This window comes from Sorangium aterium (assembly GCF_028368935.1).
GTDB classification, from domain to species: Bacteria; Myxococcota_A; Polyangia; order Polyangiales; family Polyangiaceae; genus Sorangium; species Sorangium atrum.
This window is the reverse complement of record NZ_JAQNDK010000005.1, coordinates 1242501-1473186: the sequence shown is the minus strand read 5'-3', so window position 1 is coordinate 1473186 and position 230686 is coordinate 1242501. Positions and strand designations below refer to the sequence as shown.

Sequence of the window (230686 nt, the reverse complement as noted above, 5' to 3'; positions counted from 1 at the left end):
CGCGCTGCTGGGAGAATCTGCCAGGGCGCCGCAGAGGGCGCCCGCGACGTTGAGCCTCATGCCGGTCGGCCGCTCAGGCCGGCCCTTCGCGACGGAAACCCAATGAACCGAAACACCCGCTGCGCGCTCTCGCTGGCGTCCATCGTCCTCAGCCTCGCTGCCGCCTCGTGCGGAGCGGCCTCCGGCGGCTCATCGGCGAGCCCGGCGCCGGATTTCTCGCTCCCCGCCCTCGACGGCAAGACGGTCAGGCTCTCGGACTACGCCGGCAAGAGCGTGGTGCTCATCGACTTCTGGTCGACCACCTGCGATCCGTGCCTGGCGGAGATGCCTCACCTCGTCGAGCTCTACAAGAAGCACAAGGACAAGGGGTTCGTCGTGCTCGCCGTGTCGCTCGACGGACCGGAGTCGCGGGCGCAGGTGAGCAGCACGGTCCACGACAGAGAGATGATCTTCCCTGTCCTCCTCGACGAGGAGACGACCGTGGCCGCCAGGTACAATCCGAAGCGCGAGCTCCCGTTCTCCGTGCTCATCGGCCGAGACGGCTCGATTCTTCACAAGCGGGGCGGGTACCAGCCCGGCGACGAGGCAGCGCTCACCGAGCAGGTCGAGAAGGCGCTTGACCAGTAGCGCCTGGGCGGCCGTCTTCGCGCGCTCTCGGCTCGATCGGCGGCTCGCTGGCTCCACGGCGCCGAGGTCCGTGGTAGAGATCGGGCGGTGCGCAGCCCGCTCCGCCTCGTCCGTTCCTGCCTGACAGCGACGTTCGTCCTCGCGGCCTCTCCGGCGGCGGCGGTCGATCTCCCGAACGTCGGCGGCGAACCGCTCTCGCTCGATGTCGTGAACACCGCGGCCGCCAGCTATCATTTCGACAATCGCAACGACGATCGCCGCTATCCCTCACGCTATCTCGACGACAACTACGGAGAGATCGTCGATCGGGTCGACGCTCAGCTCAACTGGTGGCGCATCCAGCTCGGGACGCGGCTCAACGCCTCTTTCTACCTGGCCAGGCCCTCGGCGACCAGCTTCGAGCTGCAAGAGAAGGTCCTGAACGACGAGGTATCGTTCGATCTGAACGACGCCGCGCGGGAGGTTCACTCCCGCTATTTGACGACGATCTATCCAGCGAAGCTCTGGCTCACCTACACGCAGCCGGGTATCGAGGCAACAGCGGGCGACTTTTACGCCCAGCTCGGACGCGGTCTCGTTTTCAGCGTGCGGAAGATGGACGAGCTCGCCATCGACACGACCCTGAGGGGCGGCAGGCTCGTGCTCGACAAGGATTTCCAGCTGTTCAGGCTCGAGGCCACCGCCTTCGCCGGGCAGATGAACCCGCTGCGCGTCGATGAGGCGAGCGGCAGGCGGCTCCATGGCGACGGGTCGCCGCTCTTCTTCGGCTTCCCTGGCGCCGACGACCTGGTCACGCGCGAGACGACCGTGGATGCGGGGGGAAATCCTCGCACCCGCGATGTCACCGAAGGGGCACGGCCGAACTACCTGGAGGACACGGTGCTCGGCGGACGCCTGGAGGCGACCCTGAAGGGCGTGGAGCTCGCGGCGAACGGCGCGCTGCTGCTGCGCAAGACATACACCGAAGAGTTCAACCGATGCCTGGACGAGGGCGGCGCGGATCCTCAGGCCGCGCTGCGCCTGTGCGGCGGTAGATTCCCGGAGTTCAACGTCGTCAGCGCCTCCCCCGCGCGGCAGCACAACACGATCCGCACCTTCAGCGGCTCGGTGAGCATTCCGTCCATCGCAGAGCGCGGCGATGTCTACGTCGAGGTTGCCGGTCAGCAGCTCCGTGGCGGTCATCTCGACCGTGATGGCGTGCCTGCAAAGGACATGTCCGGCTATGCGGTCTATCTGGCGGCGAACGGGCGTGGAGGTCCGCTCGCCGTCGCCCTGGAAGGGAAGCACTACCGGCGATTCTTCCCGCTGTCGGCCAACATCGACGTCTCTTCGCTGTCGAACCCGGGGTTCAATGCGCCGGAGTTCGAGGGCGTGGCGTACAACCAGCCTCCTACGGCGGAGCCCATCTACGTCGAGCCGATCGGAGCGCCCAACGTCTGCGTGACCGGCGGGCGCGGGCGCGTCGACTACCGCTTCACCCGGAGCGCGGCCATCTATGCCTGGCTCGGTCGCTATGTGAGCTTCTCCGAGCGCCAGGCGAACTATGACTGCAAGACGGACGACACGAACAGGACCGACACCTGGGATACCGCAGCAGGCACCGAGATCGATTTCGACGGCAGCCGCTCTCACGTGCGCGCGTGGGCTGGAGTCCGGCAATCCGATGAGGCCGACACTGGCCATGTCTTCTACAGCGAGGGCTATGTCCGTTACGACGTCGTGAAGCACCTCGCCGGCGCGTTCTCGATCCAGGCGCAAGGCAACAGCCGTCGCCGTTACAGGCCGGAGAACTTCGAATCTTCCTGGGTCGAAGGGGACAACTACCTCGCGCTCCAGTGGTCGCCCCACCTCGCAGCGATGTTCGGCTACGAGTACACCTCACAGCCTGGGTGTGAACCTGGCAAGGACACCGAGCTCTGCCATTTCTTCAACGGGGGGCTGCAGTGGAAGGCCGGGTCGACGAGGACGGCGCTCGATCGGATCATCGACACCGCGCAGCTCTTCGTTGGCCAGCGGCGCGGGGGACTGCGTTGCGTCTCGGGCGTGTGCCGGTTCTTCCCGCCGTTCGAGGGCGCGCGGCTCGAGCTCGTCTCGAAGTTCTGAACGACCGGACCACCTCGGGCGCCGCCCTGGCAACGCTCAGAACGCCCCGAGGATCTCGCAGGCCACCGAGGTCCTGACCTGGGGCTCGGCGTCGGCGAGGAGCGATGCGGCGCGCGGGATCTCGCCGAGCGCGACCAAGCCCGCCCCCGCCGCCTCGCGCACCGGGATCTCGCGGGATCGGACATCGCGCTCCAGCAGCGGCACGACCGCGCGAATGCCTGCACGTGCGAGGGCTCCCCGCGCGAGCACCGCGCGCGTCGACGTCCCCGCGGCGAGCTTCATGAGCCAAGCGACCGCCGCGGAGCGCTCGCGCGCCGCGACGTCCCGCGGCGCGGCGTCGACGTGGCGGCTGTGGACGGCGAAGACCACGGCCTCATCCGGATCGCCCTGCGCCTCGATGAGCGCAGATCGCACCGCCATGTCCTGGAGCGGCGCGGAGAGGATGGCGTAGACGCGATCCCGGCTCTGGCTGGAGCGGATGGCGCCGATGAGGACGGAGACCGCTTCGCCGACGCCCTCGCCTCCCGCGCGGACCAGCGCGCGCGCCGCGGCGATCGCGGGCGCGCCGCGCTGGGTGGAGATCGCCCAGAGCAGCTGCGCGCGCCCGCCGCCGCCCATCGCGCGCGGCGTCGCCCACGCTTCGGCGATCGCCTCGCGCCCGGGTTCATCCGAGAGGGTCCAGATATCGCGCAGCGCCAGCACGACCTCCTGATCGCCGAGCGCCCCGGCGGCGCGGATCGCCAGCGTCCGCGCGAGCGGGTAAGGATCGAGCCGCGCCGCCTCGAGCAGCGCTCCCCGGTCGCTCGGATCCGCTGCCGCGGCGGCGGCGCGGAGCGCCGAGACGCGGACCTCCTGATCTCCGTCGAGCATCCGCGAGCGGCGCACCGCGCCGTCCTCGGCTGTGACGAGCGCCCGCGTCTCCAGCGCGCCGAGCGCCGCGTCCTTGCCAGGGTATCGCCCCGCCGCCGCGTCGCTCGCGTACCGCTTCACGCTCTCCGGGTCGGTGAGCCCCGCCTCGAGGAGGAGCATCTCCGCGGCGGTCGCGATCGCGTCCGAGCCCGCGGCGCGCTCGACCAGCGCGTCCTCCAGCGCGCGCGCGCACGTCCGGAGCTCGCGCAGCCGATCGGCCCCCGATGGCGGCGTCGCGCGCGCGATCTCCCCCCGCGCGATCGCGCGGGCAATCGCTCGTACGTCGTCGCTGTCCAGCGCGCCGCGGCGAAGCTCGTCGCCCAACGTGCGGCGCAGCTCATCGAACCTGCCCGCCTCGGCTGCGCGTAGGGAGGCCGAGCTCGCGCAGCCGGTGACGGCGACGATCGAGAGGAGGCCGGCGAGGATCGACCCGGAGAGCACGCGGCGCATGCGCGCGTCTTACCGCGCCGAAGTTCGCGTTCGAAGCCCCTTCGGCTCGACCACCCGGGGAATCCGTTCTATAGGGCGCTCACGTTCCGGCACCATGCGTATCGACGTCATCGTCAACACCACGGCGCGCCGGTACCGGGCGAAGCCGTCGCTCATCGACCGCATGGCGGTTGCGTGCGCTGGCGCGGCGGAGCTCCACCCGACCTCGAACGTCGCGGAGCTCGCGGAAGTCTGCGAGCGGCTCGCCCGGCGAGGCACGGATCTCGTCGCGCTCTCGGGCGGCGACGGCAGCTTCATGGCCGGCGTCACGGCCCTCGCGCGCGCCTTCGGCGAGCGCTCGTTGCCGCCTCTTGTCCTGCTGCCAGGCGGAACCGTGGCGACCGTCGCGCGGAACTGGGGCATGACCGGCGATCCGGCGGTGCTCCTCGCGCGGACGGTCAGCCGGGTTCGCGGCCTCCCGAGCGGCGCGGCCATCCAGGGCGCCGTCCGCCGGCCGACCTTGCGCGTGCGCGCGACGACCCGCGGCGGTGTCGAGGAGCGCATCGGCTTCATCTTCGGCACCGGGCTCGTGGCCAGCTTCTTCGATGTCTATTACGAGCGCGGAGGCGACGGCTACGGCGCCGCTGCGCGCATCGTGGCGCGGGTGTTCATCGAGTCCTTCTACGGCGGCGCCTACGCGCGCCGCGTCCTCGACCCGCTGCCGTGCACGATCGACGTGGAGGGGCGGCAGCTCGCCCCACGCGCCTGGTCGCTCATCTGCTCTTCTGCAGTGCGCGACCTCGGGATCCACATGCTCGTCACCTACCGGGCAGGGGAGGATCTCGATCGCCCTCACCTCGTCGCCAGCGCCCTGCCCCCTCGAGAGCTCGGGCCGCGCGCGCCGCTCGTCCTCGCGGGCCGCCGGATCGGCGGCAGGGACCACTTCGACGACCTCGTCCAAGATTTCACGGTCCGGTTCGGTGCCGAGCCCAGCGCGGCCTCGCTCGGCGACGGCCCCTACATCCTCGACGGCGATCCCCTCCGAGCGAGCGAGATCCGGGTCTCCGCCGGGCCAGCGATCGACGTCCTCTCGCTGCGCCCCTGAGATCGCGCGCTCGTCGACGCCCTGCGCCGATCCGCCGGCGCGCCGGCTGCTGCATCGCATGACGGAATCATGACCGGCGTCGTGAGCCCCAGTGACGGGCGTGCTCGATGCTCCATCCACCTTGGAACCCATGACGCAAGCGCCTGCATCGAGCCCTACACGAGTCGTCGTACCCAAACCCGGCCCCAGCCTCGGCCAGCTCTTCAACGTGCTGGGGATCGCTGCGATCCACGTGGGCACCGTGGTCGCCATCCTCCGAGGTGCCACATGGAAGCTCGCGGCGCTCGCCGCGGCCACGTACTTCGTCCGGATGTTCGCGATCACGGGGGTCTACCACCGGTACTTCTCGCACCGCAGCTACAAGACGAGCCGCGGCCTGCAATTCCTGCTCGCGCTGCTCGGCACCACGGCGACGCAGAAGGGCCCGCTGTGGTGGGGGGGGACGCACCGCGTCCACCACAAGTACTCGGACACCGAGCGCGACGTCCACAGCCCGCTCCGCAAGGGGTTCTGGTACGCGCACATGGGTTGGTGGCTCGGCCGCGAGCACGAGGCGCTCGATCTGAAGCGCATCCCTGACTTCGCGGGTTTCCCTGAGCTCCGCTGGCTGGAGCGCTACCACGTGGTCGGCCCGCTCGGCATGATGGCGCTGCTCTTCGCGGTGGGCGGCTACGACGCGTTCCTGTGGGGCTATGTCGTGTCGACGTGCGCGCTCATGCACGGCACGTTCACGATCAACTCCCTCGCGCACGTGTTTGGCTCGCGGCGCTACGCAACGACCGACACGAGCCGCAACAACTTCTGGCTCGCGCTGATCACCCTCGGCGAGGGCTGGCACAACAACCACCACCACTACATGAGCAGCGCGAACCAGGGCTTCTTCTGGTGGGAGATCGACGTCAGCTTCTACATCCTGCGCGCGATGGAGAAGCTCGGCCTGATCTGGGAGCTCAGGACCGCGCCGGCGCACGTGCTGCAGCGGAACCTGATCAAGGAGGTCGGCGAGCGTTCGCCGCTGCTCGCGCCTCAGGCCACGAACGCCGAGCCCCTTGATGCCCCGCCGCTGGGTCAGCCGAGCCTCGGCGACGTCTGATCGCCCGCGGCGTTCGTTCATCGATGATCTGCGGACGGAGGCTGCAGAGCCGCCTTCGTCCGTGAACGCTCGCGACGACCCCCTCGACGACCATCGCAGCGCCGCGCGTCTCGCTGTCGACGCGGCGGGCCAGAGCCCCTCGGGAGCTCTGGCGCGGGGCGCATCTTCATGCGCTACGGGCTCGTCCGTGTCGTTCGGCTCGCCGCGGCTTTCGTACGCCTCACTCGCCTGCCTAGCGGCTGAGCCCGTAGCGCACGACCTGCACCCCGCCCTAGTTGACGGACGAGGCAGCTTGCTGGGTATGGGCGGAGGCAGAATCGCCGGGCTTCGGCTTCTCGGCCTTGTTGCGCTCGCGTTGGCGCTCCAGACCGGCGCGCACGAAGCGCGCGAAGAGCGGGTGGGCGCTATGGGGGCGGCTCTTGAACTCGGGGTGGAACTGACAGCCCACGAAGTACGGATGCTCGCGCAGCTCGATCATCTCGACGAGGCGCTGGTCGGGCGACGTCCCGGAAAGCACGAGCCCCTTCTGCGCCATCGCCTCGCGGTACTTGTTCGACACCTCGTACCGATGCCGGTGCCGCTCGCTGATGCTCGTCTGCCCGTACGCCTCTGCGGCGACGGAGCCCTTGTCCAGGACGCACGGGTACGCGCCGAGGCGCATCGTCCCGCCCTTCTCGACGACCCCCTTCTGGTCGGGCATCAGATCGATCACCGGGTAGGCGGCGTTGCGATCGAACTCCACGGAGTTCGCTCCCGTCATGCCGCAGACGTGGCGCGCGTACTCGACGACCGCGAGCTGCATGCCGAGGCAGATCCCGAAGAACGGGATCTTCTCCTCGCGCGCGTAGCGGATGGCCTCGATCTTCCCCTCGGTCCCGCGATCGCCGAAGCCGCCGGGCACGAGGATAGCGTCCAGGTTCGACAGCAGGTCGGCCGCACCGCGCGCCTCGATCTGCTCGGAGTCGATGTACTCGAGCTCGACCCGCACGTCGTTGTGGAGCCCGCCGTGGACGAGCGCCTCGTGCAGCGACTTGTAGGAGTCGCGCAGGTGCACGTACTTGCCGACGACGCCGATCTTCACGATGCCGCGGGACGGCTTCTTGAATCGCTCGACGATGCGCTGCCACGGCGACAGGTCCGGCTGCCTCGCCCAGATGTTGAGCAGCTCCGTGATCTTCTCGTCGATCCCCTCGGCGTGGAGGACGAGGGGGAGCTCGTAGATGCAGTCGACGTCGACGGCCGCGATCACGCAGTCGACGGCGACGTTCGAGAAGAGGGAGATCTTCTCCTTCATGCTGCGCGGGAGCGGCCGATCGCAGCGACAGAGGAGGATGTCCGGCTGAATGCCGATCTCGCGCATCTCCTTCACCGAGTGCTGGGTGGGCTTCGTCTTCAGCTCGCCCGCCGTCGCGATGAACGGCACCAGCGTGACGTGCACCGAGATCGCGTTCTGCGCGCCCGACTCCACCTTGAGCTGGCGGATCGCCTCGATGAACGGAAGCGACTCGATGTCACCCACGGTACCGCCGACCTCGACAATCGCGACGTCAGCCCCGTCCGCAGCAGAACGGATGCGCAGCTTGATCTCGTCCGTGACGTGCGGGATCACCTGCACCGTCGCGCCGAGATACTCGCCGCGGCGCTCCTTCGAGATGACCGCCTCGTAGACGCGGCCGGTGGTGAAGTTGTTCTGGCGGCTCATCCGCGCGAGCGTGAAGCGCTCGTAGTGCCCGAGATCGAGATCGGTCTCTGCTCCATCGTCTGTGACGAAGACCTCGCCGTGCTGGTAGGGGGACATCGTGCCGGGATCGACATTGATGTACGGGTCCAGCTTGAGGTGGGTAACCTTCAACCCACGGGACTCCATCAGCGCCCCGATCGAGGCCGCAGCGAGTCCCTTGCCGATCGACGATACGACTCCGCCTGTGACGAAGACGAATTTGGTCCGCTTGCTCATGACCCATCGCTCCGCTGCGCCGTGTGCGCGCCTGTAACCAGTCCCTCGAGCGGCGCTCCAAGGTGAGCGCCGCCAAGGGTCGGCTGTCCACGGCAAATACCTTGCCCGGCTTACAAGCCGCACGGCCCCGTCAGCAGGACCGAAGCCGGAGGAAACCCCGCGACGGGGAACCCCGTGCCGGCAACAGAACCTGACCTGCCGTACGAGCCCATCTGCAACCGGCAGGGACCCACGGCAAGCCTGCGCGACGTGATGCCGCTCTGAATCCGCCGGCATTCTAGGCCGCTCTCCCAGCGCGTCAATGCAAAGGACAATCCGATGTCCCAAGAAGGGTCGAGTCCCTCGGGATCGCGCGCCGACCGCCGGCCGCAGGCGTAGGCGCGGGGGGTTCCGCCGGCCTGAGGGCGTCGGCGGACCGGGATGGTACGCTCCGCCGGCTCCCGGCGGCCTGGTCACGCCATGAGAATCGCGCACGTGCTCCAGCTCGCGACGTCCACCCCGATCGTAGCGCTCGAACGGGACGGAGCGCTCTACGACGTCGCGGAGCTAGAGCGCCACTTCGGGACGAAGCTCGCGGACATCCGCGGCGTGTCGGACTTTCACACGCGCGTGGTGGCGCTCCGTTGCGCCGGCCTTCACGCGCTGGATGATCGGCTGCTCAACGGGGATCGTCCCGCGTCGACGCATCTGCATCCAGCCACGATCTTGTGGCTGCCTCCCTGCGCCACCGACCGCGCGGCGTACATCCAGCTCGGCCCCTACGCGCACGGCGCCGAGCGACCCTGGTATCGGTTCGGCAACAGCCGCGCGCTGCTTGGACACGCGGCTGAGATCCCCTTCCCCCCGCTCGAGGACAGGCCCGACTACGAGCTGAACCTCGCGGTGGTCCTCGGCGAGGACCTGTGGCGTGCCACCCCGGACGAGGTGGAGCGCGCGATCGCTGGCTACACCGTGCTGAACGACTGGACGGCGCGCAGCTTGGAGGCGCGGTCGCTCGCGCGCGGGCTCCCACCGTCGGAGGCGAAGGACTTTGCAACGCAGCTCGGCCCGGCGCTCGTCACGCCCGACGAGCTCGGCTCGGTCGAGGCGCTGCGGACTCAGGTCCGCGTCGATGCCGAGACGCGTTCCTGTTCGCGCGTCGGCGAGTGGACCTTCTCGCTGCCGGAATCCGTCGCGTACATCAGCAACCACATCGAGCTGCGCGCGGGCGACGTGATCGGAGCGGGCCGCGTCTTCGGTGGAAGCGCTGATCAGCGCGTACCGTACGGCGCCAGCGTCGAGCTGCTGATCGAGCGCATCGGACGGATGACGGGCAAGCCCGTCTGCGGCCCCGCGCCGTTGCCATGGCGCCGCCGGTGAGCGGGCGCTGGCGCATCACCGCGCGGCCCGCATGGTTCTCGGTAGTTCAGAACGTACCGACGACGCCGAGGCCCATGCCGGTCGCGGTGATCACCGGGGCCGGCCGCACCGTCAGCGCCGCAGGGTTCGAAGGCTGCGCCGAGCGCGCCTCCGTGGTCATGAAGATCCCTTCGCCGACGAGCCCCAGGCCGGCGAGCTGCGCGAGCCCACCGATGGCGGTGAGCGCCCCGCGAACGTACAGCGTCGCGCCGCAGTCCGGATCATCCGCGGCGCAGCCGTTCTTGGCGAGCGCGAGCCATGGACCAGCGATCGGGATCTTCAGCTCGCTCGCCCCAGGGACCTCCGGCCACGAGGATGCGGCAAGGAATGCTGCGCCGTAAGCGAGCGCCGTCACGGCCACCCCGCCGGCGATGACCTTCACGCGTGCCGAGGACGGCGGGTACCGCGGAGGTGCCGCCGGCTCCTCCGCACCGGCGGAGGCAGTGGCCAACACCAGCGCGGCGACGACGGCGAGGGAGGCGCACTTCATGGCGTCTTCGTTCCGGAAGCTCCCGCGCCGGACTTCTTGGACGGCAGCTTCACGGTGTACGGGACCTCGAGCGGATCGCCATCGAACGGCAGCACGATCTCTCCGACGAAGGCGCGCTTCACGCAGGATTCGGCGGGCGTCCCCGCGAAGGGCGGCCCGACCAGCACGTCGGTCACGCGTCCCTTCTGGCCGTCGAACACGACCTTGACCTCTCCCTCGCCCGTCGGCGCGTTGGACACGACCTCGGCGCAGTTCGCCGCCTTGTCCCCTCCGCGACGCAGGGCGATCTCCATCTGCTTCTTCTGATCGGGGTTGAGCCCGCCTCCGCTGTCCACCGACGCGCCCGCCTCGGCGCCGGAGCTGCCTGCCTCGGCGCCGGAGCTCTCCGTTTCAGCGGGTTCGGCCACATCGGACGAAGCCTTTTCGAAGTTGTAGTCTTCCCCTGCCTGCTTGGGCTTGGCGCCGGAGCATGCTGCAGCCGCGAGGAGGATGAGCGGCAAGAGCGCGCGGGTCGAATGCTGCTGGGACACGGTGTCCTCCGTTCGAACAGAGCGTGAAGGAGCGTCTGTGCGCACCCTAGCAAGCTCTCCTTTCCGAGGACAACCCCGAGCGCACACGCGCGCACCGATGAGCGCCGCCGGGGCTGCGACGACCGGTCGACCGGAGGAGGCGTCCGCGGTGGAGGCGTTGTAGAGGCAGAGAGATCTCATGCCTCGACATCCTCGTCGTGCCGTCTCCGCGGTCGCGCTCGTGCTCTCGTCGATCCTGGCTCGCCCCGGCGGCTCGCAGCCGCTCGACGGCGGCACGGGTCCCGCTGACCGCTCGGCCCGCGCAGCAACGCCGACCCAGGGAGCCCCCGTCACCCCGAACGCGCCCCCAGGATCTCCCGCGTCGCACGGGCCTCAAAAAATCGACCCTGACCGCGCTCGAGCGGAGGTCGAGGCGCTCGTCACCGACGTGCGCCGGTTGGGGGGACGGGTCGGCGTGCTCGCCCTCGACGTCGCCAGCGGCGCGGCTCTCGCGGCCTTCGATCAGCGCGGCCTGTACAACCCTGCATCGAACGCGAAGCTCTTCACGGCAGCCGCCGCGCTTCGCCTGCTCGGGCCGAGCTACCGCTACCTGACCGGCCTCTACGGGGAGGCGTCGAACGGAACCGTCGCCGAGCTCGTGCTCCGGGGTTCGGGCGATCCCTCCCTCAAGACGCCTGATCTCTGGGAGATGGCGCGCGCCCTGAGGGCGTCCGGCGTCCGCAAGGTCGCGGCGATCTCGATCGACCAGGGCTACTTTGACGCGCGCTACGTGCCTCCCGCCTTCGAGCAGCAGCCGGAGGAGTGGGCGGCCTTTCGCGCCCCGGTCGCGGCAGCCTCGTTGAACGCGAACGCGTTGCTCTTCACGGTGCGCCCGTCGAAGGCAGGGCAGGCTGCCTCCGTCGCGATCGATCCCCCAGGCTTCGCGGTGCTCCAGGGCACGGTGACCACCGCGAGGCGCGGCACACCGGAGAAGCTCGGGGTCCGGCTCGAACCGAGCGGCGAGCGCCTCGTCGCGCACCTCAGCGGGCACATCCCAGAGGGCGGCCGCGCGGTGAGCCTGGCGAGGCGCGTCGACGATCCCCGCCTGGTCGTAGCGTATACGCTCAAGGAGATGCTGCTGGAGGTGGGCGTCGACGTCCCCGGCGAGGTGCGGCTCGGCGGTGAGCGCCAGAAGAGGCTCCTCGTCGCCCACCGCTCGGCACCTCTCGGCGAGCTCCTCTCCGCCCTCGGAAAGGACAGCGACAACTTCTACGCGGAGACGATCTTCAAGACGCTCGCCGCAGAGAAGCGTGGGCGCCCCGGCACAGCCGAGGGTGCGGCGGCGGTGGTCGGCGAGACCCTCAGGGCGCTCGATGCTTTCGGGCAAGACGTCGTCCTGAGGAACGGCTCCGGCTTGTTCGACGCCGCTCGCGCATCGCCGGAGGCCATCGTCCGGCTGCTCCGCGCCGCGCTTCTCGATCCGGCGCTAGGCGCCGATTTCACCGCGCAGCTCGCGATCGGCGGTGTGGATGGCACCTTGCGCAGCCGCTTCCGCGGGTGGTCGAAGGAGCGCGCGATCCGCGCCAAGACGGGAACGCTCGCCTCGGTCGTGGCCCTGTCTGGCTACATCCTCGCGCCCCCTGGTCGTTCCCCGATCGCCTTCGCCGCGCTCGTCTCCGACGTGCCAGGGAAGATCGACCCCGCACGAAGGGCCATCGATCACTTCGTCGAGTCGCTCGCCGACGAGCTCTGGAAGGACGCACGCACGCCCTGAGAGCGCGGGCTGTCTCGTGTCGACCCGCTGGGCTGCGCTGAGCTCCGGCCCCTGCTCACCTCTGCGTGCCCCCACGCAGCCGCGTGCTCAGGCGGCTCACGCAAAGAGGCCGCGCAGCATGACACCGCGCGGCCTCTTCACCGCCTCGTGCTGAGCTCGTCGCTCAGTAGTCGCGCATCTGCTTGCGGATCTTCCCGAGCGCCTGCTCCTGGAGCTGACGGATGCGCTCGCGCGACAGGTTGTACTTGTCGCCGATCTCCTTGAGCGTGAGCTCGTCCTCGTCGTCGAGGCCGAAGCGCCAGCGGATGATCCGCGACTCGATCGGCGTGAGCGTTGTCAGGAGACGCCGGACCTCGTCGCTCCACTTCCTGTTGGCCAGGTGATCGAACGGCGACAGCGCGTTCTCCTCCTGGAGGAAGTCGATGAACTTGCGCCCGTCCTCGTCGCCGACCGGACGATCGAGCGAGAAAGGCGTCTCCGCGTAGAAGTCCTTCACCTTGTCGAGCTTCTCGCGCGGGACCCCCGTCTCCTTCTCGAGCTCCTCGATGGTCGGCTCATGCCCCGTGCGCGCGATGATCGCCTGCGTCGCCCGCGCCACGCGGTTGTACGTATCGAGCATGTGGACCGGGATGCGGACCGCGCGGCCCTTGTCGGCCAAGGCGCGGCTGATCGCATGCCTGATCCACCACGATGCATACGTCGAGAAGCGGTAGCCACGGCTGTGGTCGAAGCGCTCTACCGCCTTCATCAGGCCGATGTTGCCTTCCTGGATCAGATCGATGAGCGGCAGGCGCCCGCGGTTGTAGCGCCGCGCGATCGACACGACGAGCCGCAGGTTGGCCTTCACGAAGCGGTTCTTCGCGTCGTGCTGCGCCTGGAAGGTTCGCTCGACCCGATCGAGGTAACGGCGGTAGGAGCCAGACAGCGGGAGCCTCGGCCGCGTGGGGCGGGTCTCCTCGGGATCGCTCACGTCATCCTCGAAGTCAGGCTCGCGCACGAGATCGCGCGCGATGCTGAAGGCGCGCGCCATCCAGAGGCGATCCGAGTCAGGCAGGCGGACGGCCGCTGCGAGCTCCTCGGAGAGCTGGGTCCACGGCTTCTCCTGCTCGGCGAGCAGCTTCCCCTTCTGCTTCTTCGCCAGGCGAACGAGCTTCTGCAGCTCCGCGATCTGCGGAGCCTTCACCTCGTCCTCACCCGCCTTGGCGACATCCTCCTCGAGCGCGGTGAGGATGTACTCGGCCGCAGGCAGGTAGGAGAGCAGGGCCACCCAGTGCTCCACCTCCGTGCGCTCGACCGCCCGCGCGGTGTCGAGCTCCTCGTCCGGCCCCATGACGGGGTGGAGTGCCATGTCGCGGAAATAGCGGGCGAGCATCGAGTCGCCGCCCCCGTCCTCGACATCCTTCAGCTCCCGATCCTGGTTCCTCGCGCGCTCGGGCTGAGGCAGCCGATCGAGCGGTCCAAGGTCCAGATCGATGAAGTCAGCCGCCCGCTCCTCATCGAGGATCTCGGCCGGACGGGGTCGCACAACCGTCTCCTCCGTCTGGTCGTCATCCAGAATGCCGAGCGCTGCGATTTCCGGCGTGGCCGTCCCACCCTGAGCGAGCGGGTCGCCCTTCACTACAGTGGCGTTGCTCTTGGTCGACCTCATGGCGGCTCCCTCCACGGTGGTAGCTCCTTGAAAGTGCGAGCGCGGCGACTGGTTGTCCCCGAATTCTTCGACCTCGGAGACCTCCAACTCGGTGGTCTGCGATGCCCCCCGCCGGGGAGCCGATGCGGTCTCGGCTCCCTGCGAGCTCTTGGATGCCGCGAGCCGCGCAGAGGCACCTACAGCAGAGGACTTGGCGTTTCTCCGCGCAGTTTCTGGACGGCGGGCGGTCGACGTGCTCATCTTGGTCTTTGTGTCGGCGTTCACTTCTAAACGGCTGACCTTGCGAGATTGAAATGTCCCGCCACCTTTTGAGGGCAGGCGAGACGATTTCGTGCCAGACAGAGGAGAGGAGCTGACCGAAGGAGCCCCTGTTGAAACTGGCAACCGCTGGTGCTTTCTTTTGATTCCGGTCGAACTCTTCTCATCTGAGGCAGGTCTGCTCTTGCAGAATGATGCTCCTGCGCCAGTCCCCGGTAGCAGCCCAGCTTCAGAAGCAAAAACAGTGCCTTTTTTAGCGTGCGTTCCTGCTTCTCCCGTTTGAGAGCTCGGCCTGGGTGCGCTATGTAGAGCGGAAGGCGCTGTCCATGTCCTGTCGAGCGAGACATTTCGCTGCGACCGAACCGAACTGTATGGCTGGGTGCGCTGTCGGGGACGCAACAACATCGGCAACCTGTTCTCCTTGGGGACACCTCGAGCTCGCAAGCGTTCCGCGGGTCGGTGGGTCCGCCCTCGCAGCACAGGCAAGGGAATTTCGCTGCTTTTTCCAGCGTGTAGGAGTCCCGTACCTGGCCGCTGAGGCCGTTCTCTCAGTGAGCTTCGATGTTTCCTGAACCTGGGCCTCCCGATGGCAATGTCGAGCCCTCACCCGACGGACGAAGGCGGAGAAGGTTATTTTTCGCGACAGACCGCCTGGAAAGTTGGCAATTCCGGTAAATCGTTCAGGCTCAGCGGAATTTATAGCTAAGTCTGTCCCTGGGAACAGGACCCGGATCGCCCCTTAGGCTGGTCAGGCCTCAGCTGGGAACGCAGAACCCCGCGAGAGACAACGCTCGGTAGGCCAGCCGTCACCGGGCTGGGCTGGGTCGGGGCTTACCCTGATCGCACGATCATACGGTGCCATCGGCGGTGCGTAGCAAGTGCGCACGGAATGCACGCTGTGCATTTGGTCGGTGCCTAATTGCCTCACACTGATGACTCTGATCAGCGTCAGCGACGGCAGCCGCACGTCCTCACCTGAGGGTTGCGCCCGAACTCTACGTTTGCGACGCAACCCGAAGGATCGCTCGCCACGGCGGCGATTCAAATATATGAAATGTTACGATAATCGGGCACTTGCGAGGAAACGGTCGGGGCGGCCTTGGTCGATTTCGACCGTTCCGCATCGGAATGGTCGAACGACGGGCTGAAGGCCGCCCGCGGAGCCGTCACTTCGCCGCTGAGGGCGAGGCGAGCTTCGCCACAGCACCGAACGACGCAGGATCGTGGATCGCGATCTCGGAGAGGATCTTCCGATCGAGGGCGATGCCTGCCTTCTTGAGCCCGCTGACGAGGCGGGAGTACGTCGTACCGTTGAGGCGCGCGGCAGCGTTGATCCTGGTGATCCAGAGACGACGGAAATCCCGCTTCTTGAGCTTACGGCTGATGTAGCCGTACTCCCAGGCGTGGCGGAGCACCTCGACCGCCTGGCGGAAGCGGTTCTTTCGGCCGAGGAAGTAGCCCTCGGTCTGGTTGAGGACACGGTTGCGACGGCGGCGGGCCTTGAAGCCTCTCTTTACACGCGGCATCGGTAATCTACCTCACTGCTCCAGGGTCAGCCGTAGGGAAGAAGCAGCTTGACGCGCTTCTCCATCGCCGAATCGACCATGTCGTTCTTGCGGAGACGACGCAGACGCTTCTTGCTCTTTTCCTGCATGCAGTGGTTGAGCCCGCCCTTGCTGCGGCGAATGCGGCCGGAGCCGGTCACCTTGAAGCGCTTGGCCGCGGCGCGGTTGGTCTTCATCTTCGGCATGATGCCCTCGATCCGAATGCCTATCGCTCCCGGCGGCCACCGCTCCGAACCACCGGAGAGGCTGTTCTGCGCCGCAGGGATGCGTAGAGGGGGCGCTTTATGGCGATCCAGCGTGGGGTTGTCAAGTGTCCCGGCAGCGTCTAGGGGCCCGTCGGCGCGCCGAGGGGCCGGGGGTCAGGCCGTCCTCACTTTCCGAACACCACCCGCTGACCGAAGACGCGGTCCGCCGTCTCGCAGAACGTTCGGAAGGCCATGTACTCGGACGGCTTGATCCGGGACTTCGTGAGGGAGATCTGACTGCGGACGACGATCTTCCCCGCGGACTGCTCGATCGAAAGCGAGAACTTGCCGAAGGGGGTGTCCACGTCCTCGGGCAGCGGCGCCCTGGTGACACGCCACCCGGCGGGGATCCGGAGGGTCCATTCATCCCGGCGCGTGGTGAGCGCGGGAATGATCACGTCGCGGGTGCGCGCCGAGAGGGATGCGAACTCGGTGGCGAGGCGCTGCGTGGGCACAGCCGGGACCGACAGGCTGTCGCCCTCCCTTCGAGCGAGCGCGACGGCTCTTCCTCGAGCCCGCAGCTTCGCTGGCTGCTCGATGTCCTCGAGATCGTTCACCTCGACCCCGGCCTTCCCAGGGGCCAGCTCGACCGCCCCGAAGTCCGTGGCGAGGTCACGAGCTGCGCGGTCGCGGCGCGTCCCCTCCGCCATGTAGCGGGTCCGCCACTCCGGCGCAGACGCGCCGGCCACCTGGATGTCGACCCCGAGCTGAGCTGACCCGTCAGCGCTGACCGCGATGTCGACCGTCCGGTGCACGACCGAGGCCTCCGGAGCAGGCTCCGGCAGGCGAACGAGCTTCGGCTTGCCCTCGTTGATCTGAAGCGCCATCGCGCCGCGATCCATGATGGGAAGCTCTGTCGAGCCCGAGTGCTCCGCCGTTCCGTCGAGGTAAAGGTCGAGCGACGGCACGTACGCGATCGCGTGGTCGAACGGCGCGAGGCTCGCGGGCTCCGGCTCGATGTCGCCTCGCATGCGGGTGCGCACGAGGACGATCGTCGCTGGGATGCCGATCTCGCGGAGCATCGTGACGATCAGCGTCGCCTTGTCCTTGCAGTCGCCCCAGCCGCGAGCGAGCGTCTGCGCGCACCTCCTCGGGCGAATCCCCTCGATGCCGAACTCGAGCGCCACGTAGCGCGTCTCGGTCGCGTACTTGTAAATCGCGCGGACCTTGCTCCGATCGTCGGCGAGGCCGCTCGTGATCTCGCGCACCCGCTTGCGCACCTCATCATCCACATCGAACTGCTCTCGCGCGAGGCCCCAGTACCAGGAGCCGACCTCGTCCCAGGTCTTGAAGGTCGAGACGTGGACGTGCGCGAGGATCTCGGACCAAGCTGGCATCGCCGGCTCGGGCGCAACCGGCGGCACAGAGGCGGCGGAGAAGCGGAAGATGCGCCGCTCGGCGTCCTCCTTGGTCTCGCGCACGAGGCCAGGCAGATTGGACGCGAAGACGTGGAACTGCCTCGTCTTCGGGGTGATCAGCACGTACTCGCTGCTGGCGATCGGCTCGTCCCCCTGGAGGAACTCGATCTCGCCGAAGTGATCGGCGATCTCGTTGCGGGGGCTGACGTCATCGACGCGGTAGCGCAGCTCGACCACATCGCCGGCGTTGAGCCGCGGGAAGCTGACGTAGAACGTGCGCGCCGATGTGTACATCGCGAGCGCCGGGTTGTTCGCCCCGGATTCCCCGCTCTCGATCGCCCCGTCGACCTTGCCGTCTGCTCGGTAGACCTTCGCGGCACGGAGGCTCACGGTCTGGCGATCGGCCTGGTACTCGAACGCGTACTGCCGGGCGCTCGCCGCAGCCTCGTCCGTCAGCGGCTGGAAGACGACCTGCCGGAACCGGCTCGCCAGGCCGTTCGGGAAGACGGTGGTGACCGTCAGGTTGCGCAGCGTGCGCTTGGGATACTGCCGGTCAGCGTTGCGCCGCATCGGGAGGAAGCGGTCGGGCGCCCAGGCGTAAGCCTCGTCAGCGCGCGGCTTCGGCGGCTCGATGTGCTCGATGTACTCGCGCACATCCTTCGCCTGAGGGCTGATCGCCAGGATCTGCTGCAGCATCTCCAGCTGCGCCTCTCGGTTTCCCTCCTCGCCGTAGAGGTCCGAGAGAGCGCGCAGCGTTCCGATGTCTTCCGGCGCCATGGCGAGCGCGCGCTGATGGGCCGCGAGGGCGCGGTCCCCCTGGCCCAGCGCGCGGTACGTACGCGCCGCGACCGTGCGGGCCCAGACGGAGTCGGGCTCGCTGCGGAGGAAGCGCTCGATCCAGCGCTCCGCCCCGGCAGGATCGCGGCGCGCCACCGCGAGCTCGACCTGCTGGTGAAGGAAGCTCGAGTCGTCGAACCGCAGCGCGGCGTAGCGCGCCTCCATCTCGGCGGCCTCCGTGTCGCGCCCGAGCGCGCGCAGCTGCGCCGCCGAGGCGCGGAGGAGCGCGACGCTGCTCGGCTGGCGCGCGAGCGCCCGCTCCAGCGTGGCGAGCGCGGTGCGCTTCAGCCCAGCCTCCCCGTAGAGGTCCACGAGCCCGAGCACGGCCGTGACATGATCGGGATCGGAGGCGAGGATGCGCTCGTAGATCGGCGCCGCCTCCCGCCAGTTCGGGCTCGTTTGCGCGAGCCGAGCCTGCGAGAGCAGGACGTCGATGTCCTCACGACCGCCCGCGAGCGCGGCCGCGCGCTCGATCCACGCGCGCTGCTGGTTCCTGTCCTCCGAGAGCTGGCCCGCGAGCAGGTAGCGACGCACGCTCGGCTCGGCCTCGGCGGAGCGCCGCGCGAGGTCGCGCGCTCTGTGCTCCCCCTCGGCGTCACCGCCGGTGAGCATGAGGTACCGCGCGAACGCCTCCAGCATGGCGGGTGAAGGCCGAGCGGCGCTCGCGGCGCGCTCGAACGCCTGCATCGGCCCCTCGATGACAGCCGCACGCGCGGCGAGCTTCGCTCCTGAGGTTGGCCCTTCGGCCTGCGCCCGCGCCCCGCCCGCGCGCCTCGCGCCATCGGCTTCCCCCTGAGGGGCCGTGACCTGGGTTCCGATGTCGGAGGTCACATCCAGATCAAGATCCGGCGCCCCCTTCTCGTTGCCGATGCGGAGCGCGAACTTGGGCGCCGACGCACCTCCGCAGACCTTGATCGTCAGGCGGTTGTAGCCGGGCCTCAGCGTCACCGGCGCGGCGAACCGATCGATGTCGAGCTCGCGGTACCCCGGATCGGCCAGGACCTTCGCGCCGTTCCAGAACAGCTTGAACGCGCCGTCTGCCCCGACCCAGATCGAGATCGGCCGAGGAGCGCGCGTCCCGGCCTTCGCGCGGACGAACGTCGTCGCGTAGCCGCAGACGCCCTCCACCGGACGAATGAAGTCGCCGAAGTCAAACCACCCGTACTGCGGCGCCTCGGGGGGCACGCGCCACCGGACCGCGCGCGCCTTGCCGTCGTACGTCCTGCCCGCGGCCATCGGCTGCTCGAGATCTTCCTCGGGCCCGAACGCCCGCTCGAAGCCCCCCTTGTTCTCGTTGTCGAACGGTCCGATCGTCGCCCAGCGGCCGATGAACCCGAGCTTCTGGATCCTCGCGACCGCTCCGTCGAGATCGCCTCGACGCCTCCGCGCGTACGCCGAGAGGAGCTCCGCATAGACCTGGGTGGGCGCGCTGGTCGCGCCAGCCTCCGCGATGGACGCGATCGCCTCCTCGACCTGCGTCGGATCCGCGCGGTCCCACGTGCGCCAGAGTTCACGTAGCGCGCCGTAGACCTCGGGGCCTCTCGCCGCGCGGACAGCCGCGTGCGCGGAGAGCACCTCGGGGTGAACCGCGCCGAGCTCCGCGCGAACATCGGCGCCGAGCGACATGGCGCACGCCAAGGCCGCCGTCCCCACGGCGAGCGCGCAGAAGGACCGCCCCCTCGCCGTCCCCTGGTTGAGCTCGATCTCACGGGGCTCGGCCCGGCTGAGCACGTCACGCATCCGAGGCGCTATCCCGTGGCCGAAGCCATCGGTCAAGCACAAGGCATGACTGCAGAGGCGCCGCACCGGCCGAGGTCAAGGGGGTGCTGCCGACGATCCGGTGGAACGTACGCCGGCAGGAGGTCGTCCCCCGAGCCGCGTTCATCAGGGCGCGCTTCATGAGCCCGCCGCGCCGCCGGCGCCGATCCCGCGAATTTTGTCTATCTTTTGCCGGGTACAGAGCCGGGGACAGAGCGACGACACGCAGCGCGCCCCACAGCAGCGCCCCTGGAGGAAGGCGCAGCGCCGTCCGACCGCATTCAACTCATGAAATAGTAGTAATTTTATATATTTACCGGGCAAACCTTCCGGGCGGCCGGGGCGGACAGGCGCCTGGAAAAGGTCCGGAACCAAGGCTCCCCTGGGGGCAGGGGGAGCGAGCTCCGTCGGGGTCCGGCAAGGCTCGGCGAGGTTCGGCCATGCGATCCTCCAACTTCCAGAAAGGGCCGCCTTGCTCCGCCGCACCAGCTTCGGATAGAAACGTCCCAAGATGTACGGGAGCACGGTCGAGGAGCAGCGGCACTGCGCGCTGCGAACCGGCCATGCAAGTCCCCACGGCAGTGAGCGTCACGCCGCGAACGTGGTACCGGTGGTAAGGCAAGCCCGCGCAGCGGGAAGCCAGTTGGATGACGATGGTCGGGGACCGCACGTGCGGCGCCCGGTGATGACAAGGGCGACAGAGCCCGCAATGCCCAGGGCCCCATCGCGAGAGCGCTGGCGGAGGAACGATGGTCAACCCTCAGATGGTGATGTACGAGGAGGAATTCAATCAGATCCAGAGCGTGGTGGATCGCCTCGTCAAGGACGCCAATGCGAAGGTCGTCTTCATCGTTGACAAGAACGGGCAACTGATCGCCGCGAGCGGAGACGTCGACAACCTCGACACCACGTCGCTCGCCTCGCTGACGGCGGGGAACATCGCCGCCACGGGCGGGATGGCGAAGCTCCTCAAGGAGAACGAGTTCGCCACTCAGTTCCACGAGGGTGAAAAGGCGAACATCCACATCCAGCTGGTCGGGAACCGCGTCATCCTCGTGGTGATCTTCGACTCAAAGTCGAGCCTCGGGTTGGTGAGGCTCCGGGTGCGAAAGGCGAGCGAGGAGCTCAACCACATCTTCGAGGCGCTGCTCAAGAAGGTGCAGGAGCCGGGCGCCGACTCGCCGTTCGCCGAGATCACCGACGAGGACATCGACAACCTCTTCAACGACTAGGAGCGCGGTCGATGAGCTTCATCAATTACATGGCGCGCGAGATCAACTGCAAGATCGTCTATTACGGCCCCGGTCTCTGCGGCAAGACGACGAACCTGCAGTACATCTATGAGCGCACCAACCCGGACGCGAAGGGGAAGATGATCTCCCTCGCTACGGAGACCGACCGGACACTCTTCTTCGACTTCCTCCCGCTCGCGCTGGGCGAGATCCGCGGCTTCAAGACGCGGTTCCACCTGTACACGGTGCCGGGGCAGGTCTTCTACGACGCGAGCCGCAAGCTCATCCTGAAAGGCGTCGACGGCGTGGTCTTCGTGGCAGACTCGCAGCTCGGCCGCATCGAGGCGAACCAGGAGTCGGTGGAGAACCTCCGCACGAACCTGGCCGAGCAGGGCTACTCGCTGGACAAGATCCCGTACGTCATCCAGTACAACAAACGGGACCTGCCAGAGATCGGCACCGTCGAAGAGCTCCGCTCGCTGCTCAACCCGACGAACGTCCCCGATTTCGAGGGGGTCGCGCGGACCGGCGTCGGGGTGTTCGACACGCTCAAGGCGGTCGCGAAGCTGGTGCTGACCGAGCTGAAGAAGGGCGGCCCCTAGGTTTCAAGGGCCGGCCCAGAAGATTCGAATCGAAGAACGGCGCCGCGAGCGAGGCCGTGGTCCCGCTCGCGCTCGGTGCAGCGATCAGGCGCGCTGGTAGATGCGGTTGCGCCGGTTGCGGTTCTTCGCCTTCAGCTTGGACCGGTAGCGCTTCGACTTGGAGCGCGTGGTCTTCCGAGGACCTTTCGACAGCATGAGGAACATGAACAGGCTCCGTTGAGGCGCCCGGCGCGGAGGCGTCGTGCCGCCGCCGCCGGTGCGAAGGGGCGGCAACGTACGGCATCACAGGGCAAAGTTCAACCGGAGAGCACCTCGGCCGGGCGACCGGCAGGTTCCCGCGGCGGATAGGACAGGCCCTGGCACCGGGGCCGAGCTTTTCTGCTATCGGTGTTCTACGACGTGCGGTTCAGGACCCTCCTCTGCCTAGCCGCCGCCTCGGTGACCGCGTGCGGCGCGAGCATCAACGCGGTCTACGAGGGGGACGTACGCTTCGAGCACTGCATGGCGCTTGACTCGCTGGCCGACGTCAAGCCGACCCTGCGGCGCGCGTGCTGGGACGAGTGGCTTCAGTTCTGTACGTTCGGCCAGACGCGCGACCGCGTGGAGTACGCCACCGTGCGGGCCAGGCAGCTCAGCCACGCGAGCGATTTCGACGAAGGCGAGTGGACTCCGCCGAGCAGCCGAGCCCCTGCCGTGCCTGAGCCGACCAGCGCGCTCGCTCCGCCGCCCAGGCTCCTGACCGCCGACGTGGCCGCGACGGCGGCAGCGGAGGAGGCTCGCGCAGACCCAGACGCGAACGACGGCGGCGCTGCGCCCTCGGCGTCGAACACCGCGGAGGTTGCACCGCCGGGAGCGAAGTGCAGCGCGTCGTGCCAGACGGACTGGAAGGAATGCCAGGACGACTGCAAATCCGCCGCCTGCGAAAAAGGATGCTCCGGCAAGTACACGCGGTGCATGCGTCGCTGCTTCTGATCGACGTGGTCTGCTCTCCGCGCAGATGCCTCACCTTGTCGCACCAAGATGGCCTGGAATCTTGACCCGCGATCGAGCGTAGAGCTATCGGCGTACACGATGTCCGCTTCGCACGCGCCCAAAGAGCTCAGCAGCACGACTCCTGATCGCAACGGCACGGCGTCGCCCCTCGAGGGGCTCGGTGCGAGCGCAGGCCCCATGCGGGTGCTGCGGCCACGGCGAGCGGCGCCTGCGGACGCCGTGCGGCCGACCCGCGCCGAGGTGAACCTCGCGCACCTGCGGCACAACCTCCGCGTCCTCGAGCGAGGCCTGATCGGCGCGGAGAAGCCGCAGATCTGGGGCGTGCTCAAGGCGGACGCGTACGGCCACGGCGCGCCCGCCGTCGCACGGACGCTCGAGCGCGCCGGCATCCCCGGCCTGTGCGTCGCGTTGCTCGAGGAGGCCATCGAGCTGCGAGACGCCGGCATCCGGCTCCCTGTCCTCGTCATGGGCGGCTACTACGGCCCGCGCCGCGACGGCTTCGAGGAGATCATCGCGCGCGATCTCGTGCCCGTCGTCTACGACGCCGGCCAGATCGAGCGCCTCGCGAGCGTGGTGCGGATCGAGCAGCGCGGTCGCGTGGGCGTCCATCTCAAGGTCGACACCGGCATGGGGCGGCTCGGGGCCGCGAGCTCGGAGATCGAGGCGGTGTTCGCGACGCTCGCCAAGCACCCGGAGGTGAAGCTCGACGGGCTCATGACCCACCTCGCCTGCGCGGACGCCGACGATCTCGGCGTGACGATCGAGCAGATGCGCCTCTTCGGGGAGATCGAGCAGCGAGCGAAGAGCTTCGGCCTCACGCCGCGGGTGCGCCACGCATCGAACAGCGCGGCGATGCTGCGCCTCCCTGCGGCGCGGCTCGACATCGTCCGCCCGGGGGTCGCGCTCTTCGGAATATCGCCGTGCGCGGGGCTCGCGCCCGACCTCAAGCCGGTCATCCGGGTGCGCAGCGAGATCGTCGCGCTGCGCACGATCGCGAAGGGCGACAGGATCGGCTACGGCCACACCTGGCAAGCTTCCCGGGAGAGCGTCGTGGCCACCGTGCCGATGGGGTACGCCGACGGCCTGAGCCGCCAGCTGTCGAACCGCGGCGCCGCCCTCGTGCGCGGTCAACGCGCGCCGATCGCGGGCGCAGTGTCGATGGATCTCACGATGCTCGACGTGACGGATGTGCCGGGAGCACGCCTGGGGGATGAGGTGGTGTTCCTCGGAGCGCAGGACGGGCCGCTCGGGCGCGGCACGATCAGCGCTGAAGAGATCGCGGGGCTCACGGGGACGATCGCCTGGGAGGTGCTGACCAGCATCTCGCGCCGCGTGCCCAGGTTCTACCGCGAGCCCTGAGCGCGCGCGGCGGCGCCCGCGCTGGCGCTGCCAGCGCGAACGGGCGTGATACGCTGCTCTCCATGAAGACGGCCGTGAAGCAGCGGGCCAGCGCCTGCGGCATGCTCTTCTGCGTCGGGGCTGTGCTCGCGCTCGGCGGCGCGGCGATGACCGCGTGCGAGGACGAGGTCGCGAAGCAGCGTCCGCGCAGCGGCATCGGTCAGGGGGCGCAGGAGCCGGAGGACGGGTTCGATCCGGACACCGAAGACCCGAGCGGACCACCGGCCGCGGATGCGGGTGGGCTCTGCGGCAACCGGATCCACCAGGTCGAGATCGCCGAAGCGCCGAACATCTACTTCGTCCTCGATGCGTCAGGCAGCATGCTCAGCCCCGCTTCCGCGAGCTCGAGCGCGACCCGATACGACCGGGTCCGTGAGGCCGCGGTCGACCTCGTGCGGAACCTGGGCCCGCTGATCAACGTCGGCGCAGCCGTGTTCCCCGTGGACGCGACCGACGAGGCGCCGTGCAGGGCAGGCGGCGAGGTGTTCGCTGTCACGCCGGGGGCTCCCTTCGCAGAGGGACAGGAGGGCACAACGACGACATCGCGGTTCCGCGCGGCGACGCGGGCCGCGCCGCTCGGCGGGACGCCTACCGCGGCGACCCTCGCGGCGCTGACGCCGAAGCTCGTCGGGCTCCCCGGAAAGACCATCGTCGTGCTCGCGACCGACGGAGGTCCGAACTGCAACAGCTCGGCGAAGTGCGACGCCGACGGGTGCATCGCCAACATCGAGCAGCAGTGCCCCGAGGAGAACTGCTGCTCGCCCTCGGGTCCCTCGGGCCCCGAAGGGTGCCTCGATCGCGACGATACGGTCGCCGCGATCGAGCTGCTCGCGGCGAGCGGGATCGATGTCTATGTCGTCGGCATCCCCGGGAGCGAGTTCTACGGCGATGTCCTCGACCAGATGGCGCTCGCCGGCGGCACGGCGCAGTTCGTCAGCCCGTTCTACTTCAAGGTGGACAACCTCGACACGCTGGGGAACGTCCTCTCGAAGATCGCCGGCATCGTCGTCTCCTGCGAGTTCGACCTGGTCGACCCGCCTCCCGAGGCGGGACAGACGAACGTCTACCTGGACGACGAGCTGGTCGCCTACGACCCGGAGAACGGCTGGCGCTGGAAGTCGCCCGCGGTGGTCGAGCTCCTCGGGGAGGCATGCACGAAGCTCAAGAGCGGGCGGGTGGGGCAAGTCCAGATCGTCTCCGGCTGTCCCACGGAGGTGGCGAGGTGAAACGCGAGGCGACGAAGCTCTCGGCCTCGCTGATCCAGCTGACGGCCGACGCTGCGGACGACGCCGCGCTCGACGAGATCGACGCGGTCGCGGCCGCGGCGTTCGACGTGCCGCAGTTCTCCGCGCGAGAAGAGCTGCGCCGCCCCTGGACGCGCTGCTGGGTCGCGCGCGAAGAGCGGCGCGCGCTCGCCTTCCTCATCGCGTGGCACGTCGCCGACGAGCTCCACGTTCTCAACGTGGCCACTTGCCCCGCCGCGCAGCGGCGCGGGCTCGCGACGGCGTTGATGAACAGGTCGCTCGAGTATGCACAGCAGCAGCAAGTGCGGCTGATCCTGCTCGAGGTGCGCCGCTCGAACCGGGCAGCGATCCGGCTCTACAGGAAGCTCGGCTTCACCGCGATGGGGGTACGCCCTCGGTACTACAGCGACAACGGCGAGGACGCGATCGAGATGGTGCTCACGCTCGATCCAGCGACCGGCGCGGTGCAGCCAGGCCGCGACGAGATCCGCATCGAGATCTGAGCTGCGCCGCGTGGCTCAGCGCGGGCCCGCGGCAGGTGCCGCCGCGGGGAAGCGAGACACCGCGGCGAGCGGCGGCAGCCGCGCCGCCACCACCTGCATCGGGGTGAGCAGCAGCGGCCGGAGCAGCGTCTTGGCCCGCTCGTCGAAGGGCTGGAGGAGCGCGTCGGCCTGTCGCGTCGCCTCGACCAACCGATCGGCCATGAGGCGCGCATCGACGTTGGGGTTCAGATCCTCGAGGCGCTGGATCTCGTCGCGAAGAGCGCTGAGCAACGAGATGTACCTCGCCAGGGGCGTGTCCGTGATCGGCGCCGAGCCGCTCGGGGCGGCCGGCACGCCGAACTCGACGGTCCGCTTGAACTCGTCCGGCACCGAGCTCGGCCGGTTTCTTATGAGCTTCACGTTGACGGGGACCTTCAGCCTCGTCTTCTGCTCGATCTTCCGCTCGAGGTACTCCTTCCCCCGCTTGGCCAGGGCCGAGTCCTCGATCGCGCCGCGATCCCGCTTCCACTGCGTGTTGTCCTCGAGCGCTCGGATGATGCGGAGGTACGGGTAATCCGCCTGGGTGAGCGCCTGGTACGTCTCCTTCGCCTCCTTCAGGTTGGCCGGGACCCGCACGGTGAGGTCCGCCATCCAGTCGGTCCACTGCGCGATGTAGCTGGCGTCGTAGTCGGCCGCGAGGCCGTCCAGGTTCTTGCTGATCGAGGCCTCCTCGCCGGGCGCGAGGTCCACGACCCACCGCTCAGCCATCAAGCTATCGGCGCCGCTCTCGAGCCTCTCGAGCACCGCGAAGTGCCCCCTCTCGGTGTACGGACCGTCCACCTCCTTCCAGCGCTTCTCCTTCGCGTACAGCTTGCTGCCGATGACCTTCAGCACGGCGGGGCGATCGGCGAACATGTCGCCGAGCGTGTGCGGAGGGTACTTGCGGTTGGCGCGGCTGTTGTCACCCGTCTCGTCGTACTTCTCCTCGATGATCGCGTTGACGAAGAAGTCGTAGTACCGCTTCCGCGGCGGCACGGCCTGGAGCGTCGCGCGCACGCTCGCGACCAGATCCTCCTTGCGCGCGATCGGCGTGACCCGCTTCTCCTTGATGAGCGTCAGGTAGTACTCGACGTGCCGATCGAGCTGCTTCTTCAGCTCGGTCTCGGTGAGGTTCGAGGTCGCCCGCAGCACCTCGGCCCAGAGCGAGGTGAACCTGTCCTTCGCCCACGCGACGTCGAGGTGCTCGACGTCGCTCAGCATCAGGTACAGCTTGAGGTCGTTCCGCTCGCGGAGGTAGTGGTCGCCCTTCGCGAGCTTGAGGCGATCCTCGAGCCGCTGCTTGCACGGGATCACGAAGCCGTTCTGGAGGCTCGCGACGTAGACGTGCACGAGCGGCGGGTACACCGTCTCGCCCTGGAACATCGTCCACCCCTTCCCGTCCGGCGGCCCCTCCTCGCGCGCCTTGTCGATCTCCTTCAGCCGGTCCAGCGCAGGCCCCAGCGCGGCGAGCTTCTCCGAGAGGGGTCGCGTGTCCTCCCATCGGAGCGCGCTGACGGTCCGCGCGTCCGCCTCCACGTCGCGCAGGAACGCGCGGTTGTTGACGAACGACACCACGCTGGGGATCGCGAGGATGACCCCGAGCGCCGCGGCCGCCGCGCTGATCGCGCCGCGGACGAGCCGCTGGCGCCGGATCTCGCTCGCGCTCCTCGCGGCGATGTCCCCGTCCGGGAAGACGACGTTCATGAAGACGTCGTGGAGGAAGTAGCTCTTCGACTCCACGTTCTGCTGTGCCGCGGCCTCGTGCGTGCGGATCCCCATCGCCTGGCCCATGCGCTGAAGGACCCGGTCGAGCGGCCTGCCCTCCTGCGTGCCGCTCGTGAAGTAGAAGCCGCGAAAGATGGGCGTCCCCTGGAACGCGTTGACCATGAAGACGGTCGAGACCAGATCGGAGAGGTTCCGCCGGATACCCGAGAACTCGAGCGGGAACTGGTAGACGCGCTCGCGCACCTCGCGGCTGCGCTCCATCACGAGCCGCTTCAGCGAGCGGCCGTGGATCTGCCTCGCCAGGGCGTCGAACTCGGCGTCGAAGAGCCTCCCTGGGTGGGCCTTGTCCGCGCTCAGCTTGAGCGTCGCTCCCCACGCCTGCGCGCGGTCGCTCTTGCGCATGTCGCCGAAGAACTCCGAGAAGCCCGCGATGAGGTCGCACTTCGTGAACAGGAGGTAGACGGGCAGCACCATGTGGAGCTGCGTCATCACCTCGTCGATGCGCGCCCGGAGCTTCTTCCCCATCAGCTCGATGTGCTGCTCGCTCGCGTCGATGAGATCCGCCACGCTCACGGCGACCAGGATGCCGTTGAGCGGGCGGCGAGCGCGGTGCTTGAGGAGCATCTGTAGGAACGCGATCCACTCCTCGTGATCGTCCTGCTCCGTCGTGTAGCGCCCCGCGGTGTCGAGGAGGATCGCCTCGTTGGTGAACCACCAGTCGCAGTTGCGCGTGCCGCCGACGCCGCGCACGCCGCCGCCGTTGCTCGGGTGCGCGTACGGGAAGACGAGGCCGGAGTGCTTCAACGCCGTCGTCTTCCCGGCCCCGGGCGGGCCGATGATGACGTACCAGGGCAGCGAGTAGAGCGCGGCGTTGCCGTGCTCCTTCCCCTTGCCGAGCTTCGAGCTCTTCAGGGCGCTGATGCCGCCCTGGACCTGCCGCTGGAGCTCCTGGATCTCGGCGCGGCGCTCGGGCCGCGCGTTGAGCGCCTGCTGCGCTCCTTGCTGGACGATGGCCCGCTCAAGCGCAGAGGCGGCGCGGCGCGCGTTGATCCGGCGGTACACGAAGAGCGCGATCGCGGAGAGCGCGATGACGATGCTCGTCGCGATCGGGATCGCGGTGGGCAGGCCGAACGTGAAGCACGCCGCCCACGAGATGAGGAACAACAGCCCGAAGAGGACCCACAACACGCCAGCGACGATACCACCGGTCGCCGCTCCCGGAGCACGTCCGCGCGGCGCCGCCCAGCGAGCGTGAGCTGCCGGCGCGCGGCGATCCCGGCGTCAGTCGCCGCCGCGCTCGTAGTCGCCCGGGTCGAGCGCGGCGTCGGTGTCCTCGCCGGCCGCGAGCCGACGCGAACGGATCGCGTCCACGGCGATGTCGATCACCTCGAGCCGCGTCGAGGGGGCGTAGTACTCGTTTTCCGAGACCGACGGCAGCTCCGCGAGCCTGGCCGCGACCGCCTCGCGATCGTCTTCCTGCAGCTCCAGCGCCGCCGGATCGCCGCTCAGGGAGTCCTCTGCGAGGTCCAGCGCGGCGTCGGCCCGGTGTCCGCGCGTGAGCGCCTCGCGCACGAAGAGGACGGGGCTGAAAGCGAGGTAGACCGACCCGAACTGCACCTGCCAGTAGGTCGGATCTTCGCCATCCAGGCGCCACCACGACGCGTGCCGGCGCCGGATCACCTCGCCGAAGTAAGCGCCTGCCATGTGCGCGACCATCGGCAAGGCCTCGACCCGCTCCGACGTCGCGCCGCGCGCCTGCTCGAGGTAGTGGTCGAGCAGAGGCAAGGTCTCCGGCCGATAGTCAAGCCGTACGCCGAGGGCGCGCTCCACAAACCGCACGCACCCCTCGGCGAGATCCTCCACGGTGGACGGCGGCGGCGCGACAGGTTCGACAGCTGCAGCGGACAGCGCAGACTCGGCCGGCCGCTCCGCAGAAATCGGAGAGGTCCCTGCACCGTTCTGTTTGGTATTCATGGGCTCCACGCTATTCTTCTCCGGTGCGGGTGGCCGCTCGTCAACTTGGTCGTGCTGGGAGCGCCTCGGCAAGCTCCGCAAGGACCGTGTCCGGCCCTCGACCGTCCTCTGCAGATCTCCGGGCGCAGCATGAGCACGGGCCGTCGGAGCCAACAAATCTGACGAAACCGACAGCACCGATGAATCTGGCGGAGCCGACGGAACCGCCGGAGGCAACGGAACCGCCGGAACCAGCAGGACCGACGAACCAGCCGACACAACGAGAACGAGAACGAGAACGAGAACGCCAACGAGAACGAGCTAACAAAGCTCGGCGCCGGTCCAACCGGCCCGTCCGCGGATTCGGGTTTGAATTCCTAACGGAAGTCGAGGCCTTCGTGCTAAGCTCCGCCCTCGCGTCGAAATGAGACTCGGGATTTTCAGCGATACGCACGCCAACTACGAGGCGCTCAGCGCTGTGCTCGAGTCCTACCGCCACGAACGTATCGACGTTTACTACTGCCTCGGGGATACGGTCGGCTACGGCGGCTCGCCGAACGAGTGCGCCGATCTCGTCCGCAAGGTGGCCAAGAAGACGATCCTCGGCAACCACGACGCGGCCGTCGCTGGTCGGATGGACTACTCGTATTACTACGAGGCCGCCCGGCAGGCGCTCGACACCCACGCTGCGATGCTGTCCGCCGAGAACGCGGCCTGGCTCCGGAGCCTGACGTACCAGGAGAAGTTGACGGACATCAACGTCGACCTCTGCCATGGCTCACCCGTCCGGCTCGAAGAGTTCGAGTACATCTTCGCCCCGGAGCAGGCGCGCGAATGCCTCCCGATGTGGAACGAGCTCGGTCACATCACGCTGATCGGTCACTCCCACCTCTGCAAGGTGTTCGCGCTCACACCGAACAGCGTCGAGGAGCTCCCCGCGGTGGACTTCCAGCTCGAGCAGGGTCGCAAGTACATCGTGAGCGTCGGCTCGGTGGGACAGCCGCGGGACTACGACAACCGCGCGAGCTACACGGTCTACGACAGCGACACGAAGCGCTTCGAGTTCAAGCGCGTCGAGTACGACATCGAGACGGCGGCGGAGAAGGTGCTGCGCGCCAAGCTCGAGCGCAACTTCGCTCATCGCCTCTACATCGGGGTCTGAGACTCCAGGCAACGGCCGCATCTGGCGCGACCTCGGTGCCGCAGGACCAGGGGCACACGCGCGCTGGTGCGCGGATACGTCGCGCATGGCCCGATATCGACCTGGCGCCGCCACAGGGCGGCCCGAGGCGCAGCAGGATCCGGGCGTTCGAAAGCCGGTGCCGCGCGCCCTTCAGCGGCCCCCTTCATTTCCAGGGCGGCGGGCCCGACCAGAACGGCGTGGCCGGCAATGATAGAGCAGCATGCTCGTCTGGTTGTCGGGCGGCTCCGCAGAAAAATCGCTGCGAAGCGCCGTGATCTCGAAGCCGTTGTAGTGGAGCAGGGCTTCGAGCTCCTGCGGGTAGAACTGACGATGGGCGAGCGGCGTCATCCAGCGCTCGCCGCCGTCGACGGGCGAGAACTCCATGGAAACGAACAGGATCTGCCGGACCTTGTCGTAGTCGAACCGCTCCGTGTACCGGACGAACTCGCCAGGGCCATCCTTCGCGGGGTACCGGAACCGCGGCGTGGCATAGGCGCGATCCGGATCTCGCGCGAGCTCCGCCGGCTCGGGCATGGAAACGTCGAAGACGAGCTCGCCCTTCGGCGTCAGATGCTCGCGCGCTCGCGCGAGGAATCGCTCCACGTCCACGCGCGTGTACAGGTGCAAGAAGGCGTTGAACGGGCAGATCACGAGCGGAAAGCGGCGCCCTAGCCGTAGCGCCCGCATGTCGCCCCGCCGGAGGCTCACGCGAGAGGAGACATCGCGCGGCTCGCGTCCAAGCTGCGCGCGCAGATCGCCGAGCATCGGCGCCGACAGGTCCACGCCGGTGATCTGGACCCCCGCCCTCGCGACAGGCAGCGTGATCCGTCCGTTGCCGCAGCCGTACTCGAGCACTGGCCCCGCCGACGCGATGGCGAGGTCGACGTAGTAGCGGACGTCATCCTTCCGGCGCGCGTACGTCTTCGCGTAGTACGCCGGATCCTCGTAGTGGGCCGACGTCCCAGCCTCGAGCTCCGGATCGCGACGCTGGCCGGAGCCCGAAACATGCGCCGGCCGCTTCGTGGCCATCCCGCTCATGCGAGGCAACAGATCAAGCGGAGCGCTGGCACGGTGACGGGAGCGAGCTGCAGAACGGAGCCCCGACGGAGGCGCGCATCACCGGACGCGCGCCCTTCCGATGCGGCATCAGCGCTGGCCGCCAGCGTTCATCTGCTGGAGCCACTCGGAGACGACCTCGTGGGAACTCCGGTGGAAGTGCACCTTGCCCGCCGCGATCTCTCGGAGGCTGGTCACGGCAGGCTTGTTCTTCGTCTTCACGAGAGCGTCCGAGCCCTTCATGAGCTGCCGCGTCCGGTTGGCCGCGAGCACGACGAGAGCAAAACGGTTTTCCTCGCGCTCGAGGCAGTCTTCCACAGTCACACGCGCCATAGGGGGGCCGAGAGTAGCTCCCCACCCCGGCAAGCGCAAGGTACATGCCGCACCGGCGGTCCTGCCTGCTCTGCTTCCTCTACTTCCCTCGGCTTCCTCGCTTCCTCTGGTTCTGCTTTCGCTCTTCCTCCGTTGCGGCGCGCGCTGCCGCTTGGCCCGGGCGATGATTCACGTTGTTCGTTGCCCTCCACGCAGGTCCCGGCTACGAGGTCGCACCGTGGCCGCTGACCAGGACTCTCTCCTTCCCCCTCCCCCTCGTCCGGCCCCCGGGCTGAAGTACCGCCGCATCGTGCTCAAGCTGAGCGGCGAAGCGCTCTGCGGCGAGGAAGGGGGGTTCGGCATACGTCCCGAGACGCTCCACCACGTGGCCGGCGAGGTCGCCGAGCTCCAGCGGATGGGGGTGCAGATCGGGGTCGTCGTGGGCGGCGGCAACATCTTCCGCGGGCTGAAGGGCGCGAGCGCGGGGATGGACCGCTCCCAGAGCGACTACATGGGCATGCTCGCCACCGTCATCAACGCGCTCGCCCTGCAGGACGCGCTCGAGAAGACGGGCGTGCCGACGCGCGTGATGACCGCGATCGAGATCCGGCAGGTCGCCGAGCCGTACATCCGCCGCAGGGCGATGCGGCACCTGGAGAAGGGCAGCATCGTCATCTTCGCCGCGGGCACGGGCAACCCGTTCTTCTCGACCGATACGGCGGCGGCGCTGCGGGCCATGGAGATCCAGGCGCAGGCGCTGTTCAAGGCGACCAAGGTCGAAGGCATCTACGACCGCGATCCCGTGCGCCACGAAGGCGCGCAGATGTTCGCGCACCTGAGCTACGACCGCTTCCTCGCCGACAGGATCGGGGTCATGGATTCGACGGCGGTCACGCTCTGCCGCGAGAACAAGATGCCCATCCGGGTGTTCAAGCTCATGACCCGCGGCAACATCCTCCGCGTCTGCAGGGGCGAAGAGATCGGCACGATCGTCGACTGAGCGCGCGTTCGAGCGCTCCGCGCGCGCGACGAGCCGAGGCGTCCGCCGACGCGCCAGCCTGAACGAGGCGCAGCGACCTCGAGCCACGCTGAAACCGTGCTAGACCCCGAGCCAGCAATGACCCGAGCTCCGGTGCGCCGACCCCTGCTCGCCATCTCGCTCGTCGCGCTCGTCGCGAGCTGCGACGAGCCCGCCCTCCAGGTCCCCTCGGACGCGGGGGATCCGGTCTTCGGCCTCACCGCAGAGCAGTCGGCGCGCGTGCTCGCGAAGGTCGGGGACAGGGTGATCACCCTGGGCGACTTCGGCAGGACGCTGGAGCGCATGGATCAGTTCGATCGGCTCCGGTACCAGACGAAGGAGCGGCGCCGCGAGCTGCTCAGCGAGATCGTCGACGCGGAGCTGCTCGCGCTGGAAGCCCGGCGCCGGGGCCTCGACAAGGACCCCGCTGTCGAGGACGCGATCCGGCAGATCCTCCGCGAGGCGATGATCGCCCGGGCTCGAAAGGGCCTGCCGGCGCCGGCCGACATCCCCGCGTCCGAGGTGCGCGCGTACTACGAGGCGAACGCGGACAAGTTCAGCGAGCCCGAGCGCAGGCGCGTCGCCGCCATCGTCGTCGGCGACAGAGCGCTCGGGGAGAAGGTCCTCAAGGAGGCGCAGAAGGCCGGGAGCAGCAGCGCGTGGGGGGAGCTCTTCCTCAAGCACTCGCTCACGGCGCCGAAGGACAAGAGCGCGGCCCCGCCGCTCGATCTCGCCGGAGAGCTCGGCATCGTCGGCCCGCCCGGCGATCAGCGCGGCGCCCACCCCCGCGTCCCACAGCCGGTCCGCGAGGCCGCCTTTCGCATCGGCAGCGTGGGTGCGGTCGGCGAGGAGCTCGTCGAGGCCGACGGACGGTTCTTCATCGTCCGCCTGAACGGGCTCACCAGCGGGCACCGGCGCGAGTTCGCGGAGGCCGAACGCTCGATCCGGGTCGCGCTCCTCCAGCAGAAGATGCAGGACCAGGAGCGCGCCATCGAGGACGAGCTGCGGAAGAAGTTCCCCGTCGAGATCAACGAGGCGGCGCTCTCCTCGGTCAAGCTGCCGGAGCAGCTCATGCAGACCGGGAGCGCGGCGCAGCCCGATCCCGCGAAGCCCCGCGCGCCACAGCCGGAGCAGGCCGGCGCTGCCGCGGCGCCGTCGAGCGATGCGGGCAAGTAGCGAGCTCGTCGCCGCCGCGCGGCTCGCCCGGCGATCCGGCGAAGAAGGCGCGAACGCCCGCGCCGTCGCGCTGCCGGAGCGACCGGGTCCGCTCGCCGCGAGCGCGCAGGAAGCGCGACCAGCCCGCGTGAAGGCGCGGAAGAGCGACTGGACATGGCAGCTGCGCCACGCGCTCTCGAGCGCCGACGACCTCCACCGGGCGCTGTCGCTCACGCCGGAGGAGCTCGCCGGCGCCAGGCGCGCCGAGAGGGCGGGGCTGCCCGTCCGCGTCACCCCCTATTACCTGAGCCTCTGCGACAAGGGCGATCCGGCGTGCCCGATCCGCCGGCAGTGCGTGCCGCTCGCGGACGAGGCCGCCGAGGTGCCCGGCGATCTGGTCGACCCCCTCGGCGAGGTCGCGCACGAGGTCGCCCCCCACCTCGTGCAGCGGTACCCGGATCGCGCGCTGCTCCTCGCGACCGACCGCTGCGCCGTGTACTGCCGCTTCTGCACCCGCTCACGCATGGTCGGCGACGGCGGCGGCGCGGTGGCGCTCGAGCGCCTCGCGCCCGCGATGGCGTACCTGGAGGCGCACCCGGAAGTGCGCGATGTCATCGTGAGCGGCGGCGACCCCCTCGCCGTCTCGACGGACCGCGTCGTGCGGCTCATCGCTCGGCTGCGGCAGATCCGGAGCGTGGAGACGATCCGGATCGCCACGCGCGTTCCGGTCACGCTGCCGCAGCGGATCACCGCAGAGCTCGTGCGCGCGCTCAAGCCGTACCACCCGCTCTGGGTGATGACGCACTTCAACCACCCGAAGGAGCTCACGCCCGCCGCCGAGCGCGCCTGCAAGCGCCTCGCGGATCACGGCTTTCCCGTCATGAACCAGACCGTGCTGCTGCGCGGCATCAACGACGATGCGACGACGCTGGCCACGCTCTTCCGGGGTCTCGTGCGCTGGCGGGTGCGCCCCTATTACCTGCTCCAGATGGACCCCGTGCGCGGCACGGCGCACCTGCGCACGCCGCTCGCGACCGGCGTCTCCCTCATGGAGCAGCTCCAGGGCCGGCTCACCGGCATCGCGCTGCCGAAGCTGATCGTGGATACGCCAGGCGGGATGGGCAAGGTGCCCATCGGCCCCGAGTACGTCGTCGATCGCGGGCCGGGGCGCACCGTCCTCCGCACGCACCGCGGCGTCGAGGTCGAGTACGTCGACCCCCCGGCGGGGCCTGGCGGCTGAGCCGCCGGCTCAGCGACCCGGTCCCCGCGAGAGCGGCTTCGCGACCCGGAACGACAGGTTCAGCGCCCGCGCGATCCCGAAGAAGCGGGTGCGCGACGCGCTCCTGCACTGCTGCGAGTCCGCGGCCCAGTTCCCGGAGCGGGCGATGCGCCACGGCGGCGCGTCCCCGCCAGCGTCGGCGGCCGATTCGAGCTCACCCGACGTCTCCGCCCACGATCTCTCGCCGTTCACGTCGGCGACCCACTCGCGCACGCCGCCCGCCATGTCGCGCACGCCGTAGGGCGAGGTGTCGATGGGAAAGGTCCCGACCGGCTCTGGCTGCGCCAGGAACGGCCGCGACGAGCGCATCAGACAGAACGTCGGGTCGAAGTGATCTCCCCACGGATAGAACCGGCCGTCGGTCCCGCGAGCCGCCTTCTCCCACTCCAGCTCGGTCGGGAGTCGGACCTCGATCCCGTCGCGCTCGCTCCGGAAACGGCAGTAGGCCACGGCGTCGAACCAGTCGATGAGGATGACCGGCAGGTTCCAGAGGTGCCCTTCCTCCGCCGGGAACCGCTTCTGCGCGTCGCCCTCGACGACGCTGGGCAACGGCTCCCAGCCGCCGCTGCTGGCGGGCCGCGCGACGTAGCCCTCGGAGCCGCGCGTCCCGTGCGGCGCGCGCTTGAGGGCGAGATCGAGATCGCGCGTCTCGAGCTCGTTCAGGAACTCGCAGTACTCGCGGAAGGTGACGGGGAACTTCGCGATCGCGACGTCGGGGACGTGGAGCTCGGCGCGGCGGAGCGGATCGTAGGCGTGCGCGTCGCCGCCGGCGATGAAGGTCCCCCCCGGGATGTACACGAACCCCTCGCCGATCTCCGCGTCGGTGTAGAGGTTGACCTCGACGCGGTGGTGGGTGCCCCGCTTGAGCAGCAGCGGGTAGCGCACGTCCCGGCAGCCGGCGCGCTTCAGGATGAAGAGGTAGCTGCCTGGCTTGAGGTGCACCTCGCGGAGCGGGGTGCGGCCGAGCGAGCGCTCGTCGCTTGCCACGAGGATGCGATCCTTCTCGACGTAGCGGTACGCGACGACGCTCGCGCCGGGCGGCGACGAGTCGAACGAGAGGACCGAATCGGCGGTGAGCAGCGCGGCGTAGCGGCCCACGTCGAACTCCGCCACGAGCGCCTCGTGGTAGATGCGCGCCGCGTGCTGGTGCTCCTGGTCCGCCCGCACCGCGCGCGACCAGTACAGGTCCGCGAGCCCTGCGCGCGCCTCGACCAGATCCGGATCGTACGCCAGCGCCTTCGTGTAGAGGTCGATCGCCTCCGCCGCGGCGCGCGCCTGCTCGCGCTCGACCCCGGCGGCCCTGTCCTCGAGCTGCCACCCCGCCCGCTTGCGCTCGATCGCCTCGTACTCCTTCACGTCCTTGAGCAGCCGCCGCGCCTCCTCGACGAGCCGCTCGCGCTCGCCGTCGAGCCGCCGGTCGCGCTCGAGCGGCGCCTTGGCGAGCTCGCAGAGCTTGATGGCCTCCTCGCGGCGGCGCATCCGCTCCTTGGCGCCCTCGAGGAACGCCTCCGCCTCCGCCGCGACGCGGTCGGCGGTCGGCGGCCGCTGATCGGGATCCTTCGCGAGCATCGCCAGGCAGAGGTCCTCGAGCAGCAGCGGGCAGCTCGGCGCGATCGAGCGCGGCGGCCTGGGGTCGCGCGTCTGCGTCGCGAGGATCACGGCGAGGACGGTCGCCGCGTCGAACGGGTGCTCGCCGGTGAGGATCTCGTAGAGCACCACGCCGAGCGCGAAGATGTCCGCGCGGTGATCGATCCGCGCGTGGTCCCCTCGGATCTGCTCGGGCGCGATGTAGCCGGGCGTGCCCGAGAGCGCGCTCGCGATCGCCTCGTGCCGCCGCCTGCCGAAGTCCTGCCCGCTCGGATCGACGGAGATCGGCTCGCTCACCTCCGCCCTCGCGAGCAGCTTCGCGTTGCCCCAGTCGCCCAGGTAGACCTCGCCGTAGTCGCCGAGCAGCACGTTCTCCGGCTTGATGTCGCGGTGGGCGACGCCTCGCCGGTGCGCGTAGGCCAGCGCCCGGGAGATCTGCACGAACGCGCCGATGAGCCGGACGAGCGGCCATTGCCTGCGGAGCTCGGGGTTCGTCAGCACGTTCTGCAGGCTCTGCCGCTTGACGACCCGCATGGAGTAGTAGGGCTGACCGTTCGGCAGCGTGCCGAGGTCATAGACCGGGATGATGTTCGGGTGCTCGAGCTGGGCCGTGATCCGCGCCTCGGTCCGGAAGCGGTTGCCCACCGCGGAGTCCTCCTCGGCCCCCGGCTTCAAGGTCTTCAGCGCGACCACGCGCCCGATCTCGCGGTCGCGCGCCTTCACGACCTTCCCGGCGCCCCCGGCCCCGAGCGCCTCGCCCACCTCGTACCGGCTGCCGCCGGAGTTCACGGCGCGCGTGGCGGAGGTCGCGAGCGTCGGGAAATCGGCCCCGACGTCCTCTCCTGGCAGGTCGATCTCCCGCTGGGTGTCGAAGCGCAGCGCGTCCTCGTCCTCGCTCTGCGGCGAGAGGGCGCGCGCGACGGGCGGGCTGCGGCCCTCCTGCGCGAGCAGCTCCGGCAGCGCCGCCAGCTGCTCCGGCGTGAGGATCCCCTCGAAGAGCTCCTGGGGCGTCGACGCGCCGCCGAGCGTCCATCGGCAAGCCATATCCCAAAGGGCGTTGGGCTCGATGAGCCCTCGCGCCACGGCGGCGACGGCCAGGGCACGAGCCTCACGAGTCTGAGCGAGCTTCACTCGAGCGACCTCTCGTCCGAAACGATCTCACCCCGCGACGCGAGGCGGAAGGCCACGCTGAGGCCGTCGAGCGCGAGGCGTCGCGAGCCAGGAGCACGTGGCGCTCCCGCGAACGCTCGAGGGCTGCCGGTGACGCTGTTCCGTGCGCATCTCACGAGGCGCCGCACGTCAGTTGCCGTGGCAGGCGACCGCTCTGCTGCCACACCGGCCCGAGCTGCCCCGTTCGAAGTCGCGGCGCGGCGGGTCCGCAGCGGCGATGGCGGCCCCCGCGTCCCGGTCTTCGGATGGTCTACGTATCGGGAATTCCTGCATTTACCATCGGCAGCTGAGCGCCGCTCAGCGTACGTGGTGTCCCCTCGCCCGCGCAAGAGAGTAGGGCGGAGCCGCTCGAGGACCCCGGTCATTTTCCGTCGCAGGTCCTCGCGCCCCGCACGTCTCCGCGTCGCGCAAGCTTCGCGTGCTTCGCGTGTTTCGTATGTTTCGCACGGTTCGCACGGTTCGCACGTTTCCGCCGGCCTCGCCCCCTTGTCGTACCGGCTGCAGGGGTCGCCGCCCTGTCATGGCGTCGCGCCGTCGCGCGCAGCAGGATTTCGATCCCTCCGGGGCGCCTGTCAGGGCGCCGGCATGGCTGCTCCGACGACCCCCAGACCTCCGGCGCTCGCTTGTCTCGACGCCATGAACCGCCGCGCGCTCGCCGGGGGGCAGGACTTCACCGTGATCGGCGGCTCGCTCTCCGGCGCGTACGCACCGAAGATCTGCCAGGTGATGGACCTCGCGATGAAGATAGGCGCCCCATCATCGCTCACGGAGCGAAGCTCCTCTATGCGTTCGCCAGAGCCACCGTGCCCAAGGTGACGGGGATCACCCGCAAAGCCTACGGCGGCGCTTACGACGTCATGGCTCCAAGCACATCCGGGCCCGATTACAACCTCGCCTCCCCAGCGGCCGAGATCGCGCGCATGGGCCCGGAAAGCGCGGTGAGCATCGTGTACCGCGGCGAGCTCCAGCGAGCGGCCGCCCGGCCGCCGCCCGCGCACGCTTCGCCGATGACGACAAGGCGAAATTCGCCAACCCGTACAAGACGGCCGAGCTCGGCTTCATAGACGAGGTGATCTACCCGCGCATGCTCCACACGCGACTGGCTCGGGCCCTCGACCTCCTGCGCGACGAGCGGGACAGGAACCCACCGAAGAAGCACGGAGACATCCCGCTTTAGCAGAATTTTGCGACAGCTGAGGCCCCGCGAGAGCGGTGCTCTGGCCGTGCTCTTGGAGAGATCTGCGAGCAAACCGCTTAGAGCGCCACGGCAGGTGGGTGCCGGGGCGAGCGACGCCGTTGCGCGGCCGATCCCGAGCGTGTAGAAACGACTTGCGTGGCTGTTTTTCTTTGAACTCCACGCGCGATGCTTCTCTCTGACCGACGATCTGCACAGGTGCACCCGGGGGCCGGTCGCAGGAAAACGGGTGGTTTGGCAGGCATGCCGAGCGTTGGGGGGGCGCCGAGTACACGAATGAAGGGTCGGTTGGGTTCTGTGGAGGTATTGAGCATGAAATCTTGGGTATTCGCTGCGGTTCTGATTTCCGGCTGCGCCCTCGTGGCTTGCGGTGATGACGGCAACACGCCGTCGGGCTCCAGCACCACCAGCAGCAGCGGGAGCAGCAGCTCTGGCGGCGGCAACGGCAGCGGCGGTGGCGGCGGCAACGGCGGTAATGGCGGCTCCGGCGGCAGCGGCGGCGCCGGCGGAGAAGGAGGCGCGAGCGCCACGAGCACTTCCTCGACGGGTACCCCGACCTGTGATGACACGACGGACACGTGCGGCCGCGACACGAATACGGGCTGCTACAAGTGCGCCGTCGATGGGCCGTGCAAAGAGGTCCGCAAGGCCTGCGTGGACAGCAGCGATTGTCGTGCTCTGGTGGTGTGTATCGATGGCTGCGCCGCGGAGGCAGACCCGGCCGCGTGCATCGAGACGTGCCGCACGGACAACGCGGCCGGGGTCGAGGCCTACGACGCCCTCCTCACGTGCACTGTTTGCGAGGAGTGCGCCGAACGCTGCGATGCCGCCGGAGAGCCGGTGTGTGGCCTGTGAGCTTCTGACAACAGCAGCGCATCTCCGAAGGGGGCGCCAGATGGCCGCCCCCTTCGGCCTTTATGCGGGCCGAGCCTCGACGGACGGCTCGCCCGCGCCGGCCGTCGTGGGCCGGCAGCCGGCGCAGGGCGGCGCGGGGCACGCTGCCGGCGGCCCGGGAGCAGGACGGAAGCGGCGGCGCGGGGCCTAGGGGACGAGGGAAAGGGCGGTTCAGGTCCGAGCGAGGCCGGGAGGGCCTCCTGAGGACGTCGCCCCAGGTCGCGCGCCCTCGCCGCCGTGCGCAGGCCTCGACCCGGCCCCCGGCCCGGGGCCTGGACCAGCCGCAGGCGCCGCCGGTCGGCGGGCTCGGCGCCGGGCCCCGTCGAGGCAGAGCGGCGTAGACGCGAGGTAGCTCACGCGCTGGCGGCCGGCCTGCCTCGGCGACCTCCGGCCCCGGGCCCCAATCGCGCAGCATACTCCGGGTTGCGCCTTCATGGGCCGGGCAACCCGTGGTAACGCTTGGCGGCGCCGCCGATGTGCGGCATCCGACATGGGAAAGAACCTTCTCGTCATCAATGTGGACATCCGCGAGACACGCGTCGCGCTGATCGAAAACGGGATCATCGCTGAGCTGCATCTCGAGCGGGAGAGCTCCAAGGGGACGCTCGGAAACATCTACCTCGGCAAGGTCAGCCGCGTTTTGCCCGGAATGCAGGCCGCGTTCATCGACGTGGGGCTCGAGCGAGCAGCCTTCCTGCACGTCGAGGACCTCATCCGGCCCGACGATTTCGAGGCGTACCTGGCTGGGCACCGCCGGACTGTCGAGGAAGAGCGCGCCTCCTCGCGAGGCCGCGCCGCGCGCGGCAGCGAGGCGCCTAGACCTGACGAAAGCGAGGTGCATGAGCTATCGGGCGCAGAAGCCGCGCCCGAGAGCCCCGACCTGGCACCCGGACGCCACGAGCTCCGGGAACGGGCGGACTTCGGGGCAGACGAAGGATTCGAGGCCGGCGTCTCGGCCGAGGCCGGCGGCTCGCTCGACGAAGGGAGCGACGTGCCGATCGAGCTGCCGACGGCGCTCGACGTGCTCGGAAGCCCCTCCGGCCAGGCGTTCGCCGGCGTGGGGACGATGGTGGCGCTCGACGAGGCCGACGACCCGGAGCCGGAGATCGACGACGGGCACGCGCTCGACGGCGCGGACGACGACGACGAGGAGCTGGTCGCGCCTGGCGGAGGCAGCGACGCCGACGAGGCGAGCGCAGAGGAGTCCGGCCCCGACGAGGTGAGCGTCGAGGACGACGACGAGCTCGACACGCCCGCCTACGAGGTCGAGCCTGCCTCACCGCCACCGGAGGATGGCGCGGACGCGTGGAGCGCGGCCGAGGAGCATCCGGAGGCGCTGAGCAACACGGCGGACAGCGGCGAGACGGAAGCGCATGAGGCGAGCACGTCGGACGAGCCCGTCGCGCACGGCGCTGCCGGCGAGTGGCCGGCCGGACAGGAGGCGAGCGCGCCGCCGGTCCCCAAGGCCGCGGCAGCGGCCTCGGGCGATGACGTCCCGCCGGCAGCGCGGGCGCGCAGCGGGCGCGCGCGCGGACGGGGGGAGGCGCGCGTGCGCCGATCGGGACGGACGCGCGACCGACGCGCCAATCTCGAGGGCGGCAGCGCCGCGCCCGTGGAGGCGGCCCCCGCGGAAGCACGCGAAGGGCGCGAGGCGCCGCGCGAGGGACGGCACGCCCCACGCGAGGGCCGAGAAGGGCGCGAAGGCCGCGAGGCGCCGCGCGAAGGCCGCGAGGCGCCGCGCGAAGGCCGCGAGGCGCCGCGCGAAGGCCGCGAGGGGCGCGAGGCGCCGCGCGAAGGCCGCGAGGGCCGGGACGGACGCGAAGGGCGCGACCGGAGCGGCAAAGGACAGCAGGGCGGGCGCGATCGCGAACAACGCGGGCGCGAGCAGCGGGCGCGTGGGCGCGAGCAGCCGCGGGACGGCAAGGGCAAGAGCGCAGCGCGGGGCCAGCAGAGCTCGCGCAGCTGGCAGAACGAGCCGCCGCGGATCTCGAAGTCGACGCCGATCCGCGAGGTCGTCCGCGAAGGGCAGGAGGTCATCGTCCAGGTCTCGAAGGAGCCGATCGGGACGAAGGGCGCCCGGGTCACGAGCCACATCTCGTTGCCCGGCCGCTATGTCGTGTACCTGCCGACGGTCGATCACATCGGGATCTCCAAGCGCATCGGCTCGGAGAAGGAGCGATCCCGGCTGCGGGACGCCATCGAGGCGATGAAGCCCCCGCAGGGCGGGCTCATCGTGCGCACGCTCGCCGAGGGCCTCACGAAGAAGCAGCTCAAGGCCGACGTCGGCTACCTCGTTCGCCTCTGGGGCGAGGTCGCGAAGAAGCGCGAGAGCGGCGTGAGGGCGCCGGCGGTGCTCTACACCGAGCTCGACCTCGTGCTGAAGACCGCCCGCGACCTCTTCACCGACGACATCGAGAAGATCGTGATCGACGACCGCGAGGAGTACATCCGGCTGCGGCGCTTCGTCGAGATGTTCATGCCCGAGCGCGCCGACGCGGTGGAGCTCTACGAGGGGACGGAGCCGATCTTCGACGCGTACGGGATCGAGGACGAGATCCAGCGCGCGCTGTCGCGGAAGGTCCCGCTGCCCTCGGGCGGGCACCTGATCATCGATCAGGCCGAGGCGCTCACCGCGATCGACGTGAACACAGGGCGGTTCGTCGGCAAGGGGTCGAAGGATCTCGAGGAGACGATCCTGACCACGAACCTGGAGGCGGTCGAGGAGATCGCCTATCAGCTCCGGTTCCGCAACATCGGCGGGCTCATCATCCTCGACCTCATCGACATGGAGCGCGCCCAGAACCGGGAGAAGGTGCGGCGCCGCCTCGAGGAGTTGCTCTCCAGGGACAAGGCGAAGACCACGCTGAACCGGATCTCCGATCTGGGCCTCATCGAGATGACCCGGAAGCGGACGCGCGAGAGCCTCGGGCGGACGATCCTCGAGCCGTGCTTCTACTGCGACGGGACGGGCCAGCTGCAGTCCAAGCAGACGGTCGCCTACGAGATCCTGCGGCAGATACGGCGCGAGCGGATGAACCTGCCCGGCTACTCGGTCGTGGTCAACGCGCACCCGGCCGTGATCGATCTGCTGAAGAACGACGAGCGCATCGCCGTGCAAGAGGCGGAGCGGCTGTTCCAGCGCCGGATCGATCTCGTGCCCCGGAAGGAGTACCACCTCGAGCAGTTCGATCTGCAAGGCAGGTAAGGCGTCATGGTGGACGATCAGGGTTCTCCGGAGAGCAGCGACGCGAAGACGGGGCGCAAGGAAGAGCGCGTCACCATCAACAAGGAGTTCGAGTCCTACGACGCGTTCATCAACGAGTACGTGACGAACATCTCGCGGACCGGCGTGTTCGTGCGCTCGAAGACGCCGCTCGCCGTCGGGACGAAGGTGAACCTACGGTTCACCGTGATCATGGACGACATCGAGACGGTCGAGGGCGTCGGCGAGGTCGTGCGCGTGCACGACGATCCGCAGGGGATGGGGGTCGTCTTCACCGAGCTGTCCGGCTACTCGCAGGGGCTCATCGACAAGCTCCTGACAAGCCAGGGGCACCGCACCTCGAAGGGCTAGGCAGAGGGGCGTCGGCGATGTTCACAGGGCTTGTCGAGACGATCGGGGTCCTCCGCCGCCGGAGCGGCGGCGCCGTGGCCCGCGCGCTCGTCGAGGCGAGCCTCGGGCCGCTGACGCTCGGCGAGTCCGTGAGCGTGAACGGCGCCTGCCTCACCGTCGATCGCATCGCGCCCGGCGGGTTCGAGTGCGACATGTCGGCCGAGACCCTCGGCCGCACCACGCTCGGCGCGCTGCCGCTCGGCGCGCGCGTCCACCTCGAGCGCGCGACGCCGCTCGGCGCGCGGATGGGGGGGCACGTGGTGCTGGGCCACGTCGACGGGCTCGGCCGCGTCGTCGAGCACGCGCGGGCCGGCGACGCGATCCGCCTCCGGGTGAGCGCCCCGCCCGATCTCGCGCCGTACCTCGCTCCCAAGGGCTCGATCGCCGTCGACGGCGCCAGCCTCACGCTCAACGCCGTGTCCGCGCCTGGCGCCGCCGAGATCTGGTTCGATGTGATGCTGGTGCCGCACACCATCGGCCGGACTCTCCTCGGAGAGCTCCGCCCCGGCGCGGCCGTCAACCTTGAAGTTGACGTGCTCGCGCGCTACGTGGCGCGGGCGCTCGAGGTCGCATCGCTCGCCAGCGTGAAGGGCCTCTCGAGCCAAGACGCGCGCGGCGGCGATGCCTCCGCCGAGCGCGGCGAAGAGCGCGGAAATACGGGAGAGCATGCGGATCACGACGAACGACTCCTCGCAAAGCTGCGCGCGGGGGGATTCTGGTGAGGCTGTGTCAGCCGCCTCGAGCGGCAGGCTCGACCAGGACATGACCTCCGGGGGCCCGATGCCTCATCGGCTGACCATCGACAAAGCGGTCCTCGACCGCGTGAACACCGCGCTCGATCACATCCGCGCGGGCAAGATGGTGATCCTCGTCGACGACGAGGATCGCGAGAACGAGGGGGATCTCTGCATGGCCGCGGAGGCGGTCACCCCCGAGGCGATCAACTTCATGGCCATGCACGGGCGCGGCCTCATCTGCCTCGCCCTCGACGAGGAGCAGGTGGCGCGCCTCGAGCTGCCGATGATGTCCGCGCCAGGGCGGAGCGGACCGCCGCTCGGCACCGCCTTCACCGTCAGCATCGAGGCGCGCACCGGGGTGACGACCGGGATCAGCGCCGCCGATCGGGCGCACACGATCCGGGTCGCGATCGCGCGCGACGCCGCGCCCGAGGATCTCGTCACGCCGGGGCACGTCTTTCCGCTGAAGGCGCGCCGCGGGGGCGTGCTCGTGCGGACGGGGCAGACCGAGGGATCCGTGGATCTCGCGCGCCTCGCCGGGCTCCGGCCGGCGGGCGTGATCTGCGAGATCATGAACGACGACGGCAGCATGGCCCGCATGCGGGATCTCGAGGTGTTCGCCGCGAAGCACGGCCTGCTGATCGTGACGGTGGCGGACCTCATCCAGTACCGGCTCCAGACCGAGCGGCTGGTCCGCTGCGTGGGCGAGCGGACGCTGCGGCTCGACCTGACGGGCACGGAGTGGACCGTGTACGTCTACGAGGTGATCAACGAGCAGCGGCAGTTCCTCGCGCTGACCAAGGGCGCGGTGGCGACGCCGGACCCCATCCTGTGCCGCGTGCACTCCGGGTCGACCATCGCGGACCTCTTCAGCTCGACGCCCCTCGACGGCGGCTCGAACCTGCGCGAGGCGCTCCTCGCGATCGAGAGCGCCGGCGTCGGGGTGGTCGTCTACATCCCATCGCGAGGGGACCTGGGCCGCGAGCTGGAGCTGCTGAAGGGCTCGGGCTCCGACGAGGCGCTCCCCGTCGTGAAGACGCAGCAGCCGTGGACGCTGCGGGAGTTCGGCCTCGGCGCGCAGGTCCTGGCGGACCTCGGGGTGCACCAGATCCGGCTCCTCACGAACAGCCAGCCGAAGATCGCGGGGATCACCGGGTACGGGCTCACCGTGATCGAGCGGGTGCCGCTCGTCTCGATGAAGGGCGAGGCCTGACAGACGGGCGCGCTCGTCTCGATGAAGGGCGAGGCCTGACAGACGGGCGCGCTCGTTCGCTGGTAAAAGGACGCTCGGACAGGATCGCGATCGCGGCGATCGCGCACCTCGCGCGGCAGGAGAGAGGAACGGCGGATGGCAGAGCAAGCGGTCGGGCAAGCACAGGCGAGGGTGATCGAAGGGAACCTGGTGGTCCCGCCGGGGGCGCGCTTCGCGCTCGTGGCGAGCCGCTTCAACCACTTCATCGTCGACCGCCTGGTCGAGGGCGCGCTCGACGCCATCGCGCGGCACGGCGGCGCGCTCGGTCGGACGTCAATCGTGCGCGTCCCGGGCGCGTGGGAGATGCCCACCATCGTGGGGAGGCTCGCGCACAAGAAGAGCGTCGACGCGATCATCACCCTGGGCGCGGTGATCCGGGGCTCGACGCCGCATTTCGACTACGTGGCGGCCGAGGTCACGAAGGGGATCGCGACCGTGTCGCTCCAGACCGGGGTGCCGGTCACGTTCGGGGTGCTCACGACCGACTCGATCGAGCAAGCGGTCGAGCGGGCGGGCACGAAGCATGGCAATAAGGGGTGGGAGGCCGCCGTCAGCGCGATCGAGATGCTCGCGCTCGGCGCCGCGCTGGACACTGCTGGCCTGTAAACGAAGGTTCTGAGAGATGGGTGCGCGCTCTACCGGCCGCGAAGCGGCCTTGCAGATGCTGTTCGCGGTGGAAGCTGGCGGGAGCTCGGCGCCCCGCGTCGTCGCGACCTTCTGGCGCGAGACGCCGGGCGATCCCGAGGGACGCGCCTACGCGGACGAGGTGGTGGTCGGTGTCGCCGAGGATCTCGCGGCCGTGGACGAGGCGATCCGGAAGGCGAGCACGAACTGGCGCCTCGAGCGGATGGCGCGCGTGGATCGGAACGTCCTCCGGCTCGGTGCGTGGGAGCTCATGAACCGCCCGGAGGTGCCGCGCGCGGTCATCCTCGACGAGGCGGTCGAGCTCGCCAAGCGCTACGGCAGCGAGGAGAGCGGCGCCTTCGTGAACGGCGTGCTCGACCGGATCGCCGAGAACCTCGGCCGCGTCGACCGGGATCGCTGAGCGTCACGACGCGCTGTCGCTCGGGCGCGCGATCCCTCACCACTTCAGCCAGGCGACCGTAACGCCGTCGCCGCCCTCGCTCGGTCCGCCCGGGCGGAGGCGCGCCACGTACGGGCTCCCGCGCAGCGCCTCGCGGACGGCATCGCGCAGGGCGCCCGTGCCGTGCCCGTGGACGAAGAACGTGACCTTGCGGCCCGCGCCGAGCGAGCGGTCGAGGAACTGCTCGGCCATGGCGACCGCCTCGTGCGCGCGGAGGCCGCGGAGATCCACCGAGTTGTCCGCCGTCTGGATCGGGACGTCGGGGTCGGCGGCGGCGTCCAGATCGACGCGGCGCTGCGGCGGCGCCGCGGCGGCCGGCGGCGCGCCGGTGCCGCGCAGCTCGGCGATCGAGGTCGTGAGCTTGAGCGAGCCGGCGGTGACCCGCAGCTGGCCGCCCGACAGGACCTCCACCACCTCGGCCTCGGCCCGCAAGCGAGGCACGTAGACGCGGGCGCCGACGCGGATCGAGGCCGGATCGATCGCCGGCCGCGCGTGCGGCTCGTCCTTCGGGCGCAGCTCGAGCTCGCCGCCGATCGACGTCTTCTGCCCGACCGCGTCCATGGCGCGAGCGGCCGCGCGCACGTCCTCCTCGGTGGGCTTGCCGCGCAGGCGCGCCTGCGCCGCCTTGAGGTCCTCGCGCGCGCGCCGCAGGCTGGCGAGCAGCGCCTCCCCCTCCCGCGTGATCACGCCGCGCTCCTTGTCCCGAGCCCGCTCGATCTCCGCCTCCAGCTCCCGCCGCTTCGCGCGGGCGGCAGCCGCCTCCCGCTCGGCGTCCTCGCGCGCGAGCTCGAGCGCGCGGCGCTCGGCGGAGAGCTTCTCGACCATCTGCTCGAAGGTGACCGCCTCCTTCGTGAGGAAGCGCTCGGCCCGCTCGAGCACGGCGCCCGGGATGCCGAACCGCCGCGCGACGGCGAGCGCGCTCGAGGCGCCGGGCACGCCGACGACGAGCCGGAAGGTCGGGCTCATGGTGGCGAGATCGAAGCCGACCGAGGCGTTCTCGAAGCGCTGATCACCGAGCGCGAGCGCCTTGAGGCCCTCGTAGTGCGTGGTGCTGGCGACGGTGCCCCCCCGCGCGCACAGCGAGTCGAGCACGGCCGCGGCGAGCGCCTCGCCCTCGCGCGGATCGGTGCCGCCCGCGAGCTCGTCGAGCAGGACGAGCGCGCCGGGGCGCGTCTCGCCGAGGATCCGCCCCAGGTTCTTCACGTGGGCGCTGAAGGTCGACAGGTTCTTGTGGAGGTTCTGCTCGTCGCCGACGTCGGTCAGCACGACGTCGAAGAGCGCGACGCGAGAGCCCTCCCTCGCCGCGACCGGCAGGCCCGCGCGGACCATCAGCGCCGCGAGCCCGAGCGTCTTCAGGGCCACGGTCTTGCCGCCGGCGTTCGGTCCGGAGACGATCATCGCGCGGCCCGCGCTCATCGCGAGGTCGCTCGGGACCACCTTCACGCCGTCGAGCGCGAGGAGCGGGTGGCGGCCCCCGACGAGCTCGATGGAGGTCGGCCTCGAGCCGCCCTCCGAGGCGCCCCGCCCGGCATCGAAGGCGTCCCCCGGGACGTCCGGGAAGGTGAGGTCGAGGTCCTCCGCGAGCCGCGCCGCCGCGGCCCGCACGTCGGCGTGGGCCAGCGCGCGCGCGGCGGCCGCGACGCTCTCGACGTCCTCGGCCACGCGGGCGGTGAGCGCCGCGTAGATCGCGAGCTCCTCCCGCGCGACCTCGGCGTCGACCATCTTCATCCGGTTGCCCGTCTCGACGAGCACCCGGGGCTCCACGAACACGGTGGCGCCGCTCGCGCTCGTCGCGTGGACGATGCCGGGGAAGCGCTCGTGCGCGTCGGATCGCACCGGCAGCACGTAGCGCCCGTCGCGCTCCGTCCAGTAGCGGTCCTGGAGGATGTCCTCGTGCTTCTGGATGAGGTCCTCGAGGCGCCGGACGAGCCGCTCGCGCACCGCGCGCCGCTCCGCGCGCAGCGCCTCCAGGCGCGGCGACGCGCGATCGGCGAGCGTGCCGTCCGGATCGAAGGCCGCCGCGAGCTCGCGCGCGACGGCGTCGAGCTCCGGGTCGGTCGCGCACGCGGCGTAGAGCGCTGGCGCGATCTGACGCCGGTTCTGCAGGTACTGCCGCGACGTCCGCGCGGCCTCGAGGAGGCCGAGCACGGCGCGCAGCTCCTCGTTCGCGAGCGCCGCGCCGATACGGGCCCGATCGAGCGCGTCCTCGAGCTCCGCGACGTCGCGCGACGGCACCGGCTCCCCGGCGCGGGCGAGCTCCACCGCCTCGCGCACCTCCGCGAGCGCGGTGAGGGCCTCGGCGCGCGTCGACGCGAACGGCAGCGCCCGGGCCAGCCGCTTCCCGCCCCGAGACGCGCATCGCTCCGCGAGCGCCTCGAGGACGCGATCCCACTCGAGGTCGGCGTGGGTCTTGGTGGGACAGGGATCTGCGAAGGGCCCTTCGGGGTTGTAGTCCATCACGCTTCGGTCGGATCGCGGGCCACGCCGCCGGCCCCGCTCGGCATCGGGTTCTGCTCCTTCTCGAGGTAGCGGAAGATGGTGCGCGGGTCGACGCCGAGGTCGCGGGCCGTCTGCGTGCGGTTGCCGTTGTTGCGCTCGAGCGCCTCCAGCACGTACCGCCGCTGGAACTCCTCCTTGGCCTTCTCCAGCGGCATGATGGCCGTCTCGGCCCCTGGGCCGAGATCGAGATCCTCCACGGCGAGGAGCGCCTGGTCGCAGAGGACGAGCGCCTTCTTGATGCGGTTCTCGAGCTGCCGGATGTTGCCCGGCCAGGGGTACTTCTTGATCGCGGCGAGCGCGGCCGGGCTGAAGCCTCGCACGGCGCTGCCGAGCTCGTCGGCGTACTTCGAGAGCAGGACCTTGGCGATGATGAGCACGTCGTCACCCCGCTCGCGGAGCGGCGGGAGCCACAGGTTCACGACGTTGAGCCGGTAGTAGAGATCCTCCCGGAAATTGCCGGCGCGGATCTCCTCCTCGAGGTTCCTGTTCGTGGCGGCGACGATGCGGATGTCGACCTTCTCGGGCTTCGAGTCGCCGACGCGGAAGACCACCCGCTCCTGGAGCGCGCGGAGGAGCTTCACCTGGAGGTTCAGCGGCAGCTCGCCGATCTCGTCGAGGAACAGCGTGCCCTTGTCGGCGATCTGGAACTTGCCCGGGCGGCTGGCGATGGCGCCGGTGAAGGCGCCCTTCACGTGGCCGAAGAGCTCGCTCTCGATGAGGTTCTCGGGGATCGCGCCGCAGTTGATGGTGACGAAGGGGCCGCCCTCGCGCGGGCTGCGCCGGTGCAGCTCCCGCGCGATGAGCTCTTTCCCGGTCCCCGTCTCGCCCGTGATGAGCACGCTGATGTCGGTCGCCGCGACCTTCTGCAGCTTGCGGAACACCTCGAGCATCGACGGGCAGGCGCCGATGATCTCGCCGAACTTCTTGTCGTGCAGCTCGGCGACGAGCTTGGCCTTGTCGGCCCTGAGGGCGTTCAGGAGCATCGCGTTCTGGAGGATGAGCGAGGCCTGGGACGCGAAGATGCTGAGCAGGTCGAGCTGGGCGCGGTCGAAGAGGTGCTTGATCTTGTCGTTGCCGACGTAGAGCGCGCCGATGATCTGGCCCTGCGACAGGAGCGGCGCGCACATCACGCTGGAGAGCTTCATCGCGATGACGCTGTCGCTCCGGCCGAACTGCGTGTCGGCGAGCGCGTCGGACACGATCACCGGGCGGCCCGAGACGATGACCTGGCGCACGATGCTGTCCGAGATCCCCCCGGCCGCGTCGGTGATGGCCTCCTTGCGGACGTTGCGCGACGCGCGCACCGCCAGCTTGCGCTCGCCGCCCGCGGCCGGAGCGCCGCCGCAGACCGCCGTGTCGGCCGCCGCCTCCGCCCCCTCGAGGAGCAGGAGGAAGCCCTTGTCGGCGTGCGTCAGCTCGATGACGTCGTCGAGCATCGCCTCGAGGAGCTCGTCGACGCTGCGCCGGTTGATGAGCTTCTCGCTGAACGCGAACAGCTTGCGGACGCCGGCGAGCTCCGACGAGCCCTGCGGCGGCGCGGACCGCTCTGCCCCGCCGTCGCCCGCCGGGAGCCGCTCCTGGACGGTCGGCGCCTCGGCGAACATCGAGAAGCCGACCTCGACCGTGCCGAGCTGGAGCCGGTCGCCGTGCACCAGGCGGGCGCGCCGCTTCTTCTTGCCGTTGATCGCGATCTCGCCGTCGCGCTCGCACTCCTCCAGCACGAAATCGCGCCCGTCGAACACGATCTGCGCGTGATGGTCCAGCACCCCTGCCCCGGCGACCGCGACGTCGTTTCCGAGCGCCTTGCCGATCGTCGTGACCGGCTTGTGGACGCTGTACAGGCGTGGCGCGCCCTCGGAGGCGAAATACTTCAGGGTCGGCATCGAGGGGAGCATAGCAGGCGTGCCGCGGCCTCATGCAGCCGTGTTGGACGGCACACCGCGGCTTACCAGAGCTCTCCGACGACGACGGCGCCGAGCCCGCCTCGGTAAGGCGTGAGGCTGCCGCCGAGCACGCGCGCGAACGGGGGGCGGCCACGATCTTCCTGGTCGTCCAGGGCGACGGAGGCGCTCGAGTCCGGCCTCCCGAGGAACAAGGCGCCCGCGACGAGGCCGAGGGTGCCCGCCGCGCCCTGGGCGATGAGGCCGCGGCGGGGGTCGTGATCGCTCCCGATGTACGCGAAGTAGATGGGCAACGACACCACCGTGCCGATGCCGAGCCCACCCCACATCCACGCGAGCTGGTTCCACGAGGGCGTCCACGCGACGGACAGGCCGACGGCGCCCGCGGTCGCGACGTTGAACCCGATGAGGCCGCCGAGCGAGATGCTGTCGTTCGACTCGCTCCAGTCACCATTGCTGGCGGCGGCCCCGAACGCGCTGCCGATGAGCGAGCCCCAGACGGCGCCCGAGGCGACGAGCATGTTGGTCTGCGGCTTGGGCCGGAGGAGGTAGTAGAACCCCCAGCCCGCCGCGCCGCCGACGGTGGAGCCGACCACCTCGGCTGTCGCGAGCCCGAGGAAGCCCCACTCCTTGCCCTTCCGCGCGCTGACGTACTGGTAGGAGGCGATGCCGAGCCCCTCGCCCGCGCCGATCACCATGCCCGTGGCGATCGCGGACGGCATGCCGCGCGGCATCGGCGGCGAGTCGAGGAAGTAGACGCCGACCGGCGCCGCGACGCCGAGGAGCGCGGGGGCGATGAACTGCACGCCGGGATCGTCGATGCCGGCGACCGCGTCGATCCAGATGCCGGTCCCCACGCCGTAGGCCACGGAGGTGGCGTAGAGGTAGCCGACCTCGAGCGGCGTCGATTTGGGCTCGCTCTTCTTCGGCGGCGCGTACCCGTAGCCGCCGTACGCGCCGCCGTACTGGCCTCCGTACCCGCCGCCGTACTGACCGCCGTACGCGCCGCCCTGCTGACCACCGTAGGGCGGCGTGCCGTACTGGGCAGCGGCCGTCGAGCTGACGCTCGACAGGAGGAGCGCGGAGAGGAGACTCACGAGAGGTCGCGTTTGCATCGCGCCGCCACTTTACACGCTCGCGAGAGGCGAGGCGCGCTGCGGCGCGAGAAAGTGCCTTCCCGCGAGCCGGCCCCGCGTCTCACTCTCTCGTGAGGGCGCGGGTCATGAGGTCCACGACGGCCTGCTGCGGCGGCTTTCCCTCGTACAGCATCCGGTACACCTCGATCGTAATCGGCGCGCTCACGCCCAGCTTGTCCGCGAGGTCGTGCGCGCTCTTTGCGGTCTTCACGCCCTCGGCGACATGGCCGAGGCCGGCGAGGATCTCGTCGAGCTTCCGTCCCCTGCCCATCTCGATCCCGACGGTGCGGTTGCGCGACAGCTCGCCCGTGCACGTGAGCACCAGGTCGCCCATGCCGGAGAGCCCCGCGAGCGTGAGCGGGTTCGCCCCCTTCGCCGCCGCCACGCGGCCGATCTCCGCGAGGCCGCGCGTGATGAGCCCGGCGCGCGCGTTGTGGCCGAAGCCGAGGCCGTCGCAGATGCCGGCGGCGATGGCGATGACGTTCTTGAGGGCGCCGCCGACCTCCACGCCCACGACGTCATCGGACGAGTAGACCCGGAACCGATCGGTCGCGAACATGCGCTGCACCGCGTGCGTCTCCCGCTCGCTCCTGCCGGCGACCACGACCGTGGTCGGCTGGCCGGCCGCGACCTCGCGCGCGAAGCTCGGGCCCGACAGGTACGAGAGCCGCGGCTCGGCCTCGCGCCCGAGCTCGTCGACCAGCACCTCGCTCATCAGCATCAGCGAGTCGTTCTCGATGCCCTTCGTCGCGCTGCACACGAGCGCGTCGCGGGGGATGTGGCGCCCTGCCTCCCGGACGACCTCGCGCAGCGCGTGCGACGGGACGACCACGACGGCGAGCTCCGCGCCGCGGAGCGCGTCCTCGAGATCGCCGGTCGCCCGCAGGCTCGCGGGCAGCTCCACGCCCGGCAGGTACCGGTCGTTCTGGCGCTCGCGGCCGATGCGCTCGGCGAGCTCGCCGTGGTGCGCCCAGAGCGCGGTGGGGTTGCCCTTGTCCGCCAGCAACTTCGCCAGCGCCGTCCCCCACGCGCCGGCCCCGATGACTGCGACGTTCGCCATGGCAGTGACCCTATCACCACCCACGCGCAGAGGCCGAAGGCGACGCGCCTCACGGCGCGCGGCTCGACCCGCCGGCGCGCCGCTCGACCCGCCGGTGTTTCGACTATGCTGCGCCCATGCTCTTCCGCACCGCCGCGCTGCGCGCGCTCGGCCTCGCGCTCTGCCTCTCGCTGCTCGGAACGGTGTGCGGCGCGTGCGGCCAAGGCGCGCTCGGCGTGATGCCTGGCGTCGTGAACGATCCGGGAAACCTGTCCCTCCGCAGGGCCATCCTCGCCTTCGCGACGAGCCAGCTCTGCAGCGAGATGCGGAAGCGGAGCGTGCCGCTGCGCCTCCGCGACGAGGATCCGGTGACGGGCCGGTTCTACCCGGGCTCGTGCGTCGCCCAGGAGCTCGCGAACGGGCACCTGTTCCTCCAGTTCGGGGGGAGCGGCGTCGTCTGGACGAACCTGACGAAGCGCATGAGCTTCGATGCGAGCGCGGCCGTCGAGTACGACCACGACTTCCTGATGGATGGCGACACGATGTACGTGTACTTCCGCCAGCGCTCGACCACGGCGGCGACCTTCACGACCAAGCTCATCGAGCAGCCCAGCGCGATCTCGCTCGGCGGCGTGTCGCTCGCCCAGGGCAGCGCGTACGCGAACGCGCTCGGCGCCCAGCTCCTGAAGACCGAGATCGCCCGGGGGTTCACCGTCATCCGCGACGACGACGGCGCCGTGCAGTTCGGGCTCGGCATCATCGAGAAGGGGCAGCGGCCCGACGCTCCGTACCAGCGCCGCGACAACGGCAAGCTGCTCCTGGCGAACGAGCGCACCGAGGTGCACCAGGAGCAGCGCGATACCATCGGTCCGCTGGAGATCGCGGGCAACGGCGAGGCCCTGACGCTCACGGTTGCCGTCGAGGGCGCGCCCGGCGTGGACGTCATCCTCGTGCCTCGAGGCACCGGGGAGCCGTGGCTCCAGGCGTACCTGACGCAGCCCGCGCCGGCGCCCCTGACAGCCGCGCCGCTGCTCGACGAGCCTGTGTACTCCGGCGCCCCCTGGCGGCGAACGGTGCCGCTGCCCAAGGGGCAGTACTACCTGGTCATCGACAACACGAGCGCCGCGGGGCGGACACAGCCAACGACGTACGCCCGCGACGACCGTGCGGCCCTCGTGAGCTACGCCGTCGAGGTCGGAGACGCGCCCTGACGGGGGCAAACGAGCGCAGACGAGCGCAAACGAGGGCGACGAGGGCGAACGAGGACACGCGGGCGACGACGCCGACGGACCGCGCGTCGCCCGCCGTGCCTGCGCACTTGCCGCGGCGAGGGGCGGCGTATACATAAGCTCTCTCTTGCCGCCGCGCCCCGATGATCAACCCCAGAGCGTCCCGTCGGTCGCGGCCAGTCGGTCCGCAAGCTCGGAGTTCAAACCCTCGATGAGGGGAAGCGCGAGCTCGGAGCCGCGCGTGAGCGCGGCCAAGGCGACCGGCGGCGCGGACCCGCGCTCGACTGGCAGCTCTCCTCCGCCAGGGGGCAGGGACGGCCGGGCGCCGCTGCGCTTCCTGTTCCACCTCGTGTGGATCTGCATCGTTCCCTTCGCGCTCGCGGTCCTGAACGTCTGGCTGCTCACCCCGCCGGCGGGAGGGAGCTCCCAGCCGCTCCGGGTCTTCGTCGGCGAGCAGCAGATCCCGGCCGGCATCGTGCTCTTCACGATCTTCGCGATGGTCCTCTGGCGGTTCCGCCACGAGCTGCCGTTCGCGTCGGCGATCGGCGTCGGCGGCCGCCGGGACATCCCGCCGAAGGCGCGCGCTCGCTTCGAGGACGCCGCGGCGCTCCTCGAGGAGGCCAACCGGATCCTGCGCAGCCGCAAGCGTGACGTCGAGCGCGAGCTGACGACCGGCGAGCGCGAGCAGGTGACGCAGGCGATCGCGGCCCTCGAGCGCGCGATGAGCGCCGACACGTTCGACGCCGACGAGTTCGACGCCGCGCACAGCCGCGCCGATCGCGCGGTCGGCGAGCACCTCGGCCGCTGGCGCAAGGGCGAGATGCGCGAGTACGCGGAGTCGATCGGCATCGCCGTGGCCGTCGCGCTCCTCCTGCGCGCCTTCGTCGTCGAGGCGTTCAAGATCCCGAGCGGCTCGATGATCCCGACCCTCATGGTCGGCGACCACATCTTCGTCAACAAGTTCACCTACGGCCCGCTCATCCCCTGGACCGACCAGCGCCTCTTCCCTCGCCTGCCACCGTCGCGCGGGGACGTGATGGTGTTCAAGTTCCCGGAGAACAAGGAGCAGGACTTCATCAAGCGGACGATCGCCGTCCCTGGCGACACGCTGGAGGCGATCAACGGCCGCCCCGTCATCAACGGCTGGCTCGTCCCCCACTGTCACGTCGGCCCCTACCACTACGAGGGCCGGCAAGCGGAGCTGTTCGTCGAGTACCTCGGAGACAAGTCGTACTTCACGCTCTACGAGAAGAACCCCGACGGCATGATGTGCGTGGAGAGCGATGACTGCACGCCGGGCTCCACGTGCCGGGGCGGCATCTGCGGCGATCTCCAGGGCCCCTTCAAGGTGGCCGCCGACGAGGCGTGGGTGATGGGCGACAACCGCAACAACAGCCACGACTCGCGCAGCTGGCGCGGCGGGCTCGGCGCGGGCGTGCCCTTCGATCACATCAAGGGTCGCGCGATGTTCGTGTGGATGAGCTTCGGCCCCGGCGGCGGCATCGCGCAGGATCGCCTCTTCGTGAACGTCATGGGGCGCCCGAAGCTCCCCGGCGCCCACGAGGCGGCCCTGCACGACGGCCTCGACAAATGCCTCCGCGAGCGGCCCCCCGTCTCCGAGACGACCCCGCCGCCCCCGCCCGCGCGCCCTCAGTCCAAGCGCCGCTGAAGCCCCGTCAGCAGCGCGTGGGAGCGCGGTCTCCCCCCCACGCGCGTGTGCGGTCCCGCCGCCTCGCGGTCGACGCGGCGAGTCATCCGCTTCAGGGCGACGGTGCAGACGGTGCGCCCGGGGCGCCGCGAGATCGAGCCGAAGAGGCCGAGCGAGACGCCGGAGACGCGATCAACCTGAGCGCAATTTTCTAGTGGGCGCTCGCTCGTTCACGCGCCACGCTTCACGTGCCCGAGGCGCCCGTGCGCCAGCTGCGTGCGCCTCGAACCCCGAACAGGAGCCAGGTGCATGAGCGACGCGATGTGGGCGCTGACGTACAACCGCGAGAAGCAGCCGTGGGAGTCCACCGTCGGGCTGTCCAAGGATCAGGTCGAGCGCCCAGCGATCGATGAGGCGAGGGACTACCACGACCGCGCGAGCGTCCTCGTCAAGCCGATCATGACGGGCTTCTGCGGCTCGGATCGCGGCATCTGGTTCCGCAGCGCCTTCAAGGACATGATCCTCTCGTCGCTCGAGCGCGATCGGAAGGCGACGCGCACGATCGGCCACGAGCTGCTCGGCCGCGTGGTCGATCTCGGGACCGACGCGCGCCGGTCCTTCGGGCTGGAGGTCGGCGACATCGTGTCGACCGAGAGCCACATCGCCTGCGGCGCCTGCTACCAGTGCCGCGTCGGCGACACCCACGTGTGCGCGGACGACAAGATCATCGGGATCAGCGAGGATGGCTGCTTCGCCGAGCTCGTCAAGCTGCCCGCGAAGAACCTGTGGCGCACCGACATCGCGAGGATCCGGCCCGAGGTCGCCGCGGTGCAGGAGCCGTTCGGCAACGCCGTGCACGCGTGCACCAAGGTGAACCTCCGCGGCAAGCGCGTGGCCATCTTCGGCTGCGGCACCATCGGCCTGTTCGCGATCGCGATCGCCCGCGCGATGGGGGCGATCTACGTCATCGGCGTGGAGCCGGCGGAGCGGAACGCCGAGATGGCCCGCCGCCTGGGCGCCGACGCCGTCCTGCGCCCGCACCGGGCGAGCCCCGAGCGGCCCCACGCGAGCGATCCCGAGCTGACGGAGCGGGTGCGGAAGCTCACGGACGGCGTGGGCGTCGACGTCGTGCTCGAGATGAGCGGCGTGAACAGCAGCGTCAACAACGCGATCCACGCGGCGAGGCGCGGGGGCGACGTGATCCTCTTCGGCCTGAAGAGCGGCGACGCGGTGATCGGAACTTCGATCGCCTCATCGTGGACGGCATCAGCCTCCACAGCGTGATCGGCCGGCGCATCTTCGAGACGTGGCACATCACGCGCCACCTGCTCGAGTCGCGCGATCCGAACATCCACGACCTCATCTGGGAGGTCATCCTGAACCGGGGCGAGGGGACGGTGTTCGACTTCGAGGACTACGACGCGGCGGCCTTCCAGGAGGCGATCTCGAGCCACCCGAAGGTGATCCTCCGGTACTGAGCCGCTCAGGCGACGACGCCGAGGCGCCCGCCGACCCGCCGGAAGGCGTCGATCGCCTGATCGACGTGCTCGGGCTCGTGCGCGGCCGAGAGCTGCACCCGGATGCGGGCCTGGCCCTTCGGCACGACGGGGTACGAGAAGCCGATCACATAGATGCCCTCGGCGAGCAGCGCCTTCGCCATCTCGTTCGCGAGCTGCGCCTCGCCCAGCATGATGGGCACGATCGGGTGGGGGCCGGGCTTGATGGTGAAGCCGACCTGCGTCATCCCCTGCCGGAACCGGCGCGCGTTCTCCATCACCCGCATGCGCAGCGAGGGCTCCGCGTCGATGAGGTCGAAGACGGCGATCGAGGCGCCGGCGATGGCCGGGGCGAGCGTGTTGGAGAACAGGTACGGCCGCGATCGCTGCCGGAGCAGGTCGACGATCGGCTGCCGGCCGGTCGTGAAGCCGCCGCTCGCCCCGCCCAGCGCCTTGCCCAGGGTGGAGGTGATCACGTCGACGCGGTGCATGACCCCGCAGAGCTCCGCGGTCCCGCGGCCCGTCGGCCCGATGAACCCGGTCGCGTGCGAGTCGTCGACCATCACCATCGCGCGGTACTTGTCGGCGAGATCGCAGATGGTATCGAGCTTGGCCAGGTACCCGTCCATCGAGAACACGCCGTCGGTGGCGATGAGCCGGAGCCGCTTGCCGGCCGTCGCGCGGAGGATGTCCTCGAGGGCGGCCATGTCCCCGTTCGGGTAGCGGTGCCGCTCGGCCTTGCAGAGGCGGATACCGTCGATGATCGACGCGTGGTTCAGCGCGTCCGAGATGACGGCGTCCTCCTCGCCGAGGAGCGTCTCGAAGAGGCCGCCGTTCGCGTCGAAGCACGACGAGTAGAGGATGGCGTCCTCGGTGCCGAAGAAGCGGGCGATCCGGGACTCCAGCCGGCGGTGGAGGTCCTGCGTGCCGCAGATGAAGCGCACGCTGGAGAGGCCGAAGCCGTGCGTGTCGATTGCCTCCTTCGCCGCCGCGATGACCGCCGGGTGCGACGACAGGCCAAGGTAGTTGTTCGCGCAGAAGTTGAGGACCCCGGCGCCACCTTCGGTCCGGATCACCGGCCCCTGCGGCGTCGCGAGGATCCGCTCTTCCTTGTAGAGACCCGCCGCACGGATGTCCTCCAACGCCCGTACGTACAGTGACCGAGCGACATCGAACATGACTTCGTTATAAAACGGGGCAGTCAGCGGGTCGACGGGGGAACGGCGTCCGGGCGGCGGCGCTGCTCATGGGCCTGAGCGCCGGCAGGCGACCCCGGACACGAGAGGCAGGGTGCACGCGGCTTTGTCGCGCGCAGCCCGGCCGGGGCCTACTCGATCCGGGAGCCCCATGGCAGAACGGGCAGCGTCCAGCGCCGCGCGATCGCCGTGCGGCTCGCGTCGCGTGCGCCAGCGTGCGCCAGCGCGCGCCGCGCGAGCCGAGCGCACGAACGGCGCCCTCGGGAGGAGCAGGCATGACGGAAGCCAGGGGGGACTTCCGGCGGAGCGCCGGTGTGCTGTGCGCTGTCGCGTCGCTCGCGGCCGCCGCGAGCAACCCGGGCTGCAGCCGCGCGGAGGATCCGCCCGGACGGACCAGCGCGAGCTCCACCGGAGGTGCGCCAGGCACAACTGCGGCGAGCGGTACGGGAGGCGGGGGCGGCGCGGGGGGTGATGCTCCCTATGCGGTCTCGCCGCTCGTCCCGGCGATCGCGTTCGACGCGACGCCGGATGCCGGCGGAGCTTACGTATACTTCACAGGCCTCGGCGCGGACGGCAGGGCCGGCGTCTTCAGGATCGGCGCGCAAGGCGGCGCCGGCGCCGCCGAGATCGCGGCCGGGCCGCCGCTCGTCGCGCCGCTCGGGATCGCGACGAGCGCGGACGGCGGTCGCCTCTTCGTGGCCGACCCAGGCGCGGGCGGCCCGGCGCTCGACGACGCGGGCGCCCTCTTCGCGATCGACCTGCCCGACGGCGCGGTCGCCCCGATCGACGGCGGCGAGGGGCTGCAGGCGCGCGGCCTCGAGGTCGCCCGCGGCGCGGACAACGAGGAGCGGATCATCTTCTCGGGGCGCGATCGCGACGACGGCCAGCCCGGCGTGTTCTCGCTGCCGGCGCGCGGCGGCGAGGTGTCGGCGCTCGCCAAGGGGAGCCCGCTGGTCGACCCGAGCGGGATCGCGGTCGCCGGCCCGGGCGACATCTTCGTTTGCGACACCCTCGCGAGCCCCGACAAGACGGCGACCATCTTCAGGATCGAGGACGGCTTCGTGAGCCCGTTCGCGACCGGGCTCCACGTCGGTTATCCGTGCGGCATCGCGCTGACGCGCGACGACGCGGCGCTGCTCGTGCTCACGCGCGACCCGACCCGAGGCGCCGACGAGGTCGTATGGATCGAGGTGGCGTCCGGGGCGCGGTCGGCGACGGCCGCCGGCGCGCCTGGCCACGACGAGCCCGGGGGGCTGCACCGGGCGAGGGGCGCCGACGTCTTCGCGTTCGTCGATCACAGGGCCCAGGAGCAAGGCTCGGTGTTCCTGCTCAGGCAATGAGCCGCAGAGGAGCGATGGAAGGACCCGCACGCATGATCCACCGACCGTCGCGCGCCGTCGCCGTCTTCACGGCGACCGTCGCGCTCAGCGCGCCCGGCCTCGCCGCGGCGTCGAGCCACCGCGAGGCGCCGGCCATCGCGAGGGATCCGGCCGCCGACAACACCGACCTGTACGCGTGGGTGGAAGGCGGCAACCTCGTGATCCTCGCGAGCTACATTCCGCTCGAGGAGCCCGCCAGCGGGCCGAACTTCCACGGCTTCTCGGACGACGTGCTCTACGAGGTGCACGTCGCGCGCGGGCCGTCGAGCCTCGAGGACGCGCTGACCTATCAGTTCCGGTTCTCGACGAGGCCGTACCCGGCGGCGGATCCGGCGGGGATCACGCCGGCGCCGAGCGGCGGCAACGAGTTCTTCTCGCAGCTCGCCGGCGGGGAGCAGACGTACACCGTGACGAAGATCGAGGGCGGAGCGTCGACCGTGCTCCTGAGGGACGCCCCGGTCGCGCCGCCGAACATCGGGAGGAGGACGAACCAGCTCGCCTACCGGATCACGGGCGGCGGTTACCCGGCCTTCGCGACGTCCTCGAAGTTCCTCAAGCAGATGGCGGGCGGCGCGGGGCGCGCCTGGGCCGGGCCGCGCGACGACGGGTACTACGCGGATCTCGGCCGCGCGTCCGATCTGGCGGGGCTGTGCCCGCTCCTCGCGGCGCCGAACCCGTCGTGTACCGCGCGCGACAACCTCGCCGGCTTCAACGTCCACACGCTCGCGCTCGAGATCCCGCTCGCCGCGGTCAACGGCGGCGCGGAGCCGACGCCGGGGCCGAGCGACCGGCAGACGCTCGGCATCTGGGCCTCCGCGAGCCGCCGCAAGGTGCGGATCCTGCGCGCGAACGGCAAGGAAGACGGCCTCGGTCCCTGGGTCCAGGTCTCGCGTGTCGGCCTGCCGCTGATCAACACCTGGATCATCGGCCTGCAGGACAAGGACAAGTACAACCGCGCGCACCCGCGCGACGATCTCGCCAACTTCGGGGCCTATTTCCTGAACCCGATCCTGGTGCGCGACGCCGAGTTCGCCGGGCTCTACCAGGCAGGCCAGCCGCTCGCGGCCTTCGATCCCGAGGCGCTGAAGCAGGGCCGGTCCGACCTCATCGACACCTTCAACCTGAAGCCCGCGAGCCTCGGAGGGCACAACCTGGAGACCTTCGGCGACGTGCTCCGGATCGATCTGGGCATGCCGTCGGGCTTCCCGAACGGCCGGGCGCTGGTCCCCGGCGCGGATCACGAGCAGACCGACGTCACCGACGCGGTGCTCACGCTCATGCTGACCGGCGCGCTCGGCACGACGGCGGGGGACGGCGTCGCCGCGAACGACGCGCGCTTCCTCCCGGCCTTCCCCTACCTCGCGACGGCCTGGGAGGGCGCGACCCAGGGCCACTTCCGGCCCTGAGCCGCCCGACGTGGCGCCGCGCGCGGAGCTCGCCTGTCACGGCGCCGCGCATCGCATCCCGCACGCGCCGCCTGCGGCGGCCCCGCGCCCTCGTCGAACGCACGCGGAGCGGCACTCGCCGTCGCGCGTGCAGGCCTCGCCCTCGGCCTTCGGCGCCGCGCAGCGCCCGTCCACGCACCGCGCGCCGGCCGCGCAGAGCCCGCCGATGCAGGCAGCGCCGGCGGGGGGCAGCGCCGCCTCGCTGCAGCGCGCGTCGACGCAGCGGCGGCCCCGCCCGCAGGCCGCGTGGGCCTCGCAGCGGCCGCCGAGCGGGACGTCATCCGCGCACGCGCGGCCGGCGCAGTGGCCGTGGCACTCGGGGTGCGCCTCGGCGTAGCGCGTCTGCCGGGTGACCGAGGCCAGCGCGTCGACCGAGAGGCCGCAGGGCCCCACGGCGCGCGGGGCGCGGCAGGTGCCCGCGTCGGTGGGGCCGGCGCCATCGCAGCGCAGCCCGCCCGCGCACTCGAGCGACGACCGGCACCGGGCCCCCTCGTCGAGCGCGCCCTGCACGATCCCCTCGCACGCGGGCGGGACCGGGGCGGCGAGCGGAGAGACCCAGTCGCACCCGTCGAGCGACCGTTCCATCGCCTCGACACAGCGGCCCACCTCGTCGGTCGACAGCGTCACCGCGCGCGTGCGCACCGCGAGGCTCAGCGCGCGCGCACACTCGGCGGCGGCGTGGAAGCCCGCAGCGCCGCCGCAGCACGCCGCCTTGCGCCGCGCGGGCAACGCGTGAAGCGCGTCGCACAGCCGGGCCGCGAGCGGCTCCGGCGCGCCCTCGGCCTTCCCGTAGACGGGGGTGATCTCGTCGCCCGGCGGGTTATCCGCAGGCCACGTCGGCGAGGGCGCCGCGGCCGCGTCCGCCTCCGGCGAGGGCGCCGCGGTCGCGCCCGCATCCGGTGAGGACGCCGCGGTCGCATCCGCCTCCGGCGAGGTGCGGCGAGCACACGCGGCGCAGAGGTGCAGGATCAGCGTCGCGGCGCAGAGCCGCTGCAGGCGGTCGCCATCCGTCTGGACAGGCAATGCGATCTCCTCCGCGCTGCGCGCTGCTGGTCGATCGATCGAACGATGCGCTGGAGCGGCGAGCTTGCCGGCGCAGACCGGCGAGGCAAGCTCTTTCGCGATCGGATCGAGCCTGTGACGCCCCCGAGAGAGCCGCGGCGCGCCCAGGGCGGAGCGCCAGCGCGAGGCGAGGTCAGCGCTCCGATGCTGCGACGAGCGGCTCGCGGGACGAGGACGACGCGCTCGCGCTCGGGGCGCTCAGCGACGCCGCCCTCGATCTCGGCGCCTTCCAGGTCGCGGCCCAAGCGGCGCAGCGGATGGTCGACGAGCGGCCCGGCGCGCTGACGGTTCGTGCGAGGAGCGGCGCGCGAGGCGCGCTGGGGGCGAGCACGCGAGGCGTGCCTTGTGGTGAGAGCTCGCGAGTCCGGCCGAGCGGCGACTCGATGTCAGGTGTCGTATTTCACTGTCGACGGGACCACCATCGGTGGAGGGGCGATCGCAGGTTGCGACGGCGCCGGGGCGGACTCATCGGTAGGACCCGAGCCTGGCTGGCTCTTCGGTGGCTGGCCGTGGAGCTCCCGCAGCCGGGCGGGCGCGGGCTCGATCGCTGTCGGGGCCTCTTCTCCTCCCGCCTCGACCTCCGCTGTGGGGGGCACGCTCACGGCGGGCGGCGGCGGGACGAACATCCTCGGCACCTGGATGGAGCGGGCGATCGACGCGACCTCCGGGAAGCTCGTGGCCATCCGCTCGACAAACGCCGCACGGGCCGCATCATCGGGGGCGCTCGCCGAGGCCTTCGCGACCCGCAGCGCCGACCAGAGCTCATAATACCAGGCGGAGAGGGAGGCATGCGCTTCCAGCAGGTCACGAATGGTATCCTCGGAAACGATGATGTTCTTGCCCATGGGCGAGAGGATACATGACCGAGCGACGCCTCCCACCTCGTTCGAGCGGCCCAACACCGGCGGAGCAGGCGCCGGACCCGACCTCGGCGCGCGCGGCGCCCGGCGCTCTCCGCGGCCCCGGGACACCGGGCGACGGCGGTACGCCGCTCAGGATCGTCACCTATAACGTCCGCTACTTCGGGCACGGCACGCGGGGCATCGCCTCGACGAGCGCCGCCATCACCCGGATCGCGACGACGCTCGCGCGGATGTCCCCGCTGCCCGATCTCGTGTGCCTCCAGGAGGTCGAGACCCAGTCGCTGAGGTCCTCGACGATGAACCCGCGGTGGCACCCGGAGGAGACCCAGCTCGATCGCCTGATGACCGAGCTGCACGCGGCGCTGGCGCAGGCAGAGCGGCGCGAGCGCTACGTCGCCTACTACTTCCCCGCGCACGCCTACAGGCTTACCTCGCGGACGAACATCTACACGACCGGGCTCGCGGTGCTCGCGCGCGACACATTCCACATCGGACACCACAACGCGGAGCGCCCGCACGACATCACCCATCGGCGGGGGGTCAAGAGCCTGAAGCAGACGCGCATCTGCGCGCACGTGTCGTTCGAGCACGAGAGCGGGCTGAGCTTCGATGTGTTCAACACCCACCTCAGCCTGCCGAGCGTGTTCTCGCGGGAGTTCTGGACCGGCGAGGCGCGGATGGGGTTCGGGCCGAATCAGATCGAGGAGGCGAGGGTGCTCGCCGATTTCGTCCGCCGCGAGCGCCGGAGCGACAATTTCGTGGTGGTCGGCGACTTCAACTCGCTGCCAGGCTCGCCGGTCGATCGCTTCCTGCGCGAGGAGATCGGCTTCGTTGACGCGTTCGCCAAGGTACGATGCCTCTCCGAGACGGAGGCGCGCGCCTTCCCGACGGCCGGCTTCATGAACCTCCGCATGCACCTCGACCACGTCTACTCGTCCGAGCGCCTCGAGTGGCTGGACTTCACGGGCACGCACCCGTTCGGGCACAAGGGCGCGTTCGCAGGGCTGTCCGATCACGTCCCCCTGATCGCGCGCTGCCGCCTGCCGGGCGCCGCCGGCTGACCGCCGCGCCGCGCAGGAGCCCCGGGCGCGGCGCGCCGGCCGCTCACCCCGGCAGCCAGAGCAGGTCGTCCATGATGGGCTCGAGGCACGCGGAGATCTGGGGGCCGAGATCACCGCCGCACGCGAGCTTGCCGAAGCAGGCGCGGACCGCGTGCCGACCGCGGCTGTTCATCGCGCCGATCGCCCGCTCGAGCTGCGGGCCGAGGCCTTCCTCAAGGCTCTGCCGGCAGGTGTCGTAGTCGAGGTCTCCGCACCCGGCGAGGCGGCCGCAGAGGACGGCCATGTACGGCGCCAGATCGGCGCGCGGGAGCGTGGTGGCCGTCATGGCCTCGGAGCCGCAGCGGCTCACCTCCTCCGCATAGGCGGCGGTGAAGGGATCGCCATCGAAGCGCCGCAGCGCCGCCAGCGAGCACTCCGAGGTCGCGCGGAGCATCTTCGGCGAGGCCATCGTCGTCATCTGCGTGCACTGGTCGAACTTCGGCCAGCCCTTCGCCTGATCGGTGGCCCGCTGGTAGAGCTCCTCGAGGTACACGCACCAGGCGCGCTGGGCCTCGCGCTGCTCGCGCTGCTCGACGCTCGCCCCCCGCGCGCCCTGCCCATCGGACGATGCCTGCGCGGGCCGCGCGGGCGCCTTCACGGAGGCGGCGGGCGTCGACGCGCCGCCGCATCCCGACGCGAGGGCCACAGAGATCAGCGAGGCCGCGCCGAGCATCGAGGCGGCGGCGCGGAAGCTGCGTTCATGGATTGTGCCTTTCACGGGAGCCCCCCTTCGTCGAACAGGCTGCGCAGCAGCTTTCGTGGCCCATCGAGGCCATGCGCGTGCAGAACCGGACCAGCGACGTGCACGTGCACAGCCCAGGCCACACGCGCGCCGGCCGAGGCGGCGTCGAGCGAGCGGAGGCGCTCGGGGTGCGCGGCGGCGGATCGGCGCGCGGTCTTTGCTCGATCAGCGGCTGGCCCGAGAGCCGGGCCGCTGGCCGATGAGCAGCTTGAGCTTGAAGAGCGCGCCGATCTGCCCGCGGTCCATGGCGATGCGCGGGAAGTTCAGGGGGTCGAAGGACGAGAGCATGCAAAGGCCGGAGTTGTTGGTGAAGCCGATCTCGAAGCCGGCGTCCTTCACGGCGCGAGGGAAGGCGCCGCACAGGCTGTATCCGACGGGGTACGCGACCGCATACACGGCCTCGTTCAGGGCGTCGGAGAGCACGCGGCGGGAGCGCGCAAGATCGCGAGTGGCCTCTTCGGGCGAGAGCGTCTGGAGGACACGATGGCTGTGCGAGTGCGACTGCACGTCCATGCCCGCCCGCCGCAGCGCCCCGATGTGGTTCCAGTCCATGATCGTCCTGGTCGCGAGCGCGCGCTCCTCGCCGAGGTCGATCGACACCCCCGTGGCGCGCTCGATCTCGTCCCAGAGGCGCCCGATGTCGACCCCGGAGGTGTGCTTGATGGTCTGGCAGACGAGCATCGCCGCGGCGATCGGGTCGCGCAGCGGCTCGAGCACGAGCGTCGCTGGGTAGGCGATCTCGACGCGCGCCCGGCGGCACCGGTGCATGAGGAGCGCGACGCGATCCCACCAGAAGAGGCGGCCCCTGTCGGGGAACTCGGTGGCGATGAAGAACGTGGCCGGGACCCCCGCGCGCTCGAGGAGGGGCAACGCGACGTCGTGGTTGTCACGGTAGCCGTCGTCGAACGCGACCATGACGGGGTTCGGCGGGAGCTTCCGGCCCTTCGCGAGGAGCCGCACATCCCGGAGGGACACCACGGTGCCGTGCGTCTTGATGACCGCGAGCTGCTCCTCGAACTCGCGCGCGCTCACCTCGGCGACCCCTGGATCGAGCTCGTCCACCTCCGAGACGTCCGCGATGCGGTGGTAGGTGAACACGGAGAGCACGGGCAGCCGGAGCTTCGCGCGCAGCCAGAGGAAGCGATCCAGGAGCCCGAGGGTGTCGAGCACCCCGGCGGCCAGCACACGACGACCGCGCGGCAACCTCCTGCGAATCCACGTCAGTGGATGTGCGACGACGTACACGCATGTATTCCAGCACACAATCAGCGTTCGTGCTTGCTCTCGCGGTGGGCTCCGACGGCGAAGCTCCTGCGCGTCCGGCGGGCGGGCCGCCGACCGGGGAATCCGGTGCGGCAGCGATCCCGCTAAAGTGGCGCCCGATGTTCTTGACGGACAAGGAGGTATCCCAACCTGGGTCGGACGTGCCTCAACCTGCGGATGTGCCTCAACCTGGGTCGGCCAGCGTGAAGGTGCCTCAACCCGGGTCGGCCAGCGTGGACGTACCTCATCAACCTCAACCTGGATCGGGCATGCCTCAACCTGGGCCGGCCAGCGTGGACGTACCTCAACCTCAACCTGAGTCGGGCGTGCCTCAACCTGGGTCGGCCGGCGTGGACGTACCTCAACCTCAACCTGGGTCGGGCGTGCCTCAACCTGGGTCAGGCGTGGGCGTGCCTCAACCTGGGTCGGACGAGGGCCCCCCGTCGAAGCCGCCCTCGCCTCAACCTGGTTCGGTCTCGCCCCAAGCCGGTTCAGCCGAGGCCCCTCTGTCGAAGCCGCTCTCGCCGCTCGGCACCGCCGCGGTTGCGCTCGCGACTGCAACCATCCTGTTTGCGCTGGGGGTCTACACCGTCGAGACGAGCCTGCCCCAATTGGCGGCACACGGCCGAGCGTCTCGACCGGCGACCGTGGTCACCGGCAGTCCTGTAAGCATCACCGCTGTGGCTTCAAAGCAAGCGGCCGTCCCCGTGCAGCTGGCAGCCGCGCCCCCGGCGAGCGCGACCGACGCCACCGCGCAGCCGACGCCGACCGCATCCCCGACGCCACGTGCTGAGGCCGCGGCGCCTCCAGCATTGCCAGCCTCCGAGGCCGCGGCACCTCCAGCACTACCCGCTATCGAAACGGCAACCCTTCAACAGCAGACATCCGTCGACGCTGCAGCGACGACTCTGCCAACCCCGCGAAAGGGCCACGGCCTGCTCAAGATCAGCTCCTCCCGGAACGCGACCGTCTACGTGACGGGCGTGCCGGTAGGGCCCAGCGATCGACCCGTCGAGGTACGCTGCGGGCGCTTTTTCGTTCGACTGGGCGAGCCGACGCGCGACGGCACGCGGTGGCTCACCGAAGGCAGGACCGTCCGCGTCAAGTGCGGTGAGCTGACGGAGGTGAGCTTCTGAGCTCGCCCGCCCCGCTCTCGGCCGTCGCGAGGACGAGGTAGATCACCGAAGCTGCGCCCGCGCCAAGGAGCGCATCTCGACACGCGGCGAGCGTGGCCCCCGTGGTGGCCACGTCATCGATGAGCGCGACCCTCCGGCGCTGGACGCGCTCTGGCGCGCGCACGCGAAACGCACCCGCCACGTTCTGCAGGCGGACGTCGCGCGGGAGCTGCGCCTGCTGCGCGGTGGGACGGACACGGCAGAGGGCCCGCGGGGCGAAGGACACCGCGAGTCCGTCAGCGACGTGCGCGGCCAGCAGGGCCGCCTGGTTGTACCCGCGCTCGGCGAGACGGCGCGGATGCAGCGGCACCGGGACAACCAGATCGACGCGCACCTCCGCGTCGCGCGCCGCGCAGAGCATCAACCGGCCGAGTGGGCGCGCGAGATCGGGGCGATCTCCATACTTGAAGCGCCGGATCCCCTCCGCGACCGCCCCTCCAAACGGAGCGAACGCGACGAGAGGCGTCCCCGCCGCGGCGCGCGTGCCCGCCCCCCCTCGCGGGGCCCCACCTGCGTAGGGCAGGGAGGTCTGCGCGCAACCGGCGCAGAATACCGAGGCATCGTCGATCGGGGTGTCACAGCCCGCACAGGCCGGCGGGCTGAGCGTGCGCGCAGCGGCGGCGAGCACGGAGCGGACTGCGGCGACGAGGGCGCGGGAAGGGCTCATGAGCGACCAGCGCGATCTTCGTCGTGAGTGGACGTGCGGTTGCGTGGGCGCACGAAAGAAGATCTCTTTGCAAACGACGCGCGGTACGATCGCGATCGTCGTGGTTCACGTCCTGAAATTCCGGCGCTCTACCAGCTGGCGGAGGGGCCCCCGTTGAGCGCGTGGAGATGGACGGATGAGCGCGGCGTCCAGCGGAGCCTGAGCACCGCCGAGCTGCGCAGCGCGCTGTCTGCGGGGATCATTCCAGGCTCCACGCTCGTCTGGCGCAAGGGCATGGACGCCTGGGCGCCCGCGTCCAGGCAGCCTGAGCTCGCCGATGCCGCCCAGCTCCGGCGCAAGCCCGAGGCGCGCACCGTCGCGCCCGAGAGGCCAGCCGCCGGGGCCGAAGAGGCCGCTCGCGAGGACGGGGCGGCGCTGGAGATCGAGCTCATCGAGGATCTGGGTCCGGCGCCCGCGCGCAGCGGCCAGCCCATCGGTCCGGCGCCCGCGGAGAGGTCCGCGAACGGGCGGAAGCCGGCGGCGCAGCAGGCGACCCGGGCGACCACGCGACCGCAGCCGCCTCCCCCGCCGCCGCGCAAGCGCGAGTCCATGCGGACGCTCACGGGCGTCGAGGCGCCGGCAGACGCGCCGGCCAGCGGACAGAACGCGCCGATCGTCGTGCCAGCCGCGGGCGGAACGTTCGATGCGGGGGTCGCCCGCGCGATCACCCAGCTGCCCCGTTACGACGGTCCCTCGCCCGGAGACCAGGGAACGACCGAGATCCCGCGCGCGCCCAAGCTCCCCTCGGGGGCGGAGGAACCCGAGGAGACCTCGGCGGGTCAGCGCCCTGCCGCAGACGCAGGCAGCGCCGCGGGCGATGCCGGCGCGACGGCGGACGGCGATCCACCGGCGCCGCCGAGGCGCGCGGCGGGCGCGGCTGCGCCCAGCAGGCCGGGGGCAGCTGCGCCCAGCAGGCCGGGTGCAGCGCCGAGGGCCGCGGGCGGTACGACGTCGCGCGCGGAGGCGAGACCGCCCCGGCCCCCGCCTCTCCCCCTCGATCGCGACGCGGCGCTGACGGGCGCTGCGCCGCAGAACGATGGGCGCGGCGGAGCGACGACCGGCGCCGATCAAGGCGCCGGCAAGCCCCTCTCGGCGACGCCGCCGGCGCCCTCGAGCCCCGGCCGCGCCACGAAGCGCCCTGCGCCTACGGGGAAGCGCTCCGTGCCGCCACCTCCAGTTCCGGTCCGGTTCCCCGCGGTCGCCGCGAAGCGGCCTGCGGGCCCGCGGGCGCCTGACGCATCGGATCAGACGGCGGCCGGCGCAAAGGCCCTCGTCCGTCTCGGAGCGCTCCCCGCGCCGCCGCCGCGCCCCCCCGCGGACGCGCCCCGCGCCACGCCCTTGGCAGCAGCGCCCCCCTCGCCGTCGGCCTCGCTGGCAGCTCCGACCTTGCCCATCGCCGCGCCGGCCCCGCCGGCCGACGCTGCGCCTGTCACGGGCGCCGTCCCCACGGCGATGGCGTCACCAGGATCGCGCCCTGCGAGCCCAGCGACCTCCACCGACGGTCCCTCGCCCCGCAGCGCCGAGGACGCGCCGGCTGGCGACGGCCGCGAGCCCGCGGCGAGCCGCGATCGCGGCGACGCCCCGGAGCCCTCCACCACGGTGCTGCACCGCGAGACCCCGGAGCTCCCCGGGCCGCCCGTGCCCAGCGAGACGAAGCGCTCTCCTCTGGCCGCCGAGGCGCCGATGGGGCGCCGCGAGTACGCGACGATCCCGTCGGTCGGCGTCGGATCGAGCGCGTCGCAGGGGCACCCGGCGATGCGCTCGTGGCCAGGGCTGCCAGGGCTGCCGAACCCGCAGCGCAGCCCGGCGGCTGCCGACGCGCTCCAGACCTCGGGCCAGCGCTCGGATCGCGGCTCCGTCCCTGGATCGGGCAACGGCCCGCCAGCGCTCAACCCGCGCGCGCTCGCGGCGCGACGCGGCGACGGCAAGGGGCTCTCTGCAGCCGTGACCGTGCCGGTCTCGTCGCTCATCGGCCTCTGCGGGGCGGCGCTGCTCATGAGCGTCGTCGCCTTCTTCGCGGGCCGCCGCTCCGTCATGACCGCGCGGCAGCCGGTCGGGACGGCGCGCACGGCGCTCGGCGCAGCGCAGGACGCCGCGCGCTCGGCGATCCCCGTCCCGCCGAAGCCCTGCTGGGTGGCGCGTCAGCCCCAGCCATGGGCGCCGCTCGTTGCGAAGAGCATCCCCTTCGAGGTCACGGCAACGAAGGGCGGCAAGCTCGTGGTGGGGTACGCGAAGAGCCCCATGGAGGCCGTCGGCCTCGAGATCGATCCCGCGACCGGGGAGCGGAGCGAGCGGTTCTCGAACCGGGAGGCCGCCGACATCGTGAGCATCTCGCCGGTCGAGGAGCGCTTCACCGTCCTCACGGCCGCGCAGCAGGCCATCCGCTCCCCCGTCAGCGTGCCGGGGCCGAGATCGTTCGTCGTCGGTCTGGCGAACGGCGCTCTGGTGGCGGCCGATGCCCCCGACGCCGCCCCCTCCCCGCTCTGGCCGGTGCAAGGTGATGAGCCGCTCGAGGCGCCGCGCGCGCTCGCGGCCGGCTCCGGCGGCTACGCCGTCGCGTTCCGCCGCGAGAAGGCCGTGTGGGCAGGCTGGCTCGACGCCGAGCGCAAGCCCGTCGGCGAGCTCACCCGGGTGACCGGCTCGGGAGGCTCGATCGGCAAGCCATCGCTCGGATGGAACGAGCGCGCGCTCGCCGTCGTCTTTGCCGATCGGCCAGCGGATGGGCGATGGGAGATCCGCGCCGGGCAGGCCGCTCCCGGTACCATCCCCGGGTCGACCCAGGTGATCCCGCTCCCCTCCGGCGGCCCCGGGGGAGACGCCTTCGCGCCGGATATCGCGGGGCTCGGCGATGGACGCTGGCTCCTCGTGTGGACCGAAGGCCCTCCGGGGAGCCGCGCCATGCGCGCGCAGACCCTGGCCGCCGACTTCTCCCCGATCGGGGATCCGATTGCGCTCTCGCCGCCGGCCGGCAACTTCGGGCAAGGCGTGCTCGGCGTGTCGTCGCGCTCCGGTTACGTGGGCGTGGTGTTCCTCTCGAAGCCTGCCGCGAGCTACGAGCTCTGGGGGGTCATCCTCCAATGTGGATGACAAGGCCGCCGGAGCGCGCGAGCCGGCTCCGCGCGGCGGCGCTCGCGCTGCTGCTGGTCGCGCCGCCCGCGCCCTTGCTCGCCGCGTGCACCGCGCAGGTCTCGCTGCTCGATCAGGGGCGGGCCCTGCGCACGGGCAAGCAGCCCTACGACGAGTTCTTCGAGGCCGCCCGGGCGCTCCGCGACGAGTCGCTGAAGACCGAGGAGCTCTCGAACGCGGCGCCGGCCGAGCTCTCGCGCGCGCTGGGGCTCGATCCGAGATCGGACCGCAAGGCGGCGCTCGAAGCGGCGCGCGCGCGCGCCGCGGAGCTCCGCGCGGCGGGCGTGCTGCTCCAGGTCGAGCTCGTGCCAGAAGCGCGGATCGTGAGCGCCCGAGGCGGGCGCGCGCTGGACGCGGAGGACAGGGACACCATCGCTGCGTTCGAGGCGTCCTTGAAGAGCTCCCTCGCGACGTCGAAGCAGCTCGGCGAGCTCTCGAACCGCGCCGCGGAGCTCGAGAAGAAGCGGGCGTCGCTGGCGGCCGCATGGGCCGAGGCGCTCGCGGACGATCCGCAGCGCCGCGAGGTGAAGCACGAGCTCGAGGCGGCCGAGCGCGTGATCGCGGAGGCGGGCGCGGCCGCGGATCGACACGCCGGCAGGGCGTCCAAGCTCGCGCTCGATCTGGTGCTCGCCGTCGATTCGGGCGACGCTCCGGCGCGGCGGGGCGCGGCGAGCCGACCGCCTCCGAGGCAGCCCGCCGCGAGCGTGAAGTCGCCGCCGCGGCGCGGGAGCAGCGCAGGGGCCGCCCCGAAGCCACCCAAGCCGCCGGTGTCGCGCGGCGAGGACGATTTCGATCCCTGACGTCGGCGGCCAGGCGCATGGCGCTTGGTGCACGCCGCATGGCGCGCGGCACGCCAGCTGTCCCCGCCGGACGCCGGGGCCGTCGGGAAGGAGCGGAGCCGCTTCCCCACTTGTCCGACGCGCATCGGGACGCCTATCCTCCGCGAGCGATCCAGGAGCGCCGCCCGCCCGAACGCCGCGGTCCTGGCCGCACATCTGCAGTCCGACGACCCCGCGCACCGGCCCTCTTCGCTGATGATCCGATCCCTGCCGTTCGCCTCCATCGCTCTGGGATCGGCGCTCCTCGCGCTCACGTTCGCGCCCAGAAGGGCGGCGGCGCAGGCGTCGCCGCAGTCGGAGGGCCTGGCCGTCGGCGGGTTCACGTTCCGCCCCTCGGTGGAGCTCCGGCTCCGCGGAGAGTTCCGCCGGTACCCGGTCGACACGGGCGGCGACGTCTACAGCTCGAACGCGGTGCTCGCCGAGGGCTTCGGAGGCGCGCTGCCGCCGCTCAGCGACACCGGCAACGTCGTCAAGACGCAGTGGTTCTTCGCCCAGCGCGCCCGCCTCGGGCTGACCGTCGAGCGCGGCCCCGTCACGGGCGTCGTCACGCTGCAGGACGCGCGGCTCTGGGGGAACGACGACGCGATCTTCGTCGGGCCGGGCGAGCCGGCCCTCCCGGAGACGGCGCCCTACGAGGCGTACATCGATCTGCACACACGCTCGGGACGCCGCGCCTTCGTCCGGCTGGGCCGGCAGCGGATCGCGTGGGGCGATGGCCGCCTGGTCGGAGCGGACGACGAGACGCTCACCGGGCGATCGCTCGATGCGGTGCGCGCAGGGCTGCAGCTCGGCAACGTCGACATCGAGGCGATGGCCGTGCTCCTCGCTGCGCCGGGAGGCGCTCCGCCCGAGGTGGCAGGGACGCGCAAGCCCATCGCCGCCGGGACAGGGGCCCAGCTCTACGGCCTGAACGCGATCTGGCGGGTCGCTCCCCTGCTCCACCTCGAGGCCACGGCGCTCGCGCGCATCACCCGGGAGCCGCGCCCGACCTGGCTGACGCCCGGCGACACCGTCGTCCTCGACGCGCGCGTCTCCGGCGACCGCCGGGGCTTTCGCTACGCGCTCGAGGGGGCGTACGAGCTCGGCCGCGTGGCCACGTTCGCGGCCGACCGCGCTCTCGGCGCGTTCGCGGCCGCAGCGCGGGCAGAGCTCGAGACGGCGCTCCCCGCGCACCTCACCTTCAGCGCCCGCGGCGCCTACGCGACGGGCGACGATGGCGCGCTCGAGGTGGGCGAGGCGCAGCGCCGCTTCGATCCGATCCTGCCCGACGCGCAGGACAACCACGGCCCCATGGGGCTCTACGCGTGGTCCAACGTGATCGAGGGGGGCGGAAGCGTCCGCGCCTCGCCCTTCGAGCCGCTGACGGTCTCCGCCGGATACACGTTCGTCGGCCTCGCCTCTCCAACAGGCAGGTGGGTGACGGCGCGCCTCCTCCCCGTCGGCGCCGCCAGCGACAACGAGAGCCGGACGCTGGGCCACGAGATCGATCTCTCGCTCGCCTTGCAGCCATGGGAGCCGCTGCGGCTCGCGCTCGGCTACGGCCTGTTCATCTTCGGTGACGGCGCCAAGGCGATCTTCACGAGCGCGAACCGCGCGCACGACGACGGCCGCCCGGCCGATCTGCAGCAGTGGGCGTTCCTGCAGGCAACGCTGACCGCCCCCTGAGGCGATCCGGGGAGCGCGCCGGCCGCGCGCGGCGCTCTTCTGATGGGGCAGGGAATCGAGGGGACTCGGGGCGCCGCGCCATCCCGCGCGGCGCCGCAAGCGCGTTGGGGGTGCCGCCCGAGGCGTCGGGCGCCACCCCTGCGCTCCGGGATCAGGTGCTCGGGGCGGGCTTCGGGGTGCCGAAGATGCTGGCCGCGCGGCGCTTCTCCTTGGCGGCGCGATCCCGATCGCTGTAGCTCGGGATCACGACGCGCTGGCGCTGCGGCAGCTCGCGGCCCCCGACGATGGCGTCGACCTCCTCGGCGTCCAGCGTCTCGCGCTCGAGGAGCGCCGTGGCGAGCCGCTCGAGGATCTCGCGGTTGTCCGTGAGGAGCTGCCGCGCCTCCGCGTGGGCGTCGAGGATGAACCGCCGCACCTCGTCGTCGATCTGGTTGGCGATCGTCTCCGAGTAGTCGCGGCGCCGGCTCGTGAAATCGCGCCCGAGGAACACGCTCTCCTCGTCCGCGCCGTACGAGATCGGCCCGATCACGTCGCTCATGCCGAACTCGGTCACCATGCGCCGCGCGAGGTTCGACGCCTGCTTGATGTCGTTGCCCGCGCCCGTCGTGAACTGGCCGAACACGATCTCCTCCGCCACGCGGCCGCCCATCAGCACCGACAGCCGCGCCTTGGCGAAGTCGCGCGACATGCTGAGCCGGTCCTCCTTCGGCAGCTGCTGCGTGAGGCCGAGCGCCGGGCCGCGCGGGATGATCGTCACCTTGTGGACCGGATCCGAGAACTTCTCCAGGAGCTTCGCGACGAGCGCGTGCCCGGCCTCGTGGTAGGCCGTGGTCCGCTTCTCCTCGTCGCTGATGACCATGCTGCGGCGCTCGGCGCCCATCAGCACCTTGTCCTTGGCCATCTCGAAGTCGACCATCGTGACGACGTCCTTGTCCTGACGCGCCGCGAGCAGGGCCGCCTCGTTAACGAGGTTCTCGATGTCGGCGCCGACGAACCCGGGCGTGCCCCGCGCCAGGATCTCCATGTCGACATCCGGACCGAGCGGGACCTTCTTCGTATGCACCCGGAGGATGCCCTCGCGTCCGCGCACGTCGGGGCGGTTCACGACGATGCGCCGGTCGAAGCGGCCAGGCCGCAGGATCGCAGGGTCGAGGACGTCGGGGCGGTTCGTCGCGGCGACGATGATCACGCCCTCGTTCGACTCGAAGCCGTCCATCTCGACGAGCAGCTGGTTCAACGTCTGCTCGCGCTCGTCATGACCGCCGCCGAGCCCCGCGCCGCGGTGGCGGCCGACCGCGTCGATCTCATCGATGAAGATGATGCACGGCGCGTGCTTCTTGCCCTGCTCGAACAGGTCGCGCACCCGGCTCGCGCCGACGCCGACGAACATCTCGACGAAATCCGAGCCGGAGATCGAGAAGAACGGCACGCCCGCCTCGCCGGCGATCGCGCGCGCGAGGAGCGTCTTGCCCGTCCCGGGGGGGCCCATCATCAGGACGCCCTTGGGGATCCGGCCGCCGAGCTTCTGGAACTTCTTCGGGTCCTTGAGGAACGCGATGATCTCCTCGAGCTCGTCCTTCGCCTCGTCGATGCCCGCGACGTCGGCGAACGTCACCTTGTTCTGCGCCTCGCTGAGCAGCCGCGCGCGCGACTTGCCGAAGCTCATCGCCTTGCCGCCGCCGGCCTGGAGCTGGCGCATGAACAGATAGAACATCACGAGCAGGAAGACCGTCGGCAGGAGGTACATGATCGCCCCCGGCCAGAACGGCGACGTCTCTTCCTTCTCGAAGAACACCGCGACCTTGTTGTCGACGATCGTCTTCGTGATCTCGTCGGCGTTGTCAGGCCCGATCGTGACCTTCTTCGTCTTCGTCCCGCTCTTCGGGTCCTTGACCCAGAAGGTGTACTCGCGGTCCTTGATCGTGACCGACTCGACGTGCGGATCCTTGTCCTTGGCCTCGACCTGGACCTGGGCCATGAACTCGCTGAACGCGACTTGTGTGGCGGGCCGGGAATCCGGGCTCAAGAACTGCCAGATCGCCAAGAACATCATGATCAGCAGAACCCAGAGCAGCAGCGTCTTGTGCGATTGCTTCACGAGGACCCTCTAAGCTCGCGGCGGCGAGCCGGCGTGTACTGAAATTGTACGCGTGTTCCAGTCAGCATGCCACCCGTCGGCTCGGTCGTCGACCGCAGGTCTCCACCGTGGTGACGCAGCGAAAAAAGGGGACTCGACAGGGGCCGCGGGTGGGGTGCATGCGGTCAGGTCCCGCGACGTGCAGACCCGTCCTCGATAAGCACGCTGGACTCCTCTGGAAAGCCCACGGCGATGTCTTTGCCGCCGCGAACGCGGACGCGCAGCGGCCGCCCCAGCTTGCGAGCCCGCTCGATCGCGAATCGCTGCGCCCGACCGAGCGGAATCGACAGCGGCTCGCTGCCGTCGAGGACGTCTGGATCGCCGCCATGCGGCCGATCTCGCCCGGCGACGAGCATGTCCGAGAGCGCGCAGAGGTGCTCGACGATGGCCGGCGACAGGTCCTCGAGGAGCGGGAGGAGCTCGCGGCGGACGCGGACGCGCGTGAAACGAGGATCCCTGTTGCTGGGATCCTCGGCGAACGCCAGTCGATGTCGGCCGAGGTGGGCGAGGACGTCGGCGCGGCGGGCCTGGAGCAAGGGGCGGATGAGCTCGATGCTCGCCGCCGACCCCGGCTCCTGGTCCTGGCACGCCGCGCCAGCGGCGTCGGACGGGAGCCGGGCGCGCGGCGGCAGGACGGCGAGCCCACGGGGCCCCGCGCCCCGTAGCAGGCGCAAGAGCACCGTCTCTGCCCGGTCGTCCGCGGTGTGGCCTGTCGCGATCGCGCGGGCGCCGCACGCCGCCGCTGCAGCCGCCAGCGCGGCCAACCGGGCGGCGCGCGCCCTGGCCTGGAGGTTCGCGCCGGGAGCCACGTCCACGCGGGTCTCGGCGTAAGGAACCCCGAGCTGCTCGGACAGGTCGCGCGCGATCGCGAGCTCGGCCGCGGCCGCGGCGCGGAGGCCGTGGTCCACGCCATGCGCGACCACCTCGTGGCCGATCCGCCGCCGGAGCAGCGCCAGGACGTGCAGCAGCGCGGTCGAGTCGGGGCCTCCGGAGCAGGCGCAGAGCACGACCTCGCCTCGAGCGAGCAGCCTCTCGTCCCGGATCAGCCGCTCGGCGAGGCGGATCAGCGACGGGGGGTGCGACCGGCCCCGCCTGGGCGGCGGGGGAGGTCCGGCAGGAGGGCTCATCGCAGCTCGAACGCTTTGCAGAAGATGATCTCGTCGCGCCCCTCGAGCGAGGTGCTCAGGTGCGGCGCGACCGGGTAGCCAAGCGAGCAACGAGGCCCGCAGCCAGGCGGCCCGGCGCCCGCCTCATCGGGGTCGGGGGCCACCGGATCGAACGAGGCGCAATCGGGGCAGGCGAACACGAGACGATAGCGCCGCGCCTCTTCGCGGAGTCGATCGTCGAGGTGGTGAATCATCCCCGGCAGCGTAGCGCAAGCCGCCGGGCGACGGCGCCACGCGCCCGCGCGCAGCCCTCCGGCCGAGCTCGTCGGAGCAGCGCTCGGCGCGGCGAGCAGGCCGGCATACCCGCGCGGCTCAGCGAGCGGATCTGCGGGCGCGGGAGAGCCGGACGATCGACTCGATATGGCTCGTCTGAGGAAAGAGCTCGACCGCCTCGATGTCCGTGATCTCGAAGCCGCCGCGGAGGATCCCGCCGAGATCGCGCGCGAGCGTGGCCGGGTCGCACGAGACGTAGACGACCACACGCGCGCTCGAGGCGGCGATCGCGCGCGCCGCGCTTGGGGCCCCGCTGCGCGGCGGATCCAGCACCACGACGTCGGTGCGCGCCGGGATCGGGTGCTGATCGGCGTCCGCCTCGATCGCCTTGCCGGCGAGGCCTCGAGCGGCGAGGTTCTGCCGCAGGCAAGCGACCGCTTCGGACGAGAGCTCGACGGCCGTGAAGGACGCGAGCCCCGCGTGGCCGGAGGCCGCGGCCCCGGCGGGCTCCGCGGCCGGGGAGGGTCGCTGCGCGCCGCGCGCGAGCAGCACGGAGAGCGTCCCGCTGCCGGCGAACAGCTCAAGGACGTGCGGCGGCCGGGTGGAGTCGAGGTGGGCGAGCTCGGCGGCGCGGCGGGCGAGGACGGCCGCCCCCTCCTCGGACGGCTGCCCGAAGCCGCCCGGCGCGAGGAACAGCGGCAGGCCGTCCGCTCCCAGGATCGCGGGCCGCGGATCGCCGAACGACGCGGCCTCGCGCGCGCCGTCGAGCGTGACGCGAGCGCCGGCCCACTCGCCGCGCGCCGTGCGCTCGTCCAGCCGCTGCCACACGGCCGGCGGCAGCTGACCACGCCACAGGATCTCGACCACCGGGCGGCTCGAGGCGCCCAGCGAGATCAGGACATCGCCCTCCCCCACGGCTCCACGGAGGACGCCGGGCAGCTCGCCGGCGAGCGGCGCGATCGCGTCGACAAGCACCACGCAGCGATCGACCGCCGCCACGGCGTGCGTCCTCGGCGCGCGATAGCCCACGCGCACCTCGCCGCGCTCCGCGCGCGCGAACAACCTCGCCCGCGACCGGTAGCCGAGCGGCAGGGGGGCCGGATGGACGCGGATCGGCGGCAGCTCGGCCTCGGCGAGCGACGTCGCCCGCGCGATGGCTTGTCGGACGATGTGCTCATGCGCGACCTGCTGCGCCTCGATACGGAGGTGCATCCAGTCGCAGCCGCCGCAGGCGTCCGCGAAGCGGCACGGCGGAGCGACGCGATCGGCGCTCGGCTCGACGACACCGAGGAGCCTGCCCCTCGCCGGGCGTGCGCTCCGGTCGAGCTCGACCTCGACGAGATCCCCCGGCGCGGTCGCAGGGACGAAGACGACCTCGCCCGCGAGCCGACCGACCCCCGCGCCCCCGGCGGCCAGCGCCTCGATACGCAGCTGGGTTCGCTCGCCGGGGCGGTGCCGCGCCCTGGCACCGTTCGAGCGGCGGTGGACAGACTTCATCCCTTCATCGTAAGGCGCTGCGGGCTGTTCGGGCCGGGGTGAACGATGGACGCTCGGTCGTGGAGGGCGAGACCGCGCGCGCGAAAGGCCCCCGCGGGGCGCCCCTGCACGCAGGAGCTCGACTGGCCCGTGGTGGTCGCGTCCGTCGAGGCGGGCGACGCAGGGACAGCGTCCACGCCCATGGAGGGCGAGGACTGCACGGCGCTCGTCTTCATGTAGATCAACGCGCCGATACCGAGCACGCACAGCACGGTGAGGGTGATGACGGCCACGAGCACGAGCGTGTTCCTGCCGTTGCCCTTGGACGCCGCGTCCTGCGTAGCGGCCCAGATGGCCGCCGGATCCGGGCGCGGCAGGGAGAGCGCGGTCTCGATCTGCGACTGCGGAGGCTGCGCTGTCGCCGCGGACGCGAACAGCTGGGCCTGCCCCACGGTCATCGGCGCCGGTGCCGCCTGCACCGGCGCGCTGACAGCGGGCGCATGGGCCGGGGCATGACCCTGGCCATTGAACGGGAGCGCATACGGGACGGCAGCGTGCCCCGGCGACGGCACAGCGACGGCGGGGGTCCTGGTCACCCGCGCGTGACGCGCAGGCTCGCTCGCGCCCTGAAGAACCGGCGGTGGATCCTGCGACGGGAGCGCGAGCGTGGACGCGAGCGGATTGCCCAGATCGCTGTCCAGGAGGCCGCCCTTGGGGAGGCGCGCGAGCTCGCCGGTGTCGAAGTCGCGCGGCGGGTACGGGCTCGAGGAGAGCGAAGGCGGAGCAGGGTCGTGGCCGCCAGGCACGCGCGGTGGGCTCGGGTAGGCGGGCGAAAAGCCGGGGCGCGCCGTCGGCATGCCAGGACGCACCGTGGGAATGCCGGACTGGACGCCGGCCTGGCGAGGCTGCGCTGGCATCGGCTCGGGCACCGTGCCGGCCGCCGGGCGCATCATCGGGCGCTCCCCATGAGGAAGGGATCGCACCGGCTCGGCTTGCTCGCGCGTCGCGACCGTCGTCGGGACATCCTCATCGTCGTCCATCAGCGATGAGGCGGACATCTGCCTGTCGTCCGCGTCCCTCGACGGCGGGCGCCCGACCGGCGCGATCCCGCTCGCCGGCGGAGCGTTCTGCCGCAGGATCTGCGGCGGCGTGAGGCGCTGCTGCGGCTCAGGCTCCCGACCGCGGCTGCGCAGCCCGACGCTGTCCGTGGCCGTCGTCGAGCTGCGCGAGCGCACCTGCTCGACGTTGATGGTGGACGTCACCTCGGCAGCCCACGCGAGGTGCGCCTCGCGCTTCTGGATGCGATCGACGAACACCTGCTGCACGAACTGCGCGACCTCTTCGGAGCCAACGAAGACCCCGCTCCTCATCAGGAAATTCTGCAGGGCTCGCGAGAACTCACGCGCTGTCTGGAAGCGATCTTGCTTGTGCTTGGCGAGCGCTTTCATGACCACGCTCTCCAGCTCGATCGGATAGTCGGGCACGATCGTGGACGGCGGCGGGACCACGCAGGCCTGCACCTTCTCGAGCGTGTCGAGATCCGTATCCATCCGGAAGAGGCGCTGGTTCGTCGTGAGCTCCCAGAGGACGACCCCGAGCGCGAACACGTCGGTCGTGCGATCGATCTCGTTGCCGCGCACCTGCTCGGGAGACATGTAGGCCAACTTGCCTTTCAGCGTTCCCGCGCGGGTGGACGACAGCCGGTCGGCCACCTTGGCGATCCCGAAATCCACGACCTTGGTGTAGCCGTCGTAGGTGAGGAACAGGTTGTGCGGCGTGACGTCGCGGTGCACAAGGCCGAGCAGCTGGCCGTTCTTTCCGCGCAGCTCGTGAGCGGCGTGAAGCCCCTCTGCGGCATCGGAGCAGATGCGCGCAGCGAGCTCGGGCGAGATGCGCAGCCGGCGCTCCTCCGCGCGGCGCATCACCTCCCGGAGCGGCTCGCCGTGGAGGTACTCCATGGCGATCCAGTAGGTGTTGTCGTCCTTCCCGAGGTCGAAGACCTGCGCGACATTGGCGTGGTTGATGCCAGCCGCGATGCGCGCCTCATCGAGGAACATGTCGACGAACTGATCGTCCTCGACCAGATGAGGGTGGATCCGCTTGATCGCGACCCACTTTTGGAAGCCGCCCGGGCCATCCATGCGAGCCAGGTGAACGCTCGCCATTCCGCCCACCCCGATCTCGTCGACCACACGGTAACGGCCCAGGAAGTAGGTCCCCTGCTGCTTCTCGGACTCCTTCGCGCGCGCTTCAGGCGATGCATTGGTCGACCCGGGGCTTGGAGGTCCGCCCATTCGCGATGCGGGTCGAGGCGGGGGTTGGGGCATGAGCGGTCACTACTTTACCGCGAGTTCGCGGCGCTTTGCCATGTCGTCTCGGCCAGGACACCTTCCAGATGGTCAGCTTCAATCCACCGGGGCGCTGAAAGCTCCTGTCCCGACAGGTAGGACACCGCCTGAGACCGAGGACGGAGTCGTGACGGGCTCAGGGGAACGGTTGCCCAGGTTGACCTCGCTCGAAGTAGAAGCGGAACCCCCCGGTGACCCGCGAGAGGAGCTCCCGAGGGATGGCGTCTGCTGGGTGACCGAGCCCTGCGTCGCGCGGATCGCCGACCCAGACGTCGAACGTCGCATCGGTGTACTTGTCGACCGCATCCGTCTCGTTGGGATCGCCGCTGAACAGCGCCTGGAACTTGATGGTCCCGTCGACGGCGTAGAGCACGATGTTCTGGTTGTGGCAGGACCGCTGGAGGTAAAGCGCCATGTGCACGAGCGGCGCGAGCCCCTCCGGCTTCGGCGTCGGTGGAGGCGAGCCAGGCAGCTGGACGCCGGGCGGGAGCCCCACGCTCAGGTCGACGTCGAGCTTGTTCACGGTCCCGTCCCCGCGGATGAGGTCGACGTCATCGATCAGGACCGCGAGCCCGTCCGAGATCTCCTGCAGATCGCTCCCGCGCTGCACCCGGACCTGCAATGTGGAGCGGTAGGGGACCGCGGCGAAGAAGTCCGGGCTCATGTCGTAGCTGTCGTCCCAGCAGCCGGCCGCGCGCAGCCGTTCGCTGATGACCTCGCCTTCCCCCTGCCCGAGCGAGCACCCGAGCGAGAACGCGCAGGCGAGGGGCACGAGCGCACGGGCCCTCATGACGCCGCCTGCGAGCGAAGGGCCGCCTTGATGCGGCCTCCCCCGAGGACGCGATCGCCCCGGTAGACCACGGCCATCTGCCCCGGAGAGACGGACCGCACCGGGCTCGCGAACCGCGCAACGAAGCTCTCCGCGCCCGTCGCGGGGTCGCGGCGCCGCTCGATGATGCCAGGCGCCGCCTCGTGCCGCGCGCGCACCCGCACCTCGGCCTCCAGGGGGAAGACCGCGTCGTCGCACCACACCGCGTCGGCGATCTCGGCGCCCGCGGCGTACAGATCGCCCTCGTCGCCGAGGTGCACCGCGCCGGACGCGGCGTCGAGGCCCACGACGAACGCGGGCCGGCCGAGCGAGACGCCGATGCCCTTGCGCTGGCCCACGGTGAAGCCGTGCACCCCGCCGTGCGCCCCGACCACGCGGCCGTCCCGATCGACGATGGGGCCGGGCCGGAGCCTGTCCGCGGCGCGCTCGGCCACGAACGGCGCGTAACGGCCGGAGGGGATGAAGCAGAGCTCCTGGCTCTCCCCCTTCTCGGCGCCCGGGAGCCCGCGGGCGATCGCCTCGGCACGCACCTCCTCCTTGGTCGAGTCGCCGAGGGGGAAGAGGAGCCGCGACAGCTCGTCCGACCGGAGCATGTGCAGGAAATAGCTCTGATCCTTGTGCCGATCGCGGCCGCGGTAGAGCCGAGCGCCGCCCTCCTCCAGGACGACCCGCGCATAGTGGCCCGTCGCGACCCACGAGACCCCCAGCCGCTCCGCCAGCGGGAACAGCTCCCGGAGCTTGACCGAGCGGTTGCAGGCCACGCACGGGCTCGGCGTCTCACCCGCGAGGTAAGCCTCGACGAAGGGGTCGACGACGTGCTCCCGGAACAGGGCGCGCCGGTCGAACGTGTAGTGCGGGATCCCGAGGTGGTCGGCGACCCGGCGGGCGTCGTGCTGATCCTCGGGCGCGCAGCAGCGGCTCTTGACGCTGCCGTCGTCGGGGTAGTCCCAGAGGTGCAGCGTCACGCCGACGACCTCGTATCCAGCGTCGCAGAGGCGCGCCGCAGCGACGGACGAGTCGACTCCGCCGCTCATCGCGATGAAGACGCGAGCCCCCGAGGAGGCCCGCTCGCCGGGCCGCGCCGTACCGTCGGCCTCTCGGACCAGAGTTGCCATTTCCGTTCTTATAGCGTGGATTCCTCGCCGCGGCCGGACGCCGAGGGCGAACCCGGACGGGACGCCGCGGCGAGCTCGCGCGGGATGCTGCGGCGAGGGCTGGCACGAGGAGCCGGGCGGCGGCGCGCCGGCGAATGAATGATCAGGCTGGCTCTCCGCCATTCACCCTTGGCCACGCCCGCAGGGCGCGTGTACCGTCTGCCAGATGCCGAGCGGGGTCGTGCTCGTGATCGAGGACGAGGAGTACATCGCGGACCTGCTCGCCACCGCGATCCGGGAGGCAGGTTACGAGGTCATCTTCTGCGCCACCGCGGAGGCCGGGCTCTCCACCGCCTGCACCCTGGAGCCCGAGTGCATCGTCTGCGACATCGGCCTGCCCGACCACGACGGCTACTGGGTCGCGCGCAACGTGCGCACCCAGCCGTCCCGGGTATCGGTCACCCCGTTCCTGTTCCTCTCCGCGCTCGACGACCAGGAGGCCCGCCTCGAAGGGTTCCACGTGGGCGCCGACGTCTACATGACCAAGCCGTTCCGGGTCGGCGAGGTCGTCGCGCAGATCGGGGCGCTCGTGCAGATGGCGTCGCGCCTGCGCCTGCGGCGGGACAGCCTCATGTCCATCCCGGCGTCCGTCGATCAGACCGCGATCGAGGGCGATCTCAGCCAGATGTCGATCGCGACCGTCCTCACGGTCCTCGAGATGGAGCGGCGGTCGGGTGTGTTCGAGGTGAGCAGCAAGAAACGTCGGGCTCAGCTGGACATCGCCGAAGGGTGCATCGTCGAGGGGACCGTCGGAGGCACGCGCGCCTCGGCGCTCGCCGCGCTCCGCACCATGCTCAGCTGGAAGGTCGGACGGTTCGCGTTCGTGCCAGGCATCCGCCCCCTGCCGGCGGAGCGGACATCCATCGCTGCGTACCTGCTCGAGGCGACCCGGCTCGAGGACGAGAGCGCCCGCGTCGAGCTGCCGTTCCCGCCGTCGCGACGCCGTCCGGAGCCCCGGAGCGCGACGACGGCGCTCGGCGGGCCATCGTCCATTCTGGACGACGTCGCGCCGCCGTCGTCGCGCGTCGTGTCCGAAGAGCGCCTGCGCCGCGGGCCCACCCCTGCGCCACAGAGGGGCTCCGACCCCGCCGTGGCGATCTCCGATGGGCCGCCGTCGCTCGAGCTGAACTTCGAGTTCGAGCTGGCGACCCCGGCGGCGCCGCCGACGCTGCCCTCGCTGGCCCGCAGGACAGCGAAGCCGTCGAGCCAGCGCGGCGTGCGCGTGGAGGAGAGCGAGCCTCCGACGCTCCCGCGAGCCGGGAGCCGACCGCCGCCCTCGCGACCGTCCTCGCCAGGCCGTGAGAGGCAGAGCGCCGTGGAGACAGGCGAGCTCTCGCGCGGGACCCTCGCTCCCCCGGAGACCCAGCCGGCAAGCCACGAAGGCCCGCCGCGCGCGACCCCGATCCCCCCGAGACCGGCGCCGCCCAGGCCTCCCCGCCCCGACTCGAAGAAGCGCTGACGGCGGGAATGGGGACAGCGAGGAAGCGGAAGCGCCGATCTAGAGCGTCATCCGCGGCTCCACCTCGTCCGGATCGTGATCGCGCAGGTAGCTCAGGTTGACCGCGTTCACGACGGCGTGCGCCAGGACCGGCCCGACGAGCGACCCCGTCGCCGCGAAGATGGCGCCGAGCCCCGCGCCCACGCCGACGGCCCAGCCGATCCACACCCAGCGGCTCGGACCGCGCATCTGGTGCATCAGACCGAAGAGGATCGCGCTCAGCGGCACACCGAGCAGCGGCGTCAGCAGCCCGCGGAAGAGCAGCTCCTCTCCGAGGCTCGAGAGGCCCGCGAGGAGCAGGATCTGGCCGAGCGAGAAGTCGCGCGCGACCGGGCGGAGCTCGGCGTGCAGGCGCCGCGCCCAGCTGAACCGCGCCACGGCGACGCGCGTCGTCACGACGACCCCGGCCGCCAGCGTGAGGCCGAGCGCGGCGCTCATCAGCAGCGCGGCCAACGGCGGCAGCGTGAGCCACGGGCTCGGGTGGATCCACGGCCATCCATCCCGCAGCACCAGGCCCAGCGAGGTCGCCAGCGCCGCGAGGACGAGATAGCCGGACGCCGCCCGCACCGTCGCGTCGGTTCGACCGGTCCGCGCCCATCGCGACGCCATGTCCCATCATGACACGCCCAAAGAAGCCGGTGAAGCCGCGCGCGCCGTCAGGACCCCTGGCCGAGCGCCGGCAACCGGAGTACGTCGACGCCCATGCACGCGACCGTGGTCATCTTCCCGGGCTCCAACGCGGATGCCGAAATGATCCATACGCTCCGCGACGTGCTCCAGGTCCGCACGTCGACCGGCCTGCCACGGGTGCTCCGCCTGCCGATCGCCCACGCCGAAGGGCGGTACCAGGCTGATCCGGAGACGCTCCGCAAGCTCGTCGAGAAGCGCGCCATCGCGCTGCAGTACTGCGACCGGGAGGGGCTGGTCGGCGGCGACGCGAACCCCAACGGATCGGCGATGGACATCGCCGGCATCTACGGGGGGCCCCGGCGGAACGTGCTGGGGCTGATGCCCCACCCCGAACGGATGAGCGAGCCCTTCCAGGGCCACGGCAGCGCCGACGGGCGCGCCCTGTTCGACGCCGTGCTGCGCAGCGTGGGCGGCGCCCGCTCGGCCCCATCCGCGAGCGCGCCGTGAGCGACGCGTCGCCCGGCGCCGCCCGCTGCCGCGTGTGCGCCGCGGCGCTCGCGCCGGAGAGCGACCGCTGCCCGCAGTGCGGCGCGGCCGCGCGCGCCGAGGCCTGCCTGCACTGCGGCGGCGTGACCGGCGTCTCGGCGCACCCCGAGCTGCGCTTCGTGTGCGACGCCTGCGGCGGCCCGCGCGTCCCCGTCGCCGACGACCGCATCGAGCGATCCGGCCGCGAGGCGCCGCTGCTCCAGAAGGCGCGCGCGGCGGCCTCGGCGCGCTCGGTCTGGCGCGCCGCAGGCATCGCGGCCGGCGCGCTGTTCGGCTTCGAGCTGCTCCTGTTCGCCGTGCTGCTGCTCGTCCTCGACGCGAGCGTCGGACTCTTCACCGCCGGCCTCCTCACCATGGCGCCCGTCGGCGCCTTCGCCGTCTGGGCGCTCCGGCGGGCGAAGTCGCGGAGCCGGGACATCGCGCCCGCGCTCGACGCCGCCTGGGTCTCCGTCGCCTCCGACGTCGCCCGCCAGGCCGAGGGCCCGCTGACCGCCGGCGGGCTCGCCTCGACCCTCCGCATCGCCGAGTCCCAGGCCGAGGAGCTCCTCGCCCTGCTGGAGGTCAACGACGTCGTGCGCGGCGCGGTGAGCCCCGCGGGCGAGTTCGGCTATGCGCCGAAGCTGCGCGTCGGCGCGGCGCGCGGCGAAGACCGGGGCGAGGCGGGGGCCGAGAGCGTGGCGCGCGCCCTCGCCGCCGAAGAGGAAGCCTTCGCTGCCGAGCCCCTCACGCAACGGACCGCCCATGTCGACCCCGCGAAGCGCTGATCCCAAGCCGAAGCCAGGTCCGCCGCAGCAGAAGGCCCGCGCGGGCCGGCCCGCGCCCCAGGAGCGCCGCGCCCTGACCCACATCGGCGGCGCGACGCTGCTCGAGGGCGACCCCGAGGGCGCCGCGAAGCTCGCCCACGCGCTCGACGTGGCCAGCTCGAGCACCGCGGAGGAAGCGGCGCGCGCGCACGTGCACGGGTTCCACAGCTACCCGGCCCGGATGCACCCGGACACGGCCCGCCGGCTGATCGAGGGCCTCTCGAGGCCGGGCGAGCGGGTGCTCGACCCCTTCTGCGGCAGCGGCACCGTCCTCGTCGAGGCCCGGCTCGCGGGTCGGGCGGCGATCGGCGTCGACGCCAACCCGCTGGCCGTGCGCCTCGCCCGCCTGAAGGTGCAGGGCAGCACCCCCGGCGAGCGCGACCGGCTCGTCGCCGCCGCCCGCGAGGTCGCGGCCGCGGCCGATGAGCGCCGCAAGGCGCGCGCCGGTCCGAGCCGCCGGTACGGCCCCGAGGACGTCGCCCTGTTCGAGCCGCACGTGCTCCTCGAGCTCGACGGGCTCCGCGTCGGCCTCGACCGCATCGCGGGCCACGGCGCCGACGCGCTCCGCGCCGATCTCGAGCTCGTCCTCTCCGCCATCCTGACGAAGCTCAGCCGCCGCACGTCCGACACGTCGGAGCACGAGCTGCCGCGGCGGATCGCCGCCGGCTATCCGGCGCGGCTCTTCCTCCGCAAGGCGGAGGAGCTCGCCCAGCGCCTCGCCGAGGTCGCCACTCAGCTCGAAGCGAGCCCGCCCGCGCTCGTCGAGGAGGGAGACGCGCGCGTGCTCCGCGGCGTCGAGACCGGCTCGGTCCACCTCGCGATCACGTCGCCGCCCTACCCGGGCGTGTACGACTACCTCGCCCACCACGAGGCGAGGCTGCGCTGGCTCCGGCTCCGCAGCGCCCGCTTCGAGCAGGACGAGATCGGGGCCCGCCGGCACCTCGACCCGCTCGGCCCCGAGGCCGGCCGCGCGCGCTGGCGCGATGAGCTCGGCGGCGTGCTCACCGCGCTTGCGCGCGTCCTCCGGAGCGGCGCGCCGCTCGTGCTGCTGATCGCCGACAGCGTGGTCGCCGGCGCGCCGGTCTACGCGGTCGACGTCGTCAGGGCCGCCGCGTCCGGCGCGCGCCTCACGGTCCGCGCGGTCGCGTCGCAGCCGCGCCCCCACTTCCACCGCCCCACGGCGCGCGCCTTCCAGCGCCGCCCGCGCCACGAGCACGCCATCCTGCTGATCCGCGCCTGACCCGCCGAGCTCGCCCCGCGGCGCGCGCTCACGGCCGCGCGCGCCGCCGCGCCTGAGCCACCGAAAATTGCCCTGCGGCGCGGGCTCGTGTCAGGGTGCGACGGCTTCGGGCAGCGCGCGAGGCGGCCAGCACCGGCCTCCTGCGGCGCGCGGCGCTCCGGCGCGCGCGACGATGGCGAGAGCTCACCTGGCACTTCTTCTCTGGGGCACCCTCGCCCTCGGCTGCGGCAAGGCAGGCGGCGATGCGGGGAAGGTCGACCTCGACAGCACGGGGGTCGACGCCTGCGACAGCTACCTGGCCACGATGACCACCTGCGCCAGCAAGCTGCCCGCGGAGACCAGGAAGAGCCACGAGGCCGCGATCCGGATCGCGCGCGACGTGCTCGAGGCCAAGGCGGAGGCCGACGACGAGGCGCTGAAGGGTGACGCGAGGGCGGAGGCGCGCGTCGCGCTCGCGGCCGCCTGCAAGCAGATGAGCGACGCGGTCCTGGACCGCGAAGCGTGCGGCCGCTGAGCGCCGGGCGGCCCAGCGCGGGCGAGCGCGCACGCGGCGAGGCGCGCGCGCGGCCGCCCGCCGCGCTTCACGCGAAGGCGGGCACCTCCGCCGGATAGTGCTGCCGGAGGAACGACGCCCACTGCGGCCGCCGCTCGGCGTGGAACACGTCGCCCGCGAGCATGCTGGTGATGAGCTTGCGCATCGTGGGCCGCTGGTTCGGCTCGAACAGGGTCTCCCGGAACTGACCTTTGTAAAAACCCTGAACGACCCCAAGGAAGAGGTCGACGGCGTAGCGGATCTCCGCCTCGTAGGCGGCGAACGCGGCGCGGGAGGTGTCCCCCGCGTCGAGCGCGCGGTGGATGGCCGTGGCGGCCAGATCGGCGCCCTTGATGGCGAGGTGTGCGCCCGTCGAGAAGAGCGGGTCGAGGAACCCGCCCGCGTCGCCGACGAAGAGCCATCCGTCGCCGGCGAGCTGGTCGATCCGGTACGAGAAATCGGCGAGCGCCCCCACCGGCCTGACGCGCCGCGCGCTCGCGAGGAACTCCCGCGCCCAGCCGCTCTCCGCGACGGTGCGATCGAAGAGCTCGTCGAGCCGCTCCCCCTTCGCCCGGCTCCGGATCCAGCGCGACGACACCACCGCGCCGACGCTCGTCACCTCGCCGCGGAACGGGATGAACCAGAACCATCCATGCTCGAAGATGACCACCTGGATGTTGCCCTGGTGGATCCCCTCCTCGCGGGGCACGCCCTCGTAATGGGTGAACAGCGCGGTCTTGTCGAGCTCGGCCAGCTGCGCCTTCCGCCGCATCCTCGACGCGAGCAGCGTGTCCCGCCCCGTCGCGTCCACGATCACCGGCGCCCGGAGCTCGACGACGTCGCCCGCGTCGGCGCGCGCGGCCGCGGCCTCCTCCGGCGCGGCGCCGTCGGATCGCGCGCGAGGCCGCGCGCGCACCCCGACGGCGCGGGGGCCCTCGAACACCACCTCGACGGCCTCCCACGACTCGCGCACCTCCGCCCCGAGCTCCGCGGCGTGGCGCAGCAGCAGCTGGTCGAACGCGTCGCGCTCCACCTGGTAGGCGAACTCGAACCTCGGATCGAACGCGTCGGTGAAGCTGTACGTCCGCGTCCGCCCCGTCGACGAGCACAGGAACCGGGCGCCGTATTTGCGGAGGAAGCGCGCGTCCAGCTTCTCGTCCAGCCCGAGCCGCTCGAAGACCTCGCGGGATCGCGGCAGCAGCGACTCGCCGATGTGAAAGCGAGGGAACCTCTCCCGCTCGAGCACGAGGGCCCGGCGACCGAGGCGGGCAAGCGACGCGGCGAGCGTCGACCCACCCGGCCCTCCGCCGAGGATGATTGCGTCCCAGCGATCCGTCATCGCTCGTCGTATAATGCGTGCTGACGCCCGAGAAAATGCGCTCTCGGCGTCGGTGAAAGGGAGCCGACACGCCTCCGCCGTCCGGGCCGGGGCCCTCGCGCTCCAGGCGCCGCGGGTCCTCGCGCACCCACGTGCCAGGGCTTCGCGCGCCACGCAGGGAGGAGGGATCGGCGGTGCCCACGGTCGTGTTCGAGGACGGCGCGCTCGGCCGCGCCGTCACCGCGGAGGTGGGAGCCGGCAGGCTCATCGATGTCTGCGACGACGCGCGCGCTCCGGTCGTTTTCTCGTGCCGCGACGCGCGCTGCGCCACATGCCGCGTCGAGGTCGTCGAAGGGGAGCAGCTCCTCGATCCGCCCGCGCGCGGCGAGCTCGATCTGCTCGAGCGCCTCGGCGCCCCGCCGCGGCTCCGGCTCGCGTGCCAGGCGGTGCTCCGCGCGGGCCCCGGGCTGGTCCGCTTGCGCGGGGTCGTCGGCCGCGAGGGCTGAGCCGAAGGGGGCGCGCGGCGAGCATCGCGCGCGCCCGCCATCAGGCACCGCCGCAGCGCGCACGTCCCCGCGTGGCGGAGCGCGCTCCGCCGCCTTCGCGATCGTCTGCTCCGGTCGTGCCCTGCCATTGGCGGCACTGGCGAACGGTGTTAAGGCAGGCCCCGTTCTGAGGCCCGGCTCCTCGGGGAGGAGAGCGAGATCAGGCGCCCCCCGGAGCTGCCCGCGCGCGGTGACGACGGGGCGCCGCTCGCCGGGGACGCGCACCGCAACGCATGCGGACGCGGTCGCCCGCCGGGCGTGGATGGCAACGCCGCGCGGAGGAGTGGAGGAGACGTGACCAAAGCCAGGAAGCTGCGCGAACTCATGGCCCGCCCCGGGCCGATCGTCATCATCGGCGCGCACAACGGGCTCTCCGCGAAGATCGGTGAAGAGGCAGGGTTCGACGGGCTCTGGGCTTCCGGCTTCGAGATATCCGCGAGCTACGCCGTGCCGGACGCGAACATCCTCACGATGGCGGAGAACCTCCAGGCCGCCAAGATGATGAACAACACGTCGCTCCCGGTCGTCGCCGACTGCGACAACGGCTACGGCAACGCCGTCAACGTCGTCCGCTGCGTCGAGGAGTACGAGGCGGCGGGCATCGCGGCGATCTGCATGGAAGACAACATCTTCCCGAAGCGCTGCAGCTTCTACGCCGGCGTGAAGCGCGAGCTCGCGGACGTCGAGGAGCACGCGCTCAAGGTCCGCGCGGCGAAGGCGACGCAGAAGGATCGCGACTTCGTGGTCATCGCGCGGACCGAGGCGCTCATCGCCGGCTGGGGGATGGAGGAGGCGCTCCGCCGCGGCCGCGCCTACGCGGACGCGGGCGCCGACATGGTCCTCATCCACTCGAAGAGCAAGGACCCGGACGAGGTGCTCTCCTTCGCCCGCGCGTGGGACCGCCCGAACACGCCGCTCGTCTGCGTGCCGACCATCTACCGCACGACGAGCGTCGACACCCTGCACAAGGCGGGCTTCAAGCTGATCATCTTCGCGAACCACGCGATCCGCTCGTCGATCAAGGCGATGACGGAGACGCTCCAGACGCTGAAGCGCGAGATGTACACCGGCAGCGTCGACGACAAGGTCGTGCCGCTCGAGCGCGTCTACCAGCTCGTGGGCGTCGACAAGATGAAGCAGGAGGAGTCGAGCTTCCTGCCCTCCGGCAGCCCGGGCGTCACCGCCGTCATCCTCGCCGCCGGCCAGAGCCAGGGGCTCCTGCCGCTCACGGAGGAGCTGCCGAAGCCGATGCTCGACCTGAAGGGCAAGAGCATCCTCGAGCGGCAGATCGACGTGCTCAACGCGTGCGGCGTCAAGGACGTCGCCGTCGTGCGCGGGTACAAGAAGGAGGCGATCAAGGTCCCGAACGCCCGCTTCTACGACAACGACGAGTACGCGACGACGAACGAGGTCTTCTCGCTCTTCCGCGCCTCCAAGGAGCTGAGCGGGCCGTTCCTGTTCCTCTACGGCGACATCGTGTTCGAGCGCGGCCACCTCGAGAAGCTCCTCAAGAGCCCGGCGGACATCTCGATCGTCATCGACCGCGCGTACGCCGAGGGCCAGCGGCCCAAGGACGCGCGCGGCGTGCCCGACCTCGTGGCCCTGAAGGACGCGCAGGAGGCCGGCTACCGCTTCGTCGGCGCCGAGGCGCCGCACCGGGTGGCCCGCGTCGGACGCGCGATCCCTGCGGGCGAGGCGCACGGCGAGTTCGTGGGCATGGCCATGTTCACCGCGAAGGGCGCGCGCCTGCTCACCGACTGCTACCACCAGCTCCAGGAGACCCGCGCGAAGGGCGGCTTCCACGAGGCCGAGTCGCTCCGCAGCGCGAGCTTCACCGACCTGCTCCAGGAGCTCATCGACCGCGGCGCGGACGTGCAGGCGATCGACGTCTACAAGGGGTGGCTCGAGATCGACACGTTCGAGGACTACCGTCGCGCCTGGGCGCTCATCAAGGAGTGAGGCGATGTCCCACGGTTCCCACGGTTCAGGAAAATCGTATGCGCCCGAGTTCGTCGCCGCGCTCAAGGAGGCGGGGTTCGACTTCTTCGCGGGCGTGCCCTGCTCGCTGCTGAAGGGCCTGGTCTCGCTGCTCGACGCTGACCCGAGCGCTCGTTACATCTCGGCGACCCGCGAGGACAGCGCCATCGGGATGGCGTTCGGCGCCTGGCTCGGCGGCAGGCTGCCGATGGTGCTGATGCAGAACTCCGGGCTCGGCGTCTCCGTGAACGCGCTGGCCTCGCTCAGCACGATGTATGAGGTGCCCGCGCTGCTCGTCATCTCGTGGCGCGGCGAGGGCGGCAACGACGCCCCGGAGCACATCATGATGGGCGAGATCATGCTCCCCATCCTCGATCTGATGAAGATCCAGCACCGCGTCCTCCGGGCCGCCGAGCCGATGGGGCCCCAGGTGCAGTGGGCGAAGGACGTCATGCTCTCCACCAGGCAGCCGGCGGCGCTCATCGTGCCCGCGGGGGTGCTCGAATGAACAAGCTCGAAGCGCTGAAGGTGTTCACGGCGGCGGTCGGCAAGGACGACCTCGTGGTCTGCTGCAACGGCATGATCGGCCGCGAGCTCTACACGACGCAGGACCGGCCCTCGAACTTCTACATGATCGGCTCGATGGGGCTCGGCCTGTCGATCGGCCTGGGGCTCGCGCTCGCGCAGCCGCGCAAGCGGATCTTCGTGCTCGACGGCGACGGCAACGTCCTCATGGGCATGAACGCCCTCGCCAGCGTCGGCAGCGAGCGGCCGGCGAACCTCGTGCACGTCGTCCTCGACAACCGCTCCCACGCCTCGACGGGCGGGCAGCGGACGATCTCGGGCGACGTGAAGCTCGAGTCGGTCGCCAGCGCCGTCGGCTACCGCGCCACGCACCGCGCCGACTCCGTCGAGTCCTTCGAGGCGTCGCTGCGCGTCGCGCTCGTGCAGCCGGGCCCGGTGATGGTCCTCGCCCTCGTCGACGGCGGCACCGTGAAGGGCATCGGCCGCGTCGCGGAGACCCCGCAGGAGCTCGCCTCCCGCTTCGCGGCCGAGGCGCGCCGATGAGGGCGATCCTGCTCGCCGCCGGCCGCGGCCGGCGCATCGGCCGGGACGCGCCGAAGTGCCTCATCTCGATCGAGGGCAAGACGCTGCTCGAGCGCCACCTCGTGAACCTCACCGAGAGCGGCGTCACCGATCTGACGATCGTCGTCGGCTTCCGGCACGAGATGATCGAGGAGGCGCTCGCCTCGCTCCGCCCTTCGCTGAAGGTCGAGCTCGTCAAGAACCCGCGGTTCACCCACGGCAGCATCGTCTCGCTCCACGTCGCGGCCGATCGGCTGTCGGGCGGCGGGCTGTGGATGGACGCCGACGTGCTGTACCCCGCCGCGCTGCTGCGGCGCCTGGTGAGCTCGCCGCAGGAGAACTGCCTGCTTGTCGACGCGAGCTCGGAGGAGAGCGGCGAAGAGATGATGGTCGGCGTCCGCGCCGGCCGCGTCCTCAAGATCGCGCGCCGCGTAGGCAAGGACTGGGACATCGCCGGCGAGACCGTCGGCTTCGCCAAGGTCGGTCCGCAGGGCGGCCGCGCGATGCAGCGGCTCCTTGAGGAGGAGGTCTCCGCAGGCCGCCTCGATCAGGAGTACGAGGCCGCGATGGACCGCGCTTTCCAGGAGATACCGTTCGGTATCGAGCGCGTCGACGACCTTCCCTGGACCGAGATCGACTTCGAAGAGGACGTGGAGAAGGCCCGCCGCCTGGCGAGCTCCCTCTAGAGCGGCCCGAGCTCGGCGCGGCGCAGCCCAGTCGCCGAGCTCAGGCCACGGCCAGCTTCGCGCGCCGGGATGCGCCGCGGAGGAACCAGCCGTTCAGCCAGATGACCGCGACGATCCAGACGACCCCGCCCGTCGCGAAGAAGACCTGACCCAGCCAGAGCTGGTCCACGAGGAGCGTCAGCACCACCATCGACAGGAACGCGTCGCCGTTCGATATCGCCCAGAGCGCGCCGATGAAGCGCGTGAGCGGCGACGCCTCCTCCCGGATCAGCTGCTTTACCTGATCCGCGCTGGTCGAGGACTGGCTCCGCCGCGGGTCGAACCACTCGTGCTCGAACGCGAGGTGCCCCATGCGCCCGATGAAGACATCGAAATGGGCAAAGAACGAGGACGAGGGGCCGAGCGCCTGGATCTTCCGGCGCAGCACGTCCGCCGTCTCGTCCGTACCCGTCTCGAAGATCGAGCAGTACTTGAGCTTGAAGTAGTCCGCGGAGAAAGAGCGGAGCGCCCCCTGGAGCAGCGCGATCAGCAGGAGAGCGTTCGTGGACACGGTCGCGCTCCACAGGCCCTCTGCCGGCGGGTGAAGGCGAACGTGCCAGAAGATGCCGACATAAAGAAAGACGACGCCCAGCCAGTCGGCCAGGCCGTCAATGGCGTGCCCCGCGGGGCTCACCATCCGCTTCGCCCGCGCCAGCGCGCCGTCCACGCAATCGAGGATGGAGCGGAGCTCGAACACGAGCGCCCCCGCGATGAGGTGCCTCGGATCATCGAACGTCACCAGGTAACCGGCCAGCGCAGCGAAGAGCGGCTGAACCAGCGTCACCTGGTTCGGCGTGACCGGCGTCCTCATCAGCGCCCGCACGATCCAGCGCGCGATCGGGTACCGGTAGTAGCGATTGAGCGGGTCCTCCATGCGCATCTTCCAGCCGCCGGGCACACCGCCGGACTGAGCGGCAAGTGTGGAGCTCTCGGCAGCAGCGCGCGGTTCAGGCATCGGTGACCCCGGCCCGGACTCTAGGGCAGCCGCCCCTGGGGACCAACTGGATTGCGACCGCTCGATGGACATGGCGTGACAGATCGCGGCGGGCCGGCGCCCTGGCGCCACGCCGCGCTTTCCAGGGCGTATCTCGCGCCGCCGACGACCGGCTGCGTAGTCGCTTGCGCTCCCGAGGCCCCACCGAGAACCGTGCTTCGCACCTCGCGTGCGTACGCGACAGGCACACTCGAGCGCTCCTTGTCCTGTAAAATCACATTCTCTGGCCTGCGACGTTGCGACGTTGGACGAGCGCGCGCGTCCGCTGGAGCCGGTCCGACGTGGCTGTCGCGCCACGCCGCGCGCTCCGGGGGGGCGCCCTGCGAGAATGGCAGCGCGCCGGGGCTCCTCGGCGCTATGGTGCCGTGGTGGCAAGCAGGTCCTGGAGCGCGGCGCTCCTGCTCGTGGCCGCGGGGTGCACCGCGAGCGTGGGATCCATCGGGGCTGTCCTTGGGCGAGATAACGAGTCGCTGGCGCTCTACGTGCGCGACGTGCCGCCGGGCCTCGCCGCCGAGCGAGCGGGGCTGATCCCGGGCGACGAGATCATGATGATTGATGGCGTGTATGTCCGTGATCTCTCGTCGGCAGAGGTGCGCGATCGGCTCCGCGGCGCCGTCGGGAGCCCCGTCGAGCTCACCGTCGTCCGCGGGGGCGACGTGCGGCGCGTCCGGGTCGTGCGCACGGAGCTCAGGGCGCACGAGGGGCTCAAGCCAAGAGAGGAGCAGATCCCGCCTTGAAGCGGGGCCGGTGACCGCTCATGGCGCGGCGAGCGCCACGAGCTCGGCATAGTGCTTGTTCGCGTAGAAGGAGAGGACATCGACGGCGTCGCGCACCTCGCTCGGATCGAGGTCCTGGAGGCGGTACTCGACGCTGAGAATCACGTCGCCCTCCTCGTCGGCCGAGAGCTTGGCCATGTTGATCTCACGGTTCAGCTGGAGCAGGCGCCGCACGATCACGTCGCCCTCCTCGAGCTCCAGCGGGAGCCGCACGAACGGGATCACCGCGAAGACGACGAAGGGGGGCGAGAGCCGCACGAACAGCGGGAAGTGCCGCTCGGCCCCCTGGAAGTCGCTGCGCATGGTGTCGTTGGATACGACCTCTACAGCCCAGCCCTCGCGCTCGAGGCACGCCTTGATCTCGTCGAACGTCATGCGCGGCATCATAGCCTCTGGCGGCGCGCCTCCGGGAGCGCACCGGATCGGCGGCCCGACGCCCCCCGCTCGTCCGGTCTCACGGCGGATCCCACCGGCGAGCTCCCCGCGGGCAGCGCAGCTCCTTCGCCTGGAGCAGGGAGCGCGACGCACCGGGAAGCAAGGAAGCTAGCCGAGTCAGAGTGCTGCCCAGGCAGCAGCCGCCGCGAGACGTCGGTGCGGCTCGACAGCGACAGCCGCCAGCGCCGTCCACACGGCGGTCCACACTGATGACCGACAGCCCGGAGGCAGCTCGTCCGGCCGGCGCTTTTGTCCGCGGAAGGCCGCGGCTCGCGTTGACGGTGCCCCGCGCTCGAACTATGCGTAGAGGTCCGATTTCGAGTCCGCCGAAGGAGCGATTCATGCGCCGTTACCAGTTCACATCCGAGTCCGTCACCGAAGGACACCCCGACAAGGTGTGCGACCAGATCTCCGACGCCATTCTGGACGGGATCCTCGAGAAGGATCCGACGGCCCGCGTCGCGTGCGAGACCCTGGTGAAGACGGGGATGGCCGTCGTGGCCGGCGAGATCACCACCTCGGCGTGGGTCGACATGCCGGTCGTCGTGCGCAACACCATCAAGGACATCGGCTACACCGACGCCGCGATGGGCTTCGACTACGAGACGTGCGCGGTGCTCACGGCGATCGAGAAGCAGTCGCCCGACATCTCCCGCGGCGTCACCGAGGGCGAGGGCCTCTTCAAGGAGCAGGGGGCAGGCGACCAGGGGCTCATGTTCGGCTATGCGACGGACGAGACGTCGGAGCTGATGCCCTCTCCCATCAGCTACGCCCATCGCCTCGCCCGGAAGCTCGCGGATCTCCGCAAATCCAAGAAGCTCGACTGGCTGCGCCCCGACGGCAAGACCCAGGTCACGATCGAGTACGAAGATCAGACGCCCGTGCGCGTGAGCGCCGTCGTCGTCTCGACGCAGCACAGCCCCGAGGTCAAGCACAAGACGATCGTCGACGCGGTGCGGAGCCTGATCATCGAGAAGAGCATCCCGGCCAAGCTGATGGATCGGAGCACGAAGATCTACGTGAACCCCACCGGCCGCTTCGTGGTCGGCGGCCCCTTCGGCGACGCCGGCCTCACCGGCCGCAAGATCATCGTCGACACCTACGGCGGCATGGGCCGGCACGGCGGCGGCGCCTTCAGCGGCAAGGACCCGACGAAGGTCGACCGCTCCGCCTGCTACTACGCGCGTTACGTCGCGAAGAACGTCGTCGCCTCCAAGCTCGCGGCGCGCTGCGAGGTGCAGATCGCCTACGCCATCGGCGTCGCCCAGCCGGTCGGCGTCCACGTGAACACCTTCGGCACGGGCCGCGTAGGTGAGGACGTGCTCGAGAAGTACATCATGCAGAACTTCGACATGCGGCCGAAGGCGATCATCGAGCAGCTCGATCTGCTGAAGCCCATCTACCGAAAGACGGCCGCGTACGGCCACTTCGGGCGCGACGAGTTCACCTGGGAGAAGACGGACCGCGCGGCCAAGCTGGCCGAGGACCTGCTGCGCCCGACGCTCGCCGCGGTCCCCGCGGCCACGAACGGCTCCGGGAGCAAGAAGGAGCCGAAGCGCAAGGGCAAGAAGGAAGTGGGCGCCCAGGCCTGATCGTTCGGAACGCTCCGCCCGCTGCGTGTGAGCAGGGCGAACCGTGACGGCCCCTCGGAGGGGCCGAGAGCGCCGGCGCTGTCGAAGCGCCGGCGTTCTGCGTTTTGTCGACGCAGCCCGCCTCTCCCGGAGCGCGCATGAACATGGCGCCTGGGTCGGATGCAGGTGCCACGATGTGGGCACCCACCTCACAAAAAAGCACCGCCCTTTGCCGGGATGGGCTGACTGCTGCGGCCGCTTCTGCTGATAAAATCATCGACGACTCCCGTATCGCCGGATCGACCGAACCTCCCTGGTTCCATGCGACCTCGAGGAGCACCGATGAAACCTTGGTTGAATTTCTTGAGCCTCATCACTGCAGCAGGGTGTGTGGGCGCGGCCTGCACCGGGAACATCGGACCGGTAGGCGGCCTCGATGTCGGGGAGGGCGGCGCCGCGAGCGCCTCCAGCACCGGCGGGATACCGCACACGACAGCCGAAACGACGGTCGACACGTCGACCGTCGCCACGTCCGCGGGTGTGGGCACGGGGAGCGCGGGCTGCAGCGGCTCGCCGGATGTCGACGACGACGGCGACGGCTTCACGGAGCTCGACGGGGACTGCGACGATTGCAACGCGCTGGTCAACCCGCGAGCGCTCGAGCTCCCGACGGTCGGTGGAGAAGGGGGAGCCTCGCCGGAGCCCGTGGACGACGACTGCGACGGCATCGCCGACAACGTGCCCGAGCCGTGCGACGACGGGATCCCGCTCGACGACCTGGATCCGCTCAGCGCCGCGAGGGCGGTCGAGCTGTGCAAGATGTCGTCCGGGCCCGACGACTGGGGCGTGGTCTCCGCGGCCTGGGTCATGGTCGACGGCGCGCCGCCGCCGCAGGAGCCCGAGCTGCTCGCCAACTTCCACCTCGGGCACGGCGTCCTCCCCGCGTTCGGGCCCAACGTCCCGCCGAGGGCGGGCAAGCGGCTGCTCGCCCTCTCGAGCGGCACGGCGCGGACGCAGAACGACGAGGGGTTCGAGAGCCCGGAAGGCTTCGACAAGAAGTACGAGGGTGATTTCCCGCAGGGCTTTCCGAAGGTCCCTCGCAACTGTGAAGATCTCGTGCAAGCGAAGCCGTCCGACCCGACCGCCGTCGAGATCACCCTCCGGGTCCCGTCGAACGTCCACGGCTTCGCGTTCAACGTCAATTACGTCACGTTCGACTGGCCAGTCGTCTGCGACAATTTCAACGATTACTTCGTCGCGTTCCTCTCGCCGCGGCCGGCCAACCTCATCGATGGCCACATCCTGTTCGACAGCGAGAGGAACGCGATGAGCGTCAACAGCACCTTCATCGACGTCTGCGGCTGCGCGGGCGGCCCGCCCTGCGATCTCGACGGCAGGGTCTACGCATGCACCCGCGGGACCCGGGAGCTGCTCGGGACGGGGTTCGAGAGCCGCGCTGGGACGAGCTGGCTGGTCACCTCGGCGCCCGTGGAGCCGAACACGGAGATCAAGATCCGATGGGGGGCGTACGACGCCGGAGACCATCAGCTCGATTCGACAGGGCTCGTCGACAACTGGCGGTGGCTCACCGACAAGGACGAGAACGTGATCACGCTCCCTGACGCCCCTGCGGCGAAGCCGTAGGGCGCGCGCAGCAGCGGCGGCGCGCACACCGGCGTGCGTGGGAGGCGCCGGCCAGCGCGCCCGCGCGCCGGGGAGATCAGGCCACGAGCGGCGCGTCCGAGGTCGCCGCGCCGACGCCGGCGAGCAGCTCCTTGTACCAGGCGGCCGCCCCCGCCGCGCGGCCCGGCAGCGCGCGGCTGCCCCAGAGGACCGAGAGCGTGCGGGTCGTCCCCGCGTGCGTCTTCGTCCGCTGCGCGTCCTTCACCGCGTTCGCGCACGGGCCTTCCGCGTCGAAGACGCAGAGGAGCCCCTCGAGGTCGATCTCCTGCCCCGAGGCGTTGAACACGTAGCGGGAGCCGGCCGGCGCGACCTCGATGCGGAGCGGCGGGCGGGCGCGGTCGAGATCGATCACGCTGATGGGCAGGCCGGTGTGCAGCGACACGGCGTTGCACGCGTCCACGGCCGCGTTGATGGCCGCGAGCGATCCCCCCTCGGCGGCGCGGATGAGGTACTCGGAGGCCGGCTTGCCCCTTCCGGTCGGCTTGTAGCCGCCGTGCCGGAGCAGATCGCGGACCGCCGACCGCACGGCGTCGTCCGAGCGGAACAGGGCCGAGGCCTTGTCGGACAGGAGGCCGCGGAGCGCGTCGCTCCCCTGCAGCTCGCCGAGCGGCGCGGGGAACGTCGTGACGAAGGCGGCGACTTCGAGCAGAGGATGTGCCGGGAGCGTGAGCACGCGGCGCACTCTACACCAGCGGCGAGGCTGCGCGAGCGCCATCCTCGGAGCGGGTCGTGACGGCGAGCTGCTCGCCAGAGGCGTGGTTGGGCGCGCGCGAGAGGAGCGCCTCGAGCGACCGCTTCGGGATCGACCGCACGGCGGTGAACGCGAAAGAAGGCCCGTTGATGCGCGGCGGGGCGCGACAGCGCTCCTGGATGGATGCTCGTCATCTCACACTCTCTCGGTCAATCCCGGGAGTGCGCAGGTCGACTCGGTCGACTCGATGGTACCCTGAGCGATCCCGTCCCTCTGCGGCGCAGATCGACTACCCTGTCCGGCCGTGACGACGGACTCCACACGCCCGAAGCTGAGGTCGCCCGCCGAGCTCCGGCGCTCGATGGGCGCCGCGGCGCGGGGCCGCCCAGGAGGCGCCGCACCGCCGGTCGCCGAGCGCGTGATCCCGTGGCTGCTCGGGGCCACCGTCGCCGGGTCCGTGCTCTCCATCGGCGCTGTCCATACGCCGACGCTGGCCCTGGTGTCCGCGGTCGTGGCGATCGCCGCCGCGCTCTCGCTCCGCGCCAGCGCGCTCGGGGGCGAGGCGTCTCACGTGAAGACGCTGCCGGCGCTCACGCTGCTCGGCTTGACCGCGTATACCCTGCTGCAGGCCGTGCCGATGCCGCTCGCGTGGCTCGATCGGCTCTCGCCGGCGAGCGCCGACATCTGGTCGCGCTCCCTGATGCCGCTCGGCGAGGCGGCGCCGCGGTACGCCAGCGTCTCGCTCGACCCCGGGGCCACGCTGGTCGAGGCCGTGAAATGGTTGACCTATACCGGTGTCTTCATCACGGCCGCGTTCGTCGGCGCGCGGCGCGGCGCGAAGCTCGGGATCACCCTGGTCTTCGGCAGCGCGTTCCTCGCCGCGCTCACGACGATCGCCCACGGGCTGCTCGGCGCGACGACCGTCTTCGGCCTGTATCAACCGCGGTTCTCGGTGGCGTCATGGCACGTCGGACCGCTGCTCAACCCGAACAACCTCGCCGGTTACCTGAACCTCGGCATCCTCTCGGGGGTCGGGCTGCTGCTCACGAGCAGGCCCCACCTGCCGGCCTGGGTCATTGGCGTCGGGCTCACCACGATCGTCGGTGTCGGCATCATCGCGTCGTCTCGCGGAGGGCTGCTGGCGCTGCCGCTCGGCCTCGCCCTCTTCGCGTTGCTCTCGCGGCGGCGGCGCGGCAGGCACCGCGCCGCCGCCCGCGGCCGGGGCGCGGCGGCCTGGCTGCTGAGCGTGGCCATCGGCGGCGGCGCGCTGCTGGCCGCGCTCGCCACGACGAACCGCACGCTCTCGGAGATGGCGGACGACAACCTCGACAAGCTGTCGCTCTTTCGCTCGACGCTCCCGCTGCTCGCGGATCACTGGCTCCTCGGCATCGGGCGCGGCGCATTCGAGACGGTGTTCCCCGCGTACCGACAGTCGCCGGGGAACATCGTGTTCACGCACGCCGAGAACGTCGTGATCCAGTGGGCGGCCGAGTGGGGCGCTCCGGTCGCGGCGGCCTCGCTCGTCGCGCTCGGCGTCGCGTTTCGCCCGGGGAAGATCGCCCTGCGCGCCAGCACGGCGGCGCTGGGCGCCTGGGTCGGCTGCGCGGTGCTCCTCCTCCAGAACCTGTTCGATCTCGGGCTCGAGGTGCCAGGCGTCAGCATCGCGCTCGCGGCGACCCTGGGCTCGCTCTGGGGTGAGGCCCACGGCGAGCGGCCGCGGCAGGAGGCTCCTGCAGGCGAGCCCGGCCCGGAGCGGTGGCGGCCGTGGCTGGCGGCGGGTTGCGCCGCGCTCTCCGCGCTCGTGCTCGTCTCCCTGATGGTGCGCTTCGGCTGGCGCGACGTCGACCACGACCGCCGATCGCTGCGCGCGCAGAGCGACGCCGGCGCGGCGAGCGGCGCCGGCTGGCCACGCTTCCGCGAGGAGCTCCGCGCGGCGATCCTCCGCCACCCCGCGGAGCCGTACTTCCCGTTGCTCGGCGCGGTCGCCGCGCTGCGCGGCGGCGGCGAGAGCCCCATCCCATGGCTCCAGCGCACGCTCGAGCGCTCACGCCGCCACGGGCGCGCTCACCTCCTGCTCGCGGAGGTGCTCGCGTCGCGCGGCGCCAAGGAGCAAGCGCTCCTGAGCCTGCGGCTCGCCGTGGAGGACGACCCCGGCGTGACCGACACGGCCGCAGGGCTCGCCCGGCAGTGGACCCACACGTGGGAGGAGCTGCTGCGGGCCGTGCCGGAAGGCAAGGCCGGGGTCGCGGTGCTCGAGCGCATGGCCACCACGGGCGACCGCCGGGACGAGGTCGACCTGCGCCTGCGCTGCGCGGAGGAGGCGATCGAGCGCGACCGCGCGCGGATCGGCGCGCACTGGGCCGCCGGCGATGCGTTGCTCGCGATGCTGGAGGCCCCGGGCTCCGCCCGCTGCGGCGGTGACGACGGGCGGAGGGCCGCCTGCGAGCGGGAGATCGAGGCGCACGCTGCGGCGGTGCAGGGGCTCGACGACCGCTCGTTCTTCGCGGTCCAGCTGAGGGCGCGGCTCCTCCTCCTGGGCAAGAAGAGCGCGGAGGCGGAGCAGCTGCTCGCGGGGAGCTGCGAGCGGCTGGACAACCGGGCCGGCTGTCTTCGCCTGCGGGTCGTCGCGGCGGCGCAGATGGCCTCGTCCGAGAGGCTCCTCCCCGCGCTCCGCGAGCTGCTCTCCGCGTCCTGCACCTCGCTCGCGGCGTGCGCGGCGACGTCGACCTGGGCCGGCGATCTGCTCGCGGCGCGGGGGGACTATCCGTCGGCCGTGACCCACTACGCGCGGGCAGCGCAGGACGAGCCGACGGAGGAGCGCCTCCTCAAGCTGGCCGACGCCGCCGGCCGCGCGGGCGCGCACATCGAGGCGTCGAAGGCGCTGGAGCGCCTGCTGCAGCGGCGCGGGGGCCAGGACCCCGCGCTGCGCAAGCGGATCCTCGAGGAGAAGGCGAAGGCGCTGGCGCCGTCGCTCAGCCCGTAGGTAGATTGCGCGCGATCGTGGCCATGCTCGCCTTCCTCAATCTCCCGCGAATCGCCCTGTGAAGCTGTCGTCGTTGCTGCGCGCTGGAATGCACGGCGGCGCCGGGGTCGCTTTCGCCGTCATCCTGCCCCGCGCCGCCTCGCTCGCCGCCCAGTGGGTGCTCGCGCTGTCAGCCACGCCCGCGGCGCTCGCCGCGCTCGCCAACTACACGTCGCGAGGGATGGTCGTCGTCGCGCTGGTCTCCGCTGGCCTCGCGCCGATCCTGGCGCGCCGGGCGCGCGCCTTCGCGACCAGGGGCGGCCGCGCGCTCGTGGGCGGCGCCATCGCCCTCATCGCCGCGTTCGCCTTCAGCTGCACGCTCACCCACGAGCTGACCTCGGGGCTGGGCGGGACGGCGGGGGTGGTCACCGCGGTCTTCAGCGCGTGCTCGCTGCTCGCCGCCGCCTCGCCGAGCATCTGGCCGATCTGGCAGCTCCGGGGGCGGTATTTGCACGCGCTCGCGGTGCTCCTCGTCTTCTCCCCCGGCGCTTCCATGCTGGCCGCGCTGGCGGGGCGCCCCGATGCCGTCGCCGTCGCGATCGGGATCGCCGGCGCCTCGCCAGCGCTGCTCCTCCTGCGCCCGACCCGGCTCCGGCGCGCCGCACGTTACGCGGTGCTCGTCGTCCGGCGCGCATTTCCGTACTCCATTGCGAACTTCTCGACGGTCCTCGTTTACCCGATCTCGCTCAGCGCCAACCTGAAGCTCATCGGCGACCATCGCGTCGGGCAGCAGGTGCTCTACTGGTCGTTCGCCGTGGTGCTCTCCCAGGCTTCGCAGGCGTTCGCCGCGCGCGCCATCGCAGGCGCGAGCAGGTCGGGAGACGAGGCGGCCTGGCAGGCACGCGCCCTGCGCGCCTGGCTGCCGCCGGCCGCCCTGCTCTCGATCGTCGGCGCGACCATCTACGTGATCTTCACGGTCCGGCTCCCCGCGCTGCCGTACTCGGGCGCCGCGCGCGACGCCATGACGATGACGATGCTGGTCTCGGGGATGGCTCCGCTCATCACGGACGCCATGTGCATCTACTTCTCTGGCCCGGGTTCGCGCCGCATGCTCGCGGCAGGCAGCTTGCTGAGCAGCGCATGTGTGGCCGGATGGCTCCTGCTGGCGCCGACGCTCCTGGTCCGCCATTTCGGTGTGTTCGGCCCCTCGGTGCTGGTCGGCGTGGCGCGCCTCGCCTTCGTGATCGATGCGCCGGTGCGACGGTACACGCTCGCCGCGATACTCCTGCTGACAGCAGCCTTCGCGCTCACGCTGGCGCTCGGTGGAGGCGTGAGCTTCTAACGCGCCGGCCGAGCGTCGTGCGGCCAGCGCCCGCGAGGTGCCTTGGTCCGGCGGCGCGTCGTCCGGCGGCTCGGCGGCGCGCTCGCCGCCCCGCGGGCCCGGACGAGGGCAACGAGCGCCAAGGCGGCACCGCCGAGGCCGGCCGCCATCGAGGCCGGGCGCTGCCCTGGCACCTCGGTGCAGACGCAGCCACGGCCGTAGAGCAGCGTGTCGTCCCATCCAGCCGTGCCGGCTCCGCCGGGACCTGCGCCGCCGGCGCCCCCTGCCCCGCCATCGCCGCCGGCGCCCCCTGCCCCGCCACCGCCGCCGGCGCCCCCTGCCCCGCCACCGCCGTCAGCGCCTCCGGCTCCGCCGCCTCCCCCCTGGCCCTGCGGCACCCTCACGATCACGCCGTCCGACCCCCGGTCCGGCGAGAGCCCGGCGGCAGAGACCGCGCGCACGCCGACGTAGTACTTCGCCCCGTCGAGGAGCGGCAGCCCGCCGATCGAGGCCTCGGCGACGTCGCCGACGTCCTGCCACGCAGGCGAGCTCACGTAATCGCCTTGCCCACCCACGACCGTCACCTGATACGACGCCGCGCCATCGACCTTCGACCATCTCATGTGGAGCGTGTCTCTGGTCTCGATCTCGTCGATGTCCTCGCCCTGATCGCCCCTGCTCGGATCGACATCCCAGACGAGCTCGGGCGCCGGCAGGATCTCGTGGCGCATGTCGTAGAGGTAGCCATCTGCCACGCTCACGAGGATGTCGTCGTGGCCGTCACCGTCGGTGTCTGCGAGGCTCGGTGAGCCGACGGGGCTGCCGAAAGCATAAGACCACACGAGGCGCCCGGAGCACGCGTCGACCGCATAGAGAAAGCCGTTCGTGGAGCCGACGAGGGCGGTCGGACCGGCGGACGCGCGCCCGGTCAGGTTCCGCGAGATCGCCACGTCTCCGAGCTGGCCCATCGGGGCGCCCACCCGCGCTGCGGCGGCCTCCGCGTCGAACGCGCCGTCGCCCGCAAGGACGATGAAGCTCGATCGCCCCCCGCCGGCGGCCTCCAGCACGGAGAACGTCAGTCGCGCCGGGTTCATGAACGACCCCTCAATGAGGACGGTCTTGCCGTCGCAGCTCGCGATCGCGCCGTGCGGGTAGGGACGGATGTCCTCCGCGCCCTTCCACAGCGCGGCGCTCAGGTCGTTCGGCAGCGCCCGCGCAGGGGCATACCCCCCCTGCAGCGTCATCTCGAGCCGATGATCTCCCGACACATTGGCGAGGATGGGCATGAAATAGAGCAGCGTCTCCGGGTTCTCGCCGAGGGTGCTCCCGTTCCGACCCGAGAGCACCTTGGCCTTGTTGATCGCGACCGCCACGTCCTCCGCGCCGTCGCCGTTCCAGTCGGCGATCGCGACAGCCTGGGTGCCGGCGGAGGCGTCGATACGGTGTTTCCACCGCTCTCCGCCGCTGCGTTCGATCGCGATGACGTCGGTGTGCAGGCTCGGATCGACCGTGACCGCCACGAGCTCGCGCGCGCCGTCTCCGTCGAGATCCCCCTGCAGCACGTCCCACACGGGGGGCTTCTCGAGCGGCGTCTCGCTCGCCTGCCTGCCGTTCGCGTCGAGCGTCGCGACGGCGTACTTCACCGGATCGGTGAGCGGGTGCAGCCGCCTGAAGCACGCGAGCGTCGCGGGCGAGCTCCCCTCGGCGGGCACGATGGACGCGCCGAACGCGTCCTTCACGCGCCAGGCGGGCTTGGCCGGCGCCACATTGCTCGCGCCGTCGGACGCGATCCGGAGGAGATCGCCCCGGCTGTCGACGACCACGACGCTGGCGGTGGCGTCCTCCGGAGAGAACCTCGCGGCGAGCGGGGCGCGGCCAAAATTGACGTAGGCGCCAGGACCTGTATAGAAACCGCCGACGCGCATCCCGGGCAGGACGTCGCGCCCCTCCCGCACGAGATTCGAGGGCTCGAACGACGCGTCGAGCAGCGTGAGGAACCCATCGGCCCGGGAGACCACCAGCCGCGGCCACGAGGGAGACGTCGCGACGGGCAGCTCGAGCGCCGCGACGCCGCTGCCGGACTCGACGGCGTAGACGCCCGCGACCGATGCCCCACCTCCCCGCATGTCAACCGCGGTGAGCGCCACGGGCTCCGACGTCGACTCCAGCACGAGCTCACCAAGTCCGTCGCCCGTGAGATCCGGAGTCACCAGCGAGAAGCCGAGGTTCGTCCTGCGGGATCTTGCCCAGTCGAGCCGCGTTCGCACCCGCTCGCCGTCCAGCGACCAGAGCCGCTCCAGCGAGCCGCCGGCGGCGCGGCTGAACCTGAACGCCGACACGCGCTCTTCGAGCGACGTGACGAGCCATTGCTCGGAGCCGGCATCTCCTGGCACCGCGCCCTGCGCTATCGCATCGGGAATGGCGGCGAGCTCGGCGCCCGTGGCTGCATCGAGCACGAAGGTCGTCCAGGTTTCGCCCACCTTGCCGCTCGCCACCACCTCGAGCGCGCCGTCGCCGTCGAGATCCCACGCGAGGCGCGTCGGGGCGCGGGCGTCGCCGACGTCCTTGGGGCTGAGGGTCTTTCGCCAGACCACGGCCAGCGACGGGCTCTCGTCCGGCCTGTACGCGAGCAGGGTGACCTCGCGTGCGCCCTGGTTGCTGCGAACCCGATTCTGGAAGCAGAGCGCGAGCTGACCGGGGCTGGCCGGGTCGCCCAGGGTCACCGCCTCGCAGACGGCCCCGCCGAGGTGGGCGCCGATGCTGGCCGACTTCGCGAAGACCTCCCCTGTTCCCGAGACGAGGAACAGCTGGTCATACGAGGACACGAGGAGATCGTCGGCGCCGTCTCCGTTCCAGTCGCCCACGGTGTCGATCGTCGCGTTGCAGCGCGTGCGCCGCGGAGGAGGCGGCAACCTCTCGACAGCGCCGAACCCCCCAGCGAAGCTGTAGATGACACCAGGGCTGTCCGTGCGCACCGCGCAACAGCCGCACTCGTCCAGGAAGAGATCGAGATGACCGTCGCCGTTGAAATCCGCGAGGCGCGCGGCCCCGAGCGTTCCGAGCTCCGAGGCGTCCTCGCGCCACAGGATGGCTCCGCTCGATCCATCGATGACCGCTGCGCCCGCGCCGCTCAGCGCGACGATCTCGATCCGCCCGTCTCCGTCGAGATCGTCGAAGGAGTGCAGCGTCTGCAATCCCAGCGATGGGGTGCTCCAGCGGACGAATCCCAGCGGATCGGAGAGGACGACGCGGCCGCCGGACACAAAGAGCAGGTCGATATCGCCGTCCTGGTTCACATCCCCTGCGAGCACCCGGCCTGTCGAGAGGACACCGCCGAGGTACGCCCGCCAGTAGGGCGCCGGCTTCACGATATTGCTCGTGGACGACGTGGCGCCCGTGCGCTGCGCGTCGTGACGGGCAGATGGCCAGTCGGCGAAGGCCGAGGCCCCCTCGAGGAGGAGCGCAGAGCAAACGGCGCTCGCGACCGCGCCGCGCGCCATGAAGGACGATCGTTCCATTCTGACTGCCCGAGCGCGTTTCCCGCTTCCGGACGCGCGGCCGGAGTGTACTCCATCGGCGCGAGCGTCGCACCGCGCGAGAATGTGCCGCACCTGGCCTCCTCCGACGCCCCCCCCGGCGCCAGGCCGCGCATTGTCACGATGCGCACATTATACTACATCGTCCCCCTATTGTGAGCCCCGGCTTGAATTTTGGAGACGCCGCGGGCACCTTAGCCCTCCGCGCGGACCTCTACCCTCCACGAAGGCGCTTCGAGCGCATGACTTATGGCCGACGAATCCAGAGCCCCTTCCACGATCGCTCCCCGCGACGACACCTCAGGCGAGCGCACGTTCGACCTCGTCGTCACCTGGCGAACGGTCAGCAAGCACTGGGCCATCGCGCTGACCACCCTGCTCCTGGTCGCCCTCAGCGTCACGTTCTATACGCTCGGGCAGAAGAAGATCTATCAGTCCGCGGCGACGGTGCAGTTCGATCCGAACCCTCCTCGTCCGCTCGGCCGCGGGGTCGACACCGTGGTCGACATGGGCGCCGGCTCGTACTGGAACAACCGCGAGTACTATGAGACCCAGTACAAGGTCATCCGGTCCATCCGGGTGGCGCTGGCGGTCGTCGCCCAGCTCAACCTGCAGAACGATGCCTATTTTCTGAAGGACCTCCCGAAGGACGCGACCTCACCCGAGCCGATGTCCGTGACCCCGGAGGAGGCCGCGGAGCTGCTGCGCGAGCGGCTCGCGGTCGAGCCGGTGAAGGACAGCCGCCTCGCGGTGATCCGCTACAACGACGCGGATCGCGAGCGGGCTCAGCGCATCCTCTCCACGTTGATGGACATCTACATCGAGCAGAACCTCGATGACGCGGTCGCCTCGACGAACTCAGCAGTCGATTGGCTCCGGGCGCAGCTCGACAAGCTGAAGAACGATCTCGAGACGAGCGAGACGTCGCTCCACGAATACAAGCTCAGCAAGAATATCCTCGACGTCGATTTCGAGGACAAGACGAACCTGCTGCGCGAGGAGATGAAGCAGATCAACGACGCTCTCACGTCCGTGCGCACGAAGCGTGAAGAGTTCGCGGCCCGGAGCTACGAGCTGTCGAAGCTCGACCCGAACAACCCGCTCGACCTCCCCGCCTCCGAGCTCATCCAGAGCCCGGTCCTCCAGATGCTGCGCGCGCGCCAGGAGGAGTGCGTCCGTGAGCGCGACGCGCTCATCGGCTCCGGCAAGGGGGAAAACCACCCCGACGTCCGCGCCGCGACCGAGCGGGTCGCCGCCAACAGGAGCGCGCTGATCGCCGAGATCAAGAACGTTCAGGGAGCGGTCAACCGCGATCTCGCCATCGTGAAGCGTCAGGAGGGGGGCCTCGTGGGGCTGATCGAGGACGCGAAGAAGCAGGCGTTCGAGCTGAACTCCCTCAAGATCGAGTACGATCGACTCCGCAGGACGAAGGAGAACACAGAGAAGCTGTACCAGCTCGTCCTGGAGCGCACGAAGGAGAGCGATCTCCAGCGAATGCTTCGGGTGAACAACATCCACGTCCTCGATCGGCCGAACTTCCCGCTCACCGCGCTGCGGCCGCGCGTCGGCGTCAACATCGGGATAGGCATCCTCGCCGGGCTGCTCCTCGGGATCGGCGCGGCGCTGGCGCGGGCGATGCTCGATCGCACGCTGCGGACGCCGGATGAGGTCGAGCGGGAGCTCGGGCTGCCCTTCCTCGGCCTCCTCCCGGAGTTCGACAAGCGGGACCAGAAGGAAGCCCAGCGCCGCAGGGCGCGCCACCGCGGCAAGGCCGCGCCCCAGCTGGGCCGGCGCGAGCTCGTCGTGCACGATCAGCCGACGAGCGGGATCGCCGAGGCGGCGCGCGCGATCCGGACCAACCTGCTCTTCATGTCGCCCGACCGGCCTTACAAGACGCTCCTCATCGCCAGCGCCGGCCCCAGCGAGGGCAAGACGACCGTGTGCTGCTGCATCGCGGTCGCCATGGCGCAGGCCGGACAGAAGGTCGTCCTCATCGATTGCGACCTCCGCAAGCCGCGCATCCACCAGATATTCGGCAAGAGCCCGGAGCTCGGCGTCACCAGCGCGCTGCTCGACGACTCCGTGGTGGACGACGAGAGCGCGCTCAAGACCGAGGTGGAGAACCTCTACGTCATCCCGGCAGGCCCGATCCCGCCGAACCCGGCGGAGCTCCTGCACAGCGATCGCTTCCAGGCGCTGCTCCAGAAGCTCCAGAGCCGCTTCGACCGGGTCATCATCGACAGCCCTCCCATCGTCGCGGTCACCGACGGCGCCGTGCTGTCGACGCTGGTCGACGGCACGGTCCTCGTCGTGCGCGCCTCCGCGACGAGGCACGACTTCGCGCGCCATGGGATCCGCGCGCTGCTCGACGTCGGCGGCAAGACCGTGGGCGTCGTGCTGAACGCCGTCGACCTGAAGCGCCAAGAGTACGGGATTTACCACTACTATGGCGACAGGAAGGACGGCTATTACCACGCGCCCTCCGAGCCGCCGCCCCCGGCCCCGACGGACGGTCCTCCACCTCCCTCCCCACCCCCCTTGCCGAACTGAGGAGCGCCGCCGTTGCCCTCGCTGAGACTCCCCCGCGCGCGCGGCGCTGCGCGCGCCGCAGGCCCGGCGCCCGCGCGGCGGACGAAGACGCCCCTCGGCCGGATCACCGCGACGCTCCTCGTCGGGACGCTGGCGGCCCTCGGCCCGATCCTCGAGGGAGCGCTCGGCGACGGGCGCGGGTGGACGATCGGCCTCCTGCTCTTGCTGGCCGCCCCGTCGCTCGCCCGCGCCGGCGGCCCTCGCTTCCATCCGCTCGATCCAGAGACCTACATACCAGCCACCTATTTCCTCAGCGTCGCCTACTCACCTGTCCTGCGCCTCCTGATGTCCCGCGAGTTCTCCTTGTCGAGCCATGAGACGGCAGCCATGCGGGTGGCCTACGCCGGCGCGGTCGGGTGCGCCATCGCGTGCACTGCGCTGAGCCGCCGCCAGGAAACGCCAGACACGCAGCGCATGGTCCCGATGCACAGGCCAAAGGCGACGCTGGACCAGGACTGGGCCACGATCATCGTCGGCGTGCTCGGCCTGGGGCTCGTGGCCACGTGGATCGTCACGATCGGCGTGGGACGGTTCTTCTCGTTGAACTACGCCTCCAATCACCTCGAGGCAGATGGCAAAGGGCTGCTCCTAGGCGGCTGGCATTTCATCGGGGTGGCCGTCGTCTACCTCCTGCTCCGGGCCGCATCGCTCCGCAAGGCCGGGCTGGCCGTGCCGAGGGTGATCTCGCTCGCGGGGCTATGCTTCTTCGCGAGCTTCCTGCTCAATACGGTCATGGGCCGGCGGGGTCCCCTCGTCTGGCTCGTCCTCTCCATCGCCCTCGCCGTACATGCCTACGGCATCAAGATTCGACGCGTATGGCTGGCCGTCGGGATGGTGAGCATCGTCTTCTACGGCTTCTTCGTGGAAGGCGCCCGCGCCCAGCAGGGCAAAGGGATTGACGCACAGATATCGTCGGCCAGCGCATACCTCGATCGGATCGAGAACCCGCTGGAGATCGGAGAGCTCCAGCGAGTTTACGCCAACCTCGTCACCATCGTGAACGAGCAGCCGCCCATCATCAGCTACCCGGGTGAGAGCTGGGTGAACGCGTTCCTCATCCTGGTGCCCAAGCCGCTCTGGAGCGAGCGACCGCTCGGCCTCGCGCAGCAATACGCCTTGTGGACGGCCCCCGACCTCGCGCGCCGCGGCGCCGGCTTCGCGATGGGCGCCGCCACCGAGGGGTACCTGAACTTCGGGCTCGCCGGCACGGCCATCGAGATCGCGGTCTTCAGCGCGTTCTTCTTCATGCTTCCGCTCCTCGTGGCCAGCGCGCGCGGCTCGCCCCTGCTCGTCCGTGCTACGGCGGTGAACCTTGCCTCGTTCGCATACAACCAGTTTCGTGGTGAGCTGACCGCGCTGCTCAAGATCGCGGTGTCGCTGGGGATCGCGCTGCTCGCGGTGCTCGTGCTCACCTCGGTGGTCGCGCACCTGCGGCGCGGGATGGCGGCGCTCGGCCCGACACGCAAGAGCTCCGGGCGGCGCCAGCGCGACCCGCGCCTCGGCCCCTCGTCGGCGCTGGGGCGATAGCCGCGCCGAGGCGGAGTTGGCCGGCGCGAGGACAACGCGGGACAGCGCGCTCGCAAGGATGAACCCCGCGGCGTGCGGCGCCGGAACATCAAGAACGAAGAAGTCAGGTCCCTATCATCATGAGAGTTCCCGTTCGTTTGAACCGTTCAGGCTGGCCGGCGCGGATGCTGCCCCGCAGGGTCTGCTTCCCGGACCCGAGGGCTCTGCTCCGGCCTGAGGAGATCACGTCGCCCGAGGTGTTCTCGGAGCGCATCTCCGTCCTCTTGCTGGGCGGCACCTACAAGACGACGCGTCCGGGCAGGCACCGGCAGAGCGATGCCCTCCTCGTGGGAGCGCTCCGGCAGAAGCGCCCCGTCGTCCTCGATGTCGGTGCCTCCGACGGGAGCACGGCGCTCGATCTGATCGCCGCGCTCGGCGACGCCTTCGAGGCGTACTATGTGACGGACAGGGCGCTCTCGCTCCGGGTGCGCGCCGACGGCGGCGGGCGGGCGTTCTTCTATGATGCCGACGGCGCCTGCGTCCTTGCGGCCACCCCGCGCCTCCTGTTCTATCCCGCGGCGGCGGGGTCGCGCCGCTGGTCGCGCTGGGTGCTCCCGGGGTCGCGCGGCGCCATCCCGCCCTTCGACCCGGCCTATCCAGAAGTATCCCTCGTCCAGCCGAAGCTCCGCGAGATCGCGCGCCGGGACGCCCGCGTGCGCCTCAAGCCTCACGACATCTTCCAGCCGTGGGACGGCCCCGCGCCGACGGTCGTCAAGGCAGCGAACATCCTGAACCGCGCCTATTTTTCCGACGATCGGATCCGCCTGGCTGCGCGCAATTTCTGGCGCGCCCTTTCGCCTGACGGGCTTCTCCTTGTGATCGACAACCGCGACGCCGAGAAGGCTTCGCTCTTCGCGCGGACGGAGAGCGGCTTCGGGCACATCGACAGCATCCATGGCGGAACGGAGATCAAGGCGCTCATCCTGAGCTGCTGACGGCCCTCTTCCACCAGGAGCGCAGCTCGCTCTCCACGCAAGGACCTCCCCGAAGCCCTCATGCGCATCCTCTACGTCTCTCCCTACTTTCCCCCCGAGCCTGGGGCCCCGGCCGCGCGCGTCTCCGAGCTCGCCCGGGCCTGGCGGCGCGCCGGACACGAGGTCACGGTCCTGACGGGCATGCCGAACCACCCGACAGGGGTGATCCCGGCGGCGTACCGAGGTCGGATCCGCGTGGAAGAGGACTTCCACGGAGTGCGGGTCCTTCGCACCTGGATTTACGCCGCCGCCAACCGGGGCAAGGTGCGTCGCTCGCTCGCGTACGGGTCCTTCGCCCTGTCGGCGCTCTCGCTCGCGCAGCTCGGGTTACCGCAGGCCGACGTCCTCATCGCGACGAGCCCCCAGTTCCTCGCGGCCGTGGCCGGCTATGGGATCGCCAGGCTCCGCGGGCTGCCGTTCGTGTTCGAGGTGCGGGACCTCTGGCCCGAGTCGATCGTGGCCGTGGGCGCGCTGTCGGCCGGGCACGCGGTCGTGCGCGGGCTCACGCGCGTCGAGGAGCACCTCTACGAGGCGGCCGATGGGATCGTTGTCGTCACGCAGAGCTTCCGGGAGCGGCTCACCCAGCGAGGCGTCCCCGCCGACAAGATCGACGTCATCAGGAACGGCGTGGACCTCGACCGTTTCACCCCCTCCTCGCGCGACACGCCGCTCCGGGAGAAGCTCGGCTTCGGTGAGCGGCTCGTCGTGGCTTACGTCGGGACGCACGGGATGGCGCACGGCCTCTCCGCCGTGCTCGACGTGGCGAACGGCCTGCGCGCCCGCGACGACATTCGCTTCCTGTTCGTCGGCGAGGGGGCGGAGCGGGCCAGCCTGGAGGCGCGCGCCCGGGAGCTCGGGCTCTCCAATGTGACGTTCCTCGGCGCGCTCCCGCGCGACGCGATGACCGAGGTGTATGCGACCGCCGATATCTGCCTCGTCCCGCTGCGCAAGACCGAGCTCTTCCAGACGGTCATCCCGTCCAAGATCTTCGAGATCCTCGCCATGGAGCGGCCGATCGTGATCTCGGTCGACGGCGAAGCGCGGTCCATCGTCGAGGAGGCGAACGCCGGTGTCTTCGCTCCCCCTGAAGACGTACCGGCCATGACCCGGGCGATCGTCGAGCTCGCCGCCGATCCCGAGAGGCGAAGGCGCATGGGGCCGGCAGGGCGGGCCTACGTGATACGCTCGTTCGAGCGCGACATGCTCGCGCGTGACTATGTCGATGTGCTGGAGCGCGTGATCCGCGGCTCGCGCTCTCCTGAAGGCCAGCGCAGGAGCGAGCGATGAACGTCCCGCGGATCGCCCGCACCCTCGTCCAGCTCCATCCGCTGCAGGTGCTCGCCCGCCCTGTCGCCCTTGGCCATCGCGCGCTCGGCGGGGGGCCGAGCGCGATCCTGGCGCCGCGCGTCCGGCCGGGCTTTGCCGCGTCGCGCCCGCGGTTCGCGGCCTTCGCCGACGCGGAGAAGGAGCGCGGGCGCGCGCGGCTGGCTGCCATTCCCGAGGGGTCGCTGCTGCACGCCTACGAGCGCGCCTACGGCTATGAGCTCGGGGCCGAGCCGACCCTCCCTGCCCCGAGCGCGTGGGACGACCCGATCGCGTCGCACCCGTTTCCCGCGTCGGTGCGCGCCCGCCGGCTCGCGGTGGCGGCGCGCCTCGGCCGCCCCGGGCTCTCTGCAGAGCTGGCGCGCGCATGTCGGGCCGTCGCGCTCGGCCTCGAGCTGCACCTGCTTGCCAATCACCTCCTCGAAAACGCGATCGGGCTCGTCTGCGGCGGCGCGGTGGCCCAGGGGCCCGAGGCCGAGGCGTGGTGGCGGCTCGGCTCGGCGATCCTGGCCTGGCAGCTGCCGGAGCAGTTCCTCGCGGACGGCGGTCATTTCGAGCTCTCCGCGTCGTACCACCTCGCGCTGACGGCCGGGCTGCTCGAGGCCATCGAGCTTGCGCGAGCGGCCGGGCGCGAGGTGCCCGAGAGCTGGCGGACGACGGCGGAGAGGGCCCTCGGGTGGGCTGCAGCCGTGCGCGCGCCGGACGGCTCGTACCCCCTCTTCAACGATGCATCGCTCGACGCCGCGCCCGAGCTCGACCAGGTCCTCGCCCTTGGCGCGGACCTCGGCCTCTTCATGCCGGACAGTGCCTCCGGCGGCGAGCGGGGGGCCCCCGGCACGCCGCCGGACGACGCGCCGTCGTTCGACCACCTGGCAGACACCGGCTGGGTGATCCTGCAGCTCGGCGACCGGGCCTGGCTCGCGCTCGACGCGGGGATGGATGGTGCCCCCTATCAGCCCGGGCACGTGCACGCGGACGCCCTCACCTTCGAGCTATGGCTCGGCGGAGAGCGCGCTGTCGTCGACTACGGGGTCTCTAGCTACAAGGCCGACGGCGACCGTCAGACCACCCGCTCCACACGCGCCCACAACACCGTGGAGCTCGGCGACGTGGATTCGAGCGAGGTGTGGAGCGCCTTCCGCGTCGGCCGCCGGGCGCGCGCGGAGGTGCGCAAGCTCGAACGCGCCCCGGCGCACGTCGCCGTGGAGGCCGAGCACGACGGGTATCGAGCCCTCCCTGGAGCCCCACGACATCGCCGGAGGCTGGAGCTGTCCGCGCGGGAGCTCGTGGTCCTCGACGACATCCTCGGCGGCAGGACGAGCGCGTGCTCCCGGCTCAGGCTCGACGAGGCCGCCGTGCGGCGCCAGTCCATCGAGGTCGAGGGCATCCAGCTCGCGCCGGAGCGGAGCTCGGGCGTATGGCATCCCTGCTTCCGTAAACCCCAGGCAGCCACGGTGTTCTCCGGGCGCGGCGACGTGCACGGCGCCTGGCGTGGCGGCTTCCGCCTCCGCTTCTAGTAGAGCGGGGTGCAGGTTCGTGCGCTACTCGCGCACGAGGCTGCCTGTGAGCGTGATGCGGAAGGGCGCGAGCGCCTCGACCTTGTCGAGCACGAGGTGCAGCGCCACCGCAGCCTGGTGGAGCCCGGGAATCAACACCGTATACGTCGGGTGATCGACCCCGGTAGCGAGCTTGTCGACGCGGAAGCCCGCGGCCTTCGCGAGGCGGTTCACGGCCCAGACCGTGTTCATGCGGAAGTACGTCGGGTACGGCTTGGAATTGCCGCTGCCGCTCGTCCCACGCAGCAGCCCGACGTAGAGCGTATGAAACCAGTGCGGCGTGAGGTGCGTCGCGAGCCCCGAATAGGAGAGGAGGTTCGGCGCCGTGAAGACGAACCGCCCTCCCGGCCGCAGCAGGCGGTGCGCCTCTCGCAGCACCGCCTCGGGCCTCTCGAGGTGCTCGAGCAGGTGGTCTGCGGCGATCACGTCCGCGCAGCCGTCCGGCAGCGGGATCGACTCGCCGTAGGCGCAGATATGCTTCTCCGCCGGGTTGCGCGCGAGCGCCTCCTCGTCCGGATCGACCGCGTAGATGGTCTTGCCGTCGAGCGGCACCGTCGCGACCTTGCCGAACCACAGCGGCCCGCAGCCGAGGTGGATGATGTCCGTCGCCGACGCGACCGCCTCGTCCACGATGCCCTGGTAGACCTTCCAGTAATGCGCATGATCGCTGACACGATAATAGAGCTCGTTCGTCTTGCTGTTGAGACCAACGATGCTGCGGGCAATGTCCACGATGTCTCCTCAGTCAGTCCGGCGGCACGAACAAATCAGCGGGGGATGGATGCCTCTCACACCACCGAGAAGCGCCCCTGCGGGCGCGAATCCCGCGCGCGCGGCGGCGGCGGCCGGCGCAGCAACAGGCGCTCTGCGGAGTCCACGACCAGCTGCAGCAGCATGTCGGCCTGCGGACTGACCGCGCACTCTTCGCTGTCCCAGCGGAACCGCAGCTCGACGGTCTCGCCCTCGAGCTGGATCGGGAACACCGCGACCACCGCCTCCCGGAGCTGCTGCGGCGTCGCCGTATCCTGCGCCCAGTTCCAGGGCTTCACGCGCGCGCTGCCGTTCGCGCCTGCGGAGCTCACCTCGAGCGCGACGAGCTTCGCCTCCTCGGCAAAGCGCTCGAGCACCGGACGCAGCTTTTCCACGCCGCTCGCGGCCTCGATCTCCATGAGCGCCCACGGCACAGCGCGGCGCAGCGCCTCCACGGTGGCCTCGCGCGCGCGCCGGGCGTCCTGCGGCTGCGCCCCGAAGAGCGGGAGCGAGCCTGCCGTGCGCACCACGATGAAGAGCACCACGCTGCAGGCGACGAGGGCGAACCCGATCTCGAGCGAGCGACCGACATACGCGACCAGCGCGACCACGGTGAACAGCAGGCTGAGCCCATACAGGATCAGCACCGCGCTGCGATGCGAGTGGCCCTTGTCGAGCAGCTTGTGGTGAATATGCGAACGATCGGCGGAGAAGATCGGCCGGCGAGCGACATAGCGCCGCACCATCGCCGAGATCATGTCGAAGATCGGCAGGCCCAGCGCGAGAAGCGGCACCATGACGGCGAGCGCGGTGCCGCCCTTGTGCGTGCCCACCCCGAAGAGAGGGATCGCGGCCAGCATGAACCCGAGGAACATGCTCCCGGTGTCGCCCATGAAGATCGTCGCGGGGTGAAAGTTGTGAAACAGGAACCCCACGATCGCGCCCGCGAGCGTCGCCGCGAGCAGGCAGATCACCATATTGCCGGGGTAGCCGCCGAGGTACGCGGTGATGAAGTTCGCGACGCAGGCGAAGAAGCCGACACCCGCCGCGAGCCCGTCGAGCCCGTCGATCAGGTTGACCGCGTTGATGATCGCGACGAACCACGGAATCGTCACCAGGAACGAGAGCGGCCAGAACGATACGTGTCCGAAGTACGGCAGCGTCACGCACTCGAGGCGGAGCCCGAAGGCCCAGGCGATCGATGCGACGAGGACCTGCGCGGCCAGCTTGTGCCGCGCACGCATTCCCTTCGTGTCGTCCCAGGCGCCGACCGCGGCGATCCCCAGCCCTCCAGCCAGCAGCCCCACCACCAGCGAGTGCTGCGAGAACCACCTCAGCCCGATCTGCGTCCCCAGCGCGGCCAGGATGAACAGCGGCAGCACGAAGCCCGCCACGATCGCGAGCCCGCCCAGGCGTGGGATACACCGCGTGTGTACGCGCCGCGCGGTCGGTTCGTCCACCGCCCCCACAGTCACCGCCAAACGGCGCACGAGCGGCGTCGCTGCCCACGACAACACCAGCGCCAGAATGACCGCCGTGAGCGTACTTACCATCGCTCGCTCCTATGGAAGCCCCGCACTAAGATGCGGCGCGGCGCGCGATATTCATAGCTCATCACCATTGCGGACAATCCGTTGTCGGTGCGCACCTAGTACCCCAAGTAAGCACACGGAACAACCCATGAGCAGGCTTTGGTCTGCGGCTGGCGTGTCAAATTTTCCGTTGACGATCGAATTTTACAGTATCACGACACAATTTTACCTGCGTGTGTGAACCGTGATGCGTCGGCCTCGGCCTGGTGACATTGTCGTTTACCGGCCTCGGCAGTGGCGGGGTCTGCCGTGAAAGCGGAGGCGCCTTCCTCGAGGCAGGCGCGTGGCCCCGGCGAGCCCTCCACCGCCCCCGCAGCGCGGGGAGCCCGCTTGCAGGCCCGCACGGGCCGCGCGCGTCATGGAACCGGGGGAACCGGGCGCGCCTGGAGATGCGCCCCGTCACGCGGTGGGGCTGACCTGATCCTGCGGATCAGGCGTTCGGGTCATCCAGCTCGTAGTACTTGAGCTTCCTGTCGGACGCGATGATCCTGAACGGATTCCCCGCGACGACGGAGTTGGACGGCACGTCCTTGTTCACGACGCTGTTGGCGCCGATGATCACGTTGTCTCCGATGGAGATATCGCCAAAGATGGCGCTCCCCGCCCCGACATAGACGTCGTTGCCCAGCCGCGGGACCCCCTGGCTGCCGAAGTTCCTCCCTATCGTGACGTTCTGGCTGACGAGGCAGTTGTCGCCGATGGACGCCCTCGCATGGATCACCACCCCCAGCCCCCAGTAACCAAGCCTGAAATTCGCGCCGATCGTGGCCGAGGACGGGATGAACACCGAGAACAAGAGCCTGTTCAGCCAGGTGATGGCCGTGGCGATGGAGCGCAGCTTGTTCCGGTAGAAGAAGTTCCCCATCCGGTAGAGCAGCACAGAAGGGTTCTTCATAGCGTTGACAGGAGCGACCTGAACTTGGTGATGGCATCATCGAGCCGGTTGGCCTGCCGCACCCGCTCGACCGAGCGCCGCGAGAACTCCTGCAGCAGCGCCGGCTCCCGGAGCAAGGTCTGGACCGCCTGCGCGATCTGGCCCGGGCTCCCGACGTCGACCAGGAGGCCGTTCTTCCCCGAAACGATGAGGTCATTCACGGCACCCACCCTGCTGGACACGACGGGGACGCCGAGGGCCATCACCTCCAGCAACGCGTTCGGGAACCCCTCGCTGTGCGACGTGAACAGGCACAGATCGAACGACGAGATCACGTCCTTCTTGTCGCTGACGAGCCAGCCCGCGTACTCGGTGTTCCTGAGCTGATTCTCGGCGATGAACCGCTTCACGTTCTCGCGCTCGCTCCCGTCCCCGTAAATCTTGGCCTCGACCCAGGCGCCCGCGCGCTGCAAGAGGAGCATGGCCTCGAGGAAGTCGTAGATCCCCTTGCGCTTCTCGATCCGGTTGAAGTAGAGCAGCCGAAGCGGCCTGTCCATGACCCCGGGATAAGCCTTCTGCCCCCCCTCGCCAAAGCAGGAGTCAGGCAGCCAGTTCTCTATGACGACGAGCTTGTCCCCGTTCCCTTCGGGCACCATGCCCAGGAAGAAGCTGCGCCAGTAGTCGCTCTGGCATATCAGCGCATCGCAGGCGCTCACGACGGCGCCCAGGTACGACCTGTACAGCCTGCTCCTGGCGACGTCGTCGATGATGGGCCCCGATCGAGGGAAGATGACGACCTTCTTGCCGAGCATCTTGCCCAGAAGCCCGATGGATCCCTTCTCGACGAAGCTCAACCCCGAGCTCGAGAACAAAAGGACCGCGTCCACCTCGGAGAGCAGCAGCTCCCGGACGCACCGGAGCACCCTCGATCCGATCTTGGGGAGCCTCGAGAACACCGACGAGACCTGGATGCTGTCGAGGGTGGAGTCGACCAGCAGGAAGTCGAAGTCATCCTTCAGATCGCTCTCGATCAGAGAGCGACAAGCGAAGTACTGCCCACCTATCCTGCCGTCAGAAGGGGGATTGAACGAGCCGACGAACAGAATTCGTTTCTTGCCTGTCATCTCATCTCTATCGTCAGGGGCAGTAACATACATGTGCGTCGCTGTTTAGCAAGCCGGGGACTCGACTGCCATCGCCGCGCGCGGCGAGCGCGCGACACGCGAGAAGGAAATCCGAGCGCATGCAGAGTCGGACGGCGACGTCATCAGCGCCTGACGGACGCCGGGCGAGTGATGCCGATGACGCGGAGCTCGCTCCGCCGGCCTCCGATGCGGCCGCTGCGTGGCCCCCGGCGCAGCGCTCGACCGCTGCCGCCTATCGGGCGCCGAGCGACAGGCCTGAGCCGGACCATCCCGCATGACGCGGCGCGACAAAACCCGCGTCCCGCGGTGCGCCCCCCTGGATGCTCCTCCGGAAGGTCACGCGGCGCTCGATTTCGCCTCCTTCCGCCATGTCACGCAGACTCCCGTACAACCCGGTTGACAGTCTTGGCGCGGCGCCCTACAAGGTCCGCAACCCTAACGCGTACGTAAGGGTTAAGGTTCCCCCATGACGACCCGCCACCACCTTCCCGTTGCCCACGAGCAAAGCATCGGCGGGCCCTTCGTGTCCAGCGCGTCCAAGGCGGACGCGAGAACGGAGGCGCCTGACGGTGCCGAGGGGGAGGAAGACCGTCTGCTCCAGGTGGGGGACATCGCCAAGGCGACAGGGAAGACCGTGCGGGCGATCCACCACTACGAGGAGGTCGGGCTGCTCATCCCGCACGCCCGCTCCAAGGGTCGCTACCGGCTCTACGACCACGCGGCCCTCACCCGGGTCCGGTGGATCGGCAAGCTCCACGACCTCGGCCTGTCGCTGAGCCAGATCCAGCAGATCGTCTCGACATGGGAGTCGTCCTCGTCGGCCCCCGGGGCGATGTCGCAGATCCGCCACGTCTACCAGCAGAAGCTCGAAGAGGTGCGGGAGCAGATCGCGCACCTCGAGACCCTCGAGCACGAGCTCGTGGCGAGCCTCGCCTACCTCGACACCTGCGAGACGTGCGACCCGGCAGAGCTCGTCGCCGCCTGCACGAACTGTAACCTCCACGACAAGAGCACGGCCGAGCCCGAGCTCGTCGCCGGTATCCGCGGCAATGGGCATTGCCGCCACGGCTCGAATCACCGCTGAGCGAGAAACACCATGGGTATCCATCTTCCGATCTACATGGACTACCACGCGACGACGCCGGTCGATCAGCGTGTCCTCGACGCCATGCTGCCGTATTTCAACGGCAAATTCGGCAACGCCGCGAGCCGGAGCCACGTCTTCGGCTGGACGGCCGAGGAGGCGGTCGGCCACGCGCGCGAGACGCTCGCCAGGTTCATCGGCGCCTCGAACCCCAAGGAGATCGTCTTCACCTCCGGCGCGACCGAGAGCGACAACATCGCCATCAAGGGGGTCGCCGAGTTCTACAAGGACAAGGGCAACCACATCATCACGAGCGTCATCGAGCACAAGGCGGTGCTCGACACCTGCAAGCGGCTCGAGAAGCAGGGCTACGAGGTCACCTACCTCAAGGTCGACAAGTACGGGATGGTCGACCCGGACGACGTCGCCCGGGCGATCACCGACAAGACGATCCTTGTCTCCATCATGCTGGCCAACAACGAGGTCGGCACGGTCCAGCCCATCGCCGAGATCGGGAAGATCACGAAATCGAAGGGCGTCCTGCTCCACTCCGACGCGGTGCAGGGGGTCGGGAAGGTCCCGTTCAACGTCGAGCAGATGGGGGTCGACCTCGCGTCGGTGACGGCCCACAAGATCTACGGCCCGAAGGGCATCGGCTGCCTGTACGTGCGCAGGTCGAAGCCGCGCGTCCGCATCACCGCGCAGATGGACGGCGGCGGCCACGAGTTCGGCATGCGGTCCGGCACGCTCAACGTGCCCGGCATCGTCGGGTTCGCCAGGGCGGCCGAGATCCTCATCGAGGAGGGCGAGGCGGAGTCGGCGCGCATCCTGTCGCTGCGCGAGCGGCTCAGGAACCGGCTCTGGAAGGAGCTCGACGCCATCCAGCTGAACGGCTCGCCCGATCGGCGGCTGCCGGGCAACCTCAACGTGTCGTTCAGCTTCGTCGAGGGCGAGGCCATGATGATGGCGATCAAGGACGTGGCGGTCTCGAGCGGCTCGGCGTGCACGAGCGCCAGCCTGGAGCCCTCCTACGTCCTCCACGCGATGGGCATCGGCGACGACCTCGCCCACTCGTCCATCCGGTTCGGGCTCGGGCGCTTCACCACCGAGGAGGAGGTCGACTACGTGGCTGACCTCGTCATCCGGAAGGTGAACAAGCTGCGCGACATGTCGCCGCTCTACGAGATGCACAAAGAGGGGATCGACCTGAACAGCGTGCAGTGGGCGGCCCACTGACGAGCGGCGCGGGCGCCGCCGGCCCGACAGAGCGAGATTTCGAGACGAAAGGAAACGGTCGAGGAGAGAGCCATGGCATACAGCGATAAGGTCATCGAGCACTACGAGAACCCCCAGAACGTCGGCACGCTCGACAAGAATGACGAGCACGTCGGCACCGGGCTCGTCGGCGCTCCGGCCTGCGGCGACGTCATGCGCTTGCAGATCAAGGTCGGCGAGGGCGGCGTCATCGAGGACGCGAAGTTCAAGACGTTCGGCTGCGGGTCGGCCATCGCGTCGTCGTCGCTCGCCACCGAGTGGCTGAAGGGCAAGACGATCGACGAGGCCGAGACGATCAAGAACAGCATGATCGCCGAGGAGCTCCACCTGCCTCCGGTGAAGATCCATTGCTCGGTCCTCGCCGAGGACGCGATCAAGAGCGCCATCGCCGACTTCCGCGCCAAGCAGCAAGCGAAGAAGGAGCTCGCGGGCGCGGCGCCTTCGGCCACCGCGACGGCGAGCGCTGAGTAACAGCGCCGGGGCTTCGGGGCGGAGGCGGCCCACAGCACCGGAACCGGAACCGGAACCGGAGAAGGAACGACGCATGCAGAGCAGTGAGCAGACCACGACCAAGGCGGCGGACACCGGGCCGCACGCCGCGCCGACCGCGACCGCGACCGCGGACGCCGCGCCCGCGCGCGGCGACGGGGCCTCGGGCGAGGCGGAGGCGAAGTCGAAGCGGACGCTCTCGGTCAGCGACGCCGCGGTGCAGGCCATCCGGGCGCAGCTCGCCAAGCGCGGCACGCCCGAGGGCGCCATCCGGGTCGGGATCCGCGGCGGCGGCTGCTCCGGGTTCTCCTACGTCATCGAGTTCGAGGACAAGCCGCCCCGGTCCGGCGACCTCGTCCTGGAGTTCGCCGAGCCGGACAAGGCGACCGTGCGCGTCTTCTGCGACAAGAAGAGCATCCTCTACCTGGGCGGCTCGGTGCTCGACTGGGAGAAGACGCTCATGTTCCAGGGCTTCAAGTTCAAGAACCCGCACGAGGCGACGCGCTGCGGCTGCGGGCACTCGTTCACGGTGGCCTGAGCCGCCGCAGGGAGCGCGCGCGAGAGCTCGCCGAGGCGCCTCCCCCAGAGCACGCCATGACCGATCCCTTCGATACCCTGGGCGTCGAGCCGCGCTTCGACCTCGACCTGCGCACGCTGGAGCAGCGCCACCGCGACCTCTCCCGCGCGCTCCACCCCGATCGCTACGCGGGCGCCCCCGCGGCCGAGCGCCGGCTCGCGCTCGGCCGCGCGATCGAGGCGAACGACGCCCTGCGCGTCCTCAAGGATCCGATCCGCCGGGCCGAGGCGCTGCTCCAGCGAGCCGGGGTCGCGCGGGGCGAGGAGGGCGAGCAGAAGGCCTCCCCTGCCCTGCTCATGGAGATGATGGAGTCGCGCGAAGAGCTCGCCGAGGCGGCGAAGGGGCGCGATCCCGCGCGAATCGCGCGGCTCGGCGAGGCGATGCTCGCGCGCGAGCAGGCGACCCTCACGGCGATCCAGGGCGCCTTCGCCGCCGCAGGGAATGATCCGGAGCAGCTGAAGGGCGTGCTCGCGTTGCTCAGCGAGCTCCGCTACATCCGGCGGTTCCTCGACGAAGTGAGCGCCATCGAAGAAGAGCTCGCAGATTTGAAATGACCCTCCTCGAAATTTTCGACCCCAAAGCAAGGCCCAGCCCGATCGGCATCGATCTCGGGACGACGAACTCGCTCGTCGCTCGCGTGCGCGACGGCCGCCCGGTGGTCATCGACGACTGCAACGGAGAGCGGCTCGTTCCGTCGGTCGTGCACTACGACGAGCGCGGGCACGCGGTCGTGGGCGACAGCGCGCGGCGGCTCGCGCAGAGCTACCCCCGCGAGACCATCGTCAGCGTGAAGCGCTTCATGGGCCGCGGCGCGAACGATCCGGAGACGCGGCGGCTCGGGCCGTACGAGTTCGCGGAGCCGAAGGGCCCCGAGGACGCGAAGAGCGTGCGCTTCAAGGTGCGGGACGCGGTCGTGACGCCCGTCGAGGTGTCGGCGGAGATCTTGAAAGAGCTCCGCACCTCGGCGGAGCGCGAGCTCCGCTCCGTGGGCGGCGCTGTGATCACGGTGCCGGCGTACTTCGACGACGCCCAGCGGCAGGCGACCAAGGACGCCGGCCGGCTGGCCGGGCTGGAGGTGCTGCGCCTGCTCAACGAGCCGACCGCCGCGGCGCTCGCCTACGGGCTCGACAAGCAGCAAAACGGCCTGTTCGCCGTGTACGACCTCGGCGGCGGGACGTTCGACGTCACCGTGCTCCTGCTCGACAACGGGGTCTTCCAGGTGAAGTCCACCGGGGGCGACAGCTCGCTCGGCGGCGACGACATGGACAGGGCGCTCGCAGAGCGGCTGCTCGAGGAGATGGGCGCGACGCGGCGCACGCCCGAGGTGGTGCGGCTCGCGCTCGACACCGCCCGCAGCATCAAGCACGCGCTGACCGACGCGACGCAGATCGAGATCGAGCTGCCCGTGCAGGCGGCCGAGGCGACGGGCGGCCCGGCGTCGAAGCTGGTCACCGTGACCCGCGACGAGCTGAACGCGCTCATCACGCCGCTCCTGGAGCGCACGGGCGTCGCGTGCCGCCGCGCGCTCCGCGACGCGGGCGTCCAGGCCGCGGACCTCGACGGCGTGATCCTCGTGGGCGGCGCGACGCGCGTGCCCCACGTGCGCGACTACGTGGCGAGCCTCTTCGGCAAGGAGCCGCTCAAGGACATCGATCCCGAGGAGGTCGTCGCGCTGGGCGCGGCCATCCAGGCCGACATCCTGGCCGGCTCGATGGATCGCGCGGACGAGGTGCTCCTGCTCGACGTGCTGCCGCTGTCGCTCGGCATCGAGACGATGGGCGGCGTCGCCGAGAAGATCCTGCCGAGGAACACGACGATCCCGGCAGGGGCGCGGCAGGTCTTCACGACGTACGCGGACAACCAGACCGGGTTCGATCTGCACATCGTGCAGGGCGAGCGGGAGCTCGCCGCCGACTGCCGCTCGCTCGCGCGCTTCGTGCTGAAGGGGATCCCGCCGATGCCCGCGGGCATGGCGCGGCTCGAGGTGACGTTCCGCGTGGACGCCGACGGCCTGCTCGGCGTGACAGCGCGCGAGCTGACGACGGGGGTCGAGCAGAAGGTCGAGGTCAAGCCGAGCTACGGGCTGACCGATGAGGAGGTCGAGGACATGCTCCTCGCGGCGCTGGACCACGGCGAGGAAGACCTCCTCAAGCGCCGGCTGGTCGAGGCGCGGGTCGAGGGCGAGCGCGTGGCGATGGCGACGCGCAAGGCGCTCGCCGCGGACGCCGATCTGCTCGAGCCGGGCGAGCGCGAGGGGATCGAGGGCGCGCTGAAGGGCCTCGACGCCGCGATCCGCGGGGACAAGCCGGGGCTCATCCTGGCGCGCACGGAGGCGCTCGACGAGGCGACGCACGGCTGGGCTGGTCGGCGGATGGACCGCGCCGTGGCCAGGGCGATCGCAGGCAAGCAGGTCGAGGACGTCGAGGCGAAGGTCGCCGCGGCGAAGGGCGTGGACGCGCACCTGGCCGAGCACGGCGGGGACGACGCGAGCCACCCGCCGGTCGAGGCGGGCGGCGCTGGCCCGGCGAAGGCCGGCGTCGAGGCGAGGAGGAGCTGATGGCCAAGGTCCGATTTCTGGCGCACGGCCGCGCGTGGGAGGTCGAGGCCCCGGTGGGCTCGTCCGTCCTCCAGGCGTCGAAGTCCGTGGGCGCGCCCGAGGGCGACGCGTGCGGCGGCGTCTGCGCGTGCTCGACCTGCCACGTCTACGTCACGAAGGGGCGCGAGCTCCTCAGCGAGGCCGAGGAGGACGAGGAGGACATCCTCGACAAGGCCTTCGACGTCCGGTCGACGAGCCGCCTCGGCTGTCAGGCGAAGATCTTGAAAGACGGCGATATCGAGGCGGAGATCTCCCGCGAGAGCCTCGACGCTTTCTACAACGAGCACCCGAACGAGAAGGATCCGCGCAAGGGCTGAGCCCTTGGCGCGGGCCGACCAGCGCCATCAGCGCGCAACGACGGCAGGGACGGCTACGGCGGCGGGCTCACCTTCGTGGTCGTCGGCTTCGGTTCGCGCTGCGCGGGCGGCGGGCGGCGGAGCTTGTCCAGCTCCGTGCGCGCCTCGACGGCGATGCGCCGAGCGATGTGGGCGAAGGCCGAGACGGCCTCCCTGGCGGGCGGCGTCGAGACGATCGCGACGAGGTGCTGCGCGGCCGTCTTCCTGCCGATCGGGACGAGGAAGAAGGTCAGGGCGGCGAGGAGGAATACGACGCCGTTCGTGAGGCGCTTGAAGAACTCGCCGACCACAGGCGCCGAGCGTAGATGGAGCGATCGGCCGGGGCCCAGTTCTCGGGCGCCTTTTGCCCTTCCGCCGGGCGCGGCCTGCCGCGCCGAGCCGAGCGCGTGGACGGCGGACCGCCCCATGTTCGCTGCCCCTTGCCAGAGCGCCGGCGACTCACGACATACGGCGAGCGCATCGACCCGGGGGCGCCGAGCAGTGGAGTCCGGCCGTCCCGGGGCGATGGAGCGATCGGCACGGCCGCCGGAAGGCGGCCGAGACAAGGAGGGGACTGAGATGCTCAAGCCTGTTCTATTCACCATCATGATGGCGGCGGCGTCCGCGCCGGCCTCTGCTGCGGCAGAGGGGCAGGGCTCGACAGGGCAGCAGGCCCAGGCCAACCAAACCAAGCTCAGCGAGTCAGATCGGGAGTTCGTCGAGAAGGCTGGTCAGGGAGGGCTCCTGGAGGTGCGGCTCGGGCAGCTCGCGAAGCAGCGCACCGCGAGCCCGGAAGTGAAGCGCTTCGCGCAGCGGATGGTCGACGATCACACGGCGATCAACAAGCGGCTCGCGGAGCTCGCGCACCGCAAGGACGCGCTCGTGCCGCAGGAGCTCGCGCAGAAGCACCGCGAGGACGTCGACAAGCTGTCCAAGAAGACAGGGGCCGAGTTCGACAGGGACTACATGAGCGCGATGGTCGATGACCACCAGCGCGACATCGAGGAGTTCGAGAAGGCCTCGAAGGAGGCGAAGGACGCCGACGTGAAGCACTTCGCCGCCTCGACGCTGCCGCAGCTCCAGGAGCACCTCGCGATGGCGAAGCAGGTCCACGGCAAGGTGAAGGGGAAGTAGCGGCGCGAGCGCGCCGGCCCCGCGCGGCGCGGCCGGCGCACCGCCGACGAGGACGAGGTCAGGCGACCACGCGCGCCGCGCGCTCGGGCCTCTCCGCTGGCGGCGGGGTCGTCCTCGACCTCGCCGCGCCGCGGACGGGCGCGAGCTTGCCCCGGAGCTTCTGGTACGCGGCCGTGTCGACCGGCTCGCCCCGGACCCAGGTGCGGATGAACGGCGCCACCCCGGACTCCCAGGCGGCCCCGAGGCGAAGCGCGAGGAACTCGCCGTAGAGCGCGGTGAAGAGCGTCTCGAGCTCCTCGATGAGGTACATGCGCTCGTAGAACTGCTCGTCCACGGCGTCCTTGACGACGCTCGGGATCTTCACGCCCGAGAGCGAGAACGCGTCGGCGTTGAACAGGAAGGCGTACTCGAGCTCTCCGCGCGTGACGCGGACGCGCGCGTGCGACGGGAGCTTGCCCTGGCGCAGCGCCTCGTGGGCCTCGGGGGCGCTGCTCGGCGCCGCGCCCTTGAGCCGGCTCTGCTCCTTCTCCTGGACGAGGGTGATCTGCCCCTCGAGCCAGAGCTCGCAGACGCCGAGGGCGTCCAGGGAGAAGCGGCCCTCGAAGAGCTCGCTCTCGAACCAGAGCCAGACGAGGAATTCGCGGCCGACGAACCGGCGCTGCTCGATCAGCTCAGCGAGGCTCACAGCGCACCTCCAAGGGTCGATTCAGCGTGGAAGACCGTGGGCTTGAGCAGCTCGAACGCGGCCAGCTGCTCGGCCGTCAAGCCGAGCTCACGGGCGGCCGTGTACGGGCTCTCCGGCACGAGATCGAGCTCGAAGGTCTCCTCGAAGAGCTCCGAGAGCCCCTCGTGCGCGCGCGGCGACTGGTTCCAGAACCGGACGACGCCGGCCTCCAGGTTCCAGGACAGATCCACGACCTTCATCACCGGCATGAGCTGCGCGCGGAGCTTCCTCGACACGACGGCCCGGAGCTCCTCCTTCTCGCGCCGCCCGAGCTTTTCGCGCCCGCGCTTGGCGAGGTGCTCCCGCTCCGCCTCGGCGAAATGCGCCTTGAAGAGCGCCGAGGGCACCTGCCAGCGATCGGTCCTGAGGCCGAGGTTGATGTACGAGTTGAAGAAGATCTTGCCGTGATCGAGCTCGCAGTCGAGCGGATTCTCGATGGAGCACCACCCGGCGCGCTGCTCCGCGTCCTCCTCGACCGTGAGCGGCCGGAACGCGCGGAGCTGGATTCGCTCGACGAACCTGTCGCGGAACCCCTCGGTGAGCTCGCCGCGGACATAGAACTTCGAGAATGAGATGGATCCTTTGAGTGCGCCCAAATGATCGTCCTTTCGTCTCGTGAAGGGCGAAGGAGGTAGCCGAGCGGATCCAGGGGGTCAAAAAACCGGACGGGGCGCCGCGGCCATCGGCCACAGGACGGGGACGAACGCCGACGAACGGCGACGGCCGCCAGGCGGGCTGGGCAGCGAGGCGCGGTCAGAGCGGCTGGGCCAGCGGCGGGCGCAGCCAGCGGCCCGAGAACGGGCCAGTGAGGTAAAAGCGGTAGTGGAGGAAATAGGGCTCTTCGTCGGGCCCGCAGAAGACGACGGTGGATCGCAGGAAACGGCCGAAGACGTCGTCGCCGGGCTCCGCGGAGAGGCTGTGGCCGATGGCCGGCGCGGGCGCCGCAGGAAAGCGGGGCGGCGCGCCCTCCGAGAACCCGCGCGGCAGATCGCACGGAGCGGGCGGAACAGGCGCCCGCTCCGCGCCGACGCCCGGATCCGGGGCGCCCGCCTCCTCGGGCGGGACGTCGGTGGGAGCCGCGACGCAGCCCGCTACGGCGCTCCCCGACGAGGCAAGGAGAACCAGCACACGCCACGCGCCGACGCTCGCCCTGGGCACCGTCCTGCCTCCGTCCGAGAAGCGCGAGTCCGCGGAGGGCCGGCGGTCGTGGCCGGCACACCGCGCCTGCGCGAACGCCGGAGGAGCAACGGCGGTGCCGCGCCGCCCGCGCAGCAGGGGCGCACCGAGCGCGCTCGCGGAGCCCGACGGCAGCGGGCGCGCTCGTGGGGCGGACGGTCAGACGTTGAAGAGGAAGTGCGCGACGTCGGCGTCCTGGAAGACGTACGTCTTGCCCTCGACGCGCAGCTTGCCGGCGGCGCGGATGGCGGCCTCGGTCCTGTGCTCGACGAGGTCGTCCACCCTGTAGACCTCCGCCCGGATGAAGCCCTTCTCGAAATCGCTGTGGATGACCCCCGCGGCCTGCGGCGCCGTACACCCGATCGGGATCGTCCAGGCGCGGATCTCCTTGGGACCGGCCGTGTAGTAGCTCTGGAGGCCGAGCAGCCGGTAGGCCTCGCGCGCGAGCGTCGAGAGCGCCGGCTCCTTCATGCCGAGGCTCTCGAGCATCTCCTTGCGCTCGTCGGGCGCGAGCTCGTTCAGCTCCGCCTCGAGCTTGCTGCAGACCGGCACGACGCCGCTGCCCTCGGAGGCGGCGCGCTCGCGCACCTTCGTCGCGAGCGGGCCCGTGCCGGAGACGTCGGACTCGTCGACGTTCGCCACGTAGAGGACCTTCTTCGCCGTGATGAGGCCGAACGTCTTCACGACCTTCCGCTGCTCGTCGTCGAAGGAGAGCCCGCGGACGGGCTTTCCGGCCTGGAGCGCCTCGAGGCACTTCTCCATGAGCGCGATCTTCGGGAGGAGCTCCTTGTCGCCCTTGGCCTGCTTCCGCGTGCGCTCCAGCATCCCCTCGAGGGAGCCGAGGTCGGCCAGCATCAGCTCCGTCTCGATCGTGTCGATGTCGCGGAGCGGGTCGACCCCGCCGTCGACGTGCACGACGTCCGCGAGCGTGAAGCAGCGGACCACGTGGAGGATGGCATCTACCTCACGGATATGACTCAGGAATTTGTTCCCGAGCCCCTCGCCCGTGCTCGCGCCGCGCACGAGCCCGGCGATGTCGACCACCTGCACCATGGCGGGGATGATCTTCTCGGTCTTGATGAACTTCGCGAGCGTCGTGAGCCGGTCGTCAGGGACAGGGACGGCGCCGACGTTGGGCTCGATCGTGCAGAAGGGGTAATTCTGCGCCTCGGCCTTGGCGGCCGTCAGCGCGTTGAACAGGGTGCTCTTGCCCACGTTGGGCAGTCCGACGATGCCAACCTCGACGCTCATGGCGCGCACGTCTAGCACAGGCAGGGTCGCGCGGCCCTTCCCCGTGGGCAGGACCGCCCCAGCGAGATTCCCGGTTTGCCCGCGCCGCCGTCCACCGCCAGCGCCCAGCGCGGCCCGGCGCGCGGAGGGTCACCGACGCGGCGCCTTGACGCCGCTGCGCCGAAGCGTCTGGTTCAACCGAAAAATGAAGCGATGGCGGCCGCCACGCGGGTGACTTCGTCGCCTGTGAGCTCGGGAAAGATGGGGAGCGCGAGCGTGTCGCGCGCCGCCGCCTCCGCGACCGGAAGGGAGCCCTCCGGCGGGCCAAGCTGCGCGAAGCAAGGCTGGAGGTGGAGCGGCGCGGGATAATAAATCTCGGTGCCGATGCCCTGCTCCGCAAGCGAGCTCCGCAGCGGATCGCGCAGAGAGGCATCCTTCAGGCGAATGACATACTGATTGAACGTATGCCCCGCAGCGCCGGCGTCCGGCAGCGTCAGCGGCAGATCTCGCCCGCCGAGCAGCGCGGCATACCGCGCGGCGTGCTCGCGCCGCCGCTCGAGGAGCGCGCCGAGCCGCGGGAGCTTGCGGCGGAGGAGCGCCGCCTGGAGCGCGTCGAGCCGGAAGTTGCCGCCGATACGGGTGTGATGGTGCTTCCTCCGAGCGCCCTGCGCCCTGAGCGTCCGGACGCGCTCCGCGAGCTTGTCGTCGTCGGTGGTCGCGAGCCCGCCATCGCCGAAACCGCCGAGGTTCTTGGTCGGGAAGAACGAGAAGCACCCCATGAGCCCGAGCGCCCCCGCGCGGCGGCCGCCGCGCTCGGCGCCGAACGCCTGGGCCGCGTCCTCGATGACCGGCAGGCCACGGCCGCCCGCGATCGCGAGGAGCTCATCCATGGGCGCGCAGTCGCCGAAGAGGTGGACGGCGAGGATCGCCCGGGTGCGCTCCGTCAGGGCGCGCGCCGTCGAGGCGGGGTCGATGTTCAACGAGCCAGGGAGCACGTCCGCGAAGACCGGCGTGGCGCCGGAGCGGTGGATGGCGCCCGCGGTCGCGAAGAACGTGTATGCGGGGCACACGACCTCGTCGCCCGCGCCGACGCCGAGCGCCATCAGCGCGACGAGCAGCGCGTCGGTGCCGGAAGAGACGCCGATCGCGTGCCGGACGCCGAGGTACGCGGCGCACTCCGACTCGAAGGCCTCGACCTCCGGACCGAGGATGTAGTGGCCGCTCCGGAGGACGGACTGGAACACGGCGGAGAGCTCGTCCTGCAGGGCGAGATCTCCGCGGGCTCGATCGAAGAAGGGAACAGGGGCGGTCATCCGTCGGTGTCCTCCGCGGAGAGGGGATCGCGGTAATGGCGCGTGGCCGCGGCGCGGGGCCGGGCGAGCGGCGCGTCCTCGTCGAGGTCGAGACAGCGGACGATGTCGCCGCGGCGCTCGTAGCGATAGCCGCTCTCGGGGCAGCGCAGGAGGCCGTCGCGCGCGGCGACGAGCTTGTGACCGTGGCGGCTCATCCAGCCGGTGCGCCGGGCCGGCACGCCGGTGACGAGCGCATAGTCGGGCACGTCGCGCGTGACGACCGCGCCGGCGCCGACGAACGCATGGCGCCCTATCGTGACGCCGCAGACGATGGTGGCATTGGCGCCCACGGTGGCGCCGCGACGGATGCGCGTCGTGTCGAGGAACGCGCGGCGGTCGATCGGGGCACGCGGGTTGACGACGTTGGTGAGCACCGCGGACGGGCCGAGGAACACGTCGTCCTCGACCAGCGTGCCGTCATAAAGAGACACGTTGTTCTGGATCCGGACGCCATCGCCGATGACGGCGGTGCCCGCGACGAAGACGTTCTGGCCGAGGACGCAGGCGCGGCCGATCCGCGCCCCCGCCGAGATATGGCAGAAGTGCCACACCTTCGTCCCCTCGCCGATGTCGCAGGGCTCGTCGATGCACGCAGACGGGTGCGCGAAGAAGGGCTTTGCAGGCTCGCTCATGGCGCCCTGTCCGCGGGGCCGCTGGGGCCACCCTCCGGCAGGGCCCCCAGCGCGCCGCCTGCCGGAGGCACCGGCCAGATCCCCCAGGCGCCGCGCGTCGCGAGCGGCGGGCCGGCGAAATCGATGACGGGCGGCCTGACGCGCCCGATGAGGTAGGCGGCGCCCAGGCCGGCGGCGCGGCGCGCGAGCGAGGCCGGGTCCTCGAAGCTCGAGCGGACAGGCGGATCACGGGGATCGATCGAGCGATCGGGGTGAACCCCCTCGGGACGCCCCAGGGCGGCGAGCGCCGCGAGGTGGCCATAGTCGACGACCTCGAGGAGGAGGGGCGCGGAAGGAGGCGTGAGCTCCGCGGCGACGCGGCCGATGGCGACCTCGTCCCTCCGCGGATTGAAGTGCTCGCGGCGCAGGTGCGGCCGGAAGAAGGCGCCGAGGGCGAGCACCACCAGCAGCGCGCCGCCGAGGGCGCGCCGCGCGCCGGCCGAGGCGCCCCGGAACGCGCGCGCCGAGAGATCCCCGACGGCGAGCGCGAGCAAGAGCAGCGCGAGGAGGGTCGCTCGCTCGGGGTGGTGGGTGGGCGCGCCGTCGCGCACGAGGGCGAGCGAGAGCGCCGCGATCTGGAAGGCGGCGACCGCGCCGGGGAGCGCGTACGGACGGGCCGCGCGAAGGAGCGGCGGGAGCGGGCGCGCTGCCCCCGGCGCAGCGCCGCGGCGGGCGCGCCAGGCGACGAGGGCGATGGCGATGGGCCACACGAAGAGCTCCGGCTCCTCGCGGACCATCGCGGCAGGGTACGCGAAGAGCCGCAGCAGGGCGCCGTCGCCGCCCGGGCCGATCGCGCTGCGGTAGGAGGCGACGCGGGCGAGGAAATGCAGCGCGTCGCCGTGGGCGGCGCGGTTCCACGCGATCCACGCGGCGGGCCCGGCGAGCGCGATGAGCGCGGCGAGCGCGAGCTTCGCCTGCGCGCCGCGGCCCTGGCCGAGGCGGGCGGCGGCGAGCAGCGCCATCGCCGCGAAGGCGACGGCGACGGACCAGGGCTCGTAGCGGGAGAGCGTCGCGAGCACGAGCGCGAACGCGCCGAGGAGGGCGCGTCCGGCCGGGGGCGCAGGCCCGGCCGGCGGCGTGACGAGCGACGCCACCGCGAACAGCGACAGGGCGGCGGTCGGCAGCTCGGGGACCGTCGCCACGCCGAGGCAAGCGCTCCAGGGAAAGGCGCCGGCGAGCAGGGCGCCGGCGAGCGCGGCGCGGCGGTCGCCCGTGATCCAGCGGGCGGAGAGGTGGACGAGCGCGGCCGAAGCGAGGCCGAGGGCGAAGGCGATGGCGCGGGCGACCTCGAGGGTCGGCGCGAAGACCCGGAAGAGCGCGCCGTTGAGCCAGAAAGGGACAGGCAGCCAGCTCGTCCCCGTCGGGTCGAGCCGGGGCGCGTGGGCCCACGCCTGCGCGAGGACCACGCGCGCGAAGTCGTCGTCGCTCACCGCCCGGAAGCCGAGCGCGAGGACCAGGGCGGAGACGACCGCCTTGGCGAGGGCGACGAGGGCAAGGTCGCGCGCGAAAGGGACGGAGGCGGCCGACGCCGCCTCCACGGACGACCCCACGTCGAGCGCCCTGCCCGCTTCCCTCCCCGGCGCGGGGGCGGGCCCCAGCACGCGAGCCTACTTTTCCTGGGACTTCTCGAACTCGCGCAGCTCGCGGTCGCCTGCCGACGAGAGGTAGGCGAGCGACACGCTCGTCGCCATGAAGACGGCAGCGCAGACGGCCGTGAGGCGGGTCATGAAGTTGCCTGCGCCGCGGCCGCCGAACACCTGCGCCGTCGCGCCGCCCATGGCCGAGCCCATCCCGCCCCCGCGGCCCTGCTGGAGGAGCACGACGAGGATGAGGAACAGACAGACGAACACGTGCACGATGTTGAGGAGCGTGTGAAGCATCGGCGTCTTTCAGCTGGGTGAGTCTGGCCCGCGCGAGGGGCCCAGGGGGGCAAGTGGGCGGCAGGACAGGCCGGCGCTCCCGCGGCGAGACGGGAGCGGCCTGCGATCTACCCCTGTTCCGCGCGCTCCGCCAGTCGGTGAGCGGCCTCGACGATCTTGGCGAAGCCAGCGGCGTCGAGCGAAGCCCCTCCGACCAGCGCGCCGTCGATGTCGTCCTGGGCGAGCAGCGCCTCGGCGTTGTCGGCCTTGACGCTGCCGCCGTAGAGGATGCGCGTGACGCCCGCGAGGTCCTCCGAGGCCTTCGCGAGCAGGCCGCGGATGAACGCGTGCACCTCCTGAGCGTCCTCGGCGCGCGCGACCTTGCCCGTCCCGATCGCCCAGACCGGCTCGTAGGCGATGACGCCGAAGCCGGGCTGCTTCGCGAGCTCGTCGAGGACGGCGCGGACCTGCCGTTCGACCACGGCGAGCGTGTCACCCGCCTCGCGCTGCTCGAGCGTCTCGCCGACGCAGACGATGGGGCGCAGCTCGGCGGCCATCGCCGAGGCGACCTTCCGGGCGACCGACTCGTCGGTCTCGGCGAAGAGCTGCCGCCGCTCGCTGTGCCCGAGGATCACCCAGGTCGCGCCCGCGTCCTTGAGCATGCCCGAGGAGATCTCGCCGGTGAACGCCCCGGAGACCTCCGCGCTCATGTTCTGCGCGGCGATGCCGACCTCGCTCTTCGCCTCCGCGAGCTCGTGGGCCACGGCGGCGATCGCCGTGAACGGCGGAGCGACCACCACCTCGGCCCGGGTGAGCTCACGCGTCGCCTTGGCGACGGCCGCCGAGAGAGGACATGCGTCCTGGCCCCCGGCGTTCATCTTCCAGTTGCCGGCGATGAGCGGACGACGCGAGGCCGCCCGCGAGGCGGCTCCCGCCTCCCCGGGCGTGCCCCCATCGTTCACGGGCTTCACTCGCTCACCTCGGCCGACCGGAGCGCCTCGACGCCCGGGAGACGCTTGCCCTCGATGAGCTCGAGCGAAGCGCCGCCGCCGGTCGAGATGTGATCGAAGCCCTTGGCGATGTGCTCGCCGGCCTGCTTGACCGCCGCCGCGCTGTCGCCGCCGCCGACCACCGTGAAGCCGGAGGCGCCGCTCATGATGCGCGCGACGTCGAACGTGCCCTTGGAGAAGGCGGGCGTCTCGAAGAGGCCCATCGGGCCGTTCCAGAACACCGTCTTCGCCCTCTCGATCGCCTGGCCGAACTGCTCGATCGACCGGGGGCCGATGTCGAGCGCCATCGTGCCCTCGGGGATCGCGTCGACGGACGCGGGCTCGCCCTGCGTCGCGTCGATGCTCGAGGCGACGACGGCATCGACGGGCAGGAGGAGCTGGATGCCCCGATCGCGCGCCTTGCTCATGATCGTGCGCGCCAGCGGGAGCTTGTCCTCCTCGATCCGGCTCTTCTGCAGGTTCTTGCCCTGCGCGGCGAGGAAGGTGTTCGCCATCGCGCCGCCGATGCACAGGGTGTCGACCACGTTGAGGAGCGCCTCGACGACGTCGATCTTGTCGGAGACCTTGGCGCCGCCGAGGACGGCGACGTAAGGCTTCTCCGGGCGATCGACGAGCCGGGTCAGCGCCTTGAGCTCCTTCTGGAGGAGGAGGCCGGCGGCGCGCTCGCGCATGAGGCGCGGCAGCGCGTGCACCGACGCGTGGGCGCGGTGCACGGCGCCGAAGGCGTCGTCGACGTAGACGTCGCAGAGCTCGGCGAGCTGGCGCGCGAAGCCCTCGTCGTCCTTCTCCTCCTCCTCGTGGAAGCGGAGGTTCTCGAGGAGGCAGATCTGGCCCGCCCGGAGGTCGTAGATGACCTTCTTGGGCGAGTCGCCGACACAGTCGTCCGGCAGGTGGACCTCGTAGCCCGTGAGCTCACTGAGCCGCCCCCCGCACGGCTCCAGCGAGAGCCCCTCGGTCTTGCCCGGCTTCGGGCGGCCGAGGTGCGACGCGAGGATCACCTTCGCGCCCGCCTCCATGACGAGCTTGATCGTCGGGATCGCCTCGCGGATGCGCGAGTCGTCCGTGATCTTGCCCGTCTTCTTGTCGAGCGGGACGTTGAAGTCGACGCGGATGAAGACGCGCTTGCCGCTGAGGCCAGCAGCGCCCCCGGCGGCGGCGAGGTCTTCGACGGAGCGGATTCCGGTGAGCTTCACGGCGCTAGACGCCCTTCCTCGCCACGAGCTGCGCGAGGTCGATCATGCGGTTCGAGAAGCCCCACTCGTTGTCGTACCACGAGAAGATCTTCGCGAAGCGATCGCCGAGGACCGACGTCATGGTCGAGTCGAAGGTGCTCGACGCGGGCGAGCCGATGAAGTCGCCCGAGACGAGCTCCCGATCGGTGTAGTTGAGGACGTCCTTCATCGGCCCCTGCTCGGCGGCCTGCTTCATCGCGGCGTGGATGCTCTCCTTCGTGATCGGCTTCTCGGTCTCGAGGGTGAGGTCCACGAGCGAGACGTCGACCGTGGGGACGCGGATCGCGAGCCCGTCGAACTTGCCCTTGAGCGCCGGGATGACCTCGGACAGCGCCTTCGCGGCGCCGGTGCTCGAGGGGATCATGTTGACGGCGGCGGCGCGCGCGCGGCGCAGGTCGCCCTTGCGGTGCGGGATGTCGAGCAGGTGCTGGTCGTTCGTGTACGAGTGGACCGTCGTCATCAGGCCGCGGACGATGCCGAAGTTGTCGAGCATCACCTTGGCGATGGGGGCGAGGCAGTTCGTCGTGCAGGAGCCGCACGAGATGACCGTGTGCTTCTGCGCGTCGTAGAGCTCGTCGTTCACGCCCATCACGACCGTGAGGTCGTGGCCCTTGGCCGGCGCGCTGATGATGACGCGCTTGGCGCCCGCGTTGATGTGGCCGGCGGCCTTCGCCTTGTCCGTGAAGAGGCCGGTGCACTCGAGGACGATGTCGACGCCGAGGCTCTTCCACGGCAGCTCGGCCGGATCCTTCAGCGCGAGGACCTCGATCTTCCGATCGCCGATGCTGATGTGCTTGTCGCCGTGACCGACCTTCGCCGCCTTGAACTCGCGGTGGATCGAGTCGTACTGGAAGAGGTGGGCGAGCGTCGCCGGATCCGTCAGGTCGTTGATGGCGACCAGCTCGATATCCTTCACGCCGCGCTCGTAAAGCGCGCGGACAATGCAGCGTCCGATGCGCCCAAAACCGTTAATTGCGATCTTCGTCGCCATCGCGAACTCCTGGGAAAGTGGCCGGCGCGAGTCGTAGTCACCTCGCGCGCGACGGTCAAGCAAAGCCTCAGCCGCGGGGCGCCGGCGACGTGGAGCGCCGGCGGCGGCGGGGCCGCGGCCGGCTGGCCGGAGCGGCGCCTCGCCGGGAGGGCTTTCGGTCGGTATTTGGGGTGGTTTCGGTCTGTGGGAAGGGGAGCGCTGGCGCGCTCGGGCGCTGTCGCGCCGGCGTCACGCGCGGCCGCGGATCAGACGCCGAGCTCCCGGAGGAGCTTCTCCTTGCTCGCGACGCCGGTGTACGAGCCCGCCTTCTCGCCACCCCGGAACAGGATGCACGTCGGAACGGCGCGGACGTTGTACTTCTGGGCGAGCTTGGGCGCCGCGTCGATGTCGAGCTTGCCGACCTTCAGCGTGCCCTGGGACTCCTTGGCGATCGTCTCGACGATCGGCGCGAGCTGCTTGCAGGGTCCGCACCAGGTGGCCGTGAAGTCCACGAGCACGGGGATCGGGGAGTTGATGACCTCGGACTCGAAATTCTCGTTGGTGAAGGTGACGACGTGCTCGCCTGCCATGATTGTCTCCGTCGGTGCCGCGCTGTTCATGTTCGGGGCCGCGCGGGTGGTGCGCGGGGCGCGCCCCGTGGGTTGACCGAGGCCGCGCCAGCCTATCGGCCCGATGCAGAGCGGACGCCCTGTCGGGAAAGGAAAGTACCCGGCGCGCACGCCTCCGGCAACCCACAAGGCGCTCGCGGCGCACCCCGCGGAACCTTCCGCCTGCGCCATCGTTTTGGTAGATCGCCCGGCGCCGGAGCGCCCCTGCTGGCCGACGCGGCGGAGGCCTGAGCGCGAGCGGACGCCCGCGAACCCGGCGCGCGGCGCTGCACGGTGCGCACGACCACGCGTGCGAGCGCCCGCTCGCGCGGCGCCGAGCCAGGATGGCCCCCCGAACCCTCATCATCACGCCGACGTACAACGAGCGAGACAACCTCGCCGAGTTCGTGAGCTCCGTCCTCGCGGCGGCCCCGGACGCGCACGTGCTCGTCGTGGACGACGCGTCGCCCGACGGGACCGGCGCCCTCGGCGACGAGCTCGCCGCGCGCGACGGGCGCGTCCGGGTGCTCCACCGCGCGGCGAAGCGCGGGCTCGGCACGGCCTACCTGGAGGGCTTCCAGCGCGCGCTGGACGGCGGCTACGACGTCGCGCTCGAGATGGACGCCGACCTCTCGCACGACCCGCGCCACCTGCCGGCGTTCCTCGACGCGATCGCCCGGGGCGCCGACGTCGTCCTCGGCTCGCGCAACATGCCGGGCGGCGGCGTGGAGGGCTGGGGCCTCGGGCGGCACGTGCTCTCGAAGGGCGGCTCCCTCTACGCGCGGACCATCCTGGGGGTCGGCATCCGTGACCTCACGACCGGCTACAAGGCGTTCACGCGGCGCGCGCTCCTCTCGCTCGATCTCGGCAGCGTGCGCTCGAACGGCTACGCCTTCCAGATCGAGACGACCTACCGCGCGCTGCGCAAAGGGCTCCGCGTGGTCGAGGTGCCGATCGTGTTCGTCGACCGCCGCGCAGGCCGCTCGAAGATGAGCCGCCGGATCTTCGCCGAGGCGATCGTCGAGGTCTTCCGCCTGAAGCTCGACGCCGCGCGCGGCCGCATCTGATCGCGCGGCCCCGCCGGAGCGCGAGCGCGCGCTGGGCTCAGCGCTCCCCCGCGCGAGGCGGCCGCGACCCGGCGTGCGCGCGGCCGTGCTCATCGGCCTCCAGCTCGTCGAGCTCCTCCTCCAGCGCGACGTCGCCGTCGTGGATGCGCGAGCGACCGGGGGCCTCCTGCTCCTCGAAGCGCACGCGCGCCGCCTCGTCCTGGCCGCGCTCGGCAGCGGCGTCGGGCTCCGGGCGCCCGCGGACGACGCGGGTGGCGCGGCGCAGCGCGAGGTCGGCGACCCGCCCGGCCCTGCGCACGTTCGGCGCGGCCTTCTCGCGCAGCACGCGGCCGAACACCAGGGACAGCAGCGTCAGCACCGTCGGGACGATCACCCCGAGCGCGAGGCCGACGGCGATGCGCGCGACGGTGAGGCCGAACAGCGCGGCCACGAGCGGCAGGCCCACCAGGCCGCGATCGAGCGACGGGCGCCCCTCGTGCCGGCGCGCGCGCCGCTCCTCCTTGCGTGCGCGCCTCACCTCCCTGCGCTCGTCCTTGCGCGCGCGCTTCTCTTCCTTGCGCTCGTCCTTGTGCGCGCGCCTGTCCTCCTTGTGCGCCCCGCGCTCCGCAGGCTCGCGAGCGCGCTCGGGGGGCGCGTCGCCCGCTTCGAGCCCCGGAAGGAGCGGCGCGATACGCGCGGCGCGGCGGTCCGGGTCGGGCTCCAGCATCGCGGAGAGCGCCCGGACGAGGCGCGGGTCCGCGCGATCGCCGAGGGCAGCGGGCACGTCGATCGCGAGCCCTCGGTGCGGCAGGTTCTCCGGCTCCTCGCCGGTGAGCAGGCAGAGCGCGGTCGCGCCGACGGCATAGACGTCCGACGCGGGCAGCGCGCGGCCCTGGAACTGCTCCGGCGCCATGTACCCGAACGTGCCGACCACGGTGCTCCCGCCCTCGGGACGCATGCGATCGCGGACCGCGCCGAAGTCGACGATCGCGAACGAGCCGTCGGGCCGGCGGATCACGTTGTTCGGCTTGATGTCGCGGTGGATGACCGGGGGCGCGCGGCCGTGCAGGTAGTCGAGCACGCCGGAGGCGTCCCTCAGGAAGCGGAGGATGTCGTCCCGCCCGAGCACCGCGCTGCGACGGCGCATCGCGCCCAGGCTCTCGCCCTCGATCTTCTCCATCACCAGGAAGAGCGCTCCGTCCTCCTCGAAATGATCGAGGTAGGCCGGCAGGCTCGGGTGCGAGAGCGACGCGAGCACCCGGGCCTCGCGCTCGGCGAGCTCCACGCTCTTCCAGCTCGAGGCGCCGCGGATCTGGAACCGCTTGATCGCGACGAGCTTGCCGAGCCGCTTGTCGACCGCCTCGAGCGTGTGCCCCTGAGCCCCTTCGCCGAGGGCGCGCGTGATCATGTAGCGCCCGTCGCGCAGCGCCTGGCTCGGCTCGGCACCCATCGAGGGAGCGAGAGTACACCGCCCGGGCAACGACACCAGGTCGAAGCCGCGCCTGGGCGCCCGCGAGCGCGCGCGAACGTCCGGACGTCCGGACGCCCGCCGGCGCGCGCGCCGCTCGCGCGGCCCGCGCCATGCGCTCTGCTAGAGTCGCGGGCGATGTCCCTGATCCTCACCGTGCTCGGGCTGTTTGCCGCGCTCTACCTGCTGTCGGGGCTGCGGCAGATCAACCAGTGGGAAGTCGCGCTGCGCTTCACGCTCGGCAAGCTGACCGGCCGCCTATCTCCCGGGGTGACGCTGTTCCTCCCGGGGCTCCAGGAGCTGCGGCGCATCGACACGCGGATGAAGAACCGCGATCTCCTCCAGCAGATGGTGATCACCCGCGACAACGTGACCACGATGGTCGATGCGGTCGTCTATTACCGCGTCGTCGATCCGGAGAAGGCCACGCTGGCCGTCGAGAACTACGAGACGGCGATGAAGGACCGCGCCAAGGTCGTGCTGCGCGACGTGGTGGGCGAGACGCGGCTCGACGAGCTGCTCGCGCACCGCGAGGAGGTCGCCGCCAAGGTGCGCTCGCAGGTCGAGGCGGTGGCGGCCGCGTGGGGCCTGCACGTGGAGATGATCGGCCTCCAGGACATCGCGCTGCCGCCCCAGATGCAGGAGGTGCTCGCGAAGGGCGCGATCGCCGAGCGCGATCGGCGCTACGTGGTCATCAAGAGCGAGGCCGACGTGGAGAGCGCGAAGAACTTCGCGGAGGCGGCGGGCATCCTCGCGCGCTCGCCCGGGGCGATGGAGCTGCGCCGCTTCGAGGCGCTGGCGAACCTGAGCCAGGGCAACACCAAGGTGATCTTCGACCTCGCAAAGCCGTACGACGACGTGCGGCACGCGGCGGTCGCGATGGCCGAGGCGGCGGTCACCGAGGCGAAGCCCGTGCGCGTGCAGCAGGGGCAACGCGCGGTCGACGCCGAGGCGCAGCGCGAGGCCGAGGCGGCCCTCGAAGAGGAGGCGGCGCTCGAGGAGCAGCGGACGGCGCGGCGCGGGCGCATGGGCGGGGCGTGATCCCGGCGCTGACCGCGCTCAAGGCTGCGGTCGCGGCGCTGCTCGAGGCGCGCGGCGAGCGCGGGCTCTCCGCCCTCGTCGTCGGCGGGGAGCTCGCGCTCGCCGCCCCGCCCCAGCGGTGGACGCTGGGGTCGCGCGAGGTGAGCGCGTCGCGCCTCGCGCTGGCCGTCGACGCGCCCGAGTTCGCGGCGCTCACCGCGGATCCGAGCCGCCTCGCGGCGGTGAAGGAGGCGTTCGCGAGCGCGGTCCGCACGCCGGAGACGGAGCTCGCCGATCTGTCGCTGGTGCTGCGCCTGCCCGGCGTCGGTCGCGGGTGGAGCCATATCTACCGGGAGGCCGCCCTCCCGGCGGCGCCGGAGCGGCCGGCTCCGGACGTGGTGCTCGGCGGCGCGGCGGCCCTGCTCGAGGCGTCGGGCGACGCGCGGGGCGCGGCGATGCTCCGCCGCGCGCGGCTCGAGGCAGCGCAGGTCGCGGGCGGCGGGGGCGCCGCGCTGGTGCGCTGCGTGGTCCGGCTCGAGCCGGCGGATCGCGCCGCGCTCGACCGCGACGGCGAGCGCGCGGAGCGGCTGCGGCGAGCGGTGCGCGACGCGGGGACGCGCGCCTCCGAGGCGATCGCGTCCGTGGAGCTCGCCACGGCGCTCTACCCGCTCGGCGGAGCGGCGGCGCCGGAGGCCCGGCTCGCGCGGGCGCTCGCGGCGCGCGGCGCGGTGGCGGTGACCATCCGCCGCGATGACGGGCCGGAGGGCGAAGGCGTGGAGCTCGCGATCGTGGCGTCCGGCGAGCTCATGCGCATCCGGATCACGGCGGCCCCGGAGCGCGAGCACGGCGGCTGGAGAGCCGAGGGGATCCGCGCGATTACGGTCGCAGCCGGAGACCTCGCGACGCCGGAGCGGACGGAGGAGCTCGCCGCGCTGCTCTGCGGCGGCGGCGAGCTCCCGTGACGCGCCCCGGTCAGCCCCGCGCCGGCAGGCCGGGCGTCGCGGCGCCGTTGCGCGGGGAGCTCTCCGGGCGGGTCATGCTCCGGATCGCATGCTGGAGCGCAGCGCGCAGATTACGTTGCGTGTTGAGCTGCGAGAGGTCGAGCCCGAGCGCGACCATCGTCTGCGCGACGTTCGGCTTGATGCCTGCCACGATCCCGTCGGCCCCGAGCAGTCGGATCGCCGTGACGAGCTCGATCAGGTGGCTCGCGACCTTCGTGTCGACCACCTCGACGCCGGTCAGGTCGAGGATGGCGAAGCGCGCCTGCTTCTCCACGATCTTCGAGAGCAGGCTATCCATCACGTCGGCGGTGCGCATGCTGTCGACCGTCCCCACCATCGGCAGCGTGAGCACGCCGTCCCAGACCTCGATGATCGGCGTCGAGAGATCACGAATGACCTTCTGTTGCGCCTCGATCTGCTGCAGCTGGGCGCGCAGCTCCTCCTCCGTGCGCCTGGACTCCGAGATGTCGAACGACAACCCGAGCAAGCCGCACACGGGCCCGCCGTCTCCGTCCCGGAGCGGGGTGATCCAGTTGTCCCAGTAGACATCGTTCGTGTCGGTGCGAAAGCGGCGCACCGTCCCGTCGAACCAGCTGTTCATGTCGGAGTCGACGTCGGGCACATCGATGGCGGACGCTCGTGGCTGCTTCCCATAAAGCTCGATCCAGTTGACCCCCAGGAGCTGCCCGGGTTTGAACCCGGCGTTCGGGAGCGCTTTGCCGTCGTGATAGAAACAGATTCCATCGCGATCGAGGGCCCAGAACGCCAGTTTGTCCACGTGGTTGACGACGCTATCCAGGATGCGCGCCTTGTTGCGCGCGATCGTCAGCTCCTCCTCGGCGAGCTCGGGTGCCGCCCGGAGCGATCCGAAGACCGCGCTGCGATCAGGCGAACGCTTCGCGTTGCACACCAGCGGGCGGTATGCCCCGCGCGCATCGCGAAGGCGGACGCGAAATGAGACGGGTTCACCGGTCTGCTCGAGCTTCGCCCACGCCGCGAGCAGCGCTGCGCCATCCTCCGGGTGAGCGAGCTCTGCGAACGTGACGCCTCGCTCGCTCGCAGGGCCGATGACCTCCCGCAAAGCATCGTTCTCGTGGAGCAGTCCGCCCGCCACCGAGGCGACGAAGAGCAGCTCGGGACAGCGGGCGAAGAATTCCGCAAACAGGGTGTCCGAAGTAACATTCATCACACGAGCACTCTCCCCTGGAGCTCAGAAAGGCAGCAGGGTATCGCACGCGACGCTCTCGGGGGAAGAGACTCGGCCGCAGCGGCTCATGGCGACGAGGGCATGTACGACGACATCTACAACGACGTATGAAAGAAGACGACGATACGCGCAGCGCGAGCGATTCGGGGCATGAGAGCACCCACTCTTTGCTGGATTACGGTCGCTGGTTCGTCGCTGATCGCCAGGTCGAGCTCAGGGATTGGCAGGCTGCTGCGACGGCGAGCCCCTGCGCTCACCGATCCGCCGACAGCTCGGCGAGCCACGCCGGATACCCCTTCGATTCAACGGACGTAAGGCCGAGATCGGGCACCTCCACGAACACCGCGCGGCCAACGGCGTAGAGCGATTCGAGCAGGATCGCTGGTGGACCGAACGCTTCGAGGCCCAGCGACCACGCGGCCGGAGCAGCCGCGCCCTCGCCTTCCGCCACAGCGACGCGCGTCAGCTCGACAGCACATCCGGCTCCGGGGCGCCCGCCGTCCATCACCTCGACGGCGCGTCCGCCCACCAGCCCGAACACCCTCACGCGGCGCTCCTTCGTGAGGGTCGTCCACGCGCTGTCCTCGGCGTCCGTCGACGAGAGGGTGAGCTTCGTCCACCCCTCCAGCTCACCCAGCACCGTGGGAGAGAGGTGGATGGGGCCGAAGGCGCAGCCCCGGAACTTGATCTCCAGGCTCGTCGGCCGACCGCCGCGCTTCTTGATCCCGAGATCGGCGCGCCGCAGGCGCCGGTAGCGGTCATGCCGGGGCGCCTCGGAGGACGCACGCGAGAACCACGACACGAGCCGCGCTGCACGAGCGTCGTCTGCAGGCAGGAACCAGCGGACCTCGATGCTCTCCCGGATATCCATGGCATCCTCCCGGCCGCGCGCTGGCGGCGCGTCGGCACCACCACCTCCATGATGCCAGAAATGGGGGCAGGTGTGCCGCCGGCGCGGCGAAGGTAGGATCTCCGGTCAGGCTGCCTTCTGCCGGAGCTCGCACGGCTGTTGGCGGTCGAGCGCCCCTGCACGCCGCAGCGCGTCCCCGGCTAGACCCTCGACGACGCCCTGAACGAGTCCGACACGACCTTCTTTGCAAAGTCGACGATCGGCTCCCTGGGGACGTTCTGGATCGCGTACTTGACCGCGTAACCGCCGGCGAGAAGGGTGAGCTGGCGCAGGATCTTCGAGCTGGCGAGCACGCCAATCGCAAACGCTGCTCCGCCGATCGCGATCGGGACGACGTACGGGACGTCCTTGACCTTGGCCTGGATGTCCTTGGCGAACTTCAGCAGCATATCGAGGCTCACCGCGCCCTCGCCGCCCTGCGTCTGCGGCGCGCCAGGCTCGTGCGAGCCGGACTCCTGCGAGCCGCCCTCGTAGATCCCGTTCTTGTACCCGCCCGAAGTGTACTGTTCATTACCGATGCTCATAGCGCTCTACCTCGTCCTGAGATGATCAGCCACGGAAGTGGCGATAGCCCTCCGGGCGCTATGCGAAGCACATACCAGCAGGAAGCGCCGGAGCGGCCGACGCGCAGCAACGGTGAGCCCGCGCGGCTCCGCCAGCAGCAGGCGAGCCGCTTGCGCCAGCGGCGAGCGCGCTCGCAGGCGAGGGCGCCCGCCTGCGATGAGGCAACTTGGCCGGGCGTGGCAAATGATCCCACCTCGATCGGTTCGCACGCCATCGCGTCGCATCGGAGGAGAGGCTGCCGTGCAAACGTCGAATGCGACGGGCTGCGCCCACGCTCATGGAGACGACGCCCGTGCTCGATCAGCACCGCTGACGAGCGCTCGGCGCGAGCTTGGAGCACCGGTTGCGCGCCGCGGCTCCGACCGACGCGCGCGCAACGGAGCTCGCTCCAGGCACACGCCTTGCGTGAGTCGCCTGCACCCATGTCGCTCACGACGGTGCTGTTCGGCCGGCGGCTGGCCTCGGATGAAGAGGAGAAGGAACAGATCGGCCCGCTCTCCGGGATCCCGGTCCTGGGCCTCGACGCGCTCGCTTCCGCGTCGTACGGCCCCGAGGCCGCGCTCACCGTGCTCATCCCCCTCGGCGCGCTCGGCGTCCACTACATCGTGCCGCTCAGCGCCTTGGTCATCGGGCTGCTCGCGATCGTCTACGTCTCGTACCGTCAGACGATCGCGGCGTACCCGAACGGCGGCGGCTCGTACATCGTCGCGAAGGAAAACCTCGGCACGCGCGCCGGCCTCGTCGCGGCGGCGGCGCTGCTCATCGACTACGTGCTCAACGTCGCGGTCGCCATCTCCGCGGGGGTGGGCGCGCTGGTCTCGGCGGTGCCCGCGCTCCTGCCCCACACCCTGGTCCTCTGCCTCGCCGTCCTCACCCTGCTCACCGCGGCCAACCTGCGCGGGCTCCGCACCGCAGGCCTCGTGTTCCTGGTGCCGACGTACGCGTTCCTCGGCTGCCTCTTCGCGGTGATCGCGATCGGTATCGGGAAGACGATCCTGCACGGCGGGCACCCGACGCCCGTGGTCGCGCCGCCCTCGCTGCCGGTCGCGCTCGGGACCGCGAGCCTGGGGCTCCTCTGCCACTCTTTCGCGAGCGGGTGCACCGCGATGACCGGCGTGGAAGCGGTGAGCAACGGCGTCCCTGCCTTTCGCAAGCCGAGCAGCGAGCAGGCGCGCCGGACGCTCTCATACATCGTCGCCTCGCTCGCCATCCTGCTCGCCGGGATCGCGATCCTCGCGCGGGTGTACGGCGTCACCGCCACCGAGCCCGGCAGGAGCGGCTACCAGAGCATCGTCTCGCAGATCGTGGGCGCGGTCGTGGGGCGCGGCCCATTCTACTACGTGACCCTGGCCGCCGTGGTTGCGGTGCTGATGCTCTCCGCCAACACCAGCTTCGCCGACTTCCCCCGCCTCTGCCAGCTCCTCGCGCTCGATCGCTTCCTGCCTGAGCCGTTCATCCACCGCGGTAGGCGCCTCGCCTTCTCCTACGGCATCGGAGTCCTCGCCGGGCTCTCGGCCCTCCTGCTCGTCGTCTTCCAGGGCATCACCGACGCCCTCATCCCGCTCTTCGCGGTGGGCGCCTTCCTCGCCTTCACGATGTCGCAGGCGGGGATGACCGCGCACTGGCACAGGGTCCGCGGCAAGCGCTCCCGGCTCCACCTCGCCGTCAATGCGACCGGCGCCACGGCCACGGCCGCCACGCTCGTCGTCATCATCATCTCGAAGTTCACCGAGGGGGCGTGGATCTCGACCCTCCTCGTGATCGCAGCCTTTCTCATCTTCTGCAATGTGCGACGCCACTACAAGCACATCGACGAGGTGGTTTGCGACCGCGCGCCGCTCGATTTCACCCCACCTCCGCCGCCGATCGTGGTGGTCCCGATCAGGCGCTGGGACCTCGTGGCGCAGAAGGGGCTCCGGTTCGCGCTTCGGCTCTCGCCTGAGGTCTACGCGCTCCAGGTGCTCCTCGACGATCCTCGCGTCGAGGACCTGAGCGGCGAATGGCACGATCTCGTGGAAGCGCCCGCGAAGGAGAAGGGGGTGCCGGCGCCGCGGCTCTCGGTGGTGCGGTCCCGCTACCGGCGGCTCTTCAGGCCGCTGCTCCGCTTCGTCACCACCCTCGCGCGCGCCCACCCGGATCGGCAGGTGGCGGTCGTCGTGCCGGAGGTGGTCGAGTCACGCTGGTACCATTACCTGCTGCACAACCACACGGCGTCGGTCCTCAAATGGCTCCTTCTCTTCCGGGGCGGGAAGGGCGTTGTGATCGTCAACACGCCCTTTCATCTGCCCGACACGCCGAATGCCGCCTGATCGTCGTGCGCGGCCGCGCCGGCGCGAGGCCACCGGGCCAACCCGGGAGCGCCGCGTCCCGGCGGCGCGCCGCGGGTGGCCGTCGAGCGCGGGGCCAGGCGCGGCGGAGCCTGGGCCGGGGCCTCACCACCACGATCGCTGGCGGGCGAGCGAGACGATCGCGGCCGAGAGCTTCTGCGGGTCGTGGCGAATCAGCTTGCCGCCGAACAGCAGATCGGCGGGGACGAGGAGGTCGGAGGCGAGCGGTTTGTCCGGCGAGGTCACGACTGGTTCAGAGCCGGCGGAGGCGTACTCCTCGAGGCCCTCGGAGGGCCAGACGTCGTTGACCAGCACGGCGTCGAGCCGGGCTTCGCCCAGGTACATGGCGATGGTCCCCACGAAGTCCTCGACCGTGTAGCCGGGGGTCTCGTTGGGCTTCGTCATCAGGTTGCACACGAACATCGCGCGGGCGCGGCTCGCCGCGATGGCCTCGCGCACGCCCTTGACCAGGAGGTTCGGCACGAGGCTCGTGTAGAGATCTCCCGGCCCGAGGATGATGAGATCGGCGTCCGCGATCGCGTCGAGCGCCGCTGGATACGCCCGGGCTTCGGGATCGAGATAGACCGAGAGCACCGGCGCATCGAGCATGTCGGAGAGGTTGTCAATCGACGCTTCCCCACGGATGGTCCGGTCGTTCTCCAGGTGCATCACGAGATCGACGTGATCCATCGTGACCGGGAGGACGCGGTTCTTGACGGAGAAGATCTCGTGCAGGCGCTCGACCGTGAGGGGGAGCGAGCCGGTGATCTCCTGCACCGCGGTGAATATAAGGTTGCGCAGGGTGTGCCCGCCGAGGCTTCCCGAGCGGAAGCGGTGGCCGAGCAGCTCCTTCAGCGCCTCCGGGTGCTCGGACAGGGCGACGAGGCAACGCGTGAAGTCGCCTGGCGGCAGGAGGCCGTACTCGTCCCGGAGCCTCCCGGAGCTCCCGCCCGAGTCCATCATGGTCACGATCGCGGTGATCCGGGCGCTCAGACCACGCAGGCCCGTGAGGAGCGTGTAATGGCCCGTCCCCCCTCCCACGGTCACGATCTTCGGCGTCGCCATCGGGGAGCAGGCTACCATGCGGACGAGCGGGGCCGATACCGACCGTCAGGCCGCCGAGATCTCGGCGCGCGGCTGCGGCGCGCACTTCGCGAGGCGGCGCGACGCGACGGCGTGGTACGTGGGCGCGATCTCGGCGCTGTAGCAGCGCCTCCCTGCGGCGAAGGCCGCCACCGCGACCGAGCAGAGCCCCCCGAATGGCTCCCAGACGACATCGCCTGGATCGGACGATGCGCGGATGATGCGATCGAGCAGCTTGAGGGGCTTCTGGTTGCCGTGGATCGACCGGGTGTCCTCCTTGAAGCGTTCGGGGCCGCGGACCGCGGGCTCCTGCCAGACGTTGGTCACGCCGACCTCGCAATGGAATTTCGCTCTCAGGGTGGCCCACTCTTCACCCGTCAACGGCCGCTTGCCGTCGACCGAGAAGTAGGGTCGTCCCTCGGGGCGGCCGTGCGCGTTCGCGAAGGCGGCGATCTGCTCGAACGCCGAGGCCGGGGGGTAATACCAGAGGTGGCAGCGTGTGAAGTACTTCCTCGTGGCCGCGTTCTTCACGCCGCACGCCTCGTTCGTCTGGCACAGGGGGAGGCCCGAGCGCTCCCACTCGTGCCGCAGCCAGGCCTTGAGGGGCAGCCGCACGCCGCTGCTCTCCAGGAGGACCTTGCGCACGTACTGAACGCACACCTCGCTCACCACGGGGAACTTGCGCAGCGTCCGGGTGTTCGCGTTGCCCGCGATGTGGGCGATTCCCTTGTCCCAAACGTGGCAGGTCCGGTACTCCCATCCGTGCTGCTCGAGCAGCGGGTGCACCGTCGCCCAGCCGATCTCCGTCGCCCAGAACCAGAGGGTGGCGGACGGCAAGGCGCGCTCCGACCAGACGGCGACGTGGGGCTCGTACCATGCGGCGAGCCCGTCGTGCGTCGGGGGATCACCGGGAAAACCGGAGACGCCATAAGCACCGTCGGAGACAATCACGGTGGGTCTCGGCCAGGAGGCATAGTGCTCCAGCGCGTCGCCGAGCGTCAGGGTGGGGTGGAGGTTGGTCGATGCGCGCTTCACGGGGGGCACGCGGCCATCCAATCGAACTGCGCGGATCTGTCAACAAAACGGCGGAACTCGGCCCCGGCGACCCGCGTGGACCCGCGCGCCACGCGGCGCGGGCGGGGCGGGCCTCCGCCGGGGGGCGTGCTTCTCGTGGCGCGCTCCGCCGGCGCCTCGGGCCCTCGCCGACCGCGCTCCCGGAGCGCCCGGGTTCGGCCGATCCGTACGATATCGCCGCCCTCCTGTCGACGCCGGGCGCAACGTCGGTCGTTACGGCCGCCGGGCGCAACGTCGGTCGCGACGGCCGCCGTCGGACGCAACGTCGGTCATGACGGCCGTCGGTCGGACGCAACGTCGGTCGTGACGGCCGTCGGACGCATCGGACGCAACGTCGGTCGCGACGGCAGCGCCCTCGCCGTACCGCCCGTGACCGCCGCGCCGCCCCTGCGGTGGGCGTCGACGCGCGGATCTACGAAGACGTGCCCGGAGGTCGCCCGGAGGAGACAGCCTGTGGAAATGAGGGGAACACTATCCGCGCAGGATCGCGCACGACCCGTGTGCCGCCTTCGCGCCGGTGATTGAAGAGATCGCTCGTTCGGCGTATGTTCGGTGGCTTGGTGCGCAACTTCGCTTTGCCGGCGCTCCGCGGCGATGCCCGCGATGAGGCCGACACCGGTGTGACCAACCTACGCGGGGCCATCGATTCCACACGGGAGGAAATCATGAATGCATTGAAGCGCATGAGCTCGAGAGCCGCTGTTCGCGCGCTCCCGGCCGCCGTTCTGGCGGGGTTGAGCCTGCTCGCGCCGCGCCCGGCTCAGGGCCAGACGGCCGAGAAGCCAAGCCATTTCTACTGGGCCGACACGCTCGTGACCCACATCGCACCGGTAAACAATGAATATGGTAGCAGCACGACCTATGTTTATTGGGCCGGCGTAGGAGGAGCCACGGAGTATCGGAGCCGCAGCCTGTGCGCGTCGTTCGTCACGAACGTCCTCAAGCAGGCCTATCAGCTGTCCGTCTACGACATCAACACATGGTTCGGCAGCATGAGCCCGAACGCCGCACTGTACCACGACAGGATCATCGAGGAGGTCGGCTTCGAGCAGATCATGACCGTGAGCGAGATCGAGGCCGGCGATATCGTCGCGATCGAGTATCCGGCGGGGAGCACGGCGAGCGGGCACGTCGCCATCGCGGCAGGCGCTGCGGTGCCACGCGTGGCGACCTATCCGTTCGTCACGGGGACAATCCAGTATACTCTCCCCGTCCTCGATTCGAGCACCACGGGCCACGGGACAACCGACACCCGGCGCAACGCGGACGGCTCCTGGCACCCGGGTGTTGGCAGGGGTGTCATGCGCCTCTATGCCAACAGCAATGGAACAATCGTGGGACATGCCTGGAGCACGCAATCGGGATCGACCTACTATGGGACGCAGGTGCGCGATATCGCCGTCGGCCGGATCACCGAGCCGTATATCGAGCTCCCTCTACCGCTGTAGCGACGCGCTCGAACCGCCCGCGCTTCCTCGGCCACCAGGCTGGCTCACGCGATCGCCGCGCCGCTGACGTCTAGTTTCACACAAAATTACACGATCGTGCACGCGAACGGAGGGCGTCCGCCGCTCATTCGCCCTCGATCAGCAGCCCAGATGCCGCGTCGACGTGCCGATCGTTCCTGTCACGATACGAGCGCATCATCGTTCACGGCCACGCCGTGGAACACGCGCATCCACCACGTTTCTGCGGGAAACACCACGCTGCGCAGCCCTGCACGCCATTGTTGGAGCGCGTCACGGTATGCCGCGCGAAATGCGCGGACGGCGGCAACCGCGGTTCTTCGTGCGTCTGAATACCCTCTCCCCACCGCAAACGTTGGATTGAGGCCGCGAGGCGCCTCGAGGCTCGTCGCGCGAGCGTCGGGCGACACCGTGCATGCGCGCTCGGGGCCGAGGAAACCGCGGCCATTTCGATGAACCGCGGCGCGCGCCTCGGCTTCCTTCCGCTCGAGCTCCGCCGCCACATCGCGCCGAAAGGCGTCCGCGTCACCATCCGCCACATCTGGCGGAAGCGAGATCGCAATGGCGGCGTGCTCAGGCCATGCGGGGTTGCTCGAAGCAAAGTAGACGTCAGGACGCCTCGCCCGCAGCTCGCCACGGCCGATTTCGTTGACGAGCACCTTCGCTCCAGGCCATTCCTTCGCACGTCGCACCAGCCCCGCCTCTACCGGGTTCGCCAGTGAATATGAAATCTTTTCCACCACGGCCGCCCGCGTCAAGAGGCGAACAACGCTGGTCGCTTCGTGGCCCCAGACCGGCCCCTCCCAGGTTCGGAGCACCTTGGTCCCCAGCGCCACGAGACGATGAAACAGCTGCAGGAATCGCGGAAGTACGCCTTCGACGTCAGTGACGACGATGTGCAGGTGCGTGGACATGGCGCACAACGCATGCAGGCGAATGCCGTAGCGCCTGGCCGAAACCGCAAGTGCATAGATGATCAGCTGAGTGATCGCGGCATCTGGCCTGAAGAGGAGGTGTCGCCGCAACGCGCGTCGTGTGAGGAGATAGGTGGCACCTGCAACAATAGCGCGAGGCTGGCTCATGGCTGCCGACTATGCCAAACGCGTGCCGGGGCTCGCGGCCAATGATTTCGCACACTTAATTTTTCGAGACCCTGGCGACTGCTGTTTTCCGCTGGCGCCCGCCATGACCTATGCCTGGGACCGCCCCGTAGACAACACGTATCGGGTCTCACCAAGCCACCAAGGCAACGTCGGTCAGGTCGACAGTCAACGGCAACGTCGGTCAGACCGGCCGGGCCGGCAGGCCGGGAACGTCGGTCAGGTCGACAGTCAACGGCAACGTCGGTCAGCCCGGCAGTCAGCCCGGCAGTCAGCCCGGCACGGGCCCAACAGGGGCCTCCGTTTCCGGTTGACATCTGGCACGGCGCATGGATCAACCACATTGCGCGCGTTCATGGTTGTCGACCTCGTGCGATGCTCTCGCCCGCCATGCTGCTGGAGAACTCCCATGCACCGACCCCTCCTCGCCCAAGGCCTCGTGCTGTCGCTCTCGCCGTTCGGGTGCTCTACTAGCCCGGAAATTCCTGAAGCGTACGGCATGGCGGTCATGACCGTGAACGGGGAGAGCTTGGTGCTTGACACGGGGGATAGCGGCAAGCTGCCTGTCCCCGGATTCGACGACAGCTGGGACGTTGACTGCTCCCGCCTCAATGGCGAAACCAATCTGGAGCTGGTGGATCACTCGAAGGACAGGAGGGGCTTCTACTACCTCGATCTCCATCTGCTCGGCAGCGAGCGCAAGGGCGGCGACGCTGCTGTCGTGAACATGCGAATGTACGTCGACGATGCGCTTTTCTATGGCTCTTGCCGTGCGACGCTCCGGACATCGTCCGAGGACTCGCACGAATGCAGGTTCTCTTTCGCTGACTGTGGCCTGAACTTGCTCGGCGCTGCCCAGGACGTTGTCCCAGCGCGCCTCGAGTTCGCGTCATTCCACTTGAAATGGTGCTTCGTCCCGTGAAGGGGCGGGGCGCGGTATGTCCGAGGACAGCTCCTCCGCGGCGCGTCGTGGCTCGACACGACCGACGCCGCTCCACAGGGCGTCCCCACAGAGCGCGAGGCGCTCGCACCGGGCGCGAGGTCGGGCGCTGCGTGCCGCAATGAGGCTTGGCGGAGTGCCCCGAGGCGGCGCTGGCCGGCGCGTCTGCCCGCAGGTACACCTCGATCCATGGTCGATGCGTCTCCCCGGCGGAGGTTCAGCGCCGCGTTCGTTCGGTGGTCTCGCCGGGTCCGGCGGCGGCTCGCGATCGATCTGGTCCTCACCGGCGCCGCCGCTGGGATGATGCTCGGCGCGGTAGGCGCAGCCGTCGCCTGGCACATGCGGCAAGGCGCGCTGCGCCCCTGGATGGCCGCGGGCGGCCTGCTCGGCGCTGTGGCTGGCGCAGCGGTGGCGCACCGGCGCCGGTGGACTGACCCGAACGTCGCGTTGTTTCTCGACGGCAAGCTCGGCTCCGCCGAGTCGGTCTCCACGGCCGTTGAGCTCGCAGCAGCCGAGGACGCGACGGACGGCGCGCCCGGCGCCAGCACATCCGCGGCCCGCCAGGTGGTGTTCGCCCACGCGGCGGCGGCCCTCGATGCCGCGACCGCCCGGCAAGTCCGCACGCCCCTGTGGCGACGCTGGCATGCCGGAGCGCCCCTCGCGGCAGCGGCCATTGGCTATCTCAGCTGGCTCCCCCTGCCACCAGCGCCCGCGGCGGCAGCGCCCCCACCCGGGGCAGAGCAGGTGCGCCTCGCCGAGATCGCCGGCCTCGAGCGGGTGGTCCGGCTTGCCGAGATCGACCCTCGGGACGCGGAGCAACACGATCGACTGAAAAAGCTCTCGGACGACGCGAAGAGGCTCCGTGAAAAGCTGAAGAGCGGCGTCGAGCGCCGCGAAGCGCAGGCCGAGCTCGGCAGGCTCCGCGACGCGATCACGGCCGAGCGGCTGTCGCTCGGCGAGGGCGAGCAGCGTCATGGGATGGAGTCGGCGCTCGGCAAGCTCGGAGAAGACCCTCAGCTGAAGCGGGCCGCGAAGGCGCTCGGCGATCGCGACCTCGTGGCGTTCGACGAGGAGATGTCGCGGCTCGCGAACAAGCTCGAACGGGACGACCGCGAACGGGCCAGGAAGGTGCTCGAGGAGGCCGCCGAAGCCGCCAAGAGGGCCGGCGCTCCCGGCGTGGCGAAGGCGCTCGAGGAACAACGCAAGCTGCTGGATCAGCGCGGCAAGCAGGCCGACGCGTTGAGGGAGCTGGCAGAGGCGCTCGGCGACGGGCTCGGCGACGAGGGGCGCGACGCGCTCCGCGAGCTCGCCCGGACCGGCAGCGACCGCGACGCGCGGCGGCTTGCTGGCAGCCTCGAGAAGGCGCTCGAAAAATTGAGCCCCGAGGAGCGCAAGCAGCTCGCCGAACGCTTGAAGCAGCGAATGGCGCAGTCCCCGGAGAGCGCGCTCGGAGAGCCCATATCGAAGGAGCAGATGCGCGAGCTCGCACGGCAGCTCGAGACGCCGGACGGACGGCAGCAACTCGAGGAACAGCTGCGCCGGATGGCCCAGGAGGGGAGCCCGAGCAGCGAGGAATCGAAGCGCCAACGAGCGCTCGACGATGCGCAGCGCGAAGCGGGCGAGGCCGAGGGGCAGCTCGGGGGGACGCCGCTCCCGATGCCGATCGCAGGCGGGTCAGGCCAACCGGGGTTGGGCAGCGGACAGGGCGGGCAGCAGGGGTCGTCGGGGGGCGGGGACGGCAAGCAGGGGCCGGCGCAGCCAGGTCACTCGGAGGGCGGCGGATCGGGCAGCCACGAAGGGCAGACCGGCGCGATCGCCGGGGGTGAGCTGCGCTCACGCGCCAGCGCGAGGCTCAACCCGGGTAGGCCGATGCCGGGGATCGTGACGGGCCGAGCAGCCGGGCGCGCCGGAGACACGGCCAACGTGCGCGGCGAGAGCGCGCTCGGTGTCGTGGGTCCCCAGGAGCTCGGCGGCGTCGAGCGCAGCGATGTCCCCGAAGAGTACCGCGAGCAGGTAGGCCGTTACTTCCAGCCGCGCTAGTCCGAGGACGAAACGTGGAGCGCGCAGCGGCCACCGGCCTAGAAGCTCGCGCCCAGCAGCAGGCCGTTCGCCTCTCCGCCCACGAACGGCGCGGCATACAACCGGGGGAGCCCGGCCTTGGTGACCGGCGTGCGGCTCGACGCGGAGAACGCGTACAGGGCCGTCCCCGCGAGCACCACGCCACCGCCGAGGAAGCTCCAGAACGAGACGTTGGCGAGCGTGGTCTGGGCGTCGCGCAGGTCGGTGCGCCTCGCGCTGCCGAACGGCTCCGTCGCCGCGGACTCGCCCTTTGCCGTGGAGAGGATCGCGAAGGTCACGCCCGACGCGAGCCCGAGCAGCCCGACGGCCCCGCCGGCGACCACCAGCGGAATGTTCGGGCCCGAATCGAGGCTGAGGGCGATGCTCTGGTCCGAGCCCCTCGCCACGAGCAGCGAGGTCGACGTCCTGGCGCCAGCGCGGCGTGCGTCGATCGTGCGCTTGCCGGGATCGACGAACACCTCGGTCGCGAGGGGCGAACGCCCGACGAGCTTGCCGTCGATGAGCACCTCGGCATCGTCGACGTTCACGCTGATGCGAAGCGCTCCGACCTGCGACCGGGCGACGGCGAGCCGCTTCTGTAGGAAGCTCTTCTTCTCGGCCTTCTCGCCGAGCGGAAAGGTGTTGAGCGCGTACAGGAGGTGCTCGGCCGCCTCGCGGGGCTGGTTCACCTCCAGCTCGACATTCCCGAGGTTGCCGGCCACGTCAAAGCTCTGCTGGAGATCCCACGCCGCCTGATAACGCGCCTCGGCCTCGGCGAATCGCGCTTCATCGTAGAACCTGTTCCCCTCCCGGTAGAGCTGCGCCGCGCGCTCGCCCGCGCGCGACGTCGCAGGCGGGGCGTCGGTCGGAGAGTTCGGCATCAGCCGAGCCTCGCCGGTCGCGCTCGCGACGCTCGGCCCCAGAAGAACCGCCGCGCACGGGAGGAGTAGAGACAGGTATTTCAAGAATGGCTTTCGCATGGTGGCTGGCGGGAGAAATGCAATCCGGAGAGGCGACGCCTCAGGGGAAGGGACGCGGGGGAGCGGTCGTCCCCGGGGGCGTTGTGGGCGACGCAGAGGGCGCGGACGGCGGGACCGGTGGTGGGATCGGAGGGCTAACAGCCGAATCGTAGATGTCGTCCGCCGCGGTCGTAGGCTTGGTGGGACGCTTCACCTGCACAGCAGGACGCGTTGATGACGGACGAGCGGCGACCGTGGCCGCGGAGTGTGCGGGCGGCGCGCTCGGCTCCGCCGAGGGCGACGCCGTCGGAACCTCGGGCACGGCGGGAACGGGTCGCTCTGCGGTGGGCGGCGGCTCGATCGCCGCCGGAGGCGGATGTTCGGGCTGCGCGCTCGGCGTGGGGGTCGCGAGGCCGCCGGGATCGGGCGTGGGAACGCGGCCGCCCTCGGCCAGCGTCGGATCCTGCCCGCTCGTCGGATTGGCCGCACGCCACAGCACCCAGAAGCCTGCGACCGTCGCGCTCCCCAGAAACACGAGCAGCGCGAAGAGCGCCAGCGTGGCGCGGCGGCGGCGCGCCGCGAGCACCGCCGCGGCGGCCGCTGCGGTCACCGCGGCGGCGTCGGGACGCGCGGCGGCCGGCTGCAGCCCCGCTCGAGAAGCGGCGGCTGCTGGCTGGGGGGCGGCTGTTCCCATCGGCCTCTGCTTCCGGGACGACTGCCCGCGCGGGCCGGACGACTCGTCTTCGGGCGGCGGCCAGACGCCGCTGCCGACACCGACGCGGGCCGTGCGGACGCCACCGGGACGCGCGCCGCCCTGCCCATCGGGAGCCCCCGGGGGGCCCGGCAACCCCTGCACAGGGATCCTGCGCATCGTCGGCCGGTTCCGTTCGTCGACGCCCTTCAACAGCGACGGCGCTACCTGGATCTTCTGCTGATCCATCGCCTGGTGCTCGCGATTCGGGGGCAGCGTGACCGGAGGAACATACACCTGCTTGTCGCTCGGCCCCGCCTCGCGATCCTGGCGGCGCCGCGGCCTGGGCTCGCCCCACTGCACCATCCGCTCCGCGGGTGGCGCTGCGGGGCCGGTGTTTCCATCTTCAGGCCTGCGGCGCGGCTCCTGCGTTAGCGCTCGCTGTTGCGCCGGCGAGGGGTGCTCTTGCGATGCAAAATTCGGCGTGTCGTACCCGCGCGGCGGCTGCTGCGGCAGCGTCGGTTGCTGCGGCGCGGCGTCGCCCGCAGCGCCCTGACCAGCCGGCTGCCCTGGCGAGCTCTTGTTCGCGTTCCTGTTGGTCATGCCTGCCCCTCTCGCCACGCGCAAAAGGCGCGCTGCTGCCCAACGTGGGCAGCAGCGCATCGAGCCCTCGGTGCAAGACGTCGCGCTGTCATGGGCGCACTCCCGAGGTGATCTGCCTCGACCGCTGCACTGCAGACGGCGTGGCGGGTGCCGCGACAGCGCTCCGACGAGCCCGGGGGCACGGGAGGCCAGCGTCGAACGTGCGCTGGCCCGCGCACGATACCTCGGAGCTCGCTCGGGGACAGGGCCACGGCATGGACCCGAAGATACTCCACCCGGCCGCCACCACCACGCACCCAAGCGTCACCACCCCCTCCGGAGCGATGCCAGGGTCGCCCCACGGGAGGGCACGGGCATCGGGAGCTGGCGCCGTCATGGACGTGACGGTGCCGGCTCCTGATGCTCGAAGGCTCCGATGTCGCGAACCATGACGTCGCGCGAGGCGCGGCTCCGCGGATCGACGGCGCGCAAAGTTGACCCTGGCCACCTTCTTGCTTCCTCACCGAACCACGCGGGTGTTGCCCACTACTACGCCGCCAAACTTTCCGTGTGCCATAGCATCGATTTTTTGCATCCAGATCGCGTCCACGGCCCGCACCCAGGTTGAGCCTCTCTCCTGCCTCCCGGCCTGGCCCCGCACCCAGGTTGAGCTTGGCCCTTGGCCCTCTGGCCCTCACCCAGGTTGAGTTGCCTCGTGGCCCACACCCTGGCCCTTGGCCCACCCAGGTTGAGTTGCCTTGCCTCGTGGCCCACCCCCAGGTTGAGCCTTCCACCACGCCGAGGTTGACCCCTCCGAGGTTGCCCCTTCCGACCCAGGTTGGCCCTCTCAGCCTCAGCGCTCCCATTCCGCAGCCCGCATCGTAGCGGGTTCGTCGCGCCGGGTGACGTTCCTGGCATCCGCGGCGACGACGCCGTACCGGCCTGTCAGCCCACGAAGCTCACCAGCAACGCCAGGGTGAAGCCGAAGAGCACCACGCTCACCACCAGCAATCCCATGGCCGCCCAGCTGGCCTCGGGGCGCGCGGGCCGTCGCGCGCGGCGCGCCCTGCTTCTGTGCGCCTCCGAGGCGCGCTGCTGCGCAGCTCCTGGGGTGGGCTGCGCAGCCATGTCCAGCGCCGTCAGGCCGAACGCCTTCACGGTCGCGCTCAACGTCGGTGGGAGCACCGGCGCCCGGACCGGCGGCAGCGTAAGCGGCGCCGTGCGCTGCCAGTACGACCCCGATGGTACGACCGACCCACCATCGACCCCTCTCGATAGCCCCGCGGCGATGCGCGACAGCTCCGCCGCGAACGCCGCAGCGTCCGGGAAACGGAGCTCCGGACGCTTCTCCAGCGCCCTCATGATCGCGCGGTCGAGCTCCGGCGGCACCAGTCGTGGCGCATGGCTGGACGGCGGCGCCGGGACCTCGCTCGCGTGGGCGCGCACGAGCTCGTGGACGCGCCTCATATGCTCGAACGGATCGCGACCGGCGACCAGCGTGTAGAGCACCACGCCGGCCGCATACACGTCGGTGCGCGCATCGACGGCGAGCCCGCAAGCCTGCTCGGGCGAGAGATAGCGCGGCGTACCGACGAGCACCCCCTCCTCCGTCTGATAGAGCGACGGCGCCGGCGCGCGCCCATCGCCGCGCGGAGCGACCACCTTGGCGATCCCGAAATCGAGCACCTTCACCACGCGCCGCCCCTGCGCGTCCGCGTCGCACACGAAGAGGTTCTCGAGCTTCACGTCGCGGTGGACGATGCCCGCGCCGTGCGCCGCGGCGAGGCCCGCCAGCGTCTGCGTCACGAGATCGAGCGCCTCCGTCGCCGGCAGCGCGCCGCGCGCCGCGAGCTCCTCGCGCATCGTCCGGCCATAGAGCCGCTCCATGACGAGGAACGTCCTCCCCTCGGCGGTCCGCCCGAAATCGGTGACGGTCACCAGGTTCGGGTGGGCGAGCCGCGCCAGCGACTGCGCCTCGACGCGCATCCGCTCCACGAGCCGCGGCTCGCGGTTCAGGTCGCGGTGCAAGAGCTTCACCACCACCGGCTTGTCGAGGCCCACGTGCGCCGCCTCGATCACCTCGCCCATGCCCCCTCGCCCCAGCCGACGCACGGGCCGGTACGGCGTTCCATCCAGCAAGGTATCGCTCAGCTCAGGCGCCGCGCATCGGCAGTCTTCGTGCGAAGGCAAGGCCATCCTCTGCGGGTCGAGGTGGTGCCGCCGTCGTCACACGACGCGAGGAATCGAGATCCCCATCTCGCTCCCGGACCTCGAGCGCGCGAGCGCTCTTTTCACACGCTCGCCACAGGACGCCCAAGATTTCAACAGATCCGCGCGCAGCGCATCCTGCTGCATTCCCCGGTCGCGATCCAAATTTCCACACAAAGAGACGTGCACGTACGATTTCGGAGCGCGCCGCGATCGCGCTCCGTGATCAGGCGGCAGTGCCCGCGGCGCTCCCTGGCCCGGCGTGCTCGGGCGTGGCCGCGTGCGGCGGCGCTGCCTGCTCCGCCGCGAGCGCCGCCTCGTCTTCCCGGGCGAGGAGCGCGTCCGTCTCGGCGAAGGCCGCCTCGCGTTGCGCGACGACGGCAGCGCAGCGCGCGCGGGCCGCGGAGAGCAGGCCGAGCCCGACGGCGACCCAGCCGGCTGCGGCCGTGTACCCGGCGGCGATGACAGACCCTGCATCGCCCTGATCGGCCTTGGAGAGCATCACGAACGCGTAGAACGGCGACGGGGCCGCGACGAGGAGAGCGCTCTCGCTCGTGTCGAGCTCCGCGACGAGGCCCGCGATGGCGGCGACGATCCATGGGCCGACCGCGATCGTGAAGAGCAGCGTCAGGAGCAGCGCCCGCGTCACCAGGGGCGAGGCGATCCGCGCGCGAAGGAACGCGCCGAGCCCGACGAGGAACACGTAGACGGCGAGCGCATAGACGGCGACGTGCTGCACCTGCTGCGCCTGGATCTCCGGCGTCGCGACGGGCGCGCCGAGGCTCAGCCGGTGCCCGATGAGCCAGAGCGCGGCGATGGCGGGGACCCCCACCGCGAGGAGGAGGTACGCCGAGCGCATCACGCCGGGGCCGAAGAAGCGACGCAGCCGGCTGGCGCGGCTCCGAGCCCAGTGAACCTCGACGCGGCGCGATGGGCCGATCGGCTCACCGGCAAAGAGGAACACGCAGAAGATCAGAAACGAGAGCGCCGCGCACACGCCCGCGACGATCGCGGGCATGCGATCGGAGGGGTCCACCGAGAGCGCCGGCACCGCGACGGCGGCGGTCGCCACGGGCGCGCAGACCGCGAACCACGTCTTCAACCCGGAAGAGCGATCGTCGCTCTCGCTCGTGAGGTTCGCGACGGTCACCTGGTACAGGAACCACGCGGGCATGCCGATCGCCGCGATCGGCAGGAGGATCAGGAAGAGCACGTAATCGAGGCCGAGAGGCGCGCGCTGGTAGGCGATCGGGAGCCAGATCGGCGGCCCCTCGGGCACCTCCGGCCAGGCCAGGTGGGCCGCGTACGAGAGCCCCGAGCCCCCCGCCGAGAACAGGCCGATCGACAGCGGGAACGCGAGCAGCAGCGTGACGAGGATCGCCGCGCGCAGGCTCGCCATCTTCGAGCTGATCGCCAGGCCGAAGGCCACGCTGAGCAGCGCGATCAAGAAGAGGAACAGGAAGGCGATCACCACCTCCATCGCGGTGATCCCGCCGAACAGGAACGGCAGCGCCCCGACCGGCGCGAGCATCACCACGTACATCGAGATCGCCGTGTACGCGGCGAGGAACTTGCCTCGCGCGATCTCGCCGGGCGGGATGCCCGTCAGGAGCACCGCCTCCCAGGTGCGCCCCTCGCGCTCCGAAGCGATGCTGTTCGCGGCGACCGCCGGCCCGACCAGCGCCACCACGAAGTACGCGAGCGAGAAGAAGACCTGGAACAGGATCACGCCCGTCTTCGCAGGCGCGATTTCCTTCGCCGCGATGCCGCCGATGGTCGCCACGAGCAGCGCCATCAGCACGGCCAGCACCAGCAGGATGATCGGCGTGCGGGCGAGGCGCGCCGCCTGCTTGAGCTCACGGATCCAGATCGGGTTCGGCTCGCGCAGGACGTGCCCCACGCGATGCCGCGCCCGATCGACGAGCCGCTGCGACGCCGGACCGGCGGGCGGCGATGTGCCAGTCTGCACGCTCACTGCACCTCTCCTTGCGTGACCTCCAGGAAGATCCTCTCGAGCTCATTGCGCTCCGGCTCGACGCCGATCACGCCGACGCCGCTGCGCACGAGGTGCTGGACGATCTCGGCGATCTTCACGTCGGTGCCCACGTAGCCGACGTGAACGGCTCCGGCGACGATGTCGACGTCGGTGATCCCCGGCCCGCCCCTGACCAGGAAGGCCGCTGCCTCGGGATCGCCGAGGACCCGCACCTTGACCTTGCGCCGGGAGATCTGCGAGAGCGCCGGATAGGCCGCCTGCCCGGCGCTCGCCAGCCCAGCGGCGTGCGGCGGGTGCGGGCCGTATCCGGGCGGCGGACCGTCGGCCTGCGAGCGATCGACGGCTGCCGGATCCGTCGGCGCGCCGTCGGGCGTGGCCGCCCCGGGTCCGTGCCGCGGCGGCGCATGCCCGTGCGCCTGCGCCCCGTACGCGCCCGGCACGACGGCGTGGCGCGGCGGCGCGTGCCCGTGCGCCTGCGCCGCGCGCACCGCCTCGAGGCGCGCGGCGATCTCCCCGATCGGCCCGGCGACGACGAGGCGGCCCTTCTCGAGGATGCCGATCGACGTGCACACGTCGGAGAGCTCCGTGAGGATGTGCGACGAGAGGAAGATCGTCTTCCCCAGGCTCCGGAGCTCGAGCAAGAGATCGCGGATCTCGATGCGCGCGCGCGGATCGAGATCGCTGGCCGGCTCGTCCAGGATAAGGACCTTCGGATCGTGCAGCAGGATCCTCCCGAGCTGGAGGCGCTGCTTCATCCCCTTGGACATCGTGGCGACGATCCGGTCCTGGATCTTGCCGAGGTCGGTCAGCTCCAGGACGGCGTCGACCACGTCGAGCGACGGCACCCGGAAGGCGTCCGCGAAGAACTCGAGGTACTCGCGCACCGTGATCCTGTCGTAGACGCCGGCGTGATCCGGCATGTACCCGATGCTGCGACGGACAGCCGCGGGGTCGATCGTCACGTCGACGCCGTCGATCTCGACCCGCCCTGCCATGGGCTCGAGCAAGGTCGCCATGACCCGGATCGTCGTCGTCTTGCCCGCGCCGTTCGGCCCGATGAAGCCGAAGATCTCGCCGGGGCCCACGTCGAAGGTGACGTCCTTCAGCACGTCGAGCGCGCCGAAGCGGTGCGAGAGGTGCCGGACGCGGATCGTCGGCCGAAGCCGCTCGATCTGCGCCGCGGCCGTGGAGAGCGGAGCGCCGCCGAGCGCCGCGCTCACGGCCGGCCTCCGTAGCCGACGACCCGCACGAGCACGCGGTCGCTGTCGATTCGCAACCCGGAGTCGCTCGCGCGCCCCTCGCCGCCGTCGAGCTGGCCGAACAGCACGGGCACGCCGGCCGGGAACCAGTCGACCGATCCGCCGGCCGCCTCCTCGATGGCCAGCCACGCGGCGCCGAGCCCCGGGACGTCGGGCTCGAGGAGCGGCGTCAGCAGCCTCCCGCCGAGGTCGTGGACGTCCATGCCGCCGACCCGCCGCGCGGAGCCGGCGTGCGAGAGCCAGCCCTGCCCCTCGCTCCGCGCCGCGAGATCAACCCCCGCGCGCGACGAGACCCTCTCCCCGTCGCCGATGCGGGCGAAGTAGCGGGCCGCGCCCTCCGGTAGCCACAGGACGCCGCCTCGGAGGTCGCGGCCGCTCCGGTTGCTCACGACGATGTCGCCGCTCGGATCGGCGACGATCGCGATGCCGTCCCCGAGCGACGCGGCCCCGTCCTCGCGCACGATCACCGTCTGCCAGGGGAGCGCCGCGACCTTCGTCAGCCGGGCGCCGTCACGGTCCACGAGCAGCCGGTCGCGCCGCTCGGAGAGCTCGGCGACCACCGCCGTGCTGATCACGCCGCTCGGGTCGGTCGTGCGGACCGTGAGCTCCTCCGCGCTGGCGACGAAGAAGCCCCGGAACCGGCGCACCGCGCCCTTCGTCATGCCGGCCCCCGCCTCGATCAACGTGAGGTGCCGCGCCCGGCCGCGCACCCCCTTCGCAAACAGGCCCACGCCGACGATCACCGCGAACGTGACCGCAGAGAGCACCGGCAGGTACCAGAGCGCGCGGAGCGGCCTCCCCTGCCGCGCGGCGCGCGAGAAATTGATCGGACCGGCGAGCACCGCGTAAATGCAGAGCAGCAGCGCGGAGACCCCGATCGCCCAGCGGGAGCTCTCGTTCGGATCGAGCTCCCGCCGCACCGGATCGAGGTCGACGCCCATCGCATCCTCCCCCGGGCGGAAGGCGACCGTGGAGCGACGGTCGTAAGCGCGGCGAGCGAGATCGGCCACACGGATCTTCACCCACGGGTCGCTGGCCGCGGGCGAGCGCGTTGGGTCGAACGCCAGCAGGTGCACCTCGCCGAGGCCGTAGAACGCCGAGCTGCCATACGGGCTCCCGCGCAGGTTGCCGCCCGACCAGCCGCAGAGCGACTCGGCCACCGCGGGGGTCGCGCTCGGCGCGGGCAGGAGCACGTTGCCCTGCTTGCCAAAGCCGCTGGAGCCGCCGGGCGGCGCGATCTCCGCGAGGGTGGGCGGCGCGATGGGCGCCCTCGCGACCTCACCGCCGACGAACGCCGCGAGCGTCGGGTGCCGCAGATCCTCGGGGCGGGCGACGGACAGCGCCAGCGTGCCGCCGGAGAGGACGAAGCCGGCGAGCGCCTCGAGCTCGGAGCCGCTCAGCCTGGACAGCGTGTCGGTGCGCATGAGCACGGCGTCCGCCGCGTTGTACAGGGCCGCCCGGTCGGGCAGCAGCGGGTCGCCGGTCGCGCTGTCGAAGCGAGGCTGCCCGACCCAGAGGACAGGGCTCGGCGTCCCCCCGGGCGCGCGGCTGGTCGATATGTACAGCGGCGCGATCGGCGCGTCGTGGAGGCCCCCGCGGAGGAGCGACCTCTCGCTGACGTCGAAGAGCACCACCGCGTGTTGCGAGGTCGACGAGAGCCCCTGCGACGACACCTGTGCTCCGCCCTCATCGAGCGCCCGCACCTGCACGTCGCCGAAAGGCGACACGTGCACCGGCACGCGCACGTCGACCGACGCGCCCGCCCCGACGGCGTACGGCGCCGACGCGACGAAGACGCGCTCATCGGAGTAGCGCTTCGACTCGACCTCGACCTCGCCCCTGGCCGCCCTGCCGCCGTTGTTCTGGATGCGCACGACGACCTGGTTCCAGCCCCAGGGTATCCCGCCGCTCGTCCCGAGCACGGGCGCCACGTCGACGACGAGCTCCGTCGCGGTCGACAGAGGCGGCGCCTGCCCGGACGCGGGCCCCGCCGAGAAGAGCGCCGCGAGCGACGCCGCCCCCGCAAGGCCCTTCGCGCCCCTCCTCGGCGACCCGCTCCGGATCGCCTGCCCCCGCGGCTCATCCACGCGCCTCATCGCCGGATCGCCTGCGCCACGGGCTCGGGGCGCGCCTCTATCGCGGAGAGGAGCGCCGCGATCACCTGATCTGTCGTGATCCCCTCCGCCTCGCCCTCGAAGGACCGGATCATCCGGTGGCGGAGCACCGGCTTCGCGACCCGCTGCACGTCGGCGAAGGCGACGTGCGCCCTTCCCTGGAGGAGCGCCACGGCCTTCGCGGCCAGCACCAGCGACTGCGCGCCGCGCACGCCGGCGCCGAACCGGAGCGACCTCCGCACGATCTCGGGCGCCCCCTCGGCCGCCGGATCGCTCGCCCGCGTGAGCCGCGACGCGTACCGCATGACGGGCTCGGCGACCGCGATGTCGCGGCAGAGCGATCGCAGCGAGAGCACGTCGTCGCGGGTGAGCACCCGCGGCGGCGGCCCGCGATCGTGGCCCGTGGTCCGGGCGAGGATCTCGGTCATCTCGTCCTCGGTCGGGCTCGGCACGAGCACCTTGAGCAGGAACCGATCGAGCTGCGCCTCCGGCAGGGGGTAAGTCCCTTCCATCTCGATCGGGTTCTCGGTGGCCAGCACGAAGAACGGCTCCTCCATCGCGTACCGCGTGCCCGCGATGGTGCACGCGTGCTCCTGCATGGCCTCGAGCAGCGCGCTCTGCGTCTTCGGCGTCGCCCGGTTGATCTCGTCGGCCAGGATCACCTGCCCGAAGATCGGCCCCTTGTGCAGCGAGAAGTGGCGCGAGCCGTCCGCCGCCGCGACGAGCACGTTCGTGCCGGTCACGTCGCTCGGCATGAGATCCGGGGTGAACTGGATGCGCGAGAACGCGAGATCCAGGCAGCCGGCGATGGTCCTGACGAGGAGCGTCTTGCCCAGCCCGGGCGCCCCCTCGAGGAGGACGTGCCCTCCCGCGAGGATCCCCCAGAGCGTCTGCTCGATGACGTCGTCCTGCCCGACCACGGCCTGCCCGATCGCCTCTCGCAGCCGCGCGCTCGTCCGCTGGGCGAGATCGAGCCTCGCCTCGAAGGAGGCGGGGGCCGTACCCTGCCCGCCGTCAATACCCGCGCCTGATTCCGCCGCCATCTGGTCGCCCTCGGCCGACGACGATAGCCGGCCGCGCCCCGCGCGTCGATCGGACCTCGCCATGCTATGTCTTGCGAATGAGGATGCTTATGTTGACCTGCCGCCGTGGGCTCGCCTCGCTCTGCCTCTCCGCGCGCACCGGCGCGGCGCTCACCATGGCGCTGTCCCTCGGCGCGAGCGCCTGCGCCTCGGTCGTCGGCGAGCATGAGGTGGAGACCAAGTTCCTCGTCAAGCCCACCTCGCAGTCGGTCTTCTCCGGATGGAGCGAGCTCTCCGTCTCGGAGGACCCGAACTCGGTCGACAGGGCCGAGCTCATGTACATCCGGCTGGAAGCGCGCGACAACAACGTCCCCGACCTCACCTTCATCAAGAGCGTCTCCGCCTCGGCCGTCGTCGACGGCAAGTCGACCGTCGTCGCCAAGAAGGCGCCGATGCCCACCGGGGAGCGCATCGTCCCGCTCGATCGGGTCTATAACGACGACATCCGGCCCTTCTTCTACAAGAACGACGAGAGCGGCGATTACACCGTACACGTCGACTGGGAAGGCAAGGTCGATCTGACGAAGACGATCCCGCCCGAAGGGGTATGGATGAAGGTCCTCGTCGCCGTCCGCATCGAGTGATCGCGCCGCTCGCGGCGCCCCCTCCTTCTCCCACACTCCTCGCGGCGCTTCCCCTGCGCCCGTCCTGATCGGCTCCTCGGCCATCCAAGCTTCCATCTCGTCGCTCGGTCCAACTGGAGAACCGAGAGCGCACCGCGCGCGAGAGCGAGGCCGGACAGGCGGAGTTCATCCGCTGGAGCCGCGCTCGTCGGCGTGCGCCGTGCGCTCCGCACCCCGGCGCGGGCAAGGAGGTCGATCCGTCATGGCCGAGATCCAGGAGAGCTCTGTTCTGTTCTCGCTCAAGCAGCTCATGAGCCTCGAGAAGCAGCGGCTGCGCGAGGAGGAGGAGGCCGTGCGGCAGCGCGCGCTCGCAGAGCAAGAGGCGCGGCGCGCCCTCGAGCGGCGCGCTCGGGCGGAGGAGGCGGCGCGCATCCGGGCCGAAGAGGAGCGGACCCGCCGCGAGGAGGAGCAGGCGCGCGAGGAGGCCGCGCGGCTCGAGGGGATCCGGGTCGCGGCCGTCGAGAAGGCCCGCATCGAGGCCGAGCAGCGCGCGCGCATCGAGGCGATGGCGAAGCAGCAGGAGCACGAGCGCAGGCTCGCCGCCCTCGCGGGAGACGCCCAGAAGCGGCGGCTCAAGCAGCTCGTCACGGGGGGGAGCGCGCTCTTCGTCGTCGTGCTCGCCGCGACGCTCGGCGTCTTCTTCGGCAAGATCAAGCCGGAGGCGGAGCAGACGCTGGCCGAGCAGACGGCCACGCGCGCCGCTCACGAGCAGCGGCTCGCGACGCTCCAGAGCGACCTCGCGGCGAGCGAGAGGAAGATCGACGAGCTCACGCTCGCGTACCAGACGGTGCGGAGCCAGGCCGAGAAGGCGGAGCTCGAGCGCAAGCTCCTCGCGGCGAAGCGCGACCGGGAGGCCCTCCAGGTCAAGGCCGCGAGGCCGGCGGCGCCGCAGGCGCCCAGGAAGGCGGAGTGCTTCTGCCGGGAAGGCGACCCGATGTGCGGCTGCCTTCCCTAGTTCCCTGGCGGTTCAGCGGGGCGCGGCCGCGCGAGCGCAGCCGACGAGCTCCTTGAAGAGCGGCGAGGTGACGTACCGCTCCCCGCCGTCGGGAAGGATCACCACGATCCTCTTCCCCTGCATCTCGTCGCGCGCCGCGATCGACAGCGCCGCCGCCATCGCCGCGCCGCCGGAGATGCCGACGAGGATGCCCTCGGTCTTGGCGAGCCGGCGCGCGGCGTCGAAGGACTCGTCCTCGGACACGGGCACCACCTCGTCGATGAGCTCGCGCCGGAGGATCTTCGGGACGAAGCCCGCGCCGATGCCCTGGATCAGGTGCGCGCCCACGCGGCCGCCGCTCAGCACGGCCGCGTTCCTGGGCTCGACCGCGATCATCTTCACGCCCGGCTTCTTCTGCTTGAGCACCTCGCCCACGCCGGTGATCGTCCCGCCGGTCCCCACGCCGGCGACCACGACGTCGACCGTCCCGTCCGTGTCCTCCCAGATCTCGCGCGCGGTCGTCACGCGGTGCGCGGCGGGGTTCGCCGGGTTCTCGAACTGCTGGAGCATCACCGCGCCGGGCGTCTCTTCCACGATCTGGCGCGCCCGCGCGACGGCCTGCACCATGAGCGACCCGGGCGTCAGCAGCACATCGACCCCGAACGCCCGGAGCAGCGCGATCCGCTCCGGGCTCATCGACTCCGGCATCGTGAGGATCAGCCGGTAGCCCTTGGCCGCGGCGATCATCGCCAGCGCGAGGCCCGTGTTGCCGCTCGTCGGCTCGACGAGGACGCTGCCGCTCTTCAGCTTGCCCTGCCGCTCGGCGTCCTCGACCATCGCGAGGCCGATGCGATCCTTGACGCTGCCGCCAGGGTTCCGGCTCTCGACCTTGCCGATCAGCTCGGCGCGCAGACCCTTTCCCGCAGAGCTCAGGCGGACGAGCGGGGTGCGCCCGATCGTCGCCGCGATGTCGTCGAAGATTGAAGCCACGTGCCGCCTCCCGTGATGGCCGTTGACCAGACGGGAGCGCCGGCCAGCGGGCTAGTTAGATGGAGTAATCTTGCACGAAGATCTTGGCGTCTCGGAGATTTACCAGCACCCTGTCCCCCTCGGACAGGCCGAGCTCGGCGACGCGATCCTTGGTCAGCTCCACGGAGAGCGGCTGGCCATCGGAGAGGCGGAGCTCTGCCTTGACCATCCACCCGACCCGCGACAGCCGCTCGACGCGCGCGACGCTGGCATCGTCGGCGGCGGGCGTCTTCGAGGAGTCGATCCGGGTGTGTACCTCGATGTCATGCGGACGTACGAAGGCGCGCACGCTCGCGCCGTCGCCGGTCCCGGGGGGAGCGTGCACCGCGAGGGTCCCGAGCGCCGCCTGGCCGTCGCGCACCTCCCCCTTGAGCACGTTGATCGATCCGACGAAGCTCGCGACGAACTCGGTCGACGGCCGGTCGTAGATCTCCTCCGGGGTGCCGATCTGCTCGACCCGCCCCTTGTGCAGCACGATGACCCGATCGGCGAGGTCCATCGCCTCTTCCTGGTCGTGGGTCACGAAGACGCTCGTGATCCCTCTCTCCTTGTGGAGCCTCCGGATCCACTCGCGCAGCTCGAGGCGGACCTTGGCGTCGAGCGCCCCGAACGGCTCGTCGAGCAGGAGCAGCGACGAGCCTGGCGCGAGCGCACGCGCCAGCGCGACGCGCTGCCGCTGGCCGCCGGAGAGCTCGTGCGGGAACCTGCCGCCGAGCCCGTCGAGCTGCACGAGGCTGAGGAGCTCGTCGACGGTGGTCGCGATCTCCTTCCGTGGCCGCTTCCGGATGGAGAGGCCGAAGCCGATGTTGTCACGCACGCTCATGTGCCTGAACAGCGCGTAGTTCTGGAAGACGAAGCCGATGTTCCGATCCTGGACGCGGGTGGTCGTCGCCTTCTTGCCGTTCAGGATGACCTCGCCGGAGTCGGGGCTCTCGAGCCCGGCGATGATGCGCAGGACGGTGCTCTTGCCACCTCCGCTCGGACCGAGGAGCGCGACCAGCGCGCCGCTCTCGATCTCGAACGAGACGTCATCGACCACCTTGTTTGGACCGAACCGCTTCGTGAGCTGCTCGACAACAATTCCCATAAGCAACAGCTAGCCTTCCGACCCGTCTCGAGCGCGCCTCGGACAGAAAAAGTGAGGGGCCCGAGCGCGCACCAGCGTCGCCCGCCGGGCGGGTAGGCGCAACCAGATTCAGAAATACACATCGGAAAGGTGGGCGTATTTGCAAGAAGAGGGTGGGTATGCGCTGACCCCAACCTCGATCGGCTCATGCGGCCTCGACCCTGGGTCGATCCTCAACCTCGGTCGGTCCTCAACCCGGGTCGGTCCACGTCGGTCGATCCTCCGGTCGGTCCTCAACCTCGGTCGGTCCACGCGGCCCCCAACTCCGGGTCGATCCTCAACCTGGGTCGGTCCGGGTCCTCAACCCGGGTCGGTCTCAACCTCGGTCGGTCCTCAACCCGGGTCGGTCCTCAACCTCGGTCGGTCCACGCCGGTCGGTCCCCAAACCCCGGGGCGAGCTCAGCGGCGTGGCGGGCTTCGCAGCCGGCTGCTGCCCACTCGACGAACGGCACGAAGTGCTAGCATCGCCGCGCCGCGCCGCGCCGCGACGCGGCAGGCCCGGGACCGGAGGCCGCGCCGCGGCGAGACGAGGACGCGAGGCCGCGACGCGGCAACAAGACCAGGACGGGAGGCGGATGCGTTGTCTGGTGACGGGGGTGGCCGGATTCATCGGCTCCCACCTGGCGGAGCGGTTGATCGAGCTCGGGCACGAGGTGCTGGGCGTGGACCGCTTCACCGACTACTACGCCCGCGAGCTCAAGGAGGGGAACCTGGCACGGCTGCGCGGCGAACCGCGCTTCGCGCTCTCGACGGCCGACCTCGCGACAGACGATCTCCGCCCGCTGCTCTCGGACCGCGAGATCGTCTTCCACCAGGCGGCGCAGGCGGGTGTGCGCCCGAGCTGGGGACAGAGCTTCGAGGTCTACCTGCGCGACAACGTGCTCGCGACGCAGCGGCTGCTGGAGGCGACCAGGGCGCACGGCCAGGTGCGCAAGCTCGTCTATGCCTCGTCCTCCTCCGTCTACGGCGACCCCTCCGGCGACACGGGGGATGTGCCCATGCACGAATCCAGCCGGACCGCACCGCACTCGCCCTACGGGGTCACGAAGCTCGCCGCCGAGCAGCTCTGCGAGCTCTACCGGCGCAACTTCGGCCTGCCCACGATCTCCCTCCGGTACTTCACGGTGTACGGCCCCAGGCAGCGCCCCGACATGGCGTTTCACCGGTTCATCGCCGCCGTGCTGAAGGGCGAGCCGGTCCGCGTGTACGGCGACGGCGAGCAGATGCGCGATTTCACGTACGTGAGCGACGCGGTGCAGGCCAACGTCGACGCCATGGAGGGCGGCGCGGTCGGCGTGTTCAACATCGGCGGCGGCTCGCGGGTGAGCCTCAACGACGCGCTCAGGCTGCTGGAAGAGCTCGCAGGACCCGTACGCGTCGAGCGGGGAGAGCCTCAGCCCGGCGACGTCCGGCGCACCTGGGCGGACACCGCGGCGGCGCAGGCGGCGCTCCGGTACGTGCCCCGGGTGCCCCTGCGCGAGGGGCTCGCGGCGCAGGTCGCCTGGCAGACGAGGCGGCTCGGGCTCTGCCGGTGACGGGCGCTCCGCGCCCTCACGCGCCCGCAGCGCCTCCGCGAGGGAGGAGCTCGACCACGCGCGCCGCCGGCACGCGCGCGCCCACGATCTCGTCCGCGAGGTTGACCCAGCGCACGCAGCGATCGAGGACGACGCTGTCGGACGAGATCACGCCCGCCGCCCCCGCGAGGAGGCGGTCGGGATCGGGAACGAGCGTCGCCTCGATCGAGACGGGCGCGCCGCCGAGCCGCTCCAGGATCCGCGCGCGCAGCCGCCCGGAGCTGGGGACGGCTGCGTCGAGCAGAAAGCGCGCGCGCGCCGCGCCGGCGCCGGACAGCGCGTCGCCGATGCGATCGATGGCGGTGTCGGTCTCCGCGATCGGCGCGTAGCTGCCGCGCAGCCCCGCGAGATCGCGGAGCGCCCCCTCCGGCCCGCGCACGAGCAGCCCGCCCGCGAGCGCCACCTCCAGGGTGATGATCAGGTTGAAGCCGTCGATGTTCGCCTCCGCGCCCTGGAGCGACGAGGACGGCGCGCAGCGCGCGAGGCGCGACGCCCGCTGCGCGTCCGAGCAAGCGGCTCGCTGCAGCGCGAGGCGCTGGCGTGCGGCCAGCTGGTGGTGGTCGCCGGCGGTCCGGATCGCGGTGCGCAGCGGATAGCCGCGGCCGAGGAGCCACGTCACTTCCTCGAAGGCCACGCGCAACGTCCGGACGGCATCAGGGCCGAACAGCCGCGCATCGTCCGGGTGCCCGCCGCGCGGCGCGCCGCTGTGTTCGCCCGCCACGTCACCCGCCTCCACGTCCCACCGGCACGCCGTCACGCCGTCGGCTCCCCACCCGGCTCGATTACCACACTCGGGTCGCCCCAGAGCGCTCGTGTCGCGGCGGTCGCCTGGCCGCTCCGCGCGTCGAACGCCGCGAGCGAGCAGCCTCCGCCCCCGGAGCAGCTCCTCCGGCGCGTGTGCGCCTGCACGGGGCGTACCTCGGCGCCCCGCTCGCCCGGCGCGCGCTGAGCACGGTCCCGACCGGGCCCCTGGAGGAAAGCGCTTGCGGCAGAGAGCGCGCGCCTCGCTAAAATGTCCGGTTTCTGGGGAGGAGCGGAGAGAGAGCGATGGCAGGCCACGGATACAGCTTCGTCACGGACAAGGCGTTCAGCGCGTTCGCGCGGGATCTCGAGCTCGGCGCGTGGAAGGGCGTCTCGATCGCCAGGTACGATGTCCCGAGCCGCGTCCCGACGGCGTCGCTCTTCGAGGCGCCGAGGCCGGTGGTCTGGAAGGTGCGCGCGCTCTGGAGCATCGCGGCGCTCGACGAGGCGCTCGGGGTGGCGTCGGCCGCGGCGCTCGCCGAGCTCGACGCGGAGTGGGACGCTGCCCAGCGAGCGCTGCACCTGTTCCTGGCGTCGGCGGCCGAGGGCAGGGATCCGGCGCATCGCGACGCGGCGATCCGGCTGCGCGGCGCGCTGCTCGCGGGGGCTGGCACCGAGCAGACCCAGTACGGGTACGACGCCGAGGTCGACTTCGGCGGGCACCAGGTCGCCATCGCGAGCAAGGCGCCGCGCTCCGCCGACGTGAAGAAGGTCGGCGCCGGCGCGTACCTGAAGCGCATCGAGGAGGCGACCACCGCGCTCGCCAGGGGGCTCGGCCGGAGCTCCGGCCAGACGCGCGCGATCGCGCGCTCGAAGCGCATCCGCGAGGCGATGACCGCGTGTACGTCGGCGTTCAACGCCATCCACGACGAGATCAGCTGGCTGCTCACGCACACGCCGAGCGGCAAGCAGCGCGAGCTCCTCGAGGCGCTCCACGCGCCGTTCCTCGCGCTGCTCGAGCGGAGCCCGCCGCGCGCCCTCACGGCCGACGAGAAGGACGACGCCACGGCCACGGCGGAACCACCGCGGCAACGGGTCGGCAGGCCGGAGAGCACCCCCGCCTGAGCGCGTCCGACACCTGGAGGCGCGCCTTGCCCCCTGCCGGCGCCCGCAACGCTTCCTCTCCCCCCGCCAGCACCCGGCAGCGCGTCCCTCTCCCCCTCCCGGTAACCGGCAGCACGTCCTGCCCTTGTCGCCGTCGCGCTCGCAGCGCCTTCCTCGGACGGAACCGCGCCTTCTCGCGACGTTCTGCTATCCTCCGCCGCCGTGATTGTGGACCAGCCCCCCACACCTGCCCCTCACGAGGCTCCGGAGGACCGCGCCACGTTCGGGCTCTCCGCCTTCGATCCTCGCCCGAGCCTCATGGCGCCTTCCATCGCGCCGGCCGCCTCGGCGGCGCCGCACGTCTCGGTGGTCGTGCCGGGGCTGAACGAGGCGGAGAGCCTGACGGAGCTCGCGCAGCGGGTGGATCAGGCGTTGAAAGGGCGCTTCTCCTACGAGATCATCTTCGTGGACGACGGCAGCACGGACGACAGCTGGGGCGTCATCTCCAGGATCCGCGCGGAGAACCCGCTCGTGAAGGGGATCCGGCTGCGGAAGAACTTCGGCAAGGCGACGGCGCTCACGGCCGGGTTCCGCAAGGCGAGGGGCACAGTGGTCGTCACGATGGATGCCGATCTCCAGGATGACCCGGCCGATCTGCCGAGCTTCATCGCCAAGGTCGAGGAGGGCCTCGACGTCGTGGTGGGCTGGAAGGTCAACCGGCTCGACCCCGCCAATCGCCTCGTCCTGTCCCGGATCTTCAACGGGACCGTCCGCGCGGTCACGGGCGTGAAGCTCCACGACATGAACTGTGGCTTCAAGGCCTACCGTTGCGAGGTGCTGCGCACCATCCCGATCTACGGAGATCTCTTCCGGTACATCCCGGCGCTCGCCGCCTGGCAAGGCTTCCGCGTCACGGAGATCCCGGTGCGCCACCACGCCCGCAAGTACGGCGCCTCGCGCTACGGACTGGAGCGCATCCTGCGCGGCTTCTTCGACCTGCTCAGCGTCATGTTCCTGACGCGTTACTCGAAGAAACCGATGCACCTCTTCGGCCTCATCGGCCTGGTCTTCGCGGCGACCGGGGTGACCATCAACGCGTATTTGACGTTCCTCTGGCTGCTCGGTCACAAGATCGGCGACCGGCCGCTGCTCCTCCTCGGCGTGCTGATGATCCTCCTCGGCATCCAGTTCTTCTCGATGGGTTTCATCGGCGAGTTCCTCACCTTCCAGATGCAGCAGCGCCACCTGGCAGACGATCCGCCCGTGCGCGAGGAGCTCGAGTGATCGCCGAGCCTGATCTCGATCGGTCCCTGGTCCCTGCTTCCGGGGGCATCTCCTCTCTCCAGGCCCGCTGCTCCGCGGCGCTGCGCTGAGCGCGCGGCCGGGGTCTTCGCCGTCATGCACCGCACCGCCCTGCGCGCCCTCATCCGCCTGATTGGCCCGCTCTTGCTCGTGCTCGTGGTCGTTCGCATGGACGACCGGGACGCGGTGCTCGGCGCGGTCGTGTCGGCCTCGGCTGGCCCGCTCGCGCTCGCGGCGGCGCTGAACCTCGTCAACATCCACCTCAAGGTGGTCCGCTGGGAAGCGCTGCTGCGTGCCCGGGGCATCGTTTATCCGCTTCGGCGTGCGTGGAGCGCCTACGCGACGTCGCTCTACGTCGGCATGCTGACCCCTGGGCGGGTCGGCGATCTGCTCAGGATCCGCTACCTGCGCCACGACCTCGGCGTGCCGTACGCGGAGGGGCTGGCCACCATCGTGATGGACAGGCTGTGTGATCTGTACGTGCTCGCCGCGTTCGTCGCCGTCGGCGTCGCCCATTACAGCGCCGTGATCGTCGGCCGCCTTGCCTGGGTGACGTGGGGTGGAATCGCGCTCACGGTCCTGGCGCCCCTCGTGCTGCTCATCCCCGGGCTGGCCGAGCGCCTGCTCCTCGCCTTGTCGCGCAAGATCGCGAAGGATCCATCGGAGAACGCGGAGCCCGGTGCGGCGAGCCGCTTCCTCGTCGCGCTGCGCGCTCATGTCGGGCGCGGGCTCCTCTTCACGCTGCCGGTCACCGTCGCGACGTTCGTCGTCAACTTCGTGCAGGGCTACCTGATCGCGCGTGCGCTCGGCATATCGCTCTCGTTCTTCGACGTCACCTGCTTGCTCTCCATCGCGAGCCTGCTCGGCCTCTTACCGATCTCGGTCGCTGGCGCAGGTGTCCGTGAGTTCTTCTTCTCCCTCATATTCCCTGCCCTCGGCTTCACCGCCGAGCATGGCGTCAGCTTCGGCCTCCTGGTCTTCGCCGCCATGTACCTCATCCTCATCGCCATCGGCTTCGTGAGCTGGCAGCTGGCTCCCCCACCCACCTCGCCAGCCTCCTCCACCCCCCGATTCGGCTAGTCCCCCGGGCTCGTCCCTCACCACCACAGGCCCGTGAGGAGGAGGAGGGCGATCGAGCGACGAGCTCCTTCGAAGCGCTCAGAGCGAGATCGGAGTCGTGAGCTGAAGAGCGTCCCCCTCGAAGGCCGGCACCCGCGCGGCCGCGGCTCGGAACGCGTCGATGATGCACGCGCCGATCTCGGTGCCGGCGAAGGGCGCGCCGTCCAGCTCCACGTGGGCTCCGCCGCTCGGCGCGAAGGTCACGGTCACGCTCCCCACCCCGCTCGGCCCGTCCGGCTGCCAGCAGCGCTTCGCCCGGACACGGCCGTGCTCGAGCGCCGCGCCCGCGGCCTTGCCGACCCGGACGCGCGCCCCGTCGACCGGGCTGGACCAGGTGTCGTACCCGTCGTGGGAGCGCGGCAACACCTCGGCAGAGGCAGGGTACGCCCCGCCGCGCTGCAGGCAGTGGGAGGGGCGCACCATCGCATAGCCCGTCGCGGTGGCGAAGCTGCACACCGCGAGCGCCACCAGCAGGGCCCGCTGCCCGCCGCCCCGGCCGAGCGGCCCGTCGAGCGGCCCATCATCGCTGGATCCGTCGCGCAACCGCTCCACCTCCGCGCGGATCTCCGCGATCTCCGCGTCCCGGGCGGCGAGCGCCGCGTCCCGCTCCTTCAGCTTGGCTTCGAGGGTTTCGATGCGCGCGCGAGCCGCATCGAGAGGATCTCGGTAGTGCGACATGCGGCCATTCTACCGCGGGCCGCGCGCGGCGCCCTGCCCTTCCTGCGTCCTCGCGCCGTTCCGCGTCCTTCCGCGAGGTTCCTGCCGTTCCTTGACAGCGGGGGGTGGAGTCAAGTAGCCGAGGACCCGCCTCACCCATGCTAGACAACCACCGCACCAGGCTGAACAGCGCGCTCGCCAAGGTCGACGGCGCCCTCGAGCGGCTCGCGCGTGCCGCCTTGACCCTGGCGCCGTGGCCGATCCTCTACGGCATGAGCATCGCCGTGACGGCCTGGGTCTTCACCCACCCGAGCCGGCTCGCGCAGCTCGACACGAACAAGCTGACCGAGGTCGAGCGCCGCTGGATGGCCGGCGGCGTCGCCGCCGCCATCGTGGGGGTCGGGCTCGCCTACTTCCTCGTGATGCTGGCGCGGCGGGCCCGCACCCGGTCGTGGGACTTCATGCGCACCGTGGGCCGCGTCAACCGCGCCCTGGTCCCCCTGCTCGCGTTCCCGTTCATCGCCGCGCTCAAGCTCCCCAACATCGAGAAGGACAGCCCGAAGACCGCGATCTTCTTCGCCGTCCTCGCCGCCGTGGCCACGGGCGCGGGCGCCTACGCCTGGGGCCGCGGCGAGCGGCTCTCGCCCAGGTTCGATGACGCGTCCGAGCTCGACGGCGCGCCCTCGCAAGGGCCGCGCGCTCGTGACGGCCGCGCTCTCGCCATGGCCGCGCGGTGGCTCGCGCCGGTCGCCCTGCTCGCGATGTGGGCGGGCTACGCCCTCTTCTTCTCCCGGCTCGCGATCACCAACCACCACGCGCTGCACACCCGGACGCCCGATCTCGGGTACTACGACAACATCTTCTACCAGTCGGTCCACGGGAGGCCGCTCGGCTGCTCCTGGCTCAGGGCCGGCTACCACGGGTCCGCGCACTTCGACCCGCTCCTCGTCCTGCTCTCGCCGCTCTACCTCATCTATCCGAGGGCGGAGTTCCTCCTCATCTTCCAGTCCGTGTGGCTCGGCGCCGGCGTCGTCCCCGTCTACCTGCTCGCGCGCGACAAGCTCGCTCACCGCGGCAAGGCGCTCCTCCTCGCCGCGGTGTGGGCCATCTACCCGGCCCTGCACGGCGCGAACATGTACGAGTTCCACTCGCTCGCGCTGATCTCGCCGCTCGTCGTCTGGCTGCTCTACGCCTACGAGACCGGCAGGAACAGGCTGTACTGGTTCACGTTCGCCGTGCTGCTGCTCTGCCGGGAGGACGTCCCCCTGCTGATGTGCTTCGTCGGGCTCTACGCGATCCTCGACCGGCGCCCGGGCAGGACCCGCCTCGGCTGGGTGACCATCGCGATGAGCCTCGTCTACTTCGTCATCGTGAAGCTGTTCTTCATGACGTCGCCGGGCATCATCATGTCCGGCAAGGACGCTTATTCGTACGCTTACTACTACGAGGAGCTCATACCGAACCGGAGCGGGCTCAGCGGCCTGCTCGTCTCCCTCCTCACGAACCCCATCTTCGCGCTCAAGCTCCTGACGGAGGAGCCGAAGATCATCTTCCTGCTCCAGCTCTTCGTCCCCCTCTGCTTCCTGCCCTTCCTCGCGAAGCCCGGGCGCTGGATGCTCGCCTACGGGCTCATGTTCTGCCTGCTCGCCTCGCGCGACGCGGTGTTCTCGATCGCCTTCCAGTACTCGTCGATCCTCTTCCCCATCGCGTTCGCGCTGACGCCGATCGCCCTCAAGCGGGTGGAGGGCTCCGCGTCGGCGTACCCCGGGCTCGACGGGCGGCGCCTCTCGCGCGCGCTGCTCGCCGCCATGCTCGTGGCGAGCGCGCTGATGTCGTGGAAGTTCGGCGGGCTCGTCGAGAACGCGTCGTTCAAGGGCGGCTTCTCCCGCGTGGCGCGCAAGCTCACGCCCGACCAGGAGGCGACCTACGCCTGGGTCCGCCAGCAGGCGGACGCGATCCCCCGCGACGCCGTGGTCGGCGCGACGAGCAAGATGGGACCGCACGTGTCGAACCGGAAGGAGGCCTATTTCTATCCGGGCGACCGCGCCGCGGCCGTCCAGTACGTGCTGCTCGACGAGGGGGAGCTCAAGGGCAAGGACCTGGAGCGCCACAACGCGGCGGTGAAGCGCGGCGAGCTCGAGGAGCTCAGCCGGCTGAAGAAGATGGCGCTGTTCAAGCGGGTGAAACCGCCGTCGAAGGCGCAGCCGCCGGCCCCGGCGGCCTCCGACGAGCCCCCTACCGGAGACCCGCCCCCGGAGCTACGAAAGCCGGACCGAAAGGACGGCGGCGCGCCGCCTGCGCCCTCCAGCACCGCGGAGCAAGATGAAGACCCTCCTCCTGGCCCATGACTTCAACGCGACCTCCGAGATCGCCCTCGACACGGCGATCGAGCTCGCCCGCAAGCTGTCCGCGAAGATCGTCGTGGCGCACGTGTACAGCGTGCCCGTGTACAGCTTCCCGGAAGGCTCGTCCCTGATCCCCTCGGCCGAGGACGCCGCGCGCATCGCCGATGCGGCGCAGCGGAGCCTCGATCAAGTGCTCGAGCGCCGGCGCGCCACGCCCGGCGTCGAGATCTCGGGCGTGCTGCGCGCCGGCGTCCCCGACGAAGAGATCTCCCGCCTCGCGGACGAGATCGGCGCCGACATGATCGTGATCGGGACACACGCGCGCGGCGCCGTCGCGCGGGCGCTGCTCGGCAGCGTTGCGCAGCGGGTGGTGAGATCGGCAAAGGTCCCGGTCCTGTCCATACGAGGACCACAACCGGCCTGATGTGTATGTGACATCACGAAACGATCGGATTCGGTGTCCGGCGCCGCCAGATCGGGCATTAGAAATTTCCCGACTTCCTGTCAAATGCGTCCTGCCGCGACCACGAAACCTCGTTGAAACATCGGGCACGTTACGCCCGAGCCATGAAGATCGACACTGGGGATACGGCCTGGCTCCTCGCATCGACAGCCCTCGTCCTTTTCATGACGCCGGGCCTCGCCCTGTTCTACGGCGGCATGGTGCGCCGCAAGAACGTGCTCGCGACGCTCATGCACTCGTTCGCCGCGCTCGCCGTGATCTCGGTGCAGTGGGTGGCCATCGGGTACTCGCTCTCGTTCGGGACCTCGCACGGTGGGCTCATCGGCGGGTTCGACTATGTCGGTCTGCACGGGATCGCGATGGCGGAGCGCGGCACGGTGCCGCACCTCGCGTTCGCGGCGTTCCAGATGATGTTCGCGGTGATCACGCCCGCGCTCATCGCGGGGGCGTTCGCCGAGCGGATGCGGTTCTCGGCGTACCTGGTCTTCATCCTGCTCTGGTCCACGCTCGTCTATGACCCGGTGGCGCACTGGGTGTGGGCGGAGAAGGGCTGGCTCTTCGAGATGGGGGCGCTCGACTTCGCGGGCGGCACCGTGGTTCACCTCGCGGCGGGCATCTCGGCGCTGATCTGTGCGCTCGTGCTGGGCAGGCGCACGGGATATCCGCACGAGCGGCACGTGCCGCACAACCTGACGATGACCCTGACGGGCACGGGCATCCTGTGGTTCGGGTGGTTCGGCTTCAACGCCGGCAGCGCGCTGACGTCGGGCGGGCTCGCCGCGCTGGCGCTGCTCGACACGCACCTCGCGGCGGCGGCGGGCGGCGCGGCGTGGCTCCTCGTCGAGTGGGCGCAGCGAGGCAAGCCGACCGCGCTCGGCGTGGCGTCCGGCATCGTGGCGGGGCTCGTCGGGATCACGCCCGCGGCCGGGTTCGTCGCGCCGTGGGCCGCCGTCGTGATCGGCCTGCTCGCGGGCGTGGTGTGTTATGCGGCGGTCGTCTCGAAGGAGCGCCTGCGCTACGACGACTCGCTCGACGCGTTCGGCGTCCACGGCGTGGGCGGCCTCCTCGGCGCGGTCCTCACCGGCGTCTTCGCCGAGAAGGCCCTGAACGAGGCCGGCCGCGACGGCGTGATCGCCGGCAACCCGGGGCAGCTGGTCCCGCAGCTGGCCGGCATCGCGGCCGTCGGGCTGTACGCCGCGATCGTGACCTTCGTGCTCCTCAAGCTGGTCGACAAGCTGATCGGCCTGCGCGTGCCCGAGAGCGACGAGCGCGAGGGCCTCGACGCGACGGAGCACGGCGAGACCGGCTACGCGCTGTAGCGACACAGAGGGGGCAGCCACAGACCCAGGTCGACAAGGGCCCCCGGCCGCGCTCGTCCTCCCGGTGAGGAGGGATACGCGGCCGGGGGTGCCGTCGTTGTTGCCTCCCCCGGAGCGCACCGCTAGAGCGACAGACGGTTCGAACCGAAAGGCGCCGAGAGCGCCAAGAGAGCTCGACAATCTCTTGGCGCTCCCGGCGCCCTGACGGTTTCTACGCCCGAACCGATCGGTGCTCCATCTTGCGCCGAACCTTCCCCCTGGGCGCGCGCCGCGAGCGAGCGCCCCGTCATCACGGAGCAGACAGGCATGAGCGGCCATTCGAAGTGGGCCACCATCAAGCGCAAGAAGGGCGCGCTCGACGCGAAGCGCGGCAAGCTCTTCACGAAGCTGATCAAGGAGATCACCGTCGCCTCGCGCATGGGCGGCGGAGACCCGAACGGCAACCCGCGGCTCCGCAAGGCGATCAACGACGCCAAGGGCCAGGCGATGCCCGCCGACACGATCAAGCGCGCAATCCAGCGCGGCACCGGCGAGATCGAGGGCGCGAACTACGAGGAGATCCTCTACGAAGGCACAGGGCCCGGCGGGACGCTGTTCCTCTGCGAGGCGATGACCGACAACCGGAACCGCACCGTCGCCGAGATCCGGAAGATCTTCGAGAAGAACAACGGGCAGCTCGGCGCCGGCGGCTCCGCGCAGTGGGCCTTCGAGAGGAAGGGGATCATCCTCCTCGCGAAGGACGCGGCGACGGAGGATCAGCTCATGGACACCGCCGTGGGCGCCGGCGCCGACGACTACAGCGACCAGGGAGAGGAGTGGCAGGTGCTCTCCAGCGTCGACGTGATGGACACCGTCGTGAAGGCCCTCGAGGACGCGAAGATCGCGGTGAAGTCGAACTCCGCGGGCTACGTCCCCAAGAACAAGAAAGAGGTCGCGGGCCGCGACGCCGAGGTCTGCCTGAACCTCGTCGACTCGCTCGACGACCACGACGACGTGCAGAACGTCTACGCCGACTTCGACGTGCCCGAAGAGGAGCTCGCGAAGCTCGAGGGCTGATCCCGGCCCGGGCGCGCGCCCGTCACGGGCGCCAGATGGGGAAGCTCACGATCGCCCACGAGAAGAACGCATGGGCGAAGACGGCCGGAGCCAGGCGCCCGGTCCGGTGCACCATGCGACCCCACACGATCGAGCAGCCGAAGCCCGCCGCGACGAGCAGCGGGTTCGGCCCGGCCACCGGATCGCCGAGCAGGAAGAGCGTGGGGGCGTGCGCGGCGGCGAACAGCGCGCTCGACAGCAGCCACGCAGCGACCTGGTCGAGCGGCCCCTCCAGGGCGCGCAGGACGAGCCCGCGCCAGACGATCTCCTCCAGCGCGGCGATGACGAAGACGAGCGCGCCGGCGAACACGCGCGCGTCGGCCGAGGGGTCGCCGAGCTGGAGGTACAGGCGAAGGACCCACGCCTCGCGCGGCGAGCCCCGCGGGGCGAGCAGCAGCTGCACCGCCATGGCGAGCCCGTAGAGCCCCGCCGCGACAAGGGCGCCGCGCGCGAGATCGCCCGACAGGGGGCGGAGCGCGGCGCGGAGCTCGCCGCGCCGGCGGAGCCACATCACGGTGATCGCCGTGAGGACGGCGTAGAGCGCGCCGAGCGCCGCGAGCATGGTAGGCGTGCCCGCGCGATCGGGATCGAACGCGAACGAGACGGCGAGCGCGACGCCGCCGGTGACGGACGCGGCGATGAGCGCGGCCTCGCGGCGCGACGAGCGCGGCGGCTCGCGCGGATCGATCGCCCGCCGATCGCGCGACGAGGCCGCGGCGGCCGAGCCAGAGGCAGCCGGAGGAGCCGCGGCGGAAGGAGCCGCGGCGCGGTCTTCGCCCGGGATCATCGCGCGCTCGCCTGACTCGTCCGACCCGGCCAACACAATTGCAAGACCCGATCGAGGATGCGGTCCGCGAGCACCGGCTTGGGCAATACGCCGAGCGCGTCGGCGGCGTCGCGGGTCACGAGCGTGGCGCGGTTGTCGTCCCGGCCGAACGAGTCCGCCGCGTGGTTGGCGACGATCATGTCGACGCGCTTGCTCGCGAGCTTGTGCCGCGCATAGGCGATCACCCCCTCGTCCGTGGCGGTCTCGACCGCGAACCCGACGAGCACCGGCGAGCGCGCTCCGTCGGCGCCCTCAGCGCCGACGAGGCCCCCGCGCGCCGCGCCGATCTCCGCGAGCAAGTCAGGGTTCGGCACGAGCGAGAGCGACGCGAGGTCGGGCGTCCGCTTCAGCTTGGTCGCGTGCTGCTCGGCCGGGCGGTAGTCGGACACGGCGGCCGTCATGATGAGCGCGTCGGCGCCGCGCAGGTCCTCGCCGAGCGCCTGCCAGAGCGCCCCGCGCATCGAGAGCGCGCCGCGCACGTCGACCCGGCGCGCGCCCGGCGGCGTCGAGAGCGACACGGGGCCGGCGATGAGCGTGACCTGCGCGCCCCGCGCCGCAGCCCGCTCCGCCACGGCGAAGCCCATCTTGCCGGTCGACCGGTTGCCGAGGAAGCGCACGGGATCGAGGTCCTCGAGCGTCGGGCCCGCCGTGACGACGACCCGGAGCCCCGCGAGGTCGCGCGGGGCGAGCCGCGAGAACGCCGCGGCCGCGATCGCCGCCGGCTCGGCCATGCGCCCGAGGCCGCGCTCGCCCGAGGCGACCTCGCCGAAGACCGGGCCGACGAGCTCCACGCGCCCGTCGGCCTCGAGCGTGGCGACGTTCCGCGCCGTCGCGGGGTGAGCCCACATGCGGGGGTGCATCGCCGGCGCGGCGAGCACCGGCCCCCGCGCGCACAGGGCGAGCGCCGTCACGAGGTCGTCGGCGCGCCCCGCGGCGAGGCGAGCGATCACGTCGGCGGTCGCGGGCGCGAGCAGCACCAGATCGGCCTCCGCGGCGAGCGCGACGTGCAGCTCGCCCGCGAAGCCGGGATCCCACATGGTGTCGCGCACCGGCTCGCCGCAAAGCCCGCTCAGCGTCATGGGCCCGAGGAACTGCTGCGCCGCGCGCGTCATGATCGGGAGCACGCGCGCGCCGCCCTGGATCAAGAGCCGGGCCACCTCGGCGGCCTTGTACGCCGCGATGCTGCCCGAGACGGCGAGCGCGACGGTCGGCCGCGCGTCGGCAGGGGCTCGGCCAGCGGGCGGTGGGGCGGAGGCCTCGGGGCGAGGTGCGGGAGATGACGGCGTTTGGCCGGACATGGCGCAGGTGCCAGCGTGGGTCGGGGGGTCGGTCCGGCGTCCACCGTGGCACGAAAATCGCCGATCGTACACGGTACACGACACGGTACGCGCGGCGCCGCGGGCGGAGACGCTCCAGGGCCGCGCTGCGCTGCGGGCAGAGCGCTCGTGCCGGCGCACGTCGGCGCACGTTCGCGCGCCGATGCGCGCCGACAGCCAGAAACCCGGCAGATTTTTTGGGGCGCGGCAGTGGCATCACTCGCGCGGAGCGCGTAATGGGATGAGCTCTCTCAGAGGAACACGACAACGATGGCAAGCACCGTCCTCACCGGCATCAAGCCCACCGGAACGCCGCACCTCGGCAACTTCGTAGGGGCGATCAAGCCGGCGCTCGCGCTCGCAGGGACCGCGTCGAACGCGCTCTACTTCGTCGCCGACTTTCACGCGCTCAACGCGATCCACGACGCGCAGAAGCTCCAGAGCCTGGTCCACGAGGTCGCCGCGACATGGCTCGCGCTCGGCCTCGATCCCGAGAAGGTCATCTTCTACAGGCAATCCGACGTTCCGGAGATCTTCGAGCTGAGCTGGATCCTCTCCTGCTTCACGGCGAAGGGGCTCATGAACCGGGCCCACGCCTACAAGGCCGCTGTCGCCAAGAACATGGAGTCGCGGGCCGGAGCGTCGGGCGCCGCGGGCGTCGAGGACAGCGACGACCTCGACGCCGGGATCAACATGGGCCTCTATGGCTATCCGGTGCTGATGGCGGCCGACATCCTCCTGTTCAAGACGAATGTCGTGCCGGTGGGCAAGGACCAGGTCCAGCACATCGAGATCGCCCGCGATATCGCGCAGCGGTTCAACGCGATCTACGGCCCGACCCTCGTCCTGCCCGAGGCGCGCATCAGCGCCGAAACGGCGGTGATCCCGGGCCTCGACGGCCGCAAGATGAGCAAGAGCTACGACAACACCATCGCGCTCTTCCTGCCGCCGGAGAAGCTGCGCAAGACGATCTTCAAGTACAAGACGGACTCGTCGCCCCCGAGCGAGCCGAAGGATCCGAACACCTCGCCGCTCTTCCACCTCTACCGGGAGTTCGCCACGCCCGAAGAGGCGGAGGCGCTCCGCGGCCGCTACCAGAGCGGCATCGGCTGGGGCGAGGCGAAAGAGGCCGTGTTCGACGTGCTGAACCGCGCGCTCGAGGAGCCGCGGCGCCGCTACGCCGACCTCATGGCCAACCCGGCCCGCGTCGACGCCCTGCTCCTGGAAGGCGCCCAGCGCGCGCGGGCGCTCGCGAGCCCGACGCTCCACGAGGTACGCCGGGCGGTCGGCGCTCGCTGAAGGCCGCGACGGCAGAGGACGAGCGGAGCCCGCCGAGGCCAGCGCGGCCTTCAGCGAGCGCCGCCGAACAGCCGCCGTAGCTCTCGTTCGACACCGTCCGCTCAGCCGCCGTCACTCTCGTTCGACGCCACCCGCTCAGCCGCCGTCGCTCGTCGTCGTCTTCTTCTGGTTCTGGCGTCGCTTCTTGCCCTTGCCGCCCTTCGCCTCGTCCCCCGCGGGGTCCCGCTGGCCACGGCCTTCTGGCGCGGCCGCGCCCGGGGCCTGCATGACGGCGATCCCCTCGGCGGGCGGCGCGTCCTCGCCGCGCGCGCGGCCGCTTTCCCCTTCGGCGCGCTCCGCCCCCTTCGCGCGGAACGTGCCGAACCCCGCGCGCTCGGTCCAGCCGCGCTCGCCCGTGAGCCCGGGCTCGCGGCTCTCGACGGTGCCGCCGCCCGGCTCGGGGCCGGTCACGCCCGGCGTGCGGACGTCCGGCCCCTGCGTGACGACGAGGTACTCGTCCGCGACGTACTCGGGGTGATTGTCGTCGGCCGTCTTGGCCTCCGGGTCGCGCGGGCCGCTCCCGACATGGATGATCTGCGCGGTCGGCGGGTAGCTGTCGCTCCACTTCTCCCGCACCGCATAGGCGCCGTCGCGGACGACCCGCGAGCTCGTCGTCCTGAAGCCGGGGATGCCGCGCTGAGCGAGCGCCCGTATCCCTTCGGGCAGCTTCGGCGTCGGGCGCTCCAGCTCCTCGAACGGGATGACCTCGTCGATGCGACGGAAGTACGTGACCGTGAGCTTGCGCGAGGGCCCGAGGATCTCGGCGCGCACGACGCCGCCGGCCACCGTCTCGTGGAGCACGATCGGGAAGTCGAACGGGTTCCTGAAGCGATAGTTGATCGTCGGGTAGACGACGGTCGCGTCGAGGCCGAGCTTGATGTAGTAGCTCGGGCGGGAGTGCGGGTAGCGCTCGACGATCTCGAGCCCCGCGAAGAACGCGGCGCCGTGGAGCGTGCCCGAGATCTGGCAGGTCCCGCCGCCGAGCCCGTCGACGAGCTCTCCCTGGGCGATGACCGGAGCGACGCGGTACCCGTGCGCCTCGTCGCGCGGGCCGACCGTCTCGTTGAAGTCGAAGATCTCGCCCGGCATGACGACCACGCCGTCGAGCTTGGACGCGGCGAGCCTGAGGTTGTACGTCCTCTCCTTGGATCTCCCTCCGGTCGCGTAGCGCGTCTCGAAGTAGCCGAGCACCTGATCGAACTTGACGTTGCCGAGCTGCTCGGCGACGAGCTTCGGCGGGATCGTCTCGACGCTGGCCAGCGCGGTGTCCTCGCCCGCCCGGAGAGCGGCGTCGATGCGCGCGAGCGTGCCGTAGACGTCCAGCCGGTACCCGATCTTCTCGGGTTTGAGCTGCCTCGCCTCGAGGTCGACATACGCGTCGACCGCGGGGGCGTCGAGCTCGACCTTCAGGTCGAGCAGCTTGCTGATCGCCCGCTCGGAGTCGAGGAGGAGCGGGATCGGGATGTCGAGCGGCGCGTCCTCGTCGCGCTTGTCGCCATCGCCGGCCCGCTCGTGCGCGCGGCGGAGCGCGCTCTCGGGGCGGAGCGCCTCGCGCACGAACTCGGCGAGGCGGACCCGGTTGATCTCGACGCCGAGATCGTTGCGGCGGAGCGCGCGCGCGGAGCCGTCGGGGAGCACGATCCGGATCTCCCCGGTCGCGTAGCGGCGCACGAGGTCGAGCGCGTTCGCCACCACGTCGCCGCCCGTCGGCACGGGCACCTGCGCCACGCGGAGGACCGGCGGGGGCTTCGGGCCGTCGTCCGGCGGGGGCGGCAGCACGAGGTAGGTGATGACCAGGCCGCTCGTGACGAAGATCGCCACCAGCGCGGCGAACCGCCAGAGCTCCGGCGAGCGGCGAAGATCCATGCGAGGGCGGCCATCTTGAAAAGCGTTGCCCGAACCGTCAAGCGAACGCGGGCCAGGAACGCGGACGAGGTGCGCCGCTACGGTGCGGCGCGCGTCGCGTCGGCGCCGCCGCGGGGCGCCTTGGATGCGGCGCGCGCGGCCCTGAGGAGCGGATCCTCGATCGAGCCCGCCCTGGGCACGAGCAGAGAGCCCCGTTGGCGCGGCGGGCCGCCATGCGGCGAGGAGCGCAGCAGGAGCGCGCCCGCGAGCACCACGAGGACCACGAGGCCGACCGTCGCAGGGACGAGCCAGCGCCGCGCATGGCCCTCCTCGGACGTCGGCGGCGCCGGCGGAGCGCCCTGCGGCGCGGCGGCGCCGCGCTCAGCGCTCGAGCGCCCGGGCTGGGCGGCGGCGTGCGGCGAGCTCTGCTGTGACTGCGGATAGTCGGGGTCGATCGCGCGCTCGCGCGCGATCTGCATGGCCTCCTGGATCGCGGCGCGCCGCCGCTCGCCGCGCGGGCCGAGCATCTGCTGCATCAGCGCGGCGAGCTCATCCGAGGTGGCGATCGGCGTCGCGGGCGACAGCTGCTCGATGGAGCGGCGCAGCTCGGCCATCGAGGCGAAGCGCTCCTCCCTCGGCTTCGCGAGCATCCTCATGATGATGCGCCCGACGTCCTCCGGGAGCGACGGGACGAGGGTCTGCGGCGGCTCGGCTGCCGCCTTGTCGCAGATGCGGCGCACCGTCGCGGGATCGTTCTCGGCGTGGAAGGGGTGCCTGCCGGTCACGAGCTGATAGAAGACGATCCCGAGCGTGAACACGTCGGTGCGGCGATCGATGGGCTCGCTGCCGGCCTGCTCCGGCGACATGTACGCGTACTTGCCCTTCACCTGGCCGACCTGGGTTCGCTGCAGGTTCGAGGCGGCCTTGGCGACGCCGAAGTCGAGGATCTTCACCGACCCGTCGTATCCGACCAGGATGTTTTGCGGCGAGACGTCGCGGTGGACGAGGCCGACGGGCTTGCCGTCGCGGCCGCGCAGCTCGTGCGCGGCGTGCAGGCCGAGGGCCGCCTCGGCCACGATGCGGAGCGCGAAGGGGAGCGGCAGGCCGCCGCGCGCCTTGCTCTCGCGGAGAACCAGGTTGAGCGGCTCGCCGTCGATGAGCTCCATCACCTGGTAGAGAACGCCGTCCTCCTCGCCCACATCGATGGTCTCCGCGACGTTCGGGTGATGGATCTGCGAGACCAGGGTGGCCTCGTCGAGGAACATCGCCTCGAAGTCGGGATCGTCGCTCAGCTCGGCGCGCAGCAGCTTGACGGCGACGATCCTGGGGAGCTGGCCGCCCGTTCGAGCGGCCCACACCGAGGCCATGCCCCCGAGCGCGATGGGGACGAGGAGCTCATAGCGACCGAGCGTGTGGCCAGCGCGTACTTCTCCCATGGTGCTCACGTGCCGCGTAACCCCGGAGCGAGGCAGTGCCCGCCGGGAATCGAGCTCGCCGAGCGCGGCCCGCCGCGGCCCGCCCACTACGTCGGGTCCGCAAGAAGCGCTCGGTGTGCCAGGTGGTGCTCTTGATCGAAAAATGACCGCGTGCGCCCGGATTGCGGCCGGGCGCCTGGTGTTCGGATCGTCGCAGAGAACGCCTTGGCGCTCAACCCGGAACGCCGTTCGGGTCGCAGCGTGATCTTTCACCGATCCATCGCGGCGCGGCCCCGGTCGCGCTCAGCGCGTGAGCCCGCGAGCCTTGGAGAGATCGCCGGTGTCCTCGGCCGGCGCGTCGGGCTGTGAGGACTCGGGAGACGGGATGACCTTGCGCAGCGCGGACAGGTGTCGCTTGGTGACCCCTGTCACCGCCAGGATCTGAGCGTCCGTCGCGCGGCGCACTCCTTCCATGGAACCGAGCTCCCGGAGGAGCGCCGTCCTCACCGCGCTGCCAAGCCCTGGGATGTCCTCGATCGCGGACCGGAGGCGCCGCGCCTTGCCTAGCCGCTTGCGTGCGTGGTTTGCGAAGCGGTGCGCCTCGTCGCGCGCGCGCGCCAGGAAGAAGAGGGCGGAGCTCGTCGATCGGAGCGGGATACCGTTCTTCTGGCCAGGCAGGTAGACGCGGTCGACGAGCTTCTCTCCGGTCTGCGTCTCCCGCTCCTTCGCCAGGCCGACGATCGGGAGGCCGTGCAGGCCGAGATCGCGCGCCGCCGACAGCGCTACCTGGAGCTGGCCGCGCCCACCATCGACGACGAACAGATCTGGAAGATCCCACTCGCCTCCGCCGGCCTCGGCGCTCCTCGACACATCACCCCCCGAGCCGGCGCTCTCCCGCTCCGCGGCAGCGGACACCTGCGTCCCTTCCGTCTGCGGCGTAGCGTCGCTCGCTGTTGCCAAGCCGATGTCCTCCTCAGCGACGTCGCCCTCCATCGCATCGCTCTCGAGCGCGTCGCTCTCCGCCGGATCGCTCTCCATCATGTCGCTCTCGGCGACGCCTTCCATCATGTCGCTCTCGGCGACGCCCTCCATCACGTCGCTCTCGGGCGCGCCTTCGGCGCCGAGGGCGGCCTCGCTCTCTGCGGTGGACGCGGGGCTCGCCTGCCGGGCGGCCTTTCCGCGGCGGAAGCGCCGTGAGAGCACCTCGTACATCGCGGCGTAGTCGTCGCCGTCGGCCACGCTCTTCACGTTGAAGCTGCGGTAGCGCTTCTTGTCCGGCTGACCATCGAGGAGCGCCACGATCGATCCCACCGTGTCGCCGCCGCCGAGATGCGAGATGTCGCAGCACTCGATGCGACGCGGGAGCGTCGGGAGACGAAGGCGCTCCCTGAGCTCCTCGAGCCGGGCCTCGAGATCGTCCGAGCTCCGTTGCTTCTCCCGGAACGCGTGAGCTGCGTTCTCGCTCGCCATCTTGAGCAGATCGACGCGGGGCCCGCGCTGAGGCACGAAGAGCGCCACCTTGCGGCCGCGCCGATCGCCGAGCCACTCCGCAACGCCCTCCGCGCCGTCTGGCAACACCGGCACGAGGACCTCATCGGGGATCGTGGTGGACGCGACGCCATAGTACTCGTTCAGGAAGCCGCCGAGCACCTCGTCGTCCGGCAGCTCCATGTTGCGGAGCGAGAAGGACAGCGTGTCTGCGACGCGCCCCCTCCGCACCAAGATCACCTCGACCTCCACGAGCGTCCCCTCGCGGTAGATGCCCACCACGTCTTGATCGACGTCCTTCACGTAGACGACGCGCTGGGCCTCGCGCACCGCCTCGACCGCCCGGAGCTGATCGCGGTAGATGGCGGCGCGCTCGAACTCGAGCTCCCGCGACGCGTCCCGCATTCGCGTGGTGAGCTCGCCCGTGAGCTCGTCGTGGCGCCCTTCGAGGAAGAGCGCGACCGAGCGGACCATCTCCGTATAGAGCTCCCGGTCGACATCCATCACGCAGGGCGCGAGGCAACGCTTGATCTGGTACTGCAGGCAGGGGCGCCGGCGCGACGCCATCTCGGTATCGGAGCAGGTGCGGAGCTGGAAGTGCTTGTTGACCAGGTGGAGCGTCCGCCGCGCGCTCGTCGCCGAGTGGTAGGGCCCGAAATAGCGCGCCTTGTCCGGGGCGGGACGGCGGACCGTCTCGAGCATCGGCCACGCCTTCTGCGTGTCGAGCTTGAGGCAAAGGAAGTCCTTGTCGTCACGCAGCTTGACGTTGAACCGCGGCTTGTGCTGCTTGACGAGCTCGTTCTCGAGTACGGCCGCTTCCTTCTCGGTGGCGGTGACCACCGTCTCCAGATCGGCCACGATCTTCCGGAGTATCGGGATGAAGTACCTGGCGTCGCTTCCGCTCTCCTGAAAGTAGCTGCGGACGCGCGAGCGCAGGCTCTTCGCCTTGCCGACGTAGACGACGGCGCCGGCCTTGTCGATGAACAGATAGCAGCCCGGCGTCGTCGGGAGCGACGCGAGCTTGGCGGCGAGGAGGGCTTCGGGATCCTGCTTGGCGCTCGGGTTGACCACGGCCGGAACGATCTAGAAGTCGCGCGCGCCGGCAGCAAGCGCCGCGATCACGGCTCCTCCCGTGGAGAGCGGCCGACGCGGCCCGTGCCGGTTCTCCTTTACATCTAGAAAAGCGCCGTCATGTGACGCGGCGCCGCTCGCCGGGAGCGACGGGGCAGAACGCCCAGGTCGAGATGTCGAGCGGGTCGCCCGACCCGACCGCGACGTTCGCGAGGCCATGTTCGAGCCGAAGCGAAGGCGACACGGACACGCAGGCCAGACTGCGGGCGATGGCCGCCGCGCGGCGAGGCGAGAGTCCCGCGCGCACCACGTTGCCATCGGCGCACACGCGGGCGCGCTGATCATGTGAGCCGCGCGTCATCACGCAGCGCACGCGGGCGGGCTGATCACGTGAGCCGCGCGGCGCGCGCGGGCGCCCTGATCATGTGAGCCGCGCGCGAGCGCCCTGATCACGAGAGCCGCGCAGCGCGCGGGGCGCCCTGATCACGTGAGCCGCGCAGCGCGCGCCGCGGCCTGATCACGTGAGCCGCGCAGCGCGCGCCGCGGCCTGATCACGTGAGCCGCGCGCACCGCGTGGTGACGTGCGGCGCTCGCGAGGCCACCCGATCACGGTGTGCCGTCGCGCGTCGCACGACCGCCCGTGTAGGAGGCAGCGCGAGCGACTGCGGTGATGGCCCGCCGCGCCCGGGTCGACGCGAGACACGCCCTCGAGCAGCCAGTAGGTCCGACGGCAGGATCTCCGCGGGAGGAGGTCTCGGTGTCGAGCGCTCCTCCTTCGTGGCCTGGCGGACCGCGGCATCTTCGCCTCGGTCGCAATCCGGCGCGACTCCCGGTCGCTCCATCGCGCCCAGTCCGTCTGGAGCTTCCTGGTCTTGAGAGAGGTCGCCCGCTGGAGAGCGAGGTTGCCCGTACCGGCCATCGGTGCCCGCTTGTCCCCGCCGTAGCTGCGCTTCGGGCTCTCCCCGCAAGCCACTTTCAGCCCGCCGGGCGCCACGGTGGCGAGCGTCTGGGAAGCATCTGGGAGGAATCAGGGAGGAAGCTCGGAGGAAGCTCGGAGGGCCGATGGGACGGCTGATGCCCGGTCGGAGCTCCATCGTTGCCTCGCACCCTCTAATCAGGTTGCCTGAACCCGAAAGGACTTGTATGGTCGTAACACCACCAGCGACTGCCCGTTCGATACCCGGGTCCTGGGGCCAGAAGGCATCGGCGAACTGAGCCTGCGGCGCCACCGGCCCCGTGTCTGGTTCCCGTTCGCTGCCGTCCAGGTGCGCCGCTGCGCCTGGTGTCGGGCGGCCCCCGAGGTGGAGTGCGCGTCGAGCTGCCGAGGAGTGACGAACTGTCCACCAGCGTCCATCACCACCGCCCCGCTCGGGGGATCGATGTCGCCCTCGGCGGCGACGGTGAGCTTTGCCCCCTCGCACGGGAGCGAGCCGCGGGCGAGCGTCACCCTGGTGCGCAGCACGAGTGTCACCCCCTGAATCAGGATGAGCGGCTGAGCAGGAGCGGCGGCCTCGTGGCCTCCCGCAGGGCGACTTCCGGCTTGCCGGGGCGGCCGTCGGAGCTCGGGCACGGCGAGCGGTTTGGGAGACTCGGCCGGAGGCTGGGCAGCTCCAGCACAGCCGCAAAAAGACGCAGCCAGACCGGAGGCGACATGGCCTGGGGGCTGCAACGTGGGTGGGAGCAACCGCGTGGGTGGGAGCAACCGCGTCGGGCCGCCGCGCCGATCAGCCAGGGGGATGTCCTGGCAGGTGGGTGGGGTAGCCCTCATGACGTCGACACCGCCGGAGGGCGTCTCGACGGCCGACACGTTGCGGTCGATCCCGGAGAGCGGCTCGGTCGGGAGACGAGAGCTCGGGCATACGGTTACGCCGCGGGAGCAGGGTGGAGTGCAGAAGTGAAAGGCTGCCGTTCCAGCTCACCGGCGATCGGCTGGAACGGCGACCTCGGCCATGACACCTTTCCTCATCGCGGGTGCTCCACCCGGGGGGTCGGGCTCCTCCACGGTCCCTCGGTCAGGCGCCCGCTTCGGCCGCTGCGCGGTGGGGCGCGTGTGTCCGGAGCACAGGAAAGCAGATCTTCATGGGAATGTCGCTGGCTCCCCTCGGTTACGGGGCTGCCCACGGCACGCGCGCCGCGGCATCCAAATCCGCAGCGCGGTGCAGAGCGGAGCACGGCGCTGTCCATCGCACCCTCTTGGGTTGGGGCGGTGCCTGGCTTCGCGGCGCGACATCGCCGGGGAGACGAGGTGCTGGAGTCCGGCTCGACCGGTCGCCCCCAGCACCCCATGACCCGACGGGGAGGTGGCGAGCGCGGGTTCTTGACGCACGTTGAGGGGACACCTCTCGAATTATTTTCAAGCAAGGTGCTGTTCAGCAGTTGACAACTCTAGCTATTCATGGGACGCGAGATCCAATGAACAACGTCGAAACCGAGATCAAAAGCCACGTTGATGCATTCGTCTCTCAGCTGAGCGGACTTGTCCGCAAAGCGGCTCTCGAGGCTGTCGCCAACGCCCTGCGAGGCGAGGGCCAGCCGGTCGCTGCGGCCGCCGCGCCGCGCAAGGTGGGTCGGGCCAAGGCCGCTCCTCAGCAGCCTGCGGAGGTCAAGAAGGCGGTCGGTCGCCCCGCTCGCGCTGCGAAGCCTACCCGCAAGAAGGGCGAGAAGCGCTCGAAGGAAGAGCTCGCCGCGATGACGCAGAAGGTCCTGGAGCACATCCGGAGCAACAGCGGCCAGGGCGTCGAGCAGATCGCCAAGGATCTGGGCACGACCACGAAGGAGCTGACCCTCCCGATTCGGAAGCTGCTCGTCGAGAAGAAGATCACGTCGAAAGGAGAGAAGCGGGCTACCAAGTACTTTTCCCGCTGAAGCCAGCCTCGACGCTCTCCAGAAGAAGGGTCCGGCCAAACCGACCGAGGTCGACCTCCCGCCTTCCCCCAAGCCCAGCAGGGGAAATCGCGGCGAGCCAGGAGCCGTTCCGGCAGGCGCGGAGACGTCGCACATCGGGGCGGAGCAAGCTCCGCAGCCATACACGCTGCTGGATGCCCCTCAGGAAGTCCCTCCAAGTCATGTCGTCTCCTCGTAGGACGACGGAGAAATCCGCGCGCAAGGCCCGTCAGCTGCCGCCCGACCGCTGCTGAGCGGATCCGCCTGGTGACTCGACGCAGGCTGCGCCTCTCCCCGATCGCGTCTGTAAGCACATGTCCGCTCTGGTGCCCAGGACGCTGGGTTACCGAGCCGCCACGCCCCTGCTCTTGAGAACGGCGGATCGGGAGAGACCATCACGCCATCACCCCTGAGACCCCAACATATCGTGGGGCATCATCGATGGACCACCACATCTAGTTTCGCGCATCAGCGATCCCGTCGGACCTCCTGTCACGTAGCGATGACGCGGCCTCGAAACGGACGCTGGGGCGTGAAGCGGGGCGGAGCTCCAAGGAAGCGAAAGCGAGAGGCACCGGCGCGACGCGGCGATGCGGCGCGGGAGTCCGGTCATCCCGGTCCGGACCCCCGCCGGGCGGAGCTCGTTCCGTGGGGTCGTCAGGGCGGCAAGGACTGCCGACGTGGAAGAGCACGATCGGCGCTGCGCGCAGGCGTTGTTGCTGTGAACGCCTGACCCGCTCCGCCCATCCGGCGCCTTCTCGACGATCGCGCGGCGCCCTCGGAGCGACACTGGACCCGGCCGGCCCGGAGCTCAACGCACCTCCACGGACACCTGGAAAGGACGCCCCAGGCGGATATTGCCAGCTTGCAATGTGGGCGAGCCCGACGCCTGGCAAGGCGGTGCCCTGGAGGCCTGTCGACCTCTAGCGATCAGGAAGAAACATGGACAGCGGGGCTCCGCCGCCAGGCCCGTGGGATAAGCATGGCCTGTGCCATGAGGGGGGTCGCTCCACCGGATAGCTCGGCTCGTGTACCGAAAGGAGCCTCGAGACCAACGCGTCAACATACCGGACAGGTTCTGACCATCCGCGGTGATCGAGCCACTGGGCGATGCGCTCAGAAGAGGCCGCGCGCCGGATCAGACACCCGGTAACGGCCGCTGACGCTGAGGGCGCGGCGCGGGCGGTGGGAGGGTGAGAGCTCGCGGGGAGGGCGACTCGGGCTCAGCGCTGGGCTCGGCTCCCGACGATGAGGACATTCGAGAAGGGCGTTTTCCCCCAGGCGGGCATCGTCTCGCAGGAGAAGCCGAGCTGCTCGAGGAGCGCCGCGATCTCTCGGGCAGGACGGAAGCGCACACGCTCGCCCCGGTTGAATCGAAGCGCGGTGAAAACGCGCTCCTCAAGGAGCGTGATCGAGCTCCTCAAGCCGCGCTCGGTGTCCGCCTCGCGGACGAGCAGGCGCCCGCCCGGACGAACCGCGGCCGCCGCCCGCCGCACGATCGCGTCCTGCTCTTCCACGCGGAAGTAGTGGAGCAGGTCGATGAGCAGCACGGTGTCTGCAGTTCCGAGCTCGGCCTCGCGCGCATCGGCGCACCAGAACTCGGCGTCCAGCGGAGGGGCGGCGTGGGCCGCGCGCTGCGCGCCGGGCGACTCGGACGAGCGCGGGAGAGGTGCGCCGGAGCCCCCGCCGGCCGCGCGCCGGGCGTCCTCTATCTTGGCTCGGTCCCAGTCGAACCCACGCGCGCGCTCGGCCCTCCCCAGCTCGAGCAGGAGAATCGGCAGCTGGCCAGCCCCGGTCCCGATATCGAGGACCTCCCCGAGCGCGCCGGGGCGGTCGCCAGCGATGTCGGCAATCAACCGGGCGATGGGGTCGCCGAGCAGCTTGAAGCGGACATAGTGAAAGCGGGTACGCTGCGCCGGCGTGGCGCCCTCAGGCGGGCTGTACCTCCCGGCGACGCGCTCGACCGCGTGAACCCACGGCGGTGCATCCCCGGGGAGCCGATACGGCTCCATCCTGCTGCTCTGCTGCAGGGGAGCTCGGCGCCGCTTCAGCGTGACGAGGACGAAGATCAGGCCGCCGCCGAGCGCCGCGAGCGCGAGCCCGACCACCGGGGCGCCGAGGAACATGTACTCGGGGAAGTCCGAAAGCGCTTGCGCCCAGCTCATCTTTTCGTAGAGGCGCAGCCAGCGACCCGTGCGGAGGTACGCGCCGACCTGGACCTCGGCCGTGAGCAGCGCTGGCGCGAACAAGGGGTTGGAGATGTTCGCAGCGACCCAGGCAATCGCTGCATCCAGGCGGAACCACAGACAGAGGAGGAGCACGAGCGGCGTGTGGCAGCCGAAGATCGGCTGCGATCCGATGAACAGGCCGATCGCCACCGCCACGGCGGTCCGGCCGGCGGAGAGCTCGCTGCCACGGAGCTCACGCCACGCGCGGCGCGCCTCCTCTCGGAGGAGAGAGTATTTCGCCAACGTTCAGGGTTTGCCTTCCCGTGCAGCACGATCCGTCTCACCCGCTGCATCGGCCGTCGTCTTGGAGAGGATGTCGCTCACGGTCGTGGGTGTCGCCTCGTCGAGCGCGTCCCACGTGCCACCCGCCGCGGCGGCCGGCGCCGGATCGCCTGACTCAGCGGCCGCAGTGCGCCCGCTCCGCTGCGCCTCCAGCGTGCGGAGGTACATCTTCGCCGTCCTGTTGTCGGGATCGATCGCGAGCGCCTCGCGCCACTCGGCGCTCGCCTGATCGGGCGCGCCGAGGGAGAGCAGCGCGACCCCGAGCAGCACGCGCGCTGGTGCGTACTTCGGGTTCGCGTCGCGCGCGGCGGCGTAATGCTCGCGAGCGAGCTCCAGATTCCCGGCGTCGCGGTACATCGTCCCGAGGCGCAGCTGAAGATCCACGAACGTCGGACACAGCGCCACGGCCCGCGTGAGCTCGGCGATCGCTTCCTGCGCGCAACCGACGTCGGCATAGGCCTGCGCGAGATCGGCGTGCATGTTGGCGATCTTGCCGCGCGCGAACGGGTCGAGGATGCCGCCTTCCCCCTCGCCGCGGCGGATGCGAGAGTAGACCTGCCGCGCGGCCTCGTATTTGCCGAGGTCGTTGTAGGTGACGGCGAGGTTCAGCAGCGCTTCCGTGTAGTGCTCGTTGAGCTGCACCGCGCGCTCGAAGTGGGCCTCGGCCGCGAGGAAATCACCGCGTTCGTGGAGAATGACACCGAGCATGTTGTAGACGTCCGCGAAGCGGTCGGTCTTCTCGATGATCTGTCGCAGGGCGTGCTCGGCGAGATCGTACTCGCGCCGCTCGTAGTGCTCCCTGCCGAGAACCAGAAGTTGCTTCAGCCGGTCGTCCATCAGGCCCGTCAGCTTACGCGACCGGCGTACAATGGGATCCGCCTTCCGCGCAACCCTTGCGTCGGCGAGGGAGCCGCGCGGTTGCAACCCCGTCGATGCCTTGGTACGCACGTCGGCGTGCCGAGTGCAGTACCCCAGAACCCGCTCGAGGCCTCCGGAGCGCCGGACGCCGAGGACCGCGCCAGGGAGCGGAGCGGAAAGACCGGCAGCGCGGCGGAGCCCGCCGCCGCTGTCCCGCAGGACGCGCCGCGCGCGGAGCCCGGCGCCGCCGTCCCGCAGGACGCGCCGCGCGCGGAGATCGTGCGCATCGGCGCGGCCGAGGACGTCGCGGACGACGCGCTCGACCTCCCGGGCAGACCAGCCACGCCGCCGCTGACCGCTCCGCTGCAGGGGGGCAGCCGGCGGGGCGAGGGCGCGCCGGCCGCTCCCTGGTCGCGCGGCAACGATCCGCGCGCGCGCGCGGCATCGACGTGGCCGCAGCTCCCTCCTCCTTCTTCTCGCGGGCGCTCATCGGCGCCCTGGTCGCGCGGCAGCGATCCGCGCGTGCAGCCCCTGCGGACGCCGTCGCTCATGGACGGCGGACCCCACACTGGCCCCGGTTCGACGGACGGCCCGCGGCTCCCACCCGGCCTCGGCCGGCCCCCTCCAGGACCGCACCTGTCGCCGCGCATGACCGCGGTCTTCGGCGGTATTTTCGGCCTCGCGACGCTCACCTCGCTCATCGCGCTGCTGATCCAGGGCGTCCCGGTGCGCGACGAGCGCGCGCTGGTCGCGGCGAGCCCGGCGACCTCGGCAGCAGGTACGGATGAGGCCGCCAAGCCTTCCTCCATGTCCGAGGTGAAGACCAAGCAGCGCACGCCGTTGCCCGGCCCGTGGCGGATCTCCGAGCTCGGGAAGGATCCTTCCGTGCTCCTGGTGAGCGACGTGATGGACCGCAGGTCGTTCATCGCGGCCCTCGACGAGAAGGGCGTACCGAAGGCGCAGATCTACCGGATCATGAAGGCCTTCGACGGGCTGCGGAAGTTCGACAAGTGCGGCCGCAAGGACCGGTTCACGGTCGCGATGGATCGCTCCACGCGCCGCGTCCGCGCCTTCGAGTACGAGGTCTCGGCGAGCGAGATCTACCAGGCGAGGGACGACGCGGCCGGGCGGCTCGCGGGCGCCGCGCTCGACATGAAGATCGCCGAGGAGGAGGTCGTCGCCTCCTTCTACGTGGGAAAGGATCTCGCCAACGCGATCCGGGCAGGGGGCCTGGAGCCCGGCGTGCTCGACGTGATCGACGACGCGCTGAACGGGCGCCTCTCGACGGAGAGCTTCGAGGAGGGGGGCACGGTCCGGCTGATCGCCATCGAGGAGACGGCGCTCGGGATGTTCTCCCGGTACAAGAAGGTCATCGCGCTCGAGTACCGGCCCCCGGATCCCGCGGAGAAGCCGGTGCGCATCTACGATTTCAAGGGGCAGGAGGCTCGCGGCACGTTCGATGAGCGCGGCCGGCAGCCGCACGCCGGCGGCTGGCGCGCGCCGGTCCCGGGCGCCCCCGTGACGTCGAAGTTCAACCCGCAGCGAATGCACCCGGTGCTGAAGAAGAGGATGCCCCACAACGGGACGGACTTCGGCGCACCGATGGGAACGCCGGTGTACTCGGCGTATCGCGGCATGGTCGACTGGGTCGGTCCGGCGGGTCCGAGCGGCAACCTCGTCACGGTGGCGCACGCGAACGGGGTCACCACCGGCTATGCGCACCTGTCGAGGTATGCCCCCGGCATCAAGGCCGGCATGAAGGTGGGTACCCACCAGCTCGTCGGCTACGTCGGGTCGACGGGCCGCTCGACGGGCCCTCACCTTCACTTCAGCGCGAAGAGGGACGGCAAGTACTTCGATGCCGAGTCGCTCCAGCTCGACGGAGAGCGCGTGATGCCCGGCGTCGATCGCGCGGCGTTCGCCGCGACGAAGGAAGCGCTCGACAAGCGGCTCGACGCCATTCCGCTGCCCGAGCCGCCGCCCGAACCGGTGAAGCCCGAAGCGGCAGAGCCTCCCTCGCCGCCGCCCGCGGCCACCAGCAGCGAGCCGGCGGCCGCCGCGGCACCGGATGTCGGGCCGAGCGGACCGACCGAGCAAGAAGCGCGGCCGCCGGAAGGCGCCGGGGACGACGAGGGCGAGCTCATCGAAGGCGCCGATCTCAAGAGCCCGCCGGAAGCGATGTGACGCCGAGCGGGCCGAGAGGTCCGCTCGATGAGACCAGAGAACACCGAGCGGGCCGAGAGGTCCGCTCGATGAGAGAGATGCCGAGGGACCAGCCGTCCCATCGTCGGCGCCTTCGCGGCATCCGACAGACAAAACGCACCGAGGACGCGGAGGGGTGAACCCTCGCGTCCTCGATGTCCTTGCCATGGCATCCGCCTCGATGGGCGGCGGCCCAGGCCTGTTAACGCTTCGAGTACTGGAAGCGCTTGCGGGCGCCGGGCTGGCCGTACTTCTTGCGCTCCTTCTTGCGCGCGTCGCGCGTGAGGAAGCCCGCGCGCTTGAGCGACGACCTGCGCTCCGGATCGAGCTCGCAGAGGGCGCGCGCGATGCCGTGCCGCATCGCCTCGGCCTGCGCGCTGTGGCCGCCGCCGACCACGGTCGCGTTCACGTCGAACTGATCGAGCAGCTCGAGCAACTCGAGCGATTGACGCATCACCATGCGCGAGGTCTCGCGGACGAAGTAATCGTCAGCGGGCCTCTGGTTCACCTTGATGTTGCCGGTGCCCGGCGAGAGGAAGACCCGCGCAACGGCGGTCTTACGCTTACCAGTGGCGTACGTTCTCGTTTCCGTCATGGCTTTGCTCAGCTGTAGCTAAGGGGCTGCGGCTTCTGCGCCGCGTGGGGGTGATCGGGACCGGCGTAGACCTTGAGCTTGGTGAGGAGCTCGCGCCCGAGCACGTTCTTCGGGAGCATGCCCTTCACGGCCTTCTGGATGGGGAGCTCCGGCTTGCGCTCGAGCAGGTGACCGTACGACTCGGAGCGGAAGCCGCCCGGCTCGCCGCTGTGCCGCACGTAGTTCTTCTGCTGGAGCTTGCGGCCCGTCAGAAGGATCTTCTTGGCGTTCACGACGATCACGAAGTCGCCGGTGTCGACGTGCGGCGTGAACGTGGGCTTGTTCTTGCCGCGGAGCACCGTGGCGATGCGGCTGGCAAGGCGGCCGAGGGGCTTGCCTTCCGCGTCGATCACCCACCACGTACGCTCGTTGCGGGCCTCCGCAGGCTTGGCGGAAAAGGACTTGGGCTGAGGATTCATTGGGCGAAAAACTCCGGAAGGGCGCCTGCCAAAAAGGGGCGCCACTTCTACAAGGCGGCCCTTCGCCTGTCAAGCGTCAGGCTTCTGGGGCAGCATCGTCATCGTCCAGCGGGGGTTGGTCAAGCGGGTCCGTCAAGAAGTCGTCGTCGTCCCGTCGTCAGTCGTCCCCGTCGTCTCTTCCGTCCCGCCTAGCATCGCTGGTTGTCTCGGGCTCCCAGATTTCTCTCATTTTGCCCGCTCATCCAGATCACCAGGGCATTGAACAGACAGAGCCCCCTCGCATCGATGCATCTCCCTGCTCGGTGCAGCTCAGTCGCCCCGCACAGAGCCTCGCCTCGCGGCATCGACGGCGACCGACCCCGGAGCCCCCTCGAGCGCCGCGTCAGGCCACACTTTACAGAAAACCCGACTTCAGCTCGACGAGCGGGCACGGCGGTCGAGCGACCGACCGCTCGGTCTCATCGCTCATCGTTCACGTCACATCGCTCGCCGACGTCCTGCTGGCTCGCTTGAAGGAGCTCATCACGCCAGGGAGTCGATCGACGGTTCAGCTCAGCGGAGAGGGCGGGATTCGAACCCGCGGTACGTTGCCGTACACACGATTTCCAGTCGTGCACCTTCGACCACTCGGTCACCTCTCCCGATACAACTTCAACGCGCCCCGCTTCTGCCCGACCGGCGCCGCTCGCGAGAGAGCGGGCGGTCAGAGCCCACCTGTTTCAACGGGGGCAAGCAGCCAAGCGTAGCGGAGAGAGCGGGATTCGAACCCGCGGTACCCTTGCGGGTACACCTGATTTCGAATCAGGCACCTTCGGCCTCTCGGTCACCTCTCCGCCGGCGAACATGGCAAAGCGGGGCCGGCTGGTCAAGCATCTCCTGACAACCGACCGGTCCGAGGTGCGCTTTCAGCTCCGAGGCCCCCTCGCCAGCAGCCCGGCGCGCGCTCCCGGGGCAGGAGATCGTCGTCCAGCGTGCGGCTCTCAGGCGCTGCAGGATCCGCCGCGCAGCGCACCGACGGGCGCGGCCCTACCCCGCCCCGCGCGGCGCCTGCCCGCCGCGAGCGGCTGGCCGCGCCGGCGCGGCGCCCTCGGACGCAGGCGCGCGATCGCCTTCGGAGAAGGCCGCGGCCCCGAGCGCGGCGCGCGCCGCCGGCGTGCCTGCGCGCGGGAGCCGGATGATGAAACGCGCGCCTCCGAGCGGGGACTCGAGCACGTCGATGGTGCCGCCGTGATCGACCACGATCTTCTTCACGATGCTCAGGCCGAGCCCCGTGCCGTCGTACCTCGTCGTGACGTACGGATCGAACACCGAGTCCCGCACGGCGGGATCGATGCCCGGGCCGTCGTCGTCGATCGCGATGAGGTAGCTCTGCCCCTCGCTCCGCGCCGAGACGCGAACCCTGCCCCACGCACCGGCGCCCGGGCGCTCTCGGGCTGCTCCGCCGGGCATCGCCCGCTGCGCGTCGCGCAGCGCCTGCGCCGCGTTGCGCACGATGTTGCCGAGGGCGCGCCGGAGCATCTCGCGATCGAGCGCGGCCGGCATCAGGACATCCGGCACGTCGAACTCGAGATCGACGCGCCCGAGCAGCACCTCGTCCGAGGCGTGCTCGCGCCCCGCCTCCTCGACCGCGGCGAAGCGCTCGCCCTGCTCGCGCAGGAACTCCGCGAGATCCGAGGGTTCGAGCTCTGCCCGCGGGAGCCGCGCGAAATTGGAGAACTCGCCGACGAGGCGGCGCAGGGTGCCGACCTCCTCCTCGACGACCTCCAGCGTCGTCTGGAGCAATCGCTGGTACCTCGGATCGCTGCCCGCATAGCGGCGGTGGCACTCCTCGACGGCGAGCTGGATCGGGGTCAGCGGGTTCTTGATCTCGTGCGCGAGGTGCCGGGCCATCTTCTGCCACTCGCCCATGCGCTTGAGGAACTCGATCCGCGCGCGGCTGCCCTCGAGCTCCTCGAGCATGCGATCGAAGGCGCGGCCGAGATCGGCGACCTCGTCGTCGCCCTGCAGCCCCACGCGCACCGAGAGGTCGCCCTCCGCGACGGGCCGGGTCGCCGCGGCGAGCCGCGCGATGCGGTCGACCACGGGGCGCGCCACGAGCACGCCCGCGAGGATCGCGAGGAGGATCGTCGCGCCGAGCAGGGCGGCGAAGGCGTCGCCGTAGCTCTCGTCGAGGTACTCCTTCCGGTGCTCCCGCTCGAGGGCGTGGTACGCCTGCGCGAACGCCTGCGCCGCGTCGAGCTCGTCGAAGCGCGCGCTCGGCGCGGCGAACGTCGCGACGAGGGTCCGCTCGTCGCCGTCGCAGCCGCCGTCGTCGGGCGCGGGATCGCCGGGCTCCGCGGCGTGGCCGGGCGCGCGCGCGATGGCCTTCCGGACCGTGAGCGTCTTCTCGTGCGCCGGATCCACCGGGCGGCCGCGCTCGCGCGCTCCGACGAGATCGCCGCCGCAGCGCTCGACGCGGAGCGAGACCAGCGCGGGGTGAGCCGCGATGATGCGCGTGAGCTCGCCATCGAGGCGCTGCGCGTCGCCCCTGAAGGCGCTCTCGCGCAGCGGGTCCGCCGCGACGATCGCGTCGGCCTCGGAGCGCATGCCCTGCTTGATGGCGGCGGCCAGCTCGGCGTACACGCCGAGCGCCCTGTCCAGGTGGACGCCGAACTCCGGCTGGAACGCCGTCGCCGACACCCGCGCGATCACCGTCCTGGCGACCACGATGCTGGCGACGAGCGGGATCAGGGCGGTCACGAGGATGGCCGCGACGACCCGCCGCTCCGTCCTGCCGGGGATGCGCATGCGCGCAGCATAACCGCGGCCCCGCGCAGGCGCGGCGCGGGAGCGCCGGCGCTGAAGCCCGCGCTGAAGAAAGAGGGCGCGCCCTGCAGAGGAGCGCTGCGCGCGTCGCACAGGAGGCCGCTCGCCGCGGCGGGGATGCCCCGCCGCGAGACCGGCGTTGCTCGTTACTCGACGGTGACCGTCTTCGCGAGGTTGCGCGGCTGATCGACGTCGTTGCCCTTCAGGTTGGCGACGTAATAGGCGATGAGCTGGAGCGGGAGCACGGTAAGGAGCGGCCCGACCTCGTCCGGCACCTTGGGGATCCAGACGTGGTGCTGAGCGATCTCGAGGATCGACTCGTCGCCCTTCGTGGCGATCGCGACGACCTGCCCCTCGCGCGCCCGGACCTCCTGCAGGTTGGAGAACGTCTTGTCGTAGTGCGCGTCGCGCGGGCAGACGACGATCACGGGGAGCGCCTCGTCGATGAGGGCGATCGGCCCGTGCTTCATCTCGCCGGCCGCGTAGCCCTCGGCGTGCGCGTACGAGATCTCCTTGAGCTTGAGCGCACCCTCGAGCGCGATGGGGAAGCCGAGGCCGCGCCCGAGGAACAGGACGTCCTTCGCGTGGACGAGGCGCTTCGCGATCGCGTGCACGTAGTCGGCGTCGCCGAGCACCTCGCGCATGTGGCTCGGGATCTCCCAGAGGGCCTGGAGGATCTCGCGCCCGCGCTCCGCCGACAGCGAGTCGCGGCGGCGGCCGAGATAGACGGCGAGCAGGAGCAGCGCGGCGAGCTGCGTGGTGAACGCCTTGGTCGAGGCGACGCCGATCTCGGGGCCCGCGTGCGTGTAGAGCGCGCCGTCGGAGAGGCGCGGGATGGCGCTGTCGAGCACGTTGCAGAGCGCCAGCACCTTGGCGCCCTGCGCCTTCGCCGCCTTGAGCGCCGCGATCGTGTCGGCGGTCTCGCCCGACTGGCTGATGGCGATCACGAGATCGTCGGGGAAGAAGATCGGCTCGCGGTAGCGGACCTCGCTCGCGAGCTCGACGACCGTGGGGACCCTGGCGAGCTGCTCGATCCAGTAGCGCCCGGCGATGCCGGCGTGGTGGCTCGTGCCGCACGCGACGATGTAGACGCGGCGCAGCTCCCTCGCGAACTCGGGCGTGACCCCCATCTCGGTCGCGTGCACGTCGCCCGCGGCGAGATCGATCCTGCCGCGCAGCGTGGCCTCGACGACGTCGGGCTGCTCGTGGATCTCCTTCAGCATGAAGTGCTTGTAGCCGCCGCGCTCCGCCTGGACGGGGCTCCAGTCGATGCGCTTCACGCGCCGCTCGACCTTCTCGCCCCCGGCCACGGTCTCGATGCGGACGCCGCTCGCGCGCAGCTCGACGATGTCGCCGTCCTCGAGGAAGATCATGTCGCGGGTGTGCGCGAGCAGCGCCGGGATGTCGCTGCCGCACAGCATCTCGTCCTCGCCAGCGCCGACGACGAGCGGCGAGCCGTACCGGGCGGCGACGATGACGTCGGGCTCATCGCGCGAGAGGACCGCGATGGCGTAGGCGCCGTGGACCTGCCGGAGCGCGCCGCGCACGGCCTCGAAGAGCGACTTCGCGCCCTTCTGGAGCTCGCGGTGGACGAGGTGAGCGACGATCTCGGTGTCCGTGTCGGAGAGGAACTTGACCCCCTGGCTCTCCAGCTGCTGCCGGACGGCCACGTGGTTCTCGATGATGCCGTTGTGCACGACGGCGACCGGGCCCGCGGAGTGCGGGTGCGCGTTCACCTCGCTCGGGCGGCCGTGCGTCGCCCACCGCGTGTGGCCGATGCCGGTCGTACCGTCGAGGGTCCGCTTCTCGAGCGCCTCGCTGAGCTTGATCAGCTTGCCGAGCGTCCGGACGATCTCGATGCCCTTACCGTCATGAATGGCGATGCCGGCCGAGTCGTAGCCTCGATACTCCAGCTTCCGCAGCCCTTCGACGATGATCGGCGCCGCCTTTTTTGACCCAACGTATCCGACGATCCCGCACATGCTCGCCTCGTTCAGGTAGTGCCCGCGCGCGCCTACGCGTGCGGCGGAAAATGGAACGTTACTCCTGGCACCGGGAGCTGACAGAGAAAATCGAGCCCCCTGACGGTGAACGCCGCGTCGGTCGCGTTGGGCGCGTTGATCGCGCGAAGGTCACAGCCAGGACGAACGCTATCAACGCCGTGATCGAGGCGACCCCAAAAGTGAGGGTGCCGCCCCCGTGCTTGTAGAGCTCCCCCCAGACGAGCATCCCGACGACGGATCCAGCGCCAGCGCTGGCAGTAAAGAGCCCCTGCGCCGTGGCGAGGATCTGAGGCGGGGAGCGATCCCGCGTGTAGGCGAGCGACGCGACCCACATCATGCCGAACGAGACCGCGTGGAGCGGCTGGATGGCCAGCAGGGCGGGCCAGAAGCGCACATACGAGAGCAGCGCCCAGCGGAGCGAGGCGCCCGCGAAGGCGAACGCGAGCACCGTGGGCGGAGCGAACCGCTTGAGCAGGGGGCCGGAGAACGCCATGAGCGCGATCTCGCCGGCGACGCCGACGGCCCACGCGACCCCCACGAGCGACTCGGGGAAACCGATGTCGCGCAGGTGCAGCGTGTAACAGAGATCGTACGAAGAGGTGGCGCTCTGAGCCAGGAACGACGCCGCGAGGAACAGGCGGAAATCGTGGCTCTGGAGGAGGGCACGGGCGCGCTGCCGCACGGAGCCTTCGGCGGCCGGAGAGCGCGCAGCGCCGGCAGCGCCTTCGCCTTCGGCGGCCGGAGAGCGCGCAGCGCCGGCGGCGTCGGCCGCTCCGTCGCGCAGCGCGGACCGGCGGAAGGGCGCCTCGCCGCGCGCCGGAAGGGCCCACGAGATGGCGAACGCGATCAGCAGGGAGGCAGCGATCGTGCTGGGAAACGCGGCCGGCCGCGCCGGATCGACGAGGGCTCCGCTGGCGATCGCCATCAGCGCGAAGCTGATCGAGCCCCAGAGCCTGAGCCTGCCGTAGGCGATGCCGGAGCTCGCCGACGCCTCCACCGCGACGACGTCGGCCATCATGAACATCGGCGATCGAAAGAACGCGAACGCGAGCGCCGCGACGAAGAGGCCGCCGAAGCCGAGCGACACGCCGAGCGCCGACGACAGCGCGAGCAGCGCGAACACGACGAAGGCGCCGGCGCAGGCTGCCCTGAGCAGCCACACCCGCACGCCGAGCGCGTCGGCGATCAAGCCGAACACCGGCGGCGCGACGAGGCCCATCGCTGGGAGCGTCGCCGCGATCGCCCCCATCGCGAGACCGCGGATCCCGCGCGCCTCCAGCCAGCTCGGGAACAGCGGCAGGTACACGCCGAGGACGGCGAAGATGCCGAAGTAGTAAAGCGAGATCGCCCGCGGCGACGGCCTGTGCTCTGAAGGGATGGGAGGTGGCATCGGCTGTGAGCGGCCCGCCCCGAGCGCGAGGGGCGGGCAGCGTGCCGCTCTCTGACGCCCGCCAGGCAAAGGAGCAAGCTCCGCGCTCTGGAAGCGCGGAGCAGCCTTCATTGCCGCTTCTCGATCACCGTGGGGCGCCCTACCGTACGCGCGGGATGGCCACCTCGGACCTCCGCAACGCGCCGCCCGGAACCTGGCTGCCCGCGCGCCGCCTGGCGCTCTGGATCTTCCAGCCCCTCGAGCGGTTCCTCCACGTCCAGGCGGCGAGCGGCATCGTCCTGATCATCGCCACCGCGGTGGCCCTCGCGTGGGCGAACTCTCCCTGGGCTGCTTCGTACGAGCGCCTCTGGCGCACGCCGATGAGGCTCGGCCTCGGCTCCTACCTCGTCGAGCACGATCTCCATTTCTGGATCAACGACGGGCTGATGGCGATCTTCTTCTTCGTCGTCGGGCTCGAGATCCGGCGCGAGATCCATCAGGGCGAGCTCTCCGTCCTGAAGCGGGCGGTGCTGCCCGTCGCGGCCGCGCTCGGGGGCATGCTCTTCCCGGCGCTCATCTACCTCGCGCTGAACCCGAGCCCGCCGGAGCGCAGCGGGTGGGGCGTGCCGATGGCGACGGACATCGCGTTCGCGGTCGGCGCGCTGGCGCTGCTCGGCAACCGCGTCCCGGCTGCGCTGCGCGTGCTGCTCCTCGCGCTCGCGATCATCGATGACATCGGCGCGATCCTCGTCATCGCCGTCTTCTATTCGTCGAGCATCTCGGTCGCGGGGTTCGGGCTCGTGGCCCTGGGCATCGCGGGCGTGCTCGCGCTTCAGCGCTTCGGCGTCCGCTCGCCGGCGGTCTACGTCGCGCCCGGCGTCGTTACCTGGGCCGGCCTGCTGAGCGCCGGCGTGCACCCCACGATCGCGGGGGTCCTGCTCGGCCTGCTCACGCCGGTGCATCCCTGGTTCGGCGAGGAGGGCTTCCTCGCCGAGGCCCGCAGGGCGCTGCAGGACTTCCAGGAGCGCGCGACCGGCGGGCATGACGCGCGCGAGCTCACCGGGCCGCTCGCGCAGCTCGCGCAGGCGCGGCGCGAGGCGCTGCCGCCCGTCGTGAGCCTGGAGGCCGCGCTGCATCCGTGGGTCGCCTACGGGATCATGCCGCTCTTCGCGTTCGCCAACGCGGGCGTGAGCCTCGGCGACGTGCACCTCGGCGCGGCGGGCTCGACGCGGCTGCTGCTCGGGGTCGTCCTCGGCCTGACGATGGGCAAGCCGCTCGGGATCATGGTCGCGTGCTTCCTGTCGGTGAAGCTCGGCCTCGCCGCCCTCCCGCGCGGCGTCCTCTGGCGAGGCGTGCTCGTCGTCGGCTGCGTCGCGGGCATCGGCTTCACGATGGCGATCTTCGTCGCGGGGCTCGCGTTCGGAACGGGGCAAAGGCTCGGGGTCGCGAAGCTCGCCGTCCTGCTCGGGTCGCTGTTCTCGGCCCTGGTCGCGATGGCCGTCGGCAAGCTCGTGCTCCGCCCCGCGCAGGCAGGCCAGATCGCCGCGACGGCCGATGAGGCGGAGGCATCGACGGAGTACTGAGCGACCGGGACCTCGGAGCGCGAGGCGGCGGTCGCCGCAAAGGGGCAGCGTACAAACGAGAACAGCGGCGCCTCTGGGGAGAGGCGCCGCCGCTGAAACGTCGGCCTATCTCGGCTCAGTACCGATCGCCGCCGCGGCCGCCGCGACCACCGCGGCCGCCACCACCGCCGCCGCCGTAACCGCCGCCGCCACCGCCACGACCGCCGCGGCCACCACCGCCGCCGCCGCCGCCGTAGCCGCCGCCGCCACCGCTGCCGTAACCGCCGCCGCCACCACCGCCACCACGCTGGACCCGCTCCTCCGCCTCGTTCACGCGAAGCGGACGGCCGTCCATCATGGCGCCGTTCATGTTCTCGATCGCCTGCTGGGCCTGCTCAGGCGTGCCCATCGTGACGAACCCGAAGCCGCGTGACTGGCCACTCTCGCGGTCGGTCACGATGTGCACATCCGTCACCTCGCCGCTCTGAGCGAACGCGGCCTGCACGGAGGCCTTGGTGGCGGAGAAGGGGAGATTACCAACGTAGAGGCGAGTACCCATGACACTGATTCACTTCACGGCTCTGCGAGATGCGTCAGCTTCGGTGCCGAACAGTGCCCTGCCGCCCCGATGGAGCCGTGGGGGATCGAGGGGGGGCGGCGCTGGGGAGGAGCCCCCGATGCGCCACACGTTGCGTCGTCCAGTCCGCGATCAATCCGCGATCCCCGAGAAGAGAAGCGTCGTGTCGAGTGCCAGTGACGTTCGTGACCAGCCGATAGTAACCAAATGTCCCCACCGCGCAAGCGCTCCAAGCGGCCCCCATCGCCGCGAGGCTCCCCCGGACGTCCCGAACAGCTGCCGCGCGGTCGCGCTCGCTTCCACGCGGGTAGGCACACATCAGCGCCTCGCAGGGCGGCGGAAGGTGGCGCCGAGATCCCAGCCCTCTCCGCCGGCGGCGCGCGCGAGCGCGATGTCCGGCAGCACGCCGCCCGCGATCCGGACCTCGGCGATCACGCCGAGGCGCAGCGTCGCGGTGAGCGAGCGCGGGGCGGCGCCGGGCGCGAGGCGGGGCGGGTGACGGGCAAGATCGAGGGCGCGGCTGCGATCGTCGGCGGTCGCGAGGGCGAGCAGCGCGCCGAGGGGCCCCGGACCGAGCGGGCGCACCAGCTCGATCGCGAGCGTCGCCTTCCCGCGGGCGCGGCGGCGCCCGAGCTCCGCCCGCGCCACCGGCTCCGCGGTGACCTCGTGCCCGGGCCGCGAGAGGATCGGCGCGACCGCCTCGGCGACCTCGACGAGGTGAGCGGCAGACTCGTCCACGAGCAGCGGCGCCGGGGGCCCTCCCCACGCGGGATCGCCGTGCGCCCTCGGGAGGCCGACGAGGCCGAGGTGCGCCAGGCGCTCGGGCGGCAGCGCGTCGACCAGCCGCTGCGCGACGCCAGGCTGACCGAAGAGCCCGGCGTCGGGGCCCGTCGTGAGCACGATCCACCCGGCGACGCCCAGATCGAAGCGGACGGCGCCGCGGCGGTTCGTGTGGAGGCCAGCGCCGAGCCAGCCGAGGTCGTCGCGCTCGGTCTCGAACGCGCGCAGCGAGGTCGTCAGGTCCTCGGAGCGGATCACCTCGATCGCGTCGAGGAAGGCAGCGCCGCGCGCGGCGACGTCGTTGCGCGTCAGCGTGATCTGCCCCGGGCCGACGTCGGCCCGGAACGCGCCGGTGCCATCCGGCGCCGCGGGGTCGAAGGCGCGCGGCAGGAGCGCGACCATCGGCGACGCGAGCGCGCGGGCGACGCGGGCGGGATCCGCGCGCGGGAACACCGCGGCGAGCGGATCCCTCGGGTGCCGCTCGGGCCTCGGGATGTCGGCGAGCGCCGCGGCGGCGCCGCGAGCGCGGGCGCGCTCGACGGAGCTCACGACGTCGCGGCCGTCGAGCTTGAGCAGGCGCGCGGTGCGCAACCCCTCGCGCAGGCGCACGACCGCGCCGTCCCCTTCGCGCGACGGCAGCGCGGACGCGAGCGTCGGGTACGGGTTCCCGGACGCGTCGAGCCCGTAGAGGCTGTCGGCGATCGCCGGCGCGAACAGCGCCGCGGCGGGATCGCTCAGGTCGTGTGGATCGAGCGAGCTCGTCGGCCACGGGAGGTGCATCGAGAGGCGGCCGCCAAGCGGGGTGCGCCCCATCGCACGCGCGCCCTCCGGAAGGACGGCCGCGCCGAGCAGCGCGCCGGCGCCGCCGAGGAAGGCGCGGCGCGGGAGCGATCGGCTCACCGCACCACCCAGATCTCGTCCGCCGTCGCGACGGCGAAGGGGGCGCGCCCGGCCCCGTCGGGCGGACAGACCGCGAGGGCGCGCACGCCCGCCGGCGCCGGCAAGCGCAGGATCTCCTCGGGCGCCGCGCGGGCCGGGCTGCCTTCCCGGCGCCGCCACGACCAGACCACGACGGCGTCCTCGAGCGGATCGAGCACGTCGAGGCTGGCGAGCAGCTCGGGCTCTCCATCCTGATCGAGATCGCCGATCGCGAGCTGCGCCCCGGCGCTGCCCACGACCTTGCGACGGCCCGCGCTGTCCCGGAGCTCGACCGCGCCGCGCTCGCGCGTCGCCCAGACCGCGAAGGGTTCGCCCTGCGCGGACAGGAGCTGCGCCGACGCGAGCGCGTCGTACCGGCCGGAGAGCGCCGCGGTCGCCGGCGGGGGATCGGCTGGGGCGCACGGCCCGAGCGGGCCCGTGAGGAGCGGCCCCCACGTCGTCGTGCAGGCCGAGCCGCCCGCGTCCGGGATCGCCAGCCCCGGGAGTTCGGCGAGCGCCTTCAGCTCGCCGTCGAAGCGGACGCTGCGCGCGCGATCGGTGAGCCCGATGTCGGCGAACGGAGGCAGGAGCTCGCCGTCCCTCGCGCGCTCGACGAGCGTGGCGAACGCGAGCGGCTCGCGGAGCGGCGCCGGGTGCACGGCGACCACGTCCGGCCACGGGCGCGACGCGAGCGGCACGACCCGGCCGCCGCGGAGGCGGAGCGTCGTCACGCGCCGGCGGCTCACGCTCAGGAGCTCGAGCGCCCCGTCGGCGTCGAGATCGCCGCACGCGAGCGCGACCACGTCGCCCTCGAAGTTCTTCGCGCGGTCGACCCTGGCGGCGACGAGCGGGATCGGCGCGAGGAAGCTGCGGATCTCCGCGTCGAGGGGCGCCTCGGCGTAGGCGTGGGCGATCGGCCCCGGCTCCGGATCGCGGATGCGCGCCCAGACGGTGCGCGGCACCGGGTACACGTCCGCGGTGACGCGCAGCTTTCCCGCCGCGATCTCGACGACGAGGTGGACGAGCGCCGCGTCGTCGCGCGCCGCCTCGCGCGCGAGCGGCAGCGGGATCGGATCCTTCTGCGCGCGCACGCCGGCGCCGAGCTTGCCGGCGACCTGGGCGGCGAGCGTGGCCACGAGCTGGGCGCCGCGCGGTGCCGGCGCGTCGGAGACCAGCGGCGCGGCGGCCACGAGCGCGCGGCCGTCCACGGCGTCGAGCGAGCGCACGAGCGCGTCGACGGCGCGCGCCACGGCCGAGCGCGGCGGCCTCGGCGCCGGCGCAGCGGGCGGAGGAGACGGCTGCGCGGCAGCGGGACGCGCGAGCGCGAGGAGAGCGACAAGGAGGAGGCCCCGGGGCGACAACGGCGACATGTTACGCGCGTCCGTGGGCCCGGGGCCAGAGCCGCAGCCCCGCCGGCACCACGAGGAGCGCGACCACGAGGCCGACCGCGCTGCCCAGCGCGCCGACCCGGCCCAGGTCGCGGAGGCCGTCGAAGCCGCAGAACGCGAGCGCGGAGAAGCCCGCAGCCGTGGTCAGCGCCGTGGCGGCGATCGCCGGCCCCTCGCGGCGCAGCATCTCGCGGATCACGGCGTCGCCGCCGCCCGCCGCCTCGATCTCGCGGGCGCGGTGGAGCAGGAACATCCCCTCGTCCACCGTGATCCCGAGCAGCACCGGGATGACGAGCGCGTCGTACGCGTGCAGGGGGATGCCGAGCACCCGGATCAACAGGAGGACGAGGGAGATCTCCGAGGCGACGACGATCGCGGCCAGCGCGATGTCGCGCGCGCTGCGGAGGGAAGCCGAGAGCGCCAGCAGCACGAGCGCGCCCGCGACGAGCGCGATCCGCGGCATGTCGTGCGCGAGCGTCTCGCGCAGCGACGCCTCGAGCCGGCTGTAGCCGGTGAGCATGGCGCGCGGGTCCTCCTCGCGGAGCGCGCGCTCGATCCGCTCGACCGAGCCGGTCTCGCGGGGCCTCACGTACAGCGCGACGAGCGCCTCTCCCCCGTCCGCCCCGAGGTAGCGCGAGAGCAGGATCGACGCGGGGCCGCGCTCGAGATCGGAGAGCGCCACCTCCTGCCGGGGCGGCGCGCGCATCCCGTCGAGCACCGACGAGAAGCGCTCGGGCGCGAAGCCCGTGTCGCGGAGCGCGCGCTCGAGCTCGTCGGCCTTGCCAGGCAGATCGAGCGCGTCGCGCGCGGCGAAGCGCTCGGCCTGCGTCGGGGCGGCGGGGGCGAGCGCGGTGAGCGCGTCGACGGCCTCCACGTCGTCCTTCATCGAGGCGAGGCGCTCCGCGATCCGGTCGCCCCGCGCGCGGGCGCGCTCCTGGTCGCCGTCCGCGACGAGCACCACCCACTGCCCCCGCCGTCCGCCGAACGCCTCGAAGATCTCCTGCTGTACCTTGAGCGGCTCGAGCTCGGCTGGCCGGATCGCGACGATGGCCTCCGCGAGCGGCGGAGAGGCGCCGAGGGCGACGGCCGCGATGGGGAGCGCCGCGAGCCCCGCGAGCGCGAGCGCGCGGCCCCGGGTACGGGTGAGCCGGTAGAGGAAGTCGGGCCAGCGCGCCGGCGCCTCGATCGGCGGGGTCCCCCGCTCGAGCCACGCGCCCACGGCCGGCGTCACGAGCACGATGGCGATCGCCGTCAGGACCTCGCCCGCGGCGCACAGGAGCCCGAGCTGCCGGAGCGCGTTGATGTCCGACAGCGCGAGGGCCCCGAACGCCGCCCCCGCCGTGACGGCGGCGATGAGCACGGCGCGGGAGGTCCGCGCCCTCGCTGCGCGCCCGGCCGCCTCGGGATCGAGGCCCTCGCGCCGCGCCTCGAGCAGCGCGGCGTAGACGTGGACGCCGGTGTCGACGCCGACGCCGACGACCACCGACATGAAGGCGACGGCGATCGCGCTGAGCCCGCCCGGGAGCGCCGTGGCGAGCCCCGCGGTCCAGAGGGTCCCGAGCACGAGCGGCGGCATCACCGCGGCCAGGGCGCGCAGGCGGCGGAAGAGCAGCGCGAAGACGACGGAGGCGAGCAGCATCGAGAGCGACCCCGAGATCGCGAGATCGCGCGTGAGCATCGCCTCGGTCGCCGCGGCGATGGCGTGCCCGCCGGTGAGCCCGAGCGTGAGCCCCGGGTGCGCCGCGCGCACAGGACCGAGGACGGCGTTCGCGTCCGCGACGAACGCCCGCGCGTCGGCGCCGCGGAGCGCCTGCCCCGCCGGCTGCACCAAGACGAGGTGCACCTTGCCGTCGTCCGAAGCGAAGGCGCCGTCCGCCTGCGTGCGCACCCCGGATCCGATGTCCGCGGACTCGAAGACGAGCTGCGAGAGGCGCAGCGGGTCGGCCGCGATCGTCTCGGCCGCGGCGCCGCCGCCCGGCGCGAGCAGCATGGCGCGCGTCTCGGCGAGGCGCTCCCGCATCCCCTCGGGCGAGAGCGCGGCGGCGAGGCGCTCTCGCACGCGCGCGTCCGCGTGCCGGAACGCGACCCACGGATCGAGCGAGCGCGAGACGTCGATCCGATCGGCGGCGCGCTGCACGGTCGGGCGCGCCGCGAGGGCCCGCGCGATCTCCGCGGCCACGGCCGCGTTCTCGTCGGGGTCGTCGCCCTTGACCATCACGACGCCGAGGTCGCCGCCCCCGAACCCGCGCACGTACCGGCGCAGCGCCGCGGCGTCCCCGCGCTCCGGCAGGAGCGAGGCGACGTTCGGCTCGAGCTGTAGCCGCAGCGTCACGGCGGCGAAGGCGGCGAGCGTCAGCGCCGCGAGGGCGACGACGACGACGAGGCGGAGCGGCCGGCGGCGGGCGTCCGCGCGAGCCGAAGGAGGCGAAGGGGGTGCTGCCATGGAAACCCGGAGCCGAGCCCGGCGCCGCTCCTCTACCCTCACGCTCGCCTCGCCGCGAGGCCTCACACACGGACCATGCTCTCGAGCTCACAACGCTTGCGCTCGCGAGGGCGCCGATTCATCCCGGCAGCATGGAGCTCCCCCCGATCGTCCTCGCAGGCAGAGCCGTCCTGCGGAAGCCCGCCGCGCCCGTCCCGCCCGAAGAGATCGGGACGAAGCGGCTCAAGCACCTCGTGTCGACGATGGTCTCCGTCATGCGCAAGGCGCCCGGCGTGGGGCTGGCGGCGCCGCAGATCGGCGTCGGCCAGCAGGTGATCGTGCTCGAAGACAGCGAAGAGCTCATGGCCCGCCTCACGCCGGGCCAGCGCGCCGAGCGCGGCCGCGTGCCCTTCCCGCTCAGGGTCGTCATCAACCCGACGCTGAGGGTCCTCGCGCCGTCGCTCCCGGACGCGGCAGGCGCGGGGCGGGCGACGTTCTTCGAGGGCTGCCTGAGCGTCCCGGGTTACATGGCGCTGGTCGAGCGAGATCTGTCGGTCGAGGTGAGCGGCGTGGACGAGGACGGCAAGGAGGTCCGGTGGGAAGCGACGGGCTGGCCCGCGCGGATCCTCCAGCACGAGGTCGATCACCTCCGCGGCACGCTGTACGTCGATCGCATGGTCACGCGCTCCTTCTGCAGCAACGAGGAGGCGAAGCTCCTGCTCAGCCTGTCCGTCGCCGAGGCGCGGGCCGCGCTCGACGCGTGACCGCGGTCCGGCGCGCCGGGAGGCGAGCGCGCTCGACCGGCGGACGCGCGCTCACAGCGAGGGTGATGAGCCGTCGCCGCGCCCGGCGCTGGCGACGAGGGCTTCCACGATCCGCTCCATCCTGATCCCGCGCGAGCCCTTCACGAGCACCAGATCCCCGCGCTCGACGATCTCCTGCGCTCGGGCCGCGGCGGCGTCCGCGTCGCCAGCGAACCACGCCCGCACGCCGGCAGCCTCGGCGGCGCGCGCGATCCGCGCCGCCTCGCCACCGACGGCGATCAGCGCGGCGGGGCGGACGGCGCCGACCTGCTCGCCGAGCGCGTCGTGCTCCGCCGCCGCGAGCGCGCCGAGCTCGCGCATCTCGCCGAGCAGCAGGACCAGCCGCTTCCCGAGCGCCTCGGCCACCTCGACGGCCGTCCTGAGGGACGATCGCATCGATAGCGGGTTGGCGTTGTAGGTGTCGTCGATGACGACGGTCCCGTCCCGCAGCTCGCGGACGGACAGCCGCCCGTCCCCTGGCGGCGCGAGCCCTGCGGCGGCGCGGGTCGCCCGCTCGGTCGAGAGCGGCTCGCCGACCGCCTCTTCCACGACGGCGACGGCCGCAGCCGCCGCCAGCGCCCCCGCCTCGCCGAGCAGCGGGACGACGAGCTCCAGCGCCTCGCCTCCCCGCTCGATCCTCACCGAGGTGCCGCGCACCCCGACCGGCCGCCTCCCCGCGATCCGGATTCGCGCGCGCTCCCCGAAGCCGTAGGTGATCCGCCGCGCGGCGCCGGCGCGCTCGAGCTGCTCGACCACCTTCGCGTCGTCGCCGTTGCCGAGGGCCACGCCCTCGGCCGGCAAGGCGGCCAGCAGATCCCCTTCCTCGGCGGCGACGTCTTCCAGCGTGCCGAGCCCCTCGGTGTGCTCGACGCCGATGGACGTCAGCACGGCGAGGTCCGGCCCCGCGATCCGCGCGAGGGCCGCGACCTCGCCGCGCTGGTTCGTGCCGATCTCGACGACCGCGAAGCGATGGCGGCCCTCGAGCCCGAGCAGCGTCATCGGCAGCCCGATGGCGTTGTTCAGGTTGCCCGCCGTCGCGTGCACCTCGCCGCGGCCCACCCCCGCGAGCAGCGCCGCGATGGTCCGCGTCGTCGTCGTCTTGCCGGCCGAGCCGCCGATCGCGACGATCGCCCGCGGCCCGTCGGCGTGGGCGCCGCTCCGCCATCGCTCGCGGTGCGCTCTGGCCAGCGCCCCGAGCGCCGCGAGGCCGTCGTCCACGAGCACCGCGCCTCCTCCGGGCGGCAGGGCCACCTCGCGGGAGACGATGAACGCGGCCGCCCCGCGCTGCGCGGCAGCGTCGAGGAACCTGTGGCCATCGAAGCTCTCGCCGGTGAGCGCGACGAACGCCGCTCCGGGCGCGATCGTCCGGCTGTCGGTCGAGATGCCCCGCGCGTCCGGCCCGCTCCTCAGCACGCGCCCGCCGGTCGCGCGCGCCAGCTCGTCGAGGGAGAAGGGGGCAAGGTTGTGCGGGATCGGCGTCGCCATCGCGGGCGATCACCAGCACGGAACAGGGCGCGGGGCCAACGAATCGCCTGCGGCGCGCCCCGTCTGTGCGGCGTCGCGCCGCCTCAGCGCCGGGTCTTTTCCTTGTCGACCTCGTCGTAGATGTCGTCGCCCTTCGGCCGCGGGCGCGCGGCCGGGCGGGGCGCGGCGGGCGCGCTGGGGGCCGCTGTCACGCTCACGGTGGGCCCTGGCGACGCCTCGGTGGCCGTGGGCGGCGGCTCCTTGTAGTCGATCGCGATCGGTCCGCCGCCGCGCATGCTCTGCCACAGCGTGATCCCGACGAGCGCCAGCAAGGCCACCGCCAGGATCACGCTGAGCACGATGATGAGCGTCCTGCCCCCCTCCCGCCGCCGCGGCGTGACGGCGGCGGGTGGCTTCTGCGGTTCCGGGCGCTCCTGCACGAAGGTCGACGGGAGCGCCGGCATCTCGAGGCGCGCCGACGTGGTGGCCCACGGGCTCTCGGCCGGCGGCATGGCCGCGCCGTCCCACCCGCCTGCCGCCGGCGGCGCGCCGTGCGCCGCCGCGCCGTCCCACCCGCCGGCCCCCTGGGGCGCGCCGTGCGCCGCCGCGCCGTGCGCCGCCGCGCCGTCCCACCCGCCGGCCCCCTGGGGCGCGCCGTGCGCCGCCGCGGCGGGAGCTGCGCTCATCGCCGACGCTGGCGCAGCGGTCGATGGCGGCCCGCCCTGAGCCGACATCCCCGCGTGCAGCGAGGGCAGCGGCGTGCGCGCGGCCTCCGGCGTAGCGGGCGCGGCGGCACCGAAGCCAGGGCCCGCGAACCCGGGCGGCGCTGCCGGCGCAGGCGGCTGGCCGGCGTGCGGCGAGGGCATCGGCGCGCGTGCGGCCTCTGGCGCGGCGGGCGCGGCGGCACCGAAGCCAGGGCTCGCGAACCCGGGCGGCGCTGCCGGCGCAGGCGGCTGCGCCCCGCTCGCGCCCATCCGGTCCGTGATCGGCGCCGGCTGGAAGGCCGGCTGGCTCGGAGGCGCCGGATCCGACTGCGGCGGCGCCGAGATGAACGGGAGCGCGTTCGGAGAAAAGACGCCGCTGGCCGAGAGCACGTCCTGCTGCGAGACGAGCCCGGGCGGAAGGGTCCCTCCGCGCGCCGAGACGCTCGCGGTGGGCGGCTGGGTGTACCCGGCGGGAGCTGGCCCCGAGAACGCGGGCGCCGACAATGCCGGCCCCGAATACGCGGGCGCCGACGGCATCGGCCTCGAGAACGCGGGCGGGCTCTGTTGCTGTAGATGAGGGCTCAGCGCGTACTGCGCGGCGAGCGGGCGCAGGGCGCCGGGCGCCATCAGCGGCGGCACGGGCAGCGGCCGGAAAGGGCTCCCCGAGCCGTGCGCCGACGGGAGCGGCCGGCCTGGCTGCGCCGTCCTCTCACTCTCGGGGGCTCCCCATGGAACGTGTTTGTCGGTCATCCGCGCGCCTCGGAGGGACCGCCCACGCGACCCCTCCGCCTCACACTGAAGCGGAACAGCGCTCTCAATCTACCCCCAAGTCTCGGCGTGCGGCCATTCTTCTGACGCGTCGCCCCGTCCCCGCGAGGCGCTGCCGCTCGTCAGCGCTGACGCCACGCGCGCCTCACGGGACGACACCGCCCGTCGCGGACGCAGGACAGCGACGCCAGGGGTGCGCGCCTCCGGTCGGCTCGGTGAAGAGCGAGCTCGTCCCGCCGCCGAGGCGCTCACGAGGCGCGCGCTCCTCCGCCAGCGCCAGCGGCGCGCAGGGGCACGCACGCCGCTCCGGCGCGCGGGTGGCTCCGGAGCGCGCGGGTGGCTCCGGAGCGCGCGGCGGAGCGCGCGGTCGGCCCTCTCGGGCGCGGGCGTCTCCGACGGCAGAGCTCGGACCGAGGCGCTGTCCACGCTTCTCGGGAACTCTCGACATGGCCGCGGCGCGCCGCGGACGGGCATGCCGCTCCCGCCGGGGCGCAGGCTTCTGCCGCCGCGGGGCGGCTGTCGACCGCGGCAGCGCAGTGCTATGGCACGTCGCGATATGGCCGCCGAGACGATGGACCCCCGCGCCTCCACCGAACCTTCTCCCAACGAGCCGCGTGAGCCCGCGCGCTACGATCATGCCGCCGTCGAGCCGCGCTGGCAGCGCGCGTGGGAGGAAGGCGAGACGTTCCGCGCCGTCCGCAGCGCGGACCCCGCCCGCGCGAAGCGCTACGTGCTCGACATGTTCCCCTATCCGTCGGGGGCGGGGCTGCACGTCGGCCACCCCGAGGGGTACACGGCGACCGACATCATGTCCCGCTACTTCCGCATGCGCGGGATCGACGTGCTGCACGTCATGGGCTGGGACGCCTTCGGGCTGCCGGCGGAGCAGCACGCGCTCGAGACCGGCACGCACCCGGCCGACACGACGGCGCGGAACATCGCGACCTTCAAGCGCCAGCTCAAGATGCTGGGCTTCAGCTACGACTGGTCGCGAGAGCTCTCCACGACCGATCCGCGCTACGTGCGCTGGACGCAGTGGATCTTCCTCCAGCTCTTCAAGAACGGGCTCGCGTACCAGGATGAGGTGAGCGTCAACTGGTGCCCGGCGCTCGGGACCGTCCTTGCGAACGAGGAGGTGATCGACGGCAAGAGCGAGCGCGGCTCGCACCCGGTCTACCGGACGCCGCTCAGGCAATGGATGCTCCGCATCACCGCCTACGCCGACCGCCTGGCGGAGGATCTCCGCCTCCTCGACTGGCCTGAAGGGACGGTGGCGATGCAGCGCTCCTGGATCGGCCGCTCGGAGGGGGCGCTCATCACGTTCGAGGTCAAGGGATGGGGCAAGGGCTCGCTGAGCGTGTTCACGACCCGCCCCGACACGCTGATGGGCGTCACCTACGTCGTGCTCGCGCCCGAGCACCCGCTCACGACATGGCTCACGAGCGCCGAGAGCGGCGCGTCCGAGCAGCGCCGCGAGGCGGTGCGCGCGTACGTCGCGGCCGCGGCGGGCAAGAGCGATCGCGAGCGGCTCGCCGCGGCGGCGAGGGAGAAGACCGGCGTCGACACCGGCCTCGTCGCCGTCCACCCCATCACGGGCGTGGAGGTGCCGATCTGGGTCGCCGACTACGTGCTCGGCGGCTACGGCACCGGCGCCGTGATGGCGGTGCCAGGGCACGACGAGCGCGACTTCTCCTTCGCCCGCACCTACGGGCTGCCCATCGTCGAGGTCGTGAGCCCCGACGGCACCCTGCACGACCAGCTCGAGGCCGCCTACGTCGACCCAGGCGTCGCGGTCCGGAGCGGCGAGTTCGACGGGCTCGCGACGGAGGAGTGCAAGCGCGCGGTCATCGCGCGCCTCGAGGCGCTCGGGCGAGGCAAGCGCGAGGTGAACTACAAGCTGCGCGACTGGGTCTTCTCGCGCCAGCGCTACTGGGGCGAGCCGATCCCGATCTACTTCCCCGTCGAGCTCGCCGATCCTCAGGGCGATCCCAGGAAGGGCGCCGCGCACACGATCCGCTACGATCAGCCGATCGCGGTCGACGAGGCCAGCCTCCCGATCGAGCTGCCGCCGCTCGCCGACTTCCGCCCTGGCAACGACCCTGCGGGCCCGCTGGCGCGCGCCGTCGACTGGCGCTTCTTTCAGCAGGACGGCAAGTGGTACGCGCGCGAGACGAACACGATGCCGCAGTGGGCGGGCTCGTGCTGGTACTACCTTCGCTTCCTCGATCCGCAGAACGACGCGGAGCCGTTCTCGCAGGCCGCGTATGACGCGTGGATGCCCGTCGACCTCTACGTCGGCGGCGCGGAGCACGGCGTGCTGCACCTCCTCTACGCGCGCTTCTGGCACAAGGCGCTCTACGACCTCGGCCATGTGAAGCACCCCGAGCCCTTCGCGAAGCTCGTCCACCAGGGGATGATCCTCGGCGAGGACAACGAGAAGATGTCGAAGTCGCGGGGCAACGTGATCAACCCCGACGACATCGTGCGGGTCCACGGCGCCGACGTGCTGCGGCTGTACGAGATGTTCATGGGCCCGCTCGAGGCGGTGAAGCCGTGGCAATCGGCGCAGATCCAGGGGGTGGTCCGGTTCCGGGACCGCGTGTTCGCGACCTGCACGCGGCCGCTCTCGGACGCGATGGACGACGCGACGAGCCGGCAGCTCCACAGGACGATCAAGAAGGTGACCGGCGACGTCGAGGCGATGGCGTTCAACACCGCCATCTCCGCGATGATGGTCTTCGTGAATCACCTGAGCTCGCTGCCTTCGCCGCCGCGCGAGGCGGTCCTCCGGCTGATCCTCCTCGTCTCCCCCTTCGCGCCGCACCTCGCGGAGGAGCTGTGGCGGCTCACCGGCCACGAGCGCTCGCTCAGCTATGAGCCATGGCCCACGTACGACGAGGCCTTCTGCGTCGACGACGTCCTGGAGATCCCGGTGCAGGTGAACGGCAAGGTCCGCGGTCGCGTGATGCTGGCGAAGGCGGCATCGGAGGAAGAGGCACGAGCCGCCGCGCTCGGCCTGGAGAGCGTTGCCGCCCTCGCCGCGGGCAAGCAGCTGAAGAAGTTCATCTACGTCGCGGGGAAGATCGTGAACATCGTGGTCGGCTGACGCTCGGGCGCCGCCGGGAGAGGGCGAGCGCTCGCAGCGCCGCGACGTCGCGAACGGACGCGCGCGACACCAGCGCGAGGGAGGTGTTCCCGGAGCGCGAGGCCGCGCGCCCGCGCCGCCTCCTCACCGAAGCCTTGCGCTCGGTTGACGACAGGGTCGGGCGCTCGGCTGTACATGAGCCCGACCGGCGCGCTGACCGCATCCCGCACCACAGCGCAGCGGCGTGGCTCCGCCGGCGGTCGAGCCTCCTCGGAAGCAACCCTCTCCTCCCTCGGGGAGCGCGGCGGTGCACAGCCCAGGCTGGCAGGTGCCGTGCAATGGCGGCTGGCCGTGTGCCGGAACAGCACCGCATGGCGTACCCGAGCTGGATGCCTCCTCGCCGCCGCGCTGGCGGGCTGCGCTGGAGACGCGGACGAAGCTGACCTGCACGAGGAGGACGCGGCCGAGGCCGCGCTGGAGATCAAGGGAGGTTATCCAGACGCTGGAGATCGCGCGATCGCCGGGCTCCTCATCACCGATCGCCGAGGGCGCGTCGCGCGGACCTGCTCGAGCACCGTGATCGCGCCCAACCTGGTGCTCACCGCGCAGCACTGCATCGCGGAGGCTCCCAAGCTCATTGCCTGCAAGACGGCGACGTTCGGTGAGCCGGTCGATGCCTCGCAGGTCTACGCCACGCTCGGCGGGGCCCTGTGGGCTGCGGACACGCCGTGGATCGGCGCGCGCGCGCTGCTCAGCCCGCCCGACGGCAACGCCGTCTGCGGGCGCGACATCGCGCTCGTCGTGCTGTCTTCCCCGCTCGGCGGCAGCGAGGTCACGCCGCTCGCGCCTCGCCTTGAGCGGCCGCCCGAGGAGAGCGAGGTCTACTCGGCGGTGGGCTTCGGCGACACGGAGGGCAGATCGCGCGGCGGCGGCGTCCGCAGGCGCCGCGATGGGCTCCACGTCGAGTGCGTGGGGTACGGGTGTGGAACGCAGGAGCGCGTCACAGGAGGCGAGTGGCGCGGCGAGAACGGCATCTGCAGCGGCGACTCGGGCGGACCAGCGCTCGACGTGGCGGGGCGGATCATCGGCGTGACGTCGCGCGGGCCAGCCGGCTGCGCCGACCCCATCTATGGTGGGCTGATCGCCCATCGCGACTGGATCGTCACCGAGGCGAGGCGCGCCGCTGACGTCGGCGACTACGACCCGCCCTGGTGGGCGACGGCGTCGGACTCCGCGGAGCGCTTGCCCTCGCGCCGGCCGCTCGACGAGCGCTGGCTCTCGTGCGCGTACGGCCCCGTCGTCGGCGACGACAGCGGGGCCCCAGCGGCGCGCGCGCTGCTCGCGCTGCTCGCGCTGCTCGCGCTGAGGCGAGCCAGGACGTCGGCGCTGCTGACATGCCGCGCGCGGCGTGCACGCGGCGCGCGCGCGGCGTCGCAGAGCACGATTTCCGCCTGATCGAAGCTCCAGCGCACACCTCGCCTGCTAGGATGCGGGCGTCCTGCCCTGCGGAGTGTCCATGCCCATTTCGCCCATCATCCGTCCGGCCGCGCTGCTCGCGGCGCTCACGCTCGCCGCGCTTTCCATCGGCTGCGGCCCCACCTACGTGCGCGGCAATCAGGTCGAGGGGCTCGACGACGCGGCGATGAGCACGGGGATCGACAGGCGCGACATCGAGCAGCTCCTCCACGAGAACCTGACGTCGCTGATGGCCTCTCCGGTGGCCAAGGCGTGGGCGCACGACGGCTCGCGGCCCACGCTCGCCATCTATCCGCTGTCGAACCAGACGAGCGAGCACATCGACAGCCAGCTTCAGGCGCTCCTCTCCGATGTCGAGACGTACCTGGCTCAGGCGAGCCTCGTCACCGTGGTCAGCGTCGAGCGCCAGCAGCAGATGGTCGCGGAGGTCGAGAAGCAGCACGGCGGCGGGTTCGATCCGAGCCACATCGCCGAGTACAACCGCCAGCTCGGCGCGAAGTACTACCTCACCGGCAAGGTCTTCACCGCCGATGAGCGCACCGAGGACGAGCGCCGCGTCCAGTACTTCATGTTCATGCAGCTCATCGAGGTCGCCACGAGCGCGGTGGCCTGGCAGAACAGGGCGGCCTTCACCAAGGCGCTCATCCAGGAGTGATGCGCCGGCGGCACGCGGGCCTCGCGGGGCGCAAGCGTGCGGCCCTGGCTCCTCTCGCGCTGCTCCTCGGCCTCTGGCAGGCCGCCTGCGGCGGACATGAAGATCGCGTGCGCACCGCGCTCCAGGCGCTCGATCGCGGCGCTCCCGCCGAGGCGGTGGCCGCGCTGAACGAGCAGCTCGAGGTCGAGACCGCGGCCCAGCTCCCGGCGCTCCGGGGCGACAACGCGCTCCTCCTGCTCGACCGCGGCAACATCCTCCTCAGCATGGACAGCTACCGGCTGTCCGCGCGCGATCTCGGCGCCGCGGACAAGTCGATCGACCTGCTCGACATGTCCCGCGGGGCCGCCCACGATCTCGGCAAATACCTCTTCTCGGACGACGTGGGCCCGTACAAGGCGCCCGCCTACGAGAAGCTGCTCATCAACACGATCAACATGATGAACTACCTGGCCCAGCGCGACCTCAGCGGGGCCAGGGTCGAGGCTCGCCGCCTCGCGGTCATGCAGAGATACCTGCGCGATCACGAGGGCGAGACGGCGCTCCTCGGCCTCGGCAGCTACCTCGCCGGCCTCGCCTTCGAGAAGAGCAGCCAGACTGACGAGGCGCTCCTCCACTACGACGACGCCCTCCGCCACGGGTCGTATCCGTCGCTCCGCCGCCCGCTCCGCGCGCTCACGCGCGGCGAGCCGAGATCGCCCCGCATCGCCGCGTTGATCGAGGGTGAGGCCCCGCCGCCGCCCCTCGACGAGACCGGCGAGGCCGAGCTCATCGTCGTCGTCGGGTTCGGGCGCGTCCCGCAGAAGGTGCCGCAGCGCCTCCCGATCGGCCTCGCGCTCACGCTCGTCGCCAACGACCTCAGCCCGACGGATCGCGCGCGGGCGAGCGAGCTCGCGGCGAAGGGGCTCGTGACCTGGGTCAACTACCCGACGCTCGCGCGCGGCAAGGGCGGCTATTCGATTCCGACGCTGAAGCTGGATGGGCGCTCGCAGCCGATGGAGCAGGCGCTCGACGTCGAGGCGCAGGTGCGCGCGGCCTGGAAGAAGAACGAGGGGACCGTCATCCTGTCGGCCATCACGAGGACCCTCGCCCGCATCGCGGCCGGCGAGGCCGCGCAGGGCGCCACCGAGGCTGCTGCGGAGGACTCCGGGCCGCTGGGCCTGCTCGTCGGCCTGCTGACGAGCGCGACGCTGACCGCGCTCGACACGCCGGACACGCGCGGATGGTCGACGCTCCCCGCGCGCATCGCGATCGCGCGGACCCGCGTCCGCGCGGGCACGCACGACGTGGTCGTCGGCGTCCGCGGCGAGTCGCGGCGCGCCCGGGTGAGCGTGGCCGCCGGCGGGTGGGCCTTCGTCCCGGTGATGGTGCTCCGCTGAGCGACGCGCGCGGACGCGAGGGTTGCGGGCGCACCCCTCCCGCGGCAGTCTCCGCGCCGATGCGTAGCCCTCCTCTCCGCGCCGTGCTGGTCCACGCGCTCTCGGCGTGCTCTCCCCTCGCGCTCCTCTGCGCGACCGCCTGCGGGACGCTCGCCACCTCGCCCTCCTGGGTCGGCGGCGGCCTCGCGGTCTCCGCGCCGATCCGGGCAGCCGAGGAGGACGCCGCGATCGAGCGGGAGCGCGCCGTGATCGCGAGTCAGCCCAAGCAGATCGGCGCGCGGCATCTCCTCGTCATGCACGAGGGCTCGAAGAGCAAGCCCGAGGGCCTCCGCCGTACGCGCGCCGAGGCGCACGCGCGCGCGCAGGAGGCGCTCCTCAAGATCCGCGGCGGGGCGAGCTTCGAGGAGGTGGTCGCGGAGTACAGCGACGAGCCGGGCGCCGCCGAGCGCGGCGGGGATCTCGGGGTGTTCGAGCGCGGCATGATGGTGAAGGGCTTCTCCGACGCCGCCTTCGCGTTGAAGATCGGCGAGGTGAGCGAGATCGTCGAGACGCCGTTCGGCTTCCACATCATCAAGCGCACCGAGTAGCGCCCGCTCCAGCGCTCCAGCGCTCCAGCTCACCGCGCGCCGGCCGCGGGCTCGACGCCTCGGCCTTCGTCGCCTAGCGTGGCGCGCATGACGAGGACCGTCCGCGCTGCGCCGACCGCTGAGCACCGCCGCCTCGAGGAAGAGCGCGAGCGCCTCCTGCGCTGGAAGCACTGGGGCCCCTACCTCTCCGAGCGGGCCTGGGGGACGGTGCGCGAGGACTACAGCGCGAACGGGGACGCGTGGGCGCACTTCCCTCACGACCATGCCCGGAGCCGCGCCTATCGCTGGAACGAGGACGGGCTCGGCGGCATCTGCGACCGACACCAGATCTTGTGTCTCGCCGTCGCCGTCTGGAACGAGCGGGATCCGATCCTGAAGGAGCGGGCCTTCGGCCTGACCGGGCCGGAGGGCAACCACGGCGAGGACGTCAAGGAGATCTACTACTACGAAGACGCGACGCCGACCTCCAGCTACCTGCGTTACCTCTACCGGTACCCGCAGCGGCCGTTCCCCTACGAGGCGCTCGTCGCCGCCGCGCGCGACCGCGGCCTCTCGGAGGGTGAGGTCGATCTCCCCGATCTCGGCGCCTTCGACGGGGATCGTTACTTCGACGTCTTCGTCGAGTACGCGAAGCGGAGCCCGAGCGACATCCTGATGGTCATCACCGTGGTGAACCGCGGCCCGGAGGCCGCGCCGATCCACGTGCTCCCGCACCTCTGGTTCCGCAACACGTGGTCCTGGAGCGAGCCTCCGGGTCCGGTCCCGGAGATCCGGGCCATGGAGACCGACCCCGGCCATGTGATGCTGCGCGCGGCGCACCCCGAGCACGGCGCGCATCACCTGTACATCGAGGGCAGCCCGGAGCTGCTCTTCACCAACAACGAGACGAACCGCGAGCGGCTCTATGGCGCCCCTTCGCGGACACCGTACGTCAAGGACGCGTTCCATCACCGGGTCGTCCACGGCGACGAGGCGCGGGTGAACGCCGAGCGCCGCGGCACGAAGGCGGCGAGCTGGCATCGCCTCGAGGTGCCGGCCGGCGAGAGCCGGCGGATCCTGCTCCGGCTCGCGCCCGAGCCGGTGGAGTGCCCCTTCGACGGCGCGGACGAGCTCCTCGAAGCGCGGCGCAGGGAAGCGGACGAGTACTATCTCGCCGTCCAGGGCCCTGCCCTGTCCGACGATCGCCGCGCGATCCAGCGTCAGGCAGCGGCGGGGCTGTTCTGGACGATGCAGTTCTACCACTACGACGTCGACACCTGGCTCCGCGGCGACGCGTACGCGCCGCCGCCCGAGCGGTTGAGCGGCCGAAACGCCCACTGGCGGCACGTCTCCGTCGCCGATGTCCTCTCGATGCCCGACGCGTGGGAGTACCCCTGGTTCGCGGCCTGGGATCTCGCCTTCCACGCGGTCGCGCTGGCCTCGCTCGACATCGATCTCGCGAAGGCCCAGCTGAAGATGATGGTCAAGGAGTGGTACCAGCACCCGAACGGGCAGCTGCCTGCCTACGAGTGGGAGTTCTCGGATCTGAACCCCCCCGTGCATGCCTGGGCGACCTACCAGATCTACAAGATCGAGCGGAAGCAGCGGGGCGAGGGCGATCGGGTGTTCCTGGAGCGGGTGTTCCACAAGCTCCTCATCAACTTCGCCTGGTGGGTCAACAAGCGCGACGCCGAGGGGCACAACGTCTTCGAGGGCGGGTTCCTCGGCCTCGACAACATCTCGCTCTTCGATCGCAGCGAGCGGCTCGCCCCTGGGATGCGCCTGGAGCAGGCGGACGCCACGGCGTGGATGGCGATGTACTGCCTCGACCTCATGCGCATCGCGCTGGAGCTCGCGCTCGACAACTCCGCGTACGAGGATCTCGCCAGCAAGTTCTTCGAGCACTTCCTGCGGATCGCGCACGCGCTCCACCACACGGCGGACGGCCGGCTGCCGCTCTGGTCCGAGGAGGACGGCTTCTACTTCGACATCCTCTTTGCCGGAGGGAAGCCGCGGCACGTCAAGATCCGATCGGCCGTCGGCCTCATCCCGCTCTGCGCGGTGCACGTCATCACACCGGAGATCTACGGCAAGCTCGCGAACTTCCGGCGCCGGACCGAGTGGTTCCTCGGCAGAAACCCCGCCCTGGCCGAGGCGATCACCGTACGTCCAGACGGCCGCCAGGTGCTCTCCGCCATGCCGCCGGGGCGCCTCGAGCGGGTGCTCGCGCACCTGTTCGACGAGGACAAGTTCCTCTCGCCGTTCGGCCCGCGCTCGCTCTCCAAGGAGCACGCGGCCGCGCCCGTCTCGCTCGGGCTCGAGCCCTGCGATGCGCAGTACAAGGTCGACTACGAGCCGGGCGAGTCGATCACGCGCATGAAGGGCGGCAACTCCAACTGGCGCGGCCCGATCTGGTTCCCGCTCGGCTATTTGCTCTACCGCTCGCTCCTCCGGCTCGACCACGGCTTCGGGGACGTGCTCACGATCCCGTCGCTCGGCGGCCACGGCCCTCGCACGCTCCGCGACGGAGCGCACGAGATCGCGCGCCGGCTGATCGCGATCTTCGAGCGTGACCGCGAGGGGCGCCGCCCTGTCTACGGCGAGCACCCCCTCTTCCAGCGTGATCCTCGATTCCGAGATCGCCTGTTCTTCTTCGAGTACTTCCACGGCGACACCGGCGCTGGGCTCGGTGCCTCACACCAGACCGGCTGGACTGCCCTCGTGGGCGACCTGATCCTACGCACGGAACGGCACACCCCCCCACGTTCGTAGCGCACCCCACAGAGCGTTCGGCTCATCACCGGTTCGAGCCGGATCCGTGCTAGGAGGGCGCCTGTGTCGCTGGCGTTCGGCGTCTCGCTCCTCGCGTTGGCCGTCGTGCTGGGCGGCATTGCGGCGGTGTTCCGTCACCGGAGTGAGGGCGCGATGTCTGCGTTGCGGACGTTCGCCCTCGTCGGTGCGGCGTCGATCGCGCTGCTTCATCTGCTCCCGGAGGCGATCGGCGAGATCGGCTGGCTCGCGTTGTTCGCCGCGGTGGCTGGCTTCCTCGCGCCGGCGGTGCTGGAGCGCCTCGTGCTCGGGGACGCTGGGGGTCACCAGACGCCGACGACGGCGCTCGCGATGGGGTATGCCGCGGTGCTCGCGCACCAGTTCGGCGAGGGCGCGGCAGTGGCGTCGCTCTCACGCGTTGGACAGCTCTCGCTCCCTGTCGTGCTCGTGATCGCTGCGCACACGGTGCCGCTCGCCATGGTGGTGGCCATTCAGGTCCTCGAGGTGAGAGCCGATGCAGGCGGCAAGCGCGCCATGAGCGCTGCGCTCGCGGGCATTGCGCTCGCCACGGTGGTTGGCGCCTTCGCGACGCGGCTTGTCGACGTGGAGCACTTCGAGGCGATCGAGCCCTGGTTGCTCTCCGCGGTGGCGGGCCTCCTCTTGCACGCGCTCTCCCACGAGGCGGTCGCCAGCGGCCCAGCGACATCCGTGAGCCGCGCCGGCGAAGCCATGGGCGGCCTGCTCGGCCTCTTCCTGGCCACGATCGGGATCGACGAGGAGGAATGGGTGCAAAAGATCCCGTTCGCTCTCCAGATCGCCGCCCTGTCCGTCCTCGCGGGCCTCATCCTCCTGCGCAGCTACGGCCCGAGGCGAGCCACCGAGCGCCCGCACTGACGGCCCTCGCGGCACATACATCCCGACGCCGCCGCAACGAAGCCGTCCTGACGAACCGTAGGCCCCCGGCGAAAATGGCCGTCGGGCAGCGTGGCGAGGGCTGATCTGAGCCTGCTCCCAACGAAGCCGTCCTGACGAACCGTAAGCTCCCGGCGAGGGTGCTCGCCGGGCGGCGTGGCGAGGGCTGACGTCTGAGCCCGATCGGCGTTCTGTCGCCGGCGTGCACAGCGCGCCGGAGACAGAACGTCCCAGG

General features: G+C 71.1%; 180 protein-coding genes, 2 tRNA genes and 1 pseudogene. 91 read left to right on the top strand and 92 right to left on the bottom strand.

Annotated elements, in window-relative coordinates; all coding sequences use genetic code 11:
• The first annotated feature begins 102 nt into the window (after positions 1 to 102).
• Together POL72_RS43855 and POL72_RS43850 are read left to right on the top strand one after the other, a co-directional pair.
• Positions 103 to 627: a peroxiredoxin family protein gene (locus POL72_RS43855; protein WP_272102854.1), complete on the top strand. Its 525-nt coding sequence runs from the start codon at positions 103 to 105 to the stop codon at positions 625 to 627.
• 87 nt (positions 628 to 714) lie between these two features.
• Positions 715 to 2730 carry a DUF6029 family protein gene (locus POL72_RS43850; RefSeq protein ID WP_272102853.1) on the top strand — a complete coding sequence of 672 codons (2016 nt, stop codon included), beginning with the start codon at positions 715 to 717 and terminating at the stop codon, positions 2728 to 2730.
• Positions 2731 to 2766: 36 nt separating this feature from the next.
• On the opposite strand, the gene POL72_RS43845 is transcribed toward POL72_RS43850, so the two are convergent.
• Positions 2767 to 4089 carry a hypothetical protein gene (locus POL72_RS43845; RefSeq protein ID WP_272102852.1) on the bottom strand — a complete coding sequence of 441 codons (1323 nt, stop codon included), beginning with the start codon at positions 4087 to 4089 and terminating at the stop codon, positions 2767 to 2769.
• Between the two features lie 94 nt (positions 4090 to 4183).
• On the opposite strand from POL72_RS43845, the gene POL72_RS43840 reads away from it, so the two are divergent.
• Positions 4184 to 5173, top strand: coding sequence for a diacylglycerol/lipid kinase family protein (locus POL72_RS43840; RefSeq protein WP_272102851.1), 990 nt, complete (start codon positions 4184 to 4186; stop codon positions 5171 to 5173).
• Between the two features lie 130 nt (positions 5174 to 5303).
• Positions 5304 to 6266 (top strand): acyl-CoA desaturase, encoded by a 963-nt coding sequence (locus POL72_RS43835; RefSeq protein WP_272102850.1) that lies wholly within the window; start codon positions 5304 to 5306, stop codon positions 6264 to 6266.
• A gap of 271 nt (positions 6267 to 6537) precedes the next feature.
• Here POL72_RS43835 and pyrG read toward each other — a convergent pair whose 3' ends face one another.
• Positions 6538 to 8223: a CTP synthase gene (gene pyrG / locus POL72_RS43830; protein WP_272102849.1), complete on the bottom strand. Its 1686-nt coding sequence runs from the start codon at positions 8221 to 8223 to the stop codon at positions 6538 to 6540.
• 459 nt (positions 8224 to 8682) lie between these two features.
• Between pyrG and POL72_RS43825 the strand changes: the two genes are divergently transcribed.
• Positions 8683 to 9582: a fumarylacetoacetate hydrolase family protein gene (locus tag POL72_RS43825; protein ID WP_272102848.1), complete on the top strand. Its 900-nt coding sequence runs from the start codon at positions 8683 to 8685 to the stop codon at positions 9580 to 9582.
• Positions 9583 to 9628: 46 nt separating this feature from the next.
• On the opposite strand, the gene POL72_RS43820 is transcribed toward POL72_RS43825, so the two are convergent.
• A complete protein-coding gene (locus POL72_RS43820) occupies positions 9629 to 10111 on the bottom strand; it encodes a hypothetical protein (protein WP_272102847.1) in 483 nt (160 codons plus the stop codon).
• Positions 10108 to 10641, bottom strand: coding sequence for a hypothetical protein (locus POL72_RS43815; RefSeq protein ID WP_272102846.1), 534 nt, complete (start codon positions 10639 to 10641; stop codon positions 10108 to 10110). The genes POL72_RS43820 and POL72_RS43815 overlap by 4 nt, the downstream gene beginning before the upstream one ends.
• Positions 10642 to 10819: 178 nt before the next feature.
• Here POL72_RS43815 and dacB point away from each other — a divergent pair, with 178 nt between their 5' ends.
• On the top strand, positions 10820 to 12394 hold the full coding sequence (dacB, locus tag POL72_RS43810) for a D-alanyl-D-alanine carboxypeptidase/D-alanyl-D-alanine endopeptidase (protein ID WP_272102845.1): 1575 nt from the start codon (positions 10820 to 10822) through the stop codon (positions 12392 to 12394).
• Between the two features lie 163 nt (positions 12395 to 12557).
• On the opposite strand, the gene POL72_RS43805 is transcribed toward dacB, so the two are convergent.
• From POL72_RS43805 to POL72_RS43790, 4 genes are all read right to left on the bottom strand, one after another.
• Complete coding sequence (locus POL72_RS43805; RefSeq protein ID WP_272102844.1) at positions 12558 to 14042, bottom strand: sigma-70 family RNA polymerase sigma factor; 1485 nt, start codon at positions 14040 to 14042, stop codon at positions 12558 to 12560.
• 1424 nt (positions 14043 to 15466) lie between these two features.
• Positions 15467 to 15826, bottom strand: a complete 360-nt coding sequence (gene rplT, locus POL72_RS43800) for a 50S ribosomal protein L20 (RefSeq protein ID WP_272102843.1) — start codon at positions 15824 to 15826, stop codon at positions 15467 to 15469.
• Between the two features lie 26 nt (positions 15827 to 15852).
• Complete coding sequence (gene rpmI, locus POL72_RS43795; protein WP_012239854.1) at positions 15853 to 16050, bottom strand: 50S ribosomal protein L35; 198 nt, start codon at positions 16048 to 16050, stop codon at positions 15853 to 15855.
• 185 nt (positions 16051 to 16235) lie between these two features.
• A complete protein-coding gene (locus POL72_RS43790; RefSeq protein ID WP_272102842.1) occupies positions 16236 to 20045 on the bottom strand; it encodes a DUF3857 domain-containing protein in 3810 nt (1269 codons plus the stop codon).
• 767 nt (positions 20046 to 20812) lie between these two features.
• Here POL72_RS43790 and POL72_RS43785 point away from each other — a divergent pair.
• The 6 genes from POL72_RS43785 (at position 20813) to rimI (ending at position 26035) form a co-directional block, all read left to right on the top strand.
• The gene (locus POL72_RS43785) at positions 20813 to 21295 is read left to right on the top strand and encodes a roadblock/LC7 domain-containing protein (protein ID WP_012239856.1); all 483 of its coding nucleotides are present in this window, start codon (positions 20813 to 20815) and stop codon (positions 21293 to 21295) included.
• A gap of 11 nt (positions 21296 to 21306) precedes the next feature.
• On the top strand, positions 21307 to 21897 hold the full coding sequence (locus POL72_RS43780) for a GTP-binding protein (RefSeq protein ID WP_012239857.1): 591 nt from the start codon (positions 21307 to 21309) through the stop codon (positions 21895 to 21897).
• Positions 21898 to 22284: 387 nt separating this feature from the next.
• Entirely contained in the window at positions 22285 to 22869 is a 585-nt protein-coding gene (locus POL72_RS43775; protein WP_272102841.1) for a hypothetical protein, read from the top strand.
• Positions 22870 to 22968: 99 nt separating this feature from the next.
• Positions 22969 to 24249, top strand: coding sequence for an alanine racemase (gene alr / locus POL72_RS43770; RefSeq protein WP_272102840.1), 1281 nt, complete (start codon positions 22969 to 22971; stop codon positions 24247 to 24249).
• A 62-nt stretch (positions 24250 to 24311) separates the two neighbouring features.
• The gene (locus POL72_RS43765) at positions 24312 to 25514 is read left to right on the top strand and encodes a vWA domain-containing protein (protein ID WP_272102839.1); all 1203 of its coding nucleotides are present in this window, start codon (positions 24312 to 24314) and stop codon (positions 25512 to 25514) included.
• Positions 25511 to 26035 (top strand): ribosomal protein S18-alanine N-acetyltransferase, encoded by a 525-nt coding sequence (rimI, locus tag POL72_RS43760; protein WP_272102838.1) that lies wholly within the window; start codon positions 25511 to 25513, stop codon positions 26033 to 26035. Before POL72_RS43765 ends, rimI begins: the two co-directional genes overlap by 4 nt.
• A gap of 15 nt (positions 26036 to 26050) precedes the next feature.
• Here the strand turns inward: rimI and tssM are convergent, their stop codons facing one another.
• Together tssM and POL72_RS43750 are read right to left on the bottom strand one after the other, a co-directional pair.
• The gene (gene tssM, locus POL72_RS43755; protein WP_272102837.1) at positions 26051 to 28966 is read right to left on the bottom strand and encodes a type VI secretion system membrane subunit TssM; all 2916 of its coding nucleotides are present in this window, start codon (positions 28964 to 28966) and stop codon (positions 26051 to 26053) included.
• A 93-nt stretch (positions 28967 to 29059) separates the two neighbouring features.
• Positions 29060 to 29752: a hypothetical protein gene (locus POL72_RS43750; protein WP_272102836.1), complete on the bottom strand. Its 693-nt coding sequence runs from the start codon at positions 29750 to 29752 to the stop codon at positions 29060 to 29062.
• Positions 29753 to 30155: 403 nt separating this feature from the next.
• On the opposite strand from POL72_RS43750, the gene POL72_RS43745 reads away from it, so the two are divergent.
• The gene (locus tag POL72_RS43745) at positions 30156 to 30893 is read left to right on the top strand and encodes a metallophosphoesterase family protein (RefSeq protein ID WP_272102835.1); all 738 of its coding nucleotides are present in this window, start codon (positions 30156 to 30158) and stop codon (positions 30891 to 30893) included.
• A 171-nt stretch (positions 30894 to 31064) separates the two neighbouring features.
• On the opposite strand, the gene POL72_RS43740 is transcribed toward POL72_RS43745, so the two are convergent.
• Both POL72_RS43740 and rpoZ read right to left on the bottom strand, forming a co-directional pair.
• Entirely contained in the window at positions 31065 to 31943 is an 879-nt protein-coding gene (locus POL72_RS43740; protein WP_272102834.1) for a class I SAM-dependent methyltransferase, read from the bottom strand.
• Positions 31944 to 32060: 117 nt separating this feature from the next.
• Complete coding sequence (rpoZ, locus tag POL72_RS43735; RefSeq protein WP_506377484.1) at positions 32061 to 32294, bottom strand: DNA-directed RNA polymerase subunit omega; 234 nt, start codon at positions 32292 to 32294, stop codon at positions 32061 to 32063.
• A 226-nt stretch (positions 32295 to 32520) separates the two neighbouring features.
• Between rpoZ and pyrH the strand changes: the two genes are divergently transcribed.
• The 3 genes from pyrH (at position 32521) to POL72_RS43720 (ending at position 35695) form a co-directional block, all read left to right on the top strand.
• Positions 32521 to 33282 carry a UMP kinase gene (pyrH, locus tag POL72_RS43730; RefSeq protein WP_080599110.1) on the top strand — a complete coding sequence of 254 codons (762 nt, stop codon included), beginning with the start codon at positions 32521 to 32523 and terminating at the stop codon, positions 33280 to 33282.
• Positions 33283 to 33414: 132 nt separating this feature from the next.
• Positions 33415 to 34476, top strand: coding sequence for a peptidylprolyl isomerase (locus tag POL72_RS43725; RefSeq protein WP_272102833.1), 1062 nt, complete (start codon positions 33415 to 33417; stop codon positions 34474 to 34476).
• On the top strand, positions 34463 to 35695 hold the full coding sequence (locus POL72_RS43720) for a KamA family radical SAM protein (RefSeq protein ID WP_272102832.1): 1233 nt from the start codon (positions 34463 to 34465) through the stop codon (positions 35693 to 35695). Before POL72_RS43725 ends, POL72_RS43720 begins: the two co-directional genes overlap by 14 nt.
• A gap of 9 nt (positions 35696 to 35704) precedes the next feature.
• Here the strand turns inward: POL72_RS43720 and POL72_RS43715 are convergent, their stop codons facing one another.
• Together POL72_RS43715 and POL72_RS43710 are read right to left on the bottom strand one after the other, a co-directional pair.
• A complete protein-coding gene (locus POL72_RS43715; protein WP_272102831.1) occupies positions 35705 to 38365 on the bottom strand; it encodes a bifunctional serine/threonine-protein kinase/formylglycine-generating enzyme family protein in 2661 nt (886 codons plus the stop codon).
• A 698-nt stretch (positions 38366 to 39063) separates the two neighbouring features.
• Entirely contained in the window at positions 39064 to 39258 is a 195-nt protein-coding gene (locus POL72_RS43710) for a hypothetical protein (RefSeq protein WP_272102830.1), read from the bottom strand.
• Positions 39259 to 39294: 36 nt separating this feature from the next.
• Between POL72_RS43710 and POL72_RS52035 the strand changes: the two are divergent.
• The 8 genes and pseudogenes from POL72_RS52035 (at position 39295) to nusB (ending at position 47227) form a co-directional block, all read left to right on the top strand.
• Positions 39295 to 39668, top strand: a pseudogene (locus POL72_RS52035) (carboxyl transferase domain-containing protein).
• Between the two features lie 330 nt (positions 39669 to 39998).
• Positions 39999 to 40541, top strand: a complete 543-nt coding sequence (locus POL72_RS43705; protein ID WP_272102829.1) for a hypothetical protein — start codon at positions 39999 to 40001, stop codon at positions 40539 to 40541.
• Positions 40542 to 41070: 529 nt separating this feature from the next.
• Entirely contained in the window at positions 41071 to 43785 is a 2715-nt protein-coding gene (locus POL72_RS43700) for an Rne/Rng family ribonuclease (protein ID WP_272102828.1), read from the top strand.
• A gap of 6 nt (positions 43786 to 43791) precedes the next feature.
• Positions 43792 to 44154 (top strand): PilZ domain-containing protein, encoded by a 363-nt coding sequence (locus POL72_RS43695; RefSeq protein ID WP_272102827.1) that lies wholly within the window; start codon positions 43792 to 43794, stop codon positions 44152 to 44154.
• A 17-nt stretch (positions 44155 to 44171) separates the two neighbouring features.
• On the top strand, positions 44172 to 44915 hold the full coding sequence (locus POL72_RS43690) for a riboflavin synthase (RefSeq protein ID WP_272102826.1): 744 nt from the start codon (positions 44172 to 44174) through the stop codon (positions 44913 to 44915).
• Between the two features lie 4 nt (positions 44916 to 44919).
• Positions 44920 to 46143, top strand: a complete 1224-nt coding sequence (gene ribB, locus POL72_RS43685) for a 3,4-dihydroxy-2-butanone-4-phosphate synthase (RefSeq protein ID WP_272102825.1) — start codon at positions 44920 to 44922, stop codon at positions 46141 to 46143.
• A gap of 135 nt (positions 46144 to 46278) precedes the next feature.
• Complete coding sequence (gene ribH / locus POL72_RS43680) at positions 46279 to 46788, top strand: 6,7-dimethyl-8-ribityllumazine synthase (protein WP_272102824.1); 510 nt, start codon at positions 46279 to 46281, stop codon at positions 46786 to 46788.
• A 16-nt stretch (positions 46789 to 46804) separates the two neighbouring features.
• Positions 46805 to 47227, top strand: coding sequence for a transcription antitermination factor NusB (gene nusB / locus POL72_RS43675; protein WP_012239877.1), 423 nt, complete (start codon positions 46805 to 46807; stop codon positions 47225 to 47227).
• Between the two features lie 36 nt (positions 47228 to 47263).
• Here nusB and POL72_RS43670 read toward each other — a convergent pair whose 3' ends face one another.
• The 4 genes from POL72_RS43670 to POL72_RS43655 all read right to left on the bottom strand — a co-directional run bounded on the left by POL72_RS43670 (position 47264) and on the right by POL72_RS43655 (position 53862).
• Positions 47264 to 49723 (bottom strand): endonuclease MutS2, encoded by a 2460-nt coding sequence (locus tag POL72_RS43670; RefSeq protein ID WP_272102823.1) that lies wholly within the window; start codon positions 49721 to 49723, stop codon positions 47264 to 47266.
• Positions 49723 to 51648: a sigma 54-interacting transcriptional regulator gene (locus POL72_RS43665; protein ID WP_272102822.1), complete on the bottom strand. Its 1926-nt coding sequence runs from the start codon at positions 51646 to 51648 to the stop codon at positions 49723 to 49725. The genes POL72_RS43670 and POL72_RS43665 overlap by 1 nt, the downstream gene beginning before the upstream one ends.
• Positions 51649 to 51710: 62 nt before the next feature.
• Positions 51711 to 52763 carry a hypothetical protein gene (locus POL72_RS43660; RefSeq protein WP_272102821.1) on the bottom strand — a complete coding sequence of 351 codons (1053 nt, stop codon included), beginning with the start codon at positions 52761 to 52763 and terminating at the stop codon, positions 51711 to 51713.
• Between the two features lie 100 nt (positions 52764 to 52863).
• The gene (locus tag POL72_RS43655) at positions 52864 to 53862 is read right to left on the bottom strand and encodes an NAD(P)H-dependent glycerol-3-phosphate dehydrogenase (protein WP_272102820.1); all 999 of its coding nucleotides are present in this window, start codon (positions 53860 to 53862) and stop codon (positions 52864 to 52866) included.
• A 116-nt stretch (positions 53863 to 53978) separates the two neighbouring features.
• Between POL72_RS43655 and POL72_RS43650 the strand changes: the two genes are divergently transcribed.
• The 4 genes from POL72_RS43650 (at position 53979) to POL72_RS43635 (ending at position 58196) form a co-directional block, all read left to right on the top strand.
• On the top strand, positions 53979 to 55052 hold the full coding sequence (locus POL72_RS43650; RefSeq protein WP_272102819.1) for a hypothetical protein: 1074 nt from the start codon (positions 53979 to 53981) through the stop codon (positions 55050 to 55052).
• 259 nt (positions 55053 to 55311) lie between these two features.
• Entirely contained in the window at positions 55312 to 56739 is a 1428-nt protein-coding gene (gene lepB, locus POL72_RS51060) for a signal peptidase I (protein ID WP_272102818.1), read from the top strand.
• Between the two features lie 288 nt (positions 56740 to 57027).
• Complete coding sequence (locus POL72_RS43640) at positions 57028 to 58002, top strand: zinc-binding dehydrogenase (RefSeq protein ID WP_272102817.1); 975 nt, start codon at positions 57028 to 57030, stop codon at positions 58000 to 58002.
• Complete coding sequence (locus tag POL72_RS43635) at positions 57975 to 58196, top strand: hypothetical protein (protein WP_272102816.1); 222 nt, start codon at positions 57975 to 57977, stop codon at positions 58194 to 58196. The genes POL72_RS43640 and POL72_RS43635 overlap by 28 nt, the downstream gene beginning before the upstream one ends.
• Positions 58197 to 58201: 5 nt before the next feature.
• On the opposite strand, the gene kbl is transcribed toward POL72_RS43635, so the two are convergent.
• Positions 58202 to 59356, bottom strand: a complete 1155-nt coding sequence (gene kbl, locus POL72_RS43630) for a glycine C-acetyltransferase (protein ID WP_272102815.1) — start codon at positions 59354 to 59356, stop codon at positions 58202 to 58204.
• Between the two features lie 329 nt (positions 59357 to 59685).
• Here kbl and POL72_RS43625 point away from each other — a divergent pair, with 329 nt between their 5' ends.
• Entirely contained in the window at positions 59686 to 60750 is a 1065-nt protein-coding gene (locus POL72_RS43625; RefSeq protein ID WP_272102814.1) for an NHL repeat-containing protein, read from the top strand.
• Between the two features lie 32 nt (positions 60751 to 60782).
• Positions 60783 to 62195: a DUF4331 domain-containing protein gene (locus POL72_RS43620; protein ID WP_272102813.1), complete on the top strand. Its 1413-nt coding sequence runs from the start codon at positions 60783 to 60785 to the stop codon at positions 62193 to 62195.
• Between the two features lie 36 nt (positions 62196 to 62231).
• Here the strand turns inward: POL72_RS43620 and POL72_RS43615 are convergent, their stop codons facing one another.
• On the bottom strand, positions 62232 to 63257 hold the full coding sequence (locus tag POL72_RS43615; RefSeq protein ID WP_272102812.1) for a hypothetical protein: 1026 nt from the start codon (positions 63255 to 63257) through the stop codon (positions 62232 to 62234).
• Positions 63258 to 63682: 425 nt separating this feature from the next.
• Positions 63683 to 64141: a hypothetical protein gene (locus tag POL72_RS43610; protein WP_272102811.1), complete on the bottom strand. Its 459-nt coding sequence runs from the start codon at positions 64139 to 64141 to the stop codon at positions 63683 to 63685.
• Positions 64142 to 64155: 14 nt separating this feature from the next.
• Here POL72_RS43610 and POL72_RS43605 point away from each other — a divergent pair, with 14 nt between their 5' ends.
• Complete coding sequence (locus tag POL72_RS43605) at positions 64156 to 65220, top strand: endonuclease/exonuclease/phosphatase family protein (protein WP_272102810.1); 1065 nt, start codon at positions 64156 to 64158, stop codon at positions 65218 to 65220.
• A 43-nt stretch (positions 65221 to 65263) separates the two neighbouring features.
• Here the strand turns inward: POL72_RS43605 and POL72_RS43600 are convergent, their stop codons facing one another.
• From POL72_RS43600 to POL72_RS43590, 3 genes are all read right to left on the bottom strand, one after another.
• On the bottom strand, positions 65264 to 65977 hold the full coding sequence (locus POL72_RS43600; RefSeq protein ID WP_272102809.1) for a hypothetical protein: 714 nt from the start codon (positions 65975 to 65977) through the stop codon (positions 65264 to 65266).
• 189 nt (positions 65978 to 66166) lie between these two features.
• Positions 66167 to 67204 (bottom strand): polysaccharide deacetylase family protein, encoded by a 1038-nt coding sequence (locus tag POL72_RS43595; protein ID WP_272102808.1) that lies wholly within the window; start codon positions 67202 to 67204, stop codon positions 66167 to 66169.
• Positions 67205 to 68365: 1161 nt separating this feature from the next.
• Positions 68366 to 69106, bottom strand: a complete 741-nt coding sequence (locus POL72_RS43590; protein WP_272102807.1) for a ComF family protein — start codon at positions 69104 to 69106, stop codon at positions 68366 to 68368.
• A gap of 153 nt (positions 69107 to 69259) precedes the next feature.
• Between POL72_RS43590 and POL72_RS43585 the strand changes: the two genes are divergently transcribed.
• The 3 genes from POL72_RS43585 (at position 69260) to POL72_RS43575 (ending at position 74775) form a co-directional block, all read left to right on the top strand.
• Complete coding sequence (locus tag POL72_RS43585; RefSeq protein ID WP_272102806.1) at positions 69260 to 72232, top strand: GYF domain-containing protein; 2973 nt, start codon at positions 69260 to 69262, stop codon at positions 72230 to 72232.
• On the top strand, positions 72223 to 73071 hold the full coding sequence (locus POL72_RS43580; RefSeq protein ID WP_272102805.1) for a hypothetical protein: 849 nt from the start codon (positions 72223 to 72225) through the stop codon (positions 73069 to 73071). The genes POL72_RS43585 and POL72_RS43580 overlap by 10 nt, the downstream gene beginning before the upstream one ends.
• A gap of 234 nt (positions 73072 to 73305) precedes the next feature.
• A complete protein-coding gene (locus tag POL72_RS43575) occupies positions 73306 to 74775 on the top strand; it encodes an alginate export family protein (protein ID WP_272102804.1) in 1470 nt (489 codons plus the stop codon).
• A gap of 151 nt (positions 74776 to 74926) precedes the next feature.
• Here the strand turns inward: POL72_RS43575 and ftsH are convergent, their stop codons facing one another.
• From ftsH to mnmA, 7 genes are all read right to left on the bottom strand, one after another.
• Positions 74927 to 76873: an ATP-dependent zinc metalloprotease FtsH gene (ftsH, locus tag POL72_RS43570; protein WP_272102803.1), complete on the bottom strand. Its 1947-nt coding sequence runs from the start codon at positions 76871 to 76873 to the stop codon at positions 74927 to 74929.
• Between the two features lie 164 nt (positions 76874 to 77037).
• Positions 77038 to 78039 carry a tRNA lysidine(34) synthetase TilS gene (gene tilS / locus POL72_RS43565; RefSeq protein WP_272102802.1) on the bottom strand — a complete coding sequence of 334 codons (1002 nt, stop codon included), beginning with the start codon at positions 78037 to 78039 and terminating at the stop codon, positions 77038 to 77040.
• Entirely contained in the window at positions 78036 to 78272 is a 237-nt protein-coding gene (locus tag POL72_RS43560; protein WP_272102801.1) for a hypothetical protein, read from the bottom strand. The genes tilS and POL72_RS43560 overlap by 4 nt, the downstream gene beginning before the upstream one ends.
• Positions 78273 to 78390: 118 nt before the next feature.
• Positions 78391 to 79788 carry a class I SAM-dependent RNA methyltransferase gene (locus POL72_RS43555; protein ID WP_272102800.1) on the bottom strand — a complete coding sequence of 466 codons (1398 nt, stop codon included), beginning with the start codon at positions 79786 to 79788 and terminating at the stop codon, positions 78391 to 78393.
• Positions 79785 to 82061: a serine/threonine-protein kinase gene (locus POL72_RS43550; protein WP_272102799.1), complete on the bottom strand. Its 2277-nt coding sequence runs from the start codon at positions 82059 to 82061 to the stop codon at positions 79785 to 79787. Before POL72_RS43550 ends, POL72_RS43555 begins: the two co-directional genes overlap by 4 nt.
• Before the next feature lie 190 nt (positions 82062 to 82251).
• Positions 82252 to 82905: a hypothetical protein gene (locus POL72_RS43545; protein WP_272102798.1), complete on the bottom strand. Its 654-nt coding sequence runs from the start codon at positions 82903 to 82905 to the stop codon at positions 82252 to 82254.
• Positions 82902 to 84059, bottom strand: a complete 1158-nt coding sequence (gene mnmA, locus POL72_RS43540; protein WP_272102797.1) for a tRNA 2-thiouridine(34) synthase MnmA — start codon at positions 84057 to 84059, stop codon at positions 82902 to 82904. The genes POL72_RS43545 and mnmA overlap by 4 nt, the downstream gene beginning before the upstream one ends.
• 205 nt (positions 84060 to 84264) lie before the next feature.
• On the opposite strand from mnmA, the gene POL72_RS43535 reads away from it, so the two are divergent.
• On the top strand, positions 84265 to 85557 hold the full coding sequence (locus POL72_RS43535) for a response regulator (RefSeq protein ID WP_272102796.1): 1293 nt from the start codon (positions 84265 to 84267) through the stop codon (positions 85555 to 85557).
• A 39-nt stretch (positions 85558 to 85596) separates the two neighbouring features.
• Here POL72_RS43535 and POL72_RS43530 read toward each other — a convergent pair whose 3' ends face one another.
• Positions 85597 to 86205: a CPBP family intramembrane glutamic endopeptidase gene (locus POL72_RS43530; RefSeq protein WP_272102795.1), complete on the bottom strand. Its 609-nt coding sequence runs from the start codon at positions 86203 to 86205 to the stop codon at positions 85597 to 85599.
• A gap of 141 nt (positions 86206 to 86346) precedes the next feature.
• Here POL72_RS43530 and POL72_RS43525 point away from each other — a divergent pair, with 141 nt between their 5' ends.
• The 4 genes from POL72_RS43525 (at position 86347) to POL72_RS43510 (ending at position 89329) form a co-directional block, all read left to right on the top strand.
• Positions 86347 to 86733, top strand: a complete 387-nt coding sequence (locus POL72_RS43525; RefSeq protein WP_272102794.1) for a phosphoribosylformylglycinamidine synthase subunit PurQ — start codon at positions 86347 to 86349, stop codon at positions 86731 to 86733.
• Complete coding sequence (locus tag POL72_RS43520) at positions 86730 to 87536, top strand: zinc ribbon domain-containing protein (protein ID WP_272102793.1); 807 nt, start codon at positions 86730 to 86732, stop codon at positions 87534 to 87536. The genes POL72_RS43525 and POL72_RS43520 overlap by 4 nt, the downstream gene beginning before the upstream one ends.
• Positions 87514 to 88815: a DNA methyltransferase gene (locus POL72_RS43515; protein WP_272102792.1), complete on the top strand. Its 1302-nt coding sequence runs from the start codon at positions 87514 to 87516 to the stop codon at positions 88813 to 88815. Before POL72_RS43520 ends, POL72_RS43515 begins: the two co-directional genes overlap by 23 nt.
• Positions 88816 to 88987: 172 nt before the next feature.
• Positions 88988 to 89329 (top strand): hypothetical protein, encoded by a 342-nt coding sequence (locus tag POL72_RS43510; protein WP_272102791.1) that lies wholly within the window; start codon positions 88988 to 88990, stop codon positions 89327 to 89329.
• Positions 89330 to 89396: 67 nt separating this feature from the next.
• On the opposite strand, the gene POL72_RS43505 is transcribed toward POL72_RS43510, so the two are convergent.
• The gene (locus POL72_RS43505; RefSeq protein ID WP_272102790.1) at positions 89397 to 90686 is read right to left on the bottom strand and encodes an NAD(P)/FAD-dependent oxidoreductase; all 1290 of its coding nucleotides are present in this window, start codon (positions 90684 to 90686) and stop codon (positions 89397 to 89399) included.
• A gap of 173 nt (positions 90687 to 90859) precedes the next feature.
• On the opposite strand from POL72_RS43505, the gene POL72_RS43500 reads away from it, so the two are divergent.
• From POL72_RS43500 to POL72_RS43480, 5 genes are all read left to right on the top strand, one after another.
• On the top strand, positions 90860 to 91171 hold the full coding sequence (locus POL72_RS43500; protein ID WP_272102789.1) for a 2Fe-2S iron-sulfur cluster-binding protein: 312 nt from the start codon (positions 90860 to 90862) through the stop codon (positions 91169 to 91171).
• Positions 91172 to 91504: 333 nt separating this feature from the next.
• A complete protein-coding gene (locus tag POL72_RS43495; RefSeq protein WP_272102788.1) occupies positions 91505 to 93169 on the top strand; it encodes an isocitrate lyase/phosphoenolpyruvate mutase family protein in 1665 nt (554 codons plus the stop codon).
• A gap of 4 nt (positions 93170 to 93173) precedes the next feature.
• Entirely contained in the window at positions 93174 to 93695 is a 522-nt protein-coding gene (locus POL72_RS43490) for a thiamine pyrophosphate-binding protein (protein ID WP_272102787.1), read from the top strand.
• Complete coding sequence (locus POL72_RS43485; RefSeq protein WP_272102786.1) at positions 93692 to 94255, top strand: thiamine pyrophosphate-dependent enzyme; 564 nt, start codon at positions 93692 to 93694, stop codon at positions 94253 to 94255. Before POL72_RS43490 ends, POL72_RS43485 begins: the two co-directional genes overlap by 4 nt.
• The gene (locus POL72_RS43480) at positions 94252 to 94959 is read left to right on the top strand and encodes a phosphocholine cytidylyltransferase family protein (protein WP_272102785.1); all 708 of its coding nucleotides are present in this window, start codon (positions 94252 to 94254) and stop codon (positions 94957 to 94959) included. Before POL72_RS43485 ends, POL72_RS43480 begins: the two co-directional genes overlap by 4 nt.
• A gap of 40 nt (positions 94960 to 94999) precedes the next feature.
• Here POL72_RS43480 and POL72_RS43475 read toward each other — a convergent pair whose 3' ends face one another.
• Positions 95000 to 95872, bottom strand: coding sequence for a CDP-alcohol phosphatidyltransferase family protein (locus POL72_RS43475; protein WP_272102784.1), 873 nt, complete (start codon positions 95870 to 95872; stop codon positions 95000 to 95002).
• Between the two features lie 488 nt (positions 95873 to 96360).
• On the opposite strand from POL72_RS43475, the gene POL72_RS43470 reads away from it, so the two are divergent.
• Complete coding sequence (locus POL72_RS43470; protein WP_272102783.1) at positions 96361 to 96729, top strand: PDZ domain-containing protein; 369 nt, start codon at positions 96361 to 96363, stop codon at positions 96727 to 96729.
• Between the two features lie 18 nt (positions 96730 to 96747).
• Here POL72_RS43470 and POL72_RS43465 read toward each other — a convergent pair whose 3' ends face one another.
• The gene (locus tag POL72_RS43465) at positions 96748 to 97143 is read right to left on the bottom strand and encodes a YbjN domain-containing protein (RefSeq protein WP_272102782.1); all 396 of its coding nucleotides are present in this window, start codon (positions 97141 to 97143) and stop codon (positions 96748 to 96750) included.
• A 401-nt stretch (positions 97144 to 97544) separates the two neighbouring features.
• Between POL72_RS43465 and metK the strand changes: the two genes are divergently transcribed.
• The gene (metK, locus tag POL72_RS43460) at positions 97545 to 98795 is read left to right on the top strand and encodes a methionine adenosyltransferase (RefSeq protein WP_272102781.1); all 1251 of its coding nucleotides are present in this window, start codon (positions 97545 to 97547) and stop codon (positions 98793 to 98795) included.
• 321 nt (positions 98796 to 99116) lie between these two features.
• Complete coding sequence (locus tag POL72_RS43455) at positions 99117 to 100418, top strand: hypothetical protein (protein WP_272102780.1); 1302 nt, start codon at positions 99117 to 99119, stop codon at positions 100416 to 100418.
• 76 nt (positions 100419 to 100494) lie between these two features.
• On the opposite strand, the gene POL72_RS43450 is transcribed toward POL72_RS43455, so the two are convergent.
• Entirely contained in the window at positions 100495 to 101130 is a 636-nt protein-coding gene (locus tag POL72_RS43450) for a phenylalanine--tRNA ligase beta subunit-related protein (protein WP_272102779.1), read from the bottom strand.
• Positions 101131 to 101452: 322 nt separating this feature from the next.
• Here POL72_RS43450 and POL72_RS43445 point away from each other — a divergent pair, with 322 nt between their 5' ends.
• Together POL72_RS43445 and POL72_RS43440 are read left to right on the top strand one after the other, a co-directional pair.
• A complete protein-coding gene (locus tag POL72_RS43445) occupies positions 101453 to 104131 on the top strand; it encodes an O-antigen ligase family protein (protein WP_272102778.1) in 2679 nt (892 codons plus the stop codon).
• A 58-nt stretch (positions 104132 to 104189) separates the two neighbouring features.
• Complete coding sequence (locus POL72_RS43440; protein ID WP_272102777.1) at positions 104190 to 105452, top strand: hypothetical protein; 1263 nt, start codon at positions 104190 to 104192, stop codon at positions 105450 to 105452.
• Here the strand turns inward: POL72_RS43440 and POL72_RS43435 are convergent.
• Complete coding sequence (locus POL72_RS43435; protein ID WP_272102776.1) at positions 105449 to 108949, bottom strand: FG-GAP-like repeat-containing protein; 3501 nt, start codon at positions 108947 to 108949, stop codon at positions 105449 to 105451. The two genes, POL72_RS43440 and POL72_RS43435, sit on opposite strands and share 4 nt — an antisense overlap.
• 267 nt (positions 108950 to 109216) lie before the next feature.
• Here POL72_RS43435 and POL72_RS43430 point away from each other — a divergent pair, with 267 nt between their 5' ends.
• The 5 genes from POL72_RS43430 (at position 109217) to POL72_RS43410 (ending at position 116936) form a co-directional block, all read left to right on the top strand.
• A complete protein-coding gene (locus POL72_RS43430) occupies positions 109217 to 111517 on the top strand; it encodes a GumC family protein (RefSeq protein ID WP_272102775.1) in 2301 nt (766 codons plus the stop codon).
• Between the two features lie 12 nt (positions 111518 to 111529).
• The gene (locus POL72_RS43425; protein ID WP_272102774.1) at positions 111530 to 113083 is read left to right on the top strand and encodes a hypothetical protein; all 1554 of its coding nucleotides are present in this window, start codon (positions 111530 to 111532) and stop codon (positions 113081 to 113083) included.
• Positions 113084 to 113247: 164 nt separating this feature from the next.
• Positions 113248 to 114057 carry a hypothetical protein gene (locus POL72_RS43420; RefSeq protein WP_272102773.1) on the top strand — a complete coding sequence of 270 codons (810 nt, stop codon included), beginning with the start codon at positions 113248 to 113250 and terminating at the stop codon, positions 114055 to 114057.
• A gap of 60 nt (positions 114058 to 114117) precedes the next feature.
• Positions 114118 to 115383 carry a glycosyltransferase family 4 protein gene (locus POL72_RS43415; RefSeq protein ID WP_272102772.1) on the top strand — a complete coding sequence of 422 codons (1266 nt, stop codon included), beginning with the start codon at positions 114118 to 114120 and terminating at the stop codon, positions 115381 to 115383.
• Positions 115380 to 116936, top strand: a complete 1557-nt coding sequence (locus POL72_RS43410; protein WP_272102771.1) for an alginate lyase family protein — start codon at positions 115380 to 115382, stop codon at positions 116934 to 116936. The genes POL72_RS43415 and POL72_RS43410 overlap by 4 nt, the downstream gene beginning before the upstream one ends.
• Before the next feature lie 24 nt (positions 116937 to 116960).
• On the opposite strand, the gene POL72_RS43405 is transcribed toward POL72_RS43410, so the two are convergent.
• The 4 genes from POL72_RS43405 to POL72_RS43390 all read right to left on the bottom strand — a co-directional run bounded on the left by POL72_RS43405 (position 116961) and on the right by POL72_RS43390 (position 121315).
• The gene (locus tag POL72_RS43405; protein ID WP_272102770.1) at positions 116961 to 117707 is read right to left on the bottom strand and encodes a class I SAM-dependent methyltransferase; all 747 of its coding nucleotides are present in this window, start codon (positions 117705 to 117707) and stop codon (positions 116961 to 116963) included.
• 56 nt (positions 117708 to 117763) lie between these two features.
• Positions 117764 to 119278: a glycosyltransferase family 4 protein gene (locus POL72_RS43400; RefSeq protein WP_272102769.1), complete on the bottom strand. Its 1515-nt coding sequence runs from the start codon at positions 119276 to 119278 to the stop codon at positions 117764 to 117766.
• A 469-nt stretch (positions 119279 to 119747) separates the two neighbouring features.
• Positions 119748 to 120212: a serine O-acetyltransferase gene (locus POL72_RS43395; protein WP_272102768.1), complete on the bottom strand. Its 465-nt coding sequence runs from the start codon at positions 120210 to 120212 to the stop codon at positions 119748 to 119750.
• Positions 120209 to 121315, bottom strand: a complete 1107-nt coding sequence (locus POL72_RS43390) for a glycosyltransferase family 4 protein (protein ID WP_272102767.1) — start codon at positions 121313 to 121315, stop codon at positions 120209 to 120211. Before POL72_RS43390 ends, POL72_RS43395 begins: the two co-directional genes overlap by 4 nt.
• A 487-nt stretch (positions 121316 to 121802) precedes the next feature.
• On the opposite strand from POL72_RS43390, the gene POL72_RS43385 reads away from it, so the two are divergent.
• The 7 genes from POL72_RS43385 (at position 121803) to POL72_RS43355 (ending at position 127674) form a co-directional block, all read left to right on the top strand.
• Positions 121803 to 122420: a helix-turn-helix domain-containing protein gene (locus POL72_RS43385; RefSeq protein ID WP_272102766.1), complete on the top strand. Its 618-nt coding sequence runs from the start codon at positions 121803 to 121805 to the stop codon at positions 122418 to 122420.
• Between the two features lie 12 nt (positions 122421 to 122432).
• Positions 122433 to 123656: an IscS subfamily cysteine desulfurase gene (locus POL72_RS43380; protein WP_276597827.1), complete on the top strand. Its 1224-nt coding sequence runs from the start codon at positions 122433 to 122435 to the stop codon at positions 123654 to 123656.
• Between the two features lie 72 nt (positions 123657 to 123728).
• Positions 123729 to 124166: a Fe-S cluster assembly scaffold IscU gene (iscU, locus tag POL72_RS43375; RefSeq protein WP_272102765.1), complete on the top strand. Its 438-nt coding sequence runs from the start codon at positions 123729 to 123731 to the stop codon at positions 124164 to 124166.
• A 73-nt stretch (positions 124167 to 124239) separates the two neighbouring features.
• Positions 124240 to 124722 (top strand): HesB/IscA family protein, encoded by a 483-nt coding sequence (locus POL72_RS43370; protein WP_272102764.1) that lies wholly within the window; start codon positions 124240 to 124242, stop codon positions 124720 to 124722.
• 56 nt (positions 124723 to 124778) lie between these two features.
• The gene (gene hscB / locus POL72_RS43365) at positions 124779 to 125315 is read left to right on the top strand and encodes a Fe-S protein assembly co-chaperone HscB (protein ID WP_272102763.1); all 537 of its coding nucleotides are present in this window, start codon (positions 124779 to 124781) and stop codon (positions 125313 to 125315) included.
• Positions 125312 to 127318 (top strand): Fe-S protein assembly chaperone HscA, encoded by a 2007-nt coding sequence (hscA, locus tag POL72_RS43360; protein ID WP_272102762.1) that lies wholly within the window; start codon positions 125312 to 125314, stop codon positions 127316 to 127318. Before hscB ends, hscA begins: the two co-directional genes overlap by 4 nt.
• Positions 127318 to 127674 carry a 2Fe-2S iron-sulfur cluster-binding protein gene (locus POL72_RS43355; protein ID WP_272102761.1) on the top strand — a complete coding sequence of 119 codons (357 nt, stop codon included), beginning with the start codon at positions 127318 to 127320 and terminating at the stop codon, positions 127672 to 127674. Before hscA ends, POL72_RS43355 begins: the two co-directional genes overlap by 1 nt.
• Before the next feature lie 53 nt (positions 127675 to 127727).
• Here POL72_RS43355 and POL72_RS43350 read toward each other — a convergent pair whose 3' ends face one another.
• Positions 127728 to 128120 carry a hypothetical protein gene (locus POL72_RS43350; protein ID WP_272102760.1) on the bottom strand — a complete coding sequence of 131 codons (393 nt, stop codon included), beginning with the start codon at positions 128118 to 128120 and terminating at the stop codon, positions 127728 to 127730.
• A 151-nt stretch (positions 128121 to 128271) separates the two neighbouring features.
• On the opposite strand from POL72_RS43350, the gene POL72_RS43345 reads away from it, so the two are divergent.
• Positions 128272 to 128826, top strand: a complete 555-nt coding sequence (locus tag POL72_RS43345; RefSeq protein ID WP_272102759.1) for a DUF4142 domain-containing protein — start codon at positions 128272 to 128274, stop codon at positions 128824 to 128826.
• A 58-nt stretch (positions 128827 to 128884) separates the two neighbouring features.
• Here the strand turns inward: POL72_RS43345 and POL72_RS43340 are convergent, their stop codons facing one another.
• The 12 genes from POL72_RS43340 to trxA all read right to left on the bottom strand — a co-directional run bounded on the left by POL72_RS43340 (position 128885) and on the right by trxA (position 139640).
• Positions 128885 to 129511 (bottom strand): hypothetical protein, encoded by a 627-nt coding sequence (locus POL72_RS43340; protein WP_012239945.1) that lies wholly within the window; start codon positions 129509 to 129511, stop codon positions 128885 to 128887.
• A complete protein-coding gene (locus POL72_RS43335; protein WP_272102758.1) occupies positions 129508 to 130146 on the bottom strand; it encodes a hypothetical protein in 639 nt (212 codons plus the stop codon). Before POL72_RS43335 ends, POL72_RS43340 begins: the two co-directional genes overlap by 4 nt.
• 157 nt (positions 130147 to 130303) lie before the next feature.
• The gene (locus POL72_RS43330; RefSeq protein ID WP_272102757.1) at positions 130304 to 130708 is read right to left on the bottom strand and encodes a hypothetical protein; all 405 of its coding nucleotides are present in this window, start codon (positions 130706 to 130708) and stop codon (positions 130304 to 130306) included.
• Positions 130709 to 130885: 177 nt separating this feature from the next.
• A complete protein-coding gene (gene ychF, locus POL72_RS43325; protein WP_272102756.1) occupies positions 130886 to 131977 on the bottom strand; it encodes a redox-regulated ATPase YchF in 1092 nt (363 codons plus the stop codon).
• Positions 131978 to 132150: 173 nt separating this feature from the next.
• Positions 132151 to 133269 (bottom strand): DegT/DnrJ/EryC1/StrS family aminotransferase, encoded by a 1119-nt coding sequence (locus POL72_RS43320; RefSeq protein ID WP_272102755.1) that lies wholly within the window; start codon positions 133267 to 133269, stop codon positions 132151 to 132153.
• Positions 133266 to 133940 carry an acyltransferase gene (locus tag POL72_RS43315; RefSeq protein ID WP_272102754.1) on the bottom strand — a complete coding sequence of 225 codons (675 nt, stop codon included), beginning with the start codon at positions 133938 to 133940 and terminating at the stop codon, positions 133266 to 133268. Before POL72_RS43315 ends, POL72_RS43320 begins: the two co-directional genes overlap by 4 nt.
• Positions 133937 to 135580: a hypothetical protein gene (locus tag POL72_RS43310; RefSeq protein WP_272102753.1), complete on the bottom strand. Its 1644-nt coding sequence runs from the start codon at positions 135578 to 135580 to the stop codon at positions 133937 to 133939. Before POL72_RS43310 ends, POL72_RS43315 begins: the two co-directional genes overlap by 4 nt.
• Before the next feature lie 6 nt (positions 135581 to 135586).
• Positions 135587 to 135859 carry a preprotein translocase subunit SecG gene (secG, locus tag POL72_RS43305; protein WP_272102752.1) on the bottom strand — a complete coding sequence of 91 codons (273 nt, stop codon included), beginning with the start codon at positions 135857 to 135859 and terminating at the stop codon, positions 135587 to 135589.
• Positions 135860 to 135966: 107 nt separating this feature from the next.
• A complete protein-coding gene (tpiA, locus tag POL72_RS43300; RefSeq protein ID WP_272102751.1) occupies positions 135967 to 136809 on the bottom strand; it encodes a triose-phosphate isomerase in 843 nt (280 codons plus the stop codon).
• Complete coding sequence (locus tag POL72_RS43295) at positions 136806 to 138041, bottom strand: phosphoglycerate kinase (protein ID WP_272102750.1); 1236 nt, start codon at positions 138039 to 138041, stop codon at positions 136806 to 136808. Before POL72_RS43295 ends, tpiA begins: the two co-directional genes overlap by 4 nt.
• Positions 138042 to 138045: 4 nt before the next feature.
• Positions 138046 to 139071 carry a type I glyceraldehyde-3-phosphate dehydrogenase gene (gene gap / locus POL72_RS43290; protein WP_272102749.1) on the bottom strand — a complete coding sequence of 342 codons (1026 nt, stop codon included), beginning with the start codon at positions 139069 to 139071 and terminating at the stop codon, positions 138046 to 138048.
• Positions 139072 to 139316: 245 nt separating this feature from the next.
• The gene (trxA, locus tag POL72_RS43285) at positions 139317 to 139640 is read right to left on the bottom strand and encodes a thioredoxin (protein ID WP_272102748.1); all 324 of its coding nucleotides are present in this window, start codon (positions 139638 to 139640) and stop codon (positions 139317 to 139319) included.
• Between the two features lie 362 nt (positions 139641 to 140002).
• Here trxA and POL72_RS43280 point away from each other — a divergent pair, with 362 nt between their 5' ends.
• The gene (locus POL72_RS43280) at positions 140003 to 140725 is read left to right on the top strand and encodes a polyprenol monophosphomannose synthase (RefSeq protein WP_272102747.1); all 723 of its coding nucleotides are present in this window, start codon (positions 140003 to 140005) and stop codon (positions 140723 to 140725) included.
• A 37-nt stretch (positions 140726 to 140762) separates the two neighbouring features.
• Here the strand turns inward: POL72_RS43280 and POL72_RS43275 are convergent, their stop codons facing one another.
• Positions 140763 to 142154, bottom strand: coding sequence for a serine/threonine protein kinase (locus POL72_RS43275; RefSeq protein WP_272102746.1), 1392 nt, complete (start codon positions 142152 to 142154; stop codon positions 140763 to 140765).
• 156 nt (positions 142155 to 142310) lie between these two features.
• Here POL72_RS43275 and POL72_RS43270 point away from each other — a divergent pair, with 156 nt between their 5' ends.
• Both POL72_RS43270 and POL72_RS43265 read left to right on the top strand, forming a co-directional pair.
• Positions 142311 to 143213, top strand: coding sequence for a slipin family protein (locus POL72_RS43270; protein ID WP_272102745.1), 903 nt, complete (start codon positions 142311 to 142313; stop codon positions 143211 to 143213).
• A complete protein-coding gene (locus tag POL72_RS43265) occupies positions 143210 to 144154 on the top strand; it encodes a hypothetical protein (protein ID WP_272102744.1) in 945 nt (314 codons plus the stop codon). Before POL72_RS43270 ends, POL72_RS43265 begins: the two co-directional genes overlap by 4 nt.
• 10 nt (positions 144155 to 144164) lie before the next feature.
• Here the strand turns inward: POL72_RS43265 and POL72_RS43260 are convergent, their stop codons facing one another.
• The 3 genes from POL72_RS43260 to POL72_RS43250 all read right to left on the bottom strand — a co-directional run bounded on the left by POL72_RS43260 (position 144165) and on the right by POL72_RS43250 (position 146834).
• Positions 144165 to 145379 carry an STAS domain-containing protein gene (locus tag POL72_RS43260; RefSeq protein ID WP_272102743.1) on the bottom strand — a complete coding sequence of 405 codons (1215 nt, stop codon included), beginning with the start codon at positions 145377 to 145379 and terminating at the stop codon, positions 144165 to 144167.
• Between the two features lie 274 nt (positions 145380 to 145653).
• Positions 145654 to 146271 (bottom strand): hypothetical protein, encoded by a 618-nt coding sequence (locus tag POL72_RS43255; protein ID WP_272102742.1) that lies wholly within the window; start codon positions 146269 to 146271, stop codon positions 145654 to 145656.
• 179 nt (positions 146272 to 146450) lie between these two features.
• On the bottom strand, positions 146451 to 146834 hold the full coding sequence (locus tag POL72_RS43250; RefSeq protein WP_272102741.1) for a hypothetical protein: 384 nt from the start codon (positions 146832 to 146834) through the stop codon (positions 146451 to 146453).
• A 462-nt stretch (positions 146835 to 147296) separates the two neighbouring features.
• Here POL72_RS43250 and POL72_RS43245 point away from each other — a divergent pair, with 462 nt between their 5' ends.
• Positions 147297 to 149183 carry an APC family permease gene (locus tag POL72_RS43245; RefSeq protein ID WP_272102740.1) on the top strand — a complete coding sequence of 629 codons (1887 nt, stop codon included), beginning with the start codon at positions 147297 to 147299 and terminating at the stop codon, positions 149181 to 149183.
• A gap of 123 nt (positions 149184 to 149306) precedes the next feature.
• Here POL72_RS43245 and POL72_RS43240 read toward each other — a convergent pair whose 3' ends face one another.
• Positions 149307 to 150266 (bottom strand): gluconeogenesis factor YvcK family protein, encoded by a 960-nt coding sequence (locus POL72_RS43240; RefSeq protein WP_272102739.1) that lies wholly within the window; start codon positions 150264 to 150266, stop codon positions 149307 to 149309.
• A gap of 45 nt (positions 150267 to 150311) precedes the next feature.
• Entirely contained in the window at positions 150312 to 150611 is a 300-nt protein-coding gene (locus tag POL72_RS52030; RefSeq protein ID WP_373372317.1) for a DNA methyltransferase, read from the bottom strand.
• 1307 nt (positions 150612 to 151918) lie between these two features.
• Here POL72_RS52030 and POL72_RS43230 point away from each other — a divergent pair.
• A complete protein-coding gene (locus tag POL72_RS43230; protein ID WP_272102919.1) occupies positions 151919 to 152806 on the top strand; it encodes a hypothetical protein in 888 nt (295 codons plus the stop codon).
• Positions 152807 to 152985: 179 nt separating this feature from the next.
• On the opposite strand, the gene POL72_RS43225 is transcribed toward POL72_RS43230, so the two are convergent.
• On the bottom strand, positions 152986 to 153906 hold the full coding sequence (locus POL72_RS43225; protein WP_272102737.1) for a transposase: 921 nt from the start codon (positions 153904 to 153906) through the stop codon (positions 152986 to 152988).
• A 427-nt stretch (positions 153907 to 154333) separates the two neighbouring features.
• On the opposite strand from POL72_RS43225, the gene POL72_RS43220 reads away from it, so the two are divergent.
• A complete protein-coding gene (locus POL72_RS43220; RefSeq protein ID WP_272102736.1) occupies positions 154334 to 154846 on the top strand; it encodes a hypothetical protein in 513 nt (170 codons plus the stop codon).
• 207 nt (positions 154847 to 155053) lie between these two features.
• Positions 155054 to 156904, top strand: a complete 1851-nt coding sequence (locus tag POL72_RS43215; protein ID WP_272102735.1) for a hypothetical protein — start codon at positions 155054 to 155056, stop codon at positions 156902 to 156904.
• Between the two features lie 38 nt (positions 156905 to 156942).
• Here POL72_RS43215 and POL72_RS43210 read toward each other — a convergent pair whose 3' ends face one another.
• The 7 genes from POL72_RS43210 to POL72_RS43180 form a co-directional block, all read right to left on the bottom strand.
• The gene (locus tag POL72_RS43210; RefSeq protein ID WP_272102734.1) at positions 156943 to 157803 is read right to left on the bottom strand and encodes a hypothetical protein; all 861 of its coding nucleotides are present in this window, start codon (positions 157801 to 157803) and stop codon (positions 156943 to 156945) included.
• A 139-nt stretch (positions 157804 to 157942) separates the two neighbouring features.
• Positions 157943 to 159175 carry a hypothetical protein gene (locus tag POL72_RS43205; RefSeq protein ID WP_272102733.1) on the bottom strand — a complete coding sequence of 411 codons (1233 nt, stop codon included), beginning with the start codon at positions 159173 to 159175 and terminating at the stop codon, positions 157943 to 157945.
• Positions 159176 to 160099: 924 nt separating this feature from the next.
• Entirely contained in the window at positions 160100 to 161350 is a 1251-nt protein-coding gene (locus POL72_RS43200; RefSeq protein ID WP_272102732.1) for a serine/threonine-protein kinase, read from the bottom strand.
• Positions 161351 to 161588: 238 nt separating this feature from the next.
• Positions 161589 to 163337, bottom strand: coding sequence for an ABC transporter permease (locus tag POL72_RS43195; RefSeq protein ID WP_272102731.1), 1749 nt, complete (start codon positions 163335 to 163337; stop codon positions 161589 to 161591).
• Positions 163334 to 164578, bottom strand: coding sequence for an ABC transporter ATP-binding protein (locus POL72_RS43190; protein WP_272102730.1), 1245 nt, complete (start codon positions 164576 to 164578; stop codon positions 163334 to 163336). The genes POL72_RS43195 and POL72_RS43190 overlap by 4 nt, the downstream gene beginning before the upstream one ends.
• Positions 164575 to 166713 carry a hypothetical protein gene (locus POL72_RS43185; RefSeq protein WP_272102729.1) on the bottom strand — a complete coding sequence of 713 codons (2139 nt, stop codon included), beginning with the start codon at positions 166711 to 166713 and terminating at the stop codon, positions 164575 to 164577. Before POL72_RS43185 ends, POL72_RS43190 begins: the two co-directional genes overlap by 4 nt.
• The gene (locus POL72_RS43180) at positions 166710 to 167774 is read right to left on the bottom strand and encodes an AAA family ATPase (protein ID WP_272102728.1); all 1065 of its coding nucleotides are present in this window, start codon (positions 167772 to 167774) and stop codon (positions 166710 to 166712) included. The genes POL72_RS43185 and POL72_RS43180 overlap by 4 nt, the downstream gene beginning before the upstream one ends.
• Before the next feature lie 89 nt (positions 167775 to 167863).
• Here POL72_RS43180 and POL72_RS43175 point away from each other — a divergent pair, with 89 nt between their 5' ends.
• The gene (locus tag POL72_RS43175) at positions 167864 to 168397 is read left to right on the top strand and encodes a hypothetical protein (protein ID WP_272102727.1); all 534 of its coding nucleotides are present in this window, start codon (positions 167864 to 167866) and stop codon (positions 168395 to 168397) included.
• Between the two features lie 241 nt (positions 168398 to 168638).
• Complete coding sequence (locus POL72_RS43170; RefSeq protein ID WP_272102726.1) at positions 168639 to 169391, top strand: hypothetical protein; 753 nt, start codon at positions 168639 to 168641, stop codon at positions 169389 to 169391.
• A 12-nt stretch (positions 169392 to 169403) separates the two neighbouring features.
• On the opposite strand, the gene cysK is transcribed toward POL72_RS43170, so the two are convergent.
• Both cysK and POL72_RS43160 read right to left on the bottom strand, forming a co-directional pair.
• Complete coding sequence (cysK, locus tag POL72_RS43165; RefSeq protein ID WP_272102725.1) at positions 169404 to 170360, bottom strand: cysteine synthase A; 957 nt, start codon at positions 170358 to 170360, stop codon at positions 169404 to 169406.
• 55 nt (positions 170361 to 170415) lie between these two features.
• Positions 170416 to 171486, bottom strand: coding sequence for a sulfate/molybdate ABC transporter ATP-binding protein (locus POL72_RS43160; protein ID WP_272102724.1), 1071 nt, complete (start codon positions 171484 to 171486; stop codon positions 170416 to 170418).
• A 614-nt stretch (positions 171487 to 172100) separates the two neighbouring features.
• On the opposite strand from POL72_RS43160, the gene POL72_RS43155 reads away from it, so the two are divergent.
• A complete protein-coding gene (locus POL72_RS43155) occupies positions 172101 to 173060 on the top strand; it encodes an NAD-dependent epimerase/dehydratase family protein (protein ID WP_272102723.1) in 960 nt (319 codons plus the stop codon).
• A gap of 16 nt (positions 173061 to 173076) precedes the next feature.
• On the opposite strand, the gene POL72_RS43150 is transcribed toward POL72_RS43155, so the two are convergent.
• Positions 173077 to 173856, bottom strand: a complete 780-nt coding sequence (locus POL72_RS43150) for a DUF434 domain-containing protein (RefSeq protein ID WP_272102722.1) — start codon at positions 173854 to 173856, stop codon at positions 173077 to 173079.
• 290 nt (positions 173857 to 174146) lie between these two features.
• On the opposite strand from POL72_RS43150, the gene POL72_RS43145 reads away from it, so the two are divergent.
• From POL72_RS43145 to POL72_RS43135, 3 genes are all read left to right on the top strand, one after another.
• Positions 174147 to 174965: a hypothetical protein gene (locus POL72_RS43145; protein WP_272102721.1), complete on the top strand. Its 819-nt coding sequence runs from the start codon at positions 174147 to 174149 to the stop codon at positions 174963 to 174965.
• Positions 174966 to 175262: 297 nt separating this feature from the next.
• Positions 175263 to 176228: a glycosyltransferase family 2 protein gene (locus POL72_RS43140; protein ID WP_272102720.1), complete on the top strand. Its 966-nt coding sequence runs from the start codon at positions 175263 to 175265 to the stop codon at positions 176226 to 176228.
• Between the two features lie 114 nt (positions 176229 to 176342).
• Positions 176343 to 177326 (top strand): lysylphosphatidylglycerol synthase transmembrane domain-containing protein, encoded by a 984-nt coding sequence (locus POL72_RS43135; protein WP_272102719.1) that lies wholly within the window; start codon positions 176343 to 176345, stop codon positions 177324 to 177326.
• A gap of 78 nt (positions 177327 to 177404) precedes the next feature.
• On the opposite strand, the gene POL72_RS43130 is transcribed toward POL72_RS43135, so the two are convergent.
• On the bottom strand, positions 177405 to 178043 hold the full coding sequence (locus POL72_RS43130; protein WP_272102718.1) for a hypothetical protein: 639 nt from the start codon (positions 178041 to 178043) through the stop codon (positions 177405 to 177407).
• A gap of 137 nt (positions 178044 to 178180) precedes the next feature.
• Here POL72_RS43130 and POL72_RS43125 point away from each other — a divergent pair, with 137 nt between their 5' ends.
• From POL72_RS43125 to POL72_RS43110, 4 genes are all read left to right on the top strand, one after another.
• On the top strand, positions 178181 to 180370 hold the full coding sequence (locus POL72_RS43125; RefSeq protein WP_272102717.1) for a DUF2079 domain-containing protein: 2190 nt from the start codon (positions 178181 to 178183) through the stop codon (positions 180368 to 180370).
• Entirely contained in the window at positions 180345 to 180791 is a 447-nt protein-coding gene (locus POL72_RS43120; protein WP_272102716.1) for a universal stress protein, read from the top strand. Before POL72_RS43125 ends, POL72_RS43120 begins: the two co-directional genes overlap by 26 nt.
• A 143-nt stretch (positions 180792 to 180934) precedes the next feature.
• Positions 180935 to 182149 carry an ammonium transporter gene (locus POL72_RS43115; protein ID WP_272102715.1) on the top strand — a complete coding sequence of 405 codons (1215 nt, stop codon included), beginning with the start codon at positions 180935 to 180937 and terminating at the stop codon, positions 182147 to 182149.
• A 306-nt stretch (positions 182150 to 182455) separates the two neighbouring features.
• Positions 182456 to 183205, top strand: coding sequence for a YebC/PmpR family DNA-binding transcriptional regulator (locus tag POL72_RS43110; RefSeq protein WP_044966745.1), 750 nt, complete (start codon positions 182456 to 182458; stop codon positions 183203 to 183205).
• 22 nt (positions 183206 to 183227) lie between these two features.
• On the opposite strand, the gene POL72_RS43105 is transcribed toward POL72_RS43110, so the two are convergent.
• Positions 183228 to 184031, bottom strand: a complete 804-nt coding sequence (locus POL72_RS43105; protein ID WP_272102714.1) for a CPBP family intramembrane glutamic endopeptidase — start codon at positions 184029 to 184031, stop codon at positions 183228 to 183230.
• Positions 184028 to 185368: a bifunctional phosphopantothenoylcysteine decarboxylase/phosphopantothenate--cysteine ligase CoaBC gene (gene coaBC / locus POL72_RS43100; protein ID WP_272102713.1), complete on the bottom strand. Its 1341-nt coding sequence runs from the start codon at positions 185366 to 185368 to the stop codon at positions 184028 to 184030. Before coaBC ends, POL72_RS43105 begins: the two co-directional genes overlap by 4 nt.
• A gap of 288 nt (positions 185369 to 185656) precedes the next feature.
• Between coaBC and POL72_RS43095 the strand changes: the two genes are divergently transcribed.
• The gene (locus tag POL72_RS43095) at positions 185657 to 186685 is read left to right on the top strand and encodes a tryptophan--tRNA ligase (RefSeq protein ID WP_272102712.1); all 1029 of its coding nucleotides are present in this window, start codon (positions 185657 to 185659) and stop codon (positions 186683 to 186685) included.
• Positions 186686 to 186820: 135 nt separating this feature from the next.
• Here the strand turns inward: POL72_RS43095 and POL72_RS43090 are convergent, their stop codons facing one another.
• From POL72_RS43090 to uvrC, 3 genes are all read right to left on the bottom strand, one after another.
• Complete coding sequence (locus POL72_RS43090) at positions 186821 to 188590, bottom strand: VanW family protein (RefSeq protein WP_272102711.1); 1770 nt, start codon at positions 188588 to 188590, stop codon at positions 186821 to 186823.
• 77 nt (positions 188591 to 188667) lie between these two features.
• A complete protein-coding gene (locus POL72_RS43085) occupies positions 188668 to 190005 on the bottom strand; it encodes a serine/threonine-protein kinase (RefSeq protein ID WP_272102710.1) in 1338 nt (445 codons plus the stop codon).
• 282 nt (positions 190006 to 190287) lie between these two features.
• Complete coding sequence (gene uvrC / locus POL72_RS43080) at positions 190288 to 192543, bottom strand: excinuclease ABC subunit UvrC (protein ID WP_272102709.1); 2256 nt, start codon at positions 192541 to 192543, stop codon at positions 190288 to 190290.
• A 2412-nt stretch (positions 192544 to 194955) separates the two neighbouring features.
• On the opposite strand from uvrC, the gene POL72_RS43075 reads away from it, so the two are divergent.
• Complete coding sequence (locus POL72_RS43075) at positions 194956 to 195408, top strand: DNA-binding protein (RefSeq protein ID WP_272102708.1); 453 nt, start codon at positions 194956 to 194958, stop codon at positions 195406 to 195408.
• A 1241-nt stretch (positions 195409 to 196649) separates the two neighbouring features.
• Here the strand turns inward: POL72_RS43075 and POL72_RS43070 are convergent.
• Positions 196650 to 197897, bottom strand: coding sequence for a DUF2062 domain-containing protein (locus tag POL72_RS43070; protein WP_272102707.1), 1248 nt, complete (start codon positions 197895 to 197897; stop codon positions 196650 to 196652).
• 3 nt (positions 197898 to 197900) lie between these two features.
• The gene (locus tag POL72_RS43065; protein ID WP_272102706.1) at positions 197901 to 198773 is read right to left on the bottom strand and encodes a tetratricopeptide repeat protein; all 873 of its coding nucleotides are present in this window, start codon (positions 198771 to 198773) and stop codon (positions 197901 to 197903) included.
• A gap of 117 nt (positions 198774 to 198890) precedes the next feature.
• Here POL72_RS43065 and POL72_RS43060 point away from each other — a divergent pair, with 117 nt between their 5' ends.
• Entirely contained in the window at positions 198891 to 200978 is a 2088-nt protein-coding gene (locus tag POL72_RS43060; protein WP_272102705.1) for a M23 family metallopeptidase, read from the top strand.
• A gap of 220 nt (positions 200979 to 201198) precedes the next feature.
• Here the strand turns inward: POL72_RS43060 and rpsI are convergent, their stop codons facing one another.
• The 7 genes from rpsI to POL72_RS43025 all read right to left on the bottom strand — a co-directional run bounded on the left by rpsI (position 201199) and on the right by POL72_RS43025 (position 208247).
• Positions 201199 to 201591: a 30S ribosomal protein S9 gene (gene rpsI, locus POL72_RS43055; protein ID WP_272102704.1), complete on the bottom strand. Its 393-nt coding sequence runs from the start codon at positions 201589 to 201591 to the stop codon at positions 201199 to 201201.
• An 8-nt stretch (positions 201592 to 201599) separates the two neighbouring features.
• Positions 201600 to 202049, bottom strand: coding sequence for a 50S ribosomal protein L13 (gene rplM / locus POL72_RS43050; protein ID WP_272102702.1), 450 nt, complete (start codon positions 202047 to 202049; stop codon positions 201600 to 201602).
• Positions 202050 to 202605: 556 nt separating this feature from the next.
• A tRNA-Ser gene (locus tag POL72_RS43045) sits at positions 202606 to 202690 on the bottom strand.
• 105 nt (positions 202691 to 202795) lie between these two features.
• Positions 202796 to 202882: transfer RNA gene (locus POL72_RS43040), tRNA-Ser, on the bottom strand.
• A 193-nt stretch (positions 202883 to 203075) separates the two neighbouring features.
• A complete protein-coding gene (locus POL72_RS43035; RefSeq protein WP_272102700.1) occupies positions 203076 to 204836 on the bottom strand; it encodes a sensor histidine kinase in 1761 nt (586 codons plus the stop codon).
• 164 nt (positions 204837 to 205000) lie between these two features.
• Complete coding sequence (glmS, locus tag POL72_RS43030; RefSeq protein WP_272102699.1) at positions 205001 to 206836, bottom strand: glutamine--fructose-6-phosphate transaminase (isomerizing); 1836 nt, start codon at positions 206834 to 206836, stop codon at positions 205001 to 205003.
• 58 nt (positions 206837 to 206894) lie between these two features.
• Positions 206895 to 208247, bottom strand: coding sequence for an MFS transporter (locus POL72_RS43025; RefSeq protein ID WP_272102698.1), 1353 nt, complete (start codon positions 208245 to 208247; stop codon positions 206895 to 206897).
• A 155-nt stretch (positions 208248 to 208402) separates the two neighbouring features.
• Here POL72_RS43025 and nhaA point away from each other — a divergent pair, with 155 nt between their 5' ends.
• Positions 208403 to 209809, top strand: coding sequence for a Na+/H+ antiporter NhaA (gene nhaA, locus POL72_RS43020; protein WP_272102697.1), 1407 nt, complete (start codon positions 208403 to 208405; stop codon positions 209807 to 209809).
• A 115-nt stretch (positions 209810 to 209924) separates the two neighbouring features.
• On the opposite strand, the gene POL72_RS43015 is transcribed toward nhaA, so the two are convergent.
• The 4 genes from POL72_RS43015 to POL72_RS43000 form a co-directional block, all read right to left on the bottom strand.
• Positions 209925 to 210347, bottom strand: a complete 423-nt coding sequence (locus tag POL72_RS43015; RefSeq protein ID WP_272102696.1) for an RNA recognition motif domain-containing protein — start codon at positions 210345 to 210347, stop codon at positions 209925 to 209927.
• Positions 210348 to 210683: 336 nt separating this feature from the next.
• Positions 210684 to 212045 (bottom strand): hypothetical protein, encoded by a 1362-nt coding sequence (locus tag POL72_RS43010; protein WP_272102695.1) that lies wholly within the window; start codon positions 212043 to 212045, stop codon positions 210684 to 210686.
• Entirely contained in the window at positions 212042 to 213433 is a 1392-nt protein-coding gene (locus POL72_RS43005) for a hypothetical protein (protein WP_272102694.1), read from the bottom strand. The genes POL72_RS43010 and POL72_RS43005 overlap by 4 nt, the downstream gene beginning before the upstream one ends.
• Before the next feature lies 1 nt (position 213434).
• Positions 213435 to 215894, bottom strand: a complete 2460-nt coding sequence (locus POL72_RS43000) for an MMPL family transporter (RefSeq protein WP_272102693.1) — start codon at positions 215892 to 215894, stop codon at positions 213435 to 213437.
• A 131-nt stretch (positions 215895 to 216025) separates the two neighbouring features.
• Here POL72_RS43000 and POL72_RS42995 point away from each other — a divergent pair, with 131 nt between their 5' ends.
• Positions 216026 to 216637 carry a peptide deformylase gene (locus tag POL72_RS42995; RefSeq protein ID WP_272102692.1) on the top strand — a complete coding sequence of 204 codons (612 nt, stop codon included), beginning with the start codon at positions 216026 to 216028 and terminating at the stop codon, positions 216635 to 216637.
• Positions 216638 to 216688: 51 nt separating this feature from the next.
• Here the strand turns inward: POL72_RS42995 and POL72_RS42990 are convergent, their stop codons facing one another.
• Positions 216689 to 218161 carry a UDP-N-acetylmuramoyl-tripeptide--D-alanyl-D-alanine ligase gene (locus tag POL72_RS42990; RefSeq protein ID WP_272102691.1) on the bottom strand — a complete coding sequence of 491 codons (1473 nt, stop codon included), beginning with the start codon at positions 218159 to 218161 and terminating at the stop codon, positions 216689 to 216691.
• Positions 218162 to 218244: 83 nt separating this feature from the next.
• Positions 218245 to 219594: a hypothetical protein gene (locus tag POL72_RS42985; RefSeq protein ID WP_272102690.1), complete on the bottom strand. Its 1350-nt coding sequence runs from the start codon at positions 219592 to 219594 to the stop codon at positions 218245 to 218247.
• A 559-nt stretch (positions 219595 to 220153) separates the two neighbouring features.
• Between POL72_RS42985 and leuS the strand changes: the two genes are divergently transcribed.
• The 7 genes from leuS (at position 220154) to POL72_RS42950 (ending at position 230433) form a co-directional block, all read left to right on the top strand.
• Complete coding sequence (gene leuS / locus POL72_RS42980) at positions 220154 to 222718, top strand: leucine--tRNA ligase (protein WP_272102689.1); 2565 nt, start codon at positions 220154 to 220156, stop codon at positions 222716 to 222718.
• 312 nt (positions 222719 to 223030) lie between these two features.
• Positions 223031 to 224152 carry a trypsin-like serine protease gene (locus POL72_RS42975; RefSeq protein WP_272102688.1) on the top strand — a complete coding sequence of 374 codons (1122 nt, stop codon included), beginning with the start codon at positions 223031 to 223033 and terminating at the stop codon, positions 224150 to 224152.
• Between the two features lie 61 nt (positions 224153 to 224213).
• Positions 224214 to 224828, top strand: coding sequence for a penicillin-binding protein activator LpoB (locus POL72_RS42970; protein WP_272102687.1), 615 nt, complete (start codon positions 224214 to 224216; stop codon positions 224826 to 224828).
• Positions 224828 to 226204: a COG3014 family protein gene (locus POL72_RS42965; protein ID WP_272102686.1), complete on the top strand. Its 1377-nt coding sequence runs from the start codon at positions 224828 to 224830 to the stop codon at positions 226202 to 226204. Before POL72_RS42970 ends, POL72_RS42965 begins: the two co-directional genes overlap by 1 nt.
• Before the next feature lie 59 nt (positions 226205 to 226263).
• The gene (locus tag POL72_RS42960) at positions 226264 to 226791 is read left to right on the top strand and encodes a peptidylprolyl isomerase (RefSeq protein WP_272102685.1); all 528 of its coding nucleotides are present in this window, start codon (positions 226264 to 226266) and stop codon (positions 226789 to 226791) included.
• Between the two features lie 87 nt (positions 226792 to 226878).
• Positions 226879 to 229542 carry an MGH1-like glycoside hydrolase domain-containing protein gene (locus POL72_RS42955; RefSeq protein ID WP_272102684.1) on the top strand — a complete coding sequence of 888 codons (2664 nt, stop codon included), beginning with the start codon at positions 226879 to 226881 and terminating at the stop codon, positions 229540 to 229542.
• Positions 229543 to 229605: 63 nt separating this feature from the next.
• Positions 229606 to 230433 carry a ZIP family metal transporter gene (locus tag POL72_RS42950; protein WP_272102683.1) on the top strand — a complete coding sequence of 276 codons (828 nt, stop codon included), beginning with the start codon at positions 229606 to 229608 and terminating at the stop codon, positions 230431 to 230433.
• Positions 230434 to 230686: the final 253 nt, after the last annotated feature.

What these genes read in the sequence shown, in the direction of transcription:
- POL72_RS43650 (WP_272102819.1), top strand. Translation starts at nt 53,979, where the DNA reads ATGCTCTTCCGCACCGCCGCGCTGCGCGCGCTCGGCCTCGCGCTCTGC.
- POL72_RS43090 (WP_272102711.1), bottom strand. Translation starts at nt 188,590, where the DNA reads ATGGATCTTCGCCGCTCGCCGGAGCTCTGGCGGTTCGCCGCGCTGGTG.
- POL72_RS43410 (WP_272102771.1), top strand. Translation starts at nt 115,380, where the DNA reads ATGAACGTCCCGCGGATCGCCCGCACCCTCGTCCAGCTCCATCCGCTG.
- POL72_RS43260 (WP_272102743.1), bottom strand. Translation starts at nt 145,379, where the DNA reads ATGAATGTTACTTCGGACACCCTGTTTGCGGAATTCTTCGCCCGCTGT.
- POL72_RS43560 (WP_272102801.1), bottom strand. Translation starts at nt 78,272, where the DNA reads ATGATTCACCACCTCGACGATCGACTCCGCGAAGAGGCGCGGCGCTAT.
- POL72_RS43175 (WP_272102727.1), top strand. Translation starts at nt 167,864, where the DNA reads ATGTTGACCTGCCGCCGTGGGCTCGCCTCGCTCTGCCTCTCCGCGCGC.
- POL72_RS43145 (WP_272102721.1), top strand. Translation starts at nt 174,147, where the DNA reads ATGGCAGGCCACGGATACAGCTTCGTCACGGACAAGGCGTTCAGCGCG.
- POL72_RS43590 (WP_272102807.1), bottom strand. Translation starts at nt 69,106, where the DNA reads ATGAGCCCTTCCCGCGCCCTCGTCGCCGCAGTCCGCTCCGTGCTCGCC.
- POL72_RS43605 (WP_272102810.1), top strand. Translation starts at nt 64,156, where the DNA reads ATGACCGAGCGACGCCTCCCACCTCGTTCGAGCGGCCCAACACCGGCG.
- POL72_RS43170 (WP_272102726.1), top strand. Translation starts at nt 168,639, where the DNA reads ATGGCCGAGATCCAGGAGAGCTCTGTTCTGTTCTCGCTCAAGCAGCTC.
- POL72_RS43280 (WP_272102747.1), top strand. Translation starts at nt 140,003, where the DNA reads ATGGCCCCCCGAACCCTCATCATCACGCCGACGTACAACGAGCGAGAC.
- POL72_RS43015 (WP_272102696.1), bottom strand. Translation starts at nt 210,347, where the DNA reads ATGGGTACTCGCCTCTACGTTGGTAATCTCCCCTTCTCCGCCACCAAG.
- POL72_RS43130 (WP_272102718.1), bottom strand. Translation starts at nt 178,043, where the DNA reads ATGTCGCACTACCGAGATCCTCTCGATGCGGCTCGCGCGCGCATCGAA.
- POL72_RS43065 (WP_272102706.1), bottom strand. Translation starts at nt 198,773, where the DNA reads ATGGACGACCGGCTGAAGCAACTTCTGGTTCTCGGCAGGGAGCACTAC.
- POL72_RS43480 (WP_272102785.1), top strand. Translation starts at nt 94,252, where the DNA reads ATGAGGGCGATCCTGCTCGCCGCCGGCCGCGGCCGGCGCATCGGCCGG.
- POL72_RS43510 (WP_272102791.1), top strand. Translation starts at nt 88,988, where the DNA reads ATGGCGAGAGCTCACCTGGCACTTCTTCTCTGGGGCACCCTCGCCCTC.
- nusB (WP_012239877.1), top strand. Translation starts at nt 46,805, where the DNA reads ATGGGTGCGCGCTCTACCGGCCGCGAAGCGGCCTTGCAGATGCTGTTC.
- POL72_RS43610 (WP_272102811.1), bottom strand. Translation starts at nt 64,141, where the DNA reads ATGGGCAAGAACATCATCGTTTCCGAGGATACCATTCGTGACCTGCTG.
- pyrG (WP_272102849.1), bottom strand. Translation starts at nt 8,223, where the DNA reads ATGAGCAAGCGGACCAAATTCGTCTTCGTCACAGGCGGAGTCGTATCG.
- POL72_RS42965 (WP_272102686.1), top strand. Translation starts at nt 224,828, where the DNA reads ATGCGCCGGCGGCACGCGGGCCTCGCGGGGCGCAAGCGTGCGGCCCTG.
- glmS (WP_272102699.1), bottom strand. Translation starts at nt 206,836, where the DNA reads ATGTGCGGGATCGTCGGATACGTTGGGTCAAAAAAGGCGGCGCCGATC.
- POL72_RS43315 (WP_272102754.1), bottom strand. Translation starts at nt 133,940, where the DNA reads ATGAGCGAGCCTGCAAAGCCCTTCTTCGCGCACCCGTCTGCGTGCATC.
- POL72_RS43035 (WP_272102700.1), bottom strand. Translation starts at nt 204,836, where the DNA reads ATGCGCATCCCCGGCAGGACGGAGCGGCGGGTCGTCGCGGCCATCCTC.
- POL72_RS43640 (WP_272102817.1), top strand. Translation starts at nt 57,028, where the DNA reads ATGAGCGACGCGATGTGGGCGCTGACGTACAACCGCGAGAAGCAGCCG.
- POL72_RS43855 (WP_272102854.1), top strand. Translation starts at nt 103, where the DNA reads ATGAACCGAAACACCCGCTGCGCGCTCTCGCTGGCGTCCATCGTCCTC.
- POL72_RS43515 (WP_272102792.1), top strand. Translation starts at nt 87,514, where the DNA reads ATGTCGACCCCGCGAAGCGCTGATCCCAAGCCGAAGCCAGGTCCGCCG.
- POL72_RS43390 (WP_272102767.1), bottom strand. Translation starts at nt 121,315, where the DNA reads ATGACAGGCAAGAAACGAATTCTGTTCGTCGGCTCGTTCAATCCCCCT.
- nhaA (WP_272102697.1), top strand. Translation starts at nt 208,403, where the DNA reads ATGGCCACCTCGGACCTCCGCAACGCGCCGCCCGGAACCTGGCTGCCC.
- POL72_RS43765 (WP_272102839.1), top strand. Translation starts at nt 24,312, where the DNA reads ATGAAGACGGCCGTGAAGCAGCGGGCCAGCGCCTGCGGCATGCTCTTC.
- POL72_RS43395 (WP_272102768.1), bottom strand. Translation starts at nt 120,212, where the DNA reads ATGAAGAACCCTTCTGTGCTGCTCTACCGGATGGGGAACTTCTTCTAC.
- POL72_RS43115 (WP_272102715.1), top strand. Translation starts at nt 180,935, where the DNA reads ATGAAGATCGACACTGGGGATACGGCCTGGCTCCTCGCATCGACAGCC.
- POL72_RS43780 (WP_012239857.1), top strand. Translation starts at nt 21,307, where the DNA reads ATGAGCTTCATCAATTACATGGCGCGCGAGATCAACTGCAAGATCGTC.
- POL72_RS43705 (WP_272102829.1), top strand. Translation starts at nt 39,999, where the DNA reads ATGAAATCTTGGGTATTCGCTGCGGTTCTGATTTCCGGCTGCGCCCTC.
- POL72_RS43690 (WP_272102826.1), top strand. Translation starts at nt 44,172, where the DNA reads ATGTTCACAGGGCTTGTCGAGACGATCGGGGTCCTCCGCCGCCGGAGC.
- POL72_RS43185 (WP_272102729.1), bottom strand. Translation starts at nt 166,713, where the DNA reads ATGAGGCGCGTGGATGAGCCGCGGGGGCAGGCGATCCGGAGCGGGTCG.
- POL72_RS43075 (WP_272102708.1), top strand. Translation starts at nt 194,956, where the DNA reads ATGAACAACGTCGAAACCGAGATCAAAAGCCACGTTGATGCATTCGTC.
- POL72_RS43840 (WP_272102851.1), top strand. Translation starts at nt 4,184, where the DNA reads ATGCGTATCGACGTCATCGTCAACACCACGGCGCGCCGGTACCGGGCG.
- POL72_RS43525 (WP_272102794.1), top strand. Translation starts at nt 86,347, where the DNA reads ATGATCCATACGCTCCGCGACGTGCTCCAGGTCCGCACGTCGACCGGC.
- POL72_RS43205 (WP_272102733.1), bottom strand. Translation starts at nt 159,175, where the DNA reads ATGACCAACAGGAACGCGAACAAGAGCTCGCCAGGGCAGCCGGCTGGT.
- POL72_RS43455 (WP_272102780.1), top strand. Translation starts at nt 99,117, where the DNA reads ATGAAACCTTGGTTGAATTTCTTGAGCCTCATCACTGCAGCAGGGTGT.
- alr (WP_272102840.1), top strand. Translation starts at nt 22,969, where the DNA reads ATGTCCGCTTCGCACGCGCCCAAAGAGCTCAGCAGCACGACTCCTGAT.
- POL72_RS43790 (WP_272102842.1), bottom strand. Translation starts at nt 20,045, where the DNA reads ATGCGTGACGTGCTCAGCCGGGCCGAGCCCCGTGAGATCGAGCTCAAC.
- POL72_RS42985 (WP_272102690.1), bottom strand. Translation starts at nt 219,594, where the DNA reads ATGACCGACAAACACGTTCCATGGGGAGCCCCCGAGAGTGAGAGGACG.
- POL72_RS43465 (WP_272102782.1), bottom strand. Translation starts at nt 97,143, where the DNA reads ATGACGTTCGACGAGATCAAGGCGTGCCTCGAGCGCGAGGGCTGGGCT.
- POL72_RS43135 (WP_272102719.1), top strand. Translation starts at nt 176,343, where the DNA reads ATGCACCGCACCGCCCTGCGCGCCCTCATCCGCCTGATTGGCCCGCTC.
- POL72_RS43430 (WP_272102775.1), top strand. Translation starts at nt 109,217, where the DNA reads ATGGCCGACGAATCCAGAGCCCCTTCCACGATCGCTCCCCGCGACGAC.
- iscU (WP_272102765.1), top strand. Translation starts at nt 123,729, where the DNA reads ATGGCATACAGCGATAAGGTCATCGAGCACTACGAGAACCCCCAGAAC.
- POL72_RS43625 (WP_272102814.1), top strand. Translation starts at nt 59,686, where the DNA reads ATGACGGAAGCCAGGGGGGACTTCCGGCGGAGCGCCGGTGTGCTGTGC.
- POL72_RS43695 (WP_272102827.1), top strand. Translation starts at nt 43,792, where the DNA reads ATGGTGGACGATCAGGGTTCTCCGGAGAGCAGCGACGCGAAGACGGGG.
- POL72_RS43110 (WP_044966745.1), top strand. Translation starts at nt 182,456, where the DNA reads ATGAGCGGCCATTCGAAGTGGGCCACCATCAAGCGCAAGAAGGGCGCG.
- POL72_RS43670 (WP_272102823.1), bottom strand. Translation starts at nt 49,723, where the DNA reads ATGGACTACAACCCCGAAGGGCCCTTCGCAGATCCCTGTCCCACCAAG.
- POL72_RS43140 (WP_272102720.1), top strand. Translation starts at nt 175,263, where the DNA reads ATGGCGCCTTCCATCGCGCCGGCCGCCTCGGCGGCGCCGCACGTCTCG.
- POL72_RS43490 (WP_272102787.1), top strand. Translation starts at nt 93,174, where the DNA reads ATGTCCCACGGTTCCCACGGTTCAGGAAAATCGTATGCGCCCGAGTTC.
- POL72_RS42955 (WP_272102684.1), top strand. Translation starts at nt 226,879, where the DNA reads ATGACGAGGACCGTCCGCGCTGCGCCGACCGCTGAGCACCGCCGCCTC.
- POL72_RS42990 (WP_272102691.1), bottom strand. Translation starts at nt 218,161, where the DNA reads ATGGCGACGCCGATCCCGCACAACCTTGCCCCCTTCTCCCTCGACGAG.
- POL72_RS43485 (WP_272102786.1), top strand. Translation starts at nt 93,692, where the DNA reads ATGAACAAGCTCGAAGCGCTGAAGGTGTTCACGGCGGCGGTCGGCAAG.
- POL72_RS43575 (WP_272102804.1), top strand. Translation starts at nt 73,306, where the DNA reads ATGATCCGATCCCTGCCGTTCGCCTCCATCGCTCTGGGATCGGCGCTC.
- POL72_RS43720 (WP_272102832.1), top strand. Translation starts at nt 34,463, where the DNA reads ATGCGGGCAAGTAGCGAGCTCGTCGCCGCCGCGCGGCTCGCCCGGCGA.
- POL72_RS43665 (WP_272102822.1), bottom strand. Translation starts at nt 51,648, where the DNA reads ATGCCGACCCTGAAGTATTTCGCCTCCGAGGGCGCGCCACGCCTGTAC.
- POL72_RS43200 (WP_272102732.1), bottom strand. Translation starts at nt 161,350, where the DNA reads ATGGCCTTGCCTTCGCACGAAGACTGCCGATGCGCGGCGCCTGAGCTG.
- POL72_RS43845 (WP_272102852.1), bottom strand. Translation starts at nt 4,089, where the DNA reads ATGCGCCGCGTGCTCTCCGGGTCGATCCTCGCCGGCCTCCTCTCGATC.
- metK (WP_272102781.1), top strand. Translation starts at nt 97,545, where the DNA reads ATGCGCCGTTACCAGTTCACATCCGAGTCCGTCACCGAAGGACACCCC.
- rpmI (WP_012239854.1), bottom strand. Translation starts at nt 16,050, where the DNA reads ATGCCGAAGATGAAGACCAACCGCGCCGCGGCCAAGCGCTTCAAGGTG.
- POL72_RS43420 (WP_272102773.1), top strand. Translation starts at nt 113,248, where the DNA reads ATGCTGCCCCGCAGGGTCTGCTTCCCGGACCCGAGGGCTCTGCTCCGG.
- POL72_RS43250 (WP_272102741.1), bottom strand. Translation starts at nt 146,834, where the DNA reads ATGAGCATCGGTAATGAACAGTACACTTCGGGCGGGTACAAGAACGGG.
- rplM (WP_272102702.1), bottom strand. Translation starts at nt 202,049, where the DNA reads ATGAATCCTCAGCCCAAGTCCTTTTCCGCCAAGCCTGCGGAGGCCCGC.
- POL72_RS43550 (WP_272102799.1), bottom strand. Translation starts at nt 82,061, where the DNA reads ATGGGCGGACCTCCAAGCCCCGGGTCGACCAATGCATCGCCTGAAGCG.
- trxA (WP_272102748.1), bottom strand. Translation starts at nt 139,640, where the DNA reads ATGGCAGGCGAGCACGTCGTCACCTTCACCAACGAGAATTTCGAGTCC.
- POL72_RS43400 (WP_272102769.1), bottom strand. Translation starts at nt 119,278, where the DNA reads ATGGTAAGTACGCTCACGGCGGTCATTCTGGCGCTGGTGTTGTCGTGG.
- POL72_RS43555 (WP_272102800.1), bottom strand. Translation starts at nt 79,788, where the DNA reads ATGAAGTCTGTCCACCGCCGCTCGAACGGTGCCAGGGCGCGGCACCGC.
- POL72_RS43215 (WP_272102735.1), top strand. Translation starts at nt 155,054, where the DNA reads ATGGTCGATGCGTCTCCCCGGCGGAGGTTCAGCGCCGCGTTCGTTCGG.
- POL72_RS43380 (WP_276597827.1), top strand. Translation starts at nt 122,433, where the DNA reads ATGGGTATCCATCTTCCGATCTACATGGACTACCACGCGACGACGCCG.
- POL72_RS43245 (WP_272102740.1), top strand. Translation starts at nt 147,297, where the DNA reads ATGTCGCTCACGACGGTGCTGTTCGGCCGGCGGCTGGCCTCGGATGAA.
- POL72_RS43435 (WP_272102776.1), bottom strand. Translation starts at nt 108,949, where the DNA reads ATGGAACGATCGTCCTTCATGGCGCGCGGCGCGGTCGCGAGCGCCGTT.
- POL72_RS43370 (WP_272102764.1), top strand. Translation starts at nt 124,240, where the DNA reads ATGCAGAGCAGTGAGCAGACCACGACCAAGGCGGCGGACACCGGGCCG.
- secG (WP_272102752.1), bottom strand. Translation starts at nt 135,859, where the DNA reads ATGCTTCACACGCTCCTCAACATCGTGCACGTGTTCGTCTGTCTGTTC.
- POL72_RS43345 (WP_272102759.1), top strand. Translation starts at nt 128,272, where the DNA reads ATGCTCAAGCCTGTTCTATTCACCATCATGATGGCGGCGGCGTCCGCG.
- rpsI (WP_272102704.1), bottom strand. Translation starts at nt 201,591, where the DNA reads ATGACGGAAACGAGAACGTACGCCACTGGTAAGCGTAAGACCGCCGTT.
- POL72_RS43700 (WP_272102828.1), top strand. Translation starts at nt 41,071, where the DNA reads ATGGGAAAGAACCTTCTCGTCATCAATGTGGACATCCGCGAGACACGC.
- POL72_RS43160 (WP_272102724.1), bottom strand. Translation starts at nt 171,486, where the DNA reads ATGGGAATTGTTGTCGAGCAGCTCACGAAGCGGTTCGGTCCAAACAAG.
- POL72_RS43355 (WP_272102761.1), top strand. Translation starts at nt 127,318, where the DNA reads ATGGCCAAGGTCCGATTTCTGGCGCACGGCCGCGCGTGGGAGGTCGAG.
- POL72_RS43095 (WP_272102712.1), top strand. Translation starts at nt 185,657, where the DNA reads ATGGCAAGCACCGTCCTCACCGGCATCAAGCCCACCGGAACGCCGCAC.
- POL72_RS43220 (WP_272102736.1), top strand. Translation starts at nt 154,334, where the DNA reads ATGCACCGACCCCTCCTCGCCCAAGGCCTCGTGCTGTCGCTCTCGCCG.
- POL72_RS43545 (WP_272102798.1), bottom strand. Translation starts at nt 82,905, where the DNA reads ATGAGGGCCCGTGCGCTCGTGCCCCTCGCCTGCGCGTTCTCGCTCGGG.
- gap (WP_272102749.1), bottom strand. Translation starts at nt 139,071, where the DNA reads ATGGCGACGAAGATCGCAATTAACGGTTTTGGGCGCATCGGACGCTGC.
- POL72_RS43085 (WP_272102710.1), bottom strand. Translation starts at nt 190,005, where the DNA reads ATGGGAGAAGTACGCGCTGGCCACACGCTCGGTCGCTATGAGCTCCTC.
- POL72_RS43350 (WP_272102760.1), bottom strand. Translation starts at nt 128,120, where the DNA reads ATGGGGCGGTCCGCCGTCCACGCGCTCGGCTCGGCGCGGCAGGCCGCG.
- POL72_RS43000 (WP_272102693.1), bottom strand. Translation starts at nt 215,894, where the DNA reads ATGGCAGCACCCCCTTCGCCTCCTTCGGCTCGCGCGGACGCCCGCCGC.
- POL72_RS43025 (WP_272102698.1), bottom strand. Translation starts at nt 208,247, where the DNA reads ATGCCACCTCCCATCCCTTCAGAGCACAGGCCGTCGCCGCGGGCGATC.
- hscA (WP_272102762.1), top strand. Translation starts at nt 125,312, where the DNA reads ATGACCCTCCTCGAAATTTTCGACCCCAAAGCAAGGCCCAGCCCGATC.
- dacB (WP_272102845.1), top strand. Translation starts at nt 10,820, where the DNA reads ATGCCTCGACATCCTCGTCGTGCCGTCTCCGCGGTCGCGCTCGTGCTC.
- hscB (WP_272102763.1), top strand. Translation starts at nt 124,779, where the DNA reads ATGACCGATCCCTTCGATACCCTGGGCGTCGAGCCGCGCTTCGACCTC.
- mnmA (WP_272102797.1), bottom strand. Translation starts at nt 84,059, where the DNA reads ATGGCAACTCTGGTCCGAGAGGCCGACGGTACGGCGCGGCCCGGCGAG.
- POL72_RS43270 (WP_272102745.1), top strand. Translation starts at nt 142,311, where the DNA reads ATGTCCCTGATCCTCACCGTGCTCGGGCTGTTTGCCGCGCTCTACCTG.
- ychF (WP_272102756.1), bottom strand. Translation starts at nt 131,977, where the DNA reads ATGAGCGTCGAGGTTGGCATCGTCGGACTGCCCAACGTGGGCAAGAGC.
- POL72_RS43125 (WP_272102717.1), top strand. Translation starts at nt 178,181, where the DNA reads ATGCTAGACAACCACCGCACCAGGCTGAACAGCGCGCTCGCCAAGGTC.
- POL72_RS43745 (WP_272102835.1), top strand. Translation starts at nt 30,156, where the DNA reads ATGAGACTCGGGATTTTCAGCGATACGCACGCCAACTACGAGGCGCTC.
- POL72_RS43105 (WP_272102714.1), bottom strand. Translation starts at nt 184,031, where the DNA reads ATGATCCCGGGCGAAGACCGCGCCGCGGCTCCTTCCGCCGCGGCTCCT.
- POL72_RS43180 (WP_272102728.1), bottom strand. Translation starts at nt 167,774, where the DNA reads ATGGCGGCGGAATCAGGCGCGGGTATTGACGGCGGGCAGGGTACGGCC.
- POL72_RS43805 (WP_272102844.1), bottom strand. Translation starts at nt 14,042, where the DNA reads ATGAGGTCGACCAAGAGCAACGCCACTGTAGTGAAGGGCGACCCGCTC.
- tilS (WP_272102802.1), bottom strand. Translation starts at nt 78,039, where the DNA reads ATGAGCCCTCCTGCCGGACCTCCCCCGCCGCCCAGGCGGGGCCGGTCG.
- POL72_RS43210 (WP_272102734.1), bottom strand. Translation starts at nt 157,803, where the DNA reads ATGCCGAACTCTCCGACCGACGCCCCGCCTGCGACGTCGCGCGCGGGC.
- rplT (WP_272102843.1), bottom strand. Translation starts at nt 15,826, where the DNA reads ATGCCGCGTGTAAAGAGAGGCTTCAAGGCCCGCCGCCGTCGCAACCGT.
- POL72_RS43655 (WP_272102820.1), bottom strand. Translation starts at nt 53,862, where the DNA reads ATGGCGAACGTCGCAGTCATCGGGGCCGGCGCGTGGGGGACGGCGCTG.
- POL72_RS43785 (WP_012239856.1), top strand. Translation starts at nt 20,813, where the DNA reads ATGGTCAACCCTCAGATGGTGATGTACGAGGAGGAATTCAATCAGATC.
- POL72_RS43415 (WP_272102772.1), top strand. Translation starts at nt 114,118, where the DNA reads ATGCGCATCCTCTACGTCTCTCCCTACTTTCCCCCCGAGCCTGGGGCC.
- POL72_RS43320 (WP_272102755.1), bottom strand. Translation starts at nt 133,269, where the DNA reads ATGACCGCCCCTGTTCCCTTCTTCGATCGAGCCCGCGGAGATCTCGCC.
- POL72_RS43835 (WP_272102850.1), top strand. Translation starts at nt 5,304, where the DNA reads ATGACGCAAGCGCCTGCATCGAGCCCTACACGAGTCGTCGTACCCAAA.
- POL72_RS43275 (WP_272102746.1), bottom strand. Translation starts at nt 142,154, where the DNA reads ATGGGTGCCGAGCCGAGCCAGGCGCTGCGCGACGGGCGCTACATGATC.
- POL72_RS43255 (WP_272102742.1), bottom strand. Translation starts at nt 146,271, where the DNA reads ATGGATATCCGGGAGAGCATCGAGGTCCGCTGGTTCCTGCCTGCAGAC.
- POL72_RS42995 (WP_272102692.1), top strand. Translation starts at nt 216,026, where the DNA reads ATGGAGCTCCCCCCGATCGTCCTCGCAGGCAGAGCCGTCCTGCGGAAG.
- POL72_RS43580 (WP_272102805.1), top strand. Translation starts at nt 72,223, where the DNA reads ATGTGGATGACAAGGCCGCCGGAGCGCGCGAGCCGGCTCCGCGCGGCG.
- POL72_RS43820 (WP_272102847.1), bottom strand. Translation starts at nt 10,111, where the DNA reads ATGAAGTGCGCCTCCCTCGCCGTCGTCGCCGCGCTGGTGTTGGCCACT.
- POL72_RS43825 (WP_272102848.1), top strand. Translation starts at nt 8,683, where the DNA reads ATGAGAATCGCGCACGTGCTCCAGCTCGCGACGTCCACCCCGATCGTA.
- POL72_RS43240 (WP_272102739.1), bottom strand. Translation starts at nt 150,266, where the DNA reads ATGGCGACGCCGAAGATCGTGACCGTGGGAGGGGGGACGGGCCATTAC.
- POL72_RS43530 (WP_272102795.1), bottom strand. Translation starts at nt 86,205, where the DNA reads ATGGCGTCGCGATGGGCGCGGACCGGTCGAACCGACGCGACGGTGCGG.
- POL72_RS43475 (WP_272102784.1), bottom strand. Translation starts at nt 95,872, where the DNA reads ATGGAGGACCCGCTCAATCGCTACTACCGGTACCCGATCGCGCGCTGG.
- coaBC (WP_272102713.1), bottom strand. Translation starts at nt 185,368, where the DNA reads ATGTCCGGCCAAACGCCGTCATCTCCCGCACCTCGCCCCGAGGCCTCC.
- POL72_RS43715 (WP_272102831.1), bottom strand. Translation starts at nt 38,365, where the DNA reads ATGGCTTGCCGATGGACGCTCGGCGGCGCGTCGACGCCCCAGGAGCTC.
- POL72_RS43120 (WP_272102716.1), top strand. Translation starts at nt 180,345, where the DNA reads ATGAAGACCCTCCTCCTGGCCCATGACTTCAACGCGACCTCCGAGATC.
- POL72_RS43225 (WP_272102737.1), bottom strand. Translation starts at nt 153,906, where the DNA reads ATGAGCCAGCCTCGCGCTATTGTTGCAGGTGCCACCTATCTCCTCACA.
- POL72_RS43740 (WP_272102834.1), bottom strand. Translation starts at nt 31,943, where the DNA reads ATGGCCACGAAGCGGCCGGCGCATGTTTCGGGCTCCGGCCAGCGTCGC.
- POL72_RS43620 (WP_272102813.1), top strand. Translation starts at nt 60,783, where the DNA reads ATGATCCACCGACCGTCGCGCGCCGTCGCCGTCTTCACGGCGACCGTC.
- POL72_RS43005 (WP_272102694.1), bottom strand. Translation starts at nt 213,433, where the DNA reads ATGTCGCCGTTGTCGCCCCGGGGCCTCCTCCTTGTCGCTCTCCTCGCG.
- POL72_RS43505 (WP_272102790.1), bottom strand. Translation starts at nt 90,686, where the DNA reads ATGACGGATCGCTGGGACGCAATCATCCTCGGCGGAGGGCCGGGTGGG.
- POL72_RS43155 (WP_272102723.1), top strand. Translation starts at nt 172,101, where the DNA reads ATGCGTTGTCTGGTGACGGGGGTGGCCGGATTCATCGGCTCCCACCTG.
- POL72_RS42970 (WP_272102687.1), top strand. Translation starts at nt 224,214, where the DNA reads ATGCCCATTTCGCCCATCATCCGTCCGGCCGCGCTGCTCGCGGCGCTC.
- leuS (WP_272102689.1), top strand. Translation starts at nt 220,154, where the DNA reads ATGGCACGTCGCGATATGGCCGCCGAGACGATGGACCCCCGCGCCTCC.
- POL72_RS43750 (WP_272102836.1), bottom strand. Translation starts at nt 29,752, where the DNA reads ATGAATACCAAACAGAACGGTGCAGGGACCTCTCCGATTTCTGCGGAG.
- POL72_RS43385 (WP_272102766.1), top strand. Translation starts at nt 121,803, where the DNA reads ATGACGACCCGCCACCACCTTCCCGTTGCCCACGAGCAAAGCATCGGC.
- POL72_RS43535 (WP_272102796.1), top strand. Translation starts at nt 84,265, where the DNA reads ATGCCGAGCGGGGTCGTGCTCGTGATCGAGGACGAGGAGTACATCGCG.
- ribH (WP_272102824.1), top strand. Translation starts at nt 46,279, where the DNA reads ATGGCAGAGCAAGCGGTCGGGCAAGCACAGGCGAGGGTGATCGAAGGG.
- POL72_RS42960 (WP_272102685.1), top strand. Translation starts at nt 226,264, where the DNA reads ATGCGTAGCCCTCCTCTCCGCGCCGTGCTGGTCCACGCGCTCTCGGCG.